The sequence below is a fragment of the Hahella sp. KA22 genome, assembly GCF_004135205.1.
Lineage (GTDB): Bacteria > Pseudomonadota > Gammaproteobacteria > Pseudomonadales > Oleiphilaceae > Hahella.
The window spans coordinates 457,141-687,826 of sequence record NZ_CP035490.1 but is presented as its reverse complement, the minus strand read 5'-3'; the positions used below and the strand labels follow the sequence as shown (position 1 = coordinate 687,826).

Annotated in this window: 187 protein-coding genes, 1 tRNA gene and 4 pseudogenes (1 of these 192 cut by a window edge); 125 read left to right on the top strand and 67 right to left on the bottom strand. The window is 53.2% G+C overall.

All coding sequences use genetic code 11. From position 1 onward, the window contains the following. The 4 genes from EUZ85_RS03035 to EUZ85_RS03020 form a co-directional block, all read right to left on the bottom strand. Positions 1-137 carry the start of a hypothetical protein gene (locus tag EUZ85_RS03035; protein WP_127967856.1) on the bottom strand. Its footprint begins 193 nt before the window's first position, so 137 of the gene's 330 nt are visible here — the first part of the coding sequence; it begins with the start codon at positions 135-137; the stop codon falls past the left edge of the window. A 155-nt stretch (positions 138-292) separates the two neighbouring features. Then, a complete protein-coding gene (locus EUZ85_RS03030; protein WP_127967855.1) occupies positions 293-1,609 on the bottom strand; it encodes a sulfite oxidase in 1,317 nt (438 codons plus the stop codon). 126 nt (positions 1,610-1,735) lie between these two features. Continuing rightward, complete coding sequence (locus tag EUZ85_RS03025) at positions 1,736-2,539, bottom strand: rhodanese-like domain-containing protein (protein ID WP_127967854.1); 804 nt, start codon at positions 2,537-2,539, stop codon at positions 1,736-1,738. A gap of 697 nt (positions 2,540-3,236) precedes the next feature. Further along, on the bottom strand, positions 3,237-4,562 hold the full coding sequence (locus EUZ85_RS03020; RefSeq protein ID WP_127967853.1) for a hypothetical protein: 1,326 nt from the start codon (positions 4,560-4,562) through the stop codon (positions 3,237-3,239). Between the two features lie 310 nt (positions 4,563-4,872). On the opposite strand from EUZ85_RS03020, the gene udk reads away from it, so the two are divergent. The 4 genes from udk to EUZ85_RS03000 all read left to right on the top strand — a co-directional run bounded on the left by udk (position 4,873) and on the right by EUZ85_RS03000 (position 7,813). Next, complete coding sequence (gene udk / locus EUZ85_RS03015; protein ID WP_011394096.1) at positions 4,873-5,499, top strand: uridine kinase; 627 nt, start codon at positions 4,873-4,875, stop codon at positions 5,497-5,499. Positions 5,500-5,723: 224 nt separating this feature from the next. Next, the gene (locus tag EUZ85_RS03010) at positions 5,724-6,086 is read left to right on the top strand and encodes a twin-arginine translocation signal domain-containing protein (protein ID WP_127967852.1); all 363 of its coding nucleotides are present in this window, start codon (positions 5,724-5,726) and stop codon (positions 6,084-6,086) included. 64 nt (positions 6,087-6,150) lie between these two features. Beyond that, positions 6,151-7,083 (top strand): DUF692 family multinuclear iron-containing protein, encoded by a 933-nt coding sequence (locus tag EUZ85_RS03005; RefSeq protein WP_127967851.1) that lies wholly within the window; start codon positions 6,151-6,153, stop codon positions 7,081-7,083. Continuing rightward, the gene (locus EUZ85_RS03000; protein WP_127967850.1) at positions 7,070-7,813 is read left to right on the top strand and encodes a hypothetical protein; all 744 of its coding nucleotides are present in this window, start codon (positions 7,070-7,072) and stop codon (positions 7,811-7,813) included. The genes EUZ85_RS03005 and EUZ85_RS03000 overlap by 14 nt, the downstream gene beginning before the upstream one ends. Before the next feature lie 52 nt (positions 7,814-7,865). On the opposite strand, the gene EUZ85_RS02995 is transcribed toward EUZ85_RS03000, so the two are convergent. The 4 genes from EUZ85_RS02995 to EUZ85_RS02980 all read right to left on the bottom strand — a co-directional run bounded on the left by EUZ85_RS02995 (position 7,866) and on the right by EUZ85_RS02980 (position 17,324). Beyond that, on the bottom strand, positions 7,866-12,209 hold the full coding sequence (locus EUZ85_RS02995) for an Ig-like domain-containing protein (RefSeq protein ID WP_127967849.1): 4,344 nt from the start codon (positions 12,207-12,209) through the stop codon (positions 7,866-7,868). A 13-nt stretch (positions 12,210-12,222) separates the two neighbouring features. Then, the gene (locus tag EUZ85_RS02990; protein ID WP_127967848.1) at positions 12,223-13,830 is read right to left on the bottom strand and encodes an autotransporter domain-containing protein; all 1,608 of its coding nucleotides are present in this window, start codon (positions 13,828-13,830) and stop codon (positions 12,223-12,225) included. Positions 13,831-14,511: 681 nt separating this feature from the next. After that, positions 14,512-15,135 carry a class GN sortase gene (locus EUZ85_RS02985; RefSeq protein ID WP_127967847.1) on the bottom strand — a complete coding sequence of 208 codons (624 nt, stop codon included), beginning with the start codon at positions 15,133-15,135 and terminating at the stop codon, positions 14,512-14,514. Beyond that, positions 15,132-17,324 carry a marine proteobacterial sortase target protein gene (locus EUZ85_RS02980; RefSeq protein WP_127967846.1) on the bottom strand — a complete coding sequence of 731 codons (2,193 nt, stop codon included), beginning with the start codon at positions 17,322-17,324 and terminating at the stop codon, positions 15,132-15,134. The genes EUZ85_RS02985 and EUZ85_RS02980 overlap by 4 nt, the downstream gene beginning before the upstream one ends. A gap of 710 nt (positions 17,325-18,034) precedes the next feature. Between EUZ85_RS02980 and EUZ85_RS02975 the strand changes: the two genes are divergently transcribed. The 3 genes from EUZ85_RS02975 (at position 18,035) to EUZ85_RS02965 (ending at position 24,519) form a co-directional block, all read left to right on the top strand. Beyond that, positions 18,035-19,633, top strand: coding sequence for a cellulase family glycosylhydrolase (locus EUZ85_RS02975; protein ID WP_127967845.1), 1,599 nt, complete (start codon positions 18,035-18,037; stop codon positions 19,631-19,633). Positions 19,634-19,794: 161 nt separating this feature from the next. After that, positions 19,795-22,029 (top strand): glycoside hydrolase family 6 protein, encoded by a 2,235-nt coding sequence (locus EUZ85_RS02970; protein WP_127967844.1) that lies wholly within the window; start codon positions 19,795-19,797, stop codon positions 22,027-22,029. A 111-nt stretch (positions 22,030-22,140) separates the two neighbouring features. Continuing rightward, positions 22,141-24,519, top strand: a complete 2,379-nt coding sequence (locus tag EUZ85_RS02965; RefSeq protein ID WP_127967843.1) for a glycoside hydrolase family 9 protein — start codon at positions 22,141-22,143, stop codon at positions 24,517-24,519. A gap of 73 nt (positions 24,520-24,592) precedes the next feature. Here the strand turns inward: EUZ85_RS02965 and EUZ85_RS02960 are convergent, their stop codons facing one another. Further along, positions 24,593-26,218, bottom strand: coding sequence for a methyl-accepting chemotaxis protein (locus EUZ85_RS02960; RefSeq protein WP_127967842.1), 1,626 nt, complete (start codon positions 26,216-26,218; stop codon positions 24,593-24,595). 267 nt (positions 26,219-26,485) lie between these two features. Here EUZ85_RS02960 and EUZ85_RS02955 point away from each other — a divergent pair, with 267 nt between their 5' ends. The 12 genes from EUZ85_RS02955 to hypE all read left to right on the top strand — a co-directional run bounded on the left by EUZ85_RS02955 (position 26,486) and on the right by hypE (position 38,160). After that, positions 26,486-27,664 (top strand): glycosyltransferase, encoded by a 1,179-nt coding sequence (locus tag EUZ85_RS02955; protein ID WP_241566939.1) that lies wholly within the window; start codon positions 26,486-26,488, stop codon positions 27,662-27,664. Continuing rightward, complete coding sequence (locus EUZ85_RS02950; protein ID WP_127967841.1) at positions 27,665-28,513, top strand: hypothetical protein; 849 nt, start codon at positions 27,665-27,667, stop codon at positions 28,511-28,513. It begins immediately after the preceding gene. Positions 28,514-28,517: 4 nt separating this feature from the next. Beyond that, positions 28,518-28,907 carry a hypothetical protein gene (locus EUZ85_RS02945; protein ID WP_127967840.1) on the top strand — a complete coding sequence of 130 codons (390 nt, stop codon included), beginning with the start codon at positions 28,518-28,520 and terminating at the stop codon, positions 28,905-28,907. A gap of 10 nt (positions 28,908-28,917) precedes the next feature. Continuing rightward, positions 28,918-30,081, top strand: coding sequence for a glycosyltransferase family 4 protein (locus EUZ85_RS02940; RefSeq protein ID WP_164887164.1), 1,164 nt, complete (start codon positions 28,918-28,920; stop codon positions 30,079-30,081). Between the two features lie 11 nt (positions 30,082-30,092). Continuing rightward, positions 30,093-30,707, top strand: coding sequence for a hypothetical protein (locus EUZ85_RS02935; RefSeq protein ID WP_127967838.1), 615 nt, complete (start codon positions 30,093-30,095; stop codon positions 30,705-30,707). A 2-nt stretch (positions 30,708-30,709) separates the two neighbouring features. Further along, positions 30,710-31,579, top strand: coding sequence for a hypothetical protein (locus EUZ85_RS31065; RefSeq protein WP_164887163.1), 870 nt, complete (start codon positions 30,710-30,712; stop codon positions 31,577-31,579). Between the two features lie 211 nt (positions 31,580-31,790). After that, complete coding sequence (locus tag EUZ85_RS02925; protein ID WP_127967836.1) at positions 31,791-32,564, top strand: EAL domain-containing protein; 774 nt, start codon at positions 31,791-31,793, stop codon at positions 32,562-32,564. Positions 32,565-32,692: 128 nt separating this feature from the next. Next, positions 32,693-33,442 carry a hydrogenase nickel incorporation protein HypB gene (hypB, locus tag EUZ85_RS02920; protein ID WP_127967835.1) on the top strand — a complete coding sequence of 250 codons (750 nt, stop codon included), beginning with the start codon at positions 32,693-32,695 and terminating at the stop codon, positions 33,440-33,442. Next, on the top strand, positions 33,409-35,766 hold the full coding sequence (gene hypF, locus EUZ85_RS02915; protein WP_127967834.1) for a carbamoyltransferase HypF: 2,358 nt from the start codon (positions 33,409-33,411) through the stop codon (positions 35,764-35,766). The genes hypB and hypF overlap by 34 nt, the downstream gene beginning before the upstream one ends. Further along, complete coding sequence (locus tag EUZ85_RS02910; RefSeq protein ID WP_127967833.1) at positions 35,757-36,023, top strand: HypC/HybG/HupF family hydrogenase formation chaperone; 267 nt, start codon at positions 35,757-35,759, stop codon at positions 36,021-36,023. The genes hypF and EUZ85_RS02910 overlap by 10 nt, the downstream gene beginning before the upstream one ends. Next, a complete protein-coding gene (gene hypD, locus EUZ85_RS02905; protein ID WP_127967832.1) occupies positions 36,020-37,132 on the top strand; it encodes a hydrogenase formation protein HypD in 1,113 nt (370 codons plus the stop codon). Before EUZ85_RS02910 ends, hypD begins: the two co-directional genes overlap by 4 nt. After that, positions 37,132-38,160: a hydrogenase expression/formation protein HypE gene (gene hypE, locus EUZ85_RS02900; RefSeq protein WP_127967831.1), complete on the top strand. Its 1,029-nt coding sequence runs from the start codon at positions 37,132-37,134 to the stop codon at positions 38,158-38,160. The genes hypD and hypE overlap by 1 nt, the downstream gene beginning before the upstream one ends. A gap of 27 nt (positions 38,161-38,187) precedes the next feature. Here hypE and EUZ85_RS02895 read toward each other — a convergent pair whose 3' ends face one another. From EUZ85_RS02895 to EUZ85_RS02885, 3 genes are all read right to left on the bottom strand, one after another. Beyond that, positions 38,188-39,381, bottom strand: a complete 1,194-nt coding sequence (locus EUZ85_RS02895; protein ID WP_164887162.1) for an ABC transporter substrate-binding protein — start codon at positions 39,379-39,381, stop codon at positions 38,188-38,190. A gap of 167 nt (positions 39,382-39,548) precedes the next feature. Then, positions 39,549-40,517, bottom strand: coding sequence for a glutathione S-transferase family protein (locus EUZ85_RS02890; protein WP_127967829.1), 969 nt, complete (start codon positions 40,515-40,517; stop codon positions 39,549-39,551). 124 nt (positions 40,518-40,641) lie between these two features. Further along, a complete protein-coding gene (locus EUZ85_RS02885) occupies positions 40,642-41,628 on the bottom strand; it encodes a GlxA family transcriptional regulator (protein ID WP_127974384.1) in 987 nt (328 codons plus the stop codon). Positions 41,629-41,754: 126 nt separating this feature from the next. On the opposite strand from EUZ85_RS02885, the gene EUZ85_RS02880 reads away from it, so the two are divergent. Continuing rightward, positions 41,755-42,366, top strand: a complete 612-nt coding sequence (locus EUZ85_RS02880; protein ID WP_127967828.1) for a LysE family translocator — start codon at positions 41,755-41,757, stop codon at positions 42,364-42,366. Positions 42,367-42,434: 68 nt separating this feature from the next. Here EUZ85_RS02880 and EUZ85_RS02875 read toward each other — a convergent pair whose 3' ends face one another. Then, positions 42,435-43,775, bottom strand: a complete 1,341-nt coding sequence (locus EUZ85_RS02875; protein ID WP_127967827.1) for an SPFH domain-containing protein — start codon at positions 43,773-43,775, stop codon at positions 42,435-42,437. A 237-nt stretch (positions 43,776-44,012) separates the two neighbouring features. Between EUZ85_RS02875 and EUZ85_RS02870 the strand changes: the two genes are divergently transcribed. The 3 genes from EUZ85_RS02870 (at position 44,013) to EUZ85_RS02860 (ending at position 46,597) form a co-directional block, all read left to right on the top strand. Continuing rightward, positions 44,013-45,395: an ATP-binding protein gene (locus tag EUZ85_RS02870; protein WP_127967826.1), complete on the top strand. Its 1,383-nt coding sequence runs from the start codon at positions 44,013-44,015 to the stop codon at positions 45,393-45,395. A 40-nt stretch (positions 45,396-45,435) separates the two neighbouring features. After that, positions 45,436-46,107 (top strand): response regulator, encoded by a 672-nt coding sequence (locus tag EUZ85_RS02865; RefSeq protein WP_127967825.1) that lies wholly within the window; start codon positions 45,436-45,438, stop codon positions 46,105-46,107. 103 nt (positions 46,108-46,210) lie between these two features. After that, the gene (locus EUZ85_RS02860; protein ID WP_127967824.1) at positions 46,211-46,597 is read left to right on the top strand and encodes a Spy/CpxP family protein refolding chaperone; all 387 of its coding nucleotides are present in this window, start codon (positions 46,211-46,213) and stop codon (positions 46,595-46,597) included. 76 nt (positions 46,598-46,673) lie between these two features. On the opposite strand, the gene EUZ85_RS02855 is transcribed toward EUZ85_RS02860, so the two are convergent. Beyond that, positions 46,674-48,149, bottom strand: coding sequence for a cryptochrome/deoxyribodipyrimidine photo-lyase family protein (locus EUZ85_RS02855; RefSeq protein ID WP_164887161.1), 1,476 nt, complete (start codon positions 48,147-48,149; stop codon positions 46,674-46,676). A gap of 180 nt (positions 48,150-48,329) precedes the next feature. Further along, on the bottom strand, positions 48,330-49,466 hold the full coding sequence (locus EUZ85_RS02850) for a succinylglutamate desuccinylase/aspartoacylase family protein (protein WP_127967822.1): 1,137 nt from the start codon (positions 49,464-49,466) through the stop codon (positions 48,330-48,332). A 79-nt stretch (positions 49,467-49,545) separates the two neighbouring features. Between EUZ85_RS02850 and EUZ85_RS02845 the strand changes: the two genes are divergently transcribed. The 3 genes from EUZ85_RS02845 to EUZ85_RS02835 all read left to right on the top strand — a co-directional run bounded on the left by EUZ85_RS02845 (position 49,546) and on the right by EUZ85_RS02835 (position 53,627). Further along, positions 49,546-50,265, top strand: coding sequence for a hypothetical protein (locus tag EUZ85_RS02845; protein WP_241566938.1), 720 nt, complete (start codon positions 49,546-49,548; stop codon positions 50,263-50,265). 462 nt (positions 50,266-50,727) lie between these two features. After that, positions 50,728-52,497 (top strand): hypothetical protein, encoded by a 1,770-nt coding sequence (locus EUZ85_RS02840; RefSeq protein WP_127967821.1) that lies wholly within the window; start codon positions 50,728-50,730, stop codon positions 52,495-52,497. A gap of 41 nt (positions 52,498-52,538) precedes the next feature. After that, positions 52,539-53,627 carry an SMP-30/gluconolactonase/LRE family protein gene (locus EUZ85_RS02835; protein WP_127967820.1) on the top strand — a complete coding sequence of 363 codons (1,089 nt, stop codon included), beginning with the start codon at positions 52,539-52,541 and terminating at the stop codon, positions 53,625-53,627. A gap of 17 nt (positions 53,628-53,644) precedes the next feature. On the opposite strand, the gene EUZ85_RS02830 is transcribed toward EUZ85_RS02835, so the two are convergent. Then, positions 53,645-53,884 carry a hypothetical protein gene (locus tag EUZ85_RS02830; RefSeq protein ID WP_127967819.1) on the bottom strand — a complete coding sequence of 80 codons (240 nt, stop codon included), beginning with the start codon at positions 53,882-53,884 and terminating at the stop codon, positions 53,645-53,647. A 302-nt stretch (positions 53,885-54,186) separates the two neighbouring features. Here EUZ85_RS02830 and EUZ85_RS02825 point away from each other — a divergent pair, with 302 nt between their 5' ends. After that, complete coding sequence (locus tag EUZ85_RS02825; protein WP_127967818.1) at positions 54,187-54,543, top strand: hypothetical protein; 357 nt, start codon at positions 54,187-54,189, stop codon at positions 54,541-54,543. A gap of 30 nt (positions 54,544-54,573) precedes the next feature. Here EUZ85_RS02825 and EUZ85_RS02820 read toward each other — a convergent pair whose 3' ends face one another. From EUZ85_RS02820 to EUZ85_RS02800, 5 genes are all read right to left on the bottom strand, one after another. Beyond that, the gene (locus tag EUZ85_RS02820; protein ID WP_127967817.1) at positions 54,574-55,839 is read right to left on the bottom strand and encodes a serine hydrolase; all 1,266 of its coding nucleotides are present in this window, start codon (positions 55,837-55,839) and stop codon (positions 54,574-54,576) included. Positions 55,840-55,957: 118 nt separating this feature from the next. Next, entirely contained in the window at positions 55,958-56,857 is a 900-nt protein-coding gene (gene cyoE, locus EUZ85_RS02815; protein WP_127967816.1) for a heme o synthase, read from the bottom strand. Further along, the gene (locus EUZ85_RS02810) at positions 56,854-57,942 is read right to left on the bottom strand and encodes a heme A synthase (RefSeq protein ID WP_127967815.1); all 1,089 of its coding nucleotides are present in this window, start codon (positions 57,940-57,942) and stop codon (positions 56,854-56,856) included. The genes cyoE and EUZ85_RS02810 overlap by 4 nt, the downstream gene beginning before the upstream one ends. 96 nt (positions 57,943-58,038) lie before the next feature. Further along, complete coding sequence (locus EUZ85_RS02805) at positions 58,039-58,662, bottom strand: hypothetical protein (protein WP_241566937.1); 624 nt, start codon at positions 58,660-58,662, stop codon at positions 58,039-58,041. Next, positions 58,640-59,374 carry an SURF1 family protein gene (locus EUZ85_RS02800; protein WP_127967814.1) on the bottom strand — a complete coding sequence of 245 codons (735 nt, stop codon included), beginning with the start codon at positions 59,372-59,374 and terminating at the stop codon, positions 58,640-58,642. The genes EUZ85_RS02805 and EUZ85_RS02800 overlap by 23 nt, the downstream gene beginning before the upstream one ends. 132 nt (positions 59,375-59,506) lie before the next feature. Here EUZ85_RS02800 and EUZ85_RS02795 point away from each other — a divergent pair, with 132 nt between their 5' ends. Then, positions 59,507-59,710, top strand: coding sequence for a twin transmembrane helix small protein (locus tag EUZ85_RS02795; protein ID WP_164887160.1), 204 nt, complete (start codon positions 59,507-59,509; stop codon positions 59,708-59,710). A 75-nt stretch (positions 59,711-59,785) separates the two neighbouring features. On the opposite strand, the gene EUZ85_RS02790 is transcribed toward EUZ85_RS02795, so the two are convergent. The 3 genes and pseudogenes from EUZ85_RS02790 to coxB form a co-directional block, all read right to left on the bottom strand. Next, positions 59,786-60,670, bottom strand: a complete 885-nt coding sequence (locus tag EUZ85_RS02790) for a cytochrome c oxidase subunit 3 (RefSeq protein WP_127967812.1) — start codon at positions 60,668-60,670, stop codon at positions 59,786-59,788. A 55-nt stretch (positions 60,671-60,725) separates the two neighbouring features. Further along, complete coding sequence (ctaD, locus tag EUZ85_RS02785; RefSeq protein ID WP_127967811.1) at positions 60,726-62,306, bottom strand: cytochrome c oxidase subunit I; 1,581 nt, start codon at positions 62,304-62,306, stop codon at positions 60,726-60,728. Between the two features lie 39 nt (positions 62,307-62,345). Further along, positions 62,346-63,466: pseudogene (gene coxB, locus EUZ85_RS02780) on the bottom strand (cytochrome c oxidase subunit II). Between the two features lie 247 nt (positions 63,467-63,713). Between coxB and EUZ85_RS02775 the strand changes: the two are divergent. Together EUZ85_RS02775 and EUZ85_RS02770 are read left to right on the top strand one after the other, a co-directional pair. Next, complete coding sequence (locus tag EUZ85_RS02775; RefSeq protein ID WP_127967809.1) at positions 63,714-65,048, top strand: MATE family efflux transporter; 1,335 nt, start codon at positions 63,714-63,716, stop codon at positions 65,046-65,048. Positions 65,049-65,141: 93 nt separating this feature from the next. Beyond that, positions 65,142-65,789 (top strand): hypothetical protein, encoded by a 648-nt coding sequence (locus EUZ85_RS02770; RefSeq protein WP_127967808.1) that lies wholly within the window; start codon positions 65,142-65,144, stop codon positions 65,787-65,789. Positions 65,790-65,827: 38 nt separating this feature from the next. On the opposite strand, the gene EUZ85_RS02765 is transcribed toward EUZ85_RS02770, so the two are convergent. Together EUZ85_RS02765 and prlC are read right to left on the bottom strand one after the other, a co-directional pair. Further along, complete coding sequence (locus EUZ85_RS02765; RefSeq protein WP_127967807.1) at positions 65,828-66,067, bottom strand: YheV family putative zinc ribbon protein; 240 nt, start codon at positions 66,065-66,067, stop codon at positions 65,828-65,830. A 68-nt stretch (positions 66,068-66,135) separates the two neighbouring features. Beyond that, positions 66,136-68,169 (bottom strand): oligopeptidase A, encoded by a 2,034-nt coding sequence (prlC, locus tag EUZ85_RS02760; protein ID WP_127967806.1) that lies wholly within the window; start codon positions 68,167-68,169, stop codon positions 66,136-66,138. 209 nt (positions 68,170-68,378) lie between these two features. Here prlC and EUZ85_RS02755 point away from each other — a divergent pair, with 209 nt between their 5' ends. Both EUZ85_RS02755 and EUZ85_RS02750 read left to right on the top strand, forming a co-directional pair. After that, the gene (locus EUZ85_RS02755) at positions 68,379-68,921 is read left to right on the top strand and encodes a gamma carbonic anhydrase family protein (RefSeq protein WP_127967805.1); all 543 of its coding nucleotides are present in this window, start codon (positions 68,379-68,381) and stop codon (positions 68,919-68,921) included. A gap of 229 nt (positions 68,922-69,150) precedes the next feature. Further along, positions 69,151-69,600 (top strand): Hsp20/alpha crystallin family protein, encoded by a 450-nt coding sequence (locus tag EUZ85_RS02750; protein ID WP_127967804.1) that lies wholly within the window; start codon positions 69,151-69,153, stop codon positions 69,598-69,600. A gap of 73 nt (positions 69,601-69,673) precedes the next feature. On the opposite strand, the gene EUZ85_RS02745 is transcribed toward EUZ85_RS02750, so the two are convergent. From EUZ85_RS02745 to EUZ85_RS02710, 8 genes are all read right to left on the bottom strand, one after another. Next, the gene (locus EUZ85_RS02745; RefSeq protein WP_127967803.1) at positions 69,674-69,982 is read right to left on the bottom strand and encodes a PA4642 family protein; all 309 of its coding nucleotides are present in this window, start codon (positions 69,980-69,982) and stop codon (positions 69,674-69,676) included. A gap of 84 nt (positions 69,983-70,066) precedes the next feature. After that, a complete protein-coding gene (locus tag EUZ85_RS02740) occupies positions 70,067-70,894 on the bottom strand; it encodes a flagellar motor protein MotB (protein WP_127967802.1) in 828 nt (275 codons plus the stop codon). Beyond that, positions 70,891-71,679: a motility protein A gene (locus EUZ85_RS02735; RefSeq protein WP_127967801.1), complete on the bottom strand. Its 789-nt coding sequence runs from the start codon at positions 71,677-71,679 to the stop codon at positions 70,891-70,893. Before EUZ85_RS02735 ends, EUZ85_RS02740 begins: the two co-directional genes overlap by 4 nt. A gap of 109 nt (positions 71,680-71,788) precedes the next feature. Further along, positions 71,789-72,601, bottom strand: a complete 813-nt coding sequence (gene aroE / locus EUZ85_RS02730) for a shikimate dehydrogenase (protein WP_127967800.1) — start codon at positions 72,599-72,601, stop codon at positions 71,789-71,791. A gap of 47 nt (positions 72,602-72,648) precedes the next feature. Further along, positions 72,649-73,554 (bottom strand): oxygen-dependent coproporphyrinogen oxidase, encoded by a 906-nt coding sequence (gene hemF, locus EUZ85_RS02725; RefSeq protein WP_129498707.1) that lies wholly within the window; start codon positions 73,552-73,554, stop codon positions 72,649-72,651. 10 nt (positions 73,555-73,564) lie between these two features. Then, positions 73,565-74,119, bottom strand: a complete 555-nt coding sequence (locus EUZ85_RS02720; protein WP_127967799.1) for an L-threonylcarbamoyladenylate synthase — start codon at positions 74,117-74,119, stop codon at positions 73,565-73,567. 88 nt (positions 74,120-74,207) lie between these two features. Then, a complete protein-coding gene (gene dprA / locus EUZ85_RS02715) occupies positions 74,208-75,377 on the bottom strand; it encodes a DNA-processing protein DprA (protein WP_127967798.1) in 1,170 nt (389 codons plus the stop codon). 59 nt (positions 75,378-75,436) lie between these two features. Next, the gene (locus EUZ85_RS02710; protein ID WP_127967797.1) at positions 75,437-76,465 is read right to left on the bottom strand and encodes a LysM peptidoglycan-binding domain-containing protein; all 1,029 of its coding nucleotides are present in this window, start codon (positions 76,463-76,465) and stop codon (positions 75,437-75,439) included. Between the two features lie 163 nt (positions 76,466-76,628). Here EUZ85_RS02710 and def point away from each other — a divergent pair, with 163 nt between their 5' ends. From def to EUZ85_RS02685, 5 genes are all read left to right on the top strand, one after another. Next, the gene (def, locus tag EUZ85_RS02705; protein ID WP_127967796.1) at positions 76,629-77,135 is read left to right on the top strand and encodes a peptide deformylase; all 507 of its coding nucleotides are present in this window, start codon (positions 76,629-76,631) and stop codon (positions 77,133-77,135) included. Between the two features lie 68 nt (positions 77,136-77,203). Beyond that, the gene (gene fmt / locus EUZ85_RS02700) at positions 77,204-78,160 is read left to right on the top strand and encodes a methionyl-tRNA formyltransferase (protein ID WP_127967795.1); all 957 of its coding nucleotides are present in this window, start codon (positions 77,204-77,206) and stop codon (positions 78,158-78,160) included. Between the two features lies 1 nt (position 78,161). Further along, a complete protein-coding gene (rsmB, locus tag EUZ85_RS02695) occupies positions 78,162-79,505 on the top strand; it encodes a 16S rRNA (cytosine(967)-C(5))-methyltransferase RsmB (RefSeq protein WP_127967794.1) in 1,344 nt (447 codons plus the stop codon). 1 nt (position 79,506) lies between these two features. Continuing rightward, entirely contained in the window at positions 79,507-80,880 is a 1,374-nt protein-coding gene (gene trkA / locus EUZ85_RS02690) for a Trk system potassium transporter TrkA (protein WP_127967793.1), read from the top strand. A 33-nt stretch (positions 80,881-80,913) separates the two neighbouring features. After that, positions 80,914-82,362, top strand: coding sequence for a TrkH family potassium uptake protein (locus tag EUZ85_RS02685; RefSeq protein ID WP_127967792.1), 1,449 nt, complete (start codon positions 80,914-80,916; stop codon positions 82,360-82,362). On the opposite strand, the gene EUZ85_RS02680 is transcribed toward EUZ85_RS02685, so the two are convergent. Beyond that, a complete protein-coding gene (locus EUZ85_RS02680; RefSeq protein ID WP_127967791.1) occupies positions 82,337-83,293 on the bottom strand; it encodes an alpha/beta fold hydrolase in 957 nt (318 codons plus the stop codon). The two genes, EUZ85_RS02685 and EUZ85_RS02680, sit on opposite strands and share 26 nt — an antisense overlap. A gap of 268 nt (positions 83,294-83,561) precedes the next feature. Between EUZ85_RS02680 and EUZ85_RS02675 the strand changes: the two genes are divergently transcribed. Beyond that, on the top strand, positions 83,562-85,226 hold the full coding sequence (locus tag EUZ85_RS02675; protein WP_127967790.1) for a hypothetical protein: 1,665 nt from the start codon (positions 83,562-83,564) through the stop codon (positions 85,224-85,226). A gap of 23 nt (positions 85,227-85,249) precedes the next feature. On the opposite strand, the gene EUZ85_RS02670 is transcribed toward EUZ85_RS02675, so the two are convergent. Then, positions 85,250-86,182: a lysophospholipid acyltransferase family protein gene (locus tag EUZ85_RS02670; protein ID WP_256372724.1), complete on the bottom strand. Its 933-nt coding sequence runs from the start codon at positions 86,180-86,182 to the stop codon at positions 85,250-85,252. Positions 86,183-86,376: 194 nt separating this feature from the next. Between EUZ85_RS02670 and glyQ the strand changes: the two genes are divergently transcribed. The 8 genes from glyQ (at position 86,377) to EUZ85_RS02630 (ending at position 96,341) form a co-directional block, all read left to right on the top strand. Continuing rightward, positions 86,377-87,324, top strand: coding sequence for a glycine--tRNA ligase subunit alpha (gene glyQ / locus EUZ85_RS02665; RefSeq protein WP_127967788.1), 948 nt, complete (start codon positions 86,377-86,379; stop codon positions 87,322-87,324). Between the two features lie 4 nt (positions 87,325-87,328). Beyond that, a complete protein-coding gene (gene glyS, locus EUZ85_RS02660) occupies positions 87,329-89,407 on the top strand; it encodes a glycine--tRNA ligase subunit beta (RefSeq protein WP_127967787.1) in 2,079 nt (692 codons plus the stop codon). 19 nt (positions 89,408-89,426) lie between these two features. Next, positions 89,427-90,002, top strand: coding sequence for a D-glycero-beta-D-manno-heptose 1,7-bisphosphate 7-phosphatase (gene gmhB / locus EUZ85_RS02655; RefSeq protein ID WP_127967786.1), 576 nt, complete (start codon positions 89,427-89,429; stop codon positions 90,000-90,002). A gap of 51 nt (positions 90,003-90,053) precedes the next feature. Beyond that, positions 90,054-90,130, top strand: a tRNA-Pro gene (locus EUZ85_RS02650). A 607-nt stretch (positions 90,131-90,737) separates the two neighbouring features. Then, positions 90,738-92,873: an SO2930 family diheme c-type cytochrome gene (locus EUZ85_RS02645; protein ID WP_127967785.1), complete on the top strand. Its 2,136-nt coding sequence runs from the start codon at positions 90,738-90,740 to the stop codon at positions 92,871-92,873. Between the two features lie 59 nt (positions 92,874-92,932). Continuing rightward, positions 92,933-94,489 (top strand): Na/Pi cotransporter family protein, encoded by a 1,557-nt coding sequence (locus tag EUZ85_RS02640; RefSeq protein ID WP_127967784.1) that lies wholly within the window; start codon positions 92,933-92,935, stop codon positions 94,487-94,489. Between the two features lie 81 nt (positions 94,490-94,570). Continuing rightward, positions 94,571-94,945, top strand: coding sequence for a hypothetical protein (locus tag EUZ85_RS02635; RefSeq protein WP_127967783.1), 375 nt, complete (start codon positions 94,571-94,573; stop codon positions 94,943-94,945). 46 nt (positions 94,946-94,991) lie between these two features. After that, positions 94,992-96,341 (top strand): lyase family protein, encoded by a 1,350-nt coding sequence (locus EUZ85_RS02630; protein ID WP_241567111.1) that lies wholly within the window; start codon positions 94,992-94,994, stop codon positions 96,339-96,341. Between the two features lie 90 nt (positions 96,342-96,431). Here EUZ85_RS02630 and EUZ85_RS02625 read toward each other — a convergent pair whose 3' ends face one another. Next, positions 96,432-96,758 carry a metalloregulator ArsR/SmtB family transcription factor gene (locus EUZ85_RS02625; RefSeq protein WP_127967781.1) on the bottom strand — a complete coding sequence of 109 codons (327 nt, stop codon included), beginning with the start codon at positions 96,756-96,758 and terminating at the stop codon, positions 96,432-96,434. A gap of 274 nt (positions 96,759-97,032) precedes the next feature. On the opposite strand from EUZ85_RS02625, the gene EUZ85_RS02620 reads away from it, so the two are divergent. Then, the gene (locus EUZ85_RS02620; RefSeq protein ID WP_127967780.1) at positions 97,033-98,319 is read left to right on the top strand and encodes a hypothetical protein; all 1,287 of its coding nucleotides are present in this window, start codon (positions 97,033-97,035) and stop codon (positions 98,317-98,319) included. Between the two features lie 81 nt (positions 98,320-98,400). Here the strand turns inward: EUZ85_RS02620 and EUZ85_RS02615 are convergent, their stop codons facing one another. Further along, positions 98,401-99,321: a LysR family transcriptional regulator gene (locus EUZ85_RS02615; protein ID WP_127967779.1), complete on the bottom strand. Its 921-nt coding sequence runs from the start codon at positions 99,319-99,321 to the stop codon at positions 98,401-98,403. 109 nt (positions 99,322-99,430) lie between these two features. Here EUZ85_RS02615 and EUZ85_RS02610 point away from each other — a divergent pair, with 109 nt between their 5' ends. The 7 genes from EUZ85_RS02610 (at position 99,431) to EUZ85_RS02580 (ending at position 107,548) form a co-directional block, all read left to right on the top strand. Then, positions 99,431-99,868, top strand: coding sequence for a DoxX family protein (locus EUZ85_RS02610; RefSeq protein ID WP_127967778.1), 438 nt, complete (start codon positions 99,431-99,433; stop codon positions 99,866-99,868). Positions 99,869-100,154: 286 nt separating this feature from the next. Beyond that, complete coding sequence (locus EUZ85_RS02605) at positions 100,155-101,723, top strand: ABC transporter substrate-binding protein (protein WP_127967777.1); 1,569 nt, start codon at positions 100,155-100,157, stop codon at positions 101,721-101,723. Positions 101,724-102,277: 554 nt separating this feature from the next. Beyond that, a complete protein-coding gene (locus tag EUZ85_RS02600) occupies positions 102,278-103,225 on the top strand; it encodes an ABC transporter permease (protein WP_127967776.1) in 948 nt (315 codons plus the stop codon). Then, positions 103,222-105,123: a dipeptide/oligopeptide/nickel ABC transporter permease/ATP-binding protein gene (locus EUZ85_RS02595; protein ID WP_127967775.1), complete on the top strand. Its 1,902-nt coding sequence runs from the start codon at positions 103,222-103,224 to the stop codon at positions 105,121-105,123. Before EUZ85_RS02600 ends, EUZ85_RS02595 begins: the two co-directional genes overlap by 4 nt. Further along, the gene (locus EUZ85_RS02590; protein WP_127967774.1) at positions 105,120-106,094 is read left to right on the top strand and encodes an ABC transporter ATP-binding protein; all 975 of its coding nucleotides are present in this window, start codon (positions 105,120-105,122) and stop codon (positions 106,092-106,094) included. The genes EUZ85_RS02595 and EUZ85_RS02590 overlap by 4 nt, the downstream gene beginning before the upstream one ends. Then, positions 106,070-106,819: a hypothetical protein gene (locus tag EUZ85_RS02585; RefSeq protein WP_127967773.1), complete on the top strand. Its 750-nt coding sequence runs from the start codon at positions 106,070-106,072 to the stop codon at positions 106,817-106,819. Before EUZ85_RS02590 ends, EUZ85_RS02585 begins: the two co-directional genes overlap by 25 nt. Before the next feature lie 201 nt (positions 106,820-107,020). Then, positions 107,021-107,548 (top strand): shikimate kinase, encoded by a 528-nt coding sequence (locus tag EUZ85_RS02580; RefSeq protein WP_127974381.1) that lies wholly within the window; start codon positions 107,021-107,023, stop codon positions 107,546-107,548. A 63-nt stretch (positions 107,549-107,611) separates the two neighbouring features. Here the strand turns inward: EUZ85_RS02580 and gyrB are convergent, their stop codons facing one another. The 6 genes from gyrB to dnaA form a co-directional block, all read right to left on the bottom strand. Continuing rightward, on the bottom strand, positions 107,612-110,029 hold the full coding sequence (gene gyrB / locus EUZ85_RS02575) for a DNA topoisomerase (ATP-hydrolyzing) subunit B (RefSeq protein WP_127967772.1): 2,418 nt from the start codon (positions 110,027-110,029) through the stop codon (positions 107,612-107,614). A gap of 23 nt (positions 110,030-110,052) precedes the next feature. After that, complete coding sequence (recF, locus tag EUZ85_RS02570; protein ID WP_127967771.1) at positions 110,053-111,180, bottom strand: DNA replication/repair protein RecF; 1,128 nt, start codon at positions 111,178-111,180, stop codon at positions 110,053-110,055. 15 nt (positions 111,181-111,195) lie between these two features. Beyond that, the gene (locus tag EUZ85_RS02565; protein ID WP_127967770.1) at positions 111,196-111,798 is read right to left on the bottom strand and encodes a MarC family protein; all 603 of its coding nucleotides are present in this window, start codon (positions 111,796-111,798) and stop codon (positions 111,196-111,198) included. A gap of 72 nt (positions 111,799-111,870) precedes the next feature. Then, on the bottom strand, positions 111,871-113,148 hold the full coding sequence (locus tag EUZ85_RS02560) for an AarF/ABC1/UbiB kinase family protein (RefSeq protein WP_127967769.1): 1,278 nt from the start codon (positions 113,146-113,148) through the stop codon (positions 111,871-111,873). 141 nt (positions 113,149-113,289) lie between these two features. Then, positions 113,290-114,393, bottom strand: coding sequence for a DNA polymerase III subunit beta (gene dnaN / locus EUZ85_RS02555; protein WP_127967768.1), 1,104 nt, complete (start codon positions 114,391-114,393; stop codon positions 113,290-113,292). Positions 114,394-114,495: 102 nt separating this feature from the next. Continuing rightward, positions 114,496-115,899 carry a chromosomal replication initiator protein DnaA gene (dnaA, locus tag EUZ85_RS02550; RefSeq protein WP_127974380.1) on the bottom strand — a complete coding sequence of 468 codons (1,404 nt, stop codon included), beginning with the start codon at positions 115,897-115,899 and terminating at the stop codon, positions 114,496-114,498. An 890-nt stretch (positions 115,900-116,789) separates the two neighbouring features. Here dnaA and rpmH point away from each other — a divergent pair. From rpmH to EUZ85_RS02410, 28 genes are all read left to right on the top strand, one after another. Next, positions 116,790-116,924: a 50S ribosomal protein L34 gene (rpmH, locus tag EUZ85_RS02545; RefSeq protein WP_083769858.1), complete on the top strand. Its 135-nt coding sequence runs from the start codon at positions 116,790-116,792 to the stop codon at positions 116,922-116,924. A gap of 31 nt (positions 116,925-116,955) precedes the next feature. Next, the gene (gene rnpA / locus EUZ85_RS02540) at positions 116,956-117,348 is read left to right on the top strand and encodes a ribonuclease P protein component (protein ID WP_127974379.1); all 393 of its coding nucleotides are present in this window, start codon (positions 116,956-116,958) and stop codon (positions 117,346-117,348) included. Beyond that, positions 117,305-117,595 (top strand): membrane protein insertion efficiency factor YidD, encoded by a 291-nt coding sequence (gene yidD / locus EUZ85_RS02535; RefSeq protein WP_206617985.1) that lies wholly within the window; start codon positions 117,305-117,307, stop codon positions 117,593-117,595. Before rnpA ends, yidD begins: the two co-directional genes overlap by 44 nt. A gap of 15 nt (positions 117,596-117,610) precedes the next feature. Next, positions 117,611-119,314 carry a membrane protein insertase YidC gene (gene yidC, locus EUZ85_RS02530; RefSeq protein WP_127974377.1) on the top strand — a complete coding sequence of 568 codons (1,704 nt, stop codon included), beginning with the start codon at positions 117,611-117,613 and terminating at the stop codon, positions 119,312-119,314. A 98-nt stretch (positions 119,315-119,412) separates the two neighbouring features. Then, positions 119,413-120,777: a tRNA uridine-5-carboxymethylaminomethyl(34) synthesis GTPase MnmE gene (gene mnmE, locus EUZ85_RS02525; protein WP_127974376.1), complete on the top strand. Its 1,365-nt coding sequence runs from the start codon at positions 119,413-119,415 to the stop codon at positions 120,775-120,777. A gap of 717 nt (positions 120,778-121,494) precedes the next feature. Continuing rightward, entirely contained in the window at positions 121,495-121,839 is a 345-nt protein-coding gene (locus tag EUZ85_RS02520) for a multidrug efflux SMR transporter (protein WP_127974375.1), read from the top strand. Positions 121,840-121,952: 113 nt separating this feature from the next. Beyond that, on the top strand, positions 121,953-122,729 hold the full coding sequence (locus EUZ85_RS02515) for an ABC transporter substrate-binding protein (protein ID WP_241566935.1): 777 nt from the start codon (positions 121,953-121,955) through the stop codon (positions 122,727-122,729). A 493-nt stretch (positions 122,730-123,222) separates the two neighbouring features. Next, positions 123,223-125,112 carry a tRNA uridine-5-carboxymethylaminomethyl(34) synthesis enzyme MnmG gene (gene mnmG, locus EUZ85_RS02510; protein WP_127974374.1) on the top strand — a complete coding sequence of 630 codons (1,890 nt, stop codon included), beginning with the start codon at positions 123,223-123,225 and terminating at the stop codon, positions 125,110-125,112. A gap of 2 nt (positions 125,113-125,114) precedes the next feature. Then, entirely contained in the window at positions 125,115-125,768 is a 654-nt protein-coding gene (gene rsmG, locus EUZ85_RS02505) for a 16S rRNA (guanine(527)-N(7))-methyltransferase RsmG (RefSeq protein WP_127974373.1), read from the top strand. Further along, entirely contained in the window at positions 125,769-126,560 is a 792-nt protein-coding gene (locus tag EUZ85_RS02500) for a ParA family protein (protein WP_127974372.1), read from the top strand. It begins immediately after the preceding gene. Positions 126,561-126,589: 29 nt separating this feature from the next. Continuing rightward, positions 126,590-127,465: a ParB/RepB/Spo0J family partition protein gene (locus tag EUZ85_RS02495; RefSeq protein WP_127974371.1), complete on the top strand. Its 876-nt coding sequence runs from the start codon at positions 126,590-126,592 to the stop codon at positions 127,463-127,465. 246 nt (positions 127,466-127,711) lie between these two features. Beyond that, positions 127,712-128,215: a F0F1 ATP synthase subunit I gene (locus EUZ85_RS02490; RefSeq protein WP_241566934.1), complete on the top strand. Its 504-nt coding sequence runs from the start codon at positions 127,712-127,714 to the stop codon at positions 128,213-128,215. A 29-nt stretch (positions 128,216-128,244) separates the two neighbouring features. Then, complete coding sequence (gene atpB, locus EUZ85_RS02485; RefSeq protein ID WP_127974369.1) at positions 128,245-129,075, top strand: F0F1 ATP synthase subunit A; 831 nt, start codon at positions 128,245-128,247, stop codon at positions 129,073-129,075. A 69-nt stretch (positions 129,076-129,144) separates the two neighbouring features. Then, on the top strand, positions 129,145-129,399 hold the full coding sequence (atpE, locus tag EUZ85_RS02480) for a F0F1 ATP synthase subunit C (protein WP_011400738.1): 255 nt from the start codon (positions 129,145-129,147) through the stop codon (positions 129,397-129,399). A gap of 57 nt (positions 129,400-129,456) precedes the next feature. Next, positions 129,457-129,927, top strand: coding sequence for a F0F1 ATP synthase subunit B (locus tag EUZ85_RS02475; RefSeq protein ID WP_011400737.1), 471 nt, complete (start codon positions 129,457-129,459; stop codon positions 129,925-129,927). 12 nt (positions 129,928-129,939) lie between these two features. Continuing rightward, positions 129,940-130,476, top strand: coding sequence for a F0F1 ATP synthase subunit delta (locus EUZ85_RS02470; protein WP_127974368.1), 537 nt, complete (start codon positions 129,940-129,942; stop codon positions 130,474-130,476). A 61-nt stretch (positions 130,477-130,537) separates the two neighbouring features. After that, positions 130,538-132,082, top strand: coding sequence for a F0F1 ATP synthase subunit alpha (atpA, locus tag EUZ85_RS02465; protein ID WP_011400735.1), 1,545 nt, complete (start codon positions 130,538-130,540; stop codon positions 132,080-132,082). A gap of 75 nt (positions 132,083-132,157) precedes the next feature. Further along, positions 132,158-133,021: a F0F1 ATP synthase subunit gamma gene (gene atpG, locus EUZ85_RS02460; RefSeq protein ID WP_127974367.1), complete on the top strand. Its 864-nt coding sequence runs from the start codon at positions 132,158-132,160 to the stop codon at positions 133,019-133,021. Between the two features lie 80 nt (positions 133,022-133,101). Further along, a complete protein-coding gene (gene atpD / locus EUZ85_RS02455) occupies positions 133,102-134,481 on the top strand; it encodes a F0F1 ATP synthase subunit beta (protein WP_127974366.1) in 1,380 nt (459 codons plus the stop codon). Positions 134,482-134,509: 28 nt separating this feature from the next. Then, a complete protein-coding gene (locus EUZ85_RS02450; protein ID WP_011400732.1) occupies positions 134,510-134,935 on the top strand; it encodes a F0F1 ATP synthase subunit epsilon in 426 nt (141 codons plus the stop codon). Between the two features lie 225 nt (positions 134,936-135,160). Next, a complete protein-coding gene (glmU, locus tag EUZ85_RS02445; RefSeq protein WP_127974365.1) occupies positions 135,161-136,519 on the top strand; it encodes a bifunctional UDP-N-acetylglucosamine diphosphorylase/glucosamine-1-phosphate N-acetyltransferase GlmU in 1,359 nt (452 codons plus the stop codon). 111 nt (positions 136,520-136,630) lie between these two features. Continuing rightward, entirely contained in the window at positions 136,631-138,466 is a 1,836-nt protein-coding gene (gene glmS, locus EUZ85_RS02440) for a glutamine--fructose-6-phosphate transaminase (isomerizing) (protein WP_127974364.1), read from the top strand. Between the two features lie 141 nt (positions 138,467-138,607). Beyond that, positions 138,608-139,435 carry a TnsA endonuclease C-terminal domain-containing protein gene (locus tag EUZ85_RS02435; protein ID WP_127974363.1) on the top strand — a complete coding sequence of 276 codons (828 nt, stop codon included), beginning with the start codon at positions 138,608-138,610 and terminating at the stop codon, positions 139,433-139,435. Beyond that, complete coding sequence (locus EUZ85_RS02430; RefSeq protein ID WP_127974362.1) at positions 139,419-141,497, top strand: Mu transposase C-terminal domain-containing protein; 2,079 nt, start codon at positions 139,419-139,421, stop codon at positions 141,495-141,497. The genes EUZ85_RS02435 and EUZ85_RS02430 overlap by 17 nt, the downstream gene beginning before the upstream one ends. Continuing rightward, positions 141,497-143,155: an AAA family ATPase gene (locus EUZ85_RS02425; RefSeq protein ID WP_127974361.1), complete on the top strand. Its 1,659-nt coding sequence runs from the start codon at positions 141,497-141,499 to the stop codon at positions 143,153-143,155. The genes EUZ85_RS02430 and EUZ85_RS02425 overlap by 1 nt, the downstream gene beginning before the upstream one ends. Continuing rightward, positions 143,155-144,654, top strand: coding sequence for a TnsD family Tn7-like transposition protein (locus tag EUZ85_RS02420; RefSeq protein ID WP_164887424.1), 1,500 nt, complete (start codon positions 143,155-143,157; stop codon positions 144,652-144,654). Before EUZ85_RS02425 ends, EUZ85_RS02420 begins: the two co-directional genes overlap by 1 nt. Further along, positions 144,651-146,240 carry a Tn7-like element transposition protein TnsE gene (locus EUZ85_RS02415; protein ID WP_127974359.1) on the top strand — a complete coding sequence of 530 codons (1,590 nt, stop codon included), beginning with the start codon at positions 144,651-144,653 and terminating at the stop codon, positions 146,238-146,240. Before EUZ85_RS02420 ends, EUZ85_RS02415 begins: the two co-directional genes overlap by 4 nt. A 455-nt stretch (positions 146,241-146,695) precedes the next feature. Further along, positions 146,696-147,187: a hypothetical protein gene (locus tag EUZ85_RS02410; protein ID WP_127974358.1), complete on the top strand. Its 492-nt coding sequence runs from the start codon at positions 146,696-146,698 to the stop codon at positions 147,185-147,187. Here the strand turns inward: EUZ85_RS02410 and EUZ85_RS02405 are convergent. Next, positions 147,148-148,307, bottom strand: a protein-coding gene (locus EUZ85_RS02405) for an IS3 family transposase (RefSeq protein ID WP_127970478.1) whose coding sequence is annotated in 2 segments (ribosomal slippage) — positions 147,148-148,043 and positions 148,043-148,307 — 1,161 coding nt in all. Because the reading frame shifts where the segments join, the coding sequence is not laid out codon by codon here. The genes EUZ85_RS02410 and EUZ85_RS02405 overlap by 40 nt on opposite strands. 85 nt (positions 148,308-148,392) lie before the next feature. Here EUZ85_RS02405 and EUZ85_RS02400 point away from each other — a divergent pair. The 5 genes and pseudogenes from EUZ85_RS02400 to EUZ85_RS02385 form a co-directional block, all read left to right on the top strand. Continuing rightward, a complete protein-coding gene (locus EUZ85_RS02400) occupies positions 148,393-149,106 on the top strand; it encodes a hypothetical protein (protein ID WP_129498706.1) in 714 nt (237 codons plus the stop codon). Next, entirely contained in the window at positions 149,103-152,555 is a 3,453-nt protein-coding gene (locus EUZ85_RS02395; RefSeq protein WP_127974356.1) for a hypothetical protein, read from the top strand. Before EUZ85_RS02400 ends, EUZ85_RS02395 begins: the two co-directional genes overlap by 4 nt. A 211-nt stretch (positions 152,556-152,766) precedes the next feature. Beyond that, entirely contained in the window at positions 152,767-155,415 is a 2,649-nt protein-coding gene (locus EUZ85_RS02390) for an RNaseH domain-containing protein (protein WP_127974355.1), read from the top strand. Between the two features lie 104 nt (positions 155,416-155,519). Next, entirely contained in the window at positions 155,520-155,693 is a 174-nt protein-coding gene (locus EUZ85_RS31060) for a hypothetical protein (protein ID WP_164887159.1), read from the top strand. Then, a pseudogene (locus EUZ85_RS02385) lies at positions 155,620-155,808 on the top strand (hypothetical protein); the annotation flags it as partial. The gene EUZ85_RS31060 and the pseudogene EUZ85_RS02385, both read left to right, overlap by 74 nt. Before the next feature lie 5 nt (positions 155,809-155,813). On the opposite strand, the gene EUZ85_RS02380 reads toward EUZ85_RS02385, so the two are convergent. Continuing rightward, positions 155,814-156,020 carry a hypothetical protein gene (locus EUZ85_RS02380; RefSeq protein ID WP_127974354.1) on the bottom strand — a complete coding sequence of 69 codons (207 nt, stop codon included), beginning with the start codon at positions 156,018-156,020 and terminating at the stop codon, positions 155,814-155,816. 260 nt (positions 156,021-156,280) lie between these two features. On the opposite strand from EUZ85_RS02380, the gene EUZ85_RS02375 reads away from it, so the two are divergent. Genes EUZ85_RS02375 through brxL form a run of 7 tightly spaced genes read left to right on the top strand, consistent with a single transcriptional unit; the run spans position 156,281 to position 169,728 of the window. After that, positions 156,281-156,892 (top strand): DUF1819 family protein, encoded by a 612-nt coding sequence (locus tag EUZ85_RS02375; RefSeq protein WP_127974353.1) that lies wholly within the window; start codon positions 156,281-156,283, stop codon positions 156,890-156,892. Between the two features lie 20 nt (positions 156,893-156,912). After that, a complete protein-coding gene (locus tag EUZ85_RS02370; RefSeq protein WP_127974641.1) occupies positions 156,913-157,503 on the top strand; it encodes a DUF1788 domain-containing protein in 591 nt (196 codons plus the stop codon). Positions 157,504-157,517: 14 nt separating this feature from the next. After that, the gene (brxC, locus tag EUZ85_RS02365; protein WP_164887423.1) at positions 157,518-161,066 is read left to right on the top strand and encodes a BREX system P-loop protein BrxC; all 3,549 of its coding nucleotides are present in this window, start codon (positions 157,518-157,520) and stop codon (positions 161,064-161,066) included. Beyond that, positions 161,063-161,569, top strand: a complete 507-nt coding sequence (locus EUZ85_RS02360; RefSeq protein WP_206617984.1) for a hypothetical protein — start codon at positions 161,063-161,065, stop codon at positions 161,567-161,569. The genes brxC and EUZ85_RS02360 overlap by 4 nt, the downstream gene beginning before the upstream one ends. Positions 161,570-161,599: 30 nt before the next feature. Then, complete coding sequence (gene pglX, locus EUZ85_RS02355; protein ID WP_127974351.1) at positions 161,600-165,124, top strand: BREX-1 system adenine-specific DNA-methyltransferase PglX; 3,525 nt, start codon at positions 161,600-161,602, stop codon at positions 165,122-165,124. A 12-nt stretch (positions 165,125-165,136) separates the two neighbouring features. Then, the gene (gene pglZ, locus EUZ85_RS02350; RefSeq protein WP_127974350.1) at positions 165,137-167,635 is read left to right on the top strand and encodes a BREX-1 system phosphatase PglZ type A; all 2,499 of its coding nucleotides are present in this window, start codon (positions 165,137-165,139) and stop codon (positions 167,633-167,635) included. Between the two features lie 14 nt (positions 167,636-167,649). Continuing rightward, positions 167,650-169,728 carry a BREX system Lon protease-like protein BrxL gene (gene brxL, locus EUZ85_RS02345; RefSeq protein WP_127974349.1) on the top strand — a complete coding sequence of 693 codons (2,079 nt, stop codon included), beginning with the start codon at positions 167,650-167,652 and terminating at the stop codon, positions 169,726-169,728. A 495-nt stretch (positions 169,729-170,223) separates the two neighbouring features. Here the strand turns inward: brxL and EUZ85_RS02340 are convergent, their stop codons facing one another. Then, positions 170,224-170,754: a hypothetical protein gene (locus EUZ85_RS02340; RefSeq protein ID WP_127974348.1), complete on the bottom strand. Its 531-nt coding sequence runs from the start codon at positions 170,752-170,754 to the stop codon at positions 170,224-170,226. Between the two features lie 289 nt (positions 170,755-171,043). Between EUZ85_RS02340 and EUZ85_RS02335 the strand changes: the two genes are divergently transcribed. The 11 genes from EUZ85_RS02335 to EUZ85_RS02285 all read left to right on the top strand — a co-directional run bounded on the left by EUZ85_RS02335 (position 171,044) and on the right by EUZ85_RS02285 (position 179,805). Beyond that, positions 171,044-171,226, top strand: coding sequence for a hypothetical protein (locus EUZ85_RS02335; RefSeq protein ID WP_127974347.1), 183 nt, complete (start codon positions 171,044-171,046; stop codon positions 171,224-171,226). A 144-nt stretch (positions 171,227-171,370) separates the two neighbouring features. Then, positions 171,371-171,838, top strand: coding sequence for a DUF6484 domain-containing protein (locus EUZ85_RS02330; RefSeq protein ID WP_127974346.1), 468 nt, complete (start codon positions 171,371-171,373; stop codon positions 171,836-171,838). 21 nt (positions 171,839-171,859) lie between these two features. Next, a complete protein-coding gene (locus tag EUZ85_RS02325; protein WP_011400721.1) occupies positions 171,860-172,321 on the top strand; it encodes a DUF4150 domain-containing protein in 462 nt (153 codons plus the stop codon). Between the two features lie 36 nt (positions 172,322-172,357). After that, positions 172,358-173,422 (top strand): DUF2169 domain-containing protein, encoded by a 1,065-nt coding sequence (locus EUZ85_RS02320; protein WP_127974345.1) that lies wholly within the window; start codon positions 172,358-172,360, stop codon positions 173,420-173,422. Positions 173,423-173,427: 5 nt separating this feature from the next. Next, positions 173,428-174,786: a hypothetical protein gene (locus EUZ85_RS02315; RefSeq protein WP_127974344.1), complete on the top strand. Its 1,359-nt coding sequence runs from the start codon at positions 173,428-173,430 to the stop codon at positions 174,784-174,786. Positions 174,787-174,811: 25 nt separating this feature from the next. After that, on the top strand, positions 174,812-175,606 hold the full coding sequence (locus EUZ85_RS02310) for an immunity 49 family protein (RefSeq protein ID WP_127974343.1): 795 nt from the start codon (positions 174,812-174,814) through the stop codon (positions 175,604-175,606). A gap of 24 nt (positions 175,607-175,630) precedes the next feature. Then, positions 175,631-176,812, top strand: coding sequence for a hypothetical protein (locus EUZ85_RS02305; protein WP_127974342.1), 1,182 nt, complete (start codon positions 175,631-175,633; stop codon positions 176,810-176,812). A 30-nt stretch (positions 176,813-176,842) separates the two neighbouring features. Next, positions 176,843-177,796, top strand: a complete 954-nt coding sequence (locus EUZ85_RS02300) for an AHH domain-containing protein (protein ID WP_127974341.1) — start codon at positions 176,843-176,845, stop codon at positions 177,794-177,796. A 149-nt stretch (positions 177,797-177,945) separates the two neighbouring features. Then, positions 177,946-178,431, top strand: coding sequence for an imm11 family protein (locus tag EUZ85_RS02295; RefSeq protein WP_127974340.1), 486 nt, complete (start codon positions 177,946-177,948; stop codon positions 178,429-178,431). Positions 178,432-178,905: 474 nt separating this feature from the next. After that, positions 178,906-179,277, top strand: a complete 372-nt coding sequence (locus EUZ85_RS02290; RefSeq protein ID WP_127974339.1) for a DUF1016 N-terminal domain-containing protein — start codon at positions 178,906-178,908, stop codon at positions 179,275-179,277. 72 nt (positions 179,278-179,349) lie between these two features. Then, a complete protein-coding gene (locus EUZ85_RS02285; protein ID WP_127974338.1) occupies positions 179,350-179,805 on the top strand; it encodes a hypothetical protein in 456 nt (151 codons plus the stop codon). Positions 179,806-180,470: 665 nt separating this feature from the next. Here the strand turns inward: EUZ85_RS02285 and EUZ85_RS02280 are convergent. After that, the gene (locus EUZ85_RS02280) at positions 180,471-180,716 is read right to left on the bottom strand and encodes a hypothetical protein (protein ID WP_127974337.1); all 246 of its coding nucleotides are present in this window, start codon (positions 180,714-180,716) and stop codon (positions 180,471-180,473) included. A gap of 540 nt (positions 180,717-181,256) precedes the next feature. After that, a complete protein-coding gene (locus tag EUZ85_RS02275; RefSeq protein ID WP_127974336.1) occupies positions 181,257-182,330 on the bottom strand; it encodes a hypothetical protein in 1,074 nt (357 codons plus the stop codon). 97 nt (positions 182,331-182,427) lie between these two features. Here EUZ85_RS02275 and EUZ85_RS31800 point away from each other — a divergent pair, with 97 nt between their 5' ends. Together EUZ85_RS31800 and EUZ85_RS02270 are read left to right on the top strand one after the other, a co-directional pair. Beyond that, entirely contained in the window at positions 182,428-182,562 is a 135-nt protein-coding gene (locus EUZ85_RS31800; protein ID WP_255509307.1) for a hypothetical protein, read from the top strand. 326 nt (positions 182,563-182,888) lie between these two features. After that, positions 182,889-184,856, top strand: a complete 1,968-nt coding sequence (locus EUZ85_RS02270) for a diguanylate cyclase domain-containing protein (protein WP_127974335.1) — start codon at positions 182,889-182,891, stop codon at positions 184,854-184,856. A 132-nt stretch (positions 184,857-184,988) separates the two neighbouring features. Here EUZ85_RS02270 and EUZ85_RS31965 read toward each other — a convergent pair whose 3' ends face one another. Next, positions 184,989-185,153, bottom strand: a complete 165-nt coding sequence (locus EUZ85_RS31965; RefSeq protein ID WP_370454899.1) for a YfiR/HmsC family protein — start codon at positions 185,151-185,153, stop codon at positions 184,989-184,991. 178 nt (positions 185,154-185,331) lie between these two features. On the opposite strand from EUZ85_RS31965, the gene EUZ85_RS02265 reads away from it, so the two are divergent. From EUZ85_RS02265 to EUZ85_RS02245, 5 genes are all read left to right on the top strand, one after another. Then, positions 185,332-185,619 (top strand): type II toxin-antitoxin system Phd/YefM family antitoxin, encoded by a 288-nt coding sequence (locus EUZ85_RS02265; RefSeq protein WP_127974334.1) that lies wholly within the window; start codon positions 185,332-185,334, stop codon positions 185,617-185,619. Positions 185,620-185,722: 103 nt separating this feature from the next. Then, the gene (locus tag EUZ85_RS02260) at positions 185,723-186,340 is read left to right on the top strand and encodes an imm11 family protein (protein ID WP_127974333.1); all 618 of its coding nucleotides are present in this window, start codon (positions 185,723-185,725) and stop codon (positions 186,338-186,340) included. Positions 186,341-186,881: 541 nt separating this feature from the next. Then, the gene (locus EUZ85_RS02255; RefSeq protein WP_164887421.1) at positions 186,882-188,798 is read left to right on the top strand and encodes a BPL-N domain-containing protein; all 1,917 of its coding nucleotides are present in this window, start codon (positions 186,882-186,884) and stop codon (positions 188,796-188,798) included. 384 nt (positions 188,799-189,182) lie between these two features. Beyond that, entirely contained in the window at positions 189,183-189,659 is a 477-nt protein-coding gene (locus EUZ85_RS02250; protein ID WP_127974331.1) for a hypothetical protein, read from the top strand. A 160-nt stretch (positions 189,660-189,819) separates the two neighbouring features. Beyond that, positions 189,820-190,461, top strand: coding sequence for a YopT-type cysteine protease domain-containing protein (locus tag EUZ85_RS02245; RefSeq protein WP_127974330.1), 642 nt, complete (start codon positions 189,820-189,822; stop codon positions 190,459-190,461). 23 nt (positions 190,462-190,484) lie between these two features. Here EUZ85_RS02245 and EUZ85_RS02240 read toward each other — a convergent pair whose 3' ends face one another. Together EUZ85_RS02240 and EUZ85_RS31960 are read right to left on the bottom strand one after the other, a co-directional pair. After that, positions 190,485-192,668 carry a transglycosylase domain-containing protein gene (locus EUZ85_RS02240; protein ID WP_127974329.1) on the bottom strand — a complete coding sequence of 728 codons (2,184 nt, stop codon included), beginning with the start codon at positions 192,666-192,668 and terminating at the stop codon, positions 190,485-190,487. Between the two features lie 9 nt (positions 192,669-192,677). Next, a pseudogene (locus tag EUZ85_RS31960) lies at positions 192,678-193,160 on the bottom strand (hypothetical protein); the annotation flags it as partial. A 535-nt stretch (positions 193,161-193,695) separates the two neighbouring features. On the opposite strand from EUZ85_RS31960, the gene EUZ85_RS31955 reads away from it, so the two are divergent. Next, positions 193,696-193,800 (top strand): WhiB family transcriptional regulator, encoded by a 105-nt coding sequence (locus EUZ85_RS31955; RefSeq protein WP_370454970.1) that lies wholly within the window; start codon positions 193,696-193,698, stop codon positions 193,798-193,800. 800 nt (positions 193,801-194,600) lie between these two features. On the opposite strand, the pseudogene EUZ85_RS02235 reads toward EUZ85_RS31955, so the two are convergent. The 3 genes and pseudogenes from EUZ85_RS02235 to EUZ85_RS02225 form a co-directional block, all read right to left on the bottom strand. Further along, positions 194,601-198,800, bottom strand: a pseudogene (locus EUZ85_RS02235) (MG2 domain-containing protein); the annotation flags it as partial. A 414-nt stretch (positions 198,801-199,214) separates the two neighbouring features. After that, entirely contained in the window at positions 199,215-199,628 is a 414-nt protein-coding gene (locus tag EUZ85_RS02230) for a hypothetical protein (RefSeq protein WP_127974327.1), read from the bottom strand. Between the two features lie 10 nt (positions 199,629-199,638). Then, positions 199,639-200,523: a CPBP family intramembrane glutamic endopeptidase gene (locus tag EUZ85_RS02225; RefSeq protein ID WP_127974326.1), complete on the bottom strand. Its 885-nt coding sequence runs from the start codon at positions 200,521-200,523 to the stop codon at positions 199,639-199,641. 121 nt (positions 200,524-200,644) lie between these two features. On the opposite strand from EUZ85_RS02225, the gene EUZ85_RS02220 reads away from it, so the two are divergent. Further along, positions 200,645-201,760 (top strand): cyclic nucleotide-binding domain-containing protein, encoded by a 1,116-nt coding sequence (locus EUZ85_RS02220; protein ID WP_127974325.1) that lies wholly within the window; start codon positions 200,645-200,647, stop codon positions 201,758-201,760. 71 nt (positions 201,761-201,831) lie between these two features. Further along, the gene (locus tag EUZ85_RS02215) at positions 201,832-204,147 is read left to right on the top strand and encodes a type II CAAX prenyl endopeptidase Rce1 family protein (protein WP_127974324.1); all 2,316 of its coding nucleotides are present in this window, start codon (positions 201,832-201,834) and stop codon (positions 204,145-204,147) included. On the opposite strand, the gene EUZ85_RS02210 is transcribed toward EUZ85_RS02215, so the two are convergent. Beyond that, positions 204,144-205,028, bottom strand: coding sequence for a LysR family transcriptional regulator (locus EUZ85_RS02210; RefSeq protein WP_127974323.1), 885 nt, complete (start codon positions 205,026-205,028; stop codon positions 204,144-204,146). The genes EUZ85_RS02215 and EUZ85_RS02210 overlap by 4 nt on opposite strands. Before the next feature lie 139 nt (positions 205,029-205,167). Between EUZ85_RS02210 and EUZ85_RS02205 the strand changes: the two genes are divergently transcribed. The 3 genes from EUZ85_RS02205 (at position 205,168) to mddA (ending at position 207,262) form a co-directional block, all read left to right on the top strand. Next, complete coding sequence (locus EUZ85_RS02205) at positions 205,168-205,683, top strand: hypothetical protein (protein WP_127974322.1); 516 nt, start codon at positions 205,168-205,170, stop codon at positions 205,681-205,683. 30 nt (positions 205,684-205,713) lie between these two features. Next, positions 205,714-206,244, top strand: coding sequence for an HD domain-containing protein (locus tag EUZ85_RS02200; RefSeq protein WP_127974321.1), 531 nt, complete (start codon positions 205,714-205,716; stop codon positions 206,242-206,244). Positions 206,245-206,500: 256 nt separating this feature from the next. Further along, positions 206,501-207,262, top strand: a complete 762-nt coding sequence (mddA, locus tag EUZ85_RS02195) for a methanethiol S-methyltransferase (protein ID WP_127974320.1) — start codon at positions 206,501-206,503, stop codon at positions 207,260-207,262. Between the two features lie 28 nt (positions 207,263-207,290). Here mddA and pepQ read toward each other — a convergent pair whose 3' ends face one another. Then, positions 207,291-208,607 (bottom strand): Xaa-Pro dipeptidase, encoded by a 1,317-nt coding sequence (gene pepQ / locus EUZ85_RS02190; protein WP_127974319.1) that lies wholly within the window; start codon positions 208,605-208,607, stop codon positions 207,291-207,293. A 269-nt stretch (positions 208,608-208,876) separates the two neighbouring features. Between pepQ and EUZ85_RS02185 the strand changes: the two genes are divergently transcribed. Further along, entirely contained in the window at positions 208,877-210,037 is a 1,161-nt protein-coding gene (locus EUZ85_RS02185) for an RNA ligase (ATP) (protein ID WP_127974318.1), read from the top strand. Between the two features lie 75 nt (positions 210,038-210,112). Here EUZ85_RS02185 and EUZ85_RS02180 read toward each other — a convergent pair whose 3' ends face one another. Both EUZ85_RS02180 and EUZ85_RS02175 read right to left on the bottom strand, forming a co-directional pair. Continuing rightward, on the bottom strand, positions 210,113-211,336 hold the full coding sequence (locus EUZ85_RS02180; protein ID WP_241566930.1) for a DUF3883 domain-containing protein: 1,224 nt from the start codon (positions 211,334-211,336) through the stop codon (positions 210,113-210,115). A gap of 80 nt (positions 211,337-211,416) precedes the next feature. Next, the gene (locus EUZ85_RS02175; RefSeq protein WP_255509326.1) at positions 211,417-212,013 is read right to left on the bottom strand and encodes a bifunctional 2-polyprenyl-6-hydroxyphenol methylase/3-demethylubiquinol 3-O-methyltransferase UbiG; all 597 of its coding nucleotides are present in this window, start codon (positions 212,011-212,013) and stop codon (positions 211,417-211,419) included. Between the two features lie 252 nt (positions 212,014-212,265). Between EUZ85_RS02175 and EUZ85_RS02170 the strand changes: the two genes are divergently transcribed. After that, positions 212,266-214,113, top strand: coding sequence for an ABC transporter ATP-binding protein (locus EUZ85_RS02170; protein ID WP_127974315.1), 1,848 nt, complete (start codon positions 212,266-212,268; stop codon positions 214,111-214,113). A 68-nt stretch (positions 214,114-214,181) separates the two neighbouring features. Here EUZ85_RS02170 and EUZ85_RS02165 read toward each other — a convergent pair whose 3' ends face one another. The 8 genes from EUZ85_RS02165 to EUZ85_RS02130 all read right to left on the bottom strand — a co-directional run bounded on the left by EUZ85_RS02165 (position 214,182) and on the right by EUZ85_RS02130 (position 223,168). Continuing rightward, entirely contained in the window at positions 214,182-215,324 is a 1,143-nt protein-coding gene (locus tag EUZ85_RS02165; protein ID WP_127974314.1) for an AAA family ATPase, read from the bottom strand. Continuing rightward, positions 215,321-216,190, bottom strand: a complete 870-nt coding sequence (locus EUZ85_RS02160) for an RNA ligase family protein (RefSeq protein WP_127974313.1) — start codon at positions 216,188-216,190, stop codon at positions 215,321-215,323. Before EUZ85_RS02160 ends, EUZ85_RS02165 begins: the two co-directional genes overlap by 4 nt. A 269-nt stretch (positions 216,191-216,459) precedes the next feature. After that, a complete protein-coding gene (locus tag EUZ85_RS02155) occupies positions 216,460-217,224 on the bottom strand; it encodes a thioesterase II family protein (RefSeq protein ID WP_164887420.1) in 765 nt (254 codons plus the stop codon). A gap of 28 nt (positions 217,225-217,252) precedes the next feature. Then, complete coding sequence (locus EUZ85_RS02150) at positions 217,253-218,188, bottom strand: ADP-ribosylglycohydrolase family protein (RefSeq protein WP_127974311.1); 936 nt, start codon at positions 218,186-218,188, stop codon at positions 217,253-217,255. A gap of 11 nt (positions 218,189-218,199) precedes the next feature. Then, positions 218,200-221,520: a DEAD/DEAH box helicase gene (locus EUZ85_RS02145; RefSeq protein ID WP_127974310.1), complete on the bottom strand. Its 3,321-nt coding sequence runs from the start codon at positions 221,518-221,520 to the stop codon at positions 218,200-218,202. A gap of 87 nt (positions 221,521-221,607) precedes the next feature. After that, a complete protein-coding gene (locus EUZ85_RS02140; protein ID WP_127974309.1) occupies positions 221,608-221,955 on the bottom strand; it encodes a hypothetical protein in 348 nt (115 codons plus the stop codon). Next, positions 221,933-222,412: an NADAR family protein gene (locus EUZ85_RS02135; protein ID WP_127974308.1), complete on the bottom strand. Its 480-nt coding sequence runs from the start codon at positions 222,410-222,412 to the stop codon at positions 221,933-221,935. Before EUZ85_RS02135 ends, EUZ85_RS02140 begins: the two co-directional genes overlap by 23 nt. Before the next feature lie 15 nt (positions 222,413-222,427). Next, positions 222,428-223,168: an NUDIX domain-containing protein gene (locus EUZ85_RS02130; RefSeq protein ID WP_127974307.1), complete on the bottom strand. Its 741-nt coding sequence runs from the start codon at positions 223,166-223,168 to the stop codon at positions 222,428-222,430. Positions 223,169-223,292: 124 nt separating this feature from the next. On the opposite strand from EUZ85_RS02130, the gene pnuC reads away from it, so the two are divergent. From pnuC to fusA, 5 genes are all read left to right on the top strand, one after another. Continuing rightward, complete coding sequence (pnuC, locus tag EUZ85_RS02125; RefSeq protein ID WP_127974306.1) at positions 223,293-223,922, top strand: nicotinamide riboside transporter PnuC; 630 nt, start codon at positions 223,293-223,295, stop codon at positions 223,920-223,922. Then, positions 223,909-224,910 carry an AAA family ATPase gene (locus EUZ85_RS02120; RefSeq protein WP_127974305.1) on the top strand — a complete coding sequence of 334 codons (1,002 nt, stop codon included), beginning with the start codon at positions 223,909-223,911 and terminating at the stop codon, positions 224,908-224,910. The genes pnuC and EUZ85_RS02120 overlap by 14 nt, the downstream gene beginning before the upstream one ends. Positions 224,911-225,054: 144 nt before the next feature. After that, positions 225,055-226,128 carry a bifunctional nicotinamide-nucleotide adenylyltransferase/Nudix hydroxylase gene (locus EUZ85_RS02115; RefSeq protein ID WP_127974304.1) on the top strand — a complete coding sequence of 358 codons (1,074 nt, stop codon included), beginning with the start codon at positions 225,055-225,057 and terminating at the stop codon, positions 226,126-226,128. Between the two features lie 81 nt (positions 226,129-226,209). After that, positions 226,210-227,589 (top strand): nicotinate phosphoribosyltransferase, encoded by a 1,380-nt coding sequence (locus tag EUZ85_RS02110; protein ID WP_127974303.1) that lies wholly within the window; start codon positions 226,210-226,212, stop codon positions 227,587-227,589. 636 nt (positions 227,590-228,225) lie between these two features. Next, positions 228,226-230,271: an elongation factor G gene (fusA, locus tag EUZ85_RS02105; protein ID WP_127974302.1), complete on the top strand. Its 2,046-nt coding sequence runs from the start codon at positions 228,226-228,228 to the stop codon at positions 230,269-230,271. The last annotated feature ends 415 nt before the right edge of the window (positions 230,272-230,686 follow it).

The window sequence follows — 230,686 nt, the reverse complement described above, 5'->3', positions numbered from 1 at the left end:
CCGCACAAAGCGCCGGCTTCCTGTGATCCGGGGCCTTCCGGCCAGTCGGCGCCGAATGGATACTCTGCGCCGCTGGCGGAACTCGTCAGGCTCAATGCGCTGGCGAACAGGAGAGGAGTCAGAATTTTTATTGTCATGGTTTTTCCTCTTTTTAAAGGAGGATTAAAGACGTAAATATCTGGGTTAGCCAGGGTTGCATAAGCACGCCGCTGGCTCTTCTTTCCAAGGAGAGAAAAGCCAGGGCGCTTCCGTCAGCATCCAAACATCATTGGGCGCTAACCACTATCCCGGATCAAGCGTCCACGATCACCGCAATACGGTGCATGCTGTTGTTCAGGTACCCTTTTGGATTCCAGTTCACAGCGAAAGGCTGCATGTTGCCTTTGTCATCCGTCGCTCTGGCCCAGATTTCATAGTATCCGCGAGTGGGGAAAGTCACTTCCGCATACCACTCCTGCCAGGAGTAAGGATTGGGTGGCGCTTTCAGATCCGCCTGCACCCAGGTGACGCCGAAGTCATAGGAGATATCCATGCGCTTGACCACATTATCCCCCGCCCAGGCATGGCCGTGCACTTTCAGAGTGCGCGTTTTGATGGTCTGGTTAGTCTGTGGCGTGGTGATCAGGGACTTGACCGGCATGGACTCAATGATTTGGTAGTCCTCATCCGCGACATGCGTTCCTGGGGCCACCGGGAATTTTGGCACGCGATAAGAAGAACCGGTCATCTTGGGACCATCATGCACCACATCCCGTAACTGAATCCGGCTCAGCCACTTTTGCGAGGTGGAGCCCGGCCACCCCGGACAGATGGTGCGCACTGGAAAGCCATGCAGCGCCGGCAGAGGCTCGCCGTTCATCGCATAGGCGATGATGGAGTGAGGGTCCATCGCCTTGGAAATGGGCACGCCTCTGGAGATTGGAGTTTTGCTGGGATCGCCGGACAAATGTCCGTCCAGGCTATGATGCGCAGTGTAAATCGCCGACGGCTTAACACCCGCCGCCTTCAACAGATCCGCATAGCGGACCCCAGTCCACTCCGCGTTGCCGATAGCGCCCACCGTCCACTGATTGCCTTTCGCCGGAGGATTGAACGCCGCGCGTCCATTACCGCCGCACTCCAACTGCAGCTTCAGAGTGACTGGTTTGAACTTGGACTTGAGTTCATCCAACGACAGCTCCAGCACTTTCTCAACTTCACCGTCGATGGTCAGCTTCCAGTCCGACGCATCCATACGATGCGCGATCTCCGGCACAACGCCGTTATTACGGACGAAATGTCGGCTGGTGGGAGTAACAGCGTCATCAAGCAGGTGAGCGGGAGTTTCAGCGTTGATAGGACGGTCGTTCAGCAACGTCAGTCCGTCCTTACCGCCGAATAAACCGATTTCCGTGTCTTCCGCCATCGCGGCCGGTATCAGACCAGAGGGAAAATTACGATGAAAAGGAATCGCCATTCCCAACATCGCCCCCATGGCGCCCAGGCCGGCGCCTTTCAGAAAGCCGCGTCGATCAGAGTGGGCGCGGCGTCCAAACACCAGATAGTCCGCGCGTTCCGGATCGTCCGCGTACAACTCATACAGCCCCCGTTCTTTCTTATCATCCGTCATGGTGGTTCCTCACTTTTTTATGTCCCTTGCCCAGGGTGGTTTTATAAATTGGAAACGACGCTCATTTACGCTCAGGCGGCGCGGAAAGAGCCCGACAGGATTTTCCGCACGGCCGGTCTGGTCCGCCTAAAGCGTTTTATAGTATTCGTCGATTCCTCCGGCCATGAAGTAGTAGGAAGACACGTTCTGCTTCTCCAGATAGTACTGCAGCCATCGGATCTGCTTGCCTGCTTGATCGTAGATCAACAACGGCACGTTGCGTTTCTTCGCCTGATTGATGTAGCGGTCGATCAAATCCGGACGATCCAAAGGCGCGCGCTTTTCACGCATAAAGAAGATAGCGATGCCTTCTCTTTGCTGCTTGTCGCGCACATCCAAGACAATGCCATCGGTTTTGACAATTTTATCTTCAAACTCCGCCACAGTGATGGTGTGCGCCTTGAGTTTGTCCTTGCCGATGAGGCGAGCGGGATCGCCCAGGATTTCGCCAAACAGGTTGGTGTCTTGTGGATACGCTTTGGCGTAATCAAATACCCCGGCGTCGTAGACGATGACGTTCTCAATGCCGTATTTGCGGCATTTGCTGGCGGCTTTATAGGATTTGAGGCAGGTTTTACCGTTGCAATACAACGCCAGCTTCTTGCCGGGATGCTGCTTCTGCAGCGCCTGCATCTCCTCCGCAAAGTTGTGGGATGTGTATGAGACGTTGAAAGCGCCCTTTATATGCAGCGTGTTGTACTCATAGTCCGTCCGTACGTCGACGGCGACGATTTCGCCAGCAGCCAGTTGCTGATAGAACTCCTGGAGTTCAATGAAGTCTACGGCCGGATATTGGCGACGACCGGGAAACTCGTCTTCTTCCGCATAGGCCGAGAGGGTGAAAAGAAGAAATACAATATATGCCAGATTGCGTGGCGAACATGTAAACATCTTATGACGTCCTTTGTTATAAAGCTGTTTATACCGAACTTATGTTTGCAAACATCAAGCGCGAACAGGCGAATCGTCAGGCTTGCTTTCCTCAAAGCGTTGGTGCGGCGCACATGCGTAGCAATACCCGCGCAGACTCTGCGTCTGCACAGCAAAAACGCCGAAAATTATCCGAACCGCAGTGAGTCCAAGACAGCCTTACGGACTAAATGGTCAATCTGGAGAAGCTTGAGTGAGCGAAACAGGTCAGGGGCAAGGTCGAGAGTATTCTGTCCATGGGCAAATCCATCTATATCCTCGTTTTCCATTAATAAAAAGCGCGCCGCTCACAGAGCTGCACGCGTCCGTTATGATTGCAGAGAAGCGAAGCCGCGTCATCTAACGTGATACTTCGTGGCGAACATTAATAAAACAATTGATGCGTACAGATCAACTGAAATAACAGAATTTATTGAGATTAACGCTGTTAAGTAACATTTAAATCAATTCTGAAACATTTCTTTACATTACTGCCTGTTTTTCATCAATTTCCCACTTTATTCCCAACAATAAAAAAGCGCCTCTGACGCAGGCTAATCACCAACATCAGAGGCGCTTTTGTTTATGTATGGCTAACGTCAAACTTGACGGTCATCAAAACACAAGTCAGCCCGCCATACTTTTTCAGGTTAAACAACTCAAGCTGTATAGTGCGCGTTTAGTTGTTCGTTGTTTCTTTTTCGTAAAACCTAATATTACTGAATAAGCTATAGCCTGTTGGTGACGCTACATCGTGATCTCGGATAAAGGTTAGATACCGGTATTCACCACTAAGGTATTCGCCGACAGGTATTTCATAGTGCTTTACTTTTTTATCATTAGGGTAGTTATCGAAGTCACGAATGCCAGCTCCAGTGTTTTGAGTGCCGGAGAGTTTAAATGTTGCATTTTGATTATAGTAGTTTGTATTAGCAAAGCCGATCGCTTCAATCTCCGCTTCCACATCACCGACATAGTCAAACTCCAAGACTGTGTTAGGTGTTATAGTGTATGGCGCTTCAATTTTCTTCCAAGCATTTCCTGTTAGTTTAATGCCTAAATCATCATATCTATCTTCAGCCAGTCCCTTATCCTGAGCTAGATCATAGCTCGTATACTTCTCTTGAGGGAGTTTAAATAGAGTTGTATTTTTGTATATATAATCGTAAATATCTATTTTCAAATTATCCAAATAGAATACTGTTTCTTCTGAAAAACCACTGTTTGACCACCCGAGAAGATAGCCTTTATCTATATAATTTCCGAATCCAGAATAATTATTCAAGCCTGATACAGCATAGTAAACACTACCATTTTTCCACCAAGTTATTTCTCCATTACTTTTCCCTTCTTCCGAAAACTTAACATGAACCTTATAGTTAACCCATTGCCCTGCATCAGATAGATCTATGATCTGGTCTGTAGTTGGCCACTTATGATTATCATCATACTTTCCTGGCCCAAGGTGGTAATCCAGTTTAGAAGCGCCTTCCTGCAGTAGTGATGGGTGATACTCAAAAGCTGCAGAGTTATTTGACTCATAAGAGCTGTATATACCAGACCACAATACTAAAAATTTATTGTTATCTTGCCTTTTCTTCGCATCAGCCACGTGATCTTGTGTTCGATGATAGAAATTTTCTGGGATAAATAGATCATACTGAATCGTCAATTCAGAGGTGCCAGCAGGTATTTCAAAGCGCTGCTCTGAGCTTGAATCTACAGCATCAGGAGTACTCTTATACTCAAACTTCATTGAATAATTCCCGTCCTTCGGCCTTTCATTGCTCACTGAAGGATTATCGGGATTTCCCCACCAGCGAAAAACAGTCACCCCATCAATAACAACAGGATCAAAGGTCCTCATACCTGATTCAAAATCCTGCTCAATAACGAAATGATGAGGCGTGGGCGCAGGGGCCGCCATAACAGGCGCAGCAGCAAAAGTGGAAAGTGCGGCTACAGCCAGGTAAGCGAACGGTTTCTTGGGATTCGTCGATATCATATAAACTCCATATTTCCTTGATAATTGCTTAGCGAATTAAAGCCTTCGCCATAGGTCCGCAGAGATGAACGTGTTGTGACGGACTGCTGGAACGCAGTCTCTAAAGGACACCAGATCTGGCATATCACATTGTTTTTTATATAACTTATCTCTGCAACGCTTAATTTACACGTTAAAACGACAGGCTATAACCTGGGGCGAACCCTATGCCGCTTACAAGGAATCTGGCAGGAATATTGACCCTGTTCATGACAGTTCAGGAGCAAGGCATTAAACTAGGCGGGTCTGACCACATTTGGATATTTCCTGCATGTCTCCCATTTTTATTGGCATCACCGGAGCCTCTGCATCCGGCAAGAGCCTTTTATCCGTCACTATCTATGACGAACTGAAAGAAGAAGTCGGCGCCCACCACATCGGCATTATCAAAGAAGACTCTTACTACAAGGATCAAACTCACCTTTCCATGGAGGAAAGGCTGAAGACCAATTACGATCATCCATCCGCCTTTGACCACGGTCTGTTGGTCCGCCACATGGACCAACTCAAGGAAAAGCGCGCCATTGACGTGCCGGTCTATGACTACAAAGAGCACAACCGGGCTAAAGATTCGATATCCATGGAGCCGCGTCGGGTCATCATCATTGAAGGCATTCTGCTGCTGTCGGATAAAAATATCCGCAGTCGCCTGGACACCAGTATTTTTGTCGACACGCCCCTGGATATCTGCCTGCTGAGGCGTCTGCAGCGTGATATAGAAGAGCGCGGCAGAACCATGGAGTCGGTCATCAAACAGTACAAATCCACTGTCCGCCCTATGTTTCTTGAGTTTGTAGAACCCACCAAACAATACGCTGACATCATCGTCCCCAAAGGCGGCAAAAACCGCGTCGCCATCGAGATGCTGAAAGCCCGCATCAAGCAACTACTCGCTTGATTTTCAAAGACCCGTTGTCGTGTTGACGACGTCAACGGGTCCTAACGCCAAACTTGTCTTCCTCTCGCCCGCCTCAAACGTGAGTATTTCACAATTCCTTTGCGCCACATTGCGCTGATCAGTCATCTCTCTGGATTTAAGCTCTGTCTTCAGGGGTTGTTAAACGGGATGCTCCGTTTTTCATCCGTCCTCGCCAGACAACACAACCGCAAAGGAGAGACACGATGTCCGACATAACTAACGACGTACCTGCAAGCACTCGTTCACAAGCCAGCGAAAGCGATCGCCGCACCTTCCTTCGCAATGCCGCGTTGGTGACTGGCGCAGCCTCTATCACCAGTTTTTCCAGCGTCGCTTCCGCCGCGGACGACAGTGGCGCATCCCGTGACCGTAAAACTGTCAGCGCTTCATTCGATCCACAGTACGAAGTCAGCATCTGGGATTTGCAGAATATTCTGGAACAGATTCTGAACCAGTCAGGCTGCCCTACCTGCGGGCTGGTCGGTCTCGATCTGCGTCTGGGATTGGACCCTGTTGTAAAAATCCAGTCCAAGATTCCCGTCAACGTCACTCTGTACGGCGGTTAAGCGCCAATTACTTCGACCGGTCCGGGGCTGCCGGACCGGCGGGACAACAGCCGGAGCCTTTGCCATGAACGCGTTATCTTCCTTGCCCAAGTTGGGCGTCGGCATTAATTATCAGCCGGAGTTTATTCCTCTTCTACGCGGCTGTGAGGACGTGATCGACTTTATTGAAGTCAGTCCGGACATTTTGTGCCAGGAGTACTGGGACGGCGCGCAACGGCGCACTGGCCTCAGCCCTGATCGGCTCAGCGCAGCCATCGAGTGGTGTCGACTGTATCCCGTAGTCGTGCATGGCCTCGGCCTGTCGATAGGCTCCGCCAGCGGTTGGAATCAGGACTATATCCGTATTCTGGATGACTTTGCGGACGTGCAGCCATTTCACTGGCACAGCGAACACCTGGGATTTTTGCAAATACGCACCGCTGACGGCGCCGACCTGCATGCTGGCGTGCAATTACCCGTGCCGTTCACGGAGGAAGCATTGAACATCATCTGCCCGCGAATAGAGGCGATCCAGCAGCGTTATCAGGTCCCGTTTCTATTGGAGAACACAACCTATTACCTGCCAAATATGCCCCATGACGCAGGCATGGATGAGATTGAATTCCTTAACCGCATCACCGAGCGAACTTCCTGCGGCCTCTTGCTGGACCTCTACAACCTTTACTGCAACGCGATCAACTTTGGGTTTGATGTCTATGAGGCATTAAGTCGTCTGGACATGAGCCGGGTGGTCGAGATTCACGTAGCGGGCGGCGCTATCCATGAAGGCCTGCAACTGGACGTACACAGTGACAAGACGCCGCAGCCAGTGTGGGAGTTGCTGGACTGGACGCTGCAGCGCGCGCCTAACGCCCACGCGATTACCTATGAGTTGCTGGAACAGGCGCTGGATATCGTCAGCGAGCGAGGCGTTCAGCAACAACTGCAAACAGCCCGGGAAATCTGGTTGCGTCATCGCCAGCCAGTAAAAGAGGAGCGCCGCTATGCCGTTACATGATCTGCAAATTGCGATGGTGGAGATGATTCACTCCCACACTTCCGCTTGCTCGGGCGAGGTCGATCTAAGTCATCTGAACTTAAATGAGGCGGAGCGCGCCTGGCTGCAAGAGCTCAGTCTGTCTAAAGGGTTTCAGGTAACCTGCGACGTGCAGAAATGGTGGCGTAAAGCCAGGCTGCAAATCGCAGCGCCACTGACCTTACGTCTGCTGGAACGTTTACAGTTACAAGCGCTGGTGGAGGAATATATGCGGGCGACGCCCTGCCGTTCACTCTATTTTGTACCGGAGGCGATGTCGTTCAAAACTTTCATCTGCGAGCATACGGCGGATCCCCTGCTGCAGGCCCTGGCCACGTTCGAGAACGCACTGAAGGCGATTCACGAATATCGACTTTCCCCCGTCAGCACGATGGAGCCGAACAGTAATCGCTGTCGTAATTTTTCCATAGTCATCGCGCCAATGTCGCAATTAATCGAGTTTCCCGCAGCGCCGGAAAAATTACTCTGCGCCCTGATATTGAACCAACCTCTGCCTGCCGCCGAAGGAAGCCATCCAGTACTGACGGCCCCCGGCGTCAGAAAGTACTGGCGAGCCGCTACCGCAACGGAAAGAGACGTTCTACAACAATGCGCAGCGCCACAGCCTCTTGATCGCCTGTTAGAGAATGGCGCACATAAAATTCGTGTGGTGGAAAGGTTGGTCTCCGAGCGGGCCTTAAGGTTGGTTTAAACGAAAACGCCGGCGCAGGGCCGGCGTTTTAAGAGAATGATAATCCTTTGGATTACATAGGCGTAGTTTCTGTTAGAAATGAGAATTTAGCTCTCACTAATCTGCGCCAGTTATTTCCATCTGCTGAGCGCCACGTGTCGCCAAGCGGAGCCAGTTCCGTTGGACTTGGTCTGCCGCCAAATAACCATAACTGCCCACCGAACACTACCGCCTGATGGGAAAGTCTTGCAGCAAAGGCGGGAGCATCCATAGACGTCCACGTTTTACCATCTACGGATGTCCAAATGTCATTGAATACGGCGAGCTCATAACCATTACCGGCGATAATCCAGAGCTTGCCATCGTGTTCAAATAAAGTGTGGTTTTTCCTGCCGCTGAAAGGCGCCTCGCCCTCCGCCAGGATTGGCTTCCAAGTAACGCCGTCGGTAGTGGCCCACACATCATTTTGCAGCGTTGGGCTACCTTCAGCATCTGGCACTAGCCATAATTGATCATTATGCACAGCCATCTGATAGTCGCTGCGCTGGCCCACACCTGCAATGTCACCTTGTTTTATCCATTCAAGCCCATCGATGCTTCTCCACATAACGGGGAAGTCATCCCCGGAAGTATAGCCGATAGACCAGAGTGCGCCCTGAAACACTGCAAATCCTTGCGCCTCCCTAAGGCCAAAAGCAGGGGCAATGGAGTGTTTATTCCAAGCCACCCCATCGGTGGAATACCAAATCACACCTTCGTTATAAACAAACAGCTTACCATCGAAAACAACGGTTTTGTGCTTGTTCATCCCATCTGATTCGATAATCGCTCTCCGGGTCCAAAACACGCCATCGGTGGAGTTCCAAACCTGAGGGTTGGGTATGCTGACTTCACCATCAAACGCCATTCCACCGATCATCCACAGAGACCCATTGAACTCAACAATCTGATGATCATAGCGACGCGGAAGAGCGGCGCGAACTGTCGTTACTTCACTCGCTGAATCGCCGATTCCTTGCTTAATGGTGGCGGGCGAACTACTGCTTTCGCCATGCAACAACCAGTAATAGGCGGTTCTGTCGAGCAAAGCCGCACTTTCAGTCACGGTATCGCTATTAATCAGCGTCATAGCGCCATTTTCACACAGACTGTAATTGGCGATATCGCACTCCGGATCAGTCGAACTGATAAGCGACAGACTGCTGACTGAGCTGTCGGCGCCGTATGTCAGCTGAACCTGCGTATCTGTGGCGCCAACAAAAGCAGCGGCGCCTACGCCTGTCTCTATGGCGGAAATTCTGTATTCAAGCGACACAGGATTATGATTCGCATCTCCCGCCTTGGTCGCGGTTACTACAGCGTCGCCAATCCCAACGATGTTGAATACGCCATCACCTGCGGCGGCTATGGCCACATCAGCGTTGTCGACGCTGTAGGTAATTACGCCCACTCCCCCTTCGACCGTGCCAGCGGGGTTATTTATCGCATCACCAACAATCGTGTAGATTGGCCCTGGGTTTTCAAACGTAATAACTTGGTCCTTCTTAGCCACGGTAATCGTATAGCTGGCGGTGGCGGCTTCATAGGTCGCGTCCGCTTCCTTCGTGGCGGTGATCGTCGCCGTACCAACACCTACCAATTGCACCACAGCCGTTTCACTATTTACCGTCGCGACGCTGGTGTTGTTGGATGCGTAGAGAAGAGCGCCGGTTCCTGGCGCGCCGTCTTTAATGACGTTGGTCAAAGTGCCCCCATAAACGCCGTCCAGAGGACCTGGCTGCGTGAAGGCGATGGTTTGCGTTTTCTTGCTGACATTCAGCGAGTATTTGGCGCTGGCGGCGTTGTGATTCGCATCCCCCGCCTGTGTCGCCATAATAGAAGTGCTTCCAACGCCCAGCGCCATCGCCAGCCCGCTTTCCGCATCAACTGACGCAATGGCGGAATCGCCGACGCTATAAGTCACCGCCCCGGTAGACGTACTGGTAGCGACATTGGTCAGGGTCTCCCCAATAGTCAGGCTCAATGGACCTGCGCTGCCAAAAGTAAGGGCAGGCGTCTTCTTCGCCACATTGATGGTGTAGCTGGCTTCTGCGCTTTCATAGTTGGCGTCCGCCGTCTTGGTGGCGGTAATCACTACACTGCCGACGCCGACCATAGTCACTTCGCCTGTAGCGTTATTTATCGTCGCAATGCTTTCGTTGCTGGAAGCATAAGTCACCGCACCAGATCCCGGGGCCTCGCCGGTAACGACGTTAGTGTAGGTGTCGCCAAAGATGGACGCCACAGGACCTGGCGTCGTAAAGGCGATGTTCTGCACGCCTTTGCCAACGACAACCTTATAGCTAACGGAAGCCGCGTTATAGTTGGCGTCGCCAGCTTTGGTGATGGTGATCCGGGCTTCACCTACGCTGACGGCGTGAACTTCCCCGGTTTCCCTATCCAGCTCAATCGCCGTCTCTGCATCAGCGCTGTACGACAATGCGCCGGAGCCGCCCTCAACCACAGTAACGCCATTGGTCACTATGCTGCCAACAGTGGTTTCAATAGGCCCGGGGTTTCTTAACGAGAGCGTCTGCGCCTTCTTGTTGACGGTCAGGGTGTACTTGGCGATTGCGCTGCTGTAGACGGAATCGCCCGCCTTTTCCGCCGTGATCACAGCGGAGCCAGCGCCAACGAGTTGTACGACGCCGCTTTCAACATTAACGGACGCCACAGAGGTATTGCTGGAGGAGTAAGTTACGGAGCCGCTGCCGGGAGCGCCTTCCGCGATGGGGTTACTAACCGTTTCCCCATAAACGCCTTCCATTGGCCCGGGATTTACAAAGGCAATGCTCTGGATTTTTCTACCTACCGAAACAGAGTAAGTAGCCGTGGACGCTTTGTAGAGGTCGTCATCCGCTCTGATTACCGAAATATGCGTATTGCCCTCGCCAACGAAGGATACAAGGCCCGTCTCAGCGTTCACGGTCGCGACCTCGGTATTGTTGCTGAGATAGCTCAGCGCTCCAGAGCCTTTATTACCCAACAAGGTGTTGGTATAGGTTCCGCCAATGACGCCCTCTACAGGGCCAACATCCTTGAAAGACAGGTTCAGGTTTTTTCTGTCCGCTTCGATTGCGTAGGTGGCGGTCGCCTCCAGATAGACGTCATCCGCCAGCTGCGTGGAGGTAATGACGGCGCTTCCTACTCCCACAATCGTCACAACGCCGCCAGAGGTGACGCTGGCGACGGACGTATTGCTGGAAGCGTAGCGTACTTCGCCAGACCCAATGCCTGTAGCGATATTGGTGAAGGTATCCTCATAGGCGACGGCGTAAGGCCCAGGAGTCGCGAAAGTGATCTCTCCAGGGCGCTTTTCAACGACAACGGTATAAGTCGCCTGCGCGGCTTTGTATTCGGAGTCCGCCGCCTTAACAGCGGTAATCACGGTGGAGCCTGCGGACTTAAGTTGCACCACGCCGGAGGAAATATCCACGGTCGCGATACTTTCGTCAGCGGTCGCATAAGAAACGGAGCCCGTGCCTGGCGCCGACTCCTCATCGATCAGATTAGTGAGGCTGCCGCCAACCAACCCGGTCAATGGGCCAGCGGAGACAAAGGCGATATTCTGCTCTTTTAATTCCGGCGCGGTATCCATTCCATTACGAATGACCACTGTGCCCACAGCTGAGGCGACCACGCCGTTTTCCGTTGCGGTAATACGAACGGTAAAGGGCTCGTCCGCTTCTTCATCTTCGTCATCAATGATTTCAATGGCGATCGTCTTCTCAGTTTCGCCAGGCTCAAAGGTGACCGAGCCGGAGGCGGCGACATAATCCACGCCACTGGTGGCGGCGCCATCCTGGGTCATGTATTGCACCGTCACCGGCGCATTAGAGGCTCGGTTCAGGATCAGTTTCAAAGTCGCCTGTCCCGCCGCCTCATCAACGCTGGAGCCAGTCACTCGCACGAAGCTGGCGAGCGGCTCAACTACAATACTGGCGATATCTGAACTTTCTTTGCCCTTGGTGTCTTTCGCCGTCAGTTTAAAACTCAAAGTCTGGGTTTTCGTGACGTCAGGGGCCAGAATCATATTGCTCAGGCTGTTAGGCGTGGACAAGTAAACCGTCGGTCCGGACACCTGGGTCCAGGTAGTGCTTACGATTTCAGCGCCTTCCAGCGCTTCCGCCGTTCCTGCGAGAGACAGCACGACATTGGGGTCGGCATACTGATTGCCGCCGGCGCTGACTTTAGGCGCGACGCCAGAGTCGCCGCCCGGTGTGGGCGAGCCTGGGTCCGTGGGGTCTGTCGGTTCCGTCGGCGTCGCGCCGCCATCCGTCGCCGGCGCGTCGTCCGTCGAGCTGGAAGAGCCGCCACAGGCGGACAGCGACAGCAGCAATATCAATAATGAGAAAAAGGATAGGCATTTCTTAAGCATGACTGACTCCCTGTTATAGCTCGTATCTCACGCCAGTCTGCACCTGATAGGCGGTGAGATGCTCGTATCCGAATATCTGCTGATATTCCAAAAACACTGACAGGCCATGAGGCAACACAGCAGTGGTTCCTACGCCAGCCTGATAAAACAACGATTCCTCAGAGTCCGCTTGCAGATCAAAGCGATTGTTCGGATCCGGGTCGTAGGAAAAGCGTCCCGTCACCGCATCGCGATCAGAATGAATTTCACTCAGAGCGCTAAGCTGGAAGGATGGAATCAATACGCCCCAGTCACGGCTGATGGCGTAGGTTCCCTGCACGCCCGCCGCCAGCGTCAACTGATCAATGCGTTGCTCGCTGAGGGTCATATTGAGACCACCTGCGCCATTCTCACCGTAACCGTCGATATTGCTGTTCAGGTAAACTAAACGCACATAAGGGCTCAGGGTCAGCGCATTGCGCGACCACTGCCATTCCGCTCGCGTATTGAAAAGAAACTGATCGCCGCTGGTGTCGCCAACAGCGGTGACGTCTACATCGCCGGTGGGATCGGTGTAGGCGATGCGACGCTTGGAGTCAAAACGGGTTGCGCCATACCCCATCTGCACGTCAAAACTGAAATCGCCGACAAAATAGCTGGCGTAACCTAGGAAGGTATATATATCTGTATCCAGTTCACCGCCCTGGTTGGCGTAATCCACGCCAGTATGAGTCCAACCAAAAGCGCCGCCGACAAACAAATCGCGACGCAGCGCGTAATCCGCGCCCAGGGTCAACACCACGCCGGAATAGTCGTAGCCGCTTTCCAGACCAGTTTTATCGTATTCACCGCCTTCTCTTTGAATGTTGGCGAACACGCCCACTCGCGACCAGGGGCTGGACTCTTCACCTGCTGCGCCGCCGCTGGCGGCGCCATTCCAGGCAACGCCATTTAATGAAAAGCCCGTAGCGCCATTCTGCAGCAGTTTTTGGCGCTGGCTGACGGCGCTGTTTTGCGAACGGCTGGAGGATGCGGAGTTCCGCATTTGCGAAGAGGTCTCTTCCGGCGCGATCTTATTCAGCGCTTCCGCCACCAGTTCAGGATTATTAATGCCTAACTGGGAAAGACCTTCACAGCGGGCCAACAGCAAGCTGCCACCGGCGGAAATTTCATCATCCGTCTGCGAGTTCAAGCTTCCACAAGCGCTCTCAAAGGCTTGCGCGACCTTGCGATCATTATCTCCATCAGCCAAAGGCGTCACAGAGCTGTCGACGACGGTGACGGTGACGGTGGCGGTAGAACGGGTGGCAGGCTCCGCGTCGTCTTCTATGACATAAGTGAAAGTATCTGAACCGATAAAGCCTGAATTGGGGATATAGCGCACGCTGCCATCCGCATTGGCGGTGGTGGAGCCGTTATCCGGCGAACCAACGCTGACCAGTCGGATAGCGTCGCCATCGGAATCAAAGTCATTCGCCAATACATTGATGGTAAGCCTGCTGTCAGAGGCCATAGTGCGCGAGTCATCCACCGCGCTGGGAGGAGTCGCCCACAATGACTGCGACACAATGCATGAGCCCACGAGAATGGCGCTTCTGGAGGTCAAACCGGCATGCAAAATACGAGATACGAATCTGATCATCTGACACCCTGATCTAAAACTATTTGTGGTGGCGGCGCGCGCCCGCAGAAAAACCCGCCATGATTGGCGCAGCCTCGTCGTGCAGGGTGGAAAATGAGTGTGAACTGAAATTGTGATTATTGTGAGGGCGATAAAGTGATTAACCCTTCAACTTCCGTATTGTCACCACACTCCGTAACCGATTGATTATACCGGCTATAGCAACCGCCACTTTTGAATTAGTGGCTTTATCAATCACCTATAGCGAGGGATTGTATGCAAAGGCGTCAAAAAAGTTAACGAAAATTTACATTAACTCTACAGAAGGGGGATTAAAAATGACAGGAATGGGAAGCCGTTCTCTCAAGGCCGATGAATACGAGTCTGGCGAAGGGTTAAAACGTGATAGAAAACGGCGCCCGAGCCGGGCTGTAATAAAAAGCGCGGCTTCCATGCCGCGCTTCCGCATCAGATGCTTCCCTTGCCGTTCCTTATGGCTCGTTATTCATCCTTGTTGCTTCCCTGCATCGTGTCCTTACGTCTGATGTGTGTCCCTACGCTTTCTATATTAGTCAGCAGCCCCGGGTCACAACAGGCTACATATCCGCTACCTGCTGTGAGACATTCACTCATCGCCTTGAGACATGTCTCACCATCACCGGCGCCATGTCTCACACTGCGATCGTAAGCTCCTGTTTTTCACTATAACGCAACAGTCTGAGGGGCGGGCTCCAGATAGAACAGCTTCCTCAACGGCCCTCCTACCGGGCCGTCAAAGGGATAACAGGTCGTCAGCACCAGACGCGGGGGCATAGTGGACGATGCGGAGTCCGCGCCGGGCAGCGCCAGCATGACTTCATCCGCATTCACGACCTGGGCCCCGGTAACGCTGAACTCCAACCATTGGCCCGCAGGCGTCTGCCAACGCACCACATCGCCTTCACGGAGATCGCGCAGGGCCAGAAAGTGAGTGTCGCGATGACCGCTGACTACAGCCATACCTGGCTCCCCCACCACGGCGCTGGCTTCCATATGAGCCGGACCAAACGCCAGATTACGTCCGCTCGCGCCTTCCAGCACCACCCAGCGCGCCGCCAGCCGCGGCGCCTCCATGAGCCCCACCGGATAGGTGTCCGCCCAGGGCCAGGGTTTGTAAGCCACGGCTTCCTCCCCCGAGAAAGTACGGGCTGCAAGGGTGTCCCGCCACGCCTGTTCCAGAAGTATTTGAGCGAGCCAGGCTTTGGCCTGGATATATCCGCCGCCACCCAGGCTCACCGCTCCGACGAGAAGAAATATCAATGCGGCGGCGCGCTTTGGCAAAGTCATACGCGCCTCCCGAAGCGATACTTACGATTTCTCAGTTCCCGTATATCCCTCCAGCCCAGCAGACCCGCCACTGTCATGCAGAATACGCCCACGTGAATCATCAGAGGCGAAGCGGTCGCGGTTCTGGGCATACGCGCCATATTCGGGGACATTCCCTGCGGCAGCAAATTGGGAACCGCATCGCTCTCCAACTCACTGTCTCTGGGACGCGCCGGCGTCTCCTCCACCGCCACAAAGCTGGTATAGGGGCTCATCAAGGCGAAATCCAGGGCCAACGGCAGTACGGTGTCTCGCACACTTTCTTCAGTTTCACCCATGCTTTTGCGATCCAGCCAGTGGTCGATCTTATGACGCGCCCAAGCCCGCGCCACACCTTGACTTGGCGCAGCCTGTTGCAGGTCCAGGCTGCGTGACCACAAAGGCTGTTCGTCCTGCAGCAGTCCCACGCCGAATCCTTGGATCGAGGCGGGCAACTCCGACATCCCTGCGCCGTCTTCCACCTTGAACAACAGTTGCACCGGCTCGCCGCGATACAGGTCAGGAATCGCCAAGGGATAGACTTCAGCATTCGGCGTCACGGGGGTATCCAGGCGCACATCCCGTAACGCTGGTTGCCGCAAGGCGTCGCTCAGCTCCGCGATCTTGTCGCTGACTTCCGACGTATCGCTGATGTGGCGATAGGTTCCACGGCCGAATTGCGCCGCCTTGCGCATAAAAAAGCGATTGGGCGATGGCCCGATGCCCACGGTAAACAGGCGCGAATCGCCAAGCTGCTGATCAATCTGCTTGAACAGCGCCATTTCATTGCCAACACTGCCGTCGGTCAGAAACACAACCTGGCGCACATAGCCTTCCGGCGCCGCATCGCTCAGAGCGCGGTCCAGCGCCTCAGCGATTTCAGTGCCGCCGTCAGCCTTGAGACCGCGTACAAAGCGGCGCGCCTGATGCAGTGCGCGTTCCTGAGCGGGCGTCGCTTGTGGAAACAGTTTGCGGGCGCTGGAGTTGAACTCAATCACATTGAAACGATCTCGCGGCGTCAGCGTATCCAGCGCTTGCAGCAGCGCCTCGCGCGCCTGCTGGATAGACACTCCTTCCATGGAGCCTGATGTATCAATCACCCAGATCAACTCTCGCGGCAGACTCAAGCCTTCATCGGAAAACTGCGGCGGCATCAACAACAACTGCGCGTAGACATCATCGCCCACCACTTCTTTGAATAACGCCGCCTCCGGCTCCGCTCCCTGTCTCACGCGCCAGGTCAACGTGAAATCCCGATCCATGAGGATGTCTTTATTCGACTCCAAAGACACCTCGTAGCCATTGGTTTGTTGCACCCATTGAATGCGGTGCGTGGCGCTTTCAATCGACTCCAGAGGCAAGCCGGGGTTCAGATGTACGCGGATGCGCGCTTGGTGGGAAGGCGTCGCCAAATCCTCCGCCGCAATTGTCGGCGGCGTGATTTCCGGTGCGTCAGCCACCTGATCCGTCGCCGGCGCCCAGCCGCTGTCGTTAATCAGCGTGCTCTCATGAGAGCGCAACTCATTGCGCAGACGGTTTTTATCTTCTTCAGACCAGGCAGGCGCCGCTGATGATCCGGGGATGTATCGCGGCGTCACCGTTAAGGGCAAAGCCAGAGAGAATGCGCCAGCACGGTAGCGGATATTCTGCTGATACCGCAGGGTGAGTGTGATCATCTCCCCAGGACCGATATTCGCCACTTTATGGGTGAACAGGTTCGGGCGCTGCTGATGCACAACCGCCGCTCTTTTGCCTTCAGCTTTCGCCTGCTGATACACCTTTTCGGCTTTCTGCTTTTCTTCGATCTTACCGACAATCAGACGATCCCCCACCTGCATATCCATACTGAATACCGCGGCGTCCTCCGGTAATGGGAATACATACACCGCCTCCCGCCATTGCTGAGAGTCATTACGGAATGTTTGCGTCATCTCCGTCGTGGCGATCAGGCCCGCCACATTGGCGTCGTAGCTGGTGGACAAAGTAACGGCGGGAAGATAGTTCGGTGAAGAGGCGTCGTTTGCCAGGAAGAATAATTCCCCAGAGCCGACATCCGACCAGTCGTCATTCACCGCGCGGGCGAGACTGGTCCAACAAAGCGTCGATAAGAACAAGGCGAAAACCATCCATCCCCTGTATAGGGAAGCATGGGCATAAGTTGCGTTTAGCATGCTGGCGTTCCTTTTTTCTTTTAGAGCGAAGCGTGCCTGCAGTATGTGGCTCGCAAAAGGCGGCCACCGGGCCAATTAAGGCAGGTGAAAGGATGAATTATGACGAAATGTGGCGAAGAGAATGCTGGCTGGGGTAAAACTTCAAATGGATGTTTTTAAACGCAAAAAGAAAAGGCGCAGCTCCTTGCCGCGCCTTTTGATTTTGATGCCTTCCTGATCCATTCCTTTTGACTAAGATCTTCCTTGTCGCCTCCTTGCTGCGTTTCCTTACTTTGGCATCCGTGTCCCTACGCTTTCTATACTAGTCATCTCGCCGGTTGGGAGATAGCCGACTTGTCTGCAAAGCGTGTGAGATATCTCTCAAGCGCCACCCATAAAACCTAACCCAAAGTGGCTATTGCGGGATTCGAGACCTGGGTCTAGGATTTTTACTGTTAAAGCCCTTCGATTTGGGCATTTTTTTGAAATTAATTTGAAAACGTTTTCATATGGACAAGTGTCTAACTAAAGCGCCTCGCATTGCTTAGGCAAATAGTCAGATACCACTGCAATACCAATCAATCTCATGACTCAGGATAGCCTTCCGACAAGACGGGGAAATCGCATAAAGCGCAGAGAATTCATGAGATTTTTTTGAAAACATTTTCATATACGCCACTCCGATCGATATCTCCATTGAGCAGTGGCGACCAGGAGATGAGGAATCTTGTATGAAAGGAAAGCTATTAAAAAGACTAACCCGCTGCAAACCACGCCGATTACTGCTGGGCTGTCTGGCGGCGACGCTCGCTTCGCCGGGCGCTTACGCCGGTTTCCACGTGCACGAAGGACAGTTGTTGGATGGCTTCAACAAGCCTTTCATCATGCGCGGGATCAACCATCCTCATGTCTGGTACACCTACCGTACGGAGCAGGCTTTAAACGATATCTCCGCCGTAGGCGCCAATACTGTGCGTATTGTTCTGGGGTCCGGCCATCAATGGCCCAGCACGCCCGCAGAAGAAGTGGCGCGCATCATCGCAAAATGCAGAGCCCTCAAGATGATCGCCGTGCTGGAAGTGCATGACGTCACCGGCTATGGCGAAAAACCGGAAGCGGCGCCGTTGTCCGCCGCCGTAGATTACTGGCTGAGCATTCAAGACACGCTCATGGGCCAGGAAGATTACGTCATCATCAATATCGGTAATGAGCCCCTGGGCAATAATGTTCCCACCACCGCCTGGGCGCAGATTCACCAGGAAGCGATCCAACGTTTGCGCGATGCCGGTTTCACCCACACGCTAATGGTGGACGCTCCCACCTGGGGTCAGGACTGGCGGGAGACCATGCTACAGCAGGCGCCGGAGGTCTTCGCCACAGATCCGCAGCAAAACCTGGTGTTCAGCGTGCACATGTATCAGGTGTACGCCGAGCGCAGCAAAATCGACAACTACCTGTCCACCTTCGTCAAGGTTCACAAGTTGCCATTGGTGGTGGGAGAGTTTGGCGCCGATCATCAAGGGGAAGAGGTGGATGAAGGCGCCATCATGGAGCTGGCGGATTTCTATCGCATCGGTTACCTGGGCTGGTCCTGGTCGGGCAACAGCGGCGGGACGGAATCACTGGACATTACCCATGATTTTGACTCCAGCCGCCTGACGCCCTGGGGAGATTTCCTCATCAACAGCGCCTACGGCATCCGCGCCACCGCCAAACCTGCCAGCGTTTTCACCGCTGGAGAAACCGAGCCACAGCCTCCCAAAACGCTTCCTCAGTCCCTGCAAGTCACACAGGGACACCCTCTCGATATAACGCTTTTCGGCAGCGATACGGACGGAACTGTCGCCGCCTTTCAAATTGACGCCCAACCCCGCCACGGAGTGCTCGTCGGCGCTGACCGCTCCTGGACTTACACTCCCACGCCCGGTTTTGTCGGCGAGGATAGTTTCACCTACGTCGCCTTTGACGATGACGGCCTGAGTTCAACTCCTGCGCGCGTGGACATCCGCGTGGAAGCATCAACCGACGCTACAGCCAGCTGCGACTACAGACTCGTTAATGAATGGGAGACCGGTTTTATTGCATCCATGCGCATCACCAATACAAGCACAACACCCTTACATGGATGGGAAGTGGACTGGGCCTACGCGGATGCAACCCGCATCGTCAACGTGTGGAACGGCGAGTTATCCGGCGAGAACCCTTATCACGTCGCCAGTATGAGTTGGAACGCGGAGGTTCCTCCTGGGGCCAGCGTGGAGTTCGGCATGCAAGGCGCCAAAGGCGACGCCGCCAGCGCACCTCGCGTCATCCAGTGCGGAGCGAACTGAAACGTGCGCATTTTTGCTGGCTTCCATTTACGGCGGCAGGTTCAGCGGTATCGCCGCCGCCCATAGCGCCTTATGGCGCTTATCCGGCGCACCGCGCCCCTAACGACAAAGCGAAAAGCTTGAATATCGGACTGACTTAATTCTCCAAAAAGGGAACGCCAATGAAACTTTCAATGAAATCGGGATACGGCCTTGCCGCCGCTCTTTCCCTGGGATTCGCCGCCGTGCAGAGTCCCCTCGCACAGGCCGCCAAGTGCGAGTATGTGGTGCAGAATGAATGGAACAGCGGCTTCGTGGCGCTGATCAAGATCACCAACACCGGCGCCAGCGAAATCAACGGCTGGGACGTCACTTGGCGTTATGACGACGGCTCGCTGCTAAGCAACTCCTGGAGCGCCCAGTTATCCGGCGCCAATCCCTATCGGGCCGCCAATATGAGCTGGAACGGGCGTATCGCCCCCGGCCAGACCATTGAGTTCGGCATGCAGGGCGCTAAAGGCGCTGCAACCGCCCCGGTTCCCGTCGTCACAGGAGACGTTTGCGATGATGGCGGCGCGCCGGATAACCATCCCCCTGTCGCAGCCTTCACCGCTTCCGTCAGCGTTGGCGACGCGCCGCTGCCAGTGGTTTTCGATGCTTCCACCTCCAGCGATCCGGACAACGATGCGCTCAGTTATCAATGGGACTTTGGCGACGGCTCCAGCGCGACGGGCGTCGAGGTTTTCCACAGCTACGCAGATCCCGGCGAATACAACGTCACTCTGACTGTCAGCGACGGCGCAGCGTCCGTCACGGCTTCCCGCAGCATTCGCGTGAAACAGCCGGATACGGCGGACCCGGTCACCGCCAGCTTCACCAGCAGCGTGGTGGATAAAACCGTCAGCGTTAACGCCGCCGCGTCGACGGGCGACAATCTCACCTATATCTGGGATTTTGGCGACGGAACCACCGCCTCTGGCGTCAACGCCAGCCACACCTATGCGGAAGCGGGAACCTACAGCATCCAGCTCACTGTCAGCGACGGCGAACAAAACGATAGCGCCAGCAAAAGCGTCACCGTGGAGGAAGACGATACAGATCCCGGCGATGATCATGCGCATGTCAGCAATCCTTTCGCCGGCGCCAAGGCCTATATCAACCCGGATTATGCGAAGCAGGTGAACGCTTCCATGGCCAAGGTCGACGCCTCTCTGGCGGCGAAAATGGCGACATTGAAAGACACGCCCACCGCAGTCTGGCTGGATCGCATCGACGCCATTTACGGCGGCGACGTCAACGGCGGTCGTCTGAGTCTTGAGCAGCACCTGGAAGCGGCGCTGGCGCAAAAAGACGGCGATGAGCCCATTACCGCCACCTTTGTGGTGTACAACCTGCCGGATCGGGACTGCGCCGCACTGGCCTCCAACGGCACGCTGCATTCAGATCAAAATGGCCTGGCGATCTACAAGTCCGACTACATTGACGTGATTTATAACGTCATGTCCGACCCTCGTTTCCGCGACATCCGCATCGTCACGGTGATCGAGCCGGACTCGTTGCCGAATCTGGTCACCAACCGCGATATTCCCGAGTGCGCCAAAGTGGCTCAAAACGGCGTTTACGTCGACGGCGTGCAATACGCCATCAGTCGTCTGTCGCAACTGCCTAATGTCTATCTCTATCTGGATATCGCCCATTCCGGCTGGCTGGGCTGGGAGAGCAACTTCGGCCCCGCCGTGCAGCTCTTTACGCAAGTGGTCAAAGGCGCTTCCGGCGGCGACCTGAGCGTGATTGACGGATTCGTTTCCAACGTCGCCAATTACACGCCCACAGAGGAAGTCTATCTGCCCAATCCAAGCCTGCGCATCAACGGGCAGGAAGTTCGCTCTTCCAAGTTTTATGAGTGGAATCCTCAATTCGATGAAAAAGGCTTTGCCGACAACCTGCACCAAGCCTTCGTCAACGCCGGCTTCCCCAGCGATCTCGGCCTGCTGATCGACACCAGCCGCAACGGTTGGGGTGGAGACGAGCGCCCCACCGGACCGGACGCCTCCGCCGGCACAGTAGACCACTATGTCACCGCCGCCCGCCTGGATCGTCGCTTCCATCGCGGCAACTGGTGCAACGCTGACGGCGCCGGGGTGGGCGAGCGTCCCCGCGCTGCGCCATTCGGCGCCGACACGCCCGTGGACGCCTTCGTCTGGATCAAGCCCCCCGGCGAATCCGACGGCGCCAGCGATCCATCACAAACCACGCCGGATGACGAAGGCAAGAGTTTCGACCCCATGTGCAGCCCCGATTACGTCGGCAAATCCGGATATCCCACCGGCGCCAAAGCGGGTGCGCCCGCGGCGGGACACTGGTTCCACGAGCAGTTCCGCATGCTGGTGGAGAACGCTTATCCGCCGATTGAATAAATCCCGTAAAACGCCGGGCCGGTGATCCGGTCCGCTTGCACAAACTTGAAACCAGGCGATCAGGGAGGATCGCCTGAGGACCAACAAAAAACCTGAAAAGGAGACGCTGATATGCGCACGCCAATGTTTTTATTAAGTTCCATGAGTCTGGCGCTAGCCGCCGCCATGACCCCGATCCAGGCTTATTCCGCCGACGGCAATCCTCGCGTCAACCAGCGCGGTTATCTGCCGGAAGCGCCCAAAGTCGCCGTGTACGCCACCGCAAATGACGCCGCGCAAACCTGGGAATTATGGCGCAATGGCGCCCTGGTGGCTTCCGGCATGACCACCCCCAAAGGCGCTGACGCCGCTTCCGGCGAACGCCTGCATCAGATCGATTTTTCCAGTGTGGATATTGAAGGAGAAGGCTATGAACTGAAGGTCGGCGGCGACCGCAGTTATCCCTTCGCCATTGACGAGCAGGTCTTTTCCGGCCCTTTGTACGACGCCATCCGCTACTACTATCACAACCGCAGCGGTATCGAGATCGAAACTCAATTTACCGGCGGCGGACGCAGCAGCTATGCGCCAGACGCCAGGCTGGCGCGCCCGGCGGGACACATCGGCGTGGCGCCCAACCTGGGCGATTACAACGTCCCCTGCTGGCCGGGAACCTGCAATTACTCGCTGGATGTTTCCAAGGGCTGGTATGACGCCGGCGATCACGGCAAATACGTGGTTAACGGCGGCATTTCCGTGTGGAAGCTGTTGAACGCCTATGAACGCAATCACTATTTCGGTAAGCATAAAGAGGCTTTCGCAGACGGAACCCTGAATATTCCCGAAAGCGGCAACGGCGTCCCCGACCTGCTGGACGAAGCCCGCTGGCAGATGGAGTTCCTGCTGGCGATGCAGGTTCCGGAAGGCGAAGCCCTGGCCGGCATGGTTCATCACAAAATGCATGATGAAAACTGGACCGGTCTGCCGCTGGCGCCCCATGAAGACCCGCGTCAGCGCTATCTGGTTCCTCCCTCCACCGCCGCCACCCTGAATCTGGCCGCAACGGCGGCGCAAAGTGCGCGAATATGGAAAGACATCGATCCTGATTTCGCAGCTCGCTGTCTGACGGCGGCGCAACGGGCCTGGCAAGCCGCCAAGCAGCACCCTGACGTCATCTACAAAGACGATTTCAACAATGGCGGCGGCGGATACGGCGATCAGGACGTCAGCGATGAATTCGTGTGGGCGGCGGCGGAGCTGTTCGTCACCACCGGCGACGCCAGCTATAAGAATGATATTCAATGGGATGAGGATCTGACGCCTGACTGGGCCTGGCCGCAAACCCGCATTCCCGCCCTGATGTCCCTGGCCATGGTTCCCGCCGATCACAGCGCGACCTTGCGCGAGCAGGCCCGGGGAACGCTGGTGTCGTTGGCGGACAAACTGGTCACAGTCATTGACTCGCAAGGCTATCTGCCGCCATTGGGGAATGAGGAGTATTACTGGGGCTCTAATAACGTCCTGGCCAACAAACTGGCCATCACCGCACTGGCTTATGATTTCACCGGCGAAGACAAATACGCAGACGCCACGCTGAAATCCGTGGATTACCTGTTCGGTCGCAACGCCTTGTCCCTGTCTTATGTCACCGGACATGGCGTCCATGCCGTCAAACAGCCTCATCATCGTTTTTGGGCCGGCGTTCTCAATAGCAGCTATCCCTGGGCGCCCCCCGGCGCGCTGGCGGGCGGACCTAACCCCGGATTAGAGGATGATGTGGCGAAAGCCGCGTTATCCGGCTGCGAAAGCAAACCGCAGACCTGTTTCATCGACGACATCGGCTCCTGGTCCACCAATGAGATCACCATCAACTGGAATGGCGCCCTGGTGTGGACCCTGGCCTTCGTCAATGATCTGGCGGAAGGAGGCGATGGTCCTGACCCAGATCCCAATCATGATCCCGTAGCGGCGTTTTCAATCAACGCCTCCAATCTGACGCTGAACCTCGACGCCAGCGCCTCCAGCGATCCGGATGGCGACGCGCTTAACTATCAATGGGACTTTGGCGACGGCGCCGTGGGTTCAGGTAAAACCGCCAGTCATGAGTATGCTGCGCCCGGCGTGTATAGCGTCATGCTCAAAGTGAGCGATGGCCGTGGCGGCGAAGCCAGTCTGACGCAACAGGCGACGCTCGACGACGGGAACTCGCAAGGGGCTTGCGAATACATTGTACAGAACGAATGGAACAGCGGTTTCGTCGCGCTGATCCGCATTCATAATCAGGGATCATCGCCGGTTGAAGGATGGGAAGTCAGTTGGCAATACAGCGACGGAACCCAGATCAACAATCAGTGGAACGCCAATTTCTCTGGACTAAATCCCTATAAGGCGAGCCCTCTGGATTGGAATAAAACCATCCAGCCCGGCGCTTATGTGGAGTTTGGCATGGTAGGTCAAAAAGGCTCCGCCACAGCGCAAACGCCAACGGTGTCAGGAGACGTCTGTCATTAATAACATGGTATTGGCACATTGATAATCAGGCGCATGGATGCGCCTGTGTGGCGGCTATGGCAAACGACGATGACTACAGCTTAAAGCCGGCGACGATGCCGTTGAGATCATGCGCAAGATCCGCCAGCTCATGACTCGCCGCTGACGTTTTCTGCGCGCCCTCCGCGGTGTGATCCGCCACATCGCGGATATTCACCAGATTACGATCCACTTCCCGGGCCACATGGGCCTGTTCTTCCGACGCGCTGGCGATGCTCAGGTTCATCTCATTAATGCGTCCCACCATGCGCATGATTTCCTCCAGTGCGCCATCCGCCGCTTCCGCCAACGACAAGGTTTTATGCGTGTGCTCGTTACTGGCGGTCATGGAGTTCACCGCATTGCGGGTGACGCTTTGAATATTGTCGATCATCTGGGTGATTTCCCGGGTGGATTCCTGCGTGCGATGGGCCAGTGCGCGCACTTCGTCCGCCACCACAGAGAACCCCCGTCCCTGCTCTCCCGCCCGCGCCGCTTCAATGGCGGCGTTAAGCGCCAGCAGGTTGGTCTGGTCGGCGATGGAGCCAATCACGTCAAGCACGCGGCTGATTTCTCCCACCTGGGTGGCCAGCGCCTGAATCTCTTCTCCCGTGCTGGTGACGGAGTTAGTCAATTCTTCCAGAGACTGCTTGGTTTCGCCCACCTGCTTGCGGCCGCTGGTGGAGGCCGATTCCGCCGCTTGCGAGGCTTCCGACGCATCGTTGGCGTGCTTGGCCACATCGTCCACCGCCGTGGACATTTCCGTGACGGCGGTGGCGGCCATCTGAATCTCGCTGTTTTGCATATTCAAGGCGTTGGTGGCGTCTTCCGTCAGCGCGTTCAAATTCTCTGACGCCGAGGCCACCTGAGAGGCGGCGGAAGTGACTTTCTGCAATGTTTTACGTAAACGATCCTGCATTTCCGCCAACGCTATCTGCAGATCAGAAATCTCATCCTGCCCCTCCACCTCAATCGTCTGGGTAAGGTCGTTGCGGGCGATGCGGCGCGCGGCGGACAGTACAGATTTCAGCGGCTTATTGATACTGCGGGTCAGCACCAGCGCGAAGGTGAAAGTAACCACCGCCGCCAGCGCGATGGCGATAATCATCAGTTCCTCAGTTGCGGAATATAGCTCGCTGGCGCGCCCTTTGGCGGAGTCGGCGCCAGACGCCACAAAATCAGACAGGTCCACATAGACCTTGCGTAGCTGCTCCAGTCTTTCATTGCTGGGCCCGGTCATCATCTCGCGGGCCTCTTCCTTGAATTTCACCCGGGATAAACCAATCATTTCGTCGTGGGTTTCCAGATAGCTTTTCCAGGAGGCGGTGAGGGTTTCAAACAGGTTTTTCTCCTGTTCGGACTCCAACATTTTTTTGTAGTCCGCCATCAACCCTTCCAGCTTATCCTGCGCCGCTTTCATGCGTTCATCGGCGTCGATAATTTCCTGATTGAACTCCGCCATCACATGCAGTAATTCCTGAGTGCGGAAAAAGTTGAGGGAGGACTGAATCTCGCCCAAAACGCGTTGGCGCGGCAACCAGTCCTCTGCAATTTCAGCGGAAGATTGCGCGATCGCCGACATCTGCTTCAATGAAAACAGGCCAAGTCCTAGAATAAAGGCGAGAGCGACCACAAACCCGGCGGCGGTGCGATGACCGATTTTGAAACGTCTGAAGTGCATGTTCACAACCCCGGAAAAAGATATGAGCGTTTTCTCTAAGTCTAGACAGGGATTTGGTTTCTTAAAGCCGAATTTACTGGAAAAACAAATATCTCTTGTGAAAAAACGTATCAGGGGCAGAGGTTATTGCTCTATATGCCCGGAGTGGAGACGCGACGCAGGTTTCTGCTAGTATCCGCTAACGCTCTCATGCGCGGGCGTGAAAAAACGTCAGCAAACCTCAAAAATATTCGCTCAGCAACCGCCTCATGGAATAAGCGCAATAACGTGAATCTACCTCTGCAATCTCATCCCGCACTGTACTCCGCTTTCGATGTTTATCCTTCCGCCAAAGGCGCCGCCACGCATATTCAACAGGCAGCGCAAACCTTGTTTGACGCCGCAGGCGGGGGACTTCTCTATGTGCTGGGAAATGAGCGCCTACCTCGCTTTCAACGGGAAGGCGCGGTGGAAATCCTGCGCTTTGGGCGTTTGTTGGACAACTATCTGCATCGCGCGCTGGCTTACAGCGCCGAGTTGCAAGCAGTGCTGGAAGGCGGTCTGCAGGAGAGTCTGCAAATCGCGCAGTTCCGCGACCCCTGGGGCGGCCTGCCACTGGTGCGCCGCGCCGCCGGACGCTACCGCACCATTTACGAGGTCAATGGCCTGCCCTCGGTGGAATTGCCCATGGCCTATCCTCATGTCGGAACCGCCACTCTGGCGAAAATCCGCGCCCTGGAGGACGAGTGCCTGGCCCGTGCGGATCGCATCGTAGTCCCTTCCGGCGTTATCCGCGACAACTTGGCGCGACGGGGCGTAGAGCCCAAACGCGTCAGCGTGATTCCGAACGGAACGGAACTTAACTATGGCCATGCGCGCCCCGAAGGCGCGCCAAAGCGCTATATTTTATATTTTGGGGCCGTGCAGGCGTGGCAGGGATTGGATGTTCTGTTACGGGCGTTGCAACGCCTACAGGATATTCCAGACCTGCATCTGGTGATCTGTTGTTCAGTAAAGTCCCGGCGCGCCAAAGGTTATCAAAAACTGGCGGAGAAGCTGGACGTGGCGGAGCGCATCACCTGGCTGCACCGCCTGAACAAAGAAGAACTGGCGCCCTGGGTCAGCAACGCCTACGTCAGCGTGGCGCCGCTCACGGAGTGCGCCCGCAACATCGACCAGGGGTGTTGTCCGCTGAAAATTCTGGAGTCCATGGGGGCGGGAGTGCCGGTGATCGCCTCCGACCTGCCCGTAGTGCGGGAGCTGGTGACTCACCGCGAAAATGGCTACCTGGTGGCGCCGGAACGCCCGGCGGAGCTGGCCCGCGGCTTGCGGGTGCTGCTGGACTATCCAGACGCCGTGGCGCAGATGGGCGCAGCGGCGCAGCGCAGCATTGCGGAGGGCCTGTTGTGGTCCCACGCCAATGCAGCGCTGAAACATATTCATGTAGAACTGATATCGGGGAAGTAGATGGCTAAAACTAAGCAACAAAGGGCGCTGACGTCCACCCCAGAGCTGGAGAAGTACTTTCGTGAAGTCAGACGCACGAAAAAGCTTACCGGGGAACGAAGCATCGATGAGTGGCTTGAGTGTCTCCGTTTTATCGCCGCGCGCGATAAAGGCGGCGATAAGTTAAGGAAACGAGTTGCAATCGCAATGGCGCTCTGGATTGTGGGATTTATACTCTCCCTGGTCGTGGAATTCCCACCTGCCGCCGCAGGGTTCGCGGTAATATTCATCATAAACCTGATCATATTCTTCGCTCTTCAAAGTAAAGACGTTCCCAACCGGCTGCGCGACTCGGTGCTTCCTCTGTTGACGATATTACGTCAGGACACAGAAGCGAATGCCCGTCTTACCCTGAACGTTGACCTGGTTGGCCCCGAGCTGGTCTCCAAACGCACGGATCACCGCACTCTGGGCGGAGGCCCCCGCATAGAACAGTCCATCTTTCGCGATCCATGGTTCCGGGGAAGTCTAGGCCTCGCCGATAACAGCATATTGACATGGGAAGTGCTGGACGTGGTCCGACGCCGTAAAATTCGCAAGCGCAACCGCCGCGGCAAGACCAAAACAAAAACCAAGTACAAGATTAAAACGCGTATGGACATCAGCCTGAGCTACAAAAACGACCGCTATCAGGCGCAGGTCAGCTCCGGCGCCACAGCGCCGCAGGTCAAGAAAGAAGGAGAACGCAGAAGCGTGCTCAGATGTCGCCGCCAAGCGCCGGGAGGCTCCAGCCCTGGCCAGAAAATGGCTCTCAAAGAGCTACTGATCGGCGTGTCCATGATTTATAAAAGCTTAAGACCGGTAGGGTGATGCAATGGCAAAATGTGAAGTAAAAGCTGGATTTTTCGTACTGCGCCCCTGTGAAGCGCTCGCAGCTCTGCAATGTTCGATTTGCGAGCGCCCGATGTGCGCCCTGCACACCATGCCCGTTGAAGGCGAGATGCTGTGCACCGAATGCGGCGCCGTGCAGGGCGAAAGCGATACGGGCGATGATGAGATGTACATGGGTGACGGCGGTAATTCCACACGCTGGTTTTACTACTACCGCCAGCACTACTACACCGAAACCGGCGACGCCGACATGCTGACGGAAGACCACGGATTCGGCGCGGACGAAGCCGCCGCCTTCGTCGGAGCCGATATGCTGGACATGCAGGACGACCTGGGCGGCGACGATGATTCCGCCGACCTGTTCGACAGCTAAAGGCGCGCCTATGACTGGAACCTTACTCTGGCTGACCCAGAACCACTTCCCGCAACAGGGCGGCATGGCGCAAAGCTGCGACCGCATCGTGTCGGAATTGCGCCGCCGCGGCTGGCGCATCGATCTGGTTCATTTCAGCGGCAAATGGCGCGACCTGGATGCGCAGCGTAAGCTGGGCGGGGTCAACATCCGCTGCCCGTTGGAAGCGGACGTCAGCCATACCCTGAACCGGCTTTGGTGCGCCCTGCCTCATCTGGGTGCGGACCGTTACGACGGCGTGGTCGCCTTCGGCGGCTATGTGCCGATGCTGGCTGGGCCGGTCTACGCCGCCTGGCTACAGAAACCGCTGTCGGTGCTGATTCGCGGCAACGACTTTGACGCCGCCGTGTTCGACCCCAAACGCTCCGCCGTGCTGGACAAAGCCATTCGCGCCTGCGTCCGGGTGGCCGCGGTCAGCCGCGATAAAGTCGCCAAGATTCAGCATCTATGGCCGGGCGCCGCGGTGGAATGGGTCGCCAACGGGATTGATCTCGGCTCCTGGAGCCCGATTCAATCCGACTACGAACAAGCTCAGGCGTTGCGTCAGGAGCGTATCGGCGCAGAGCCGCGTTTGACCTTGGGCATGTTCGGTCACATCAAACGTAAAAAAGGCGGCGACTACTTCATTGATGCGCTGTTGCGTTCAGGTCTGGCGAACAAGGCGCATCTGTTGGTGGTAGGCGATATGGAGCCGATGCTGCAAGAGCAACTCGAAAACGCGCCAGAGCTGGATTACAGCCACGTTCCCTTCGCAGACCGCTACACATTGCTGCCTTACTATCTCGCCTGCGATTACGTATGCATCCCGTCCTATTACGACGGTATGCCCAACGTCATGCTGGAGGCGGCCGCCCTTGGGGTTCCCCTGCTGGCGTCCCGCGCCGGCGGCATGGCGGATGTGCTGGAGGACAACCAGCATGGCTTCCTGTTTGAACCCGGCCAGACCGACGCCTGCGTCGCTGCGATTAAACGCGCCTTCGCCGCTGCGCCGGCGCAGCGGAAGGAGATGGCCGACGCCTGCCGCGAGCTGGCCGCGCAACGTCTGAATCTGGATGCGGAAATCGGCCGTTATGAAACCCTGTTCCGCGAGGTCATCGCCCTGGAGCAGAAAGTCAGTCATCTGCACAGTCTTTGAGGAATATCCAAATGTCTCATTCGCTTTTCCAACCCTGGCGCATGCTATGGCTGGTGTTGCTGACCGCACTCTGGACTCATCAAGCAGCCGCTCAGGCGCTCACGGTGGAAGACGACCGCGGCGATCTGGTGGTGGAGTTCACACTGTCCTATGACGACCTCTCCATCCGCTATCGGGATCACGGCGTCATGACTCGCCTCAGTTCCCGACTGAAGGACGACAAACGTAAATATTACGGCCCGAACGGCGCGCTGGTGGCGGAAGTCAAAAGCAAAGGCGACGACTTCAAGCTGCGGGCGGACGGCCTAAATGGCGAGATCAAAGTCAAAGGGGATATCGAAAAACTGAAAATCGTCGTCAACGGCGACGAAAAGCGCCCGGTAAAGATCAAGGCGAAGGGAGACAAGCTCAAGGTGTATCGCGTGTCAGGGGAGACGGAGATTTTTATCGGCCAGGCGCAACTGAGTCCGGACAAGAAAGAGATCAAAGTCAAAGATGCGGACAAGGACGAGCGTTACCGCATCAATGACTTCCGCCTGTCATCCGCCTACGGCCTGCTGCTGGACGAACGCATCCTGCCGGAGTATCGCTACATACTGATGGCGGAGATCCTGATGCGGCAGTAGCCATGATCTTCCTCTACGCGCTGGGGGGCGGTCTGGGTCATATCACCCGCGCCCAGGCGCTGATTCATACTCTTGGCTTCGATGAGCCCGTCACGCTCGCGATGAGCTCCTCCTGGAACCAGACGGAGCCGCCTTTATCCTCACAATTCCACCCGCTGCGGGCGCCTCGGGAAATCAGCAGAGATCCCACAGAGGTTCGCCGTTGGCTGTCCGCTGCGCTGGCGCAAAAAACCTACCGCCGAATCATCATTGACGCCTTTCCTGGGGGCCTGCTTGGAGAGTTGTGCGACTTCCCGTTTCCTCCTGACGCGGAGCTGATCCATTGCGCCCGACTGCTGCATTGGGATCGCTACAGCGCGCTGCTGCATGGAGCCTTGCCCGGTTATCGGCAGGGCTTCCGTCTGGAGCCGCTCCGCGACGATCATATGGCGGCGTTAAGCGCCTGCTGCGACAGCATCGATTCTCTGCGCCTGAACGATCCGCCTCTCGATCCTGCGCCGCATTCAGTACAAACCGCCTCATCGGAGCCGCCTCTGTGGCTGATTGTGCACGCCGGCTCGACGGAGGAAATTCTGGAGCTGATAGCACTGGCTCAGGACAGCGCCGCCCTGGAAAAAGTGTCTCCAAAGCTGATATTGCTGTCGCCGCAGCGTCCGGATGCCCTGCCCGCCGAGGTCGAGCATCGCTGCGTGTATCCCGCCACCCCTTGGTTCGCCAAAGCGCAACGCATCTTCAGCGCATGCGGCTTCAACATCGTGCGTCAATTGCAGCCCTATCGGCATAAACATCGTTTCCTGCCCTTTCCCCGTCGCTTCGACGATCAGTTCGCCCGCGCCGCCGCCCTGCGCGCGGGAAACTGGAATCAAGCCTGAAAAACCCCTCGTCTATACTATTAATCAGGCAGACAAATAGCTTCCTTCTATTTGTCTGCAACGACAGGGCCTGCACATGTCAGGCCCTGTCTCCCGCGGCTTGTCGCCGCGCAGGCGCGTCCATGCGCCTGGTGATTAACATGCCAATATCATTGCCATGTTAATAAACTGACAACAGGTCGCGACCAACACCAAGGGAGGCGTTCGGGAGATGAAGGCGCAGCAGAATTTCAAACCATTGAGCTGTTCGGAGTGCGTGCATGGGGCAGGTTTAAGCTTCGATTTCTCCATGGCGTTCCAGCCCATCGTCAATCTGCATGAGCGTAACGTGTACGCCCACGAAGCCCTGGTGCGAGGCGTCAATAATGAAAGCGCCGGCGCGATACTGGGACGGATCGACTACCACAACCGCTACCGCTTCGATCAGGCCTGCCGGGTGAAAGCCATCGAGTTGAGCGCCAGGCTGAATCTGAATACACGGGTCAGCATCAATTTCATGCCCAACGCGGTGTATCGCGCCGAGCTCTGCATCCGCACCACCCTGGAGTGCGCCCGCCTCCACAACATCCCTACGTCGCACATCATTTTCGAATTCACCGAAGGCGAACAGATCAAGGATTTGCCCCATGTCAGCGACATTGTCGACGAATACAAAAAACAGGGATTTCTGGTCGCCATCGACGATTTCGGCGCCGGCTATTCCGGCTTGAATCTGCTGGCGGAATTAGAAACCGACATCATCAAACTGGATATGCAACTGGTGCGCGAGTTGCATCATCACAAGACGCGCCAGGCCATTATCAAAGCCATCACGGAAGTGTGCCGGGAGCTGGACATCACCGTCATTGCCGAAGGCGTGGAGACGCTGGATGAAGCCAAAGCGCTGCTGGATCTGGGCATTTATCTGCAGCAGGGGTATTACTTCTCCAAACCGCTCTTTCAGTCCCTGTTCCATCCGCAAGCGGATATTTTCTCCGGCCTCTGAACCCGGCCGTCATGGCGAGGCGTTTGACCTGTGGCAAGATGCGGCCAGATGCGCGCCCCAAACGCCTCGACAGAGGGTACAATATGACGCCAACCGCCCAGTAAAGGGCTATCGAGAGGGAGACCAACATGTGCGGCGTTTGCGGATGCGGCGATGAACACACCAGCCTCAACGGACGTCCTCTGGCGCCGGCCCACAGCCATGCGCCCGGAGTAAGTCAGACACGCATGGTGCTGATCGAGCAGGACGTCATGAACAAAAACAACCAGTTCGCCATGGCCAATCGCGACAGCCTGGGCGCCCACCAGATCCTGGCGCTCAATCTGGTGTCCAGCCCCGGCGCCGGCAAAACGACTCTGCTGACCCGCACCATCGCCGAGCTTGAAGACCGGCTTCATATCGCCGTCATCGAAGGCGATCAACAGACGGAGTTCGACGCCGAACGCATCCGCGCCACCGGCGTTGAAGCCGTACAGATCAATACCGGCAAAGGCTGTCACCTGGACGCGCATATGGTGGGCCACGCCCTGGAGCGACTGCCGTTGCAGGATCTGGAGCTGCTGTTTATCGAGAACGTCGGCAACCTGGTCTGTCCCGCCGGTTTCGATTTGGGAGAGGCCGCCAAGGTGGCGATTTTGTCCGTCACCGAGGGAGAAGACAAACCGCTCAAATACCCGGATATTTTCCACGCCTCCCAGCTCATGCTGATCAACAAAATCGATCTGGCGCCCTATGTCGACTTCGATGTGGAAAAGGCGCAGGAGTATGCGCGACGAGTCAATCCCGAGATCGAGATCATTCTTCTGTCCGCTAAAACCGGCGCCGGAATGGAGCAGTGGCGACAATGGCTGCAACAGCGTCTGCCCGGGAAATCCTGACCCTCAGCGGCGTGGTGCAGGGCGTTGGATTTCGCCCTCACGCGCATCGTCTCGCCACCACGCTTGGCGTCGTCGGTAAAGTGTGGAATCAGGGCGGCGATCTGCTGATCGATATTCAGGGATCGCCCAGCCAGATACAGGCCTATAAAACGCAACTGTTGGCGCACCAACCCACACAGGCGCAGGTGCGCACCCTCCATGCCCAGCCAGCGCCAATCATTCCCCATCAGCATGGCTTCGCCATCGTCGCCTCCCTTCCCGGCGGTATGCATGGCGCGCCTCCCACTGACCTGCGTTTGTGCGCCCAATGCCTTGCTGAATTATTTGATACCAAGAACCGTCGCTACCGTTATGCGTTCATGACCTGCGCGGAATGCGGGCCTCGTTATAGCCTGATGCGCCAACCGCCGTTTGATCGCGACCGCACCAGCATGCGCGCTTTCCAGCAATGCCCGGATTGCCTGCAGGAGTATGGCGATCCAACGCACCGCCGCTATCATGCGCAAACCAGCAGCTGCGCCGCCTGCGGCCCGACGTTGCAGTGGCATGACGCCAACGGGGCGCTTCGCCAAAATGTCGACCCCATCGCCGAAGCCTGGCGCTGCCTGCGTCAGGGACAGATCATCGCTGTCAAAGGCGTAGGCGGAATCCATCTGGTGTGCGACGCAAGTTGCGTCCAGGCGATGGCGACCTTACGCCAACGCAAGCAGCGGCCTCATAAGCCGTTTGCGGTAATGGTCCTGAATCGCGCTTCGTTAGCGGGCCTGGCTGACATGAATGACCATACGGAACACCTTTTACAGGGCCCCGACGCGCCTATCGCGCTGACGCCCAAAGGCCCTGATTGCGACAGCCGTTTACTTGGTCTCGCGCCGCAGTGCGCGGAGGTGGGGATCATGTACCCTTATGCGCCAGCGCACTATCTGCTGTTTCATGAGGCCCTTAACCGCCCTGCGGACGCATGCTGGCTGGAGCAGGCGCACCCTCTGGCTTTGGTGGTCACCAGCGCCAATCTCAGCGGCGAGCCGCTGATCATCGACAACGCGCAATGCCTGCGGGACTTGCAGGGGGTCGCTGACGGTTTTCTACTGCACAACAGAGAGATCCTTGCGCGCAGCGACGATTCCGTCCTGCAGAACTCCCAGCCCGTTGTCTATGTCAGACGCGGTCGCGGACTGGCGCCCCATGTCATTGAGCTGGCCCAGGAAGGGCCTTCAGTACTGGCCTTCGGCGGATTTCTGAAGAATACCCTTTGCGTCAGCCAGGGGGATCGCGCTTACGTTTCACCTTATATTGGCGACCTGGATCGCGCCGCCGCCTGCCGTGATCTCGACATCACCGTGGAGCGCCTACTGGAGACCCTGGCCATTCAACCCGACGCAATCGCCTGCGATCTGCATCCCGATTTCTATAGCACTCAGGCCGCCCGTCGGTTAAGCGAACAAATGGGCGCTCCGCTGTTGCAGGTGCAGCATCACCACGCCCATTGCCTCGCGACGATGGCGGAGGCGGGGCTGCGGGGGCCCGTGCTGGGACTGGCCCTGGACGGATTGGGCCTGGGCGACGATGGCGGACTCTGGGGCGGTGAATTATTGCTGGTGGAAGGCGCGGATTATCGGCGACTTGGCGGCCTGCGCCCGCTGCCGCTTCCCGGCGGCGACAGCGCCGTGCACGAGCCCTGGCGTCTTGGCGCCGCCGTCTTACTGTCACGGGGACGTGAGCAGGACGCAGAGCGCCTGTTCGGCGCGCACCCTGGTTACGCGATCCTGCGTCAGATGCTGGCGAAGAAACTCAACTGTCCCCTCACCAGCAGCGCCGGACGGTACTTCGACGCCGCAGCGGCGATCCTCGGCGTGCGTCGCCACATCGACTACGAAGCCCATGCGGCGATCGCACTGGAAGCCTTATGCCGACAGACAGCGCCAACGCCAGAGGCGCCGCCCTTGTTTGAGATTACTTCTCAAGGCGCTTTGGATCTTTATCCTCTGCTGGAGGCTTTGATTGACTGCGCCCCGCACGCCGGCGCGCGTCTGTTCCACGACGTCCTGGTGCGCGGACTGCTGGCCTGGGTGGACAACGCTCGCGCCAAGACGGGCGTAAATACCATTGTGCTGGGCGGCGGCTGTTTCCTTAATCGCATCCTGCGTGAATCGCTCATGGCCGAATTACGCACACGAGGCATGCAGGTTCACATCCCCCGCCAACTACCGCCCAACGACAGCGGGATCAGTCTGGGGCAGGTCTGGTATGCTTACCTCAACGCACATGCGCCCAAAACCCACTCCATTGTTCAGACAGAAACGGACCCCACCCCATGTGTCTAGCTATACCGGTGCAGGTAGAAAGCCTGCTGGACGACGACGAAGCCCTGGTGGACATCGGCGGCCTGAAAAAACGCATCTCCCTGGCGCTGGTGGACGACGTACGTGTCGGCGATTACGTCATCCTTCACGTGGGTTACGCGCTCAGTAAAATCGACGAGGACGAAGCATTACGCACCCTGGCGCTTTTTGACGAGATGCAGGCGCTGCAAGAGGAGCTGGGCGCAAGTCTGGAGTCCAGCGAGGACGGCGACCGATGAAATATATCGACGAATTCCGTAACGGCGATTACGCCGCCGAAGTGGCGCGCCGCATTCACGCTGAAGCCGATCCGGGAAGACGCTATCGCTTCATGGAATTCTGCGGCGGCCACACCCACACGCTGTTCCGCTATGGCATACCGGACCTGCTGCCCGCCAATGTGAACATGATTCACGGACCCGGCTGTCCGGTTTGCGTGCTTCCTATGGCGCGCATCGACGCCGCCATCGAGCTGGCGGTGCGACATCAGGTCATTCTGTGCAGTTACGGAGACATGCTGCGGGTTCCCGGCGCCCATCGCACCAGCCTGTTGAAAGCGAAAGCCCAAGGCGCCGACGTGCGTATGTTGTACTCCCCGGCGGACGCCTTGCGCATCGCCCAGGAAAATCCGCAACGCCAGGTGGTGTTTTTCGCTATCGGTTTTGAAACCACGACGCCGCCCACCGCCGCAGTGCTGCTGAAAGCGCGCCAACTGGCGCTGAAGAATTTTTCCGTTTTCTGCAACCATGTGCTGACGCCTCCGGCGATCACCGGCATCCTGGAGCCCGCGCAACAGGCTGGCGAGCGTATCATTGAAGGGCTGGTCGGCCCCGGCCACGTCAGCGTGATCACCGGCGGTGGCGCTTATGAATCCCTGGCCCAACGCTATCACACGCCGATTGTCATCGCCGGCTTCGAGCCGCTCGACGTCCTTCATGCGATCCTTCTGCTGGTGCGCCAGTGCAACGAAAATCGCTATGAAGTAGAAAACCAGTATTCAAGAGCAGTCACCGCTTGCGGCAACGCCAAGGCCCAATCCATGGTGGCGCAAACCATGACCCTGCGCGACCGTTTCGAATGGCGCGGCCTGGGCTGGATGCCGCACAGCGCCCTGGAGATCAGGCCGGAATTCGCGGATTTCGACGCTGAAGCGCGATTCGAGCTGAGCCCCAGCGACGCCAGGGAAAACAGAGCCTGCGAGTGTCCTGCGGTGCTGCGCGGCGCCAAATCGCCGACGGACTGCAAACTGTTCGCCACCCTGTGCACCCCCGACAATCCCATCGGCGCCTGCATGGTGTCTTCCGAAGGCGCTTGCGCCGCCCATTTCAGCTACGGACATACCCGCTGATGAGTCTGGACAACGATTTCTCCCACGGCTGCGTGGAAATGATCCACGGCGGCGGCGGACGCGCGATGCGCCGTCTGATTGAGGATCTGTTCCTGCAGGCCTTCGATAATCCGTTGCTGCGCGCCGGCGATGATCAGGCCTGTTTCCAGGCCGCTCCGGGACGCATGGTCATGACCACCGACAGCCACGTAATCTCCCCTTTGTTCTTCCCCGGCGGCGATATCGGCGCCCTGGCGGTGCACGGTACGGTGAACGACGTTTGCATGTCCGGCGCGACGCCACTGTATCTGTCCGCCGCCTTCATTCTGGAAGAAGGTTTTCCTCTGCGCGATCTGCGCCGCATCGTTTTATCTATGGCCGCCGCCGCACAGGAAGCAGGCGTAGCCATTGTGACTGGCGACACCAAAGTGGTGGAGCGGGGCAAAGGCGACGGCGTCTTCATCACCACCACCGGCGTCGGCCGCCTGCCGGATGAGGTTCATTGCAGCGCGGCGCGGGTGGCGGCGGGGGACAAAATTCTGGTTAACGGTTTCCTTGGCGATCATGGCGTCACGATCCTGTCGCAACGGGAAAATCTGACCTTTGAAGCCAATCTGCGCTCCGACAGCCAAAGCCTGCAAGATCTGGTGGCGGCGATGGTCGCCGTTGCGCCGGATATACATTGCATGCGCGATCCCACCCGCGGCGGCCTGGCGGCGACCCTCAACGAAATATCGCAGCAGGCGAATGTGGGCATGCGTTTACATGAGAAAGCCATTCCCGTTCGACAGGAAGTGCGCGCCGCCTGTGAGTTCCTGGGGCTTGATCCTTTATACGTGGCCAACGAAGGCAAATTAGTCGCTTTCTGTGCGCCGGAACGGGCGGACGCCCTGCTCCAGGTAATGCAGTCACACCCGAAAGGCTGCGACGCCGCCATCATCGGCGAAGTCATTGAGGACGAGCGCCGCCTGGTGCGCTTGCGTACGGGGTTCGGTGGAGAAAGAGTGGTGGACTGGCGCAGCGGCGACCCGCTGCCGCGCATTTGCTAGCGCCCGACGGCATGTCGGCGACAGACGCTAGTAGTGTTTCCGCCGCGCTCGCTCCAACGCCGCCTGAGTGCGCTCAATATCCCGCACCACCATAAATTCGGTGAAAATTCTTACCGCTTCATCCGCCATCGCTTTAGGAGAGTCGCGATCAAAAAACTGCGAGATGCCCGCAGCGGATTGCAGTAATTCCGCCCCCACGCGGATAAAGTAATCGTCGCCATGAGCAGCGCGCAGATTAGTGGAGATTTTACCGACCTTATTATTCAGGGCCGCCTGCACGTCCGCCCTGCCGATAAAGGCCAGAAACTTCTTCGCTGGTTCTTTATTGACGGAATTAACAGGCAATAGAAAAACATCCGTCGGCGCCTCTTCGTAACGTGGAAGGTCGGGATTAATCATCGGGAAAGGCGCAAAGCGAAAGTCCGCCGCCAGATCTTCCGGCAACGTGCTGCTGAAAAAATTACCCATCAACAACATGCCCGCGTGTCCGCGATAAAGCAAAGGCAGCGACTGTTTCCAATCCCACTCCCGATGCAGCTTGTGGTCGATAAAACAGTCTTTGTCCAACAGGGTTTTCCAATGTTCGAAGACATCGCGCACGCGCGGGTCCATGTAGGAGGCGAGACCGCTGGTCAGCTCCCGGTGAAAGGCCAGGCCGTTGATGCGCAAGTTGAGATAGTCGAACCAGGCGGCGGCGGTCCAGTGATAATGGGTGCCGATGGTGAAGGGAGCGACGCCGGCTTTGCGCATGTCGCCGCACATTTTCAGCAAGCCGTCCCAGTCTTGCGGCGGTTGCAAACCCAGACGGCGAAACAGGGACTGGCGGTAATAAAGTCCCCATTGATAGTAAGAATAGGGAACCGCATACACACGCCCGCGCCAGGACACGGTGTCTTTGATCGCGTCGGTGTAATCCGCGTCAAAGTTCTGCGCCCGCCACAGATCGTCGATGGGCTCCACAAACCCTTGACGCACATACTGCAGCAACCGTTCTCCCGCCTGCCAATACAGCACATCTGCGGGCTCGTTCTTGCTCAGCCAGCGCTCAATGCCGCCTTTATAAGCGTCCTCGTCGTAAGCCAGCCAGCGTACATTGATGTCGGGATTTTCCTTTTCGAACTGACGGGACAATTCATTGAACGCCGCCCGCTGATCGCCGCTGAACACCATCAGCGCGACTTTGAGTTCCTGCGCCTGCGCTGGGTTGATCTGCATCGACATTGCAAACGCCAGCCACAGGAACGCGAATAACCACCTTCTCTCCTTGCCGCCTAACATAGCGCCATTTCGCCCTCCAGGCGACGCCGTGGACTCATGCGCCGCTCCGTAATATTTCAGGTAACCGCTAATAGCCTAGACCCTGTCGGCGTATCCAGCCACCTGAGGACTCACGCCATTACCCGCACTTCTCCGCGATTATGAGGCCCGCCCAGCACGCACTCCGGCCCCAGAGGCACGATGCGAGTAGGATTGATAGTGGCGTGACTGAAATAGTAATGGCGCTTGATATGCTCCAGATTGACGGTCTCCGCCACTTGCTCATGCTGGTACAGTTGACGCATGTACTGGCTGAGGTTGGGAAAGTCGGCGATCCGCCGCAGATTGCATTTGAAATGGCCGTAGTAAACTGTGTCGAAACGGATCAGGGTGGTGAATAAACGCCAGTCCGCCTCTGTCAGAAACTCTCCCGCCAGGAAAGGCTGGCGCGCCAGAATCTCCTCCACTCTATCGAGCGCGGCGAAGAGCCCTCTGAATGCTTCGTCGTAGGCTTCCTGAGTGGTGGCGAAGCCACAGCGATACACGCCATTGTTGATCTGGGCGTACACCCATTCGTTCACGGCGTCGATACGTTCACGCAGCGGTTCAGGGTAAAAGTCGGCGTGATTGTCGGTCAGATCGTTAAAGGCGTCATTGAACATGCGGATAATCTCCGCAGACTCGTTGTTGACGATCGTCTGCGTCTGCTTATCCCATAACACCGGCACGGTGACGCGGCCGCTGTATTGCGCATGCGCCTTCAGATAAAGCTGGTACATGAAATCAGCGCCATACAGATGGTCCGGCAGCCCTTTGGCGGCGTCAAACTCCCACCCGTTGTCCATCATGTCCGGCGATACGACGGAAACGCTGATATGCGGCTCCAGTCCTTTCAACTTGCGGAAAATCAGCGTGCGATGGGCCCAGGGGCAGGCCAGACTGACATACAGATGATAGCGACCCGATTGCGCCGGAAATCCATCCTCTCCCGCGACGCTGACGCGACGACGAAAGCGGGACGCCTCACGCTCGAACCTGCCCCCGCTCTTGGCCGTGTCGTACCATTGATCACGCCAGACTCCGTCGACCAGCAATCCCATAATCCCCTTCCTCCCAATGAACCTGTCAAAAACTCACCTTAGAAGCTATGCCATTGAATAAAAAGCTTAAAAATTGCGTTAAAAGGTTCGAATAAAGGGAAAGGAGCTACGCGTGGACGACGCCTCAACCGCCGCTTTTGCGATAGGCGTCCGGACTGACGCCGAAACGCTGACGGAACATTTTGCAGAGATGGCTGACATCCTGCGCGCCGATTTCATCCGCCAGCACAGCCAGGCTGTGATGAGAATTCAGCAGACGCCAACGCACATGTTGCAGGCGCATTTCCCGCCAATAAGCCCGCGCCGTGCAGTCGAACTCGGTCATAAAAAGGCGATCCAGTTGGCGACGACTGACCCCGATGGCGGCGGCGATATCGTCCACATTAAAAGCGTCTCCCAGCCATTGCCGCATCAGGCTGGTCGCGCGCCCAACACTGCGGCCGAGTCCGCTTTCGCGGGACAGCGATTTCAACGGATGGGTTTCGCTGCGCGCCTCGTCCACCAGCATATCCGCCAAACCTTTCAGAGCCCGGGTTCTCCCGCAATGGCGCGCTAACAATTCCACCGCCAGGTCCACCGCGGCGACGCCTCCCGCACAACTGATGCGCTTGCCGTCGAAGCAATACAACTGCCCGGTGCGGACTTCAATGCGGGGAAAAGCGACCTGAAATTCCTGCACATGGCGCCAGTGCATCGCCACTTTGGCGCCCTGCAACAAGCCAGCGGCGGCCAGCAGAAAGCAGGCGTTGTCGATACTGACCAGCGACAATCCCTGTGCGGCGGCCTTGCGCAGCAGAGGCCCGTATTCGCTGGCCAGCTCCATGCTGCGACGGGCGGTGCGGCCGCCGAACACCACCAGATAATCAAAATCGGCGAGGCGCGTCTGCGCCGCGATTTCCTGCACTTCAATGGCGACGCCGCTGCTGGAGACGATAGCGCCCGGCTCCAGACCCAGCACGCGCCAGGCGCAATAACGCTGCGCGCTGTAATCCTCGTCGTCGGCGCTGAAGCGCAGCTTATCCAGAAATCCACCGAAAGGCAGCATGGTGAACTCCGGCAGCGGCAGCAATAGAAAACGTACGTCCGGGACAGAGGGCGCCGATAGAGTCATTTTCAAGCGTGAATTTTCCTTGAGTCCTAATGGCCAAAATCTACCTTAATACGTCCAATAATTACCATTTAAATTCGCTCCTGCGCCGTAGACTGCTCACATCACCGATTCACCAAGGCGTTAGCAATGACTCTGCAAACCTGGCTTCTGTTTCTGGCCGCCACCGCCGGCCTGTCCTGCTCACCCGGCCCTAACGGTCTGCTCGCGCTAACCCATGGAGCCCTTTATGGACGCGTCCGCGCCGTTTTTACCATTGTCGGCGGTGTGTTGGGATTTCTTCTGCTGATGCTGTTGTCCATGTTCGGCGTCGGCGCCTTATTGCAGTCCTCGGAGACGGCTCTGACCGTGCTGCAATGGCTGGGTGGGGCTTATTTGATCGGATTGGGGATACAGCAATGGCGCGCGCCGGGGCTGCATTTGCAGTTACAGGACGAAGCCGCCCGCAAGAACAATGCGCGCCTGTTTCGTCAGGGCGCGCTGGCTGCGCTGTCCAACCCCAAGGTGCTGATTTTCTTCGCCGCCTTTCTGCCGCAGTTTGTTGATCCGCAGCAGGGGTTGGCTGGCCAGTTCGCCATCATGGCGCTGACCTTCGCCATGATCGAATTCACGGTTGAGGTGCTGCTGGCGCAGGCTGCGCACCGTATCGGACCGAAGCTGGAGCAACATGGCAAACGTTTCAATCAGATTTGCGGCGGCCTTTTTATTCTCATCGGTCTCGCCTTACCGCTCTCTCGCTGAAGCGGCAATAAAAAAGGGCGCTTCGCTCAGCGGGCGCCCCCTTTGATGACAGGTATTGGCGAATAAGATCACTCGCCTTTACCGATCTCCCGGTCATAAGCCAAACGCTTGGCGGCGTCCAGGGTCAACATCTGCATGAAGGCGGTGACTTCCGTATCAGAACCCTGTGGGGCGCCAGCGCCGGCTCCGCCACCAAAGACGTTAGTCGGCACGGAACGGCGAGCGAACGCGTCCGCCCACAGTTTGTGAATTTCGATTTCCGCATCCAGTTTTTGCGCCAACGCGTTATCCGCTTTCAGGATCACTTCTTTCTGGTAGGCTTCCGCTTCCGCCAGAGTGCGCTTGGTTTCCGCCTCAATGCGGGCTTTTTCCAGATTGATCTCGGCGGTTTCCTTCTCGATGCGGGCCTGCTCTTTCATCTTGGTCGCGGAGGTCACCGCTAACTGCTTATCGGTTTCCGCTTCAGTGGTTTTCTGAATCTGATCCACTTTGGCTTTGGCCTGACGCTCCGCGACTTCGCGTTCCCCGCGGGCGATCGCCAACAGGCGCTGCTCTTCTTCCTGAATCCGCTGCTCACGGGCAATAGCGCGGTCGGCGCTGGCTTTCTGTTTCAATTGCATACGCTCAACAAAGCGGTTGTTAGGCGTCATGTCGGTGATGCGCGCATCCACCACGCTGATGCCGAACTGGGTGAACTTCTGGTCCTTGCGCCGAGGCGTTCCGTTGGCGTCAGTGACTTTGCGCACAACGAACACCGCTTTGGCTTCGTCGCCATATTCTTCCTGAGAGGCTCCCATCGAAGCGTTGGCGGAACCGGAAATTTTACGCTGCGAGCTGATCAGCATTTCTTCGCGTTTAACGATGTAAATGCCGTTGGACATCTGGTTTTCGAATTCCGTGTTGAACTCGGTGCGTCCGCCGCTGTAGTAATCCTCCGCACTCATCAGCGACGCCGTGGCCTGCAGGGTTTCCTTGAACGCCGGAATTATCGCCGTACGCAGCAGATTGGCGGGAGTACGGTATTCATGGGCCAGGCGGGTGAAGCCTTCCTGGTCGGTGGGAATGCTGAAGCGCACGGTGGCTTCCGCCGCAGCGTCCACCTGATCCAAAAACATGATTTTCAGCGGCGGCAGCGCGGCGCTGGTTTCGGAGTTTTCCACTTCGACGTAGGAAACGGTGCTGTCGCCGCCTTTCACCGCTTGCACGGTCAGGGCGCGCTTCCAGGCGTTCCAGCGTCCCCACAGGTAAAACTGATAGCCCACGTCAGACACCACGTGTTCATCGCCTAAGATGGTTCTTACGTGATACACATAGCCGGGCTCGGCGTAAAAAATACTGTTCCAGGTAACGACAACAGTCAGGACAATGCCAGTCAGAATGGATATCAATCCAATTGATAAATTGCGCATGGGGATTCCACAGGGTAGGTAAAAAAACCGGCGTATCTTAGAGAAAAATTAATTTTTGGTAAATAACGCCGAGCGTTGGGTTTATGACCGTCTTCACACTCCCGCCGCAAGCCGACGAATATGGAAAAACTTAGGAAATCACGCCCTCAGAGCGCCATTGATCTTAACGGCGCCGGGAAAAGCCGCTAGATTATCTGGTGAAGCGACCTATCCCGACCAAGCCAACCGGAAACCGACGTGCGCATTCAATCCAAACTTATTCTGGCGCTGTTGATCGCCACCACGGCCATGTTCGCCGCCATGTATTCGCTAATGCAGTGGAGCTTCGACCGCGGCTTTCTGGATTATGTGAATCGTCGCGATCTGCAGCGACAGGAGACGCTGATCAACAATCTCCAGCGTTTCTATCGACATACCGGCAGTTGGGAGCCCCTGCGCCGCGACCATAATCTGTGGCGGCGGCTGTTGGAGGCGGAAGAAGACGACCAGCAACCCTGGCGACCGCCTCGTCGCAACGAGGATGATCGTCCCGACCGACCGCACCCACCCCGTCCGCCGACCTTGCTGGACTCAGACAAGCAGGTGGTGACCGGCCGCTACCGCAATGACTTCATCATGGCGCCGATCAAGCTGGGCGATCAGACCATCGGTTGGCTGGCGCTGCCGCCACGCGTGCGGGTGACGGAGCAAAATGATCTGGCGTTCAGTCAGAGTCAGGATAAGGCGTTCCTGGTTATCAGTACGCTGATGGTGGCTATCGCCCTGCTTATCGCCTTGCCCCTGGCGCGTCAGTTCGTTACCCCCATTAAACGTCTCGCCGTCGCCACCCAACGACTGGCGCAAGGGGCTTACGACGTGGAGCTGAAAATTTCGGGTAAGGACGAGCTGGGACAATTGGCGCGGGATTTTCATCAACTGGCGCAAACGCTCCAGTCCAATGAAACCGCGCGGCGGCGCTGGATTGCGGATATTTCCCACGAGCTGCGCACGCCGCTGGCCATCGCCAAGGGCGAGCTGGAAGCGCTGGTGGACGGCGTTCGCCCCACCAACCGCGACAACCTGCTGTCCATCCAACAGGAAATCGAACACCTGCAAAAACTGATTAACGATCTATACGAGTTGACCAACGCCGAAGTGGGCGCGCTGCGCTATCAAAAAGACGAAGAGGATCTGCGTCTGATTCTGCAGCACGCCCTGGACAGGCATCACGCCAATTTCACCGCCGCCGGCTTTCAGCTGATTCACGATTTAGCCCCCAGCCCCGCCACGGTGTGGGCGGACGCCACGCGATTAAGCCAATTGCTAGATAATCTGTTCAGCAACACCTGTAAATACGCCGTCCCCGGCGCCCAGGTGCGCGTCTCTCTCAATGTCGATCACGATCAAGTGCGACTGCGCATCGAGGACTCCGGTCCCGGCGCGCCAGACGACGCCCTGCCCAAGCTGTTCGATCACCTTTACCGGGTGGAGAATTCGCGCAATCGCAACACTGGCGGCTCCGGTCTGGGACTGGCGATTTGCCGCAAAATCGTCGAAGCTCATGAAGGCGATATCAGCGCCTCGCGATCGCCACTGGGCGGACTGGCCATCGACGTGACTTTGCCGGCTTATCACGAATGACGCCGGCCGTCCTTATCTGAATACAGCGGAGACAACGCACATGCCTCAGAACAGCATACTCATCGTGGAAGATGAGCCGAAGCTCGCCAGTTTGCTGAAGGACTATCTGCAACAGGAAGGCTACCAATGCGACATCATTGGCGACGGTCAGCAGGCGTTGGAAAAGATCCGCGCCGGCGCGCCTGACCTGATTCTGCTTGATCTCATGCTGCCGGGCCTGGACGGCTTATCCGTGTGTCGGGAGACGCGTCGCTTCACCGATACGCCCATCATCATGGTGACCGCCCGGGTGGAGGAAATCGATCGTCTGCTCGGACTGGAGCTGGGCGCGGACGACTACGTCTGCAAGCCCTTCAGCCCGCGTGAAGTAGTGGCTCGGGTCAAGGCTATCCTGCGGCGCGTGCGCGGCGCGCCAGCGGGGGAAGAACAGGCCCTGGCGTTGGACCCGTCCCGTTACCGGGCGGTCCTGCGGGGAAAACCGCTGGATTTGACCGCCATAGAGTTTCAATTGCTAAAAATGCTGGCGGATGAGCCCGGCCGCATCTTCTCTCGCAGCCAGCTCATGGACGGCATCTATCAGGATCACCGCATCGTCAGCGATCGCACTGTGGACAGCCACATCAAAAAGCTGCGTAAGAAAATCGCCGAGCTTTCTCCCGACCATGACTACATCCATTCCGTTTACGGTCTGGGCTATAAATACGAAGGATGACAGCGCTGTAATCTCTGTTCCTTAATGCCTCCACAATTCCTGCACATTTCGGGCTTAGATTGATAATCACACAAAGCCAAACAGGAAATTGAGGAAAAAGGTTATGAAAAAATTCGCTGCATTCACCCTGACATGTTTAATCGCCGCCAGCGGATTCGCACTGGCCAAGGGCGGCCCCCATCAAGGCCCGAACATCGACCGTCTGGCGGAAAAGCTGGCGCTGACGGATGACCAGAAAACGCAGTTCGAAACCATTATGGAAGAGAGCCGCGAGCAACGTCACACCCTGATGGAGCAATACAAACCGCAACGTGAAGAAATGCACACGGCGATGGAAAATCTGCGCACGCAAACCGACGCCAAACTGGGCGCCGTGCTGAACGCGGAGCAGATGGAAAAACTGAAAGAAATGCATGAGGCGCGCGGCCAGCACAAAGAACGTCGCCCTCATCCTGAAAACTGCGATAAAGGAGACGATGAAGAGGTATAACGCCGCTTCCGTTGCAGGCTCCCTTTCTTCGCCGGCCGCCTCAGGGCGCGCCGGCTTTTTTACGTCTGCGAGATGCTTAGTCCAGTTTGATGGAGCGCAGGTGCGCAGCGCGGACGCGAGCGGTCTCCATGGGATCAAGGCGCTCCTCCAGATGCGCTTTCAAGCGCTGTCCGGCGATAAGTGTGGCGTCTTCGTTATTGATGATAGGCATGGGGTAATCCTGCCCGATCACGCAACCGGACATGATCTGTTCCGCATGGGGCATTTTCCAGGGCGCATGCAGATACGCGTCGCTCACTTCCCGCAACGCCGGACATTCCGCCCGGATAAATTTGCCGGCGGGATCGAGTCGATGGGATTCGGTGACCGGGTTGTAAATCTTCTGCTCGAGCATCCCCGTGGTGCCTGCGAATTGCTGCGTCAGCGGAAAATGCACCGCCGGGTCATAGTCAGTGGACAGCCGCGCCAGATACAACGCCGGTTCACGCCAATGCAGCCATAGTTGGTTGGCGGCGAAAGACATCAGCAGCCCGCGCAACTGATAGTTGATCCAGCCGTACTGAATCAGCGCCTTCATGGCGGCGTCGATAAGGGGAAAACCGGTCTCGCCGTTCTTCCAGGCGTCGAATTTGGCTTCTTCGAACTGATGCTCGCGCAACCCGTTAAAGCTTTTATGCAGATTGAGCGACTCCATGCCCGGCTCGTCCTCCATCTGCTGCATGTAATGGCTGCGCAGATACAAACGGGACAGAAACTCGTTCATGGACTTCACCCAGTCCGCGGAGCGGCGGGCGTGGTAGGTCTGCAGCGCGCGTCGGGACTGCTGCACCGCCTCGCGCAAACTGATGACGCCGTGGGCCAGATAAGGACTGAGGCGCGAGCCGCCGTCAAACGCAGTGGCGGGATAGTGGGTGTCACGGAAGTAGTTTTGCCCGCGCGCCTGCAGGAAACTCTTCAGTTCCTGGGCGGCGGCGGCGCGTCCGCCCGCCTGACGTAACACGCAGGGGGTGGGATCGGCGCCGATAGTCTCAGGCCAGACTTCCGGCTTGAGCGGCGATGTGCCCACCATCGGCAGGGTTTTGGGGCTGGGGTAACGAGGCTGCGCCATGAAGTCCTTCCAGGCGGTTTGCCAGCGTTCTGCGCCGGTGGCGCGTCGCAACACGCCGCAGACAGGCCATTCCCGCCACAGCACGCCGTTGCGGCGACACCATTCCCGCACAATCTGATTGCGCCGGTTACACCATTGCACGCCGGTCTCCTGATGGGAGTACAGCTCAAAGACGCCAAAACGGCTTTTCAGGTATTCCAGCACGTTGATCATGCTGTCATGCATGAACCACAGGGGTTGCCCCAGCTTACTCAACGTCTGGTCAAGCTCCAGCAGCGTTTCCCGCACAAATCCCCAACGCCGTTCGCCAGCGTCAGGCTGCGCCCAATACTCCGGCTCCGCCACATACAGCGGCGCCACCGGACCTTGTCGGGCGGCGTGATAAAGCGGCCCATGATCGGTGACCCTGAGGTCACGTTTATACCAGACAACCCTTACCGTCACTGACTCCACACCTGATCAGACTCACACCATCAAAACGCTTAGACTCCCCGTTATAATGTCCCGACCGCTATCCATTTCATGCGCGAGTCGGGGTGTTCCTTCGCCTTACGCAGTCTTTCTATCGCGTTTAAGCGTTCACAGCCAAATAAATAGTTGTAATTTAAGTGTCGACAATGACGCCTAAAGTTGCAACAAATTGCCGATTTTGCGATGCGGCAGCGGTTTTTCGCCGCACACTTTGGCGATTTGATCTCCCGGACGCACCAGCCGTCGATGAGTGCGCGCCATCAGATAACCCGCTGTGCGCGCACGCACCGGCGTCCGTTGATTCGGCTCGCCGCCATCCAGACTAACGATCTCAGCGAACACGTCGCCCTGCTCCAACCACGCGTCCAACGGCTTCTGGAACACCAGCAAACCGGCGGCTTCCGCTTTCATGGAATCCACGGACTCCAGCGGACTGACATGAATGTCATCCAGTTGCGGCGCCTGCGCGTCGCCCCGAATCAGGTCTTCGCTGACGAGGAAATTGAACAGATTGGCGGCGTCGACAGCAGCCAGTTCATCGGACACGTCGTATTGACCGCGATACTCCACCGTTACCGCTAACTTGGGCATTTCCATGGGATTATCGGGAAAATCTTTCTGCAGCCAGTGCCAGGGTTGCAGATGGGAGCCGTCAAAGGCGACGACCCCGTCCAGGTCCTCCGTCAACAGATAACGGGCGCCGATATGGCGACACAGGTTCTGTGCTTTCTCAGCCTGACGTTTGACGGAATATACATGAGCGCTGGAGTGATCGTCGCAATGCAGGTCGAAAACATAATCCGCGTCGATGGACAACGCCAACAGCGTTTTTTTCAAAGCAGTGGTTTCATCTTCCGCCAGCTCCGCCGCCACGGCGGCGCGCAAGGCTTCGCGCACCAGTTCGTTGTTGGTTTCCAGATCAGAGCCGAGTCGGCCTTCCACACTGTCGCGAGCGTCCAGGTATAAATCCGCAAAGTTGCGATTGAAATTGCCGGTGCCGGTCAGGTCGAAACGGCCCGCCACATAGCCGAACACATTCTGAGACAGTCCAACGGGATTAGCGTAGGGGACCACGATTATCTCACCCTGAATCGCGTTCTGACGCTCCGCCTCCTGCAACAAGGTCAGCAGATGCTGCAGCACCAGCAGACCCGGCCACTCATCCGCATGCAGGCCAGCTTGAAAATACACTTTCGGGCGCGCATCCGCTTGTCCCAGCCGATGGACAAGCAATTCCCGACGGGTGCCGGGGGACGGGCTCATCAATTGAATACGCTCGGTTCGCATCATTCACCTCTGAATAAAATCCATGCCTTAATAGCGCAGTCGTCAATTGCGCACTATAGCATTAAAGTATTAGGGAAACGCGATGCCAAAGTGGGCCGCCATGCAACCGCAGCGAATCGCCTGGTGCAACTTTTTACTTCCCATGCTGGTGGCCCATGCCGCCTGGCTGTGGAGCAGTCTGATCGGCGCCATTGATGGGTGTCTGCCGTACTGGGACGGTTGCGTGTCCATCAGCAAGGCGGCGCGTTCCAGCGACGCTTTGTACCTGTTTCGCGCCGGCATGATCATTCACTCCGTGTTGTTGCTCATCTTCTGGTTCCAGGCGGGGACGTTTCTCAAACTTCATCAGGCTTCGACGAGCGCGTTACGCACTATGCAGTGTCTGGGCGCCATCGGCGCGCTGTTTCTGGTGTTATACGCAGACTTCCTCGGCGTGGACGGACGCATTTACCGATTGTTGCGGCAGTATGGCGTCACCATTTATTTCTCTTTCACCGTGCTGGCGCAGATGCTGTTATTGCGCAGTCTCCTGACTCTTTCTCGTTCACCTGCATCGCCTGCCGCGGCTGGCGTCCAGAAATGGCTGCGGGCGAAATCCTGGCTATGCTGGTGGATGCTGGCGCTGGGTCTGGCCAGCGTCGCCAACAGCCTGTTGCTGGAAAATCCCGCCAAGGATCGCTGGGAAAATGTCATCGAATGGTTCTTCGCCTCCAGCATGACCACCTACTTCGCTTTCACCGCCATGGTCTGGCGTGGCCTGGGCTATCGTCAGCGCCCACATCTTGACGCCCCCTTCCGCTAAAACCTGTCCAGGCGGACAAAATGCACCGTAATAGAGCGGCCAGGGTTAGATTTAGGGCATGAAGTCTTTCCTTCGATCTCCGTATTTTTTACCTGCGAAAATATAAAATACATAAATATCAATGCGTTAAATAAAAAGTCGGAGTTGGCACAGTCTGTGCGATAAACAGGGTGAAGAGATTTCGCTAAGTTGTTACAGGCTTAACGTTTCTTCATCAATAGTCAGGGTACTTCTTTTGTACAACGACTGTTACCTCTACGCTCGTGCCTTAAGCCTCGCGATGGGACCAGGATGGACTTTTTGATAGGGACACCCCGGAAGCGAGGCATTTTTTTGTCCGCGAGACAGACACGACCACTCTCCTCTAGCCCTTTGTAAACATTTGTTAAACCTATCAACGAATTTCCCTTTGGTCCCCGCTAGATTGACTCGCTCACAAAAACAAAAAGGACAGGGAACACCATGCGAATCCACTGTGGCGCACTGCTTATCGTCAGCCTGCTGACGCCGCTTCTGAGCGCCTGCGGCGGCGAGAAATCCGATGTATCCACTCTGCGCGACCCTCGCGAGCCGGAGCAACCGCCACCGCCCAGCGCCAACTTCCATGGAGTGGTGCTGGACGGTTATCTGCGTCAGGCCAAAGTCTGGCTGGATTTAAATGGGGATTACCTTGCCGGCGATAACGAGCCTGCAGTGATGAGCGGAGCCGGCGGGGAGTATGAGTTTACCGCGGAACAACTGGCTGACGTTGACGATCCCAAGCTATACCCGCTCATGGCCTATGCGCTTCCCTGCGTGACTCAAGACGAAGATTTAATTAACGCCGCCGTACCGCCGGCGACGGACTGCGCGTCCACCGAACCGGGACTGGTGGATAAAGCCTATTTCCTGATGGCGCCGCCCGGAAGCCCGGTCATTTCCCCGCTGACCACGCTGGTGCGCATGCAGTACGACCTGATGCGGGAGGAAGACCCGGAAGCCACCGTCGAGCAGGCGCACCAGCGCGCCCGTGAACGAGTGGGCTTCAATAACAATTATCTGTTCGATTACGTCAAAAGCGGACAGTATCGCCACCATGTCTACGCCAAGGCTTTCGCCATGGCGTTACAGAACATGATGACGGAGGAGGCGCAAAGTATTGACGCCGCCCAGCGGCTCGACAGTCTGGACGCCACCAAAGTGAAAGTCATGGGCGCCAGCCTGCTGCACAACGCGCCGAAAATCGCCTATGCGGCGGCGGGCGTCATGAAGGATATCCGCTCTACGGAAGACTTCGCGTCCTTTGACTTCTCTCCCTGGAAAACCTCGTTGCAGTATGAAAACGCCCTTAACGATCCCCTCTCGATCAAGCAAATCAACTGGTACGTGCATCCAGACACGGAAAGCGCTGCGCTGGAGGGACGCAATGACAACGATGTGAAGCTGTTCGCCCTCGCCGGCGTGCAGGACCCGCAACGCAAGCACGTCGGTCGCGCCGGACTGACCTACGATTCCAAAGGCGCGGTGGCGGCGGTGCGTCTGGATGGCGGTGTGGATATGAGCCGTCGCGCCTTATCCTTGGACGCCTATATCTCTTCTCTGACCCTGGACCCGTTGTATACGGAAATTTCACCCGCGGACGGCCAGTGGGACGTCGTCAACGCCCTGGCGCTGGATCGCGGTCGTTGGGTGGAAACCTTCAGCAAGATCGGCGACGCCGTGCTGAGTCAGCGCACCCGTGAAACGGTGACTGGCCAGATGAGGCCGCAAAAAGACGCAGGCGCGGGGCTCGTGCGCATCAACTCCTACTCCACCGACAGCGCGACCCACAATCAGGTGCTGGTCAAACGCTCTTTCTTCTTTGACGGCGACGGACGTTTGTCCAATGACACATACGATAACAATCTGGGAAAACTGACTACACAATACGCCTACGCCAGCGACGGCAAACTGAACGGCGTGCGCACCTTTACGGACAAGCCGGAGAGTTCCTGCGTTACTGAGCCGGGGTGCGAAGTAGCGACGTCCAACTTTACCTACGACGCCGACGGCCGCAGACTGACCCGACGTTACACCGACATTCACGATCCCCAATTCGAGTGGTGCGAACACTATGTGTATCGGGAGAATGGACTGTTGGATTACGTCTATCTGGAACGTTATTCCGTGGACGCTGAACCCCAGGGCGAAGATGGCGACGTCATTGTGCTGGTCACTTACGAGTATGACGCATTACATCGCCTGATGGAGTAACCTATCCGCATCCATAAACGGACAGGAACCGACGCAGAATAATGAAAGCTTCTCTCAGACTACTGGCGGTGGTGGGGATCATCTTACTGACCTACTTTTTGTTCTCGCCTGCGGTCATTGATCCGGAAGCCTACGACGCCCCCTCGGCGCCGGATCTGGAAGGGCCCTACGCCCCGAATCAAAAGCTGTTAGAGGCGGATTTGATCGGCCAGGGGCGACTGGACGGCCCTGAGGACGTGGATCAGGATGCTGAGGGCGCCATTTACGCCGGACTCGCCAACGGCGACATTATCCGCATCAACAAAGATGGTGAGTTTGAAGTTCTCGCCAATACCGGCGGACGTCCGCTGGGCATTGAGTTCAATCCGGCCGGCGATCTGATTGTGGCTGACGCGGCCAAAGGATTATTACAGCTCGACAAAGCCGGCAAGCTCACCGTGCTGACCAGCAAGGCGGACAACCTGCCTTTCGGCGTCGCGGACGATGTGGATGTCGCCAAAGACGGCGTGATTTACTTCAGCGACGCCAGTTGGCGCTGGGGGGTGCATGAGCATCGCTTCGATCTTATCGAGAGCCGTCCTCACGGACGCTTGCTCCGCTACGACCCCGCCACCGGCGTCACCACTGTTCTGTTGGACGATCTATACTTCGCCAACGGCGTGGCGCTGTCGCAAAACGAGGATTTTGTGGCGGTGTGTGAAACCGGGCGCTACCGGGTGCGGCGTTATTGGCTACAAGGCCCCAAACAAGGGACCAGCGATATGTTGATCGAAAATCTGCCCGGATTCCCCGATGGCGTCTCCAGCAACAGAGCGGGCGAGTTCTGGATCGCGCTGATAGCCCCACGCAACGGGGTACTGGATTTCATCCACTCGTTTCCCTGGCTGAAAAGCCGCATGTCCAAGCTGCCGGAAGCACTGCAACCGCAGGCGGAGCGTTATGGATTCGTGCTGGGAATTAATGAGCAGGGAGAGGTTTTACACAATCTGCAGGACCCGGAGGGCGAGCGCCTGCACACCATCACGTCCGTTGAGCAAGTCGGCGACATCCTGTTATTCGGCACCTTGACCGGAGACCGGATCGGCCGTTTATCTTTAACCCGCAGTGAAAGCGAAAGTCCGGGGCTTTAACCGGACCCGCAAACAGATTAAGCGACGCCGTCCGCCAGTTTGGCGATACTGTTCGCTCTGTCAGTGATCCAATGGGAAGACTGACTGAGGTGAGTGTCAATCATGCGAATCAGCTCGCGGTTGCGCACCAGCAGATCGCTGTAGAAATTCACCATCGTTTTGTTCGGGTTCGGGGTGCGTAATAACTCTTCGAGTTCTTTTTCCGCCAACGCTAACTCTTCCTGCAAGCGACAACGCTGAGCCTCAAGGGTGTTCATGGCTTACGACTTCCTGTTGTTGTTTGGCCTCCCGTAGCGCCCGCCGCCGGGATAGGTAAAAACCAGTATATCCACAATCCTTCCACAATTGGAGAAATAGTTCAAAATTTAACCTTAATACACACTTTGAACCGTAACACACACAGTCCTGTTACATAACGCCAACCCTCGCTAAAACTAACGTTACGGGCCTTCCCGAGGGCAGAACATGGCGAGAGTGTCCAGTTTTCAGGCGCCTGCGCCAGTTTTTGCTATGCTGAATGTAAGAACGTTCCAAGCTTATCCGTAAATTTGAGGCGCACATGACACCCGCAAAAATATCCGATGCCTGCACCGAGTTTCTCAGCTTGATCGAAGTGCTGGACGATGCCTATTGGGAAGCATCCACCATCCCTAACAAGGATACGATTTATGATGTGTTGAGCGTATTCCAGCAGGAAGCGGCGGAGCTGAATAAGCTCAGTATCCAGGACCACCATTATCCCTATGAGATGATCACCGAAGGCATTCGACAAGTCAGTCCCAAGCTGCACCGTTTGCAGGCGTCCGTCTCTCAGGTGGTGGAACGCACCCAGACCCAGGTCAGACTGCGTCAGTTATTGAAAAACGTCATGTTGATTATCGAACAACAGGCTAACCGCTGGTCCAGTCACGAGTAACTCCACGACCCAGAATTCGCGTCGCTGCGACTACAGTGCGAGCGGCGCGCATTGCAGATTGATTTGCCGGATCAACGCCGCCAGTCGTGGCAGATGATGCGCCAGCAAAGCCAGCCCCGACGTCAGCAACGCCACGGAAATCTCCCGATCCGGGTCCGCCCAACAGAACTTATTGATCAGACCGATATGACCGAAGGCGCGCTCCGTGCGCGGCCCCCACAGGCCCACCGGATCTCCTCCCAGCATAAAGCCGGCGCTGTAGCGCATCGGGATCATCATCGTACGGTCAAAGGTGCAGCCGCCAAATTCCTGCGTCGCCCGTTTTACGGTGACGGGTTGCAGAATCCGCCGCCCGCGCCACTCGCCGCCATCTAAAAGCATCTGGAAAAAACGCGTGGTTTCCTCCGCTGTCGCGTAAAGGTTGGCGGCGGGGATAATGGCGTCCATCCAGCGTCGCTCATTGGAAATCGCCGCAGCGGCGGACATATCGGCGCCCAAAGCGCGCTTGAGCGCCCAGGACACGGGAAACGGCGCCTCGGGACCGGTGGCGTAATTACGCGCGACGGCGTGTTTACCCCCTTCCTCAAGACCAAAGGTAAAGTATTTCATCTCCAGCGGCGCGCGCAGCGTCTTCTCCAGATATTCCGTGATGCCTGCGCCTGTCACCTTCTCCAGCACCCTTTGCAACACAAAGCCGCCGGTAATCGCATGGTAAGCCAGCTTGCCGCCATCCACCGCAATAGGTTTGGCGGCGCACAACAACTTCCACACTTGCTCCTGATCGTACAGTGTGTCGAGGGATTCATGGGTGGGAAGTCCGGGTATGCCGCCGCGGTGAGAGAGAATCTGGTGAATAGTGATATTGCGTTTGCCGCGCTGGCCGAACTCCGGCAAGTAGAAGCTGACCGGGTCCAGCAGATTGATCACCCCCTCTTCCGCCAGCTTGTGCATCAGCACCGCCGTCACCGCCTTGGAAGCGGAAAACAGGCATACCGGCGTAGCGGTGGTCATGGGTTGTCGCAATTCATCAGAGGCATCGCCGGGACCGCCGCCGCTGGCGTAACCTATGGCGCGATTGAGAATGACGCGGCCTTTGCGGCGCACGCACAAACTGATCGCCGGCTGAGTGCCGGTGGCGTAAAGGCGCTCCACCGCCCGCCAGATCTGCTGCACGCCTTCCGGCGCTACATCCACCCTTTCCGGGCAGACTTCCAGCCCCTCATCGATGACGCTAACCTGCGCCGGATCAGCGGCGACCTCCGCCAGGCGCAGAGGATTTCGCAGTAAACTCAACATAACAGCACTTCCACGTTGGCGGAAAAAAACGTCCCACGTAGCTGTTAAATTCTAGACGCTTTTACGCAGATGCCCAGAGCGAGACAGCGTCTTTCCCAAAGCATCTGCGCTTGGCCCGTTAGGACAGGGTCACCGGGATATAGTGATCCGCCAGCAGCGCCACGAATAACAGCATCAGATAGGTAATGGAGTAGCGGAATGTCTTGATGGCCGCATGCTTGCGCGAATCCCGCCACATCGCCCAGGCCCAGTCCAGGAAGCGCAACCCCAGCGCCAGCGCGGAGACAAAATAGATCCAGCCGCACATGCCGGTGATAAATGGCAGCATGGTGGCGGCGAATAGCATAAATGTGTACAGCAGAATGTGCAGCTTGGTGTAACGGTCGCCATGGGTCACCGGCAGCATGGGCACGCCGGCTTTGGCGTACTCGTCTTTGCGATGCACCGCCAGCGCCCAGAAATGCGGCGGCGTCCAGGCGAAAATGATCAGCACCAGCAACAGCGCGTGAGGGTCAACGGTTCCGGTCACAGAGGTCCAGCCCAACAGAGGCGGCGCAGCGCCCGCCAGTCCGCCCAGCACGATATTTTGCGGCGTGGCCCGTTTCAGGAACAGGGTATACACCACCGCGTAGCCAATCAGCGACGCCAGGGTCAGCCATGCGGTCAGGGGATTCACGCCCCAGGCCAGAATCGCCATGCCCACCACCGCCAGAGCGAAGGCGAACGTCAAAGCGTGGACGTTATCCACACGCCCCTGCACGATCGGACGTTTCTGCGTACGCGCCATCACCGCATCGATTTTCTGGTCGACGATATGGTTGATCGCCGCCGCGGAAGAAGCCAGCAAAGCGATGCCGAGGTTACCCAGAATCAGCGCATTCCAGGGCATACCCTGGTCGCTGGCGAGCAGCATGCCCACCACCGCGGTCAGCATCATCAGAGCCACCACCCGGGGCTTGCACAGTTCGTAGTAATCGCGCCAGCCGGCGGCGGCCGTAGTGGAAACGGTATTTTTCATGAGCGCACCTCTTTGGCAGTCCATAAACGGTATGTCACCCATACCAGGGAAATCAGCAGCAACGCCGCCACGCCGTTGTGGGCCACCGCCACAGGCAACGGCACGAGCGCCACCACATTGGTCACGCCCAGCGCGATCTGCACAAGCAGCAGCGCCCCGGTCAGACCCAGGCTGCGCCGCAAAGGCGATCCCCGGGAGCGTCGCCAGGCGGCGATCAGAAAGCCGCCTAACACCAGCAGCACGGCCACAGCGCCCAGGCGATGGGTCATGTGAATCGCTACTCTGGCCTCGTTATGCATCAGTCCACCGAGATAATTGGGACCGATGGTCTGAGTGAGATTAAAACCGTGCTGAAAATCCATCTCCGGCCATAGTTTTTCCTGACAGGTGGGGAAATCGGGACAGGCCACGGCGGCGTAGTTCGACGTCACCCAGGCGCCCAGAAAAATCTGCGTGGCCAATACCGCCACAGCGAGCAACGCCACAGGCCTGAGTCGACGCCAGCGCCGCAGCGTGTCCGCCGGGACAGTCAGCGGTCGATCAAGAAGCCGCATGGCCGTCAGCGCCAACAGGGTGAGTGTGCAAAAGCCGCCGAGCAGATGCGCGCTGACGACTTGCGGCCACAGCTTGAGCGTGACAGTCCACATGCCGAACAGCCCCTGCAGAATCACCAGGGCGCACAAAAACAGAGTCAGTTTGCGAGGCGGTCGACGCGCGCCGGGAACAGAGTTGGGGGAAACGTCGCGCCAGGACAGCGCGGCGATGGCGAATATCAGCAGGCCCAGACCACTGGCGAAGTAGCGGTGCACCATCTCGGGCCAGCCCTTATGCACCTCTACCGGCGCGTGGGGAAAACGGGCTTCGGCAATTTCGATCTCATGGGCCTCATTCGGCACCGTAAGAAAGCCGTAGCAGCCAGGCCAGTCCGGGCATCCCAGGCCAGCGTCCACCAGACGAGTGTATGCGCCGAGCAGTATCACGCAGAAGGCCCAGGCCGTGGTCAGGATGACCAGGCGACGCAGCCACTGCAGACGCGGGTTTACGACAGCCGACGTCACTAGCGCCGGCGGGGCGACATAGTCCATTTTCCAAACGCCTCTTGTTATTGTTGTTACTGCATTCGGAAGACGTTGATTTTACTGCCGGCTCAACGGCTCCCTGAGGAAGTCTTCAGACTCACTCTAACCAATCTTGGATACTTTGAGAAGCCGCTTAAGATCCTCCAGGATCGCCTTGCCGTCGTGCTTCTCTGAGTAATGCATCATGATGTTGCCCAGCGGGTCCATCAATAGCATATCGTACGGTTGCAATTGAATATTGTGCTTGTCCAACTTTGCGCGCAGCCCATCCATATCGGCGCTGGAAAAAGGCGCCGACAGCATATGGGGATAGTCGTTCAATGCTTGTTGCAGCGCCGCGTCGCCGGTTCCCGCCAGCAACGCCCGGCCCACGCGATCCGCTTCTTTTCCCAGCGCGACATTGATCTGACGGGACAGGTATAACGCCTGCAAACAGCGCTCACTGCAGGCGTCTCCAGCGACGGTGACCATCAGCCATTGCCGTTTGCCGTCAGCCTGGGTGATTTCATCCAGCCGCGCTTCCGGCAGACTCACGCCGATCTCTGTGGCGTCCAGAGGAGGAATGATCAAGTCGCCATAATTGGTGGTGCCGGACGGAATGCCAATACGACCGAAATACATCACCATCGCCGCAATAAGGGGGGTCGCAGCCACCAGGATAATGCCCCAGAGTTTGAGTCGCCCACGGGACGGGGGCGCGTTTTCAACCATGGCCAGTTGTTCCAATGTCTGTCTCTCCTGCTGCTTGTAATTGCTTATCTTCGCCGTCGCCGCGACGCCATTTCCAAATCGTCAGCGCTACCAGCGCCAACGCCATGGCGAACCATTGCACGGCGTAGCCATAATGTTTTTCCGGGCCCATCACCACAGGCTCCCAAACCGTCGTCAGGGCGCCGGGCTGGTCCGGGTCGAGTCGCAACACCCAGTCCGCCAACCTGCCGGGCGCACGTTCGCGCACTTCCTCCAGCTTGAGCGTCTGCACCCGATAAGGCGCGGAGCTCGACGCTTCATTCGCGCCCATGGAGTAGCTGTCCGTAAGCTGGTCCACACGTCCTTGCAACGTCAGCCGTCCCGGGGCGGGAGGAATTGTCGGCAGCACGCTCCGATCCAGATCGCCAGGTATCCAGCCCCGTTCCACCAGCACGCATGCGTCATCGCGCAGGCAGAAAGGCGTAAATACCCGATATCCGAAACGGCCTTGCCGTATCTGGTTGTCCAAAAGCCAGTCGCCTGACTCAGCGTACACGCCGGACACTAAGACGCGCGCATAACGCGGCGGCTCCTGCAGGCTGTCGTGAGACTGCGGCGCTTTGTTCTGCATGGTCTGATAGGCCTGCAGCCATTGTTCTTTTTCCTGCGCCCGCAGCAATTGCCAGCATCCCAGCCCCAGCAAAACCGGCAGCAATAACAGGCTGAACAGCAGGATTTTCCAGTTCACTCATTCCCATCCCGACACGTCGGCCAGAAGCCCGCAGACATTTTCGCCAGCGGCGTTTTTACGCGGATGCGGAGTGCGTAGTTTGTCTGCAATGTCTTTGTTATAGTGGGCGGAAAAAATAAGAGGGAACCCATGAAAATCCTTGTTTTGCTACTACTTACAGGCGCAGTCGTCAGTCTTTTTAGCGGTTTGTTTTTTCTGGTCAAGGATGACAGCACCAGTAAACGCACCGCTAAAGCGCTTACCTATCGCGTGGGCTTTTCCGTCGCCCTCATCGTCGTGCTTCTCGTCCTGATGTTTAGCGGGCATTTGCAGTTGAATCCGACGCCCCATTAATCGTTGGGACGCCGCCGGAGTCACGGCTCCGGCGAGGTCAAAAGACCCGACGCAAGCATCGGGTCGGTCATTCGACTACATGATGTAAACCAGCACAAACAGGCACACCCAAACCACATCCACGAAGTGCCAATACCAGGCGGCGGCCTCAAAACCGAAGTGCTGCTCCGCCGAGAAATGGCCTTTCATATAGCGCAGCAAAATAACGGTCAGGATAATCGCCCCGAGCGTCACGTGCATGCCGTGAAAGCCGGTCAGCATAAAGAACGTGGTGCCGTAAATGCCGGAATCCAGCGTCAGATTCAGCTCATGATAGGCTTCGATGTACTCGTAGACCTGAAAGCCCAGGAAGATCGCTCCCAGCAGAATGGTCAACGCCATCCATAACTTCACTTTGTCGCGATCATTCTTTTTGATGGCGTGATGAGCAAAGGTGATGGTGACGCTGGAAGTCAACAGTAACACTGTGTTGAGCAGCGGAATGCTCCAGGGATTGATGACCGCTTCCGGCCCAGGGAACACCTTCGGATCAGGATTATGAAGCAAGGGCCAGGAGCCCTCGAAATTTGACCACAGCAAGGTGTTCATAGAGCCTTCGCCTTCGCCGGCCAACCAGGGCACGGCCAGGAAGCGCACATAGAACAACGCGCCGAAGAAAGCGGAGAAAAACATCACTTCGCTGAAGATAAACCAGGACATGCCCCAGCGGAACGAACGATCCATCTGTGCGTTGTACAATCCAGCCATGCTTTCCTTGGCTACATTGCCGAACCAGCCGAACAGCATGTACACCATTACTGCAAAGCCGATGCTGAACATCCACCAACCGGTGCTGGTGTCGCCGCCGCTTTTGTTCACCATCACCGTCGCCAGACCGGACAGGGTCAGAAACAATCCCACCGTCGCGATAATGGGCCACTTACTCTGTTCCGGTACGTAATAACTTTGTTGCGTCGCCATAGGTCCTCCTGTGGCAGTTATTTTGTTCTTGTTATCTCAATACCCGCGTGCGCGCCTACTTCACAGTAGGCGGCTCAGTGAAGCTGTGGTAGGGGGCCGGAGACGGCAACGTCCATTCCAGTCCGTCCGCGCCTTCCCAGACCTGAGCGGTGGCTTTCTTACCGCCCCGGATGCATTTGATAACAATAAACAGGAACAGCAGTTGTGTGGTTCCGAAAACGAACGCGCCAACGCTGGATATCTGGTTAAAGTCGGCGAACTGCAGAGCATAGTCAGGAATCCGCCGCGGCATGCCGGCGAGCCCCACGAAGTGCATCGGGAAGAAGGTCACATTCAAGCCGATGAACGACATCCAGAAGTGCACTTTGCCCAGTGATTCGTCGTACATATTGCCGCACCATTTCGGCAGCCAGTAATAGGTGGCGGCGAAGATAGAGAAGATCGCGCCCGGCACCAGCACGTAGTGGAAATGCGCCACCACGAAATAGGTGTCGTGATACTGGAAGTCCGCCGGCGCGATGGCCAGCATCAAACCGGAGAAGCCGCCGATGGTGAACAGAATCACGAAGGCCACCGCGAACAACATCGGGGTTTCAAAGGTCAGCGAGCCGCGGAACATGGTGCTGACCCAGTTGAACACTTTCACCCCTGTAGGCACGGCGATCAACATGGTGGCGTACATGAAGAACAGTTCTCCGGCCAGCGGTATGCCGACGGTGAACATGTGGTGCGCCCATACCACGAATGACAGGATCGCAATCGACGCCGTGGCGTACACCATGGAGGGATAACCGAACAGCGGTTTGCGACTGAAAGTGGGAATGATCTGCGACGCCACGCCGAAGGCGGGCAGGATCATGATGTACACTTCCGGATGACCGAAGAACCAGAACACATGCTGGAACAAGACTGGATCGCCGCCGCCTTCCGCTTTAAAGAAGCTGGTGCCGAAGTTAATGTCCATCAACATCATGGTGACGGCGCCCGCCAATACCGGCATAACCGCTATCAGCAGGAAGGCGGTGATCAGCCAGGTCCACACGAACAGGGGCATTTTCATCAAGGTCATGCCCGGCGCCCGCATATTCAGAATGGTGGCGATAACGTTAATAGCCCCCATGATGGAGGAGATTCCCATCATGTGCACCGCGAAGATGAAATAGTTCACGCTCGCCGGCGCGTAGGTGGTGGAGAGGGGCGCATAGAAAGTCCAACCGAAGTTAGGACCGCCGCCTTCCATCAACAGGGTGGATAACAACATGGCGAAAGCGAATGGAAGAATCCAGAAGCTCCAGTTGTTCATTCTGGGCAGCGCCATATCCGGCGCCCCGACCATCATGGGAATCAGCCAGTTGGCGAGCCCCACGAAGGCGGGCATGACCGCCCCGAACACCATGATCAGACCATGCATGGTGGTCATCTGATTGAAAAATTCCGGATGGACGATCTGCATGCCTGGTTCGAACAATTCCGCCCGAATCACCAGGGCCATGGTGCCCCCGATGAGAAACATGGCGAAACTGAACCACAGGTACATGGTGCCAATGTCTTTATGGTTGGTGGTGAAGAGCCACCGCTTGAAGCCTTTAGCCGGACCGTGATGGTGATGCGCGTCAGCGCCTAGTACCGCACTCATGGTCAAACTCCTCTTAAATTGGTTGTGTGTCGCTGAGAACTACTTGTTCTTTAACTCTGCAACTTGTTGCGGAGTAATCATGTCGCCCATATTGTTGCCCCAAGCATTACGCTCGTAGGTAACGATAGCGGCGATATCGACTTCACTCAGCTGCGCTCCGAACGCCTGCATGGCGGTGCCTGACACCCCGTGCAATACAATTTCGGCGTGCTTCTCTACCGGGCCTTTGACTATGCCGCTGCCAGCAAGAGCAGGGAATGTCGGCGGCAGACCGGCGCCGTTGGCCTGATGGCACACTGCGCAATTGGACGCGTAGGATTTCTCTCCGCGTGCAACCAATTCTTCCATCGTCCATTGTTTGTTCTTCAACTCGTATTCCTGACGAGCCAGTTCCTGTTTGGCCAGGAGCCATTCCTGATACTCTTCCTCAGGCACGGCTTTCACCACGACGGGCATAAAGCCATGATCCTTGCCGCACAGCTCCGCGCACTGTCCGCGATAAATACCGGGCTCCTTGATAACGGTCCAGGCTTCGCGAACGTAGCCGGGAATGGCGTCGCGCTTGACCGCAAGACTGGGCACCCACCAGGAGTGGATGACGTCGGCGGAGGTGACCAGAAAACGAATCTTCTTGTTTATCGGCAACACTAAAGGCTCGTCCACTTCCAACAGGTAGTGTTCGCCTTTATCGTCGCGATTGTAGATTTGGTCCTGGGAGGTCGCCAGATTACTGAAGAAGTTGACGTCCTGATTCAGGTACTCGTATCGCCATTTCCATTGGTAACCGGTGATCTTGATATCCATATCCGCTTCACTGGCGTCATACATTTTGACCAGAGTGCCGGTCGCGGTATGGCCATGCCAATGAGAATAAGGAAGGGAATAACAGTCCAGATAATCTCGACTGTCGTACTTTCATGGAACTGGGCGGGTTTCGCCCCTTTACTTTTGCGGTGATTGAAGATCGACCAGAACATTACTCCAAACACCACTATCCCTATGATCACGCAGATCCAGAAAATAGTCATGTGGAGGCTGTATACTGACTGACTCACTTCAGTCACCCCGGGAGTCATGTTCAATTCCCAGGCGGCCGAAGCGGACGCAGATACAAACGGAACGGGCGAAGCCACCGCTATTGCGCGTCTTCGTGACATCATATTATTGTGTCTCCACAGCTTAGTTTTTATTGTTACTGCCGGACACTTCCTGCAAGACGGCCCGCCTACAGCGGTCCGTCGACTACGTTTGTAGGAAGTCAAATGCAAGGTACAGCGCCAGTATAGACAAACTTGGATCGGGCTGGCAATTGTTCAGTCATGGTTTAGGTAAAAAAGCTATCCAGCTGATTTCATGCACAAATCTGGTCACTTTCAGTGATCTGACTGTCACATCTTCAGGAGTTTCATGAGCAATCCCCCGGCAACGCTTCACTTGCGTTTGTGGGCCCTCGCCTGGCCGTTAATTCTGAGCAATATCACCACGCCGTTGCTGGGTCTGGTGGACGCCGCCGTACTGGGACACCTGGATTCTCCGGTCTATCTCGGCGCCGTGGCGCTGGCGGGCAATCTGTTCACATTTCTGTTCTGGGCGTTCGGATTTCTGCGCATGGGCGCCACCGGGCTGGCGGCGCAGTCCTGGGGCGCAGGCGATCAGGAAAGGTTGATCCGTGAGTTTTTGCGGGCGGCCGCCATCGCGCTCGGCATCGGGTTATTTATGATCCTCAATCGCGCCTGGATATTGCCTCTGGGACTGGAGTGGATGCAGGCCACCGGCGACATTTGGACGCAAGCCCACAACTATGCGGAAATTCGCATCTTCAGCGCGCCGGCTGTGCTGATTCAATACTGTGTCGTGGGCTGGCTGATAGGCTGCCAACGCACCCGCAGCGCCTTGATTCTTGCGGTCAGCGCCAACATCGTGAATATCGCGCTGGACCTGCTGTTCGTGGTCGGCTTCGGCATGCGCGCCGATGGCGTAGCCTGGGCGTCGCTCATCGCAGAGTATTACAGTCTGGTTCTGGGGCTCTATTTCGTCGTTCGCGGCGATGCAGGAAATTTTCTTGTGCAGTTGCGCAACCCTGAGCTGTGGGCGCGCAGCGCCTTCGCCAAGCTGCTCAAACTCAATGGCGACCTTTTCATTCGCACGATCCTGCTGCTGTTCACCTTCGCTTTCTTCACCGCGCAAGGGGCCCAGCTGGGAACCAACGTTCTGGCCGCCAATGCCGTATTGCTGACTTTTCTGATGATCATCTCCAACGCCCTGGACGGTTTCGCCAATGGCGTAGAAGCTCTGTGTGGAGAAGCCGTAGGCAAGCGCGATCAGGCCATGCTGCGCCGCACCGCCAGAGTAGGCGGCGTCTGGTCGCTGGTGACCGCACTGCTGCTGACCTTGGCTTTCTGGCTGGGAGGCGACTGGCTGATCAACCGCCTCACCGACCTGGAGGTCATCCGCACTGAAGCGAGCCGCTATCTGATCTGGCTGATTCTGTGTCCCCTGATCGGCGTGTGGAGTTACCTGTTCGACGGCGTTTTTGTCGGCGCTACCCAAGGCAAGGCGATGCGGGATACAATTATCGTCGCCACCCTGCTGGTGTTTCTACCCAGCTGGTGGCTCACTCAGGGTTGGGGCAATCACGGACTCTGGTTCTCACTCTGCCTGTTTCTGGCGGCGAGGGGCGCCTATCAAGGATGGCTGTACAAAACATTTTGTCAGCATGAAAAGTGGTTCATTACAAATTAGTATTACGCACTTTGCTATCCCTTGACTACACTGAAGTCATGCGTCTGGATTGAAACAATTTTTTATAGTTGTCACTTAGGGAAATCGTTATAGATGAGCCTCGCTGCAGTATACGAGATCATCAATCAGGCTAAGGCCGCAGAGCTTAAAACTCAAAATTACGCCAAGTGGCTTCGCCAGCAACTGGATTCTCTGCACCGAGTCATTGAACTGAACGGATCACAGCCGGTTGAAGACCTCATTCATTTCGTCGTCGATTACATCGAACTCGCTCCGCGCTTAGTGGAGTGTGTCGCGCATTGCGCCGCAGCGAGTCAGACGGAAAAGCTGTTCGCGCCCTTCATCGAAAAATCCATCCATTATTTCGCGCATCCATCCGTCCTGGTGCTGCGCCATACCGGTTTGGACTGCCTGTTGATCATGGCCTATCAAAGCCATCGTTTGGTGGAGGAGGTTTACGAAAACAACCGCAGTCTGCGCAATAGCCCAATCTGCGATCTACAGGCCACTCAGGCCAATCTGTTGGCCCATCATCTGATCGGCGAACCCTTCGCCAATGAGCTGGATCAAGCCACCCATCTGACGGTGCGCCAGATGGTCAGCTTACCCGACTTCTACCATTTGGATCTGTCGCCCTTTCTGGCGAAGACCAACACAAAACGCTGGCGTCCTCTGAACGAGGACTGGCTGAACCTGTTGGACAAGCATCACATTCGCATGAGCTTTCAGCCCCGTTGCTGACAGGTTTTCAACAACAAGGCGTGAGGCTCACATCGTCGTTATTGCTCTTTCTTGGGACGGGGATAGAACTTGATCGTCTGCACTTGCGCCTCCGCCTGTTTCGGGCGGGTGACGCGGGTTTGCAGCTCCGCCGGACCGTCAGCTTCGCGCAGTTTTTCAAAGAAACCACAAGCAACGCATTCACGCACTTGCCGTTGATCTTCGTCAGCGTAGCTGACGATCTTGTCCATCTCTCCGCAACGGGGACACACCGCCCCCGCGATAAAACGCTTCACCATATGCACTACCAGGTATATACGATTGCTGAATGTCAACAAGGCCCGCAGCGCTGGCCTTGTTAGTTCTCTCAGGCGGCGATGCCGCTCTGACGCAACAATGCCTCCACTTCCGGCGGACGCCCACGGAATTCAATGAATAAATCCATCGGCTCGCGGCTGCCGCCTTTTTCCAAAATCGAATGCAGGAAGCGTCGGCCCGTTTCTGGATCGAACACGCCATTTTCCTCAAACAAGGAGAACGCATCCGCCGCCAGCACTTCCGCCCATTTATAGCTGTAATAGCCAGCGGCGTATCCGCCAGCAAAAATGTGGCTGAAGCTGTGCTGGAAACGATTGAAAGCGGGCGGTTTGATCACTGCGACCTTATCCCGCACTTCGTCCAGCACCTGCTGGACCGCGAAATCCGCCGATCCGTCGTATTCATGATGCAGACGGAAATCAAACAAAGCGAACTCAAGCTGGCGCACCATCAGCATGCCGGACTGGAAGTTTTTCGCCGCCAGCATTTTTTCCAGTAATTCTTTCGGCAGCGGCTCGCCGCTTTGGTAATGACCGGAAATCAGCGCCAGGGCTTCTTCCTCCCAGCACCAGTTTTCCAGGAACTGACTGGGTAATTCCACCGCGTCCCAGGGCACGCCATTGATGCCGGATACATCATTGCAATCCACAGTGGTCAGCATGTGATGCAGAGCATGGCCGAATTCGTGGAACAGCGTGGTGACTTCATCATGCGTCAGCAGGGCGGGATGCTCTTCCGTCGCTGGCGCAAAGTTACAAGTAATGAACGCCACGGGTTTCTGCACAGAGCCGTCGTCCAAACGACGACGTACGGCGTAATCCGCCATCCAGGCGCCGCCGCGCTTGTTCTCCCGCGCGAACAAATCCATATAGATAGAGGCGATTTCTTCGCCATCGCGGCGCACTTTGAAGTAGCGCACGTCTGAGTGATAGCTATCAAATTCCGCGACTTCATCGAGGGTGACGCCGAACAGACGCTGCACCACGGCGAACATGCCATTGATCACTTTAGAAGCGGGGAAATAAGGCTTCAGCTCTTCCTGGGACACGGAATAACGGTGACGGCGCAGTTTCTCTGAATAAAAACTGACATCCCAGGATTGTAGTTCCGTCCGCCCCTGTTCTTTAGCGAACGCTTGCAGCTCTGCAAACTCCTGGCGCGCCACCGCTACGGACTTCTCCGCCAGTTCATTCAGGAAGCCCAGCACCTCATCCGGCGTACGCGCCATTTTAGTAGCCAGGGAGTATTCGGCATAGGAGTTAAAGCCCAGCAGACGTGACTTCTCCAGTCGCAGCGCCAGGATCTCCTGCATCACTTCCGAATTGTCCCAGCGACCGGCGTAGGGCCCTTGTTCAGAGGCGCGGGTATTATAGGCCTCGTACATTTCCTGACGTAATTCGCGATTTTCGCAGTAGGTCATCACCGCGTAGAAGCTGGGGAAATCCAGCGTCAGCACATAGCCTTCTTTGTCACGGGACTTGGCCGCCTGACGCGCGCCGGCCAATGCGGAGTCGGGCATGCCTTTGAGCAGATCGACCTCCGTCACATGTTTGATCCAGGCTTGAGTGGCGTCCAGCACGTTGTCACTGAACTTGCTGCCCAGCTCCGCCAGACGCTGCGAAATTTCCATGTAGCGCGCTTTCTTGTCTTCCGGCAGATCCACGCCGGCCAGATGAAAATCGCGCAGGGTATTGTCGATGGATTTACGCTGCGCTTCGCTGAGCGAACTAAATTCATCAGATTCTTTAATGCCATGATAAGCGTCGTACAGCGCCTTGTTCTGACCGATTTCCGTACCGTAGCGGGACAGCTCGGGGATACAGGCGTTGTAAGCCTCGCGCAGCGTTTCGCTGTTGAGCACGCTGTTCAAATGGCTGACTGGGGACCACACATGGTTCAGCTTGTCCGACATGTTATCCATTTGCTGCGCCAGATTGTCCCAATTGAAGCTGGGCTGAGCCGCCAGATCGGCGATGCGCTGTCTGTTTTCGGCAAGTAATTTGTCCATCGCCTCTTTGACATGTTCGGCGCGAATCTGTGAGAACGGGGGTAACGCCGTATCGGCGAGCAATGGATTGGTCATTGAAATATTCCTGAATTGACGAGTCTTCCGGGGTTGCTGATCGCAACGCCCCCGAGCAAACAAAATGTGGGCGTGCGGGGCCGCTTTCAAGTAATGCGCCGCTGAATCCTGCTTTAGAATAGTCCGATCAATGCTAAAGTAACAATCCGCCATTCGGGGCCTTGAACCCGTCTACGGCGCTTCAGATTTTTGATGCTTGGAGTCCAACCATGCCTGTGCGCACTTATCAGGGAACCACCCCGACGCAGGGAGAGCGCGTCTTTATCGACCCCACCGCCGTCGTCATCGGCGACGTGCACCTGGGAGACGACTGTTCCGTCTGGCCAACTGTCGTGATACGCGGCGACATGCACCGCATCCGCATCGGCGCGCGCACCAGCGTGCAGGATGGATCGGTGCTGCATATCACCCATGCCGGACCTTTCAACCCCGACGGCTATCCACTGACGATCGGTGAGGACGTCACCATTGGCCACAAGGCTATCTTGCATGGCTGCACGCTTGAGAACCGCATCCTTGTCGGCATGGGCGCCATCATCATGGACGGAGCCCATGTAGAGAGTGATGTGGTGATCGCCGCCGGTACGCTTGTGCCTCCCGGCAAACGCCTGGAAAGCGGTTACTTATACGTTGGCGCGCCAGCAAAACAAGCGCGTCCGCTTAGTGACAAGGAAAAAAAATTTTTCCAGTACACCGCCGCCAATTACGTCAAATTGAAAGACCAGCATTTGCAGGAAAACTGGGATGAGTAGCCGCATTTCAGGGGCGCAATGGAAATTGACGTAAATCAGAATAAGATTTTTTTGTTATCAGGGCGCCCCTTGAAAACATTTTTAACGCCATTATTTCTATTATCACGATACGCAGCGTAACCGGGGCAAGACGTCACCCCAATCAGCAGTTTCAGGTGTAAATGATTACAGAGGGCCTGTCGCATCAGGCCAACCGATTTGTACTTAAACTCTTTTTGGAGATAGAACTATGGCGATTACCCGTTGGAACCCGTTTTCTGAATTCGAAGATATTCTCGACCGTTATAACCGCTCTTTGCAGGGTCAGGCGCGCACCAGCGAAAACGGCAAAGAAGTGATCCGCAAGGCCGACTGGGCCCCTGCCGTGGACATCACGGAAACCAAAGAAGCGTTCTTGATCAAGGCTGAGTTGCCTGGCGTGGATAAAAGTCACGTCAAGGTGGCCGTCCACGAGGGCGTACTGTCCATTCAGGGCGAGCGCATGCTGGAGAAGGAAGAAGGCGACAAGAAGCATCATCGCGTAGAACGCTTTTACGGAAACTTCGCACGGTCCTTCACGCTGCCGGATAATGTGGATGAAAACAATATTCGCGCAGAGTACCGGGACGGCATCCTCACCTTGCATCTGAACAAGGTGGAGAAGGCCCAGCCGAAAGCGATCGAGATCAACGTACAGTAAGTCGAACGGCTTACTGTCACCGCAAACCATCTGGGGCGACGCATAGTTCGCCCCTTATTTTTAATCCTGTTTTTTACAGCTCAGCCGCTTTTTTACCACCGGCGTCACGCAGGATTTGCGCATATTCCGCGCCACGAGCGTGCTCATCAACGCGATCCAGCATGGTTTCGCCCTCTGGACTCAACGCATTGATATTGCGGCCAGCTTCCGCGAAATAGGCCACGAAACGCGCGTAATCGCGGGCCAGCATGTATTCATAAGCCTGGCGCAAAACATGATAATCGGGATCGGACTCATCCCGTGGTTGCAGCTCTAAAAAGCCCTGAACCCGTTCATCGCTCCATTCCTCATCCACTACCTTCGGTTGTGAAGGACCGCTCATATCGTATTCACCTGTCTATCATAGTTATTTACCGGGCCGCACATTCTACCCCGATCCAGCGCGGATAATGAAGGTTGTAAGCGCTTAGCTCATGCGGCATTCGGCGTTTTCGATATGAATTTCCACCCGTCGGTTTTGCGCCCGATGCTCATCAGTGTCATTAGGAACCAGGGGACGGGTCTCCGCCTGCCCGATGGCGCTCACACGGCTGGCGTTGAGACGTCCATCCAGCACCAGTCGATGCACCACGCTTACCGCTCTGGCCGCCGACAAATCCCAGTTGGAGCGAAATCTCGCTGACTCGATAGGACGATCATCCGTATGCCCCGTCACCAGAATGTCTCCTTTGCAATCGGCCAGCACGTCGGTGACTTTCATCAGCACCGGCAGCATGTATAACTTCAACTCCTCACTGCCGGAGGCAAAGGTGGCGCGCTCGGTAAAGCTGAGCACCACCCCCTGGTCGTCAAACTTGATGTCCACCGCCTGATCTTCTATTTCATTCTCCAGCAAGCTAATCATGCGCGAGGCAAGGCGGTCGTTCTCCATATAGGCCGCCTCGCTCACCACCTCCTGGCTTAAATCCAGGCTGGGCTCTACGTTGGATTGCGGCGCCGGTTGCTCCGCGTCGCCCTTATCGCGGATCACCGGCTCCATCGGCACGGTAGGCGTAATATCGCCTCCCAGAGGATACATATCCGGCGCGCCCTGAGACGAAGGAACCCAGGCCACGCCAAAGGCCTTACTCATGGAGTAGGCGATGGCGCGGTATTTCTCCGCATCCAGACTGGAAAAGCTCAACAGCAGAATGAAAAAGGTCAGCAGCAACGTCATCAGATCGGCGAAGGTAACAATCCACACCGGCGCGCCGACTGGCAGCAAACCACCGGATTGCTTGCGCGGCTTGATCATGTCTCTTCCTGTGCGGACGCCGACTCATGAATGTCTTCCATAGCGTCCAGTTCAGGCAGATAAGACGCCAACACGTCTTTGATAATGCGGGGATTCAGCCCTTTCACCATACTCAGAATACCGCTGATCACGATCATACGGTTACGGACTTCATCCTGGGTTTTTAGCTGCAGCTTGTCCGCCAGGGGCAGGACAATAATCTGGGCGATAAACGCGCCGTAAAACGTGGTGAGCAAAGCGATCGCCATAGCAGGTCCGATGGAAGAGGGGTCCTGCATGTTATTCAGCATCTGCACCAGTCCCACCAGGGTGCCCAGCATGCCCAACGCCGGCGCCGACTCACCCAGACCGCGAAACACCTTTTCCGCTGTCTGCAGGCGCTCGACAAACTGGTGGGTGTCCTCGAGCAGGACTTCTTCTATGAATTCCGGGGGATGACCGTCAACGGCGAGGCCGACGGCTTTGCGTAGAAACGGATGGGTTATTTCAACCCGATCCAATCCCAGCAGTCCCTGCTTGCGCACAACGTCCGCCAGTTGCCGCGCTTCGCGATACAGGTCCCATGGGTCCTGGGTTTTCTCAAGAAAAGTGGTGGAGAAGGCAAGCCTCACGCTACCGAAAAAGTTACGCCAGCGGTACTTCACCAAAGTGACGGCGAAAGAGCCGAAGACCACTATCATCAACCCGGGAACATTGACGAAATCCCAAAGCCCGGAGCCGGAAGCCACGGCTCCCAGCACCACGCCCATTCCGAACAAAAGCCCCACCCAGGTGAGTATATCCATGTTGACCGTCCATACTTCACGATGCCCAAGTAACTGGCCAGGATTCGCCCAAAGCGACCCTAAGCGCTTAAAATCATTAGCTTAAGCATAGTCAAAGTTGGCGGTGGCGCTAATCTCCCTGTCTTAGCGCAGCCAGCACCGGAACGGTATCCGGACGCACGCCGCGCCACAGATAAAAAGCCGCCGCCGCCTGCTCCACTAACATGCCGAGCCCATCGCAGCATTGTCCTGCGCCGCGCGCTTTGGCCCAGGCGACGAATGCCGTGTCGCGCAGGCTGTACATCATGTCGTAGGTAAAGGTGTGAGACGCAATGACTGCGTCTGGAAGAGGAGGAATATCCCCCGCCAGGCTCGCAGACGTCCCGTTAATGACCACATCAAACGGGCCTTGCAAATCCGCAAACGCACAAGCGCTGACCGACCCATTGCGGCCAAAGACGCGCGCCAGATCTTCCGCCTTGGAAACAGTGCGATTGGCGACCACGATAGAGGCGGGACCTTCATCCAACAACGGCGCCATAACGCCTTTCACCGCTCCGCCGGCGCCGACCAGCAAAATCTTCTTACCGCTTAACGCAACGCTCTGATTGATGCAGATATCGCGCACCAGGCCTTCGCCGTCAGTATTGTCACCGAACAGACGCCCGTCCCGTTGCAACAAGGTATTGACGGCGCCGGCAAGCTCAGCCCGGTGCGAGCGCTCACTGACGATATTCCATGCCTGCTCCTTGAATGGAACCGTAACATTCAGACCTTTACCGCCGCCGATAAAAAATGCCTCCACCGTCTCTCTAAAGCTGTCCAGGGGAGCCTGAATCGCCGTGTATTCCAAACTCTCGCCGGTCTGCTGCGCGAACATCCCGTGGATTTTGGGAGACTTGCTATGGCTGACCGGATTGCCGACCACCGCGTACATATCCATGCTATACCTGCCTTTATTTGCGCTGATTAAGTTTTGGCGTTGCGGGATTACACCCAGTCCCTGTGCTTTAAATAATACTCGGTCAGGCGGGCTTCATCCGAGCCCGGTTCCGGCGTCCAGGCATATTCCCAGCGCACCAGCGGAGGCAGAGACATCAGGATGGACTCGGTTCTGCCGCCGGACTGTAGACCAAACAACGTGCCCCGATCATAAACCAGGTTGAACTCGACATAACGACCGCGTCGATAAAGCTGGAATGAGCGCTCCCGCTCACCATAAACCGCATCTTTGCGGCGCTCTACAATGGGTAGATAGGCGGGCAGGTAGCTGTTCCCCACTGCGCGCATAAAGTCAAACGAACGCTCAAATCCCCAGGCGTTGAGGTCATCGAAAAACAGTCCGCCGACACCGCGGGCTTCATCACGATGCTTCAAATAGAAGTAGTCGTCACACCACTTTTTGTATTTGAGGTAAGTCTCCGCACCGAAGGGCTCGCATGCCTGCGCCGCCGTGCGATGCCAATGGGCGCAATCTTCATCAAAGCCGTAATAAGGCGTCAGATCGTAACCGCCGCCGAACCACCATACGGGATCTTCGCCCTCTTTTTCAGCGACAAAAAAGCGTACGTTGGCGTGAGAAGTCGGCGCATAAGGATTACGCGGATGCACCACCAGTGAGACGCCCATAGCCTGAAAACTGCGCCCCGCCAATTCCGGACGGGCGGCGCTGGCGGAGGCGGGCAGGCGCGCGCCACTGACATGAGAGAAATTGACGCCGGCTTTCTCAAACACGCCGCCTTCGCTAAGCACCCGTGTGCGTCCACCGCCGCCTTCCTCTCTTTTCCAGGCGTCCTCGACGAATCCCTCGCCACCGTCAATGGCGGCTAACCCATTGCAGATCTCGTCCTGCAATCCCAGAAGATAGTCTTTAACCTGCGTAATCTGTTGCTGCATGAAGTCGCCTTTATTGTCTGAGAATGGCGCCGGTGGCGGCGTCGCGGATTTGACTGGGTTTATTCAGTCCGCTCAGCTTGCCGGGCAGATAGTGATCGACGCCGGATTTAAAATAACAACGGCAATCGAAAAGAGTGCGGGCCGGCTCCCTCGTCGCAGGATTGGCGGAAGTGGAAACGACAGGTCCGCCAAACGCCTTGGTCAGTTCCGCCACCAGGGGATGCGCCGTCACTCGAATAGCGATGGCGTCGTGGGCGCCGCGCACCAAGGGCGCATAGATACCGGGGTCAGGGACAACCCAGGTAACCGGTCCGGGCCAGGTCGCCAGCATCTGATCTTGCTGTTGCTGCGGCAATCGGTCTAACAGCTGGGAAAAATGGTCAATCTGGCCTGACACCAGAATCAAGCCTTTGCGCCATGGCCGGCGTTTAAGCTGCAGGATGCGATTCACCGCGTCTTCACAAGAAGGATCACAACCCAGACCCCATACCGCTTCAGTGGGATAAGCGAGCACGCCGCCGCGACTGAGAACGGACACCGCTTTCTGAATAAACCATGCTGACAAGTTTTGCCCCTCCAGATACCAATCTGGCGCAAAGTAACCGAAGGCGACCGTTGGGGCAAGCTCTAAGGGTGTCTGAAGGGATGGATAGCTAACGGGCGTTGCGAATGAAGCCTCCCGCGACTTCCTGCACCCAGCCTTCCAGCTCCAGTTCGATTAATACGCTTCTGATTTCCGCGATAGACAAGCCTGTCCGCTCCACCAATGCGTCCGGGGGCGTACAATCATAACCCATCCCGTTAAGCACCACTTCCGCTTGCTCAGACAAGGGCGCCAGAGACGCCGGCTCAGGCTGACTCTGTTGCCCTGGGAATTCTTCCGCAGCGAACACAGTAGTCCATGGCTCATTTAGAGAGCGGTACAGTCCCATCAACGCAGGCAATTCGGCGAGTATGTCGTCGGTGCATTCAACCAGCTTCGCACCCTGTTTGATCAGGTGATGACAGCCACGCGCCTGTGGATTATGGATAGACCCGGGTATGGCGAAGACTTCCCGGTGTTGCTCCAGGGCATTGCGCGCCGTAATCAACGAGCCGCTGCGCAAACTGGCCTCCACCACCAGCGTCCCCAGCGATAAGCCGCTGATAATGCGATTCCGCTTAGGAAAATGCTGCGACCTGGGTTGAGTATCCGGGGGAAACTCACTGACCAGCAAACCATTTTCCATCATTTTTTGGGCAAGGTCGCGATGCTTGGCGGGATAGATGACATTCAAGCCCGATCCCAGCACCCCTATTGTCGATCCCAATGTTCCTAATGCGCCGACATGAGCGGAGCCATCTATACCCGCAGCCAGGCCACTGGTGATAGTGAAACCACTTTCTCCTAAAGAACGGGCGAACTGACGCGCCGTTTCCTGACCATGCACACTTGGGTTGCGAGAACCCACCATGGCGATCTGCGGTTGATGAATCAGCTCATTCCGGCCTCGTGCGTACAACACCGCAGGAGGATCAGGCAATAAACGCAGCAGACTGGGGTAATCGGTATCAGGTAACAAAAACAGCCGATTCCACATCTGCTCACTCCATCTCAAAATGCTCGCCACCTGAGCATTAATGGCACGGTCGCCATATGCAATCACTCTCTCTATGGCGCGCCACAGTTCAGTGGAAAATGACAGGTTGGAAGAGACGCCTAATTGAAAATCGTCAGTCTGCGACGACTCTTCAAAATGTTGGGCAAGCAGGGCAAGGCGACTATCGCCCAAAGAAGGAACTGTAGTGAGGTTTAACCAGACAATAGGAGTAAGAGTAGACATTGGATCATCCTTGATCGGCTGAGACGCCGAGAACTACGACGCCTCAGAACATTAACAAACTATGGATTACGAACTTCGTCCATTATAGCAAGCGGACGCTCGGCTTTTAAGATTAACCCATAGCTGACTTTTTCAAATGTGCGGAACACCATTAATAAGCCTGCGCGGTCAGAAGGCAGTAGGAGGACTTCTTTAGTATAGGGATCACGCACTTGTTCACCTGCTTTGTACACGGCAAGAACATTCCCTACTTTCAAACCCTCACGCTCGCCTTTGTTGATCACTACTACATCGTACTGACCAATCTGACTCACCCCATCAATAACCGAAATCATCTTGCCATGAATATCGCCCTCAGGATTGCTGGGGTAGAAGGTGGAATTAATTTCGCGGTCTTCCTCCTGCAACAGACGGTCGCCTTGACGAATCTCTTCGTTAGAGCGGCGAATCTGTACTGTCTGCACGTCGTCTTGTTGAGCAACCACTTTACCAACAGCAATTGAACGCGCCTGGATACCTAAAAACTCTTTAGTATCGGGATCAACATAAGCCTCATCGCGGCGATAAATGCCATAAGACACCTCCAATAAGGCATCCCCCCTGGCGTAAACTTGGTCGCCAGCACCTACAATTAGATTTCCTTTTTTACCCAACAGCACGTAAGGCGCATTGTTTAGTTCATCTTCAGTCACCACACGACTGTCAGTAAGAAAAGGATTAATGGCTTCAAGCGGAATAGCCGGAATGGCGCTTTCCAGCGGCGTAATGCGTTTTTTCGGGGACAGTTTCACAGTACGACCGATATCGCCACGCTGCGCAATGGTGACATGAGGTTTGCCGTCGATATACACCAAGGCCAACACGTCGCCGGGGAAAATCAAATGGGGGTTTTCTATTTGTGGATTAACATGCCAGATCTCCGGCCAATACCAGGGATTCCGCAAAAAGCGCGAAGATATATCCCACAAAGTATCACCTTTGACGACGGTGTAGCGATCTGGATGGTCGTCGCGTAGCTCAGGCGCGGCCAGCGCAAACTGGCTCAACGTTAGCATCACTACGAACACAAAGGACAGCAGTTTCCTCATGATACATTCCCTTAGGTCATAACCGGGCAGTTTGGGATGAAATCAGGCTATAATGACGATTAGCCTATTCAATTTTGTTTAGTTTGTACTCATTCTTACACTAATAGATAATACTAGCAGGCGTTATCCAATCTGTAATGGAAATTTTTTCACAAATTTAATTATGAGTAAGCTCCAAATTCTTGAATTTCCTGACCCTAGGCTGCGTACAGTAGCCAAGCCCGTACAAACCTTTGACGCGGCTTTGGGTCAGTTAATCGACGACATGTTTGAGACTATGTACGAGGCCCCCGGCATCGGACTGGCCGCCACCCAGGTGGACATCCACAAACGCATCGTAGTGATTGATGTGTCCGAGGACAAATCCGAGCCGATGGTGTTTATCAACCCCGACATCGAAGTACTGGACGGCGATCCCGAAGAAATGCAGGAGGGATGCTTATCCGTCCCGGGTTTCTACGAGTCGGTCACACGGATTCCCCACGTTAAGATCCGAGCACAGGATCGTAACGGCGAATCCTACGAGATGGAAGCCCGCGGCCTGCTCGCGGTATGCCTCCAGCATGAGGTTGATCATCTCAACGGTAAACTGTACGTCGACTACCTGAGTAATGTTAAACGGACTCGAATCCGGAAGAAACTGGAAAAGCAGCATAAAATGCGCGCATAAGTCCACATTTCCGAAAGATTTTTTAACCGCCCACCATGGCGGTTTTTGTTTTTAAGGCCTGAAACTTCATGTCATCACCCCTGAAAGTCATTTTCGCCGGCACTCCAGACTTCGCTGCTTCCGCACTGCAAGCGCTGCTGGACGCCAACTATCAGATCGTCGCCGTATACACTCAACCTGACCGACCTGCCGGTCGTGGCAACAAGCTTCTCCCCGGCCCAGTGAAACAGCTTGCGCTAAAACACGATATTCCAGTGGAGCAGCCGTTGAACTTCAAAAACGACGAAGACCGTCAACGTCTAAGCGACTATGATGCGGATGTGATGGTCGTAGCCGCCTATGGCATCATCCTGCCCCAAGCGGTGCTGGACGCTCCCAAACACGGCTGCCTCAACATCCATGCCTCGCTGTTGCCGCGCTGGCGCGGAGCCGCGCCAATTCAGCGGGCGATTATTGCGGGAGATGAAGAATCCGGTATCACGATCATGCAAATGGAAGCGGGGCTGGATACAGGGCCGATGCTGCTCAAAACCATCACGCCAATCACTGCTGACGACACAGGCCGCACATTGCACGACCGCTTGGCGCAAATGGGTGGAGCGGCCATTGTAGAAGCGCTGTCGCTATTGCAGGAAGGCAAACTTCAGGGTGAAAGGCAACAAGACGATCTGGCCACCTATGCCCATAAGCTGCAAAAAGAAGAAGCTCGTATCGATTGGTCAGAGCCTGCTGCGCTGATTCAACGCAAAATAGCCGCCTTCAATCCCTGGCCCGTGTGTTTCACTGAAAACAACGGACAAACTATCCGCATTTGGGCGGCAAGCGCTTCTGTCGAGAGCGCCAAGGCGCAGCCGGGGACGATTCTTGAACGCACGGCGGAAGCGGTCAAAGTCGCTTGCGGCGAAGGCGTGCTATCCATCACCAGCCTGCAGCTTCCTGGCGGCAAGCCCATCAGTTGCCAGGATCTGATCAACGGCGGCAAGCCCTTGATGCAATCAGGCCAGATCCTGGAGATAAACGGCTGATATGAAGCGACGCAAAACTCTTAGCGCCCGGGCAACTGCGGCCAAAACCCTGCGCGCAGTGGCGGAAGAAGGACGTTCTCTGTCCGCCGCGATGGCGCCCGCTCTGGAACAGGTCGAAGAAAATGACCGCAGCTTTCTGCAAGCGCTGTGCTATGGCGCTTGCAGACATTATCTGACCTTGGAGCATTGGCTGGGGCAGTTATTGCGTCAGCCCATCAAGGCTAAAGAGCGGGATATTCATTTCCTGCTGCTCAGCGGTCTGCATCAATTGGCGTTTATGGATAAACCCGCTCACGTCAGTATCAATGAAACCGTTAACGTCACCAAGGAACTCAACAAGCTCTGGGCCACCAAGTTGGTCAACGGCGTACTTCGCAGTTTTCAACGCAGTAAGGACGAATTGCTGGCGCACAGCGAAACGGACCCCAGTCTCCGCTACGCGACGCCGCAGTGGCTATTGGACAAATTGGCCGCCGCCTATCCTCAACAACTTGACGAGTTGCTTACCGCCACTAACGCCCAGGCCCCGCTAACGCTACGAGTCAACTTGCAGAAAACCCGGCGGGAAGACTATCTGGAGCAGTTGCGCGAGGCGGAAGTGGAAGCCCACGCCTGCGAATGGGTAGAAACCGGCGTCCAGTGCGAACAGGCAGTGGATGTAAGCCGTCTGCCGGGGTTCTTCGACGCTGGCTTGTGCTCTGTTCAGGATGAAGCGGCGCAACTCAGCGCAGCGCTGATGGACCCTCAACCCAACGAGCGGGTGCTTGACGCCTGCTGCGCGCCGGGAGGCAAAACTGCTGCGCTACTGGAGCGCTGTTCTGACATTTTCTTGACCGCCGTAGACGTGGACCCGGAGCGCCAACTTCGCACTCGCGACACGCTACAGCGTCTGCAATTGAACGCAGAGGTGCGCACAGCGGATGTCGGCGAACTGCAACAGTGGTGGGATGGGACGCCATTCGATCGTATTCTGCTCGACGCCCCATGCAGCGCCACGGGCGTAATACGTCGTCATCCCGACATCAAACTGCTGCGCCGCAGTGAAGATATTCCCCAGCTCGCGGAGCTGCAACTGAAGCTGCTGCGAACTTTATGGACTACCCTGAAGCCTGGGGGCCTATTAGTCTATGCGACCTGTTCTATTCTTAAAGAAGAGAATGAGCATATAATTGAACGCTTTATCGCCGACGCGACGGACGCGGAGGTCTTACCGATTGAAGGGAAATATGGAATTCAGTCGTCTTTCGGAGTGCAGCTTTTGCCGGTGACCGGCGGCCATGACGGCTTTTTCTACGCCAGATTGCGGAAACAACCAACTCTGAAAGTCTCAGCTGTGGACGCTTAGCATGAAAATCATAATTCTTGGCGCCGGCCAAGTTGGGGGAACCCTCGCGGAAAACCTGGCCAGCGAGGCGAATGACATCACCGTGGTGGACTCCAATCCCCAGCGCCTGCGCTCATTGCAGGACCGGCTGGATATCCGCACCGTGCAGGGACAGGCATCCTATCCCAACATTCTGAAACAGGCGGGGGCGGACGACGCGGATATGCTGATCGCCGTCACCAACAGCGATGAAGTCAATATGGTTGCCTGTCAGGTCGCCTTCACGTTGTTCAAGACGCCGACCAAAATCAGCCGGGTGCGCACCTCCGCTTACCTCACCAAGAAAGGCCTGTTTAACACTGAAGCCTTTCCCATTGACGTCATTATCAGCCCTGAACAGGTGGTTACCGAACACATCACCCGCCTGATTGAAAATCCCGGCGCCTTGCAGGTGCTGGATTTCTCCAAAGGACTGGTGCGGTTGGTGGGCATTAAAGCCACCAAAGGCGGCCCCTTGATCGGCCACGAATTGGCCTACCTGCGCCAGCATTTGCCGCATATCGACACACGCGTCGCGGCCATATATCGCAAGGACAGAGCCATTATCCCTCAGGGCGACACAGTCATTGAGGAAAACGACGAGGTCTTCTTCATCGCCGCGCGGGATAACATCCGCAAGGTCATGAGCGAGCTACAGCCGTTGGAGAAGCCTTATCGCCGCATCATGATTGCTGGCGGCGGCAATATCGGGGCGCGCCTGGCGGAGACACTGGAAGGACGCTATCAGGTCAAACTGATTGAGCATAACCAGGACCGCTGCATTCAGCTTTCCGAAGAGTTGAACAAGACTATCGTGTTACACGGCAACGCCGCCTACAAGGAGCTGCTGCTGGAAGAAAACATCGAAGACACGGATGTTTTCTGCGCTGTCACCAACGACGACGAGGCCAACATTATGGCTTCCATGCTGGCCAAGCGACTTGGCGTGCGCAAGGTAATGACCTTGATCAACAACCCGGATTACGTCGATCTGATTCAAGGCGGCGAAATCGATGTGGCTATTTCTCCGCAGCAGACCACCATCGGCAGTTTACTTACGCACGTAAGAAGAGGCGACGTAGTGAGCGCACACTCACTTCGACGTGGAGCAGCTGAAACCATTGAGGCGATCGCTCACGGCGACCATCGCTCCTCTAAGGTGGTGGGCAAACGTCTGGATGAAATTTCGCTGCCCGCAGGCTCCACCATCGGCGCCATTGTAAGACGGGGCGAGGTATTGATTGCTCACGACCACCTGCGCATCCAACCGGATGACCACGTCATTCTGTTCGTGGTGGATAAACGCAGAATCGCCGAAGTTGAGCGCCTGTTCCAGGTGGGACTCGCATTCTTTTAACGCATATACCAAAAATAATCACACGACAGATCAATGCATTATTCGGCGATAGCTAAAATTCTGGGCGTCCTGCTGATGTTGTTCAGCACCACCATGATCCCTCCCATCGTGGTGTCGCTGATCTACGAAGACGGCCATATGCAGCCTTTTCTTACCGCCATGTGCGGTATTTTTCTGACCGGACTCCTGGTATGGCTGCCTGTATTTCGCCAAACCAGTGAACTACGCATACGCGACGGCTTCGTGGTCACGGTGTTGTTTTGGGTAGTGCTCAGCCTGAGCGGGGCGGTGCCTCTTTATCTCAGCGAACACCCTCATCTCAGTCTGGTCGACGCCATTTTTGAATCGGTATCGGGCCTGACCACTACCGGCGCTACAGTGATGACCGGTATCGACATACTCCCCAAATCCATCCTCTGGTATCGGCAGCAGCTACAATGGCTGGGCGGAATGGGAATTATCGTATTGGCGGTGGCGATCCTGCCAATGTTGGGCATCGGCGGCATGCAGCTATACCGGGCGGAAGCGCCGGGACCAGTGAAAGACAACAAACTCACTCCCAGAATCACCGAAACCGCAAAGGCCTTATGGTATATCTACGTCTCACTGACAGCACTGTGCGCTCTGCTGTACTGGTGGGCGGGCATGGACGCATTCGACGCCATCGGACACAGCTTCGCCACTATCGCCATCGGCGGCTTCTCCACCCATGACGCCTCCATCGGCTACTTCAACAGTCCGCTGATAGAAATCATCTGCATCGTTTTCATGTTCCTGGCCGGGATCAATTTCGCCATGCACTTTTTCGCCTGGCGTCGCCGTTCAGTGCTCGTCTACCTGAAAGATCCAGAGGTCGTGTTTTATTCGCTGATCCTGCTGAGTGTCTCCATCGTCACCGTCGGCGTATTGATTGGCACTTCCACCTACGATCCCTTCACCGCCATTATTCGCGGCGTGTTTGAAGTGGTCAGCGTGGCGACCACCACCGGTTTCGCCACCGCGGACTTCGCCCATTGGCCGCACCTGTTGCCGTTCCTGCTGTTCGTCGTCGCCTTTATCGGCGGTTGCGCCGGCTCGACAGGCGGCGGTATGAAAGTCATCCGGGTGCTGCTGATTTATAAGCAAGGTATGCGGGAAGTGAAGCGCATCGTACACCCCAATGCCGTGCTGCAAGTAAAACTGGGGCGCAAGCCGGTGCCGGACCGGGTGCTGGAGGCGGTGTGGGGCTTCTTCTCGGTTTACATGTTTATGTTTGTGTTCATGTTGATGGGCCTGCTCGCCACCGGGCTGGACCAAGTCACCGCCTGGTCCGCCGTCGGCGCTTGCATCAATAATCTCGGGCCTGGCTTAGGCGGCGTGGCGTTGCATTACGGCGAGCTGAATGAGCCCGCTAAATGGATACTGTGCTTCGCCATGCTTCTGGGCCGTCTTGAAGTGTTCACGCTGCTGATTCTGTTTACGCCTGCTTTCTGGCGTCGCTAGCCTCAGACATCAACAAATGACGCCGGATGGCGGACATCAGTTCACGCTGAAAGTCCGCCTCTAACGGAAACATATGGCCGGCGTCGGTGATCATACGCAAATCCGCCAGCGGAAGGTTATCCGCCAGATGTTGAGCGAAGCGCCAGGGAACGAAACGGTCTTTCACGCCCTGATAAATATGGGTCGGCAAACGGATTTCCGATAAAGCAAACCCCCAGTGTCGATACTGCGCCAGTAAATCCAACATCACACCTTGTACGCCCTGGTTAAAAGCTTCATGTTGGTTATCCATGAAACGCTCCAGGATGTCTGCATCACGCAACAAGGCCAAATCCTGCTCCGTACTCGAGCTTTCAATAAACTTCAGATATAGCTTGGGACTCCAGCGTTCAGTGAGTCTCAGCAAAGATAACAGTGTGCGAAACAATCCGGTGCTGACTTCAGCAATCTTCGGACCGCGCTGTTCATTGCGCCATAGCAGATCCTTCGCCGCGCTCATTTCGCCGAAATTGGTATAGCTGGCCATGACTGCGACAAAAGCAATGCGTTTGGGAATTTCGAAGGCGCAAGTCAACGCATAGGCGCCGCCGCTGGACCAACCCGCCACCGCGAACTGATCAATCCCCAGGGCGTCGGCGACGGCGCTGACGTCTCTGGGATAATCCAGCAATGTGTAATTGTCCGCCAAGGATGACGCGCCCATGCCAGGGCGATCAATCACAATCCAGCGTAAACCGGCGGCGCACGCCGCGTCATGAAAAAACGCGCCTTCCAAACGTGAGCCTGGCGCGCCGTGGGCGTAAAAAACCGGCGCTCCAGCGGGGTCGCCCCATTCGCCATAGGCGAGGGTTCGCTGACCGGGGAGTTGCAACAGGTTGAGCGCGCCTGTCGCGGGAAGGGGGGATACATTCCTTCGCCAAGGCATGTTCATGGATGCCTTACCTCTCTACTTCTTCCAACTACTTAAGCAACAGCGCCCGGGATCGCCGGTCGCTTCCAAATCCTGAATGCGGATCGCATCACAAAATATAGCAAAGGGACTCATATTGTCTAACCAGCAGGCTGTCAGGGCTATGGGCAACTCGCCAGAACCAAGGCTGGTTCAAATTTTCACGGCGAAAATTACTGTAAATTTATGTGTTTGTTAGTCATTTCACGTTATCAAACCAATAAAAATAGTGGCGTCATGCGAGGCAGGTATGGAAAAACTCCAGCGCAACATTCTGTTGTCTTTGTGCTTAAGTTCCCTCGCGCTGGGGGGCTGTGGGGATGGTGAAAAAAAGGATGACTCCAGTCCGCCAGTGGTAGTGGAACCACCGGACGTTATCGTGGAGGAGCCTCAGGAACCTTTTCCCGTCACCAAAAACCTGTTCTTTTCGGGCCTGCAAAACCCAGGCGAAGACACCGAGAAGAACTTCGCGTTTCGCTACGACATCACCGCCGGCAGCGTATACCGGCAAAGTCCCAGCCAACCGACTTCGACGCTCGCGCCGGTGATTCCTCTGGGAAAAAGCCGCGCCAGCGCAGGCTATATGTTGATGATCGAATCCGGGAAGCTATTTCTGGGACGACCTGATCAGTCCTCCCTGACCCAGGTCAGCACGCTGGCTTCGACCGTTTGCGCCGCCGCCGTTCTTCCTGAAGGCTTGGGCTACGGCAAGTCTAAAATCACCGTGCGTACGCCCGGCGCAGACGCCACATGCGCCAATGAGGACGACGCCTACTTCAAAATTCCACTTAACGCAGCGGTTACTGACGCGCCGGGAAATGGCGCCGCCAACGATCTCAGCCTGACGCCGTTCTGGAAAACCAACTGGGCGTTGGCGGGTTACCTGCGGCCCACGGCCGACTCCCTGGAGATACTTGACGCTCAAGGCGCTCTGGCGCGTAGCATCGACGGACTGACAAGCGCTGACTTCGACTACGCCTTCACCACAGGCGAGCTGGACATGTTACTGACCACAGACAGCCAGGTCTTCGCCAATAGCGGCGCAGAACTATTGGATACCGGCATGGCGTTGACGGCGCTGACCACCATCGACGCCAATGTCATGGACCCTGCAAAAACGGTCGTAGACGGCGACACTGTATACCTGATTGATGGAGCCCTAGTGCGCAAAATCGCTCTGGAAGGCGGCGCCAATAACATCTTGCATGACTTCACCAGTGAGGGCTCTATTACTGGTCGTCTGGCGCAGACGACAGATTATCTGGTTATCGCTCTGGACAACATACGTTTGTATTTAGTGGATAAAGTGACCGGGGAGTCACGGGAAATCATCAATCCGATCAGCGGCGACTACCTGACCGGCGCCTCTCGCATCTACGCTCATTATGAAAACGCCACTGACGCCCGCGCCTATCTGGTGAACCTGGAACTGGCTGCAACCGCCTGTCCAGGCGCTCACTGCGCCGTCACGGAAAACGCCCATTGGCTGTATTTTCAGACATTCAAAGAAGTGGGCGTCAACTACGCGCCCGTATTAATGACAGGAGAAGAAACGCCAGACCCGAATCCAGACGATTCCGTCGACAGTTACGTGCCCGCCTTCGAAAACGGTTACTACAACCGCCCGGTTTTTAATTCGTACAACCTGAATGAAGGTTTGCCCGTGCTCAATCTTGGCCGCTTAAACGGACAGAACAAACTAATCCAGACAGGCGTTGTGGAACAGACTCACGGTCTGTTCACCATGGAGAACAATCCAGACAACGGCGATGAACTCGCTGACGTGATTTACTTCAATCTGTCTCTGGCCAGCTCTCTGAAAAATATCAGCCGTTCTGGCTCAATCGATGAAAAAGTGCTGCGGGAAAGCGACCTGTCCCAGCGCTCGCCACTGCGGACCGGCAACCGCTTTTAAGGGGTTCCGGTTCGTTGGGGCATTCAGTCGTAGAAATGGCGTTCACCGTCTGGACGCCGTTTGAACCGCTTATACTCCCATTGATACTGCTCCGGCGTATCCCGCACGCAGGCCTCCACCGTGGCGTTCAACGCAGCGGCGGAGGTTTCAAGATCTTCGGAGTAGATATCCGCAGCCACTGACCGCACCGTCATCACAAAACCTTCTCCTTCCGGTAAACGCTTGGCGTAAACGCAAAGCACTTTGGCGTCGGTGCGTTCAATCAGTTTGGAGACCAGCTTGATAGTATTGGCGGGAATGCCGAAGAAAGGGGCGAATACGCCACCGCTGAGCTCTGGTTCCTGGTCGGGAAGAATGCCGATTACGCCTTGCTCTCGCAAAATATGGAACAAACGCATGACGCCGCGCTTATTGGCGGGAACAAGCTCTGAGCCATTGCGCTCGCGCACGGCGCGCATATAGTCGTCCAGTTCCTCGATTTTAGGCGGCTGATAAAGCGCCGCCATGGAGTAACGCGCTGCGAAAAACAACCCCGCCACTTCCCAGTTGCCCAGGTGCGGCGCCAGCAGAATCAACCCTTTGCCGGCGTCTTCCGCTTCTTTGATGAGGTGCTCGCCATCAATGGATTTGATCAAAGACAGCGTCTTCTCAGCGGGCCATTCCCACACCGCGCCAGTTTCAAACGCCACCTTACCGGTTTCGCGCATACTGGCGGCGCCCAGCGCGTTGATTTCGGCGTCGCTTTTTTCAGGGAAACAGCGTTGCAGATTGGTGCGCGTCACCCGTGCCGGGCCGGCGTTGCAACGCCACGTCAAGGCGCCCAGCCAACCACCCAATCGCTGCGCCCAGCGTAGGGATAATTTGGAGACCAGGCGAATCAGAAAGATGATCAGCGTGGCGATGAGTTTGGATTTGTTCAAGAGATACCTGTGAAATCGGGGCGTGCGCCACCTCAAACTGGCGTCAGATAGCGTCTTTTTTTCGCAGAAACAGCAATTTTCGCGTAATTTCGCGGCTATATCCTATGGCTATCTGCAATCGGCGCGCACACGTAGTATAATTTGCCGCTTTATTCTACAGGCCGGCGACGTCCTGACAAGTAAGCGCCTGCGGCTAAAGAACCAAACATGCACAGCAAGTGGTGTAAACCGTGACTGATACAAACAAGCCAGATGTAAAAACCTTTCAGGGATTAATCCGAACTCTCCAAGACTATTGGGCTCGTCAGGGCTGCGTCATTTTGCAGCCGCTGGACATGGAGGTAGGAGCAGGCACCTTTCACCCGGCCACGTTTTTACGCGCTATCGGTCCGGAAACCTGGAACGCCGCCTATGTTCAGCCCAGCCGCCGTCCCACTGACGGCCGCTACGGCGAAAACCCCAACCGTCTGCAGCACTACTACCAATATCAGGTGGTGCTGAAGCCTTCTCCCGATAATATTCAAGAACTGTACTTAGGCTCTCTGCGCGAAATGGGCATTGATCCCCTGGTGCACGACATCCGCTTCGTAGAGGATAACTGGGAATCCCCGACACTGGGCGCCTGGGGACTGGGCTGGGAAATCTGGCTGAACGGCATGGAAGTAACCCAGTTCACTTACTTCCAGCAGGTGGGCGGCCTGGAATGTTATCCCGTGACCGGCGAAATCACCTACGGTCTGGAGCGGATCGCCATGTATCTGCAGGGCGTGGACAGCGTATACGACCTGATCTGGACCCATGGCCCGCATGGCCCGGTCACTTACGGCGATGTGTTTCACCAAAACGAAGTGGAGATGTCCACTTACAACTTTGAAGAAGCGGACACCACCGAACTGTTCCGTCACTTCGACACTTACGAACGCGAGAGCAAACGCCTGATCGAGAAAGGCCTGCCGCTGCCCGCTTATGAAATGGTGTTGAAGGCGTCGCATACATTTAACCTGCTGGACGCACGGCACGCGATCTCAGTCACCGAGAGACAGCGTTTTATCCTGCGCGTGCGCGGCCTCGCCAAAGATGTGGCGCAAGCCTACTTTGACCGCCGCAAACAATTGGGCTTCCCATTGGCCGAAGCCTCTATCCGTGATGAAGTGCTAGCCAGCGAAGGGGAGAAGTAAGTCAATGAACCACCAGGATTTTTTAGTAGAAATCGGCGCCGAAGAACTACCGCCGAAAGCCTTGCGTCAATTGGCGGAAGCCTTCGCACAAGGTATCCGTCAACGCCTGGAGAAAGCGCAACTGTCCTTCTCTGATCTGACATGGTACGCCGCCCCCAGACGTCTGGCGGTGCATATTTCCGGGCTGGCGGAAAAGCAGCCGGATCTGGAAGTGGAAAAACGCGGACCGGCTCTGCAGGCGGCTTTCGACGCCGCCGGCGCGCCCACCAAAGCCTGCGAAGGTTTCGCCCGTTCCTGCGGAACCACGCCGGACAAACTGGAGAAGCTGGAAACCGACAAAGGCGTATGGCTGGTGTTTCGCAGCCAGCAGTCTGGCGCGCCAACCACTGGCCTGTTGCCGGCCATCGTTGAAGAATCTCTGGCGGCGCTGCCGATTCCAAAGCGCATGCGCTGGGGCGCGCGTCGCACGGAATTCGTGCGTCCCGTGCATTGGATCATCATGCTGTTCGGCGAAAAAGTCATCGACTGCGAAATTCTGGGTCTGAAAGCAGGCAATACCACGTTGGGTCACCGTTTCCACCACCCTGCGCCTATCGAGATCGCCACGCCCGCCAATTACAAAGACGCGTTGAAAAACACCGGCTATGTCATGGCGGACTTTGAAGAGCGTAAAGCGCTGATCAGACAACAAGTGGAAGCCATCGCCAAACAAACTTCCGGCATGGCCGTCATCGACGAAGAGCTGTTGGAAGAAGTCGCCAGCTTGAACGAATGGCCGACCGCATTAATGGGACGCTTTGAGGACCGCTTCCTGGAAGTCCCGGCGGAGGCCTTGATCTCCACCATGAAAGGCAACCAGAAATACTTCCACGTGGTGGATGCGGAAGGCCGTATGCTGCCTTACTTCATCACCGTGGCCAACATTGAAAGCAAAGACCCGCAACAGGTTATCGACGGTAACGAGCGAGTCATCCGTCCCCGTCTCAGCGATGCGGCGTTTTTCTTCTCCACTGATAAGAAGCGCACCCTGGCGAGTCGACTGGAAGACCTGAAGCCTATCGTTTTCCAACAGCAGTTGGGAACCGTCTACGACAAAGCCATTCGCGTCGGTAAACTGGCGGCGAAAATCGCGGCGAAGATCGACAGCAGCCCAGAGTGGGCGCAACGTGCGGGTGAACTCAGCAAGACCGACCTGGCGACGGAAATGGTCATGGAATTCCCCGAACTGCAAGGAACCATGGGCCGTTATTACGCCGCTATCGACGGTGAGCCGGAAGAAGTGTCCCTGGCGCAGGAAGAACAGTACCTGCCGCGTTTCGCCGGTGATCTGCTGCCAACAACTTTGACCGGCTGCGCGGTTTCCCTGGCGGATAAACTGGACACCATCGTCGGTATCTTCGGCATCAATCAACCGCCGACCGGCGCCAAAGACCCATTCGGCCTGCGTCGCGCCGCCTTGGGCGTACTGCGGATTCTGGTGGAGAAAAAGCTGGATCTGGATCTGGCCGAGTGCGTGCAATGGGCGCAGGAACTGCACGGCGATCTGCCGGCGGAAAATCTGGAAACAGCTGTCGTCGACTACATGCTGGATCGCTTCCGCGCCTGGTATGAAGAAGCGGGCGTGCCTACCGAAGTATTCCTGAGCGTGCTGGCTCGTCGTCCCACCAAACCAGTGGAGTTCGATCAGCGCGTGCTGGCGGTGGCGGAATTCCTGAAGCTCGACGCGGCGCAAGCGCTGGCGGCGGCGAATAAGCGGGTCTCCAATATCCTCAGCAAAGAGCAGGTGGAAATCTCCGCAGAGTCGGCGAATCCCGAGCTATTCACTGAGGAAGCGGAGAAGAATCTTTTCCGCGCCTTGCAGGAGAAATCCGAGTCCACGCGTCCGTTTATCGAGCAGCGCAATTTCACGCAGGCGCTGCAACAATTGGCGGAATTGAAGGACGTCATCGACCTGTTCTTCGATAAAGTCATGGTGATGGTGGATGATCCGGCTATCCGCAGCAACCGTATGACGCTGCTGGCCAGCTTGCGTCACGTGTTCCTGCAGGTGGCGGATATCTCCTTACTGCAAAACAAAGCGTAAACCACACAGGGTAGAGCGGGTGAGCATCAATACACTGCTGATATTGGACCGGGACGGCGTCATCAACGAAGATTCCGACGACTACATCAAGTCGGAACAGGAATGGCGGCCGATTCCGGGCAGTATTGAAGCCATTGCGGCCTTATCCGCCGCCGGCTTCACCGTCGCTGTCGCCACCAACCAAAGCGGTCTGGGACGCGGCTATTTCGATGAAGCCGAGCTGGGCAGGATGCACGCCAAATTGCTCGATCTGGTGGCGCAGCATGGCGGCGCTATCGCCGCCATCGCCTTCTGTCCCCATGTGCCGGACGATGAATGCGACTGTCGCAAACCTAAACCCGGCTTGGTGCGCAGCATTGAAGAACAAACCGGTCTGTCCGCCGCGGGCGCCTGGTTCGTCGGCGACAACGTCGGCGATATCGGCGCCGCCCGCGCAGCCGGTTGCCAGCCCGTGCTGGTGAAAACCGGCAAAGGCGAGCGCACCCTGGCGAAATTAGCTCCCGCGGAGTTGGACGGCGTCCCCGTTTTCACGGACTTGGCGGCCTTCGCCGACCATGCCATCGCAAGACTCAAAGAGAGCCATTCAGAGAGCTAAACGAGGCTTGATTTTAACCGCCGCATTATCTATGTTATGCGGCACGGTTTACGGCGTGTAGCGCAGCCTGGTAGCGCACTTCGTTCGGGACGAAGGGGTCGGAGGTTCGAATCCTCTCACGCCGACCATGTCCACATCCCAACCCATCATTTGCATCCTCTGTTATCCAAGAAAACACTAGCGGGGTCGGACCCGGAAGCCCGGCGCGTTCAATCCTCTCACGCCGAACATGTCCATATCCCAACCCATCATTTACATCCTCTGATACCCAAGAAAACACCAGCGGGGTCGGAACCGGAAGCCCGGCGCGTTGAATCCCCTCACGCCAACCATGTCCACATCCCAACCCATCATTTGCATCCTCTGTTATCCAAGAAAACACTAGCGGGGTCGGAACCGGAAGCCCGGCGCGTTGAATCCCCTCACGCCAACCATGTCCATATCCCAACCCATCGTTTAAATCCTCTGATATCCAAGAAAACACTAGCGGGGTCGGAACCGGAAGCCCGGCGCGTTGAATCCCCTCGCGCCGACTGTATTCATATACCCCAATCATTGTTTAGCACCCATTTCTCGCATAATCCCCGTTCGCCCTGAGCCTGTCGAAGGGCCTTCCAGAGCATTCACAGAATCCAGATCACCACCCCCAAATTCCCCCTCATAATCGGCCAAATTCCATACTGATTCCCTCTTTGCGATGAGTTACGCTTAGTCATAGCGCCGGAGGAGGAATGCATGATGCTGCGTGTTCTGTTTGTCTCTGCTTTAGTTCTGGTTACGTCGGGATGTGGATCTGGAGGTGAATCGGATCAAGGCGCAAATACGCCCGTCGGCATATCAGAGCGACCGGATAACGCCACCTGTCTGGCTTTCGACAGCAGTGGGTCCAGCGCCATCAAGCTCACCCCTATCGCGCAGGATATGGACTTCTCCAGCGCTATCCTGATGCTGCCCCATCCCAGCCTGAATAATATTTTTTACGTCGTGCAGCAACGGGGTCGGGTTTACCGGGTCAATCTCAACGACAACACCCGCACCACGCTTATTGATCTCTCCGAGCACTACAGTCTCAGCACCTGCGGTGAGTGCGGCTTGCTGGGGATGGCGTTTCACCCGAACTTCGCCGAAAACGGCTATATCTATTTTTCCTTCACCGAAAACGCGTCCGGCATGATTTCTTATGTTGCCCGATTCGAAAGCGCGGACGACGGCCAGACCCTGCGCTCCGATAGCGGCGGCGATTTGCTGCGGGACAATCTAATTGAAGTCAGCCAACCCTATTCCAACCACAATGGCGGACACATCGCTTTCGGCCCGGATAACCTGCTGTATTACGGTTTGGGCGATGGCGGCTCCGGCGATGACCCCGACAACAACGGACAAACCGTCTCCACATTGCTGGGCTCCATGTTGCGCCTGAATGACGATGGTTCTCCCGCTTCCGGCAATAACGTCCCCGGCGCGCTACCGGAAATCTACGCCTATGGTCTGCGCAATCCCTGGCGTTGGAGTTTTGATCGGGACACTGGCGACTTATGGTTGGGCGATGTCGGCCAGGGTCAGTATGAAGAAGTGGATATCATCACCGCTGGCGGTAACTACGGCTGGCGCTGCTATGAAGGCATGCACCGCACCGGTAACAGCTGCACAAGCACTGGTCCCTATATCGCGCCAGTGGCGGAATACGACCATTCGGAGGGCATATCCATCACAGGCGGTTATGTCTATCGCGGCGACGCCATTCCTGGTCTCAAGGGAGTGTATGTGTTTTCTGATTTCGGCTCTGGAACCCTTTGGGGATTGAGATCCAATGGCAGCGGCGGCTATGACCGGGAGACTCTGCTGGAAAGCGGCCGCAACGTCGCGTCTTTCGCAGAAGGAGCGGATGGGGAACTCTACGTGGTCACTTTTTCCGGCCTCTACCGCATTGATCCGGACGCCTCGGGCGGAGACTCTGATAACGTCCCAGAGTTATTATCGCAAACCGGCTGCGTCAATCCCGACAACCCCACGCAGCCAGCCTCTGGACTGATTCCCTACACCGTCATTGAGCCTTTCTGGTCCGATGGCGCTGATAAACAACGTTTTTTCGCGCTGCCCAATAATACCTATATTGACGTCAATACGGCAGGAGACTTTCTGTTTCCCGATGGTTCCGTGCTGGTCAAACACTTCTACCTCAACGACGCCATTATCGAAACCCGCCTATTCATGAAACAGGCGGAAGGTGATTGGCGCGGCTACAGTTATCAGTGGAACGAGACGAAAACAGACGCAGCGCTGGTCGCGGAAGGGAAAGACGTGGATTACAGCGGACAAACCTGGCGCTTTCCCGGTTCAGGTGAATGCGCGCAATGCCACACAAGCGCTGCGGGATTCAGCCTGGGTCTGGAGACAATGCAGTTGAATCGGGAGCTGATATATCCGCAAAGCCGCATCCGCGCCAACCAATTGCAAACGCTGGCGCATATCGATGTCTTCTCAGCACCGCTGAGCGACGCGCATCTGGACAACGCGCTTCCCGCCAGCGGCAATAACAGCGCAACCCTGGAACGTCGCGCCCGCGCTTATCTGCATAGTAACTGCGCCAACTGTCATCAACCCGGCGGCACATCGCAAAGCACGATGGACCTGCGCTTTTCGACAGCGTTGTCCGCGACCCAAGCCTGTGGCCAGGAACCATTGAACGGCGACACCGGCGTCGACAATGCTAAGCTGATATCTCCGGGAGACGCATCCATATCATTGATTTATCTACGTATGACCCACCCTGGCGAATACCGGATGCCACCGCTGGCGAGTCACCAAGTCGACACGGAAGGCGGCGTATTGATGCAGGACTGGATCAACAGCCTGACTTCATGCGACTGAGCTTTATGGCCATATACTTCAATTAATAAACAAAACATGTAGTAGGGGAGAAAGAAGGAATGCTCGCGCATTTTTTAGGAGGCGTCGGCCTGTTTTTGCTGGGAATGACCTTGTTGACGGACGGCCTCAAACTCGCCGCCGGTCCCGCGTTGGAGGTCATGCTCAGCCGATGGACATCAACGCGTTCACGGGCCCTGGCCAGCGGCGTAGCCATCACGGCGCTGGTGCAGTCTTCCAGCGCCGTCACGGTCGCGACCCTGGGTTTCGTCAACGCAGGACTCTTGATGTTTGAACACGCCACCTGGGTCATTTTCGGCAGTAATGTCGGCACCACATTGACGGCTTGGCTGGTGGCGCTGCTGGGCTTCAGTATTAAAATCGACGCTTACGCTTTACCGTTAATCGGCATCGGCGCCTTCATTCACCTCGGCAGTCGCAGCCCGCGCCTGAAAGCGGCGGGAACCGCCATCGCCGGCTTCGGCCTGCTTTTCCTGGGCATCGACGCCATGAAGTCCGCCTTTGAAGGTTTGGGAGCCAATTTTACGGATAACCTCAACTTTGGAGACAACCTCTCTCTGCTATGGATGGTCGTCGTCGGCATTATATTGACCGTGCTGATGCAATCCTCCAGCGCCGCTATCGCCATTATCCTTACCGCCATCGCCGGCAAGATGCTGCCCCTGGAAGCGGGAGCGGCGGCGGTAATTGGGGCCAATATCGGCACAACTTCCACTGCGATTCTGGCCTCTTTCGGCGCCACCGCCAACGCAAAACGCCTGTCGCTGGCGCATGTGTTATTCAACCTCATCACCGGGGCTGCGGCGCTGGCGATGTTGCCGTTGTTTCTGTGGGCGCTGGGAGCGCTCAGCGGTATGCGTCAGGACCTGAATAACCCTGCGGTTTTGCTGGCGGCCTTCCATACCGTTTTCAACCTGCTGGGCGTCGCTCTGATGTGGCCATTGGGGACGCCAATGACCGCGTGGCTGAAAACCCGCTTTCAGAAAGGCGGCAAAGTGCTCTCTCTGCAACACCTCGATAAGAGCGCCATTGTGGTGCCGGATGTCGCCATTCGCGCCGTCGTCATGGAGCTGGAACGCTTCCAGGGGCTATTGTCCGCCCATATCCAGAATTCGTTGCTCAACCCCGGCGACCACCGCACGCTGGAAACCCGTCGCGAGCTAAGAGAGCTGTTGGATGAACTGAACCAGCACATCACCCATATTCTGCATCAGCCGCTGCGACTGCCGCTGACGCAGCAGTTGCCTCAGTGTCTGCAAGTGATTCAATACGCCTATAATCTCCTGGAGACGCTGGACGAAGTGGAGCAGGAGCCGTCGCTGGATCGCTCTCTGACAGCGCCTATGAATGATTGGCTGAATCTGTACTGCCATCCCTCCATTGTGACGGAAACGGTGCAGGAAGGCGCTGACAGCGCGGATCAGGCGGAACGCTCATATCGTGAGGCCAAGCAGAGATTGCTGGACGACGCGCTGGAGAAAACGCTCAAGTTAACTACGATGAATCAGGCTCTACAACGATTGAGCCTGTATAAGCGGATGCAGGAGCAGATGTTAAAAGCCGCCCGCTTGGTAGCGGGCTTGAAACCCGGGACTTAATGGACGTACCGGCTTGACAGTCCGCTTCGGCTCAGAGTTAGATGATAATCATTATCAATTAATAAACTTAACATCCGATCCATGACAGGGACACTTCACGGCTTCGATACACAAGAGCCGGCGATCCGCGAACTACGCCGCAAGATCCGCTACGCCACAGAAGCGGACAACCCGCAGTTACTGTCCTTGTGGCTGTCGATGGAAGAAACCCTGACGCCCGCCTGCGCCGCCAGTCGCTGGCGGTTGTACGCCGCGGAGTTCCGACTCTTGTTGGACACACTCGCGGACGACCTGATTCCCGACCACTGGCGAACGCTGTGCATGGATCAGATTTATCGCCCCCTGGCGGCGCTGAGCCGCATCGCCGATGGCGAATCCCGCCGCCGACAGCTAAATGAGTTCCTCTACGAACTCAGAACCACCAGCCATTTCTTTCAAGCCAGCCAGACCGGCTGAAACCCTCAGGAGAGACAGTGTGAAAACCCGTATCGAAAAAGACAGCATGGGCGAACTGCAGGTCCCGGAAGACGCCCTGTACGCCGCGCAAACCCAGCGCGCCGTCAACAACTTTCCCGTCAGCGGCGAACGCCTTCCCAAGGCTTTTATTCGCGCCCTGTTGCTGGCGAAATCCGCGGCGGCGCGCGCCAACGTCAAGTTGGAGCTGATTCCCGCCAAAATGGGCGACGCCATTTGCGAAGCGGCGCAGCAGCTGCTGTCCGCCGACGACATGATGACTCACTTCCCGGTGGATGTATTTCAGACCGGCTCCGGCACCAGCACCAACATGAACGCCAACGAAGTATTGGCGAGCCTCGCCAGCCGTATTCTGGACGACAAAGTCAGCCCTAACGACCACATCAATTACGGGCAAAGCAGTAACGACATCATCCCCAGCAGCATCCACATCAGCGCGGCGCTGGAGCTGGACAAACAGTTGCTGCCGGCGTTGCGCCACCTGTTAAAAACCATTCAGGACAAAGCCGCGCAAACCGACGGCTACATCAAGACCGGCCGCACCCACCTGATGGACGCCATGCCGGTGCGTCTGAGCCAGAGTTTGCTGGGCTGGGGCGCACAGATTGAGCAGAGCATCGCCGCACTGGAAGCGACACAACCGGCGCTGCACACCCTGGCTCAAGGCGGCACGGCGGTGGGCACCGGCATCAACGCGCATCCGGATTTCGCCGCGGAATTCAATCGCCAGCTCAGTGAGATGACAGGCCTGAGCTTCAAACCCGCAGCTAATTTCTTTTCTCACATCGGCTCGCAGGACATCGCCGTCTCTCTGTCCGGTCAATTGAAGACCGTCGCCGTCGCCATCATGAAAATCGCCAATGACTTGCGCTGGATGAATTCCGGTCCGCTGGCGGGCCTGGGCGAAATTGAACTGGAGGCGCTGCAACCCGGCTCGTCCATTATGCCCGGCAAGGTCAACCCGGTCATACCGGAGGCGGCGGCCATGGCGGCGGCGCAGGTTATCGGCAACGACACCGCGATTACTATCGGCGGCCAGTCCGGTAATTTTGAGTTGAACGTTATGCTGCCGCTGATCGCCCGCAACTTGCTGCAGAGTATTGAACTGCTGTCCAACGTCAGCCAATTACTGGCGGACAAGGCCATCGCCACCTTCAAAGTCAATGAAGCCAAATTGCAGGAAGCGCTGTCCCGCAACCCCATACTGGTCACGGCGCTGAATCCGATTATCGGCTACCTGAAAGCGGCGGAAATCGCCAAGCAAGCATACAAAGAAGGACGCCCGGTCATTGATGTGGCGGAGGAACAAACCGATCTGTCCCGACAGGAACTGGAGAAGTTACTGGACCCCGCCAAACTGACTCACGGCGGCCTGTAAGCGTCGTCCATCGCTCAAGAAAAGTCTCGTGGCGCCTAAGCGTCACGACTTTTCCACAATTACCGAGGAGGCGTCCTGTTTGCCTTTGGACTATTCCTGCGCCGGTTCGCTCAAAGCGTCGCTATCTGCGCTCCCCTCTTGGGTAAAACGATTAAGTGAGCAAACTTCGGAAAGAAAGCTCATCAGTGCGTTAGCGACATTTTCCTCTACCAAAGAGTAAGTGACATAAAGTCCTTTTTTCTCTTCCTGCACCAGTCCTGACGCCAATAATATGGAAAGATGTTTGGAGATGGCCGGCTTGGAGATATCAAACCGGTCGGCGATTTCTCCTGCGGTCAGCGGCGACTTGGAGAGGTACGCCAGAATTCTTCTACGGGGGGTGGAGGACAGAGCCTTAAACACATTATCCGTACTCATAATAGTCCCTACTACGCTTATCAGTTCTAATTGTTTTTAACGACAAGGTTCATATAGAACCATCCCGGGGGGTAAATCAATGGTTAACGCATGCCCCCGCACTTCCTTCTTACAGACCGCCGTTAGGCCTTCAAGTTCCGCAGGCGCGAAAAACCTGGGGTTTGTCCCAGATGACCTGCGCCGAGAATATGCTGTAATCATCGCCCTGTTTAATTATTAAGACGCCGTTGCCCTCCTCATCGGCGTCGCCCTGCCGCAAGGAGAAGAACTGAACATGTCATCCACCGCTTATCGCAATATCGCAATCGCCGCCCTGGTTTTACTGGTTTACTTTTCCTGGGGAGACAGCGATGAAGAAAACGCGCTTCCCTTTCAAGAATCCGGCGCCCAGGCAGGACCGGTTAACAATGCAGAGCTTCCCATGTATGAACTCCCTGACGCTTACGAAGCTCTGATATGTGAGTCGACGTCAGGCATGGTCGCTTCCAATTATCGGGTGGATTATAAGATTCTCCTGCTGATGGAGGACGGCTCCGCGTATGAGTCCCTGGAAGAGCCGCCGGAAGATTTCGATGTGGAAGCGTCGCGAGAAGAACAGCCTGCGCGCTGGGGAATCTGGGAAAGCGATGACAACGGCTACCGCGTCAAGATTCCTGATGACGAAAATAAGTGGCGCACCTTCTCAAAGTCCGACCGTCTGGTTCCCGCCCGCGAAGGCGAGCGCCTGCACCGACGCCTCTACCACATGGTCGCTTACGGCATGGCGGGGATCAGTATGAGCAGCACGGTCAACACCCGTCGCTGGACTTTCCGAGGCGACGGACGCTTCACCAAAGGCCGCTCCAGCCTCGCCGGTAGCGGCGGCGCTTATTCCGCGATGACAGGAACCTCCGTTTATGCGCAATCGAGCAGCGACGCATCAGGAGATCAGTCATTGGCGGCGGGATCAGGCTCAGGCGTTTTCACCAGTTCCCAGAAAAAAGGCGGAGACGGGTCCAAAAACCGGGGCGAATATCAACTTTCCGGGTACACCCTGACGCTGGACTTCGATAATGGCGAGCAGGAGCAAAAATTATTTGGTTTCTGCTATAACGATCGCACCAGTCCCTATTTGGATGGCGACGTGTTTTGGATGGATGAGTCAGATCTGGAAGAAGACCTTCCCCGAGACTTTGAAATGGTGATGAACATCAACGAGGACCGCTTCTATGAACCGAAGAATCTGGAAGAGGATGAATTGCTTCGTTTGGCGTTCAGCGACAGCCTGAGACGCAACAATCATTCTTTTACACAGCAATTTGAGGACTATGTACGCGCCGATCTGACTTCTCTGGGAGAAGAGCTGGACGATGAAGAATGGAAACTGGACAAGCGAGTCGCCATTTTCACCGCCTTGGTTGAGGACGCAGACCCCATGCCCTTATATGTGTCCTATCTGGCCGTTCCAGAGGGTGAGAAGTATTGGAAATATCTGCGCATTCTGACGTCAGACGATGATGTTCTTTCCCGTTACAACAATAAGCTCACTCCGGTAATGAAGCGCTTTTTTACCGGAAAATAAAGGGCGTCCCAGATTGTGAGCACACACTAACTAACTCAAGGTATTTGACGCCCAGACTGTATATCACCGAAGGAAGTCCGCTTAAGTCGCGCCGTCGTCACCCGCAACGACCTGCTGAGCCAGCCTGTCGATAAGCCAGGCGGCGGCAGGTCCTGGCGGGTTTTCCGTCAAGAAGATAGCATCAAACGGATAAGTGACGGAGGCGGCGTCTGGCATATCCAAGCGCACCAGTCTTCCACTCGCCAGGTCTTCCCTCACCATCGGTTCCGGCATATTTCCCCAGCCGATTCCTTCTTTCAGCAACATATGTTTAGAGCCCAGATCCGCCAGCCTCCAGGTGTGGGCGCTGATCACCGCAAATTCCTGATTACGGGTCAGGGGAGAGCGGTCACACAGCACTAACTGGGTATGCTCTCTGCCTGCGCCGGGGACATTGCGCCCAACCATCGCCAGAGGGTGGGAAGGGGCAGCGACAGGAATCAAAGCGACAGATCCCACGCTGATTCTCTCCACAGTGTCCAACACCGGATTGAGAGGTCCGCTGACGCCAATGGAGGCTTCGCCATCCAGCACCTGCTGTGTAACGCCACCCAGAGCTTCAACCCGCAAATTCAGAGATACGGTGGGAAACTGTTCGCGGAACGCTTTCAACGCATCCACCACTCTGCTGGAGGGCAACATCACGTCCACCGCCAGTCGCACCTCCGCCTCCAGACCTTGCAGTAACCCTTTCACTTTGGCGCGCAAGCTGTTGACGCCGTTATGCACCAGCCGCGCTTCTGACAGAACCAAACGTCCAGCATCAGTCAGCTGGGGTTTTCGAGTGGTATGACGATCAAATAACTGCACGCCCAACTGGGATTCCAGGTTGGCGATGGAATAGCTTACAACTGAGGTCGCGCGATGCAGTTTGCGTGCAGCGCCAGCGAAGCTGCCTGCTTCCACTACAGCCAAAAACACTTTCAGTTGATCCAGGGTCGGTGCGCCAGGGTTTGATAACATGCCTAAATTCTCGAATAAAATGGCTTAAATTATCCCGGTTTTGCGAAAAGAGTAATCGCAATATAGTTGTTCCATCAAGCAACGACACCCATTACTGGAGCAAGCCAACATGACTCAACTAACCCACAACGCGAATTCAGCTCATTCCATTAGCGGCGCTTTCGATATCGCCTCCGTCTCGGCCCTCACTGGCAGAGTGCTTATCAGCATCATTTTCGTTCTTTCAGGCATCGCCAAGATCAGCGCGCCAGCGGGAACTATTGCTTATATCGAGTCCGCCGGTTTGCCGTTCGCCACCCTGGGTTTCGCCGCCGCAGTGTTGGTGGAGCTGGCTGGAGGGATAGCCTTGATCGCCGGTTACCGCACCCGCGCTACTGCGCTCATACTGGCGGGTTTCACTGCCGCCGCCGCTCTGGCGTTCCATAATCAGCTTGGCGATCAGAACCAGTTCGTTCATTTCTTCAAGAACATCGCCATGGCCGGAGGATTGTTGCAAATCGCGGCGTTTGGGGCCGGGCGCTTCAGTCTGGATGGAAGAAACCGCTAATCGCCTTTCCCTGGCAACTGGCCGTCGCTGCAACAGGACGGCCGCAGCGGCTTTAAATATCCACCCTCAAGCCCCCAAGTTATAGACTTCCAGACAGCGACTTGCCTCATCCGGCGTTAAGGCATTGAGGTTGTGGGAAATGTTCTTTAAGGTGTAATAAGGCTGCGTCAGGGACAGTACCGGGTCTCTCTACGCCATGCCGAACGTCGCCAGTGACGTTCAGGCGGAAGGTGGGAAGGAGAGGCGCGGAGACGCGAAAGTAACGCTTCCGCACAAGGAGGGAATCATGGACCGGCTGTCGGGCGTACTGCGCGTCCTCGTTTGCTGCCTCTCATTCATCGCATTATCTTCGCCCAGCGCGGCGCAGACTCCCGCCAATGTTTTAGTCGTCGGCCAGATTGCCGAGCCCAAGTCCCTAGACCCCCACGCCGTGACGGCTCTTAATGACTTTCGCATACTGATCAATCTCTATGACGGGCTGGTGCGCTTCAAAGACGGAACCTTGGAAGTGAAGCCCGCGCTGGCGGAGTCCTGGACAATCAGCGACGACGGCAAGACTTACACCTTCACTCTGCGCAAAGGCGTGCAATTTCATGACGGCTCGCCTCTCACCGCAGAGGCGGTAAAGTTCAATTTCGAGCGCATGCTTGACGAAAAACATCCTTATCATGACACCGGCCCTTTTCCATTGGCGTTTTTCTTCAGTCCGATAGAGAAGGTGGAAGCGATCGACAACCTCCACGTTCGATTTGAATTAAAAGAACCTTACGCCCCGTTTCTTTCCAACCTGGCCTACCCAACCGGTCTGATCGTCTCGCCCGACTCAGTAAAAAGGTACGGCAAGGATTATGGTCGGCATCCGGCGGGAACCGGCCCTTTCCACTTTGCCGAGTGGGTCAGCAACGCCAAGGTCGTCATTGTCCGCAACGACAAATACTGGGACGGCGCACCGCCTCTGGAAGCAGTGGTGTTCCGCCCCATCACCGACGCCAACACGCGTATGGCGGAAATGCTCTCAGGCGGCGTAGACCTCATGGTGGAAACCCCGCCGGATAATCTGGCGGTGTTTGAGAAAGATCCCGGATTCCGCGTTTATCAGCAAGCCGGGCCGCATTTATGGTTTTTGATTCTCAACAACAAGAAAGGCCCTTTGGCGGATCGCCGCATGCGTCAGGCGATCAACTACGCGATTGATAAGAAAGCGTTAGTGGAAGACGTGTTGCAAGGCGCCGCGGAAGTCGCCAAAGGACCCATCCCGCCCGCTTTCGCCTGGGCGTATAACCCAAACCTGGACGCTTACGCTTATAACCCCGACAAAGCGCGCGAGCTAATCAAAGCGGCGGGACATGACGGCGCGCAGCTTACTTTTTATGTGACGGAAGGGGGTTCAGGCATGCTGGAGCCCGTCGCCATGGGCGCGGCGATTCAGGCGGATCTCGCCAAAGTGGGTCTTCAGGTAAAGATAGAGACCTATGAGTGGAATACCTTTCTCAGCAAAGTGAATCCTGGGCTGCCGGAGGACGTGGACATGGCGGAAATGGCCTGGATGACCAACGACCCCGATACTTTGCCTTATCTCGCGTTACGCAGCGACGCCTGGCCGGATAAAGGCGGCTTCAACTCCGGTTACTACGCCAATCCCAAGGTGGACGACCTGCTTGAACGAGCGCGTCGCGCTACAGACCAAAGCCAGAGAGCCGTTCTCTACAAAGAAATGCAGGTCATCGTACAAGAAGACGCGCCCTGGGCCTTTATAGCCAACTGGAAGCAAAACGCCGTCAGTCAGTCACAGGTTAAAAACTTCAAGTTGCAGCCTTCATTTTTTCTGGATTTAAGAGAGGTGGAGAAGCCATGAAATTTATCCGGATTTTCTAACCGGCATATTTTTAGAATTCGTATAAATCTCTGCGGTATTGCGAAACAAGCTTTTTATTTCATGATGCTTTCTGTCGTTACTTTTTAGAGTTATTAATTTAATTAAAACAATTAGTTATAAAAATATTTTTAAATGTCAATTTTTTGGCCAGTTATATTTTAAGTTATTTTTATCGACTAAATATTTAACGCATATATTAATCGGCTAAAATTTTATTTAGAGAGAAATACCGGAAAATCACCCTATAAAACATGGTCAAAAAACAAACACCGGAGCGCTTTTTAACGCTATAAAAATGAATAAATAGCGACGCTAAAACCAAGTTATCACTCCTCAAATCAGGACTTCAAAAGGACCGTTTCAATGAGCAATGGAAAAGAAGCCTCTCCAAATCCCGTTTTTGAGCAAAATTCCCTTCCAAACTCTCCGAGCACTCACAAGCTTTCTTGCAAGGAAAATGTCCGGGACAAACTAGATTTTCTATCACATATTCTTTTCCGTTTTCCCATCGTCAATGAGCAACTCTGACCCCTATGTGGAGCTATATCGCCAGGCGTCTCCTTTTCGTCATTCCTGTTCTGTTCGGAATGACCGCAATCGTCTTCTTGATTATGGCGATGATTCCCGGAGATCCAGCCACCGCCATTCTCGGCGCCTATGCAACGCCTGAAAATATCGCACGAATTAACCGTCAATTAGGGTTAAATCATAGCCTATTTGAACAATATTTAATCTGGTTGGGACACATTCTGCAAGGAGATTTAGGCCGGTCTTACAGCTTGAATCGTCCTGTTCTGGATGAGGTTTTGGAGCGCTTCAGCGCCACATTGACACTCGCCGGAGCCTCCTTCTTGCTGTGCTCCCTGTTCGGACTATTGGCGGGAATCGTCTCTGCAACGCGGCAGTTCAGCTGGGCGGACAGAGTGATCACATTGCTGGTTTTAATTGGCATTTCAACGCCGTCATTCTGGCTGGGGCTGCTGCTGATATTGGTTTTCGCCGTCGAGTTGCAATGGCTGCCGGCCAGCGGTATGTACGCGATTTACGGCGGTGGCGATATGCTGGACCTGCTCTCCCATCTCGCGCTACCGGCCATTACGCTGGCGGTCATCGCGACCGGCGTCATCGCGCGCTTGACCCGAGGCGCCATGCTGGAAGTACTGCGACAGGATTATATTCGTACGGCTCGCGCCAAAGGACTGAGTGAGCGTCGCGTCATCTATCGCCACGCGTTTAAGGCCGCCTTGGTCGCCATTATCCCGGTATTAGGCATTCAGGCTGGCTTCGTACTTGGCGGCGCAGTCTATATCGAAACCGTGTTCCAATGGCCCGGGATAGGGCGCATGTTGGTGCAGGCCATCGCCACCCGGGACATTCTGCTCGCGCAAGGGGGAGTATTAGTGGTCGCCTCCTCATATGTCCTTTTTAATCTGGCTGCGGATGTCATGCAGCATCGACTTGATCCAAGACTGGTCTCATGACTCGCTTATCCCGCCCCAGCGCCTGGAAGCTATTCCGGCACAACCACATCGCATTTTTTGGGTTTTGCCTGTTCTTGCTGGTGGCAGCTATCGCGCTAGCGGCTCCCATACTTCCGTTATCTGCGCCGAACGACACTGCGCCAGCTCAGCGCTTACTACGTCCATTAAGCGAAGGCCATTTATTGGGAACGGATCATCTGGGAAGAGATCTCCTGTCCCGTTTGATATGGGGAGCGCGCGTTAGCATCTCTGTGGGCTTATCCGCCACGCTGATCGCCTCCGTTATTGGTTCTGCATTGGGTTTGATCGCGGGTTTCGCAGGCGGACGAACGGATAATGTGTTGATGCGCGGCGTCGATATGCTGATGGCTTTCCCCTATATTTTACTTGCGCTGGCGATTGTCGCGGCATTAGGGCCGGGATTATCAAACGCTCTCTATGCTATCGCTCTGGTGAATATTCCATTCTTCGCCCGTAATATCCGAGGCGTCACCTTGAGTCTGACAAGACGGGATTTTGTCGACGCAGCCAAGCTTTCCGGCAAAGGTCCTGCGCGCATTCTGCTAACGGAAATACTACCCAATGTAGCTCCCATCATCGTCATCACCATGTCGACAACCTTGGGCTGGATGATATTGGAAACCGCAGGACTCAGTTTTCTCGGTTTGGGCGCGCAACCGCCGCAAGCGGATCTGGGCGCCATGCTGGGGGAGGGACGCAAATTGCTGTTTACAGCGCCGCATGTGTCCGTGATTCCCGGGCTGATGATCTTCGCGCTGGTCATGAGCGTCAATTTGATTGGCGATGGCGTCAGAGACGTGCTTGATCCCAAGTTAAAGTCCGGCTCTTTGACTCGTCCCGCCGCCATGACAGCAGTGCAGAACGCCAATGTTCAGAACTCTCCTGACATGAGTGCGACACAGGACGCTTTGGCAGTGCGTGATTTACAGACCGAGTTTCTGGTTGGGACGAACACTTTCAAGGCGGTGGACGACGTCAGTTTCGAATTGGGTAAAGGAGAATGCCTGGGTTTGGTAGGCGAGTCCGGCTCCGGTAAATCCGTTACGGCGATGTCCTTGCTCAGGTTAGCGCCTACACCGCCTGGACGCATCGTAGGAGGCCAGGTATGGCGGGGCGATGAAAATCTACTATCTTGCCCACAGCATCGCATACAGACGCTCAGAGGCGGCGAAATCGCCTATATATTTCAAGACCCTCTCTCCAGTCTGCACCCGCTATTCAGCGTTGGCGCTCAGATCGCAGAAGCCATTCGGGCGCACCAGTCCAGTTCGTACGCGGAAGCATGGCGAACCGCTGTGGCGTTGCTGGAACAGGTGCGCCTTCCTAACCCCGCGTCCCAGGCACACAGCTATCCCCACGAGCTTTCCGGAGGTATGCGACAGCGGGTTTGTATCGCCATGGCTCTCGCCAACCGTCCACGGATCATCGTGGCGGACGAGCCCACTACCGCTCTGGACGTCACGGTACAGGCTCAGGTCTTGAAGTTGATGAACCAGCAACGCAGACAAAATGAGATGGCGCTTTTGTTCATCACCCACGACTTTGGCGTTGTTTCCGAAATCTGTGACCGTGTGGCGGTCATGTACGCCGGGCGCATCGTGGAAGTGGGCTCGGCGGGGGAGGTATTGAACAAGCCCGCTCATCCCTATACTCGCCTATTAATTGAATGCGTCCCGATTCCTGGTCGAAACCAAGATCGCCTTCCCGCCATTCCCGGCTCTCCTCCCGCGCTTAATAACCTGCCTGCGGGATGCGCATTCGCAGATAGGTGCCCTTTTGCGGAAGGCGACTGTAGGAACGGAGATATCAGCTTACGTCCACTGGGCGAAAATCGTTTCGCCCGCTGTATCAAACCTCTATGGAAAACTGCCCCATGAGCGCGACTCTTCTGACCGCCAGCAATCTCACTCGTCACTATGGCGGCGGGCGCGGTTGGCTCGGTCGACGCAAGCCGCTGATACAGGCCGTGCAAGGTGTAGATCTGAGTATTCAACCCGGCGCCACCCTGGGCATTGTAGGCGAGTCAGGTTGCGGCAAATCCACCCTGGCGCGCATGTTGGCGGGCCTTGATCAACCCAGCGCAGGCCATTTGCTGCTACATGGGAACTCATGGCCTGATCAGAGCCGCAGCGAACGAAAGCGGCTACACAGCCAGATACAGTATGTCTTCCAGGATTCTCTTAGCGCTCTCAACCCCCGTAAGACGATCAGAGCGATTTTAGAGGCGCCGATGGAGCATCTCCTGGGGATGAAGAGGAACGACCGCTACACGCGTCTACAGGCGCTTATGGAAGCCGTTGGGTTACGGCCGGAGCTACTGGAACGCTATCCTCACGAATTATCTGGCGGCCAGGCTCAACGCATCGGCATTGCACGGGCGTTGGCGGCGCAACCACAACTCCTGGTTCTGGATGAACCCGTTTCCGCGCTGGATGTCTCCATACAGGCCCAAGTGCTGAATCTGTTGCAGGATCTCCAGCAACGCTTTCGCCTCGCTTACGTATTTATCAGCCATGACCTGGCTGTCGTGGAAGCAATCAGCGAGGTGGTCGCAGTGATGTATTTCGGACGCATCGTGGAACAGGCGCCCGCCGATAAATTGTTCAAGTCTCCGAAACACCCTTACACCCGTTTACTACTCGACTCTATCCCGCTTCCTGGTAAAAAAGGTTTGCAAGGGGAGTGCGAAACCATAGAACTTCCCGATCCAGCCGCTCCGCCCCAAGGCTGTCCATTTGCTCCCCGCTGCGCCAACGCGCGAGACAAATGTCGCCATGAGCAACCCAGACTTCGTCCTATGGAAGGAGAGGAGCGCATAGCCGCGTGTCATTTTCCTGTGGTATTTTGATTACGAAAACGCTGTCGTCTATGTGCATATTTGATAATAGAGGTCCGAGCGATGTCAGTAACGAGCAAACGATCTATCAGTGGAATATAGTTTTCGACAACCTCTCCGCATGCCTTTTTCACGAGATCAGTTTCGACGCGAAAATGCTAAACAATCTTGTGGGACGCAACGGCGCCGCTTATGGCGGTCAGTTATTCTTATCAAATTCTCAGAATGTGGAAGTGAGAGGCGACATTATTGAAGAACATCCAGATAAAGAAGGCGGAAGCGTCGCTTTGAGTTGGGCTGACCGAGGAATAGGTAAACGATTCGATACGCGTCTTGTTGATGAAAGAGGAGTGCTACTGCCTCGTGTCGAAGCCCCATGGGAAACACGCCAGAACCAAATCACTGGTAACCGTTTTTATAATTATGGCGAAAATTACCATGATCTGTTTATCCATATGGACGCCAAGAAAAACGAAGAGAGGGAGTCCATCATGGAGGGAGAAACGCAGATCGACCAAAACCAATATTTCTCCAGTAATCCCTCACCTTATGTATGGAAAATAAACCGGCATTCAAGCATTGCCGGCTCACTCCCACGCTTATCATTCAACGGACTGCAGGGACTGGATTTCGAGACTATGGAACAGTTTCAACTGTCTCAACAGGAAGCAATTTCCTGGAGCTGTCAGATGATGACCTCTCTTACCAATGGTGAAGATCCTCACGACAATTGGTAACTGAACTCGGCTACTTCTTTATGCAAAGCGGCGCTCGATGAGCCGCTTTTTTATTGTGCTGGACTGTGTTAACTGCGAATAATTTCGGCATCAGTACGACAAACTCGCCACTGCATCTATACGTGTGGTTGGAGAACTCTATAATGTCGCTCCCGCGTTGCTTCACCCCTGTTTAACCTTTTCTGAAAATATGGAGTGGAGATGAGAATTAACGTGATAGGAACCAGTGGCAGCGGAAAGTCCACTTTCAGTAAAAGGCTGTCAGAAAAGCTCGACATTCCTTATATAGAAATGGACGCCCTATATTGGGGGCCTGACTGGCGAAACCATCCAGAAGAAATCTTCAGCTCTCGAGTTGCGCAGGCGCTGCAGCAGGAAAGCTGGATATTGGACGGTAATTACAACAGCAGAACGCAGCTAAAGTGGAAGAGGGCTCAGATAGTCGTTTGGATAGACTACTCTTTCCCGCGCACACTTTTTCAGGCAATCAAAAGAGCGATAACCCGCATCATCACAAAAAAGGAACTTTGGGCGGGCACAGGCAATAAAGAATCACTACGCAAGCTGTTCAGCAGGGACTCCATCGTCCTCTGGACCATTACCACCTATAAGAAAAATCGCAAGAAATACCTGTCGATAATGAAAGATCCACATTACGCTCACATCCACTTTATTCGGATTCGTTCTCCGAAAGAGATGAAGAGCTGCCTGCTTTCATGGGGCGTCTAACAAACGATGGCGAAAAAAAGGGCTGCAATTGCAGCCCTTTTTATTATAGAGAGGGGGAGGCAGTTACACGTCCAGGTTCATAACAGACAACGCGTTGGTCTGGATGAAATCACGACGTGGTTCAACATCATCGCCCATCAAAGTATTAAAGATCTGATCCGCAGCGATCGCGTCTTCGATGGTAACTTTCATCATGCGACGCACGGCAGGGTCCATGGTGGTTTCCCACAGCTGCTCAGGGTTCATCTCACCCAGTCCTTTATAGCGCTGGATGTTCAAACCACGCTGGGCTTCCTTCATCAACCAGACCAATGAGTCGTCAAAGGTCTCGATAGCCTGCGTCTTTTCACCCCGCTTCACATAGGCGCCAGCCTCGATCAGACCATCCAGTTTTTCGGCCATATCGGCAATATTGGCGTAAGAGCTGGAGCCAAAGAAGTCCTGGTTGAAGGTGTATTTATAGTCCACACCATGCTGAACCAACTCCACCTGAGGCAAGAAAAGGCTTCTTTCCGCATCTTCCACAACGCTGATAACGTAGTTGTTGCCAGTGCTGTTGTCGTAGCCAAGCTTTTCGTTAAGCAAGGTGACCCAGGCTTCAACAGCAGCTTTATCTTTGAGCTGCTCCTGCGTCAAACGAGGTACGTAAAGAAGCTGATTCAGCACGCCTTTGGGATAGGCTCTGGACATACGATCAATGACGCCTGTCGCCGTACGGTAATCTGTCACCAGTGTCTCCAGCGCAGTCCCGATAATGGGCGGAGCCTCAGGATTTACAAACAACTGCGTGTTCTCAAGCGCGCTCTGGGTCAGGTACTGCTGAAGCGCTTTCTCATCTTTTACGTACTGCTCCTGCTTACCTCTTTTCACTTTGTACAAAGGGGGCATCGCAATATACACGTGACCGTTCTCAATGATTTCGCGCATCTGTCTGAAGAAGAAGGTCAGCAGCAAGGTACGAATATGCGAGCCGTCCACGTCCGCATCCGTCATGATGATGATGCTGTGATAGCGTAGCTTATTCACATCAAACTCTTCACGACCGATACCACAGCCCAAGGCTGTAATCAGGGTGCCTACTTCTGCGGAAGACAGCATCTTGTCGAAACGCGCTTTTTCCACGTTCAGGATCTTACCTTTCAGGGGCAGAATAGCCTGAGTTTTACGGTCGCGCCCTTGCTTGGCGGAACCACCCGCCGAGTCACCCTCCACTATGTACAGTTCGGAAAGCGCAGGATCTTTTTCCTGACAGTCGGCCAGCTTGCCAGGCAAACCAGCGATATCGAGCGCACCTTTACGACGGGTCATTTCACGGGCTTTTCTAGCCGCTTCTCGGGCGCGGGCCGCGTCGATCATTTTGTTGACTACGTTCTTCGCGTCCTGGGGGTTTTCCGCCAGGAAGTCTGCGAAGTAAGCATTCATTTCCTGCTCGACTGCAGTCTTAACTTCAGAGGACACCAGCTTATCTTTGGTCTGAGAGGAGAACTTGGGATCAGGCACCTTAACAGAAATAATCGCAGTCAAACCTTCACGCGCGTCGTCGCCGGAGGTAGCCACTTTGGTCTTTTTCAGCATGCTCTCTTTTTCAATGTAGCTATTAAGAGAGCGGGTGAGGGCTGCTCTAAAACCAGCTAAGTGAGTACCGCCGTCACGCTGAGGAATGTTGTTGGTAAAGCAGAAAATGTTTTCCTGGAAGGAGTCATTCCACTGCAGGGATACTTCTACAGTGATGCCGTCTTCTCTTTCTTTGATAAAGTGGAAAACTTTGTTAATCGGGTTTTTAGTCTGGTTGAGATACTCAACGAAGGCTTTCAATCCGCCTTCATATTCGAAGGTTTCTGTTTTTGCGGAACGTTCATCGTGCAACGTGATCTTAACGCCAGAGTTCAAGAAGGCGAGCTCACGCAGACGCTTAGCCAGAATATCGTAGTGGAATTCGATATTGTTAAACGTTTCGGCGGAAGGGAAGAAGTGAACTTCCGTTCCTGAGCGGTCAGTTTCACCCACCACAGATAAAGGCGCTTGTGGTACGCCGTGCTTATAAACCTGCTCATGCACTTTGTTGTCGCGGCGAATAGTCAGGCGCAGTTCTTTTGAAAGCGCGTTAACTACTGACACACCCACACCGTGCAGACCGCCGGATACTTTATAACTGTTGTCGTCGAATTTACCGCCGGCGTGCAGCATAGTCATGATAACTTCTGCGGCGGAAACGCCCATTTCTTCGTGGATATCGACAGGGATGCCACGGCCATCATCGCTAACCGTGATTGATTCATCGGCGTGAATCGTGATCTTCACTTCTTTACAGTGTCCGGCCAAGGCTTCGTCGATAGAGTTATCAACCACTTCGAACACCATGTGGTGAAGGCCGGTGCCATCGTCAGTGTCGCCAATGTACATACCTGGACGCTTTCTTACCGCATCCAGGCCTTTTAACACTTTGATGCTTGAGGAATCATAATTTCCCGATGAGGACATATATCTCTCCTAACCGTCACACGCTAATTGTGGACTTTGGTGACAGCACCCTGTTCCACGTGAAACATTTGCGTGTCGTATTCTTGATTAAAATGGCCGAACAAATATTCTGACTGCTGTTTATCCAGGACCGTCACAAACACCTGGGCCCCTTTCTCCAACATTCTCGTTAACAGTGTTACCTGATTTCCGGTATCCAGCTCCGCCCCAACATCATCAATCAGCACGATGGGCCTTTGATTTGTCCGCCGCCGTAATATTTCCAGTTGTGATAAGTACAGGTGAGTTATCAAGGTCTTCTGTTGACCTCTTGATAACACTTCCTTCGCGTGAACCCCACCGACCTTTACCTTAATGTCCGCCCGGTGTGGGCCTAAAGTCGTGAATCCCTTTTTTACGTCGCTTTCGACTGACGAAACCAGTTGCTCCATGTGACTGACATCATTCTGATACCAGCCATTGCTAAGCGTAATTGTCAGCTTGTCGCCAATATCCTTGGTTTGCTCACTGGACTCTTTCAGAGATTCGATGAGTATTTCCTTCAATTCAGCGAAGTAGGCGTCTCTATAGCGGCTTATCTCGTCTGAATACGCTACGTATTGATTGTCCCATGCACTTAACTCAGAACGGCTAATATTACCACTTTTCAGCAATTTATTCCTTTGCAATAGCAATTTGCGCCAGTTCTGCCAGACCACTTTGAATTGGTGTTCCACGTGAAACACTCCCCAGTCGACAAAGCGCCTTCTCTCTCCTGGACCTCCATTAATAAAACCAAAGGTATCAGGAGTAACAATCAAGATAGGGAGGGCCGCCGCCAGCTCAGACAAGGTCCTGGCGCTCTCGCCGTTGATTCTGACTCGGGTAAGCTTGCCTGTCTTTTGGCGGCTGACGCCAATGCGGAATGATTTGCCTGCATCTTCATTGACGGCTTCGCCAAAACAGACCATTTCATCAGATAGATGTGAAACAGCGTAATCAAGTTCTTTAGTGCGAAATGACGCACCCCGTCCCAACAGGTAAACGCCTTCCAAAAGACTACTTTTTCCACTTCCGTTATTCCCGTGAAATAACAGTAATCTCGCGGAGGTATCCAACTTCAGGCTGGAGATGTTACGTAAGTTGGTGAATGCAATACGACTTAGACCCATTCCAACAATCCAGCGTCAGGAAACGTGGGTCAATTTGGTCAATAGAGGCTGTAAGCCGGTCAGGAACATCTCTACCGATACCGCAATCAACAGCATCCCCATAAGACGTTCTATGGCGATGATGCCTCTCTTGCGGAGTAACTTATATAAAAAGGTGGAGCTCATCAGCGTGACGGCGGTGACAGACCAAGCCAGCAATACCACGATAGACCAATCCATCATTCTTTCTGGCTCCCGTGTGGAAATCAGAATCAAGGTCGCCAACGCTGAAGGGCCAGCCACGAAAGGAATAGCCAACGGCACGATAAAAGGCTCCCCATCAGGGAGATCTTCAAGCCACTCCCGCTTGGCGGGGAAGATCATACGTAATGCAATAATAAATAATACGATAGCGCCGGCGATGCCTACTGACTCTTTGCTCAGGCTGAATATCTTGAGCAGGTACTGTCCACAGAACAAGAACACCAGCAGAATCGCCAAAGCGATCAACAGTTCTCTGAACAATACTTTCTTTCTTCTCTTAACGTCCACCCGCTCAAGAATACTCAAGAACAAAGGAATATTTCCCAATGGGTCCATGACCACGATCAACAAGGTCAACGCGGATACGATATCCATCAACTTCCCCTTAAACAAAAAAACCTAACACAACAATGTGCTAGGTTCTTTAACTACGCAAGTGAACCGCCGTTATTGGATCAGACTGAGCCTTTCATCCATAAACATATCCAGCTCTGGGGCCAGCACATGTACATAACGGTCGAAATACAGAAACTGTTTTAGCAGCAACGCAAACTCCCTGGGAAAGTGCAAACCATGCTGCTCACCGATCTTCACCAGATCCATCAAAATATTGTTAACTTCATCATCGCCAGCCTGCTGATCGTAATATATCGGCGGCATATCTGGCGTCATCGCATCCATTTTTTTATAGACGTCTGCGATATCCGCCGCCAGATCATCCACGCTTAATTGAGTCTTGGTGATGCCTATTCGCGACATAGCATCAGCCATACCGTGGAAATTACCCATCATTATCGCCGTGATAAAATCAGACACTGCCTGCCAGGTTCCAGCGCCAATACGACCCACGATGCCAAAGTCGATAAAACCGATGCGGCCATCTTCTAACACCATCAGGTTTCCTGCATGAACATCCGCATGAAAGAAGTCGCACTGCGTCAAACTGGCGAACCAGGTATTCATCGCTGTGATCAGCGTCTTTTCTGGATCAGGGCAATATTTGCGAATCGTTTCCAGATCTGTCAGAGGCACGCCATAGAAACGTTCCATCGTTAACACCCGCATGGTGCTGGCCTGCTCATATACAGTGGGCACAACCGCTTGGTCATTGCCGCTATTCACCAGAAACTCTCTAAACTCTTTGAGATTGGTAGCCTCCTGATAGAAATCACACTCTTCCATCATGGTTCGCTGTATCTCTTCCACAATGCCAGAAAGAGACGTCCAGGACAGCTTTGGCGCCAAATACTCGACTACACGCGCCGCAACATATAAGAAGTTCAAATCCGTTAGCAGTACGTTGCGGACGCCTGGCTTCTGAACCTTAATAACCACATCCTCGCCTGTCACCAAGCGAGCCGCGTGGACCTGTGCGATGGATGCGGAAGCCAACGGCTTGGTGTCGATATGCGAATATATCGACTGTAATGGCCGCTTGAATTCTTCCTTCAGGATTTTCTCGATTTGCGAGTAGGGCAGAGGTTTGGTTTTATCCAAACACAACTGAAACTCTTCAACATAATCTGCAGGGAAAAACGTGGGCGAACTGGCGATAAACTGCCCCAGCTTAATATAAGTGGCGCCCAGTTCTTCAAAAGTCTGTCGCAAAAGCCTCGGCGCAGGCGCACGATTTCCCTTCAACCAGCCAAGGCTGACCTTGGATATGACTGCCGCCGTTTGACCAATCCTGGCGGCTCCCTTTACTGCGTTAACAATTTTTCCCATAAGCTTTTCCACTCTCGCTGAGATTCAAACTCTGTCTGCATTCAGGGGCGATTACATCCTTGCCGAGCGTCATACCCGAGTGGCCGACGCGCCGTAACCTTTCGAACTCGAATAGATTCACGGCGCTATCAGTTTAACTGACTACAGCCTCATAGGCATGACGACATACACCGCATCTCTGGTATCGACGCCTTCCACCAAAGCGCTGCTATTCGCATTGGAAAGCGTCACTTTGACTTGTTCATCATCCAAGGCGTTAAGCACATCAATCAGGTAGCCCACGTTGAAGCCAATTTGCAGGGCTTCATGCGGATATTCTACTTCCAGGCTATCCTCCGCCTCTTCCTGATCTGGATTATTCGCAAATACTTTCAACAGGCCGTCTTCAAACTGCAGGCGTACTCCGCGAATACTTTCATGTGACAAGATACTCGCGCGCGACAAAACACCTTTCAACAGAACTCTGTCCGCGACCATCACCTTATCTCCCGATCTCGGGATAACCCTTTGATAATCAGGGAATTTTCCGTCAATTAACTTAGACGTAAAAGTAAAATGTCCCACGCTGGCCCGCACATGATTATCGCCAAACACCAAGGTGCAGGACTCATCAGTATCGCTGAGAAGACGACCTAACTCCAAAATCCCCTTACGCGGTACGATAGGCTGACGCTTTTCACTAACGCCGGTTTGCAGGGACACGTTGGCGAGGGCGAGACGATGACCATCTGTTGCGACAGCGCGCAGACCCTGCTCATCCAACTCCATCAACATGCCATTCAAATAATAACGAACATCCTGCTGGGCCATCGCAAAGGCTGTTGCATCAATCAATCGCTTGAGCTCTCTTTGCGGCAACATAACTTTAACGCTTTCAGGTTCTTCCTCCACATTGGGGAAGTGTTCCGCAGGCAATGTAGACAATATGAAATGACTGCTGCCATAACGAACGTTCAAACGTCCATCTTTCAGTTCAATACCGATAGCTGCGCCTTCGGGAAGGGCGCGACAGATATCTGTAAATTTCTTGGCGGGAACAGTGATTCTGGATTCATGCTCAATGTTTACGTCGCTAATTTCCGCAACCAGCTCCACTTCCATATTGGTGCCGGTGATAACCAGCTTTCCGTCTCTGGCGTCAAGCAATACGTTGGCGAGTACAGGCATGGTCTGGCGTTTTTCAACCACCCCAGAAATCATTTGCAATGACGTGACAAGCGCCTCTCTGGTTATAGTGAGCTTCATGTAATATCCCGTTTCTATAAACTCTTAAATCACTGAAAATGTTGCTATTTTAAACTAAATCTTGTTGGTCGCCATCAAGCTGACGGCGCATATTTCCGCTAACTAGCTGGTTAACATGCGCATAAAATTTTGATAATCGTCACGCAGGGTGGGATCGTTTTGCTGAAGTTCTATCATGACCTTACAGGCGTGCAAAACCGTGGTGTGATCCCGCCCTCCAAACGCTTCGCCGATTTCCGGCAAACTGTGGTTAGTCAGCTCCTTAGCCAACGCCATAGCCATCTGCCTTGGACGGGTAATTGAACGAGTGCGACGCTTTGACAAAATATCCGCAACACGGATTTTGTAATACTCCGCCACCGTTCTCTGGATATTATCGATACTGACCTGCTTCTCATGCAGCGCCAGCAGATCCTTTAAACACTCGCGGATAAACGCCGGCGTAATCTCCTGACCAGTAAAATGGGCATTCGCAATCACCAGCTTCAATGCGCCTTCCAACTCTCGAACGTTAGAGCGAATTTTTTGCGCAATAAAGAAAGCGGACTCACTGCTTAAATGGACATTGGCCTGTTCCGCCTTCTTCATCAGAATCGCTACGCGGGTTTCCAATTCAGGCGGCTCAACCATCACCGTCAATCCCCACCCGAAGCGGGACTTCAGGCGCTCTTCCATATGGTCAATCTCTTTTGGATAACGGTCACAGGTCAGAATCATCTGCTGACCGCCTTCCAACAAGGCATTGAAAGTATGGAAAAACTCTTCCTGGGATCTCTCTTTGCGTGCGAAGAACTGAATATCGTCAATCAGCAACGCATCAACGGATCGATACAGACGCTTGAACTCATTGAAAGCATTCAGCTGCAACGCTTTCACCATATCTGCAACGAATCTTTCGGAGTGCAGATAAAGAATTTTCGCATTAGGATTTTTCTTGAAAATGGCGTTACCTACCGCCTGCATCAAGTGCGTTTTCCCTAAACCTACGCCACCATATAAAAACAGAGGGTTATAGGCGCTACCCGGATTATCCGCCACTTGCATGGCGGCAGCCCGCGCCAATTGGTTCGATTTACCTTCAACAAAAGTTTCAAAGGTGAACGTAGGGTTCAGGTAACTCTCATGCTTGATAGCCCCTTCCACCGTGACGTTTCTTTCTCCGGACGGAGCGACGTCAGCGATAACAGGCTTGGAGGGCGCCGTAACCCTTGCAGCGCCTGCTCCCGTGTCTTTACTTGCCTGCATCCCCTTGTGATTACCAGCGACGCTGCCGATCTTCAAAGAAATACGCGGAGCCTTTTGAGAGGTCAGTTCACTGAGAATCTCATTGATCCTGCCAATGTACTTCTCATTAACCCAATCCAGTACAAACCGGTTTGGCGCAAACAAAAACAGTTCTTCCTCAGAACCTTTCGCCTGCAAAGGGCGTAACCAAGTATTGAACTGTTGTGCTGGCAACTCGTCCTCTAAATAGCCCAGACATTGATGCCACAGCTCAGACGTCACTTCCAAACCTCCAGAATTCGTACATGCTCGCTCTTTTTTTTCGCAAATTAAAGACGGCGGCTTTCTATATATGGAAAACCGAAATATTGATGTTTTTCAGAGAAAACAAAACCCTGTGGCCAAAACCCACATCAGGCGGCTAATAAAGACGCTTTTTTCTTCGTCGCTCCCCACAATAAGCAACGAAATCAGACTGAACCTAAACAGGTAGGGGAAAATTCTAGCTGGAATGACTTTCCTTTACCACCTCGAAAATAAATCTTATTAGAACCCCTGTGGATTATTTTTATTTTTAATTTCATTAAGTTACTGAGTTACTAACAAGCTTGTTAACATTTTTGGCTGCAAAAAAATTTTTAGAACCTTTGCTCATATCCAAAACCCTTGTGATTCCCTGTGGATAACTTGTTATGGATCTGGAGACAAATTTGGCCTGTGGAAAACTCTTCGTTTCCTCCCCATGTTTTCACCAGTCTTTCAAAGGCTAATCCCTAGCTTGCCAAGCACTTTTACATCCTATAAATAAATGATACATAAAACTTTTCCACACTTATCCACAGAAAAATGGTTAACTAATCATAAGTCTTCATAACCATCCTTTCTTAAAAACCTAAGATTTAATAACAGGCGAACAAGCCCTCTTTTGATTTCATAAAACATTCGCCATGGTTAAATTTCAACCGAAAAGCTTTTCCACACGAATTAACAGGCCTAACTCCAAGTGAAAAAGTTACTCACACTGATCCACAGGCTTCGTTTCAACTCATGTTAGACGGACCCTGTTGAAAATTTCTGCAACTCCCATTTGCTATTTACCTCTAAATTCCCTACAATTCCGCTCCCTGTTTTCTAGAACGAATTTCAACCAGTTATTTGCTAAAGAGTCGGATATGAAACGCACATTCCAACCTAGCGTCCTTAAGCGTAAACGCACTCACGGTTTCCGTGCCCGCATGGCTACCGCAAACGGCCGTAAAGTTCTGGCCAGCCGTCGCGCTAAAGGTCGTAAGCGTATTTCAGCTTAATTGTCGTCTGTTGTTTAAAAGCAAACTATAGATGGCTGGTTACGAATTCCCCCGATCACTTCGACTTTTGAAGCCGGGGGATTTCCGTAACGTATTTAACGATGCTCGCTTTAAAGCAGGCCATCCTGGTTTGCTCCTCCTTGCTATCCCTAACCAACTACCTCATCCTCGAGTAGGACTTGTCATCGCCAAGAAAAATATTAAGTTGGCGACGGGAAGAAACAGAGTCAGAAGGCTCATTCGGGAAGCATTTCGTCTTCAGCAAGCAAATTTACCAAGCGTCGACATTGTCGTTCTGGCACGCAAAGCTGTTGCAGACATGAATAATGAAGAAATTTTTCAATGTCTAACCAAGTTGTACTCACGAATTGGTCAGCAGCATGCCAATGCCGTCGCTAAAGCAGACTCTTCCTCAGCTACCTAAATACTTACTTTTAGGTTTGATAAAAGCGTACAAATACGCGATCAGTCCAATGTTAGGACAGCACTGTCGCTTTTACCCAAGTTGCTCAAGTTATGGATATGAGGCAATTTCCAAGTATGGATTCCTGCGAGGGAGTTATCTTACCGTCCGTCGTCTGCTAAGATGCCACCCTTGGTCAACAGGGGGTATTGATCCAGTGCCAGAAAGCCTGTCTCACAAACGCTGCCCTCATTCATCATCCGAATAAAAGTTTGAATAGTTTATGGACTTTTTAAGAACCTCTCTCATAGTCGGTTTATTGGTTGTTTCCTACCTATTGGTATTGGAATGGAATGAGGAGATGATCCCCCAGCAGCAACCTGTCTCACAAACCGCTTCTGTTTCAATAGATAGCGGCAACCCAGATTCAAGCGTTGCAAGCAATACAAGTTCAGGCGAACTGGATACGCCAGAATCGGCTTCAACGCCTGCTGCAACTACCATCGACACTGGGGCGGCTTCTGTTTCCTCAATGGGTAAGATAATAACCGTCACCACTGACGTTCTTCGTGTCAAAATTGACCTGAACGGCGGGAATATCGTTGAAACATCACTGCTTGAATACCCTATTTCATTAAAAAATCCGACGCCGTTGGATCTAATGCAGAAAAACAATGGGGTGTACTATGTTGCTGAAAGCAGCCTGGTTGGTCCGAATGGGTTTGATGATTCAAGAAATGGCGGTAACCCAATTTACACATCGGAAAAAGACACTTATTTACTAGCGGATGGACAAAACAAACTAGGTATCAACCTTAAAACAGAGCGTAATGGCGTCACTGTGGTCAAACATTACGAGTTTGAAAAGTCCAGCTACTCGATTAATGTTGCTTTCCAGATTAATAATCAGTCGGATTCACCTTGGAAAGCCAACTTCTCAGCCAAACTACGACGTGACAAGTCGCCCGACCCATCTTCTTCTGGCGGATTCGGAGCCTCTTCATACTTAGGCGCTGTTATATCAACAGCAGAAAAGCCTTATGAAAAGGTTAACTTCAAGGATATGGATGAGAACGGCGCCGATGGCGCCAAAGTAGACTCTCCCAATGGATGGATTGCGTTTATCCAGCATTACTTTGTTAGCGCATGGGTGCCTCTAACCAGCGATACCCACACCTATCAGACTCGAGTGAATAACGGCTTATACCTGATGGGGTTCGTTGATCCTGCATTTACAGTCGAACCCGGTCAAACACACACCGTCGCCGCCAAGCTTTATGCTGGACCTAAGATCATGGAAACACTTAAAGAAGTGGCTCCAAATCTGGATTTGACTGTCGATTTTGGCTGGTTATGGTTAATCGCCAAGCCTCTGTATCTGGTGCTGGAGTTTATTCACGATTTCGTCGGTAACTGGGGTATTTCCATTATCCTGTTGACCGTACTGATTAAAGCTTTGTTCTTCCATTTGTCCGCCACCAGCTATCGTTCCATGGCGAACATGCGCAGAGTGACTCCCGAAATGCAGAGAATTCGGGAACAGCATGGCGATGATCGCCAGCGTATGTCTCAGGCTATGATGGAACTGTACAAGAAGGAAAAAATAAATCCTTTGGGCGGATGCTTGCCCATGATTGTACAGATGCCCGTATTTATATCGCTGTATTGGGTATTATTGGAAAGCGTTCAGTTACGTCAGGCGCCGTTCTTCTTCTGGATTCAGGATCTGTCGATTAAAGACCCTTATTTCGTATTGCCTCTACTGATGGGCGCTGCGATGTTCCTGCAGACCTCTTTGAACCCAACGCCTCCAGATCCTATTCAGGCGCGTGTGATGAAGATGATGCCGATTATCTTTACGGTCTTTTTCCTCTGGTTCCCTGCAGGTCTGGTACTGTACTGGCTGGTCAATAATATTCTCTCCATCGCCCAGCAGTGGTATATCACCAAGAAGATCGAAAACGAGGCGCTGGCTGCGAAAAAATAGCCTTCTGGATAGGTTTGTCAGTCAGTGGTAGCCTGAGCTACTTTTAAACAAAAGCCCGTTTTAACAACGGGCTTTTTTATGGTGAAGCGAGAATTTTCATGTACGCTGAGAATGACACGATAGTCGCAATCGCCACTCCTCCCGGGAAAGGCGGCGTTGGCGTTGTCAGAGTTTCTGGCCCTAAAGCAAAAGCGCTGGCAAGTCTGGTTCTTGGTTATGACCCCAAGCCCAGACATGCGCATTACAGTCCTTTTTTTACTGAAGAAGGCGACATTCTCGACAGCGGCATTGCCCTACTTTTTACAGCTCCCAATAGTTTTACTGGAGAGGATGTCATTGAATTTCAAGGCCACGGCGGCCCTGTCGTTCTTGATCTTCTGGTAAAGCGTTTGGTGGCAGCTGGCGCCAGACTGGCGCGTCCTGGAGAATTCTCTGAAAGAGCATTCATGAACGATAAGCTTGATCTGGTGCAGGCGGAAGCTATTGCTGATTTGATTGAGGCAACGTCAGAACAAGCTGCGCATAGCGCAATGAGGTCTCTGCAAGGACAATTTTCCAAAGAAATTGATAAGCTTATCGAGAGTCTTATTCAACTACGTATTTATGTTGAAGCCGCGATTGATTTTCCCGAGGAAGAAATAGATTTTCTCTCTGACGGCAAGGTGTTAAACGACTTGGACACTCTCCTCAGTCAGACGCAATTGGTCTTCGCCAGCGCCAAGCAAGGCGCTTTGATGCGTGAAGGAATGACAGTAGTGATTGCTGGTCGTCCCAATGCTGGTAAGTCCAGTTTGCTGAATGCGCTGGCGGGAAGAGAAAGCGCCATCGTGACAGAAATCGAAGGCACTACTCGGGACGTACTTAGAGAACATATCCACATTGATGGCATGCCTCTGCACATCGTAGATACGGCAGGATTGCGGGAGAGCGACGATGTTGTAGAGAAAATCGGCATCGAACGCGCTTGGAAAGAAATTGATCAGGCTGATCGTATTCTGTTTCTGGTGGATGCAATGCAGACTAAGGAAGTGTCTCCCGAGCGGATTTGGCCAGAATTCTATGCGCGTATAGAACACCACGACCATATCACTGTAGTTCGCAATAAAATCGATTTGAGCGAAGAGCAACAAGGCATCGATCTATCGCTGCCACACCCTGTCATCCGCTTGTCGGCAAAAGCAGGACAGGGTATTGACCAGCTGCGCGAACACTTGAAAGCCTGCGTAGGTTTTGAAAGTCATGCAGAAGGGGGATATATGGCGAGAAGACGTCATTTGGAAGCTCTTACCAATGCAGAAAAACATATTCAACTCGCCAGAAGCCAGCTTCTGAGTGCAAACGCTGGGGAACTAGTAGCGGAGGATTTGCGGGTTGCGCAGAATGCGCTATCGGAAATTACGGGAGCCTTTACTTCCGATGATTTACTGGGGCGTATCTTCTCGTCGTTTTGTATTGGCAAGTAAGCCTATTCTAAAAAGGCTCAGCCATCCTTTTCTTGAGCTATTTCACAGGGAGACCCTAGCTGGGCTATATCTATTGGTTCGCTCAATAACTGTTCATGAGCAGTTTAATAGCTGGTCGGTCAAATAGCTTAACTTCCTCTTGCGATAGAAATAATGAATGATTCTAGTCTGTGGGTGGTTGAGTCGACGCACACTAGCCCCAACGATTTTTACGTAAAGGTAGATGGGTCTGACATCTACACTGCTTACTGGGTAGTTTGTTCGTCCTCGGAAGGTAGAGCAAAGCAATTGGCTTTACAGATTTCAGAGGAATTGCTGTTGGGAAATACAGAAATTATTGCAATACACCCATACAGGCCTGGCTACCTGGTTAAAGACCATAGTGTGACGGCAAGAATTGAGATGATATCAAAAAAGTTTAGCGAGCAAGAAGACATCCAATTAACTGCCTGGATTACTTCGGAAGGAGGGCTATGGTAGACGGATGTTGATAGCGCAAAATAGACCTCCCCATGCTCGCTCATGTTTTAAATATTAATATGGCAATGATATTGGCATGTTAATAACTAGGCGCATAGATGCGCCTGCGCGGCGGCTAGCCTCGGGAGACAGGGCCTGACCTGTGCAGGCCCTGTCGTTGCAGACAAATAGAAGGAAGCTATTTGACTGCCTGATTAATACTATGTACTTGGCTCTTTGTTACGGGAAGTAGATTCTATGAAGCCAATTTGGACGACCTACGCAGCCTTGGCCGCCGCTATTTTTTTGGAGGTGATTGGCACCACTTTTCTGCAAAAGTCAGAACAGTTTAGTAAATTAACGCCAACAATACTTATGGCGCTGTGCTATTTGGGCGCCTTTTACTTTCTGTCTTATAGTCTCAAAACAATCCCTGTCGGCCTGGCGTATGCAATTTGGAGCGGTCTTGGCATTGTACTGATTTCGATCATTGGCTATTTCCTGTTTCGACAGACTCTGGATCTTCCAGCGATGATCGGTTTAGGCTTTATCATAACTGGCGTCATTATCGTCAACGTATTTTCTAATTCTATTAGCCACTGACCTGCTACAACGCTCCACGTTTCCATCTACTAAACTGACTATTCAAGTTCACGCGTTTCTTTCCCCTTCACTGAACGAAGCGAGTGAATTAATGCAGATAGGAAGGTGTCTGAGTGCTTAAAGATGGGCTGATACGCTGTGTTATTGTTGTTTTTTTGCTCTGCCGGGCAGTTGACGCTGCGGCGCAGGAAGAAATAACGGTCGCTATCGGCGAGTGGGCCCCTTTCATGAGCGAGTCTTATCCTGACTACGGTGTTGTTCCGCATATTATTTCGGAGATCTATCAAAAAGCGGGAGTGAAGGTGGTTTATGGTTTTTTCCCTTGGAAGCGTTCCTACACGTTGGTGCAAAGAGGGGAATGGCATGCCTCGGCAATTTGGGGAAAGACGCTCGAACGAGAGACGGATTGTTATTTTTCCGATGCAGTCTATACGGGAGAAATTGTTCTCTTTTATCGCAAAAATAACCCCGTTGTCTGGACCGGATTAAAAGAGGATATTCAAGGTCTCACTATTGGCCTCCCTCTTGGTAGCGCCAAGGCCAAACCACTGGAGGAAGCAGAAAAGGAAGGAATGGTCAGTTACGATGTGGGAGTTGATCATATCCTCGTATTCAGAAAACTGCTCGCAGGGCGTTTTGACGCTTTAGATGAGAATAAAGCGGTAGGGTTGTTCAATCTGCAGTCACAATTCACTGCTCAAGAAAGAGAGAAAATAGGCCATACAGACCCGGTGGAGAGCTGGCCGTACCATATGATTTTTTCCCGTAAATCCAACGCCAGTTCCCGCTTTATGGAAATTTTCAATGCTGGCCTGAGTGAGCTGAAGCAGAGCGGACGGCTTGATGAAATCTGGGAAGCCTTTTATCGCGGGGAATTTACTGCTCCATAAATCAACGTGCCTGCGTAAATCACATTGTGATCAGACATACTCTTTTCTTAAAACCACAGAAAATTGCATTAATACTTCACCCTCAGAATGGCCTCCAGCGTATTATTTTTTCCCTTAATTTGAGCAGAGTTATCCACTGTCAATAACTTCGACGCACTGTGGATAACTTTATGGGCTATATGTCAACCCATTCGAAGCTGATTTTTTTTGTCTTTATAAAACAATGGGTTGTTAGTTGATAATTTTAGTCGGGCAATGGTTTTGCTTGTGGATAACTTTATTAATAACTTGTCTAAAATATTTTTGCTAACTCTCTGAAAAGGCTAGGCTATTTTTTAATCTGTGTGACAAAGCCAAGTCATAAGGCGCCCAAGTCAGCACGTTTTGAGCGTTTTTTAAACATTTTTCATATGGCGCTCTTATTTTTGCCCTGCCCACATAGTAAAATACGCGGTTCGTTTCAGGTCCGTTACCGATGAGGGTGTAAAAGTCTATGGACTTTCCAAAAAGTTTTGACGTCATAGTGATAGGCGGTGGGCATGCCGGAACCGAGGCTGCATTAGCGGCGGCGCGTATGGGGCGCCAGACTCTGCTGTTGACTCATAACATAGAAACCCTTGGACAGATGTCCTGTAACCCCGCAATTGGAGGCATCGGTAAAAGTCACTTGGTGAAAGAAGTGGATGCGCTTGGTGGCGCCATGGCCTTGGCGACGGATCAGGCGGGGATTCAGTTCCGGGTGCTTAACTCCAGAAAAGGCCCGGCGGTGCGCGCAACCCGCGCTCAGGCGGACAGGGCGCTGTATAAAGCAGCGATCCGTGAAATTTTAGAAAATCAGCCTAACCTCACTATATTTCAGCAGGCTGCTGACGATCTGATCATGCAGGGCGACTGCGTCGCCGGCGTCGTTACCCAAATGGGTCTGCGTTTTCATAGTAAAACAGTCGTACTAACGACCGGAACTTTCCTTGGCGGCGTTATTCATATTGGATTGGAAAACCATTCCGGCGGTCGTGCGGGGGATCCCCCTTCCATCGCGTTAGCGAAACGGCTGCGGGAAATGCCTTTTCGTGTTGGACGCTTGAAAACAGGAACGCCGCCTCGAATTGATGCGCGTTCTGTGGATTTTTCGGTGATGGAGGCGCAGCCTGGAGATACGCCAATTCCAGTCATGTCATTTATGGGCTCGGCGGATCTGCATCCACGTCAGGTGAACTGTTTTATCACTCGCACTAATGAATTCACTCACGAGATCATTCGTGGAGGGATGGATCGATCGCCTATGTACACGGGAGTGATCGAAGGGGTTGGACCTCGTTATTGTCCTTCAATTGAAGACAAGGTGAATCGTTTTTCTGACAAGGATTCACATCAGATATTTATTGAACCTGAGGGGCTGAGTACTCACGAGCTGTACCCCAATGGTATTTCCACCAGCCTGCCTTTTGATGTGCAGCTGGAATTGGTGCATTCGATCCAGGGCATGGAAAATGCGCATATCACCAGACCTGGCTACGCCATTGAGTACGATTTCTTTAACCCCCAGGATTTGAAGCACTCCCTGGAGACTAAGTTTGTCGGCAACCTGTTTTTCGCTGGCCAAATAAACGGCACAACCGGCTATGAAGAAGCGGCGGCGCAAGGTCTGTTGGCGGGTATGAACGCCGCCCTGCGCTCGCAAGATAAAGAAGCGTGGAGTCCACGCCGGGACGAAGCTTATATCGGTGTATTAGTGGACGACCTGATCACAATGGGCACGCGAGAGCCATACCGTATGTTCACCAGTCGTGCTGAGTACAGGCTGCTTCTGCGAGAAGACAATGCGGATTTGCGATTGACCGAAAAAGGTCGCGAGCTTGGCATGATAGATGACGAACGCTGGCGTGTTTTCTGTGAGAAACGGGAAGCTATCGCTTGCGAGCAGCAACGTTTGAAGTCTATCTGGATTCAGCCGGCGACGGAAAAAGCCCGGAAAGCGGCGGAGCTGTTGGAGACGGAACTGACGCGAGAGTACTCATTGCATGATCTGCTGAAGCGTCCTGAAATGACCTGGGAAAAGCTGTCTCTGCTGGATGCTGAAGTAGCGACGACGCCGTCTGAAGTGGCGGAACAGTTGGAGATACAGGTTAAATACGCTGGATATATTGATCGTCAGCAGGAAGAAATTGAGCGCTTGCGGCGCAATGAAAATATGGCGTTACCTGCGGATCTCGACTACAGCGGAATTCAGGGCTTGTCCAATGAGATCAAGCAAAAGCTGACAGAATTGAAACCAGAAACTTTGGCTCAGGCTTCCCGGATTCCAGGCGTCACTCCGGCGGCGGTTTCTTTGTTGCTGGTTCATCTGAAGAAGCGCGGCTCCATTCAGCGGAAGAGTGCTTGAGTATGGCGTTGGTTTTGAATCAAACGGAGCAGCTGACGTCTGGCTTAAAGGCGATGGGAGTGAGTTTGGCGGAGGCGCAGCAAATTCAAATTCTGCGTTATCTGGAACTGCTGCATAAATGGAACAAGGCGTATAACCTCACTGCCGTGCGCGATCCTGCATTGCATGTGAGCCGTCATATACTTGATTCGCTAGCCGCGCTTCCTTATTTAAAAGGCGCTCAGTTTCTGGATGTTGGCGCTGGCGCAGGTTTACCGGGAATCCCCCTTTCCATTGCGCAGCCGGACTCCCACTGGACATTGTTGGATAGCAACGGCAAAAAAACCCGATTCATGGATCAGTGCCGGATGGATATGGGGCTGACGAATCTTCGGGTTGAACACACCCGTATCGAAGCGTTTACGCCCGACGCCAAGTTTGACGGAATAATATCCAGAGCTTTCGCGACGATTGGCGATATGATTGCCGGATGTCGCGATCTAATTCTTCCCGAAACGCGCATTTATGCGTTGAAAGGCCTTTATCCCCATGACGAGATTGAAGCCATGCCGGCGGACTTTGAAGTTGTGGAATGGCATAAGCTGGAGGTTCCCGGTTGTGATGGGGAACGTCATTTGCTTATTATTGCGCGTAGTGGAAATACCGGAGGCTCATAAATGGCGCGAATATTGGCTGTAACCAACCAAAAAGGCGGTGTCGGCAAAACCACGACCTGCGTCAATCTGGCAGCCTCTCTAGCCGCTACCCGGCGCAAAGTATTGCTGGTGGATATTGATCCACAGGGCAATGCGACGATGGGAAGCGGTATCGATAAAAATACGATTGAACACACCGTTTACGATGTGCTCACTAAAAAGGCGGACGCCGCCCAGGTAGTGAAGACGTCTGAAGCGGCGGGGTACGATGTAATGCCCGCCAATGGAGATGTCACGGCGGCGGAAGTCGAGCTGATGAACGAGATCGGTCGGGAGTACCGTCTGCGCAACGCTATTAAGGAAGTGGCGGCGAACTATGATTATGTGCTGCTTGACTGTCCTCCGGCATTGAACTTATTAACGGTGAATGCATTGGTGGCGGCCAATGGCGTCTTGATTCCCATGCAGTGTGAGTATTACGCGCTTGAGGGACTGGCGGCGTTGATGAACACTATCGAACAAATCCGCGAAACGGTTAATCCGAGTCTGGAAATAGAAGGTCTGTTGCGCACCATGTACGATCCCCGCAACAGCCTGACATTGGACGTATCGCGGCAAATTACGGATTACTTTGGCGATAAAGTGTATCGCTCAATTATTCCGCGCAACGTAAGGTTGGCGGAAGCGCCTTCCTATGGCGTGCCGGCGCTGAAATACGATAAAAGCTCAAGAGGCGCCATTGCTTATCTGGCATTGGCGGGAGAAATTATTCGCAAAGACAGGAAGGCGGCGAAAGAAGCCGTCCCAGCCTGAATGGGCGATTTTGGGGAACTACCTGAATAATGAAAAAACGAGGTCTAGGCGATCGCGGACTGAACGCATTGTTGGCCGGGTCGCGCACACGCACCAATGAGGAAGAAGAAAACGTCAAACAGGATGGCGTTTTAAAAGAGCTTCCAGTCGAACTGATCCAGCGTGGGCAATATCAACCTCGTCGGGACATGGACCCCGAGTCGCTCGAGGAACTGGCGCAGTCTATTCGTCAACAAGGCGTCATGCAGCCTATCGTGGTGCGGGAGATTGCTCCAAACCGCTATGAAATTATCGCTGGTGAGCGCCGTTGGCGTGCGACTCAGATTGCTGGTAAAGATAAAATTCCCGTTATCATTCGCGATGTTCCCGATGAAGCCGCCATAGCAATGGCGTTGATTGAGAATATTCAAAGGGAAAACCTTAACCCTATAGAAGAGGCCATGGCGCTACAGCGCTTGCAGGACGAATTTGGTTTGAACCAGTCCCAGGTGGCGGAAGCGGTTGGAAAATCTCGCCCGGCTATAGCCAACTTACTACGCCTCCTTGCTCTCCATGCTGACGTGAAAACTATGTTGGAGCGTGGCGATATGGAAATGGGGCATGCCAGAGCTTTGTTGCCTTTGGATGAGCCAACACAGTTGGCTGCGGCGAACGCCATTGTCGAGAAGGGCTTGTCGGTCAGACAAACAGAAGCTTTGGTGAGAAAGCTGTTGCAGGAAAAAGAAAATCCGACGGAAAAAATCAAGAAAGCCCTGGATGCGGATGTCCGCAAGTTGCAGGAAAGTCTGGCGGAAAGGCTGGGGTCGCCAGTCACTATCGATTACAACAGTAAAGGCAAGGGTAAGCTAGTTATCAAATACAGTTCTCTGGACGAGTTGGACGGTATTCTCGCTCATATTAAATAAGGTCTCTTTCTGTCTTTTCGCCAATTTGTTCGCATGAAGAACAGATTGGCGTTCTTGCTCCCGGTTTTACTTCTTTTTTAGGCCTGGATCACTAAAACTGCATGCCATCCATGCAGTGTACAAAGTTAGCTCAAACACAACATTTGGTGTCTGGATTTTCAATACAGCATATTTAGTACCAAATATTGATTTGCTTAAAATTTGTTAACGCTCCCATGTGTATGGAAATTATACAGTTTTGTTTTCATGGCGGTTGAATGCGTTACATCGACACAATATAATCACCTGCGCCTAAAGCTACGGGTCTCTGTAGTGCAAGGGGCGGGGGTAACAAGAACTAGGCAGAAACGTGATTTGAATAGTGCAGCTCGCTCGCTTATTAAGCGGCCGCCAGTCTTTAGGATTGTGGGATTACAATTAATAGCCACGGTCCTCATATCTTTAATCGCGTGGAGATGGAGCAGCGTGCATGCGTACTCGGCTTTGGTCGGGGGACTGATTTGCGCTGTTCCAAACATGTATTTCGCCCACCGCGCCTTTCTCTATCAAGGGGCTCAAGCAGCCAGGCAAATCGTACAATCTATTTATAAGGCAGAGGCGGTTAAGCTAGGATTAACGGCCATTTTTTTTGGCCTGGCTTTTAAGTTTATCCAGCCTTTGGAGCCGGCAAGTTTATTTCTGGCTTTTCTAGGTGTGCAGTCAGTGCATTGGTTCGCGCCGCTGATTGTCGGAAGGCGGCAGCGTAAATAACAATTGCAACAATCGATTAAGAGTGAAACATGGCAGGCGAAAATCCTACAGCGTCGGAGTACATTCAGCACCATCTTCAAAACCTGACCTTTGGTAACCACCCAGAGCATGGCTGGAGTTTTGCGCACACTGCGCAGGAAGCCAAAGAAATGGGATTCTGGGCCGTCCATGTTGACAGTCTGGGTTGGTCAATCGCCTTGGGCGCCTTGTTTGTCTGGTTATTCCGCAAAGCAGCGGTGAAAGCGACCAGTGGCGTACCAAGCGGACTGCAGAACTTTGTTGAAATTATGGTCGACTTCGTCGACAAGAGCGTCAAGGAAACCTTCCACGGCAAAAATGCTGTCATCGCTCCTTTAGCGCTGACTATTTTCTGCTGGATCTTCCTGATGAACCTGATGGACTTGGTTCCCGTGGACTTCCTGCCAAGACTGTTCCAAGTCGTAACCGGCAATGAACATGCTTACTTTAAAGTCGTTCCCACCACTGACGTCAATGTGACTCTGGGAATGTCGTTGTCCGTTTTCTTCCTGATCATTTATTACAGTATTAAAGTCAAAGGCGTGGGCGGTTTCCTAGGCGAACTGACCCTGCAGCCATTCGGTAAGTGGATGCTGCCATTCAACCTGCTCCTGGAAGGCGTAGGCTTGATCGCCAAACCTATTTCTCTTGCTCTGCGTCTATTCGGTAACCTTTACGCAGGCGAGCTGCTCTTCATCCTGATAGCGTTGATGCCGTTGTGGGTGCAATGGGTGCTATCAGTGCCCTGGGCGATTTTCCACATTTTGGTTATTGTGCTGCAGGCGTTCATATTCATGATGTTGACCATCGTGTATCTGAGCATGGCGCATGAAGATCATTAAGAAGTAGAAATTTCCATCAAAACTAAAAACTTTCTATCCACTAACTAACTGATAAATTTAGGAGAGACAATGGAAACTGTAGTTGGTATGACCGCGATTGCTGTAGCTCTTTTGATCGGCATGGGCGCGTTAGGTACTGCAATTGGTTTCGGCTTGCTGGGCGGCAAATTCTTGGAAGGCGCTGCGCGTCAACCTGAAATGGTGCCCATGCTGCAGGTTAAAATGTTCATCGTGGCCGGTCTGCTTGACGCCGTAACCATGATCGGCGTTGGTATCGCTCTGTTCTTCACTTTCGCTAACCCGTTCATTGCTTTGGTTCAGTAATTACACCTTTTAGGCAAACGAGTCATTTTATTCGACTGATAAGCGAGGGGTGTCAACGTGAACATCAACCTGACAATGATAGGGCAAGCGATTGCTTTCTTTATCTTTGTCGTATTCTGCATGAAGTATGTATGGCCGCCGGTCATACAGGCTCTGCGGGAACGCGAGAAAAAGATTGCCGATGGTTTGCAGGCTGCTGAGCACGCGCAAAAGGATCTTGAGCTAGCCCAAGAAAAAGTTGCCAAGCAGTTGCGTGAAGCCAAACAGCAAGCGGCTGAAATTATCGAACAAGCCAACAAGCGCGCCAATCAGATGCTGGAAGAAGCAAAAGATCAGGCTCGTACTGAAGGCGAACGTTTGATCACTGCAGCCAAAGCTGAAATCGACCAGGAAAAGAACCGTGCTAAGGAATCGCTGCGTGCTGAAGTCGCTGCGCTGGCGTTGGCGGGTGCTGAGAAGATCCTGGAAACCTCTGTGGACGCAGGTGCGCACAGCAACATGCTAGATAAACTAGCTGCGGAACTATAAGAGGTTTGCATTATGGCGGAAAGCACTACACTCGCCCGGCCATATGCGAAAGCGGCCTTTGAATTAGCTCGGGACGCGGGTCAATTGTCGGAATGGTCAGCGTTATTAGCGCTGACCGCCGCTGTTGCTGAAGACGGCAATATGCACAAGGTGTTAAATCACCCAGCATTGACCAGCGCTCAGAAAGGCCAGACGTTCCTTGAGGTTTGCGAAGGCAAACTCAATGAAGCGGGAGCTAACTTTGTTAGAGTCCTCGCTGAAAACAACCGTCTGGTCCTGCTGCCGGAAATCGCGGCACTGTTCGAGCAGTTAAAGGCGCAGCAAGAAGCCACAATCGAAGTCACTATTGAGAGCGCATTCGAAATGAATGGCGAGCAGGAAAACAAGCTTGCTCAAGCTCTGCAAAAGAAACTATCTCGTAACGTCAATTTGCGCTCCCAGCTTAACAAAGAGCTGATTGGGGGCATTGTCGTGCGTGCCGGTGACTTGGTGATTGATGCGTCCGTACGCGGTCGCTTGGCTAAGCTGGCTGAGGCAGTGAATTCCTGAACTGGCGCCTGCGGCTGAATTTCCGCAGAAAGGTAACTGAAGGGTTTTTGAGGATAAAGGCATGCAGCAACTGAATCCATCTGAGATCAGTGAAATCATCAAGAAGCGCATTGAGAAGCTGGATATTTCTTCTGAAGCAAAAACAGAAGGCACTATCGTAAGCGTTTCTGATGGTATCGTACTGATCCATGGTCTTGCCGACGTAATGTACGGTGAGATGATTGAATTTGAAGGCGGCGTATACGGTCTGGCTCTTAACTTAGAGCGCGATTCCGTGGGCGCCGTTGTACTGGGCGACTACAAAGATTTAGCGGAAGGCCAAAAGGTAAGAGTAACCGGCCGTATCTTGGAAGTACCCGTAGGCGAACAATTGCTTGGTCGCGTCGTTGACGGACTGGGTAATCCGATTGACGGTAAAGGCGCTCTTGAAACGACTCTGACTGAGCCTGTTGAAAAAGTGGCGCCGGGCGTTATCGCTCGTAAATCCGTTGGTCAGCCGATGCAGACCGGTTATAAATCCGTTGATACCATGGTGCCTATCGGTCGCGGTCAGCGTGAGTTGGTTATCGGCGACCGCCAGACTGGTAAGACTGCTCTGGCGATCGATGCGATCATTAACCAGAAAGGCACAGGCATTAAGTGTATCTATGTAGCGATTGGCCAGAAGCAATCTTCTATCGCTAACGTAGTGCGCAAGCTGGAAGAACACGGCGCAATGGATCACACCATCGTTGTCGCCGCTGGCGCTGCGGACCCTGCTTCCATGCAGTTCCTGGCTCCGTATTCCGGTTGCACCATGGGCGAATACTTCCGTGATCGCGGCGAAGACGCACTGATCATTTATGACGACTTGACCAAGCAAGCTTGGGCGTATCGTCAGATCTCCCTGTTGCTGCGTCGTCCGCCCGGACGTGAAGCTTACCCCGGTGACGTATTCTACCTGCACTCCCGTTTGTTGGAGCGTGCGTCCCGCGTTAACGAGGAATACGTAGAGAAGTACACCAACGGTGAAGTGAAAGGCAAAACCGGTTCTTTGACCGCTCTGCCTATCATCGAAACTCAAGCCGGTGACGTATCTGCGTTCGTTCCTACTAACGTAATTTCTATTACTGACGGCCAGATCTTCCTTGAGACAAGCCTGTTCAATGCGGGCATCCGTCCTGCAATGAACGCCGGTATCTCTGTATCCCGGGTAGGTGGCGCCGCACAGACCAAGATCATGAAAAAGCTGGGTGGCGGTATCCGTCTGGCCCTGGCTCAGTATCGTGAACTGGCTGCGTTCGCTCAGTTCGCTTCCGACCTTGACGAAGCGACTCGTAAGCAGCTGGAGCACGGTCAGCGTGTTACCGAACTGATGAAGCAAAAGCAGTTCGCACCGATGACCGTTGCTGAAATGGGCTTGGTTCTGTTCGCTGCAAACGAAGGTTTCCTGGACGATGTCGACGCCAAGAAAGTAGTTCCCTTCGAAGCGGCTCTGCTTTCTTACGCCAAGAGCGAATTCGGCGATCTTCTGGCGAAGATCAACGAAGCAGGCGATTACAACGACGAAATCGCCGCCGGCCTGAAATCTTGTATCGAGAAGTTCAAATCCACTCAAACCTGGTAATGAACTTCTAACCGTCGCCGCTTCTGCGGCGACTGGTTGTTCAACAGGTTCAGGATTAACGAAAGGCAGGTAAATATGGCCGTCGGAAAAGAGATTAAAACCCAAATCGCAAGTATTAAGAGCACGCAGAAAATTACTAGCGCGATGCAACTCGTCGCCGCCAGTAAAATGCGTAAAGCTCAACAGCGAATGGCGGCGGGTCGGCCTTATGCTGATCGCATACGCAGCGTCATAAGCCATATCGCTACTGCGAATCCAGAATATCGACATCTGTATCTGCAAGAACGCGAAGCTAAAAGAGTTGGCTATATCGTGGTCTCTACTGACCGCGGACTCTGTGGCGGTTTGAACGTTAACGCTTTCCGCGAAATGATGCGCTCCATGAAAGAATGGCGCGATAAAGGCGCGGAAGTCGATTTGTGCGCTGTAGGGCAAAAAGCGATCAGCTTTTTCCGTAACTATGGCGGTAACGTCGTCGCTGCATTGAGCCACTTGGGGGATGAACCATCCCTTACCAAGATCGTGGGCTCCGTAAAGGTCATGCTGGACGCTTATGCGGAAGGCAAGATCGACCGTTTGTACCTGGTCCATAACCGCTTCGTAAACACCATGACGCAGAAGCCTACCGTGGCGCAGCTGTTGCCTCTTCCCCCTGCGGAAGATGATGAAATGATACGTCGCCATTGGGACTACATTTACGAGCCTGACGCTAAAGGCTTGTTGGATGGGTTGCTGACCCGCTTTATTGAGTCCCAGGTATATCAAGCTGTCGTGGAAAATAACGCCTGTGAACAGGCCGCGCGGATGATCGCTATGAAGAGCGCGACCGACAACGCCGGCGGAATCATCAACGAGCTGGAGTTGGCGTACAACAAAGCTCGTCAGGCGGCGATCACTCAAGAGATCTCCGAGATCGTGAGTGGCGCAGCGGCGGTATAGGTTTCTTGGTATTTGGACGCGCCGTCTGAAAGGCGGCGGAGTCAGGCAGAACAGATTTAAGATTCAGTGAGGAACTGACAATGAGTAGCGGACAAATAGTGCAGATTATCGGGGCGGTTATCGACGTCGAATTTCCGCGCGATACAGTGCCCAAAGTCTATGATGCTTTAAAAGTTGAAGGCGGAGCCACAACACTGGAAGTTCAGCAGCAGCTGGGCGACGGTATCGTGCGCACAATCGCCATGGGAAGCACCGAAGGTCTACGCCGCGGTCTTCAAGTAGAAAACACCAACGCTCCTATCTCAGTACCAGTCGGAACCCAGACTCTGGGCCGCATCATGGACGTACTGGGTAACCCGATTGACGAAAAAGGTCCTATCGGCGAAGAAGAGCGTATGCCTATTCACCGTAACGCTCCTGGTTACGCAGATCAGTCTTCTTCTCGCGACCTGCTGGAAACCGGCATCAAGGTTATCGACTTGGTATGTCCTTTCGCGAAAGGCGGTAAAGTCGGCCTGTTCGGTGGCGCGGGTGTAGGTAAGACCGTAAACATGATGGAGCTGATCAACAACATCGCGAAAGAGCACTCCGGTCTTTCTGTATTCGCGGGTGTTGGTGAGCGGACTCGTGAAGGTAACGACTTCTACTACGAGATGGAAGAGTCCAACGTACTGGACAAAGTAGCGATGGTTTACGGGCAGATGAATGAGCCCCCAGGAAACCGTCTGCGTGTTGCTTTGACTGGTCTGACCATGGCGGAGAAATTCCGTGACGAAGGTCGTGACGTTCTGTTGTTCGTTGACAACATTTACCGTTACACCCTGGCGGGAACTGAAGTATCAGCTCTGCTGGGTCGTATGCCTTCCGCAGTAGGTTATCAGCCGACTCTGGCTGAGGAAATGGGCGTTCTGCAGGAGCGTATCACTTCCACTAAAGTTGGCTCCATTACTTCCGTTCAGGCCGTATACGTACCTGCGGATGACTTGACTGACCCCTCTCCAGCAACCACGTTCTCTCACTTGGATGCGACAGTTGTATTGAGCCGGGATATCGCCGCAAAAGGTATCTACCCTGCGATCGACCCGCTGGATTCCACCAGTCGTCAGCTGGACCCGCTGGTTATCGGTCAGGAGCACTACGACGTGGCGCGTGGCGTACAGACCGTACTGCAGCGTTACAAAGAGCTGAAAGACATTATTGCGATCCTGGGTATGGACGAGCTGTCTGAAGAAGATAAGCAGATCGTATCCCGTGCGCGTAAAATTGAGCGTTTCTTGTCTCAGCCTTTCCACGTTGCGGAAGTATTTACCGGTTCTCCGGGCAAATACGTGTCTCTGAAAGACACTATCCGCGGCTTTAAAGGTATTCTTGATGGCGAATTCGACCACCTTCCAGAACAGGCGTTCTACATGGTTGGCGGTATCGAAGAGGCGGTTGAGAAAGCCAAGAAGACTAAATAATATCCGAATAGGATAGAGGCCTAACCAAATGGGTATAAGTGTGCATTGCGATATCGTTAGTGCGGAACAGGAGATCTTCTCTGGCCTGGTGGAGATGGTTATCGCCGCCGGCAGTGAAGGCGACCTGGGCATCACGCCGGGTCACACCCCCCTGCTAACTGCGCTAAACCCCGGTCCGGTTAGGATCATCAAGCAAGGCGGTGAAGAGGAAGTATTTTTCGTTACTGGCGGATTCCTCGAAGTACAGCCGAACATGGTGACCATCCTATCGGATAGCGCGCAACGTGCGGGCGATATGGACGAAGCCGCTGCTCTGGAAGCGAAGAAAGAAGCCGAGAAGGCCCTGGCCAATCGCGGCGGAGACTTCGAGTACTCCAGAGCTGCATCGCAGTTGGCCGAGGCCGCTGCAAGGCTCCGCACCATCCAGCAAATGCGTAATAAGTTGAAGCGCTAACAGCAAAGATTGCAAGATCGAACAAGGGGAAGCACAGTCTTCCCCTTTTTTGTATTTGAATGCCCACGTAAGGGTCAAAACTTGGCGCCCGTGCGCAGCTTTACTAGTCTATCTGGACGGCAGGAAATTTTTTTCCTAATCCCTTAAAGTGTCGATTAATACAACTTCAATTAACAGCCAAGCTGTTACCGGTTTAACTACTTTATCCATTCTTCGGAGACCGATATGAGTCTGCACATCATCATTCTCGCAGCCGGCCAAGGTACGCGAATGAAATCCGAGTTGCCGAAAGTGATGCATTGCGTCGCTGGCAAACCCCTGGTTCAGCACGTCATCGACACTGCACGTCGTTTGGAGCCGGAAAACATTACTGTCGTATATGGCCATAAAGGCGATGTGGTTCAGGCGGGGGTAACTGGCCCTGGCCTATTATGGGCGCATCAGGCCGAGCAGCTTGGCACAGGGCATGCAGTAGCTCAGGGGCTGCAGAATTTATCTGATGATGGCCAGGCATTGATTTTATATGGCGATGTGCCGCTCACTTCCGCCGCTACACTGAAAAACTTTCTCGCCGTCAGCCACGGTAAACTGGGCGTTTTGACTGTGACCTTGGACGACCCCGCTGGCTATGGCCGTATCGTCCGCAATGATGCTGGATCGGTGATTTCTATCGTTGAACAAAAAGACGCGACGGAAGAGCAGAAAGCCATTAATGAAATTAACACCGGCATCATGGCTGTGCCGGTCAGCCGGCTGAAAGAGTGGCTACCCAAGCTCTCCAACAGTAATGCCCAAGGTGAATATTATCTGACGGACATCGTCGCCCTTGCGGTTGAAAGCGGGGTAGACATTGTTACTGCGCAACCAAGCTTCCTCCATGAAGTTGAAGGCGTTAATAACAGGATTCAGTTGGCCGCGCTGGAGAGAGCGTATCAACAACAGGTCGCCGAAGAGCTGATGCTGTCCGGCGCGACTCTGCGCGACCCCGCCCGCGTTGACGTTCGGGGCGTGCTTAATGTCGGCTGTGACGTGGAAATTGACGTGAATGCCGTCTTCGAAGGCGATGTCACCCTGGGAGACAGAGTTAAAATCGGTCCGAATTGTGTGATACGAAATGCGGTCATCGCTAATGACGTAACAATCGAAGCCAGCAGTATCATAGAAGACGCTCGTATTGACGCTTTCGCCACGGTTGGACCCTTTGCGCGACTGCGCCCAGGCGCTCATTTATTTGAGAAAGCCAAAGTCGGAAACTTTGTAGAGATCAAGAAAGCCGATATCGGTCCTGGCAGCAAGGTGAATCACCTCAGCTATGTCGGCGATGCCACGGTAGGCTCTAACGTCAATATTGGCGCAGGGACCATCACCTGTAACTATGACGGCGCCAATAAGTTTAAGACGCTTATAGAGGACGATGTTTTCGTTGGCTCCAATACGGCTCTGGTGGCTCCGGTGACTTTGGGTAAAGGGGCGACGATTGGAGCTGGTTCCACTGTGACCAAGGATGTATCTGACAAGCAGCTCGCCGTCGCGCGCGCGCAGCAGCGCAACATAGATGGTTGGACGCGGCCGGTGAAGAAGTAGCCCGAGCACAAATAACGTTAAGCGAGGCCTTGCTGCCTCGTTTTCTAAAAAAGCATAAAACGTACTAAGATTCGTTTATTGAGTTAATCCAATCCGAAACAAGGAAAACATATGTGTGGCATAGTTGGGGCGATAGCCCAGCGGGATGTCTCCGCGATTCTGCTAGAAGGCCTGAAACGTCTTGAATACCGCGGATATGATTCCGCAGGCATGGCCGTTGTTGAAGCGGCGAATAAAATCCAGCGTCAGCGTGAAGTGGGCAAAGTCGCCGCGCTGGAAGAAGCTATCACTAAATATCCTCTGCCTGGACGCACGGGTATTGCTCATACCCGTTGGGCGACTCACGGTAAGCCTAGCGTCACCAACGCTCACCCACACATGTCAGGCGAAAATCTCGCTATCGTGCATAACGGCATTATTGAGAACTATGAAGCCCTGCGCCAGGATCTGCGTAACAAAGGCTACGAGTTCACCTCCGAGACGGATACTGAAGTCGTCGCGCATCTGATCGACAGCATGTATCAGGAAACCGGCGATATGATGCAGGCGTTCAGGAAGACCATTGCACAGCTGCACGGCGCTTATGCGTTGGCGGTAGTGCACTCTTCAGAGCCTAATCGTATCCTGGCTGCTCGCGAAGGCAGTCCTTTGGTGGTTGGCGTGGGTATCGGCGAGAATTTCCTGGCTTCCGACGCCTTAGCTCTGTTGCAGGTGACAGACCGCTTTATCTATCTCGAAGAAGGCGATATCACCGAAGTTACTCTGGAAAAGATCACTGTTTGGGATGGTTCCGGCGCGAAAGTGGAACGTCCGGTCGTGCGTTTTGAGCATGGCGGACTGGATAGCGTCGAAAAGGGCGAATATCGCCACTACATGATGAAGGAAATCTACGAGCAGCCTAAAGTGATCAAGGCGACTCTGGAAGGCCGCATCAGCGGCGACCACATTCTTGAGCAGGTTCTGGGCGCGGACGCGGCCAATGTGTTTGACGGCGTTGGCTCAGTGCAGATCGTAGCGTGCGGCACCAGCTACCACTCGGGTCTTGTCGCCAGATACTGGATTGAAGAACTGGTCGGTATCCCCTGCCAGGTCGAAGTAGCCAGCGAATACCGCTATCGCAAGCACGTCGTGCAGTCAGACATGCTGTTTGTCACCATCTCCCAGTCAGGTGAAACCGCCGATACGCTGGCCGCTTTGCGTCAGGCTAAAAAGGCTGGCTTCAAATCCGCATTGGCGATTTGTAACGTTCCTGGCAGCTCCCTGGTGCGTGAATCCGATCTGACCGTAATGACCCAGGCTGGTCCTGAAATTGGCGTTGCGTCCACCAAGGCTTTCACCACGCAGCTGGTTGCTCTGTTAATCCTGACCATCGCGCTGGGAAGACGTCATGGCTTGACCAAAGAGAAAGAAGCAGAATTGGTGGAAGGCCTCAAAGCCCTGCCAGACCTGATTCAGAAAGTGCTGGATCTGGATGACGTCATCAACAAAACCTCCGAAGCTTTCGCAGAGAAGCACCATTCTCTGTTCCTGGGACGCGGCTCCATGTATCCCGTTGCTATGGAAGGCGCTCTGAAGCTGAAGGAGATCTCATACATTCATGCGGAAGCCTACCCAGCAGGTGAGTTGAAACATGGTCCTCTGGCGCTTGTGGACAAGGATATGCCGGTTATCACCGTCGCACCCAACAACGAGCTGCTGGAGAAATTGAAATCCAACCTGCAGGAAGTCCGCGCGCGCGGCGGTGAGCTTTACGTATTCGCGGATGCGGACGTGGCGCTGGAAGAAGAGCCTGGCGTACATGTCATCCCTATCCCAGCTGTACACGACATCCTGGCGCCTATCGTTTACACCGTCCCGTTGCAGTTGCTGTCCTACCACGTCGCCGTACTCAAGGGCACCGACGTAGACCAGCCGCGCAACCTGGCGAAGAGCGTGACGGTGGAGTAACCCTGTAAGGAAGCTCTCTTGAGAGTGTCGGAGAGTAATAAAGTTGTTAACTAAGTAATAAAGTAGTTAACTGAGTAATAAAGTTGTTAACTATGGCCACCTAGGCTAACCTGAAATCTGGTTGGCTCAGGTGGCTTTTCAATGGGTAAAAAACGGTATTGGAACTCCGAAGCGAAGAATGCTCGTTGGATCAAGGAGGGTCGTGGAAAGGGGACAGGCAAGGACTATAAACCTTGGCTTACCGTTAGAGATGTTCCTTCTGAGGGCCGCTCACACCGCTTATTTGGCCATTTAACCCACCGCACACACCACCTCCTTTCTGATTTAGAACTCGCCACTTTTCTGTTGGTTCAGTGGCGTGATCTGACCACTGATATTCGTGAACAATTCCCGTTAGATTTGGCGATAACCCAAAGGCTCTGCAATGAGGCTGGCGTAAGGCACCCCATTCAAAATGGCGTGCCTCAATTTATGAGTAGTGACTTTCTGGTGTCGACGAGTGATAAGAGCAATCCTCAGTTTGTGCTGCAGGTGAAAGCTAGCTCAGCACTGGAAGATCCAAGAACTATTGAGAAGTTAGAGATTGAGCGCCGCTATTGGTGGGAGAAAGAAGTTCCATGGTATCTAGTCACTGAGAAGGATATCCCGAGGGTCGTCTTCACCAATATTGATTGGTTCTACAGCCTCCAGGCTCCGGACTTCAGTTTGGAGGATGAGTCTCGCTTTTTTGAGTTCTACTCAGTCCACCTTAAGCAAAATCCTCGACTCACAATCATTGATCTGTGTAAGCAGTTAGATGCCGCCTATTCTCTTGAGTTAGGTGAAAGTTTGTATCAACTAAGATCCCTTCTGGCCAGGAGGTACTTTCACTTTGACATTACGATTCCATTCAACAAGCTACGGTGTAATGACATGATTTATGAGTCGCTTGATGTCGTTGTGGAGCTTCAGAATGTATCAGGTAAATGAAGTACTAAGTCTCGATGGCGCGCTATACCGAGTTCTCAAAATTGTAGGGAATCATCTGGTGTGGATCTCAGTTGAGGAAAAAGCAGCATTTCCAACAGTCGAAGAGCTGTCTTCAATTGAAAAGCTAGTGCTGGATGAAAAGCTTGTTCGGGCTGAAGATCCTTATGCCTATCTATTGAATGAAATGCCTGAGCCAGGCTCGAAAGCTGCTGAGAAAAGAGACAATCACTTCCAAATAATCAGCCCATTAGTTGGTGCGCCTGATTTTTATGTTCCAGAAGTTAGAGCCAGAGTAATAAAGGAAATTCTGGAGACTAAAGCCGTCTCTAAACCGTACCTTTATCGCATCGTTAGACAGTATTGGCAGCGTGGCCAAATCCCAAACGCCCTCTTACCCGACTATCGTAATTCTGGCGGTAAAGGAAAGCGGCGAATCGCCAAGGAAAAGAAACTAGGCCGGCCAAGGGTGCACGCAGAAGGCACTGGCGCGCTCATTGACGAGTCGATAGAAAAATTGTTCAGGGTCGTCATCGACAAATACATACTAAACGACGAAAAGTTCACGCTGCCGTTCGCACACCGTCGACTCAAGAAGTTATACGACCAATTCTTTCCTGGTACTCCTGAGTCAGAGAAACCGACAAAGTGGCAGTTGAAGCATTTCTACGACCGTGAGTATGGCTTTAGTGAGAGGGCTATTAAAAGGATACCGAGCATTGTCTTTAAAAAGGATGTCAGGCCACTTGTCAGTACGGCAACGATGCAAGCTCTGGGACCAGGCTCTCGCTATGAAATAGACGCTACTATAGCCGACATTATTTTGGTTTCGGACACTGACCGAAATCAGCCTGTAGGCAGGCCAATTCTTTACGTTGTTGTCGATGTATTCACTCGCTTTGTGGTTGGCTGGTATATCGGTTTTGAAAACCCTTCGTATGTAGCAGCAATCCAATCACTTCATCTAGCGATGACAGATAAAAATGAGCTTATCAAGTCATTAGGGATTGAGTGTCAGGATCTGGACTGGCCAACACCTGGTTTACCTGAGGCTATTTTGGCAGATCGGGGGGAACTGCTGGGTCATCAAATTGAAGGGCTAGAAGCAAGCTTCATGGTGAGGATTGAAAATACCCCGCCCTATCGAGGAGATGCGAAGGGGATTGTAGAGAGAAATTTCCGATCACTCCAAGCCGAGTTCAAGCCTTTTGCTCCAGGAGTTGTGACTGGTAACACAGTTAAAAAGCGTGGAGGAAAGAACTACTGGCTGGATGGCGTTCTCACAATTTCAGAGTTTACTGAAATCATGATCTCATCAATTATCATGCATAACTTTGTTGATCCCATGGAGAGATATGATCGCAGCGAAGATATGCCCCCGGAATTGCCAAGTATTCCTGTTCACTTGTGGAATTGGGGCCTCCAAAACCGAACGGGGCGCTTAAGGAAAGCTGATAGTGAAAGCCTCCGGATTGCTCTGCTGCCACGACACCAAGCGACCACATCCGAAAATGGGATTTGCCTATTCGGGCTCTACTATTCTTCCGCTGAAGTGCTCGCTTCAGGATGGATGCATAGATCTGCATTCTCCAACCGGCCAGATAAAGTTACCGTAGCCTACGATCCAGATAGCGCTGATGAAATTTACCTTTTTTTCAAACCCAACAGTCGCGAGTATTGGACATGTAAGCTGACGGATCTTTCCAGGGAATATAGGGGGAGTTCATTGTGGGAAGTATGGCGAAAGCAGGACGCGAAGAAGAAGCATTTATACAAACAGAAATTAGCCGCTGACAAGGCGCGTGCTGAGCATGAGGAACGTGTTGAAAGCATTATTAAGTCGGCAATAAAGGAAACACCGACTCCTACCACAACCAACTCACAACGATTAGCGAGTGTTGGAGCGACGAGAAAGCAGCAGTTGGAGAAGGAACGCAAAAACAGAAAGCCAGCTCAACCCGCAGAAGCAAAATCTGCAGAGATCATTTCCTTGCCAAATGTCAGCGATGATGACGGAGAGTACCCACTCTACGTAGATGAGCTATTTAATGATGGTGATGACTGATGCAATTGCCAAAGCATTACGTCCTGGCAGTTTATAAGGACACCGGTGTTCGCCAGTACCGCGGTAACCCTTTCATTGAGGCGCTACCGCCCATTCTAACAGTCGAGCAGGTCGGCTTGAGTTTGAAAGGAAATGTGCAAATCGAAGCTTCTGACCGTTTGGCTGGCCAGAAGGCCAGAATGCATATGGTAGTTTCGCTCTTGGACGACTACTTCCAACCTCTTTCCCAGCATATTCAGCTAGAGGAACGGATAGCGATGATGATCCGTCGCGGGTACGTCGGGCGGAACCTAAGTGATGGATCACTCAATCGTCGGCTTCAAGAAGGATATGAGTTAATAAAGGCGGGAGGCATTAAGTCGGCGACGTTTTCGAGTGAGAAAACCACGGCGCGAAGCATGTCGCTGATTGGCATTTCAGGTAGTGGTAAAAGCAGCTCCCTGAAGCGTGTACTGGAAACTTACCCCCAAGTGATTTATCACGAGTCTGCAAACTTCATTCAGCTAACCTACTTAAAAGTAGAGTGTCCAAGTGATGGCGACTTGGAAAGTCTTTGTCTGAATTTTTTTAGTGCGGTCGACGCCATCCTGGGTACTGACTATGAGAGAAGATACGCTAAGCAAAGACTCTCGGTTCCGAAAATGCTGGCTTTAATGCGCCAAACCGCAACAAATCGAGCGATTGGTGTTTTGGTTATAGATGAGATCCAACGTCTCAGCCAAGTACGCTCTGGTGGTAAAGAGCAAATGTTGGAGTTTTTCGTAGAGTTGGTAAATCAGGTGGGTGTGCCTGTGGTGCTTGTGGGTACGCCAAAAGCGAGGCCCATATTTGAGTTGGAGCTTCAATCGGGACGACGAAGTGCAGGTATTGGATCAATATATTGGGAGACAATACCGCAAAAAATGAAGACAAAAGAGGGAGTCCAGGACCATCCCAACTGGAAAAATTTCTCAAATAATCTTTGGAAATACCAATGGTTACTCTACGGCAATGAGCCATTGACTGATGAGGTTCGCGATTGCTGGTATGACTTATCTCAGGGGGTCTTGGATATAGTTGTTAAGCTGTTTGTGCTGGCGCAGCTCAGAGCTATCGCCACGAAAAGAGAGCGTATTACGGCCGCGATTCTTAAGTCTGTTTATGAGCAGGAGCTTAAACCCGTCCACCCTATGTTAGCCGCGATCAGGTCCGGGAATCCTGACCTAATTATTAAGTACTCTGACCTTCGAGTAATTGATATTGAAAGACGATTGTTAGAGCTGGGTGAGCTCATTCTTTCCTCGTCTCAGAAGAAAGAGCAGGATGCTTTTGGCGGCAACCAAGAAGCGGCTAGACTTTACAATTTAATGCTGCAGCTGGATGAGCAGTATGATCCTGAGTTACTAATTCCTCTGATCAAACGGTTATTCAAAGAACAACCAGAGCTGAAGACGGTGCATATGCTACCGGTCCTTTCTGAATGGTACAGCGAACAGAAGGCATCACATCCTAAGAAAGAGAAAGCTATTGCCAATAAAATTTCACGGAATGAATGGCGCACATTGGGAGGTGAAGATTTGCGTTATATATTCTCAGAGTCAGAAGGCTCGGGTATGTACGCTGCGATACAGCGACGAGGACTGATCTTTAACTTGGAAGATTGGGCTGTTGGTACATAGTGTTAGGCTTTCCCGTCCCGTATCCCAATGAGTTGCTCTACAGCACTATTGCACGGGCTGGGATTCACGACGGAGAAACTTCCCCTAAACAGCTTCTGAATACCATATTTGGGGGCAGAAACATCATTGCTTCGGTTGGCCTGCCCTCTCACCTTGTCGATATTGCTCTGCAATATCCGGAAGCTTTAGGCTTGAATCCGCACAGACTGATTTCAGACCATACGCTCTGGCCAATCTATGCTCCATTTATACCGAGTCCAAGAAGAGAGATTATTGAGCAATGGATGACGAATGACTCGCATGGCGCCGTTTATTCAGCCTCGGGTGTAGCTGCCTCTCGAGTAAAGCAAAACTTAAATTTGCTCATTTGTCCCGGATGCGTAAGAGAACAAATTGAAGAGTATGGCGAACCGTATTGGGACAGGAGATGGTGCTCGCCACTAACGAAAGTCTGTGTAAAACATGGAGCGCTTTGGTCGACCGATATTCAGTTTAAGGGCGAGCACAGACACGCTTTTATCGGTGTAGCTGACGCTAAAGTTGGTGCAGCCCTAGTTGTTTCGAAAATGGATCAGCGTTTTGGATTGCTCGTAAACAGCTTGTTCCAGCAAAGTCCTCAAACATCACCTTCTTACTATCAATGGTCCCAGTTCTATCGGTGGCTGGCTGTGGATCATGGATTCGGAACCTATAGCCATATTGACCATGAGAAGATCTTTACTAGATATACGTCAGTATGGCGGGCTGAGTGGTTAAGAAATGCGAACTTGTATCCTGGAGAAGGGAAAGGCGACTCGTGGCTCAAAGCAATATTTCGTAAACACCGGAAAACATTCAGTTTTGCAGCGCACGCGACAGTGCTTGATGCAGTAACTGATGGCCAAGTATCGATAGTCGATGCTATTAAAACAGCCCTTTCACTTCCTATTGGCAAGCCAGAATACAGTTCGCATGCTTCGATTTCAGACACCCCTCTGACTAATGATCAGCGCCAATGGCTAGCATTGCTTGATCAGAAAGGGCCAGGAAAGGCGAGACGGTCTGCTTCAGCATTGTATGCTCGTCTTTACCGAAACCAGCACGACTGGTTAATACATGTGAATGTAGAAAGGCATATCCTTCCTACCCTAGCGAAGCACAGAGTGAACTGGCGAGAGCGCGATAGACAGGCAGCAAAGGATCTAAATAGACTGATTTCCAGTCTGGAAGACGACCTGCTGCTTCCTCGCTTAAGTAAATCCTATTTATTGCACCAGTTACCGAATTCAGCCTTGGTTGAGAAAAAGATCCATCTGCTTCCACGGTGTCGGGTTTTATTAAACAGCTACTCGGAAGATGTTACAGAATATCAGGCTAGACGGTTAACGGCTGTAATACTTCGACACCAAAAATGCAATGAATCACTGAAGCGCTGGTTACTGCTTCGAGAAGCAGGCTTAAGTGATGTAAGAATTACAGACATAGTAAATGAGTTCTTGAAGGGAATGACAGAAGAATGAAGTCTGACGCTAAATATAAACACCTGGATGATGATTCGAAAATATATGGAATAGGCTCTTTGTTTCGAGGGAAAGAGCGAAAAAGGTGGTCATTGAATCTGTTCTTTAGCGGAAATAGTCAGAACAGCATTCACTTCGGCGCAGCGCCAATCTTAGCTAGGTATCGAACGCTGAACCCAACGCAGTCATATCCTCGCGCGGGGAAGCAACTTTCCTTTACGGTTATAGATACAGAGACTTGGAGAATGGGGAGAGTAAGTGAATGCCCTGCCTTGGCAAATCGGGCTAAAAGTAGAGATATGGACCAGTTTTGCTTCATTGCCAATGTAGACGGAAAACAAGTCTATATTCCGCAGTTTGAGCTAGCCCGAGTGCTTTTTTACCACGACCCATACATGGCAAGATTAAGCCTGCAGCACAATGCACTAAATGAAGATTTCTACATAGAGGAGTCAGGGGGAAATACAACTATCCATGTACTGTCTGAAGCCGAATACCCTCTTCACCACTACAACCAAGACGATAATCGACGATTTTTAAGCTGGGTTCTGCTGGATAAACAAGCCCGTCGTTCATTTGAAAGTATTTGCTCAAACCTGATACGAGGCTGTTATACGTCCGGCAACTATGAAATGTGGAATTTCACCTTCAACCCACCCCCATTAACAGGGACCCATTTCAAAGTATCTGGGTGGCAGGACTTTGCTTCCAACAGCTTTTTTGTGTGGGAAATTTGGGGGCTGGAAAATTTACCTTCGTCAATATCGGGAGAGGTTGACTTTGTTAATCCAAAGTATGAAAGGAAAGTAGGAGGAAAGCCTACGCGTGGGGAAGGATCGACAGGAGAAGCTGCGGAGCACTTCGAGTTGGACGACGATGAGCTTTCTGATACTGATAAGGCAACATTGCTCCTGATGTCTGACACAGTCACCGTAAGTTTTGATAATGCATTTATTACGAATCGAATTAGTGGAAAGACCAGGGTAGTTAACCATGTCAAAGGGGATGGCGATCAAGAAGTCTGTTCCAAAGATTTAAGCGCAAATGAAAAGGAGGTCACGGGCAGATTACCTAGTGGGAGTTGGAATAATTTAGAAGATCAAACCGATGATGCGCACCTGTATCTGAACAAATTCAATACCTTCTTGGACATGGTTAATATTTTGGAGTCCGTACATGGCTGCAAAATCCTAAGTAATACAACAGTGAAGCTGCCAAGGGTTGGAGATAGCAAAAAGCATTGGCTAACTGACTGTCAAAACCCTCGCTGTTTGTCCATCGTTGAACTGATTTACTCTGACCAAAGAATAACGCTCTTGGAAATAGACACTTCTGATGGTATTACGAGCTTATCAACGATGATGTTAAAGACCCCTAACGCTGCTTGGCTGGCCGAGAATATAGAGCGACTCAAGGTGGGCATTATTAAAAAATCACTGGGATGGCCAACAAAAGTATTCAAAGAATCCCTTACTGAGGCAGGCTACGCAGGTATTCCCCACCCTAAGTCAAAGCATTCAGGAAAGCTCGACCCCAACGAGATAAACCCTTGGGCCCAGCGCTTTGTGAACTGGATGAGTCGTTAAAGGCTAGCCTCTGCCAGTGGCTGCCTGCGAAAGAGCCTAAGTATGCATCTTCGTTGTTGATACGGAATGGCCAAAGGAGGCGGAAGATGGCTTGTTCATCTTTGGAAGAAGGATAGAGGTCGAGCTATTTGTAAAGAACTTAAATTGTTGGTTATCGCTCTAATGCCACGGAATCTTACTTTAACAACCTATAAATATATTTAAATAACAAATAGATAGGTTGTTTTCCCTGCACCCTTGAATTTGGCGATCGCTTTTTAATCATTAATGGTTTACATTTTACATATTAAGCAAAAATTATAGTTTCCTTTACAATTGTAAAAGCTATGTTTGCAAAAAAGCTTCAAGAGATACTGGGAAGTTCAGGAAGGGGCTGGAAGGTCCGGGCTGCCAAGCTGCTAAATATCACAAGGCCTACCCTTGATCGATATTTGCAGTTCGATGCGGAAGGGCGAATGGATCGAATCCCCTCCCGTCATTTGGCGACTGTTGGTATTGAGCTCCAGGACTTGTCAGATACAAGCCCGAGATTCGAAATCAAGAAAACGCCCTATGATATGGTCAATCTCTTTGCTGCGGGTTTATGTAAGCTCCAAGAGCACATTGATCGGTATGGGCATATCCTTTCTCCGTATCCTACCTCCCTTATACAGGGGCTTAACCTGGCCGCTGCACTTAATATTGAAAGAGAAACTTCCTACCCTACACATCTATCAGACCTGATTACGTGCGCCTCTCAGAATATCTTTCAGTGGTGCCCAGAATATGGAGAGGGAGAGCAAGCTGAGAGTTTCTTTGCGGCGCAATTACTGAATGATGGAGAGGTAACTGTTGACTGCATTGCAATGGCAGGGTTGGCAACGCGAGACGCAGAAGAGGAGTTCTATCAAGTGCTCCTTTGTTCTGGTCAAATCCCACCGGACACTTTCTTTAGAGAATTTTCATAATTAACCGGCGACATATCATTGTTCGCCGTATGCAGTCTTTCGAGGTTGTAATATCTCATGTAGGCTGCGACATCCTGCTTCATGTGTTCCCGGGTGGGCTGGGGGATTTTGAATATCCAGTCATGCTTAAGACTCCCAAAAAAGCGTTCAACCACCGCATTGTCCCAACAGGCTCCCACATCGCCCATACTTGCCCTGATTTCATACTTTTCCAGTAGTTTTCGATAATGTCCGCTGGTGTACTGAGAGCCTCGGTCACTATGGAATACCAAGCCCTTGGGCGGCTTCCGCAAATTATAAGCCTTGATCAGCGCCTGGCTGACCAGGCTCGTTGTCATGCGCTTGTCGATGCGCCACCCGACGATCCTTCGGGAATATAAATCCATGACAATGGCCAGATACATCCAGCCTTCCCCTGTTTTCAGATAGGTCACGTCGCCAGCCCAAACCTGATTGGGCGTTGTAGGATTAAAATTCTGATTCAACAAGTTATCCGCCACCGCATGATGGTGTTTGCGCCTTGTAGTGGGTTTGTAAGCAACGCGTTGCGTGACCTGAAGACCAAGCCGCCTCATGAGCTTGCGAACCCGGTAGCGTCCCACCTGAAAGCCTTCTTCGCGTAGCTTCTTCATCATCTCTCGACTGCCCAGACTGCATCGAGAAGCTTTAAACAGTCGCTTCATTCGCCGATGCAGGTGAAGCTCATCAAAATGGATCACCGGCGCGGAGCGCCGACGCCAGGCATAGAATGCTGATCGACTTGCACGCAGAGCCCGGCAAAGCACTTTCACAGGGAAGCGATTCGACTCTGCTTGAATGAAGGCGAACTTTATTTCATTTCTTTCGCGAAGAAGGCCGAAGCCTTTTTTAGAATTTCCTTTTCCATGCGCAGCTCTTTGTTTTCTTTGCGAAGCCGTTTTAACTCGGCGCGCTCGTCTTCAGCCAGAACCTGGTTTTCAAGCTGGGCTTCAATTTTTTCCTTCCACTTGTAGAGCATATTGGCGCTAATGCCGAGGGATTTAGCCGCTTCTGGGACGGAATAACCTTGGTCGCGCACCAAGGAAACGGCCTCTTCTTTAAACTCTTTTGTATACTGTTTATACGACCTTTTCTGACTCATGCTGACACCTTAATCGTTGACGGGTATTGTCTCTTATTAATGTGTCCGGGACTATTAGACCACTACACTTGAAATTTGCCAGGAATTGGATGATAGGGAGGGCCAGAAACTATATACCGAGTGGCGTCGTGCTGTAATTGAAAATCCTGTCGCCAGTTCTCACACCGTTTTCTTGATGAATTATCCCACTCTGCAAACACACCCGGTGGCAACGAAGCAGTTAATCGATTTTTTCTACGAGAACATATCCCCCCTACATGCGGAAAAAGGCAAACTGGCTTTGTGTCCTGTCACCGGTATTCGACTACGCAAACACGGAGCTCACTGGCACAGTGAATTCCGCGACCCTATCGCCGAGAGGACCTTACGCCAGCAAGGCCCAAAGTGGGTCGACCACACACCGAGCACCCTGGAGCTGAAACGCCCTGTTAGAACCTTCTGGGCTTTGCCTGGTTGGCATGAAATCGATTTGTACAAAAGAATAAAAAATCAAGGTTATGCCGTCACACTCTGGCCTAACTATGATGCGGTTGATTTGGTGGTTAAGGATTCTAGCTCCCAAGTACTATTTGCCATTGACGTCAAAGATTATTTATCTCCCACCAGACTCGCCAATATGCTAAAGCGGTTCAAAAACTATCGACAGCATAAAACATTGGTTGTTATTCCTGATTACCTCGAGCAGCGGTTACCTAGCTACCGAACTATCTTCGAAAAAGCGCGTAGAGCGGATCTGAAAACCGTGCCTATGTTGACCACGATAAGCGGATTCTTGAATATGCTGGAAGGCGAATCATGAGAAACGGCAAAGACTTTTATGACCAATATCGTGATCTATCCCTGCTAAGAACAGATAACATCAGCCGTTACGCGCTACGAGACATCGCCATTACAGATCTCTGCTTGCATTTTTTGGCGCAATACGTCCCGACTGAATCACCGCAAACTATTCCTTTTATGTTGCAAGGGCATCTGGAACACTTTATTGGCTCCAGTGCACGGGCTCCGCTCTTTAACCTTCGGCAACTGGCTGGAAACTTTTGTAGTAGATTGGCTTGGCGGAAGGCGTTGGGACTATTTGAGTCAGCAAAGAATAGTGCCGCGTACAAATTGGCGAACGGACAGGTTATTGCTAACGAAAGCGCGCCACAAGCATTGGTTCAACTGTTGCAGATGACTCTCACTTCTGCTGCCGCCTATAGGCTCAGGAACGTTGCCTTTGCCAAACCTGGCCCCGCAAAATTCGAACCACGTACAAGAAAGAATGCTCTCTTTCTAACTGTACCGCAAAAAAGCCTGCCATCAGAAAGTCCAATTACACTGCAAAAACGCGCTATCAATCCACCTATAAAAATTCACTTGGATTCTTTGCGGGAAATCGCTGGCCAGGTTGATGCACGAGAAAGGCAAAGTAGTTTTCCGCAATGGCTGCCTAAGTTGAATCTCCGTGACCGATTTGAGCGCATCGACTTTGAGGGTCTCGACGACAATTTTTATAGCAATAACTCCATCACGTTGGATGGAACTCAGCACGTTGTTGGCATGCTCTCAAGTGGGAAGAGCACATTTCTACAAGCTCTGCTGTTCTTACTGCTAAGTCCAGGCTATGACAAACGCGTAGTAGTACTAACCGCCGACACTGCAGCTGCATCTAACTTGGTGGCGCGGATGCAGGCACACGGATTTACCAAAAGCACAGTCGTGAGTTCCTTCTACAATCGGGATGAGCACTTGAGCATGGCTCATTGGAATGCGCAAGGCTATCCTTCTAATCAGGCCTTGTCGGCAACGGCGGCACTAACACAAAGTTTGGGGATTGCCTGTCCTTTGGAAGGCTTCCAGAGCATAGTGGGCGCTTCAGATGAAGAGACGTTACCACTAAAAATGACGGATAAGCCATGCCATCAGCTACTTCAGTCAAGCTCGTCGACTGAAAAAACTTGTCCATTGATCGGTGGTTGTCCGTCGCATATACAGCAACGCCAACTTTCTCGCGCCGAGGTTATTGCAATGACACCGCAAGCGCTGGTGCATATGACGCCAGACAAAACGTCGCTGCAGGAAGATATGTCCTTTCCCGAACTGTTCCAATACATCGCAGATGTTGTCCTAATCGATGAAGCAGACAGCGTTCAGAAGATTTTTGACTCTGAATGCACACAGGAGAAAGATCTGCTGTCTACCAATGAAAGCGCCTTCACCTTGGCCAATGTGCGCGCTGTCACGAAATCTATCAGCGACAATACGGGCTTTCAATATTCCTCACCAGTCAACGTCCGATGGCATCGTGAGCTGAATCGACTACAGGACAGCATATCGGCGATCTACCACCTGCTGTTACAAAGGAGGGAGGAGCTCCAGTGGCTGACAGAGAAACAAACCTTTACCTCAGCCAGCATTCTGGTGGACCTTTTTAGGAGCCGATCGTCTAACGCTGATGATCCTAAACAAACTGAAGTGGCGCTCGAGCAGATCGCGATATTGTCAGGCATGCTGTATTCCAGCCTAATGCCTGAAGATGACAATGAATCGCAGACAGAGGGCAGCAGTGTACTAGCCTCTGAGTTTTCCAAAGCGTTTGAATTTCTCCACTCGGCACAAAGAACCATTATTGACGATATCACTCTTTTTGAACCAGAAATCGTCATAAGAAGGCTTGAAAACGCCATTGCGACAGGCGATCTCAGCTTATTCTCCGTTCCCCCGTCTTTAGACTCAGAACCGAACCACAAAAAGCTAAGATTTGAACTGCTCGCGCCTGTTCATAGCAGAGATCGAGCCTTTGCAGTTGCTTTGGCGCTTCTTACGAATGTTTGCTTGTCAAGCTTCGCCTTTTTGGTGAGGAATCATGCTGCGGTGGAAGATGACTTTGAACTTGTGGGCCATGATGCTTTCCGAGAGGCGCGCCGTATTCTTCGGCATTATGGCACCTTGATCCCACGGCCACTCTATGGAACAGTTTTTGGCTTGATGTTCGAACCTGCGTCGCAGTCTCGACAAGGTGGAACATTGAAGCTTATCAATCACCTGGGAGTAGGTCGATATCTCTTAACTCATTTCGACAAACTATTAAAGCATGAAGGACAAGCAGGTCCTCACACACTACTGTTATCCGGTACCAGCTGGGCGGGAGGGATTAGTGAGAATGCCTCGCCAACTTACGATGTGCAATGGCCTGTAAGTGCAATATTAAAGCAGCCGCATACAGAAGTAATTGCGCTTCAGCACAGTCGATACGAGTTTATTTCTCTTGGGTCAGAGCCCATTCCAGTGTCAGGGCAAAGACCAGATCAGCGTCGAGCCAATTTGCGGAAAATAGCTCAGTTGCTCGGGCAGTCCACACACACTGGTAATAGAATTTCTCATAAGTGGCACCAATTGGAGGAACTCTGGCAAGACGAAGCTGATCGCACTCCTCAACGGCATCGTGCACTGCTTGTCACTAACAATTATGAAGACGCGAAGTTGGTCGCCAATGAGCTAGCCCGCGTCTGTAGTCCCGCACACCCCATCTACTGTCTCGTCAGTGACAGGTTGGCCAGAATGGGAGGGATAGAAAGGGATGCATCATACTCTGGAAACGGTTTTCATCCCAAAGTTATCTTACTTCCTCGGTCACGCGTGGAGGACTTTGGTAGCTCTTTAGCGGGGTCAGTTTTAGTTGCACCTTTAGGACCGATATCAAGAGGGCATAACATAGTTACCCCTGATGGTTTTGCTGCTATCAGCACTATTTATTTCCTGCATCGCCCTCATCCACGTCCAGACGACTATTCTAGTGTGACGGGAATGCTGAATCGGCTATCAATGAATGTTATCCATGGAGATACTGCACCCCAGAAAGAGTTCGAGAGTTTGGAGAGTGCTAGCAAATGGTTTCGTCGACAAGCGCGCCAGTCTCTTGATGATGGGTTCGCCCTTCGCTCAGCCTACCGGCTAATGTCGAACAAAGCGCGAGAGCAATATTCATGGGAGCTGTTGACGTCTCTCTGGCAAACCATTGGTCGAGGGATACGAGGAGGCGTGCCTGTTTATGTGGGGTTTGTTGATGAACGATTTGCCCCGGGGGTCTATAAAAGCCCATCAGAAGTAGATACTGAGTATTCAAGCTGCCTGAAGCAGTGTGAGACAACGCTCATGAAAGCTTTAACAGAAGGGACGGAGCAAGGTATAGCCGACACGTTATATCGACCCTTTTTTGACGCGCTCCAAGGTCTTTTCTCTCGGGTAAGGACTCAAAATCTGTGAACATAGCAGGGATTTACTCAAATTGTGATGATCGTACTCATCCGAAAGTAAGGCCCAACGGTGTATCCTCGTTTGCCCAACCTCCCTCTACCCCGGTTTGTCATGGATATAAAAACTGATTACGCGAATGGAATTGCCGATGATATGGCTGGTGGCAGTTGAACATAGCGTAGAAATCTTCTGGGTTGTAATTACTTGATAGGATAGGAACATGAGTAAAGCAATTCTGCATCCCTACTTTTATGAGTTTGATCTTCAATCATGTCCTGACACTCGGCTTGTACGATATGCAATGCCCGCGCGAATCTATAATGCAATTAGGCAGGCCCAAGGTCACTCAGACAAATACAACGCTGATCTTGGCGGGCTGGCGGCGGTCTTGGGTTGGGTTGCCCCGGTTGTTGATTTGTGTACCGTTGATTGGCCAGTATATGGTCAGCCTAAAACACTTTGCCTTACGTGTATCGCCCCAGGGAAAGAGCTTTCGGAGATAAGAAAAGAGGTAGAAGCAGCTTTGAGGCTATGGATAAGTTTTATCCTTCCGAGTCAAGCTCCCCAGATCAACAACCTCTTCATGGATGGTAGAGTATCATCTCAAGATGCCTGGACAGAGAGGCCCATTGATGACTTCCTCTATTCAAATTACTTTTGTGCCTACCCAAAAGACCTGCGAGCGTATGATCTACTGACGCTCATCGCAGCTCGTGCCTTGGAAGGCAAAGCAATTAACACTGGAAATCCAGATGAAGGAACACTTGTGTCGTCAGGTCCGCGTGATACCTTGTATTCCGGTAAATCGCTTTTGAGATACGAAGTCACTCCGGTCGACAGTCGGCGCTCATCTGGTTGGTGGACTGAGCTTTTTACCGTGTCCGCAGCCACGACCCCTGAAAGCAAGAATATTAGAGTATCCGTTAATATCAGCACCCGAAATTATGGAAGTCTTACAAAGTACGATTTAAAGAAAGTACGATCTCGCTATCTTGATATCTTTTTGCCTGCAGACGCTAATCTGACATCCAACTCAACAAGGATGCGTTGTATTGAGCTGGAAGTCAGTAGGCGAGATTGGTGGTACGACCAAAAAGACAACGTTGAAGAACTCAGTCAAAGCCGGCGTGTTCTAAAATCTATACTTGAGTTTTCAGGCCTTCAATGTACTGCTGACCGCCTAGGCTTGGAAGCCATTTTCGGGAGCAATTTAGCCATCTTACCCAGACTGGGGTCAGTTCATGGTGATGATCAGTTACCAGCGGGGACGGGTGTGAGCCATCCTGAGCGAGGGAATCATCTGGTTTTCCTTGATGAGCACTTGGCGTCTGCCGGATTTCGTCGAATTGACATGCAAAGGACGGTTCGAGCCAAGCCTAAGACCAAGCTGTCAGTTCTCAATCGAGATGCAAGCGAATTGCGACAGGCAATTATGTTGACCCTGGGGAAGGAAGATCGTGGCGTATCAACACTGGCAATTAGGCATTTTCAATCCAGGCCGGAAGGGCAAAATCTCCTTCATTCGACACTGGAGTCCTTGTTGGGGCATCCAGATGAAATTGTTGATGGCGTTTGGACATACACAGATGGCCTGAATATAGATATCAGGAGTCTAACATCTGGTCCCCTAGCCCAAAGAACTGACAACATCGATAAGACAAAACTTCCCGAGAAGGTTGCCTACCCACTATTGATGAAAGCGAAAGAAAGTCTACTACAAACAAAATGGGACGAAGCCACCATTAAGATGGTTAAGCATGCCGGCAGCGCCAAACCTACCTCTCATTCTCCTTGGGCTGCTTTTGTCGAAATGAACTCGGCTCTATTGGATGAGCCCGAGCGAGACCCCTATCTACTAGCATATGCTGCTTTGGCTCGAGAAGGCGCTGTGGCGCAAACCCGCCTGTTTGACCCAGCCGTTGATAGCAAGATTGATTTCACTGACCCTGATGATAAGCAAAATATTGCGGAACGCTGTGCTTATGAAAACTCTGTATTAGATCTTCTGCGCGCACTTGGCGTTTCTCCCGTCAAGGATGACGCAATTCGGCTCGCTGCTTGGTATGTCATCAATCGCAATGCTGGCGTGAGCGCCAACCAAGCTGGTAGAAAGAGTGGAATACTAACGCCTCTATACATTCAGTCTCAGAGTGGGAAGCTGTCTGTTGCCCTGATGAACGAGCAGGAACAGATAAGTTGGTGCACATACCCGGAAGCCCTGATGAGGATCACGCAGGGAAAAGTCGCCAATCTGCAATTCAATAAAGGTAACGAGCGAACTATCAAGATTGAGCGGTTTTATGCAGAAGCCACTCCTAGAGATCAATTTCCGACCATACTGTTTGCTGAAGCCACCAACATACGGAGATTTGTTAAGAGCTTTGGGAATAACGAAAAACTCAGAACCGATCGCCTAGAACTGGGCAGTATTGGTGATGCTGAACCGCAACGCGTCTTGACGCCAAACGACAACATATCTGTTGTGCGTATTACTGACGAGCCGGTGAAATCACCCTGTTATTGGGTGGAGCATAACAAACAAGGTATTACATCTGGCGTCTTTCACGAGCAAAGAACTGAAAGGACTTTCTGGTTGACCCGTGGCTTGCCCAAACCGTTACAAATGAGCAGTGCAGTGAGGAGTAGTAATCAGAAATCTCGCCATGAAACTGGAGCACACCAATTTAAGCATAGACGGTTTCCCTCACTGAACGAAATTGTCGTGATGATGAAGTCTGAACAATTTGATGCTTTAGATTTGGTTTCGCTTGCGCGTCAAGCTATGCGTGCCCATATAGCGACAGACGATATGACAATACTGCCTTTTCCTTTACATGAGGCTTACTTGCTCTCAAAAGCGGCTGAATAGGAAAGCTCTAAGCTGAACATTAGGTCCGCACCCTGACAGCCGATGAGCGATGACGGCTTTGGCAAGCCTGTTCGAATCCTATCGCAGAGACACTGCATGAGTGGATGCGGGCACAGCGGCTGAAAGTCCCAGATGGAACGGCCATCGCCAACGACTTCGACTACAGTCTCAAACGCTTGGCCGCCCATACGCACTACCTGAACGACGGCGCGACCCCGAAGGTGGAAAGCAATGCTGGAGGCGATCGTGGTGAAGCGGACGTTTGGATGGTTGTCTAAATGCCGTGCGCTACTGATTCGTTATGACAAAAAGGACAGAGATTATCTGGGATTGCTGCAATTGACATGTGGCCTGTGGTGGTTTCGGAGGATCTGGCGGCCTCAGGGGCTATGAGACAGTTAATTACGCGCAGAGCCTAGCGCAAAACTTTCACTGGGAAGTGGTTCAACTCCGCTTGAATTTACAGAAGTCTTTTTTAGAGTTTCCTTTCCCATGCGCAGCTCTTTGTTTTCTTTGCGAAGCCGTTTTAACTCGGCGCGCTCGTCTTCAGCCAGAACCTGGTTTTCAAGCTGAGCTTCAATCTTTTCCTTCCACTTGTAGAGCATATTGGGCCTAATCCGAAGGATTTAGCGTGTTCTAGAGCAGAATAAACTGGATCGAGCATCAACGAAACCGCCTATTTTTTGAACTCTTTTGTATACTGTTTATATGACCTTTTCTGATTCCTGCTGGCGCCTTAATTGTTGAAGGATATTTCCTTATTAATGTCCGGAACGATTAGATCACTACAGGATACAGGGAATGAACGGGGGGAGAGCCGCCGGTGGGCGCAGCCGAACATTATAAGATGGGATCCTGACCAAGAATGAACAACGATAAGTACAGCATGTCATTTACAACAGGCAGTCTATTTCACTGCGAATCGGTGAAGCTGGCCGCGCTGCATCTCGATCTTGACGATTGGAGCTCTGTTCGAGACAAGGTCATCGCAGAGAATCTACTGCAAACCAGAACACTCAATACGCTCAAACGAGTCTGCTGCGAAGTTATTTCTCGACTTAGGATGCTGAGTCCAGGTGAGCTTGAATTCCTTGTTGAGAGCAGTCACCAAGAGCAAGCCTATCTCCTGTGGCTCGCCGTTTGCCGTCGGTACCGATTAATCGCTGATTTTGCCGTCGAAGTGCTTCGAGAGCGCTACATAACACTGAAAAGTGATCTGACCCACGAGGATTTTGATTCCTTCTTCAACCGAAAATCCGAGTGGCATTGGGAACTGGATGAGATCACTCCGACGACAAGAGGCAAATTGCGGCAGGTCCTGTTCAAGATGCTTCGCGAGGCCGATCTTTTAACAGCCTGCAACATGATCCACGCGGCTATGCTCAGCTCTAGACTTCTGGAACTGTTCAATCAAGGCAGCCGCAGGGATGTTTTGTACTTCCCTGTATTTGAATCAGAGCTGAAGTGGGTGGCGTAGTGGCAGCAGATATAGCCAGGATGACAATGCAGGACAGATTTCAGCATCTCTTCGCTGTGATCTCAGGCCAGCGTTTCCTCTACAAGCAAGGTCTAGGTAACGAGGTCCCATTTTTCATATGTCCCTTCAAGTCGGAAGAGGCTATTGATATGGAGCGGCTCCAGCGTCAGCTGGTCAATCGCCTTGAGCAGGCTGGTGTTCGGATTCTGGAGATCAATCTATATGATCTGTCGATAGAAATCCTCAAAGAGCGTGACATCTGGAACCAGATTGTCGAGATGGAGGATTCTGTCTCCAAAGAGCAGCTCAAAGAGTTGTTGCAAGGCGTGTTGGACCCGGAAACACACCTTGTTCCGGCCATTGCAGCCAAGATGGCAAGCACGGATTTCGAAGTACTTTTTCTGTCTGGCGTTGGCGAAGTGTTCCCCTACATCCGGTCGCACAACGTTTTGAACAATTTGCAGAGCACAGCGAAAGAAAAGCCGACTGTCCTGTTTTTTCCTGGAGCCTACACCCACTCCCTGGAGTCTGGAGCATCGCTCGATCTCTTCGGAAGGCTACATGACGACAAGTACTATCGGGCATTCAACATCTTCCACTGCGAAGCATAAACGAGGGAAGCGTGATGACTCTTAAGGCCATTTTTAACAAGCCAGTTGACCGCCCAATTGAAGGGGTCATCAAAGCTGACGATGAAGCTAGCCTTCGCCTCGAGATTGAAGAATACGTTCTGACCAACGAAGTCGAGAAGCGGCTTGAGTCCTTTCTAGACGCTTACAACAATTATGAAGGCGCTAATGGAGTTTGGATTTCCGGCTTCTTTGGGTCCGGTAAATCCCACCTGTTGAAGATGCTGGCGCTCTTGCTCGAGAACCGGCAGATCGACGGAGTTTCCACACTTGACCTATTCCTGCCCAAGTGTGGCGAGAATGAAATCTTACGCGGCGATCTCAAGAGAGCTGTTTCGATCCCATCGAAAAGCATTCTGTTCAACATCGACCAGAAATCGGATGTCATCAGCAAGACCCAGATGGACGCGCTCCTAGCCGTTTTCGTCAAGGTTTTCGACGAGATGTGTGGCTACTACGGCAAGCAGGGCCACATCGCCCAGTTCGAACGCGACCTTGACAGCCGTGACCTCTATGAGAGATTCAAATCAACCTATGAATCCACAGCGGGAAGAACTTGGCAAAAGGGTCGTGAGCAGGCTCTGCTCGAAGCGAAAAACATTGCCAAAGCCTATGCCTTGGTAACCGGGAGTGATGAAACGCTGGCCATGGGAATACTTGATAAATACCGCAGCCAATATCGTGTCTCCATCGAGGATTTTGCCGAGCAGGTACATGCGTATATCGATCGGCAATCACCTGATTTCCGCCTGAACTTCTTTGTCGATGAGGTCGGTCAGTACATCGCTGAAAGCGTCAAGCTGATGACCAATCTCCAAACTATCGCCGAGAGTATGGCCACCAAATGCCGAGGCCGCGCATGGGTCATCGTGACCGCCCAGGAGGACATGGGGACGGTTGTTGGCGAGATGGGCAAACAGCAAGGTAACGACTTCTCGAAAATCCAGTCGCGGTTCGCCAATCGCATGAAGCTGACCAGCGCCGACGTGGCGGAGGTTATTCAGAAGCGTCTGCTCATGAAAACCGAAGATGGCGTGCGCATTCTGTCGGACATCTATCACGCACAATCCAACAATTTTAAGACCTTGTTCGACTTTGCAGACGGCTCGCAAACCTACCGGAATTATCAGGATCGTGATCACTTCATTCACAGCTATCCGTTCATTCCGTATCAGTTCGCGCTATTCCAGTCAGCCATTCAGAACCTGTCGCATCATAACGCCTTTGAGGGCAAGCACAGCTCGGTAGGTGAACGCTCCATGCTCGGAGTATTCCAGCAGGTAGCAATCCGGATTGCGGATCATGAAGTCGGTCAGCTGGCGACCTTTGACCTGATGTTTGAGGGCATTCGCACTGTGTTGAAATCCAGTATCCAGCGAGCCATTATCCAGGCAGAAAACCATCTTGACGGTCCCTTCGCGATCCAGCTATTGAAAACGCTTTTCCTGGTCAAGTATGTCAAGGAGTTCAAGCCCACCGTTCGCAACCTGTGTGTCCTCATGCTGGACGGCTTCAAGCAAGGACTACCCGCGCTTAAAAAAAGAGTCGAAGAAGCCCTTAGTCTCCTGGAACAACAGACCTACGTGCAGCGCAATGGCGAGCTCTACGAATACCTGACCGACGAGGAAAAAGACGTCGAGCAGGATATCAAGAACACAGAGGTGGAATCATCGGATGTTGCCGCCGAGCTTGAGAAGATCATTTTTGACCACGTTATCAAGCATCGGAAGATCCGCTACGACGAGATTGGCCAGGATTACCCGTTCTCCAGAAAGCTCGATGATCGGCTATACGGGCGGGAATACGAGCTGGCCATTCATGTTATCAGTCCGTTCCATGAAAACGCCGAAAACGAGTCCATTCTGCGGATGCAGAACATGGGCCGGGACGAACTGCTGGTCTTGGTGCCGGCGGATGAACGGCTCGTTCGCGATATTCTCATGTACAAGTGGACGGAGAAATACATCCGTCAGAACATCTCGATCACTCTGCAAGAGGCGGTGAAACGCATTCTGACCGACAAAGGCTTCCAGAACCGGGAACGTTATGCCAACCTGCAGCAGCGCGTTCAAGACCTGATGGGCAAGGCTAAGTTGTTCGTGGCAGGTTCTGACATTGGGACCGATTCAGAGGATGCGCAGACTCGGGTAGTGGGTGGGTTCCACGAACTCATCTCCCGCGCCTATCCGAACCTCCGCATGCTGCGCGGCATCACCTACACCGAGAACGACATCGCCAAATGCCTCAAGCACTCGCAGCAAGGGTTGTTCAGCAACGACACCATTTCTCTGGCGGAGTCTGAGCAGGAGCTTCTGGCGCTCATCCAGAGCAACAACCGATGTGGCGTGCGTACCACGCTAAAAAATCTGCTGGAGAAATTCGAACGCAAGCCCTACGGCTGGTACTATGCAGCCGTGCTCTGCACACTGGCCAACCTATGTGCTCGCGGCAAGGTCGAGGTTCGCGCCGACGGCAACCTGCTCGAAGAGGACGAGCTGGAACGGGTGTTGCGCAACACCCACATACACGGCAATGTAGTGCTGGAGCCTCAGGTCGAATTCACTGCATCGCAGGTCCGCGCCCTCAAGGTTTTCTTTGAGGACTTCTTCGATGCCCCGCCCCACGCTAGTGAGGCAAAAGCGCTCGGCAAGGAAACAGGCGCCGCGCTCCAGGAACTCATGCATCAGCTCAAACCGCTGGCGACCCAGGCATCCCAGTACACGTTCCTGAATGCGCTGAAACCGGTGCTTGAGAAACTCGAGGAGCTGACCGGCAAGCCCTATACTTGGTATCTGGCCGAACTCATCCGCCAGGAAGACGCGCTGCTCGATATGAAGGAATGCGTCATCGATCCTGTCCGCAAATTCATGAGCGGCCCGCAGAAAGGCATCTTCGATAACGCCCACAAGTTCGTTCAAACCCAGGAGCCCAACTTCGCCTACATCGAAGGCGAAGAAGCCGCCCAGATGGTTGCCAGCTTGATCGATCCAGAATGTTTCAAGGGCAACCGCATGCAGCAGGTGAAGACGCAAGTTGAAACCCTGCAGGAGAAGGTCACCGCCCAGACTGAGGCCGAGATTGCCTGGGCGAAGGAAACCGTCGCCACTCTAAAAGGCCGCCTCTGTGGCATGCCGGAATTCAGCACACTGAACGGCGATCAGCAAGAGCAGATCACCCGTCAGTTCAACAAACTCAACACAACCATTGAGCGCCAGAAGCTGATTGCCGTTATTCGCGACACCCTGCGCCGATTTGAGGAAAGCGACTATCAGCGCCTACTTTCGCAGATGACATCTTGGGCGCAACCGGCGTCAACACCCGAGCTTGCGCCGGAACCTGGCGAAACCGCCACGCAGGGTGAAGGTGCGAAACCCGCGCTACCCGCCAAACCGGAACCGCGCATCGAGTATGTGCCCAGCCGTTCGGTGAAGGTCTCTTTCTATAAGGCTTGGCTGGCCGACGAGACCGATGTGGAATGCTATCTGAAATCCATGCGCGAGGCGCTGCTAGGTGAAATCCGCAAAGGAAAAAGGATTCAAATATGATCGCGCGTCTTGAATTGAGAATCCTCTCGGTCTTCACCGGCCTGACACTGGCGTTCTTGCCCAGAAACTTGGGTGAAGACGACCACGTGCGCTTCCATAGTCTGCACCGTGATACGGACACTTCCGAGATCAAAGTAGTCTCCATTGAGGATTGCCTGAAAACCACGCCGAGCTCGATTTACGACGTTCTTGGCGCGGCGACCGAAGACGAGACAATTTCGCGGCAAGTCAGCTTCAAGTGGTTGAGGAAATACCTGCAATACAAGTTCCGGGCTTCCTACTTCTACCGGCATGCTGAGCAGAAGGTAGATAAGCTGGTTCACTACGTCTGCCTGACCACCTTTAACACCAGCTTGAACTGTCAGACGCAGAAATTCCTGAAACAGAAGCCTTGGTGGGTAGATCACCACGCTTTTGGATTTAGATCTTGGCCACAAGCTTTCATGTCGCCAACTTCGAAAAATGGGATAAAAACTTTCCGAAGTGGCTGGTCACCCGTCTGACCACTGCTGCAGCGGGAGGAGTCTAAGTAGATGGAAACGGCAAAACTGAAAAAATTTGCCCAGTTCGCCAGGTGCAATCTACTGAAGCAGGTCTCAGCCAAGTTGAAACTGGTGCTCGCTGAAAACAGCGCAGCCCGCCGGGAAAGCACTGAGGCTATCAATAAGCTTGAAGAGGCGATCAGGGGCCACGGCAAGGAACAGGTCATCGAGCGGGTGGCCTACATCTGGTTCAACCGCTTCTGCGCCCTGCGCTTCATGGACGTGAACCGCTACACCCGTATTGGCGTGGTGTCGCCCTCCGAGGGACAGTTTCAGCCCGAGATTCTGGCTGAAGCCAAGTTGGGCCACATCGACGAGGAGTTGGCGCACGACAAGATTCGACAGCAGATCTTCGCCCTGCTCGACGGTAAAGCGCCCAGCCGCGACCCCCAGGGCGAGGCTTACCGATTGCTGGTGGTGGTCGCCTGCAATTTCTGGAACAAGGCTATGCCGTTTCTGTTCCAGCGTATCGACGACTATACCGAACTGTTGATGCCTGACGACCTACTCTCGGGTAATTCCATCCTCGCCTATACCCGTGAGGCGATGACGCCGGATGACTGCGAGGATGTCGAGGTGATCGGCTGGCTCTACCAGTTCTACATCTCCGAGAAGAAGGACGAGGTGTTCAATGGCCTGAAGAAGAATAAGAAGATCACGCCTGAGAACATCCCCGCCGCCACCCAGCTATTCACCCCGCACTGGATTGTTCGCTACCTGGTGGAAAACTCCCTCGGTCGCCTGTGGCTGCTCAATCGTCCCGGCTCGAAGCTGGTCGAACAGATGGACTACTACATCAAGCCAGCGCCTGCGACGGATGGTAAAGAGCAGGTCGAAACGGACTTTCTGCGCATCGCCAAGCCGGAAGAGATCAAGATTTGTGACTCGGCCTGCGGTTCGGGCCATATGCTCACTTATGCCTTCGACTTGCTCTACGCCATCTACGAAGAAGAAGGCTACGATCCCGCAGAGATTCCCGAAAAAATTCTAACAAAAAATATATATGGCATAGAGATTGACGAACGCGCCGGGGAACTGGCGGCCTTTGCGCTGACCATGAAAGCCCGCGCAAAGCAGCGCCGGTTCTTCAATAAGGGTGTTAAGCCGAACATCTGCGTGCTGGAAAAGATCGACTTTGGCGAGGATGAGCTGAATAACTACATGGATTTTGTCGGGCGAGATCTGTTCTCTGCGCCATTGCAAACCACACTGCGCCAGTTTGCAGAGGCCAACAACTTCGGCTCTTTGATCCGTCCAGATGTCACCGATGTGGACGGTATGCTCAAGATACTTGAGTCAATGAATGCTTCCGAGCAGCTGTTTATCAGTATTACCCATCAGAAGGTTCTGCAAGTCCTGCGGCAGGCTGATTACCTGAGTCCAAAATACCATGTCGTGATCGCAAATCCGCCGTATATGGGAAAGAAGAACATGAATGACAGGTTACAGGCTTTGATGAGAGAGCATTACCCCCACAGTTGCGCTGACTTCTTTGCAACTTTTATCGAAAGATCATTTCTCCTACAAGCATCCAAAGGCTTTACTGCTATGGTTACTATGGATAGTTGGATGTTCGGAGATGATTACACTGAATTCAGAGCACAAGAATTGTCTCTTCATGACATTAGTACCCTGGCTCATTTAGGCCCGCATGCCTTTGAAGAAATTAAGGGTGAAGTTGTGCAAGTTGCCGCGTTTGTCTTTGGAGATCATAAGCAACGTCAGTCACTTGGTTCGTATTTTGATTTAACTCTATTGCAAACACCTAAAAGCAAAAGAGAGGCACTCAAAGCAGGTACGAACAAGTATGTTGTTTCGATGAGCCTGTTCGCTGAGCTTCCGCGTAATGTTTTTGCGTACTTCATTTCTCCCCACACACGAGAAGCTTTTGAGAAAGGCATTCCTTTAAAGGAAGTAGCAGAAGCATTTACTGGGCTTCAAACAGGTGATAACGAACGATTTATCCGAAGGTGGTCAGAAGTTTCTCAGCGAGACGTCTGTTTCGAGAAAAATGAACTTAGTGGAGATAAATATCAAAACAACAAGTGGTTTCCATATGTAAAAGGCAGTGAATATCGTAAGTGGTATGGAAATCATGAGTTCATTTTGAATTGGGAGTTTGATGGTGCTGAAATTAAATCATTAAAGGGTGCGCGTCCGCAGAATCAACAATACTATTTTCGTAGCGGGCTGGCTTACAACAATATATCAAACAGGCTTTCTACGCGGCTTGTCAGTGCTGGTCATATATTCGATCAAAAAAATTCGATGTTTTTCTCAGAACATGAACAAGGTATTAAATTTGCGATGTGCTTCCTGCATTCTAAGGTTGTAGCACCATTGCTGAGGGTTGTTGCCCCGAAGGATTTTGGTCCAGGCAGCATGAAGCTACTACCAATAACTCCAAACTATAAAGAGTTGTATTCGGTCAATGCGGTTGCTGATTCGGCCGTCAAGTTGGCAAAACAGGACTGGAACTCAAACGAGTCATCTTGGGATTTCAATAGCCTGCCGCTGCTGAGTCCTGACTACCACCAGCAAAGCCTGAGGGTCACTTACCAGAGGCTCCGCGCTCACTGGCAAGATATGACACTGGAGATGCAGCGGCTGGAGGAAGAGAACAACCGTATCTTCATAGATGCATATGGCCTGAAGGATGAACTAACACCCGATGTGCCGCTCAACGAGATAACTCTGACCTGCAACCCATACTACCGCTACGGAAACGACAAGAGTGAGGACGAGCTGGAGGCGTTGTTGCTGGCCGACACCATGCGCGAACTGGTCTCCTACGCAGTGGGCTGCATGTTCGGCCGTTACGCGCTAGACAAGCCGGGGCTGATCCTGGCCAATCAGGGTGAGACTATCGAGGACTATCTGAAGTGGGTTCCGGAGCCGAGCTTCCCGGCAGATGACGACAACGTCATCCCCATGCTTGACGGCGACTGGTTCACCGATGACATCGTCGAGCGATTCCGCAAGTTCCTGAGCGTTGCCTTTGGCAAGGAACATTACGAAGCCAACCTCCAGTTCGTCGAGCAGGCGCTGAACATCAAGGGCAAGCGCAATTACAGCATTCGCGACTACTTCCTTGGCGAATTCTACTCTGATCATGTGAAGCGCTACAAGAAGCGCCCCATCTACTGGCTGTTCACAAGCCCTCAAGGCAGCTTCAATGCACTGATCTATATGCACCGCTACCGCCCCGATATGGTAAGCGTGGTGCTCAATGACTACTTGCGCGAGTTCCGCACAAAACTCAACTCGTACAAAAACCAATTGGAGGCGATCAGCATCAGTGCCAGCAGCAGCCAGAGCGAAAAGACCAACGCCCTGAAGGAGATCGAGAAGATTACCAAGATGATCACCGAGATGGAGGAGTACGAGCACGAGGTGCTATACCCACTGGCCACCGAGCAGGTGGAGATTGATCTCGACGATGGCGTCAAAGTCAACTACCCCAAACTCGGCGCGGCCTTGAAGAAGATCGTCGGCTTGGAAGCGAAAGAGGATTAAGGAGCACGATTGATGGAAAACCGCATTGTCCAGGCCCTGACCAAACTCTTCGACCGGCACCGGATCGTCTTCTGGTACGACACCAAGCAGGAGTTGCGCGACGACTTCGCAGCGCTTCAGCTTCCCGACATAGAGAAGCTGGAGCTGATCAACAACGAGTACGGAGTCAAATACAAGATCCTACGCGAGCAACCGGAACAGAAATACTTGCTCTACCACGAAGGCCCTCAGCCCGCCGATCTGGATAACTGGCTGCTGGATGTACAACTAGCCCACGGTGAGTTCCGTACCGATCAGGTGGCCATCTGGTTGTCTGAGCTGGAACTCGGCCTTGAGTTCACGGATGTGGTGCAGGCCCATGCGGAGTTTTTTCAGGCGATCAAACGCAAGGACTCCCTAAAGAAACTACTGAAGGTGGACGACACCGCTGGACAGATTCGTCGGAAGATGTTGGCGGTGTGCACCGGCAGCGAACCGCGCATGGATGCGGTGGTGGAAGACCTGCTGCAGGAGCTGGCCGACGGACGGGACGAAAAGATCAAGCTGGTTGGTCGGTGCAGCCTGGACAATTTCCTCTGGGAACAGATGGCCCGCTGCTATGGCTACAAGTCCGACAAGCCGGGTATCCGCGACTTTGCTATCGAGCTGTTCAAGTCCTGCTACGCCATGGGCACCGACGGGCAGGTGAAACTGACCGGCGATGCCCTGGTGTTTCTAAAGCAATGGAAGGACAGCCGCCAGTTCGAAGGCGGTTTCGAGACCCTCTCAGGAGAGTGCGCGGAGGTGCTCGGTATTGAACAGGATCTAGTCAAGCGGGACTTCCGCGAGTTGATCGAGTTGGATTATTTCCGCTTGATCGACCAGAAGATCATCAGTGATCTGGTGCGGGCGGTGTCCGCACGCACGGCCTCTAGCGGTGACGTGTCGACCTGGGTTCGACAGCGGCGACAGGGCCACTGGTATCGCGAATACCGGCATCTGTACGAAGCGGTCGATTACGCCGCCCAGTTCGTTTACGCCCTAGGCGAGGCCAAGCTCACCATGGATAGTCTGGCTGAAGCTGTACAGCGCTACAGTCGCTTTTGGTATCAGTTCGATCAGCTCTATCGCAAGTTCACCTACCATGTTCGCATGTCGGGACAGGCATCGCTGATGGGAGGTCTGACCGAGCAGATCGAAAACCTCTACTCTAACAACTACCTGTTGAAACTTGGCGACCGCTTCCAGGCCTTTGTGGACTCGGCATCGAAGTGGGAAGCCTTCCCTGTGCGCAAGCAGAAGGAGTTCTTCGAGCGCTGGGTCCGGCCGTTCCTGTATAAGGACAACAAGGTCTGCGTAATCATCTCCGATGCGATGCGTTATGAAATCGGCGATGAGCTGCTGAGCCTCATTCGCCAGGAAGACCGATACAGCGCCGAACTGGAGCCGGCTCTATCTATGCTGCCCAGCTACACACAGCTCGGCATGGCGGCGCTCCTGCCCAACAAGGAGCTGGCAATAGCCGACAACGAAACCGGCGCTGTGCTGGTGGATGACCAAAGTTCCCAAGGTACGGCCAACCGCATCAAAATCCTCGGTCAGGCAATCAGTCAACGGGCTACGGCCTGCAAAGCAGATGAACTGATGGCCATGAAGGGCGACGACTGCCGGGCGCTGGTGCGCAATCACGACGTGATCTACGTCTACCACAATCGGATTGATGCCACCGGTGACAAGCGGGAATCCGAGGAGCGTATTTTCGAGGCGGTGGAAGAAACCCTGCAGGAGCTGATTCGCCTGATCAAGAAGTTGACCGGGGCTAACGCTAACAACTTGCTGGTGACCTCGGATCATGGCTTCATCTATCAAAACCGCGCTCTCGACGAGAGCGACTTTTCCGGGGTTGATGCTGAGGGCGACCAGATTCTGTTCCGGGACCGTCGCTTCGTGCTAGGCAAAGGGCTTGCCGAAGCATCCAGCCTGCACAAGTTTACCCCCGAACAGCTTGGCCTTGCCGGTGAGGTGGAAGTACTGATCCCCAAATCGATCAATCGCTTGCGCCTGAAGGGGGCCGGTAGCCGCTTTGTGCATGGCGGCGCATCGTTGCAGGAGGTGGTTATCCCGGTGCTCAAGATCAACAAGAAACGCCAGAGTGATGTCTCCGCCGTCGAGGTGGACATCTTGCGTGGAGCCAGTTCGGTGATCACCTCAGGGCAACTGGCGGTGACCCTGTACCAAGCCCGGTCGGTGACGGACAAGATCCAGCCACGCGTGCTGCGTGCTGGTATCTACACCGAGGCGGGCGACTTGATCTCCGACAGCCACGACCTGACCTTTGATCTGGGCTCTGACAATCCCCGGGACAGGGAGCTGCAGGTGCGCTTTGTGTTAACCCGTAAGGCTAATGAGGTCAATGGCCAGGAGGTCATTCTGCGGTTGGAGGAAAGACATGCCGGGACTTCACATTACAAGGAATACAAGTCTCTCCGGTACTTGATGCGGCGCTCATTCACCAGCGACTTCGACTTTTAAAGGACGGGTGACTGATGAACGAATTTGACCAGAAAATTAACACACACTTCCCAGGACTCGTTGTCCGCAAAGATCTCGTCAAGATGGTCAAGGGCAACGCCATCGTTCCATCCTACGTGCTGGAATACTTGCTGGGTCAGTATTGCGCCACCAGCGATGAGCCGACCATCCAGACCGGAATCGAGACGGTCAAGGAGATCCTTGCCAAGCATTACGTGCACCGGAATGAGGCCGGGTTAATCCGTTCGAACATCAAAGAAAAGGGGCGCTATAAGGTTATCGACAAAATCAGCGTTGACCTGAACGACAAGAAGGATGTCTACGAAGCGCAGTTCTCCAACCTGGGCATCAAAGAGGTTCTTGTTGATTCTGGAACGGTGAAAAAGCACCCCAAGCTTTTGGTCGGCGGTGTGTGGTGCATTGCTGATCTGGAATATGAGTTTACCGAAGACAAAAGCGCCAGCCCATGGATATTGTCGACCCTCAAGCCGATCCAGCTCTCTCATTTCGATTTCGACAGCTACGTTGAGGCCCGCAAACAATTCACCACCGAAGAGTGGATCGACTTACTAGTGCAAAGCATCGGCTTTAACCCGGAGATGTTCGGCAAACGCAGCAAACTGACCCAATTGATTCGTCTGATTCCGTTTTGCGAGCGCAACTACAATTTGATCGAGCTCGGCCCTAAGGGAACGGGTAAATCGCACATTTATTCGGAGTTCTCTCCACACGGCATCCTTATTTCTGGTGGGGAGGTTTCGGTTCCCAAGCTATTTGTGAACAACTCTTCTGGAAAGATTGGCCTGGTCGGCTATTGGGATTGCGTCGCCTTCGACGAATTTGCCGGAAAGCAAAAACGCGTGGATAAAGCCCTGGTCGACATCATGAAAAACTACATGGCCAACAAGTCTTTCTCACGAGGTGTCGAGACGCTGGGCGCGGAGGCCTCCATGGTATTCGTGGGAAACACCCAACACACAGTGCCCTACATGCTCAAACACTCTGACCTGTTTTGTGAGCTACCCAACAAATTCTATGACTCCGCGTTTTTGGACCGCATCCATTTTTACATCCCTGGCTGGGAGGTCGACATCATCCGAGGCGAGATGTTCTCCAGTGGATACGGTTTCGTGGTGGACTACCTGGCTGAGATCCTTCGCTCGCTACGTAATCACGACTACTCGGACCGCTACAAGGAGCACTTCTCCCTCTCCTCCGATATCTCGACGCGGGATCGCGATGGCATCAACAAGACTTTCTCCGGTTTGATGAAGATACTTTTTCCACATGGTGGGGCGACCAATACAGAGGTTGAGGAACTGCTACGGTTCGCAATTGAAGGTCGCAAGCGTGTCAAAGACCAACTGATGCGTATCGACTCCACCTACGGAAACGTCCGCTTTAGCTATCAAGACACGAATGGACGGGCCAGGTCTGTCGCCACGCTCGAAGAGGAGGAATACTCTGGCTACTACCACAAGAGCATTACTGATGGTGGATATAGGGAAATCTTTGAAGCTGCGCCATTGGACTCGCCCCAAGGTCCATCCGCACTGTCGGCTCTGACTGAGCCTGTTCTCAAAGAAAAACACCTCATATTCCAAGAGAACCAGAAGGGCATTTCCTTCGATACGCTACTCGGTCCTTTTCTCAAGGGCGCGACTGCGATCACCGTCACTGATCCGTACATCCGCCAGTTTTACCAGATGCGCAACTTCATGGAGTTTCTTGAGACCGTGGTCAAGCAAAAGGCTCCTGATGAGGAAGTATTCATTCATCTGGTGACGACGGAAGACGATTTCAAAGGCGAACAGCAGAAGGAAAACTTCGAGAAGATGAAGGCGTCTGCCAGCAGTGTGGGTGTGAACTTTACCTGGGAATTCGACGGTACCGGCACGATCCACGCCCGCCACATCGTGACCGACCACGGCTGGAAGATCTCCCTGGACTGTGGTCTCGACATCTTCCAGCACTACGAGATGAGCGATGCCTTTACCTTCGCCAATCGACTACAGCAATACCGCCCGTGCAAGGCTTTCGAGGTGACGTTTATTAAACATAAGCCGAATGGTACTGAGGGGGGAATAACTTGATGTACTTTCAGCTCATGTTTACCCGTTGCTAGCATGGCTTGAGAAGTAAGGGCGCCGCGCTAAGTGGCACCCTTCAGGCTACGCTCTAATTCGTTTTATAGCACGTGCTAATGAAAGTGCTAGAATTGACGCAGGAAATAGCCCCAAGAAAACTATCCTTACATCATTTTCAATCCAGTATAGTGCTGAAGAAAATATTAATAGGACTGTTATTATTACCATTACTACTGACGATAACGAGAGTAAACTCTCCTGCCTCATTGGGAGCTCAGTCTGATGCGTATTTTGGTATGTTTTATTCGATTTAATTTCATCCATAAAGATATAATTATCTCCGCCAGAGCGGGACGCAAACCCTGACTGTTGTATTATAGAAAGGAATCCACTAATATCTACGGTGCGTGTATAGATGTGGGCTATCCCATTCCTTGTAATTGTCTTGGACTGGGAACCATTTCTACTACAAAGTAGAGGGCTGGCTTCAGTCCTCTACGCTTACCTTCTTTTGGCCAAGCCTTTTATTACATCCGATAATCTCTCGGCAGCCTCTTCAGTAAGTGTTAATGGTATCCCCGTCAGCTTTATACACTGGTTCTCATCAACTGGAAACTCAAGGCTCATGGTTTTTACGGGGAGGTATTCCTCTGCAGTGAAGCTTTCCTTCTGCGCCACTAGTAATTCCTTTTCATCGGATTGGGTAGAGATAGGGCAATTGTCTAATGAGATAGAAGCGGGTTTGCTCTCCATATATGCCAGAAAGGCTTTTATCGAACTTCTAAAACGGCTTAAATAGACGCTTTTAGCTTTGTCGTTAACATTCTCACACTGGAGTTCTATAAACCTTTTGCAGACATCTTCTATATCTAACTGTCTTAAATCATTTAAAACATCAGCAGGTTGACTGCTTAAAATTCGCTTTACTGCGTGTTGTTTTCCTCGAGCGGTATGCGGACTGATTAGGCCGTTAGATACAGCATAATCTAAGTAGTGAATAAACGCTTCGTAAGAATATCCGTATGCTAGCATTATTGAAGTCCGTTTTTCTCAAAATAGAACTATTACCAGAGGCGATATAATTCAACCTTCTTTGCTGAGTATAGTCAAGCATCAATAGAATATTTTAGCAGCGTTAAACGTTCAAATTCTCAAGGCGAAGAATAATTGAGCTCAAGTTAGAATGTTATCGTTCTACTATTCTGAGAAATACCTGAAAAACTTGTCTATAACCATATTTATAACTGGTATTGTGACTTGATAAAATTATCCGTTACTTGGCGGCGTTGTTATGGAAAAGCTGCGCAGGAATTTGTTAGAGGTGATCGGAATCCTTCGCGTATCTGAGCACATTACACCCTTCGGCGCCGACTGGCTGGTGGATGTGGTCTCTGAAGTCGAAGGAGAGTCTCTGCCAATGGTTGTTCAAGAAACGTCTGACATCTATGAGTTTGAGAGTATTGAGCTAGCGCCTGCGTTGTCGAAGAAGCCTGTCTTGGCGTAACTGCACCTTGCTGCAGGCAAAGACCTGATCATCCAAACGGACTATTCTGGCAAGGCATATTGCTGATTGCGCCAATCTAATAACTGCTTAAAATGCAAGCTATCCGAGTTTTGTGGATTGTCCCTGATTTAAGGAATAACGCTAGTGGAATCCCCTTTAAAGAATCCCTTCTTCAGTGGCGATGCTGCGCCTGTGGTGGGCCATTTGGTTCAGCTGGCTGATGGCCGCGCGGTCGTTGATTACCCCGGTAATACGTCAGGTCCGGTCGCTGCAAAAACGATAATTACTTTACCTCCGACGATAGCGGTGGCTGGTCAGAAGTTGCTAATTCTTTTTGAGGAAAATGATTACTCCCGGCCAATCGTCGTTGGCGTTGTGAACGAAAGACTCGTCTCCGATGAAGAGTATTCCTTTTCTTCCGACCGTCCCGGTCATGCCGTAGTGGATGGGAAGAAAGTCCGTTTTGACGCCCAGGAAGAGATCTATCTTGTGTGCGGGCAGAGCAGCATCTTATTGCGTGCGGACGGAAAAGTGGTGATTAAAGGAAAAAATATCCTGAGTCGCGCTTCCGGCGCTAACAAGATCAAAGGCTCAAGCATTCTTTGTAACTAATCCTCATCTAGGGAACTCATCATGGGCGTTACTGTTGGCGTTAATAATCGGTCTGTTGTGCATAAGGGCAGTGGTGGAATGACGCCGTGCTTTCCCGATGTGTGCAAAACGCCGACCGGCGCAGGACCGATTCCTATTCCATATCCAAATGTGGCGAAGTCAACGGATAGCGCCAAGTGCGCCAAGACCGTTAAGTGCGACGGCAATCCAGTGTGTGTGAAAGACTCGAATTTTTCCCAAAGCGTGGGCGACAATCCTGGCACCGCCGGCGGCGGGATTATTTCAGGAACACTGACGTCCAAAGCCGAATTTGTCAGTTACAGCCCCAACGTGAAGGTGGAAGGTAAGAATGTGCCTCGCGCTTTTGACTTGATGCTGCATAACAGCAAGAACACACCGCCTTTTCCGGTCATTCAAAAGATGATCATCGCACTGCCGATCAAAACGGATATCGATTGCATTATTTGCGGTAAACCACTGTAAGGCCTGGGTTGGCGCATCATCAGGAAGCAGACGTAAATGGCGCAGCCAAACATCGTAAATCACACCCCATTTGTCGTAGAGCCCTTGTTTTTCTACGATGAGCGGAATGTCCCCATTGTCACTGTCGCAGTCAAAGCGAGCTGTGAGATTGTCGGAACGAATCACTTACGCTTCAGCGAGCAACAGGCTCCTCTGTGTTTAGCGGGTGAGTACTGGGGCGACCCCGAAACGGCGAGCTATAAGTATGAGCCCGAAGCCGTCCCCTTGAAGCTGACCACGGATGTGGTGTTGGTCGGTCATGCCGTCCCTGAGAAAGAAGGCGACTCTGCGGTAAAAGTCGGCGTTAAAGTCGGCCCTGTCAGTAAGATCGTGCAGGTTTACGGTAATCGTCATTGGGATAAGGTGGGGGACACATTTCAACCCACGCCGCCTCAGCCAATTGAACGCATTCCCTTAAACTATGAGCACGCCTTCGGTGGGCGCGATCCACGTGTTCCCGAGGGGGAGCCGCAGTATATGAGCACCTCTAACCCGGTCGGAAAAGGCTATATGGCGCCCGGCCAAGACTGTCTGGTGGGAATGCCACTGCCTAATCTGGAAGACCCCAGACACCTGATTCAATCCTGGCGCGATCAGCCTTCGCCAGCGGGGTTTGGTTTCATTAGCCCGCATTGGCTTCCGCGTACGCCATTGGCGGGAACCTACGACGAAGAATGGCAGAGAACCAGGGCGCCGCTTTATCCATTGGACTTTGATCGCCGCTTCTTCAACGCGGGCTCACCGGGGCTAGTGACAGCGGAATACTTGAGTGGCGGCGAAGACGTCGTCGTGATCAACGCATCGGAGCGGGGCGCTTTACGGTTTGCGTTGCCGGGACTGGCGGCTCCTCGCTGCAAGTTGTCCTTCCATGACGCCAATCATGTGGAAATGGAATGCCGGCTCGACACCCTGATTATTAATACGGACGAGCACCAGGTGTATTTGATCTGGCGCGCTTACGCTGTTGTCCCCGAGGGGCATCAGCATGTCGCTGGAGTGAGCCTATGGTTGCCGAGGGTTGACGTCCTGGCCGGTCAACGGCTCTCAAAAGGGGAAGTCTGATAACTATGAGTCTGACGAAAGCTGATTTTCATCGAGAGTTGTTCCTGGAGCATCTGGAAGAGGCGTCCTTTCTGTACTCGTCTCGTCTGGCCTGGAGAGATGACCGGGAGTTGTCTTGGGTTGACACCTTTGACTTGGAAAGCCGGCTGGATGCGCATATAGAAGCGCTAATCGATGGCGAAGAGGAAGCGAAGACGCTCTGTCTGAGTCGCATTAAAGAAGCCGATGTAGGCGAGCTATATGCGTTAACCAGCTACCTATGCAAACTCCAGGATGGAGCGGCATTGACGGGATTATGGCGCACCTTGATCGATATCCTGGATTATCCTCCGGAAGAGGAGGAAGACGAAGCGGACCAGGATGCTATCGACAAGATTGTATCCGTTTCGGAAGCGCTGAGAGTTTATTACCCGTTGGCATGGCGTCAACGCGCCGCCGCCTTGCTGGAGTCTGAGCACCAAAAGTTATTCCCCATCGTGGCGCCCGCCATCGCACAAGCGGGTGGCATCTCGCGTCAGGGAGCGGAGAACTTGCTGTCGACGTCCGGTCCGGAGCTATTGCCTCGCGCAATCCGAATTGTCGCCGATAACGGCGATGCGGGACATGCAGCGCTGTTACAACCCTATCTACAGCACGAGAACAACGAGGTTGCAGAGGCGGCGGGAATTGCGTTACTGCGATTAGGGCAGCGGCAGGTAGTGACTTCCGTTAATGGCAGAACCGCTGAGTTAGCTATCCCTATTGCATTGGCTGGAGTGAGGAAACAGGCGGCGCAGTTACAGCAACTCGTTCGTGACGGCCAGGTCTCATCCACTACCTTGGTCGCATTAGGACTGGCGGGTGATTTAACCTCCGTAAACCTCTTGTTACGGGAGCTGGGCGATAAACCCTTTGCGCCAGATGCGGCGCTGGCATTGGAGTTGATGCTGGGGGCGGCCCTTTATCAGGAAACGTTTGTGCCTGAACAGTTCGCGAAAGAAGACTTATTTGAACACGAGCTTGAGGCTTTTCAAGAAGGTAAGTCGCCACAACACCCAGAGGGACGGGAGTTCGGCGTCACTGTCGATCAGCTATGTCAGGAACCGGCTCAGTGGCGCGAATGGCTGGTACAGAATGAAAGCCGGTTTGATCCGTCTTTGCGATATCGAGGGGGACAGCCATATAGTGCGCAAGCCGTTTGGAGCGGGCTCTGCCATCGCCGAACGCCCCCTCAGGTGCGACAGTGGTTGATGGATGAACTTGGCATTCAGTTTGGCTTGCGTCATAAGCTCAATATCAATGACCCCGTGTTACGGCAATCGAAACAGCTACGCGATCTATCCGGGTGGGTGAGAGAGCAATCAGTCGCCGCCTCTTGGGCGTGAATATATAACTAACAGGAAACCTGCAATGTCATCGAATTACCTTCCCATCGCGATAAAAAATACGGGAATGTCGCTGGAAGATATCGTTCCACATCTCCCCAAGGAAGAGCCCAAGCTGCAGTACTATACATACACCTGTACGCTATTTCGTCGCTTGGCGGCGGGAGAGCTGCTGATTACCGATAACCCCAAGCCCTTTTACAAGCAACTCTGCCATAGCGCAAACGCCTTTATCTACTTCCTGGAGAGGGCTCCGGAAGAGGAGCAAGCGGTTTCCTTAGCCTTGCCCTTTTTCGATGCGATCGCTTGTGGATATGAAGAAGGCGCCCGACGCATTGCGGAATTGAGTACGAACAAGCTCAATCCACGGAAGGAGTACGAGGAAGAGTTTCTCTACACTCGCATATTGATGGAGCACTTCTACCTGCAAACTGATCCGAAAAAGATTGAAGAGAGGCTGGAGGAGTTTTCTGGTTATAGCGACGATAACTACGACCCTCATTATGCGCTATGTCAGGCGTTGCTGGATAAAGATCAGGACGCTTTCGACGAGGCATTGAAGGAGTGCATTCAAAAGCGGCTGGACGATATAGAGAAGATTGACGCCGACAGCATGGACCCCCATGTGTCCGCCGAGGCTGCGACAACGGCCCATGTCTCCACCGAAGTGCTGGCGTGGCTCATCCTGGCTGAGCGGCAGGGACTGACGACTTCGGAAGAAGTGAGCCTGGCGCCATCCACAGCCAGACTCCTTCGCTTGGCGGAGTTGCCTCAAAAAGAGGAATGGAAAGTGGTCGCCCGTTACCGGTCGCTGACCTGATAAAGCGGTACTGAGAAGGTGTCAATGAGTCAGAATCACGATCAGCTTGCTCCACTCTGGGTCACGGGCTTGGGGATGATGTCCTGCGTGGGGTACGGCGTAAAGAACAGTTGCGCCTCCGTGCGCTGCGGAATCTCCAGGTTTGGTTCCGTACCAGGTTTTTCAACCTACGATTCCGATGAGATGAGCGCGCCTATTCCGGGGGCGCCGGCGCATACCCTAACGCAGGGATATGTCCAAAACGCGGCATGGTTGAGGTTGGCGCGCATCGCGATGAAAGACTTGATCGCCTATGCAAAGCTGCCAACCCGGGACCATGCATTTTGGCGGCAAACGGCGCTTATCTGGATTCTGCCCGAAATAACTTACGAGCGATTTAATTGGCCCGAGGATCAGGTAGACAACCTCTTGCGGGAATACTGCCTGAAGCCGCTCTGCGAAAGCCTGGACTTGCCTCTGTCTACGCCCGCGCAAGGGTTTGTTCGTATTGGCCATGCCGGGGCGGCGCATGCAATGAGGATTATTCAGCGTTCTCTGGAAACCAGCCCTTATGAACGCGCCATTCTGTTGGGCGTTGACTCTTACCTGGACTATCTGTGTGTGACGCAGCTGGATGAAGAGGCGCGTTTGCTGACGGCAGAAAATGCGGCCGGCATGATCCCAGGAGAAGCGGCAGCCTGTGTGTTGGTCGAAACCAGTCGAAGCGTTCAAACGCGCGCAAGTTCGCCTGAATCAAAAATCATTGGCGCGTCATTTAAACCGTTCCCGAATAAGTTTGAGCCTGAAGGCGAGAATGGGGAGGGAACGGAAGGAGAAGTGACGACGCCAGCCGTCTGGCGTATGACCAAAGCCGGCGAAATGGGAATGTTGTTGGCGGAGGCGGTCACGGAAGCCATCGCTTCCGCTGGCGTCTCATCCTTCCATGGCGATGTCGTTATCGACGTTAACGGGGAAAACTGGCGCTCTATGGCTTGGGGAACGGCAAAGTCGCGGCTGGCGGGTCCTTCCGGCATAAATTGGGAGGCCAGTAATGAGATTGTCCCTATGAGCAGTTGGGGGGATATTGGCGCAGCAGCTGGAGTGGCGGGGCTTTGCATCGCTTCAAGAAGCTTTGCGCGTCAGTATGCGTGTGGTCCTTATACGTTGATATGCTCGATCTCTGAAAACGGGGATGTGGGCGCCATGGTGGTGAGTAAGAGCCGTTGACTGTAACAATCTGGTCGAGGAGAAAGAATTATGGCGAAAAAGAAGAAAAAAGATGAACCAGAAGGGCATTTTGGAGATGCCTTGCTTGATGATCTTCACGAACGTTTGCAAGGCACTACAGAAAACGGAGCTTGTCTGGTTTTCCATGGATCGGCCACTTTCATTGAATTCAGGAATAAATTTACCTGTAATTATCGTTATCAGGGATATGAGCAAGCGAAAAGCCATACCGCCATCAAGAACACCTTGCATGGTTACATGACTGGGATTGAACATGAGCGCAGCAAAGCCATAAAAGACCGGGGACATATTGTCACCTCCGCGTATGAGACAGATAGCGGAGGAATGAAGCCAGGCGCTTATTGCATAGACTTGAACTTCCCCAATAAAGGGGATTGGGATGTTGGCGGCCCTGACAGAGATATCACTCGCCTGAAGTATAATGGTCGATCGACCACAACGATCAAGAAAGGCCATAACTTCACCAGGGAAACTTGGCCCTACTGGAACAACGCTCACCATCTGATATCCAAAGGCACCTTCAAGAACATGATTCTTAATGAAGGGCCCAAGATAAGTAATATCATCCAGAAGGCGCTACTGACGGCGAAATACAATATTCACCACAAGAAAAATGTGCTGTTGATGCCGCAGGACAAGGAGGTGGCTCAGATACTAGGGTTGCCCCGGCATTTGGTTCTCAAAGAGGAAGACCAGCAAGAAGTTAGTAAACAGTGTACTTCGCATCCCATCTATGACCGCTTGGTGAGAGAAACCATGAAAGGTTTAAGAGATATTTTGAGTGAGTACCGGGAATTATGCGATCCAGTAAAAGATTACCCAGATGGGCATCCCATACCCGATGTGAATCTGGACAAATCTAAGCTGGAGGAATTATCTGAGGAACTTCTCAATCTTATCCTGGGCATGTCACCTGGCGCCCCGTTGGACCAGCAAGCCCATAGAAGGATGTCGGGCTCCTAATCATTACTATATTACTATTTTTGAGGAAGGTTATTTTGGATTACTACTTTATTGATGAATATGAGCGCCTCGACAAGGATTACTGCTTCATTGATTTTCCGCCTAAGGAAATACACCTCCAGTCCTGGAGACTGGTAAAGGGGGAGCCTATGGCGGAGATCTACCCTGAAGATATTGGCGTCACGATGAGCAATGAGTTTCCAGGCCGCGTTTTGACCGACTTTATCGCCAATGTCGAGCTGTGCCTGATAGTTAGTAAAGCCGTGAAAGAAACAATGGTAAAGGTCAACCAGGGACCGATCGAGTATCTGCCGCTCTGGATCTACAACCATAAGTCCCGTCTGGAGTCGAAAGACTATTTTTACGTCAATCCACTGGGAACATACGATGTCCTGAGCCTGGAAAAGTCGCATATCAAGTTCTTTGAAGACACCGACAAAGTGGTGAGAGTTTATTCCTACGTGCTAAGCCGTGAAAAACTAAACCAGCCAAATTTGCCGGATATTTTCCGGATAAAGGAATGGCCCAAAGCCTACGTCATCAGCCAGAGAATGCTAGAGGCGCTACAGGCCATGAATCCTGCCCCCGTGAATCTGGTGGTAGAGAAAATAGAGATACATGAGGATGTTGAGTGACGGCAAGAGCTGGCCAGAAACGGAATAGCAGCCATACAAGATAGCAGAAGGATTGAAGACTGTTTTTCAGCAGCTCCTTGAGGGTGGTCTAAATGTGGATGTTGCATTTATAAATCGGAAATCCCGCACTCATCCGATTTTTCGTGCTCACATTAAGTAACTCTATAAAATTCCTCACTTTATTTGATTTTATCCGGGGCTTCGATTGCCGCTTGTTGGCTAATAGAGTTGGCGGTTATCGCAGCTACCCGGTCACGCCCCCTAAACTTTACAAATTTGGGGTTCCTCGACAGTTGTTTTACGGATTGATCAGGTCATCATTGGTATTGAAGACAGACACATCAAGCGACTTTGATGCTTCTTCTTTAAAACAGCGCGGTAGGTCAAGTCGTTGCTGGCAAACTCCACCTCGTCGCTTCATCACCTTTCTCAATGATAAGCAGCTTTTCCTTGCGATCATTTTAAGCGAGGCAAATCGCATTACACAGTCATCAAAGCGATACATTTCTGCAACAGCTTGTTGCAGAACTCCCTTGGGGGCAGAATGTCGCTATCATGGCAAAGGTAAAAGACCGCGACGCCCGGCAGAACTATTTAAAGGTAACCATCAAGATGGGCTGGAGCCGCAACGTACTGGTTCATCAAATCGAGTCGCAGACCTACGAGAGACACTCTTGGCAGACAGGCAACAGCTTGAAGAGCTTTCTGAGAAGCTTAGATAAGTCGCTAGGTGCGTGGCTGGATCAGCAAGCGCATAGAAAGTTTCGTATGCGGCTAAAAGCTATTTTGCCATCACGCCTTGTCCAGCAGATTTGGTCTGGTTTATGGGAAAACTCCAGTAATTGACGCTAGAATACTATGAAGACCTCTCTGCCATTCTCGAAGATCAGGCAATAAAGCGCTACTCAGGCTATAACCATGACAAAGTTATTTTTATCTTTTTGGCATGTTCAGTTGGAAAACTTCCCTGAAGGGGCCGTCTCTCGGCGGTCACTAAAGAGTGCAGAAGCGCGAGAGTTGATATTGCAAGCTCAAAGCGAAGGCGTGTTTCAGGGCGCTTGCGCTGATGACCTATTCGCGCCCTATAAGGAAACAGAAAAAAGAAAACATGACGAGTTGCGTCAAGTGTTGCAGGATGATTACGACATTCCCCTCTCCGTCAGCGACTTTTCTACTAAGGGAGAGGACTATGTGACCGTGTATCCCCTTAATTTCGTCACAGTATCGAATGGTAGTAGCCTGATGGTCGTCACTTGTGGTTATACGTTTAGTGATTTCGACGAAATCGAAACGTTAGACGATACAAACATGTTCAGTATCGCTGCAGATAGTGTAAATTTCTGCTTATTTGAGGCTATCCCAGTTCAGCACTAGTTCGCAAGCGGATCACGGATGAGGCGTGAGTATCGGTATTCGACGACCTTGCATGCCTCAGTCACCACAATTGATATCCATTTTCAAATAACCGTGTAGTTGTCAGTGCGGGAGTGCTATGCCCTCCTATTTATCTCAGCTCGGCGGGCAGCTCTCGAAGACTCAAAACACACTAGAATCTGATTTACTTCTACAGGTAGAAATGGGGCTCCAGGAGAGGAGCCCTATGTAGAGTTATAGTCGTGTCTTTCTGATTCTGTACGCTAACGCTAATGTAAGCGCAGAGGCCGGCGCCAAGCCTAGATAAACAACTCGGATTTCATGAGATGCAAAATAGATAATTAATATAAACATTAAAAATGCTATGTTTATTATTAAAACAACCATTGGCAGGCTATTTAAGCTCAATCTTTTCAAAAGTTTCTTCCTTATATAAACTTTATTGACAAATTTAATCGGTTGAAATTCCGTTTAATAGAAGATTTTTCAACAGTTTCTTGAAGGCGAGCGAAAGCAAAAAGCAAGCACAGGCCCTTGTGCAATAAAAAGGAATCCACTACTATTGGCTTGTGACGCTATAGGAGTGAATTATCCTTTTCTTATATAAAGTAGGACTGGATATGCATTTCTCTACTTGTAGAGGGCTGGTCTCCAGTCCTCTACGCTTACTCCATAATATCTACCTCCACAATCATATCTATTTCGCTTTCTCCTCCCATTATGTCTGCTTGGACTTTTATTCGACCAATGCGAGTGCTTCTAGCTGGTATACTTAATTTGTAAGTGATCTCTGTCCTCTTCGGGTTTTGCATGTTCAGAATCTCAGGGGATAGCTGTTTGGAGGCAGCAGGCTCCCTTAGCTTTTCATTTATAAGCATCCCTTCCTTTTCCCTCTCCTCTTCTTTTGACATGTAAGAAAAAAAATCCTTCAGGGCACGGCGAAAGCGGCTCAAATATACCTGAATGGATCCTTTCTTTATTAGATTTATATTCTTTTGGGTGAAACTTAAGCAAGTGGCTTCTATATTTATACAACGAAGATCAGTTAGCTCGTGCTCTGGGAAGTCTTGTAAAATCTTACGTACGGCATGTCTTTGGCCGGACGCTGTGTTTTTATCTAACAATCCGTCTCGGACTATCTTAGTAAGGTAGTGATCTAAGTTTTGATAGGAGTAATGCATGGAGGTCAAAAATCCATTTTATATTCGTGAACCGTACATATTTTTAATATATTGAATTTCGCGTGTCAACAAAGCGATTTCAAATATATCAAAATTATAAATGAATTGTCTAATTAGGAGTAAACTTGTGAGAAACGTATGACATAAACGCCATTTTGAGGTAGGGCCAGGTATAATTATACTTGGCGTGATCGTGAAAGTTTATGCCGGTTTAATTTTTTGATATCATTAGTTCTTATAATAATAGTACTATTGTGAGTCTAATTTTGTTTATTGATTTGTGCGCATTGAATGCTTTTCGAGAAATTCTTTCTTAAAATTATAGTACTCATGAAATATAGTGTGAACTAGCTCAATATTGAGATTTAGCACTAAAACCTTTGATAATAAGTAATCTATTATATTTGCCGCAATTAATTCATCTTTATATGTATGCTCATATATTTTTTTCCAAGCTGGTGCTGGACTCTCCAACGGGATTTTTCCTCCAATTTTACTCCAACGCTTCAAACACTGGTGAATACTCTCACGACTAACCCATGGACGTTCCAAACTTTCTTCAAAAGAGTTCCGACTTGAATATCCAGTGTGTTCGACAACAAGATTGATTAATCGTTTCTTGGAACCAATTAAAGCCCCTTTTTCGTCCAGTTGTGGTAATGCCTGTTCAATCCATGGGACTGGTTCAGAGTTCATAAAGAGATTCATAAACTGCTCAATTAGTACAGCAATCGGAAACCACTTTCGGATGTACAGCTCTGCTTCTATCTCTGGATGCCGACGACCAAAATTCTTTAGCACCTCCACTAGATTGTTATTTAAGTCGATAGACGCGAGCCTCTCCGCTGCTTGTGCTGATAGCATTAGCTCAGACTGCCAAGCTTGAGATAATCGGTCCATGCATGGTTTGGCGCGCATCTCACCTAAGAGCTCCTTTTCTTTATTAAATAGCTGAGCAAGTATGTTCGCCCACTGAGTTGATCTTTCCTGGAGGGAGGCTGCTGTGTTTTGATCCGAACCTATCTGCAGTGCACGCCACCTAAGGATCTCAAACTGCGTCCAATATCCTTCAGGCTTATAACCTCCTTCTAGCCTGTATTTCTCAAAAGAAAAATTAGAAGCATTTCTTTTCATTAATCTTTTCAACTTTGGTTCAATATCTTTGGTGACGCCAAAGCGATCTAAATGTCTTAGGATTCTGGCATTAGAGTGAGTCGGGTCAATCCGGAGCTCTTTGGGACTTAGTTTGTTCAGCAAGTCCGCAGTAGATTTAATCACTCCTATCGATAGAAGTGTGCCTATGAAATTTGGAAACAATATTCCGGGTAAAATTGGACGGGGCAAGCTCAACTCCTTCTGTGTTGTTCAGTGAGATGTACCTAGCTCAAGTTCTAGGCGACGTTACACTACGTCTGGCTATATAAACAAAGGAGAAGATGCTATGCCAGATACTTCAGAAATGAGCGATGAAGAACTCGATCTTTGGTCCGATATTAATAACCCTAATAACGACGCAGACATGGATGATTGGGCTGACGCCCATAATCCGAACAACGATGACTACTTAGGAGACTGATCCCTCGACTGGGCCTTCATTGGCCCAGTCCACAATCATAGTTGGTTGTGCGCGTGGGACCACCTATCGGTTCTCTATTATTGGTGGGTAGGATCATTACTCTCCGATAAAAAACGGCCAGTATGGCTCTAGCAATACGGTACTTTCCCTGAATCACATCGTGCCAAATCTGAAGAACACGCCTAGCTACAGCATCATGTCCCCATTGCCTAACCTCAATCAATAGAAACCCTTTTATGCCGGTATACGCCGGCGTGTAGTCGTGGATGAGGGGCGCGCTGTAAGAAGGGCTTTGCAAGCATGAGCAGTCCTACTACAGTAATAAAATGCGACAAGGTAATCTTTGGAAGCTATCTCTTCCTCACCTATTTGCAGAAGCAAATGGTAAAGGCGATTGGATAAAGTGTAATGCGCTGTGGTGCAACTACACCGGCTTGTCTGTTGAGGAGTCTACTGGGAAGAGCTGGTTGAAAGGCGTTTACCAGGACGATATCGCCACGACCTATAGAGAATGGCTCCGAGGCATTGAAGGCCTATTGCCCTTTGAGCTGGTAATGCGGGTCCGTCATCTTTCAGACCTGTCCTACCGTTGGCATATTTGCCGCGTAGCGCCGCAACCTGATGCAGAGAGAAGCGCTCTACATTGGATCGCATCATTCACGGATATACACGACATTGTTTCTCGGGAGGAACAGAACCACTCTTCACTTGCGCAAATGCAAAATGAAAAAGAGGTCCTGGCGACGTCTAACGACTACCTCATTGAAGTATTGGGAGAGTATCGCGAGACCGAAATCAAACTAGAAAAAGCAACGGCGAAACTAAACCAGATCATTCAGACGCAATCCGACCTTTCTCAGGCAGAGCTGGACATGCAAGCTTTCATGAACCTAGTTACAGAGAGGATGCTTACCATTACGCCGGCGACAGGCGCAGTCGTCGAATTAATGGAAGGGGATGAGATGGTGTACCAAGCCACCAGTGGTTCAGCGGCTCCTTTTAAAAGCTTGCGTTTGAGCCTGTCTGATAGTCTGTCTGGCCTCAGTGTTATTAACAGAGCCGTACTAATCTCAGAAGATACGTCCAGCGACCAGAGAGTCAATTATGAGGCCTGCAAGAAGGTCAGGGCTAACTCCATGGTTGTAGCCCCTTTATTCGATGATGAAAACGCAGTTGGCGTATTAAAGGTTTTGTCAGATCAGGCGAGGGCTTTTGATGTTGATGATGTCAAAACCCTTGAAATGATGGCGGGCCTGATTGGGGCGGCAATAGGCCGCAAGATCAGAATGCAGGAGAGGGAGAATATGCTTGCGGCCAAGTCATTGGCCCTTTCTCAATTGGAGCGAGAGATTGCGCAGCGAGAGCAGGTGGAACAGCAGTTAAAGGATAGCGAAGCGCGCTTCAGAGGCATATTGGAAAGCTCCCACGAAGCGTTCATCTCCATGGACGCCAACGGGAAAATAACGGATTGGAATCGCCAGGCGGAAGAAACATTGGGTTGGAAAACCCAAGAAGCGATCGGAAGGCGTTTATCAGATTTAATCATTCCGGAATCGCTGCGAGAAAAGCACGAACAAGGTATGCAGAAATTTATGGACACTGGGCATGGGCCGGTTATAGGGCGTCGTCTTGAGCTGACGGCGCTGAACCGGAAAGGAGTGGAAATTCCCATCGAGATGACCATTTCCGCTATCAATACAGTCAACGAGTGGCAGTTTAGCGCTTTTCTTCACGACATCACTGAACGCAAAAGTGCTGAGCAAAAGCTTCGTCACTTGGCGCAGTATGACAGCCTGACGAAGTTACCTAACCGCGCGCTATTTTACGATCGCTTGGAGCACGCCATCACGCGAAGCCATCGCAGTAAAGGCCATCTCGCCCTTATGTACTTGGATGTGGACCGCTTCAAGTCAATAAATGACAACTACGGGCATGGGGTTGGCGACGAGCTGTTGGTGGCATTTAGCAGCCGTATTCAATCCGTTATTCGAGAATCCGACACAATAGCTAGATTAGGGGGGGACGAATTCGTCATTATCGCAGAGCACCTCGGGCGCCCTGGCGATGCGGAGCATATTGCCCAAAAGATTCTATGGGCTATGACCAAGGATTTTCAGCTTGGTAATGTGAAAATTAAAGTAGGAACCAGCATTGGCGTCGCCTTTTTCCCCAGTAAACCTGTAACGGCGGATGAATTGGTTAAGATGGCGGACGAAGCGCTCTATGCAGCCAAGCAGGCGGGACGCAACACCTATGCGGTCCACAATGCCGTTAAGCGATTATCCGGGAATTAAAATATTTCCAATGCAGCGTTTAATACAGACTACACTTACAAGGTAAGACAGAGTCCCCAACTCTTTGTCTTGTACCCATATCATTCTCCCGGGGAGGCTCACGATCATGCCTCCCTTTTTTTGGTTTGTAACTTACTCCACACCCAATCTCACCAACTGCGCCGCCATTTTGAATTTGGTTACCGTAACTAACTCCTCGTTAATTCTGAAACGGATATTTTCGTCTTTTTTATATAGCTCGATTAATCCGCCATAGATGATATTGGACCGTGGATTCAAGCAATAAGTGCAGACCACTCGTTGTTAATGCGCCGGAATATTCTCCTCAAAATACTACCTCTGGAGTGCGAAAGCCCAATTGAGTTCCATAACAGCTAGTTAATAACTTTATTACTCTCCGATATCTCTGGATGAGACAAGAATGTATTGGCCATATTCTTGCCTGGAGACTGAATAAGGGCTATTTTTTGGTTCTATACAAGTCCGAGGGACAAACTCATCACAAGTTAAACCCATCAGCTATCTGGAGGCCAACGCCGCCGAAGTGTTGAGAAACTTGGCCGAGCAACGCGAACCCTTAGTTATTACTCAGAACGGTGAAGCCAAAGCCGTTCTACAAGATATCGCGTCTTTCGAAGAAACACAGGAGGCTTTGACGCTGCTCAAAGTTCTGGCGCTTGGCAAGCTTGACGTAGAAGCCGGACGAGTCAAGTCCGTTGCGGATGTGGTGGCGCGTCTGCGCTCAAAGCGGAAAACAGACTGATGGCGGGCAATGTTCGACGACTAAACCGCCAATAGATGGGTAGCAGGAATGCCATATAATCAGTGTCGTGGCCTAGTAGCCCCGGACACCCAGTGAGGTAGTGATGGATTGGTATGAGTTGAATTTGGCTGCACGTTCGAATCCCGATCTTGCGTTTTTCCACAGGCCTTTTCCTGAAGAAGTAAAGCCTTGGCGGTACAAGTTAGTATTTGGGAAGGGGCGAATTAGTGGGCATCTAACCGAAGAGCCTATTGTCTACATGGAGCCTGGAGAGCCTGGTAAGGTTTTGGCTGATGTAGTTGGCAATACTCACTCTGTATTGATGGTGAGTAAGCGTTATCAAGAGGTGATGGCGGGGCTCAAAATGGGGGAAATTGAATTTCAGCAGGTGTGTATTTACAACCACAAACGGCGTTTGGTAAGTAAAGACTACTATCTGGTTAATCCGCTTGAAAGTTGGGATGTGCTTGACCATGAATCTTCCGAGATTCGTTACTACAACGACAAAGTATTGGCAATTGATCGCTTGATTTTTGATGCGCGGAAGGCGGTAGCTGCACCTGATTTATTCCGTCTCAAAGAGGCGCCCAATCGGTATTTTGCCAGTTCGACTTTGATGTACTACTTGTCTCAGCTACAACCCCCGATGACAAATACATTTATATTTGATGTGAAATCGATCCATAAGGATGAAGCACAAAAAATAATAAGAAAAACCTGATCAGAGACGCCTAGGAGGATTCTTTCATCTCTGATTCTGCATCGGTCACGCTATATTAATTAAAAGTGCAGTGGCTTACGCTGAGACGTTGGCTACTCCCAGGACTTCCATATTAGCCTCTGTGGCAAAGTACTAGCTTAACTGAGAGTTATCGTTAGAGCCCCCCGTTGCCAGAAGAAAAATACCCTTACCCAGAACTGAATAAAATTAATGGTTTAAGCATTAATTTAAACCACCATCTGTCTTAACTGTAATCACTCACCTATTACGGTAGTATTGAAAGCGATTTTTGGACAGGTGGTGCTGGCTTTTTACAAGCTAAGCGAAGTCCTAAGCCATAGAGTATGAGGTGTCAGGTAATGATCACCCCTGGCTTGTTGAAGGCTACACGTTAGCGTGTAGAAGATAACGTGACGGCTAGATGTGATTTGTGGTGTTCCTGATACGACGCAGAAGAACTCCGTTTGAGCAGGCTTTTAGTAAGTGTTTATAAAAATCGCCGGCCCTCGTCTCTATGGTTTTACTCATGAAGGGAATAATTATGAAAGTACGCTCTTATAAAACCCAGGTAGGACTCCCCCTGCAACTGTTGTTTTCCTCCTTGCTATTCGCAGGTCATTCCGCAGCGGATAAACTCACTAATGAACCCATCCCACCAGGAGAAGGGTTTTATAAAGATGTTCTGATAAATGCTGGCCCTGGTGTAAGCGCACCTCCAGTCAGCCACTTTGATTCTCTGGGCTTGTCCTATGAGAAATTGAGCTATAAAGCCTACCATGAAGAGGATAAGGAAGAGTTTAAACAAAAGTTTATTGGATCAGATATTGATCTTAATGGTCGCTTATTGTACCCAGATGGCGCTCCTCGTTATCGGATGCTGAGTATTGGTAAAGCATCTTTTTTGGCTGGCAGCTCAGGCAATGGAGGTGGTGGATATCATTCACAAGTTCTACATGATGGTATCAGCCCACTTCGTCGCACAGGCGTACAACATATCCAGGACTTCGTAAAAAATGGTGGAGGATATGTCGGGTTTTGTGCCGGTGCCATTATTGCGGGTAGCAGTCCTTTCCAATTGAGCTTGTATCCAGGTAAAACATACCCTTTGCCAGACACTAGCGCTACTGTAAACCTAAAAGACCTATTTACGGGTTATCTTGGTTTTGGTGAAGTCCCGAATGTTTGGAGCAAAGGAGGTGGCTACATCATGCAGTCACCTTCAAGTCGCTACCCATATAACTATCAATACCCTGAGGGGGTAGAGATTCAGGGAGTAGCCGCTGGCCATCCAGCGATTTGGTCCTGGAAAGATCCGGGTAATCCCTATGGAGGAACTTTGGTGCTCAGTGGAAGACACCCTGAGCTCAGTCACGATCCAAGAGCTAAACCACTAACAGAGGCAATGTATACACTCGCGATCCGGCAAGGCTTTGATGAGAATTATGAGCCTAAAGCCCGTATCAAGGGCGAATTGGATAATGGTCAAATCCGTTATATGCATGAAGATACGGGCTATCATGATCCCAATTACATAAAAATCGGCGATAAACAGTACCATCACTTCAAGTTCAGGGTTGATGACTATCGTAAAAAGTACCTGAGTATCGAACTGAACCGTGAGCATGGCTATCACTTCAATCTGTATCTGAAGAAAGGTAAGCCAGCCTTTGCCAGTAACGCAGACAAGAGCTTTATTGATGTCGGTCTCGAAGAGCTGACTTTTGATAATTTGAGTGAAGGCGAATGGTATTTGAGCGTTGAGAATGCGACTACTGTCGATACCAATGGTGCAAATAACACAGAGTACTCTGGCAAACTAGAGGTATTGAACGGGGTTGCCTATGACATTACTGCCACATGGGGCGCTGAAGAGCCCTGTGACAGTGGCATTGGTAATGTTAGTTTCGAGGGTCCCGTTGTGCCCGGGCAGAATTTACCGATTTCCTGGAACGCTGAATGCTTCGAGCCTGGCCGTCGTGCGACGGTCGCATTGGTCAGGGCCGATGATGAAATGCAGGTGGCCACTATATCTCGCGATGGCGGTTTGAACGATGGTCTCAATCGTTTGAATTGGAATGTCACTTATAATCAGCCTGGGCTATTCAAAGTCAGTGTCAGCGATAACCAGAACCCGAATATAATGAGCCTAAGCGAGCCGTTCGCATTTAAACAGCCGGAGATGGTTATAGCGCCCCCGGTTTCCAGTGGCGGCGAAAGACTAAGTATTATTTGGTTTTGGCGCGGGATAGACAGCCGTGTCAGTTTAGACCTGTATGTTGGCGATACTCTCATCGCTAACCTGCATTCGGGACTTGCCCAAGAGAGCGGGGCTAACTCCATTTTAGTCATGGCCAATTGGAGTTGGAATCCACAGGCGAACTATAGAGTCCGTATTAAGACTTTGGATCTGGATGAGAACAAGGTTTTTTACAGCCCTATTTTTAAACCATCTCTTTAGCTTCTAAGTCTAACGTTAGCAAGGGGGAGGGAGGTCTAGGTTGAGACCGATGATGTTGTCCCCTCCCCAATGAAAGGCGGCCGAATTATTGAGTGTGCAGTATCCGAACACCTCACTGGCATAGGGCATGCCCGGCCGCCAGTTTGATAAAGTGGACCTTGGAATCAACCAATAAGTGCAGACCACTTGTTTTTATTGCGCCATATAAAGGAGCTTTCCAAGGCTAGTTAACAACTTTATTACTCAAAAAAAGTGACGAACTAGACTGAGAAGCTGACTTGGTTAACAACTTTATTTTACTACTGGGTTTTGTTGGACTAATAAAAATCAATCACTTAGGTGGCAATGAGTTAACAACTTTATTACTCTCCAACAGAGAGCTTATTGAACAAAGGCCGCAGCATTTGCTGGCGGCCTTTTTCTTTGGAAGCGGCTGGTGTAATGGTTATTTTGCTGAAGTATAAACTTAGGTCCGAAGATCAATGGCGAAGTAAGCGTTTCTCTCCTTATGAGTACTTTGATTTGGAGGAGGGAGAGGTTCCTGAAATAGACTCTGTTCCTGACAAAATGCATGCAGCGGAATATTTGGACCTTCCTGGCGAGGAGGTTGAACATACGCTCTTGCAGTTGGTGGACGAAGACAAATCAGAACTTCTGGAGGTAAAGGAAACATTCTGGAATGCCGGTGAAAACCGGATCATCGAAGTGCTCAGAAAATCAGGGAATGATGTCCTACACAATGAACTGATCATTCAAACCATAAGGTCCAATCTTGCTATGGGTGAGGAAATCGAGACAGTTCGCTTCAACAGGGAAAAACTCTGTAATACTTTGAATTTCCACTCAATTGACTGCATTTAGCCGCAGTTTCTCCGCTATTTTACAAAACTTTACACATAAAGCTGACGGCGCTTTGCTCAGGTCGGCGCTTACCTGATTCGTCGGGTAGTTCGCCCGTTAGTTTTCACTTTCATCGGAAATGGACGTTCCGGCTTTTTGTTTATCTGATGAGAGAGTCCCAATGTCCTTTACTTCCTGGAAGACCATTTCCGCACTTAAAGAGTTTCGTGTTGCTAAATTTAAACAGCGTCGTCAGATTATGACGCGCCCGCTTTTGCAGCAGATGAAGAATATTCAAATTGGCGGTTGCACTGGCTTATCGTTCGCTTGGATACAGCGCCATCAACGGCAGCGCGGTGAAACGCCCGCTAATCGTATTGCGTATCTGAACACGGATATCGCCTGGAAAAATACGGATTACTTCGCTAGTTACTTCAATAACACCAAGCATCACTCCTACGCTGACCGTATTGCTTCTGTGGCGCCGACATCCTTGGGAATGCGTCATGGCGGGGTTGTTATCGAAAAGAACTACGATACCTACGGCTCGGCGCTTCAGCATCTGAGCAATAACCCTGGCCATCACATTGTCATGATGGTTTTGAGCGGCAAGGGTATTTCCACCAACCACGTTTGCGGGCTCTACGTGGACGCTGACGGCATGAAGTTCTTCGATCCCAACTCAGGCGAGTACCGTTGCACGACAGGCAAGCGTCTCGACTTCTTCAAGCAATTGACGGCTCAGTATCACACCTATGTGTCCGCCTCAGGCGCGGCTATCGATATCACATTCAAAGAAGTACAGTTTCACCACGTAGGTTGAAACAAGCGGCGTGATTTCGCCGCTTAATTTACCCGATATTGAATTTCTTCTGTGATGACTGGTTGGGCTCCGTCCGTAAAGGCGATTTCCGCTCTGGTGGAAAAATCGCCTTTGGAGAGCTTCCAGTTGTAGGTGGGTTTATTGGTGGTGGCGACCAGTGCGCCATTGATGAACCACTTCACGCTTTCGATGTTATCCGCCTCGGTCAGGGCGAATTCGAAATATTCGGATTCATCCGGAATCCTCGGGTCCATCGCCATCAGCAGGCCCTTGCTGGGTTTGCGAATCCTTACTTCGCCTGTCTCCTTATTGGCGCCCCCCGGTGAGGTTCCTGGCAGAAACCATTCGTCCCGGGATTCACAACCATTACCGGCCAGCTCTCCGGTATTGATACAGACAGGGAGCTTCTGCAGGTTGCTGCTGAGATAAAGCGGCTTCACTTCCCGGTTTTTATTCAACTCATTGAATACGGAACGCAGCACGTACGCTGGCCCCATGGAGCCGGTGACTTTGTTCATCTCCGCGTAATCCAGGTTGCCCATCCATACGCCTACGGTGTACTTGTCATTGAATCCCACCGACCAGGCGTCCCGGTAATCGCTGGAGGTGCCGGTTTTGACGGCGGTCTGATGAGGGAAGTTCAACACGGAATCCCAGCCAAACTCTTTCTCTCTCGCCGCCGGGTCGGACATGATATCGGCCACCAGGCTGGAGATATCCTCGGACAGCACGCGATGACCTCGGTAACCTTGTCCACCCTCTGTGAAGGACAAAGGTCTAAAGTCACCCATGCGGGCCAGAACGGAATACGCCTGCACCAACTCAAAAAGCGTCATCTCGCCGTTGCCCAGCGCCAAGCCATCGCCATAGACGTTGGGGTGGCCGGAGAGGCTGTCTACACCGAGATCGTGCAAGAAGTTCAGAAACTCACCCGGTCCTACGTACTGGATAGCCAGGACGGCGGGAATATTGAGGGAGTTGCCCAGGGCTTCCCGCAATGAAATCGGTCCGTAGTAGCCTCGGCTGTAGTTGTGATAGGTATGCATCCCCAGGCCGACGCTTTCCTGCAACGGCGAATCATTCAGCATGGTGGCGGCGGTCCAGCCTTTACGGATGGCGTTGGCGTACAGCAGCGGCTTCAGCGTTGAACCCGGCTGGCGGGGCGTAGTAATGGCGTCGATACGGTTGAAGGGCTTATCGTCGCGACCGGCGTAGCCCACCACCCATGACAATATCTCGTTGCTCTCGTGATCAATCACCAGGACGGCGCCGTTTTGCACCCGGTAAGAAGCGAGATTATTCAGACGATTGTCCAGGGTTTGCTGGATCTTGGTCTGCAGCTCCGTATCGATGGTGGTGTAGACGGCGCCGTTTTCCAGATTCTGCGCATTCAGCCGGTTTTCTGCGAACCGGATAAAGTGAGACAAATCATAGTGGATGTCCGTTTTCTGCAACTCCAATGTCTGCGCTGCGATGGCGGCGCGCTCGTCGTCATCAAGGTCCAGCCGATCCAGCAGGTTGTCGATGGCGCGATTCAGGTTGCGGAGTTGACGTTGCGGGTCCAGCCAGCGCGGTGATCTGACCAATACCGCCAGCGCCAGCATTTCTTTGTAATTCAGAGTGGAGAGATCACGGCCGAAATAGTATTGCGCCGCCTGTATCACTCCTCGGCGGCGAGCGGAGTAGGGAACCTGATTCAGATAAAACTCAAGGATTTCGACCTTGGAAAATTGCGCTTCCAGATTGGCGGCTTCAAACCCTTCGATCCAGCGTGACCAGGGCGTGCGCGGACGCGGATGCAGCATTCGCACGACTTGCTCGCTGATGGTGCTGGCGCCGCGCACCACGCCGCCAGACATGACGTTCTGGCGCGCAGCGTTGAGCCGCGCCAGCCAGTCCACGCCGCCATGGGAGTAAAAGCGCTTGTCCTCCGACAGGACGAACGCCCGCCGCAGGAACTCGGGAATATTGTGGAAATCGTTGACGTCGTAGATATTCCACTCGTTCTCGTAAGTGATGTTCAAACGCTTGCCGCGCCGGTCCAGATAGGTGTTCTTGCTGGCGCTTGAAATAACGGCGGAAAGATCTTCCGGCAGAGGTTTGATGGCGAAATAGGTGGCCCCGGCCAGGGCGGCGCAGGACAGGGTGACTGTCACTGCGACGCCGGCCGCGAGCTTTTTCCTGGCGCGCATCAGTTTTCTCAACATAAGCGCGAACTACTCCCCTACATTCAACGTAGCTGGCAGCCCCTTGCCGTAGACGTCGGGGTCGTACATCTCTTCTGCATGTACTGGCATCACGCTGAATTCGCCTTCCGCGATTGCCTGGGCCGTGTAAGAGAGGAAGTAGTTGCCCGCCGGCAGATAATCCGCGTAGAAGCGGGCCGAGTCATGGCGCAGCTCTTTGTGATAGAAGCTCCAGAAATAGCGCCCGTAGTAGGACCAGTCTGAGAAGGTGTAGAACCAGGAGCCTTCCGCAGCTTTGAACTCGCCTTTATCCGCATCCACCTGCGATGCGGTGGCCAGATCGGCGTTCACTGGCTCCAGACCTCCGGGAATCGGGTCATTCACCACTACAAAGTGACGTGCGGTGGGAATGGAAACGAACAGGTCCACTTTCACCAACTCGCCCCGGCGGATCTGCATGGGACTCTTCAACAGCTCAAACTTGCCGTTGCGCTCGACGGAGTACTCCCGGCGGATTTCGATGCCGGAGTTGATGCGCGCGGCGTTGTCTTCTTTCAGGTCGTAAGCGATGCGAGCGGAGTAGTACAGCCGGCCTTCGCCTTCTTTCTGAATAGTCAGAGCGGCGGCTTTGCCCGGATCGGCCGCGGTCAGAGGACGACTGACGGTCGTCATCGGGTCTGACTTCTTATTGAAGGACGCTGATCCCAGATTCTTACCGTCAAAGCTGACGGAGATTTTCATGGCTGGGTCTTCCTTCTCATAAATCGACGCGTAGTTGACCAGCGCGTTCAGACAGAACACGTTTTCCTGAGTGTTTTCCCAGTGATCTCTGGAGCCGCGGCTCTGCGTGATGCTTCTGACCAGCTTGAACGGTATGTCGCCGATGGTTGATCCCATACCCGCTTCCGTTTGCGCTCCCAGCAGGCTGCTCAGGACTGCGCAATTGGAGCGCAGCGGCGTCGCCAGAATATAGCTGTAGCTGTCGTCCCATGCCTCATTGAACTGGAACTTGCCGCCACTCTGGCTGGCGTGACTGAGAATATCGTCCATGGACTTGCTGATCACCGTTTGCGGAACATGTTCGGTGCGCACCGCCGCCTGCAGGAAGTGGGCTTTGCCGAACAGGTCCATTTCCGGCGTGTGGCGTTCGTAGCGGCTGACGTCGCTCTGGTCGATTTTGCCAGCTTCCGCCAACGCCGCCAGGGCAACTGCCCGCACGGAAGAAGACATGCCTTTGCTGTAGAACGTGGGGAAACTGTCCTGACGCAACAAGGTCAACAGATACTCATGCAGTCGCTGTTCCACGCCGGCGGGCGCCTCGTGACCACTGGCGCGCATCCAGTTGAACGCCATGGCGGTGTAAGCGGACAAGTAAGGGCTGACGTACGCGTTGGACGCCACCCAGTAAGCCATGCCGCCATTCGGCGCCTGGAAGTTGGCGGCGGCGTTCATGGCGCTGTCGATATCTTTCTGCGCCTCAGGCCATTGTGTGTCTTCCGCCAGATACTCTTTCAGCTCCAGATAGGAACGCGCCATCGCGGCTTTGGTCAGACGCTGTTCCCAACACATATAGGGGTAGTCTCTGATATAGGCGAAGGCTCCATCGAGATTGCCGATAACGGAAGGCGACAAGACGGCGCCGATGTAGCCCACGTCTTCAAAAATACCTTCTGGAACCTGCACGTTTTCGCTGACGCTGGCCGCCGTGGTGGTCCCATAGGTCGCCGCTGTTTCCAGTGAGCGACGTTTGTTGACGATGGTCTTGTGCTCCAGCGCATCCGTATCCAGCTGATCGCCGCCTTTGGCGATGAAAACCAGCTCGCCGCCGCCTTTGGTGTCGATGGGCAGCCAGATATTTTCCCGCTTGTACGGGCCGATTTTCAGCTCGCGGGTGAAAGCGTGTTCCGCGCCTTCCGCCAGAGGGCCTTTGACGCGAACATCCATTTTGATGGTGCGTTCTTTGTCGGTCCGGTTCATTACGTTGAAGCCAGCTTTGAAGCGGTCGCCTTCGATGACCTGATTAGGCATGACCGGACGGATCTCTGTCGGACGATTCACTTTAAAGGTGACGTCGCCCAGTCCCATGCGATCCTCCTTCGTCACCGCAAAGGCGAAGATGCGCCAGCCAGTGAGGTTATCGGGTACTTTGAACTCGATTTCCGCTTCGCCGTTGTCATCGGGTTCGATGGCCGGATTCCAGTAACTCACGAATTTGAATTCGTTACGCAGTTGCGCGGAAGCCGCGCCGCCGCCGCCCGGATTGGCGCCTTTTTTCTCGAATTTCTGACGGCCCACCAGGCGGCTGATCAGGTTGTAGTTGTACACATCAGGCTGATCAAGACGGTTAAAACCGGCGTAGGGATCGTAATAGTTGTCGCCGCTGCGGTTGAGCGCGAGAACGGATTCGTCGATAACCGCCACCGCAATTTCGTAGCCTTCAGCTGGGTCGGTTTTCTTGCGGTTGATGCGGATCTTCGCCTTCACCTGCTCGCGAGGCTTATACACCTCTTTGTCGGTGGCGACGCTGATATCCAGCTCTTTCAACGGGTCCACTACTTTGGCGGCGACATAGCCCATGCGATAACTGGGTTTACCCAGGTCCACATGGCCAGGTCCCAGCGGCTTCTCCACCCGTGGCGACACCACGACGACGGACAGGTAGAAACCGGGCAGATAGTCCGCTTTCACCGGCACTTCGATGACCGGCGTGCTGGAATCCAGGGTTTGCACCCAACTATCGAGAATCCCGTAACGCTCAATTGATATCAGCGCTTTGGCGCCAGGGAAGGGGTTCTTGATCAGATAACGGGCGGTATCGCCGATTTTGAACTTGGTCTGCTCGGGAACGATCTGCAACGTGGCGTCGTTGCTCTGATCCCACACCACGGAGCCACTGCCGGTCACCCAGCCGTATAAGGTAGTGCTGTGGTCCCGATTCTCCGTGTCTTTAACGGTGGCTACGAACTGATAATACCCCGGCTTCTGCGGTTTGAATTCGCAGGTGGCGGCGGTTGTATCGCTCTTCAGCTCGCATTGGGTTTCTTCCACCCATTCCATGATGTTTTGCGTCAGGTAGGCGTTGCCGGGGCCTTTCACCCGTGAAGCCTTGTACTCGCGATGATTAATAGCGATGCGCACAGGCGCGCCGGCGACAGGGGCGCCGCTTTGATCCACCACTAAGGTTTCCAGACGGGCGGGCTCGCCTTTTTTATACAGCCACTGAGTATTGCGCAGGCCCACGTAGCGGGTTCTGCCGGCGTAATCCGCCGTCGTGGAGGAGGCCACGAACTTGCCACGCTCATCCTTCACCGCTGCTTCCACCATCAGGCGACCGTAGAACACGCCGCTGTCCGGCAGGGTGAAGGCTTCTACATACTGGCCGGCGTCATCCAGCTGGCGACGAATATCGAGCAAGTTGCTCTCGCCGCCGGCGTTATCGTCGCCGCCGAATGTAAAGCCTTTGGCGACCGGGTTGCTGCTGGAAAACTCTGTTGGGGTCAGTTTTGCGGTCAGACGCACTTCCGCTTCCGTGTAGGGGCCGCCGGAGTGCAGGGTGGCCAGAGAGGTGACTTGCACCGAATCATTGGCGCGGAACAGGGCGCCGTTCAGTTCGGTCTTCACTTTGAATGGCGAAGGCGTAAAGTCGCTGACCAACACAGACACAGGCGTCCAGGATGTTTCCTGCACTTCACTGCCGGAAGGCGCGTTCAGGGTGAGCTGGAACTGGTGCCAGCCGACGGCGCCCTGTTCCGGCAAGGTGAACTCGCCATCAAAGGCGCCAAACTTGTTCAGGCCGATGTTGTTGCGTTCGTAGACGACTTTGTTCTGCGGGTCGAATACTTTCAGAGAGTAGTTCGACTCGTAGGGCTCAACCCAGTGCTTGTTGCTTTGCTCGCGCACGTAGATTTTGAACTGTACTTTGTCGCCCAGTTTGTAAACGCCCTGGGCAGTGGTTCCCCAGGCATGGGCGTGGCCGCCTTTGCGCTGCAGGCTGGGATACAGATCCCGATCCCATACGGAAAAGTTGCTGTTCAGCGGCACGATGGCGATATCGCCGGCCTGCTCCACTTTCACGAAGAAGCCTTCGCGGTCTGCGCTTCTGCCGCCGTAGATGCTTTCCAGTTGCGGGTCAATCTTCTCCAAACCAGGCATTGACGCCATGCCGTTGGCGTCGGTTTTGGCGGTGATGTTCAGGTTGCGCAGGCCGGACAGGTTTTCGTATGAGCCGAACCACAGAGAGACGTTGGCGTTAGCCACTGGCTCGCCGCTGCTGAACGAGGTCACCCAGGCCATGGAGTTGAAGTGGCCGAGTTTGAAGTGCACCTGATAAGGGGTGACTTCCGCAAAGATTTTGGGATCGTAATACCAGTCCGGTGGCGTCGGGCTGGGTGTGAGCGAGCCGAACAGCACGCCGCTGGCGTCGCCCAGAAGATCTCTCACGCCCATGGGAGTGGCGTAGGAAATGTCCTCCGCAGGGGCGACGGGAATCACTTTTCTCTGATTGCGTCCGGATTGGTTAGCGCCCAGGGAATTGTAGGCGATATCGATTTTGTTCAGGTTGGTGACGTACAAAGGCACGTCGCTTTCCACGCCTTTTTCCAATACCGCCACGTCATGGGCGACTTCCAGTCTGGGTTCCCGGTGACCGGTGAAAAAGTTGAACTTGACGTTGTTTTTCAGCTTGCGTCCGAATTCGTCGGTCAGGTCGTTGATATTCAGATTAACGGCGTACTTTTGATCCGCTTTCAGTAGTTCCGGCAACCAGACCTGATAAAAACGTCCGTTGCGATGGGGAGACGTCAGGTGAGTCCAATCCTGAGTATTTTCCCAAGGATCATAATCCTTACGACCCCCATTTAAAGGCGGCTCGAAAGTCACCTGGTCCCGCACCATGGAATTCGTCACTGGCGAGGTGAACAGCAGCGCCACTGAGCGCAGCGGGGCGCACTGGATAAACTCCTCATAGCCTTCTCGCATGGTGAGCAAAAGGTCCAGGTCTATGTCCATCGCTTCGTTGGCGCCCTTGGGGGTGCAGCGAATGCCGACAAAACGAAAGTCCGGGTAGGTGTCGAAGCGCTCCAATATCCGGTTTTCCGCGCCAGGCTCAGAACCTTCGCTGGAAACCAGGCCAGGCTTGATCTGCAAGGTGATGTCCTGATCCAGCGGCAATTCTTTTTTCGGCTCAATGACCCAGACGGAGCGGGCTTCGTCGCCATCTAACTGGGTGAGTTGGTCGTTGACCTTGGGCTGCTCTTCGTCGTTGGCGATCGCCATCCACCAGGGTTGTTGGCGCGGAAGGTTATCCGGATAGGCGATGACGTTAACGGGAGGCAGGCCGGTGCTTTCTGCGCTCATGGTCAAGGTTTTTTCCACGGACGACTTGGTGACCGGCTGGTTAAACGTGACCTGAATCATCGGCGCGCCAGGCGACAGCCAGTTGACGAACCGCTCGTAGGTGACTTTGGGACGAGCGGTAGTGAAGCTGTGCTCCACAGGCTGTTTCAGCTGCGCGCCAGTAACAGTCTTGATGCCGGGGCGCATGGTGATTTCGTAATAGGTCGCCTGCTGCATTTTATCTTCATTGCGCAGTTGGCAGGCCAGCGCGCTGGTATTGAGCCAGCGCCATTCGCATTTGAGCGCGGGAGTGATGGTGACGGGAATATCTTTGCTGTCCCGCTCCATACGGCCAATCGGGACCACGGGGCGGTCGAACTGAAACACCAGTTGCTGCGCGGCGGGGACATCCGCGCCGCTGGGCGTGATGCGCATGATGCGAAGTTCGCCGTCAGCAGGCTGGTTGGAGGAATCAAAAGCGAGCATCGCCGACAGTTCCGCGTTGCGCTGCCGATAACGGCCAAGCAGGCAGGATTCGCCAGCGTCGCCATTCAAGTCGCAATCCCGGTTGCGGTTTCTTAACCATTCCCTTTGTTCGGACTTCAGTTTGTCCTTGGCGCTTTCGTCCAGGCCTTTCATGACATTGCCATACAGCTTGGCGAGCTTGGCGTCTTGGGCGGCCAGGGGCTCCGAGTCGCAGATAATATGTTCCACCTGCTGCGACGCCTTGGCGCAATCGAAGCTGGGTTGACCGGCCCAGGACAGGCCGCTGCCGCTAATAGCGAGTAGAAATAGGAAACCGGATCTTGCGCTTGTCATGTCCTTGTAAAACCCCCGGAAGACGCGTGAGCGACAATGTTAGGTGTGTGCCGAGCCTCCAAACCCTTCAGTCGTAGTGAGGCGCAGATGATGTGAAAACATACTACGGATGAAGCGCCGGAATGTTAGCTGCAGGCGTTAAATGCCCCTATAAATCATTAATCAGGCAGACAAATCGCTTCCTTTTATTTGTCCGCCACGACAGGGCCTGCACATGTCAGGTCCTGTCTCCCGCGGCAAGCCGCCGCGCAGACGCATCCATGCGCCTGATTATTAACGGGCCATTATCATTGCCATGTTAATAATGAGTATAACCTGCATTTCAAAATGAAAGGGGGCGCATTATGGCAGAAAAGTGGCGAATTATGGCGCGGAAATTTGTTGTTTTTTTGCTTCAAATCCAAATGCTTATCTCTACTCCAACGTCTCTGGATCATACCAGCCGCAATGCTCGAAACCCGCGTCGCAGCAGGCTTGGCCGCAGGCGAGTATGCGCCCGTCCGCAAAATAGAAAATGCCGCTGTAGTCGAAGCTGAAGGGAGTGGAAACGCCATTGAGTTTCAGGGCGCCCGTTATGGAGCAGCCGGAGATAGAATATTCATCGTGTATTTGGCGATGAGTGACGAATTCGCCGGTTTGCAGTATGTGTTGTAACTCTTCGGGATTAACGGGGCCGCACTGCAAGCCATTCAGGTCGGTGATCTTCGGCTGTAGGCGCAGGTCGGAAAAAGTCGTGTTCTCCTGGGGGCGGATAAGCGCAGTATCGGCGGTGCAGGCTGAGAGCCACAGCAACATGGGCGATAATACAGAGAGCAGGCGTGGAGACATGAGTTCACTCCTAAAAATCCGCAGGGTATACGAACAGACTGATATGAATGATATTCACCAGGAAATGCAGCAACACCGATAGCCAGAAATTTTGCGTTTTGTAGTAAACCCAGGCGTAGCAGTAGCCGGCCAGGGTAATCAGCGCCATACGTAGCGCTGCGCCCGGACCTGTATGGAAGTGGGCCAGCCCAAACAGCGTTCCCGCCACCCACACGCCCCACAGTCCCGCTTTGTTCAGATTGTGAAAGCAGGATACAAAACTGCGTTGCACTAACAGCCTGAAAAAAGTCTCTTCGGCGATGCAGGTCACCAAAAGATTAAAGAATGCGAAGACCAGGATATAACTTCCGGTCTTGGGGTCCAGATCGACGCCCAGTAGCGCGCCGATCCCGAATATAACTCCCAGGGAAGCGACAAGCAGAGGCCAATGGCGACGCAGGTCGGCGCCGGTTTGTCGTAATGTGGGGAGATAGGGAAGAAAAAGTGCGACCAGCAGCAGTCCGGCCAGCGCTTTGTCCAGTTTGGCGCTCAGTGCGAACGGCAAAGTGGCGGCGCCGAGATGAAGAGTGGGAATCAGCGTCTGATGCGCGAACCCCGGAGCCAGATGCAGCGCTAACGCCAAAGACAGCACTGCCGTCGCCAGCCAGGCGAGGGCTTTTTTCCAGCCGGACAGCTTCAGCATAGCCACTCCAGCAGCCCATAACGCCGCCAAAGGCAATAGTGCGATCCAGGTTGCAAGACCGAAATAAAATGCGACTCCCAGCGACGCTGCGGCGGGAAGCGTCCAGGCATAAGCGGGAAGCCGGCTGGAGCGCGTCGCCATCAAGCTGGCCAGTGACAGGGCGTAGAGGCTGAAGACCCAGATAACCGCCGGCGTCAGGGTGAACGAAACCATGTCAGAGTTGATCTCCGTAATAGAGCGGGGCGCGAGAAACGCAGGTTAACGGTTGCCTGAGTTTGATGCTATTTTTAATTCTGTAGACAACATTGATTCACCTATAAGTTGAGTAGTCCCCATGTCGCTACACGCCAGTATGAACATCACCGATCAGTTGATGTCCAGGTACTCCCCGTTAAGTCAGCTATCCAAGAAATACCTGAATCAAGTGATCAAGCGCAGCAAAGTCATGACCTTTGGCGGTGGAGAGGTCGTTTTCGATAAATCCGCCAAGCGCACCGATACTTACTATCTGCTCAAGGGCGCGTTGAAAATTAAGAAGAATATTCTTTCCTCCACTACCATCGACAGCGCTGATCCGGATTGCCTGTTTCCCTTGAATGGCAAGATGCCTGAGGGCGTGACGGTAACCGCGCAGGAGCCGGGCCACATGCTGGCGGTGGACGGCGTATTCCTGGATCGCGCCCTGGCGTGGACGGAAGCGGAAGCCAGGCAGGACCAGGAGGAAAAGGCGGCGAAGGCGGAGAAAGTCCAGCAACAGAAGCTGCAAGTGGAACAAGAGGAAGACGTAGCGGAAGTTGTTGAAGAGGACGGCGCGGATTTTGACGAAGCCTACTTCGACTGGATGGCCAGCCTGTTGGAGTTTCCGTTGTTCTTCAACCTGCCGCCCGCCAATGTGGAGAAAGTATTCGCCCGCTTTGAAAGAATTGAAGTCAAGAAAGGCCAGGTCATTATCAAAGAAGGGGATGAGGGCGATTATTTCTACTTGCTCATCGACGGCGGCGCGCGCGTGCTCATTGGCGGCGATGAAAGTAAGCCCATTCGCGTCAGCAAGGGCTCGTATTTCGGTGAGGAAGCGCTGGTGTCCGATACCGTGCGTTCCGCCACGATTATCATGAGCGAAGACGGCGTGCTGGCGCGCCTGGATAAGAAGTCTTTCCAAAGCCTGCTGCATGACCCGCTGGTGAATTATGTGTCTCTGACTGAATATCGCAAACGGGCGGCGGAAGATTCCAAGTCCACTCTGCTGGACATACGCTCCACCGCAGAGTTTGAACACTCACCTCTGCCCAAGTGTCTGCATGTGCCTCTGGCGGATTTGCGCGACAAGATTTCCGGGCTGGATAAGTCCGCTATCTACTACCTGTCGCAGGAAGGCGGCCGTCGCAACGACGTCGCCGCGCACATTCTCTATCAAAATGGGATTCAGGCTTTCGTCATCAGGGACGAGTAACACAAACGAGCTGGTTTCCCGTTCTTTGCTGGAGTAGATTGCCGGTTCCCTGAACCAACGCAGTCTATCCCATGAAAGTTTTACTCTCCCTGCTGCTGGGCGTGTTCCTCTACGCCGGCTCCACCTTTGGCGCGACTCCCGACTTTGCAGATTTTGAAAAGGAAGTAACGCGTCTTTATCAGAAAGAGGTGGCGTCTTTATCCAGCCTCGATACATCTACGTTTAAGCGCGCAGAGGACTTGATTGCGCTTTGCCAGTTCATAGAAAACGCGACCTACCTTGAAGACCTCTACATTGAGCCCGCGGAGGAAGATTACTCCAAGTGCCTGGATGAACTATCGTCCCGATACTCTTCGGAGCCCGTCACTCAGTTGTATCTATTGGAAAGCGAGTATGGCGAATCTCTATTGGATAAGGCTGTGGAGCTAAACAGAATTGCGCTTGAAGATTGGGATGCTACGGATATCTCCAAGCTGTATGAGCAACTGGCGTACTCCCTTCGTTATGACAAGGAATATAAGGCTCAATCAGTTGTTTATGCCGTGTCCACCTTTCAAAAAAAGCCCAGTGTGCGGCTGGCGGAGGCGATTGTTGATTATTACGCAAAGAACAATGAAGTAGAGCATGCAAAGCTTTTTGCGGAAAAAATCATACCGATGAGCTTTTCTGAAGAAGAAAGAACATTGGCGATTAAAATTTTCGTTAAAGCCGACTTGCTCGAAGAAGCCGCGAAAATATTCTCTAATACTGATGAAGAAAAGCGAGGAAATCTACACGCTTTATCGCACGCCAGGTTGTTGGCGCACCTCAAGGAAAGTGGCGCGTTACGTGAGTTGATGCAAGAGAAACTCGATAGCGCCTACCACAGTAAGAGTCCCGAACTTAGCGCTTTTTGGCTCGAATACGAGCTTGAATCCGGCGATGAAGAGAATGCTGTCAAAGCCTATCGCGCCTTTGCGGTCGGTCATTACTCGAGAGACCCCTTTTTGCTGTATTGGTTCGACCTGGCGATAAAGTATCCTGGAGCGGCCGCACAAATATTCGTCGAAAATCCTCAAGTACTTTTATATAGCCTTTGTCGTTATTTGGCTCTGGCTCTAGCGCCGTTGTGCATTTTCTTACCAGTTCACTACATAGGGCTATGGCGGATGCGCAGGAACAAGTTCCTAAACTCACCGAATGAGCCAATATTTAGTGGGTGGGGCTTGGGTCTGGCGTGGTTTTTACTGGGACTGGTGTTGGTGGTTTCCAGCGTTTTATATGAGTACTTCTATCCCGGAGCGACCAGCCAAAAGAATGTGATGCAGGCGCCCAGCGGCAATGGTCCGAATTATATGGTGATCTTTGTTCTGGTTATGTTTGTCAGCGTCATTTGTGTGACGGGGAGAACTTTACGCAGAGGAATATTCCACAGCTATCGCCACGTTTTACTTGGAATTGTGACGCCCTTAGCGTTAGCGGCAGGGCTGTTGTTTATGACGCCGATACTGTGTCTTCCTGATCTGAAATTAATCGTGATCGCAGATGTCAACGACTATATCAAGTCCACTTATGAGGCCTATGGATTAGCCGTCAGCCTGCTGCTGTTCGGCGTCATGGTTCCAATATATGAAGAAATTCTATGTCGGGGAGTGATCCTCAACGCTACCCAGCGTTATGTCGGCTTTTGGTTCGCTAACATAATCCAGGCCGCGATTTTTATGTCGATGCATAGTAACCAAAGCCTCTATCCGTATTACTTTGTTTTAGGGTTTATCGCTGCGATCTTGTATCGCTATATTGGAGGCCTCTATGCGCCAATCCTGATGCATATGGCTGTTAATTTTATTGCTGTGACAACATTGGTTGTCGGCGTAGTTGCTGATAACGGCGTCAAATCTCAGGCGCTGCTGGAATGTGAACAAGGCGTGCAGAATGCGCAGCCTGAAAAGGCATTTTTAAGCTGTTTCCCTGCCGCGCTGCAAGGTGACGCTGAAGCGCAAGGCTTCGTTGCGGACTTATATCTCACGGAAAAATTTGTTGTTAGAAACCTTAAGGAGTCCTATTCGTGGTATGAACGCGCTCTAGAAGGAGGGGATGAGCGTATTCGAAATAATTTTGCGTGGCTGTTGGCGACGTCGAGTAATTCATCCATTCGCGATGGAAAGCGGGCGATCGCCATAGTGGAAGGTATTCCAAGTGAAATGCGAAATAGTGCAGTGCTTGATACGTTAGCTGCAGCCTATGCCAGCGACGGACGTTATGACACGGCGGTGTCCATGCAAAAGTCGGCCATAGAAAAGCTCAGGGAAGACAACTTGGATGCTAAAGAGGCCCTCGAAAATATGGAAAAGCAGTTACAGCTTTATCGTGAAGGAAAACCAATCGTTCATGAGGTAACGCTCTAGCCCCCACGCCGCTCCCGCCAGTCTCCCTTGTGCTTCAACAGGCAGCTTTTTAACTCCTGCGCGCCGGTGGTTTTCCACCGGCCTTTGCGTTCGATGATGTAGTAAGAGATTTTCGGTAGGTCCTGGATGGGTATGGCGGTCAGGGCGGAGGGGATGTTGCAGCAGCCGTTGACGATGCTGACGCCCACGCCCAGCTTTACGAAGTGCAGCATCAGCTCCCATCCGCGCGCTTCCACAGAGGGCGTCCAGGCGACGTCGTTATTCATCAACGCCTGCTCTATCGCCATGCGTTGCGGCATGCCTGGTGGCGGCAGAATCAGCTTCTCTCCGTTCAGATCCTTGAGGCTGAGGTGACGTCGTTTCGCCAGCCGGTGAGACGTGGGGACAGCCAGTGTCTGCTCCACTTCCGTCAGCAAGGTTAGTTCCAGCCCCTCTGGTTTTGCACTCAGGGCGGCGACGCCGAGATGCGCCGAACCATCCTCCACGGCGCTGATGGTCGCCGCTTTGTCTGAGGTGATTAGACGTAGTGGGTGCTCACTTATGTTTTTGAAATCCTGAATTGCCATGCCCAGCAAATACAGGAAAGCGCCTTCCCCGGCGGCGAGTACAACGGGCTGCGCTGAACCGCCATGGCGAAGCTCTTCAAAGAAGGTGCTGGAGCGATCGCGTATTTCTCTGGCGAAGGTCTGCACTTTTTTGCCTTCCTCCGTCAGCACCAGTTCCTTGCCGGACTTGCGATAGAGCGGCGTCTGCAACTGCTCGGATAACTTCTTTATTTTCACGTGCAATGCGGGCTGAGAGATGTGTAGGCGTTCGGCTGCGTGAGTGAAGTTCATGCACTCACTAAACACTAAAAAAGACTCAATCCAGTCGCTTTTCATAGTTCCATTTTATTCAGGGCGCTGCTCATTAATGTGGCTGGCGTTAGGGTTCGGAATAAATGGCCAACTATAACTTATTTATATAGTCGTTACATAAACAATAGTTCTTGTCTAGAGTCTGCGCCGATATGATTTCCACATGAATACGAGAATAGAACATATACACAAATTAGGGGTCGATATCGGCCGAGTAATTATCTCTCCAGTGAAAGATGGGAAGTCGGACACGGCGTTTTTATCGGGAGGCATTGAACAGGCGCTGCAGACGCCGCCGGCGGAAGGGGCGATTGAAAGCCTGACTCGCTTGGTCGAGGTGTTCGAAGGGCGAGTCTGGCTGGTGTCCAAAGCAGGTAAGAACACCCAGCACAAAACACGGTTGTGGTTGGCGCATCACCGGTTTTTTGAACGAACCGGCATACCAGGCCATCATTTGCGGTTTTGCTTTAAGCGGCATGAAAAAGCAGGGCATTGCGCGGACTTGGGTCTGACTCATTTTGTCGATGATCGACTGGATGTCCTGCGACATCTGCATGGGCTGGCGCCGCATCTGTACCTGTTCGGCGAGCAGCTTAAATCACAGCCTGCGCCTGACTGGGTTGAACCTGCGTTGAACTGGCGAGAAGCGCTTTCTGCGATTTCTAAATCACTGGATTAACTGGTTTAAAAGAACAAGAGGAGACATCAAATGTTTGCGGCGTTGAATACCCACGCGTTCCAGCGGGATTACGCACAACTGGCCAATGTGACGCTTAATCCTGAAAGGCATACGGCGGATAACGCATTGGTCCACTGTGAAATGGTGGCGTCCCGGGCGTTGCAGCTGGCGGATCTGAACGGCTGCACGGAGACGGAGAAGAATATCCTGGAGGCCCTGGCCAGAGTGCACGATATTGGCAAGATCAACGGCTCCGCCAATCCAGAGGAGTCGCTGAAAAACTTGGCTTTATACGGCGAGTTTGAAGAGCGTTTCGTTAATCTGGTGAAGTACCACGACATCAATTTGCCCTGGTATATATCCAAAACCAAGGGACAACCGCCCAGCGACAAAGCCTGGCGGAAGATGGCGTCGAAGGTGGACATGCAATTGCTGTGTCTGTTCATGATTGCGGATCGCGTGGACTGTCCCGGCGGCTGGACCGCCAATAAAGCGCTGACGTGGTTTCTGCAGGAAGCGGCGGAGCGAGGGTATTACTCGCCGGCTCTGATGCATTATTAACATGGCAATGATATTGGCATGTTAATCATCAGGCGCATGGACGCGCCTGCGCGGCGTTAAGCCGCGGGAGACAGGGCCTGACATGTGCAGGCCCTGTCGTTGCAGACAAATAGAAGGAAGCTATTTGTCTGCCTGATTAATAGTAGGAGGCAGTCAGCTTACCGGTAATTCTCGCCCTGTTTCCTGAGTCGCGCGCCGGTCACAATAGTCGGCGCATACTTTTCTAAACCAAACGCGCCAGGGAGCCAGGTCCGTTATGAAAAACGCTCGCATCATCGTCATGGCGGAGCTGGCGTACGCCTCCGTTTGCTATCTTGCCGGGGTGGGGGCGATGCTCTATTTCATCGGCTTCATCAATGGGCTGCCGGTCCCTAAAGCGATCAATGACGGTCCCTTGCTGGATACCCCGACCGCTCTGTTTATTGATATAGGTCTGATGGCGCTGTTTGGAATTCAACACAGTCTGATGGCGCGGCGGTCATTCAAAGGCTGGCTGACGCGTCGTATTTCTCCTGCAATTGAACGTGCGACATATTGTTTGGCCACCACGCTGGTTTTAGCCGCGGTTTTCTATTTTTGGGCGCCGCTGCCCTCAGTAGTCTGGTCGATAGAGGGAGAGTCGGCCAGAGTGTTTTTTCTGACTCTGGCCTTCGCCGGATGGGGCGTGATGTTTCTCGCCACCTTCATGCTCGATCATTTTGAACTGTTTGGCCTGCGCCAGCCGTGGCGCAAATTCCGGGGGCAATCGACGCCGGCGTCGGAGTTTCGCGTCACTCAATTCTATCGTGTGGTGCGTCACCCTATTCAAAGCGGCATCCTGGTGGGCATGTGGTCCACCTCGGTCGCTACTCTGGGGCACTGTGTTTTCGCCAGCGGCATGACGCTCTATATCTTGATTGGACTGTACTTTGAGGAGCGGGATCTGGTCCGCGAATTCGGGCGGACCTATCTGGATTACAGGCGGCGCGTCGGTATGTTATTCCCCTTGCCGAAGCGGGAGAAAACCGACGCGCGCTGAGCGCTGACGAATCCGTTAGCAGCGGGGGTTAAGCCAGAAGCTCGGAGAACGCCTCGCGAGTCAGGTTGCGGCTGCGTCCTTCCTGCACCACCACATTGTCTTCGATACGAATGCCGCCATAGGGCTTCAGTGTTTCTATCAGTTCCAGGTCGCAGCTGTGGCCGGAGATATTTTTCACCATGTTGTCGAGCAGCATGGGAATGAAATACAGGCCCGGCTCGATGGTGATCACCATATCTTTTTCGAGGGTGCGGGTCAGGCGCAGGAATGGCGCGGACTCGTCCGGTTTGCGCAAAGTCCCTGTCTGATCCTGCTGATGACCGCCAACGTCATGCACCTGCAATCCCAGCAGGTGTCCCAGGCCATGAGGGAAAAACACCTGTGGGATGCGCTTGTCCAACTGCGCTTCAACGCTTAAAGAACAAATGCGAGTCTCATGCAGGATATTGGCGACGCCCGCCAGCGTGGCCTGATGCAATTCGCTGAAGGCTTTGCCATGCACGGCCTGAGCGGCGATGGACAGTTGCAGCGTGTTGACGCGCTCGATCAGCTCGGCGAACAAGCCGCTAGCCGCGGTGTAAGTACGGGTGATGTCGCTGGCGTAGCCGCCGTATGCGGCGCCGGCGTCGATCAATAGCGTACGCATGGCGTCAGGCTTTAGAGGGTTTTTCTTCTCGTAATGCAGCACTGCCGCGTTTTCATTCAGCGCCACGATGCCGGGATAGGGCTCCTGATTGGATAACTGACCGCTGGCGGCGAGAAAGTCGCGATAGACGTCGCACTCGCTTTTCCCCGCCAGGAACGCGGCCTGCGCCGCTTTGTGTCCCGCTGCGCCGGCCTGGTTGGCGCGCCACAAACAGTCTATTTCAAACTCGGTTTTATAGGCGCGCTGATAATTCAGTCTATGCAGCAGTGCTTCCGGGTTGACGCTCAGATTCGGATTAAGTCCCGGCGCCTCGTTATATTCCGGGCCGATCCAGGCGGTTTTGCCGCTGATCTGCGGCAGCCATTCCTGTAGGGAACTCACAGGCTCTATGCGCCATTGATCGCTCCAACCGCCCTCTGGAACAGCGTGCACCACATGCCAGAAATCCTGTTTCGCCGGCCATAACAGGCGCGGCGTTTCACCACGCTGAAGGTGGATAAACACATCCGGCATCAAGTCGAAAGGCGCCCACTGTTGCGCCATGGCGTAAGGATGAAAAGGGTGGGAGTGGTCATCGCCAAAATAATAGGTCAAGCGACCTGACGCCAGGATGACGCCGTCGAAGTCCGTCTCAAGCAGAGCCTGATCAAAGCGCTTACGCAGGATGGATAAATGGTTTTGATATGCCGAATCACTCATTGAAAAAGCCTCTGCCTGATCCCCAAAAGGAACAAGTCTACTCCTGTTGGCGGCGTGCATGAAAGTGGGGCGTCCGACTTGCTCGGGTCGTATTTTCCTGTCGGAATCGAATAGCCTATCACAGTATTAGTTAGAAGATTTCCGGCGTAACGCATACAATGCTGGGCGCAATTCACGCATTGCGATTAAAAAAACACAAAAAACTTATCGATTATTAGTATCCCGCCGCCCGTGTCACCCGGCGGGAATGAAGCAGGCACGCTTACTTTATGTCTAAATTTTCCGTACCTATAAAACGCATTCGCAACATTGAACCGCACCCGAATGCGGACGCTATTGAGTTCGCCGTGATTGACGGCTATCGCTCCATCGTTAAAAAAGGCGAGTTCCAATCCGGGGACTTGATCGCCTACATCCCAGAGGCCTCGCTGCTGCCGCAGTGGCTATTGAAAAAGCTGAATTTCTGGAACGCCGAGAAAGGCGTTGGACGCCTGAACGGCAAAGACGGCAATCGCATCACCGCCATCAAACTGCGCGGTGAACTGAGCCAGGGCGTCTGCTATCCCGTGCGTATGGAAGGCGACACCGCCGTGATTGAACACAGCGACGGGGACTCCGAACTGACGCGCTTGAGTCCGGTGGAAGAAGGCCAGTGCGTCGCAGAGCTATTGGGCGTACAAAAATATGAACCGCCGATTCCTACCTCCATGGCGGGCGATATCTTTAACGCCGGGCAGCGTTTAACCGTCCATTTTGATGTGGAAAACTGGAAGTCCTATCCGGATGTTTTGCAGGACGGCGAAGAAGTCGTGTTCACCGAAAAGCTGCACGGCACATTCACCGGCGTCGCTATCTTGCCAGAAAAAGACGCTCACCAAGAGGCGTTCGGCGTTAAACGCAACGTGTTGATTTTTTCCAAAGGTCTCGGCGCCAAAGGCCTGGTGCTTGCGAATACCGACGGCAACAGCGCGAATGTATACGTACGCGCCACTACCGGCATGGTGGCGGTGATTGACGCCTTGCTGGCGAGCGGCGAATTGCAGGTGGAAGATGAGCCCTTGTTTATCCTGGGTGAAACATTCGGTCCAGGCGTTCAGGATCTGGCGTATGGCAAAGAACTCGGCTTCCGCCTGTTCGCCCTCGCCAGCGGCTACCGCGGCGCCCAACGCTACCACGACTTCGACGCACTGCAGGCGATGGCGGAGCAACTCGGAGTACAAACCGTTCCCGTTCTCTACCGCGGTCCCTTCTCACAGGACGTCATGCAAGCATTCACCGACGGCGCCACCGAACTCGACGCCGATCACATCCGTGAAGGTATCGTCATCACACCGACCAAAGAAAGACGCGACCCGGAACTCGGCCGCGTTTGTCTGAAATCCGTGAGCGCCGCGTACTTGTGCCGGAAGGGTGGGACGGAGTTTAGTTGATGGGCAAAAGGGGGAGACTGAGTTCTACCCCTTTTTCTACTTATCTGAGAGATATCCTGGAAGCGGCTTGTGGGGCTAACTAAACCTGGCCTCGTAACTTCGGGCCCGCAAACTGACGTAATCATCCACCGCCCCGGACAAAATGAAGAGCCGGGGCTTCATACGCCACTCATAAACGCGATAGAGCTTATAAGACGCCGCCATCTCTTGGGAAAACGTAAGTTCACGGTCGCTAATATAAAACGGCTGATACTTGCCTGAGCTGGTCGTTTTCACTTCAACATATAATTCTTTGTTCTCCACAGGATCGAAGCTGAGAATATCAAAGCCCAAACCGTCGCCTTGTTCTCTGCTGGTCCATTCTACTTTTTTAGCGAGATCCGGCCGTCCCAGCTTCGTAAGACGATATTGTTCAAATTGCAGCGCGAATTCCTCCCCTTGTTCTCCCAGCCTGCGATTATTTGCTTCTTTGGCGGCGTAGTTAGGTTTGCAGGCTAGATACGGGCGTGCCTGCTCTGCGGCTGCGCGCACTTTCTCTGGAATATCGTGATCCAGCACCGAACCCCAGTCGATGATGTTGGTATTGGAGTTGGGCTCAGCTTCTGCGGACTGGTTGAGGATATCTATTTCCGTTTGGTTGCCTGCAAGATGGGCCAGAATGGTGGTTTTCAGAGACTTTTGATAATTAAACGCCGGTTTGTAGCCGAGGATATAGGGCAAGCCAAGTTCCACTAGAACCGCGCTTATATTTTGATGTTTAAATTCAATGGCGCCCTCTGAGCGGTTATCGAGCTTGCTTTGCAGTAATCTACGGTGGGCTGCTTTGGTATAGGGTTCAGACCTCAGCTCCTTGTTGAGCATAGCAAAGTAATCCTGAACGACGGCCTCTCGTTCCAGCCAGTCCCAACCATCGCCCTCACGTAGAATGCTTTTCCTGCTGCTGGCGTCAATCGTGAAATTCTTCTCAAGAGCTGCTTTTAGTAGCTCCCGGACGAAACTACTTTGCAGTAATTCGAACAGTTCGTCATCCAAAGTAACAAAGGCGATATGTTTATGGATCGCTCCTGGTCCGGAGAGGGCCATCTTGGCGCAGTTCTCTCTTTGCCCGGGCTTTGGATGATGATGCCAAATTCCACTGCTACGCAGGTGAAGATAAGGCCAATGAGGGTTATTGCGGTCTGTGCTGGTCTTTAGTTTGTCAAACTGACGGGTAAACGCTTCAGTCAGCGTAGCGTCAAAATAGATGCGGTTTTCTTGTAGCTCGCCTTTCTCGATCAGCGCCATTACCGCCAGCAACATAGCGATTTTATGTGGGCTGGTCGCGCCTTTTCTACGGTTAGGATTCAGCTCGCCGAACTTTGCTTCGTAATAGGCCAGACTCATGGGGTATTCCTGAGCACGGCGGTTGTCCACTCAACGTTGGCGCGTAGCCCGATATCGGTCGTTGAATAAATTTGGGCGTTTTTAAAGTTTTTCATTTCGATCGGATAAAAACGCCGCTCTTGCTCATCGGCGAGATTTCGCCATGTGATGACTATCACGCCATCTGGCGCTTGCAGCCGCCTTAGTCTTTGCAAGCTTTGAGTCTGCTGCGCAGGTGTGAGGTGCATCCAGACTGCGCTGACCAGAATAAGATGGTAGCTGTTACTTTCTTGTAGCCTCTCCAAATCAGGAAGAGTATCCGACAACCATTGGATCTGGCTCTCACTGTGTCGTGCTATGGCCTTAGCGAGAAGTTTGTCCGAAGGTTCAATGGCGGTGACGGACCATCCGTTATTCGCCAACCATCCTGCATCGCGGCCGGAACCCGCGCCGACGTCCAAGGCGCGCCCGGGAGTTGCTGGCAGGTAATCCAGCCAGGCTGCATGCACTTGTTCGAAGGACAGACTTTGATATTGATGAAACAATTGCTCGCTATTGAGGTTGTAGAAATCAGTAGAGGAGAGTTGTTTCATCATTACTTTTTGTCGCGGAATAACGAGGACAGCGAGGCTATGACATGGTTAATATCATAAGATAGCGTCAGTCCTGACCAAAGGCGTACTTTTTGTTTATAACGGTAAGCAATAACCCGCCTTACATTTCCCTCCATCCTTGGTTAATCTGATTTGTCTCTGGCTTTTCGCCGCACTTTTCGGGCGCTATGCATGCTCCGATCGCTCTTTGTTCTTCGCTGCTTTGCACACTGATAACCCTGTTGTTTGATCCGATGGATGTGGATTGTTTCTATGCTGAGTTTGTTTGAAAAGTTTATTAAGCCCTTTCCCCCTGAGGAACCGGAGCAGCCGCCTGCCGGGTTGTTCGCGTTTTGCCGTTATTACACGCGGGGAATGGAGATTCCGTTAGTCCTGATGTCGCTGACCTCCGCGTTTCTGGCGTTTTTGGAGGTCTCTCTGTTTGGGTTCATGGGGCAGTTGGTGGATTGGCTGGTGGACAAGAATCCTGAGACGTTGTTTCAGGAGGAGGGCGGCCGCTTGCTGATCATGACGGTGGTGGTGCTGGTGGGCCTGCCTATTGGGGTTTTATTCCGGGCGCTGTTGATTCATCAGACATTGCTGGCGAATTATCCCATGCAGATTCGCTGGAAGGCGCATCGTTATTTGCTAAAGCAGAGCGTATCTTTCTATCAGAATGACTTCGCCGGCCGCATCGCCACCAAGGTGCTGCAAACCTCCCTGGCGGTGCGGGAAACCGTGATGAAGCTGCTGGACATCATGGTGTATGTGCTGGTGTATTTCAGCACCATGCTGGTGATGATTGGCAATGCGGATTCGCGCTTGTTGATTCCCATGATGGTTTGGCTGGGCGCTTATGTCTGTCTGCAGCTTTACTTTGTTCCCAAGCTCAAGCGTAACTCGATGAAAAACGCGGATGCTCGCGCAGCAATGACGGGCCGCATCGTCGATAGCTACACCAATATCACTACCGTAAAACTCTTCTCCCATACCCAGCGGGAAGCGGATTATGCGCAAGAGAGCATGGAGGGGTTTCTAAAGACAGTCAGGCGACAGATGCGATTAGTGACGGGCGTTAACGTCAGCGTGCATACCCTGAATTATCTGCTGACGTTTGTGATTACGGCGTTGGCGATCTGGCTGTGGACCCAGGGCGCGATCACGGTGGGCGCTATCGCCATCGCAGTGAGTCTTACTTTACGGCTGAACGGCATGGCGCAGTGGATCATGTGGGAAGTCAGCGCATTGTTTGAAAATATCGGCACCGTGGCGGACGGCATCAATACCTTGTCCAAGCCGCAGGAAGTGACGGACCGGCCCGATGCGCGACAACTGCAGGCGTCCAAGGGGCATATCAGATTCGACAAAATCGGCTTTCACTACGGCAAAGGCGAGGGCGTCATCGAACAACTAACCCTGGATATCAAGCCCGGCGAAAAAGTCGGTCTGGTGGGGCGTTCCGGCGCGGGTAAATCCACTCTGGTGAATCTGCTGCTGCGTTTTTACGACCTGGAGCAGGGACGGATTCTTATTGACGGCCAGAATATCAGCGAAGTCAGCCAGGAAAGCCTGCGCGAGCATATCGGGATGGTGACGCAGGACACGTCACTGCTGCATCGTTCCGTGCGAGATAACATCCTTTACGGTCGTCCTGACGCCACGGAAGAAGAGATGATCGCCGCCGCGAAAAAGGCGGAGGCGCATGATTTTATTCAGACTTTGTCTGATCCCCAGGGCCGAAGAGGCTACGACGCCCAGGTCGGCGAGCGCGGAGTGAAACTCTCAGGCGGACAGCGTCAACGTATCGCCATCGCCCGCGTCCTGTTGAAAGATGCGCCGATCCTGATTCTGGATGAAGCCACTTCTGCGCTCGACTCCGAAGCGGAAGCGGCGATACAGCGCAGCCTGTATGAACTGATGGAAGGTAAAACCGTTATCGCCATTGCGCATCGTCTTTCCACCATTGCCGCCATGGATCGCCTGATTGTGCTCGACGAAGGCGCCATCATCGAACAGGGCCCACACCAGGATTTGATCAATAGCGGCGGTATCTACGCCCAGCTATGGGCGCATCAGACCGGCGGTTTTTTGGGGATTGAAGAGGGGGAGCTCGTTACCTAACCTCATGGGTCTGACTCAATGCATCCGGCGATAAACGGGATGCATTGATTGGACTTATTTGGCCGCTATCAATCCTCTACCACGTACTCCACCCAATGCGCTTCGCTCGGCAACGGGATTTCCCAGCGGTACAGCAGTCGGTCGATCACTTTATCGGTGACCGTGCTATCCCGTTTGCGATTGCGGGCGCGCAAGGTTTTCTCTCCAGCTTCCAGATAGACGATGCGGATTTTCGCATGGTAGGCGTACAACAGGTCCAAAGCATTACTGCGCATTTCCTGTGACAGATGCGTGGCGTTCCACACAAAGGGCTGCTTGCGCCGCAAGTGCTCTTTAGCCATATCGGTGGCGTGATGCGCGACTCTGCCTTCGTTCTGGCCGTACTTGAGGCCCATCTCCTCACGGGCGTCGTCGTAGGAGACGGTAGGCCAGTCAGGTCGATGTCGGCTCGCCCAGGTGTTTTTGCCGGAGGCGGGCAGTCCGCATAACAAGACCACCTCGGAGCCTTCCGGTTGCTGGTATCCATAATCCGCCGCTGTGGCGCCGTCGGAGCGGAAATACTGCTGGCGAATCACTGCGTCAGGAAACGCGCGCGGTTGTCGCCAACAGGCTTCCTGCACCGCTAACTCCCTGAATAGCGCGATGTCCGCGATGCTGTCGTCTTTCTTCTCGTAGGTTCTGCCGCTCATGTCCGCCAGCGCCACCGCATACAGTTCCTGCAGACTAACTTCCCAGGACATACGATGCGCCAGAAATTCCGGACGTCGTTGCGCACGATCGTCGAAGATGAAAAACGGAACCTGATGCTGAGCGATAATGCGACAAATGCGTTCCCGCAAGGCAAAAGGAACGCCGGCTCGCCACAGCAGTATCCGGGCGTCCACTGCGCCGCGTCGGGAGTGTCGGGGACTGCCGACGCCGCCGTCCGGGCGCACGATAGTGGTGGCCGGTTTGGCGATGTCATGCAACAGGGCGGCGTAGAACAGCACAAAGCGCTGTTCCGCATCCGCCTGCTGATAGGTTTCCCCCGCCAACAGCTCATTCACTACCATTTTGGTGTGCGTCCACACGTCCCCTTCCGCATGGTAATACGGGTCCTGGGGCGTGCTCGCCAAAGGCTGCAGATCAGGCAGGCCTTCCCACAGTGCGCGCCAGTCCGGCTCGGCGCCATCGGCGGGCATCCAGTTTTGGAGTTGCTGGTAGCTGATCATGAGCATGCCTCCTCTGTGGCGCCCGGCTCCTGAGAATCCGGCTCATCGTGGCCGAGGTCCTCCCACTTCAAGGTAAGCTGTGAGGCGTACATATCCACGCCCCGCGCCAGCTGATTGGGAAAGATAGGACGGTTCAGGTGATGGCTGCCGCTATCCAGAATGGCCTGAATAAAGTCATGTCTCACCCATTTCAAACGGCCGACGGTACGTCCGTTTTCTTCGATTTTTATATACAGTCCTTCGGACAAATCCGAGTTGTCGGTCTGTCGTTTAACCAGATCAAAATCCAGCGCTTCCTGATGTGCGACCTGCTCCAGGCTGTTGCGCCATTGTGTGGTTTTCGCCAGCGATGGGCGCACCAGTTTTTGCAGTTCCGCCAAGCGCTTGGGCGCCAGTCCGGCATATAAGACCGGAACGGAAAGCACCGGTGAATCCTTTAGCATGCGTCGACGCGCCGACGTGGAGAGAAATTCGCCCGTCTCGGTGTCGAGAATATCGAATTCAGCAAATAGATGCGGCAAGCGGTCATAAAACACCGTGTGCTTCGACGCCATCCATTCCCCGTACAGGGTGTAACGGGTTCCCAGAATTTCGAACAAACGCTCCTGATGCACTGTGGCCCAGGACTTAAACTGCGCGAACTGCGACTCGCGACCGCCGCCGGTCAGCACATGCCCGCGACTTTGCAGACGCAATGCGCCGGATGCGTCGAAACTGACGCCGGCATTGGCGCCGTCGAGTTTTTCTTCGATGACCAGATAACGTCCGGCCAGTTGCGAATAGGGAACCTGATCCGATGCGCTGTCCCCCGGCTGTAGCCGCGACCCTTGCAGGTGGGGCGTGCGGGGATATTTGCGGATAAACATACCGCCTCCTCAAAAACAAAATCCGTATTGATTCCTCCACAGGAAAACGTCTTGCGGAGATTCAAAAGAGTCAGCTTGCTATGCGCTGAAGAAGAGACGAAGCAATACTGTCGTCAGTTAAGACGCCGTAGCAAAAGCTGATATTGAGGGTGCGATCGCCATTACATGACCGTATCCGAGGTGAACTGGGTAAACCTGATGTGGAAAACGCAAAAGTTTAGCGGCGTTGAGACAAAGGTTCCAGTAGGGATTGACGCATGCGTCCAGCCTTAAGCCGGAAGCAATGCGTTTTCCAAGAGTACCTGGCTGATAAAGGCTGTGACTTCCTGTTCGCTGCTGCGGATGAAAAAGTGGTCCCCGGGGAACGTGCGCAATTGAAACCGACTGCTGGTGTAATCTTCCCACTCATGCATGCGCGCGGGCGCGTCGATAGGGTCGTCCTGCCCGCTTAGAGCGGTGATGGGAACCCGTAATGTCTGTGATTTGTCGCCGCTCCAACACTCGGAAAGCTTGAAGTCCGCACGCAACATGGGCTCTAACAGCGCCATCAATTGCTGGTCCTGTAGCGCCGCCTCCGGGGCTCCGTTCATTTGGCGGATTCTTTCTATCAGCCCTTCCATTGGCAGCTGGTGTATGAACGGCTGGCTACTGCTCAGATGAGGACAGCGACAGCCGGAAATAAACATATGTTCAGGCAAGGGCGCGCCATAGGATTGCAGGCGTCGGGTCAATTCGAAGATAACGCGGCCGCCGAGGCTGTGGCCAAAGAAAGCGAAAGGCTGGTTCAGATAGGGTACAATCGCTTGCAGCACGGCTTCCACTAATGGCGGCCATTCGCTGAAAGGCGCCTCGCTGATGCGATTTTCTCGACCGGGCAGACGCACCACCACGACATCAATGTCGCCTGGAAAACGCTTCACCCAGCTTCGAAAAGCATTGGGACTGCCGCCGGCGTAGGGAAAGCAGAATAGTCTGATCGCTTTGCCCGCCTGGGGGGCGGGCATGAACCAGCGATCCTGCATGGGATGTGGCATTCTAAACTCCTTGTATAGATGTCGGACGTTATGCCTGCGGTTCTTTCGCCGGCTGCGCTGCGTGCAACTGCTCCGCCATGGCGGCGATGTCGTCGCGCATATGCAGTTTATCCAGCCAGTCCTGGCGAATACCGTTGACGCCATAGTATGCGCCGGCGATCTGGCCGACGATGGCGGCGGTAGTGTCGGCGTCGTCGCCAAGGTTTGACGCCTTCAGCACCGCGTCCTGGAAGTTATCCGTATGGGCGAAGCACCACAGGGCGGCTTCGAGCGCGTCAATCACGTAGCCAGTCCCGCGCACTTCGCTTTCGCTTTTATTCAGGTAATCCCCCATGGAAATCTGGGCGACTTTGTCCGTGTAGGGCACGTACATGGGGTCTTCCAGCACGTCCTCTTTGGCGTCGCCGACGAGTAATTGATGCAGGATAACGCCCATCAAGCGGCAGGCGTCCACGCATTCGTCAGCGCCGTGAGTGGTGCGCGAACTTTCACCACAATACTTGACTACTTGCTCAATGCGGGGGCTGTAGTACATAGCGACCGGCGCCAGGCGCATGATGGAGCCGTTGCCGGCGCTATGGGCGTCCAGTGAGCCGGAGTAAGGCTCGCCGCTGTCCAGAAAGCGCTGGAGAGCGCCGCGCACCGTATTGCCGATATCAAAGCAGTTTCCGGTGCTACTGAAATAGCCCCACTGCCACCAGTTGCTATAGCGGGTCATCTGATCCGCCGCGTCAAAACCCTGTTTGGTTAGCAGGGACTCCGCCAGACATAACGCCATGGAAGTATCATCGGTCCACTGTCCCGGCTTCAGTCCGAATGGACCGCCGCCGACCATGTCGTCGATCGGCTCGAAGGAGCCACGCGGACGGAACTCCAACGTCGTGCCCACGGCGTCGCCCACCGCCAGGCCCAGCAGGCAGCCCTGGTATTTATCGAGATTGTTTCTATCTGGTTGTCCAGTCATGTACTTTTATCCTATTCAACCGGGGCGAATAGCTTACGCAGCTCTTCTTCATCGAAGGTGAACTTTTCAGCCTTGTCTGCAAGTAGATTATCCGCCAGCGCTTGTTTCTGCTTTTGTAATTCGACGATTTTTTCTTCCACGGTTCCTTCGGTGATCAACTTGTAAACGAACACAGGCTTATCCTGGCCGATACGGTAGGCGCGGTCGGTCGCCTGGTTTTCAACGGCGGGATTCCACCAGGGGTCATAATGGATGACGGTATCCGCTGCGGTTAGATTTAAACCCACGCCGCCTGCTTTAAGGCTAATCAGAAACAAAGAGACCTCTCCGCTTTGAAAGCGACTGACAGGCGTATCTCTGTCTTTTGTCGCGCCTGTCAGTTTTACGTACTCTATACCGGCTTTGTCCAGTTGCGCTTCGATCAATCCAAGCATAGAAGTGAACTGGGAAAACAACAGTATTTTGCGGCCTTCCTCAAGCAGGCTGGGCAACATGGACATCAGCGTTTCCAGCTTGGCGCTGTTTTTCACTTTACGCGCACTGTCCAGTTTCAGCAGCGATGGGTCGCAACAGACTTGGCGCAGCTTCAGTAATGCGTCCAGAATCTCTATATGAGAACGTTTAACGCCCTTCTTGGCGATAGCGTCACGAATCTTCTTATCCATGGCGACGCGAATACTTTCATAAAGGTCCCGCTGTTTTCCTTCCAACAAAACAGTACGTTGTATTTCTGTTTTCTCCGGCAGCTCCGTCGCGACCTCTTGTTTAGTGCGGCGCAACATAAACGGCTTGATGCGTCTAGATAACAAGCGTTGCCGTTCAAGATCGCCCTGTTTTTCGATAGGAGTGCGGAACAGGGTTTTGAACTTTCTATCGTCGCCAAGCAGCCCCGGCGTGAGGAAGTTAAACAACGACCACAGCTCGCCCAGATGATTTTCCATCGGCGTCCCAGTCAGACACAGCCGATGTCGAGCCTGTAGCCTGTGTACCAGTTGGGTAGCCTGCGCCTTTGGATTCTTGATGGTTTGCGCTTCATCCAAAATAAGATAATGGTAATCCTGCTTTAGCAGATATTCGCTGTCGCGCGGCAGTAGCGGATAGGTCGTCAAAACCAGGTCGTTGTCGGCTATATGTTCGAAACGCTCGGTGCGATGGGGGCCGTGCAGAACGAGTACTTTCAGTTCTGGTGCGAACTTTTCCGCTTCCTTACGCCAGTTGCTCATTAAGCTGGTGGGCGCGACGATCAGGCAGGGCCGATCCATCCGCCCCTGGGCTTTTTCCACCGAGAGCAGGGCGAGAGTCTGTATGGTTTTGCCCAATCCCATGTCATCCGCCAGGATGCCGCCCATTTCGATTTCTCTAAGGAAGCCAAGCCAGTTCAGTCCCTCTTGTTGGTAGTCTCTGAGGGTGGCGTTGAACCAGTCGGGGGGGAAGACATGGCTCATTTGCTCCTGCTGTTTCAGTCGATCAATCAAGCGCGTCAGTTTATCAGCGCCCAGCCAGCGCAGGCCGACTGAAGCCATGGCCTCGTTGAGCGGCAGAAGCTGGCCAACCTGTCCTCGTTCCAGGCGGAATTTATCGTTCACCAGAGGATCATGGTCGTACAGCTCGATGAGACTGCCTAACAGGTTTCTGACTCTCTCGACATCCAGCTTGATCCACCGGCCAGGGGCGACCTGGAGCAGAACATCGCTATCTCCGGGATAATCGGCCAGTGTCTGAAGCTCCCACTCCTCCGGCGCGTCTTTAATCAGGTTGTAGAGGACAGGTAACAAGTTAATGCGCTCGCCGTTGACTTCCACGCCGAGGTCGAAATCAAACCAGTCGCTGTCGCTCTCATCGAGATTGGAATACCAGGAGAGCTCTTCGGCCTCTGTATTGAGGTACTGAAAGGGGAAGTCCTCCTCAATGGTAATACTCCATCCCTGTTTCTCTAACAGGGGGATGCCGTATTGGGCGAACCCATGCCACTCTCCGACGCTTGCAAAGCTCAGGTCCATTTGATGCGCCTCATCGACGAGCGGATAGGTTTCGATGGTATTGAGCGGGCGCATATCCAGAGTTCTTAGTTTGCGCAGGGCTGTTTCTTCAACAAGAAAATCCCGGGGAATGATGAGATGGGTATTGTCTTTGACCGTTGTCACTTGCTGAATATCGGAGTCATAAGATACGCGGATATCGTGATAGGAAAACTCCAGCCTGGCGTAGGGAACATCGGCTTGACTCGTTCTATATGGAAAATAGCCAGTTTGAGAAGGGCTTGCCGCCCCAAGGCTAAGATGAACCTGCGGCTTGACTTTGCTGTCCTTCTCGACGGCGATCTCTTTGGGTTTGGGAAGTCGTGCGCCGGGGAGTCGTTGCTCCAGAAGCGAGCGTACTTTTCCCGCCTGCACTGGGGATAACCTGGGCGCGCGATTAAGCGTCATCAGCATGGACGGCGGCAGTTCACTATGCAGCTGGCCACATTCTCCGGTGTGGGTATTGATACAGTAGATCGGATCAGTGGCGACCATTATCAGATGTGATGGGACCATTTTCAGGGTTTGTTCGCCCTCCATATCCACTCGCCACTCAAACTCCGCCTGCGCTGGCGCGCCTTTGAATAACTTTGGTCCTTGTGGGGTTTCCCAGTACGCGCGTCCCGTCGCCAGTATGCGCTGAAGGGCGTCAGCTCCGCTTTCTTCCGTTAACGGTAGGTCAGAGCCCCATTGCGACCATAACAGGCGTTTGAAGATCGCCAGGTCAGCTTTGGTCAGGAAGGCGGCTGGCTTACTCTGGTTAAAGGCCGCGCTAATATTGTAACGCTGGGTTTTTGTGGAGTATTCGCCGGACTTTAGAGTGCGCGCCTGGATAACGTTGACGCAGACATTGCCGTTCATTTGGTTGTGCTTCAGCAAATAGAGCACACTAACCTGATTAGCGCTATCGGGAGTTGCTTCCTCTGTTGCTGTGTCGACCAACTGGTCAAGCCAGCGCCTGACGTCAAGGTCCAGCGTTACATCTGGGTGGTGAGACGAGTTATGGTCAGACCAAGTATCTTTTTGCGCTGGAATCTGGCTTTTTTCATTCACGGCGAGCAGTGTGGCTGCAACGTGTTTACAGTTATAGCCAATAGGGCATGAGCATTCCCCTTCTATTCTCAGGCCATAGGCGTCATTTTCAAGTGTTACCAAGACCTGGTAAACACTGTTACCAGAACCCCGCACTGTTGCTGTGGAGTGATCTTCGCCATATTCCACCAGAGTGACGCGTCGTTGCTTAAAATATTTTACGCCCCGCTCAAAATAGGTGCTCCCAAGCTCTTTGACTATCAGGCTTTCCTTTACCAACATGCGAACTCACTACCTTTAACAAACATTTATATAAAATGACGAGCCTGCAAGAACGCCCGTAGTGGATTCGCATGGTAGGTTTTTTGTCTATTCGTCTCTATACGTGGCGATGACTTCAATATCGCCGATGATATGATCGTTGAATTCTTCCAGTTGCTCCGCTGGAATCCAGTATTCGGCATGTTCCTTACCGCCGACGACTTTGACGTCGAATTGGCTGAGGTATTCCGCATCCACGTCGAAACGGGTGACGTAACCCACGCCGGAGTCTTTGACGTTCCAGTCCCGGGCGATTTGACGGGCGTAGTCCTCGTTGCAAACCGGGTAGAAAATGGGTTGTTCCGGTAAACGCGGCGGCCAGCGCTTAAAACCGCTGGCTTCCACCAGCGCCAGCTCATTCGGGCCTGTGGGTCTAAATAAAGTGACCGTTTTCATATTTGCTCTTACCTTGTCGAATGGCTTCGCGCACTTCCATCAGAATTTTACCCAGCATATTCAGGCCGCTACCGTCGCCGCCATCCGCCCAGTAACGGTCATTGGCGGTATGCTCGACCAACTCGGCGTCGCCGGTTTCCAACAGTATAGAAGTCAGCTTTTCATGCTGAACGAATTTGGCCATGACCGCTTCGCGCATGATGTCGTCTTTGACTGCTTCCCAATCCGGCCGCAAAGGGCGCGTGCGTTCACGTCCCATATTGGCGGCCTCCATGGGTTTTGACGCCATGCGCACGGCTTCTTCGTGTTCAGTGCCTGCGAATTTCTGCGCCTGAAAATAATGTTCGCACGTAGGCCAGCGCTTGTCTTTCAAGTAAACCGGATCGCGGGAGAAATTGGAAAAGCATCCGTATTCGCCGTTGGCCAGGTAAAAGTTAATGGTTTTCTTCTCAGTCATTACATCTCTCCGACGTTAACTGCGCGGTCCTTCGATGGTTCTGGGGAAAAAATGATTCTCCACGCCGCGCTTGAGTCGATACAGTTTTGCAGGTCGGTTGCTGCCGGTGCGCATGGCGCCGCTTTCCTCCAGAATATCCGCATCCAGGATGCGGCGACGGAAGGATTTTTTCTCTACCTCGTTGCCCAGAATCACTTCGAATACTTTCTGCAGCTCCGTCAGTGTAAACTCCTCAGGCAGCAAGTGAATCGGCAGCGCTGTGTATTGCACCTTGCTGGTCAGCCGTTCGCGGCACAGGCGCAGAATCTCGTTGTGATCAAACGCCAGTCTATAGTCGCGCAGGGCTTCGGTTACTGGAACCCAGTGTGTTTCCTCTTTGGCGCCTTTGGGGTCGACATCGATCTCCTCATGGGCGACCAGGGCGAAGTACACCACTGTCACTGACCAGCCGCGAGGGTCCCTTTGCTTACCGCCGAAGGTGGCGACCTGCTCCAGATAGGGGCTTTTTACCCCGGTTTTTTCCACTAACTTCCGATGAGCGGTGTCTTCAAGGACATTGTCTTTTTGCAGATCAATAAAGCCTCCCGGCAGCGCCCACGTATCTTTGGCGGGGTGTTGCGAGCGCTTCACCAGCAACACTTCGAGTTGCTGCTCCCTGAGCTTGAATATCGCCATGTCCACGGAAGTGAGAGGCACTTCGTAGTCATGAATGTTGTAAGCGGCGAGAAAGTCTTTTTCTGAGGCGTGATCTTGCATAACCTGAAAAACATACTAATATTAGTGGCATTAGGCCACTAATATTAGCGACCTAGAACAGAGGTGTCAAAACTGACGCCCTTAATCTATTCATAAAAGCATATCCAAACTCCAGAGTAATACCATGGAAATACAATCCTTTTTGGTCGGCTTTTTCGGCGGCTCCGCTATCGAAATCATCGCCTCCCTGGCGGGCTTTATCTGCGTTTTCCTGATCATCCGGCGCAATATCTGGTGCTGGCCTGTCGGGCTGGTGCAGGTGGCGCTGTACATGATCGTGTTTTATGACGCCAAGCTGTATTCCGACTTCATACTCCATGGCATTTATGTGGTGATGCAGTTTTATGGCTGGTGGTATTGGCTGCAGGGTAGGGGGCGCGACGATGATTTAGTGGTGTTGCCCACCCCGCCAACGATGACGCTGCTGTGGGTGGCGGTCGCCGTTATCGGCAGTTTTGCTCTGGGTTATGTCATGTCCACCTATACCGACGCCTCACTCCCTTATCCGGATGCATTCACCACGGTCGCCAGTCTGGTGGCGCAATGGCTGCTATCCAGACGCCAGCTGATCAACTGGGGCTTCTGGATTGCCGTGGACATCGTCGCCATTGGCGTGTATTGGCAGAAAGGTCTGTATCCCACCACCGTTTTGTATGCGACTTTCCTGGTCATGGCGAGTGCGGGTCTGCTTGTATGGCTGCGTCGTTATCAAACCCAGACGCTGGAGATAAAGGCGGACTATGCGAAAGCCTGAGTATGATGCGCCGCGCAAGGTTGGTCTGACGTTAGGGAAGTTCGCGCCGCTGCATAAAGGTCATCAGTATATGATCGAACAAGCACTGGAGCAGGTGGATCACCTGCTGGTGATGATCTATGACTGCCCGGATGTCATAGAGGTTCCACTGGAACGGCGGGCGTCCTGGATTAAAGCGCTTTACCCGGACGCAGAGGTAATTCTGGCCCCGGATGGACCCCAGGAAGTGGGAGATACGCCGGAGATATGTCGGCTGCAGGAGGACTACATTGGGCAATGTCTGGCTGGCAGGCGGGTGACCCATTTCTTCTCCAGTGAATTTTATGGCGATCATGTCAGTCGTTATCTCAACGCGCAGGACTGTCGAGTGGATGAAGCCAGAAAGATTGTACCCATCTCCGCTACTCAGGTGCGCAAAAATCCCTTCGCCGCCAGAGACTGGGTGCATCCGCTGGTGTACCGGGACCTGGTAAAGAAAGTGGTGTTTTTGGGAGCCCCGTCTACCGGTAAAACCACGTTAGCGCAGGCGATGGCGGCGCGCTTTAATACGCAATGGATGCCGGAGTACGGACGGGAATACTGGGAGGAAAATCAGATTGAGCGACGTCTGGCTCCCGAGCAGCTGGTGGAAATCGCACAAGGCCATCTGGAGCGCGAAGAAAAACTTTTGCTGGATAGTGATCGCTACTTGTTCGTGGACACCAATGCGCTGACGACGCGGCATTTCGCTCATTACTATCATGGCTTCGCATTGCCGGAACTGGAGTGTCTGGCGGATGCCGCGACGCAGCGCTATGACCATGTGTTTCTGTGCGACGACGACATCCCCTATGAGGATACCTGGGATCGCTCAGGGGAGGTGAATCGCACGGATTTCCAGCAGGAGATCATCGCGGAGCTGGAGCGCAGAAACATAGAGTACGCGCTGCTGAAGGGCGATGTTGAAGCGCGCATCAGGCAGGTTACAAATGCTTTAGAGGGTGTCTGAAAATAGCGCTTGACCACTTAGTGTCATTATGCCACTATATATCCATCGACAGGGTTCATGGGACTCATGAATCCACGGAGAAAAAGTTTTAAGCGGACCTGGAAAGACCGGGTTCCCGTCAACCACAGCAAGGAGATTGCTGATATGCAAAATTTCGAATACGACTTTTTAGTATTTATCGGACGTTTCCAACCCTTTCATCGCGGTCACCTTGCGGTGATTGAACAGGGACTGCGCAAAGCGCGTCAAATGATTGTCTTGTGCGGATCGGCGCATCAGCCCCGCTCCACACGCAACCCCTGGAGCGTCAACGAACGCGAAGACATGGTGCGCAGCGCCCTCAGCAAAGAAGATAACCAACGCGTACATATCGCGCCGCTGATGGACATTGTCTACAACGATGAGATCTGGGTCAGAAACGTACAGTCCACGGTTCAGGGGCTGGTAACCGCGCATCACGGTATGCCGCACAAATCCGCCAAGGTGGGTTTGATTGGCCACAGCAAGGACCACAGCTCTTTCTACCTGAAGCTGTTCCCTCAATGGGGAAGCGTTGAAGTTGAGAATGTGGACGGTATCAGCGCCACGCCGGTAAGAGAAGCGATTTTCGGCGTTAACCAGACGGATCGTCGCGGCGGTATGAATTACCTGGAAAGCAGTGACGCAGATCTGGCGCTGCCAGCGGCGGTGCGGGAGAAACTGGCGAAATTCTGTCTCAGCGAAGACTATGAGGAAATCAAATACGAACATGATTTCATCGCCAAGTACAAACGCGCCTGGAGCGCAGCGCCCTACGCGCCCACTTTCGTAACGGTCGATGCAGTTATCGTGCAAAGCGGACATGTGCTGCTGGTGGAGCGCAAATCGCGTCCCGGTAAAGGGTTGTTAGCGTTACCGGGAGGCTTCGTAGATCAGAATGAAAAATTACTGGATGCATGCCTGAGAGAGTTGCGGGAGGAAACCCGACTGAAAGTGCCAGCGCCGGTGTTGAGGGGCTCAATCAAGGCGCAGCAAGTGTTCGATGATCCTCATCGTTCAGCCAGAGGACGCACTATCACTCATGCATTTCACATTGAGCTGGAGCCAAGCAGCGAGCTGCCGAAAGTGAAAGGCGGCGATGACGCCAGACAGGCCATGTGGGTGCCGCTGGCGGAACTGGACCCAGGCAAATTATATGAAGATCACTACTTCATCATTCAGGAAATGACCGGCATCTAACCGGAAAATTATTAAGACAAACGAGGGACGCGGATAGACCGCAACACCCTTTACCCAAACATTGACCGGAGGATTTCCGTCATGAAAAACAGCATTATCTTAAACGTAGATTCTTATAAAACCTCTCACTACCTGCAGTACCCAGCTGGCGCCACGCAGGTTTCCAGCTACATCGAATCACGCGGCGGCGCGTTTGAAAAAGCAGTGTTCTTCGGTCTGCAGATGTTCATCAAAGAGTACCTGACCAAGCCGATTACCGCGGACGATATCGAAGAAGCCAAGCTGGTGTATCAAGCCCACGGCGTTCCCTTCAATGAAGAAGGCTGGCGCTATATTCTGGATAAACACGAGGGTTATCTGCCGATAGAAATCCAGGCTGCGCCGGAAGGGACTGTCATGGATGTGAAAAACGTGATGGTGCAGGTGATCAACACTGACCGCAACTGCGCCTGGTTGACCAGCTATGTGGAAACGGCTTTGTTGAGAGCGGTTTGGTATCCGACCACGGTCGCCACCGTATCCTGGAGCTGCCGCAACATCATCAAGCGTTACCTGGAAGAAACGGCGGACACTATCGAAGGATTGCCATTTAAACTGCACGACTTTGGCGCTCGCGGCGCGAGTTCTGAAGAAACCGCAGCGATTGGCGGGGCCGCTCACTTGGTGAACTTCATGGGCACTGACACTGTTAGCGGCATTATGGCGGCGAGACGTTACTACGGCGCTGATATGGCGGGCTTTTCAATCCCTGCGGCGGAGCACAGCACCATTACCAGCTGGGGCAAAGAAGCGGAAGTGGACGCCTACGCCAACATGCTGGAGCAGTTCGCCGAGCCCGGCAAACTGGTGGCGGTAGTCAGCGACTCTTATGACTTGTGGAACGCTATCGACAACCTCTGGGGCGAAGCGTTGAAAACCAAGATTGAGCGCAGCGGCGGCACCTTGGTGGTGCGTCCTGACAGTGGCGATCCTGTAGCGATTGTGACCGAAACTATCGAACGACTGATGCGGAAATTCGGCTTCACCGTCAACAGCAAAGGATATCGGGTATTGCCGGCGTGCATCCGGGTGATTCAAGGCGACGGCATCTCTTTACACACGATCGAAGCTATTCTGGCGGCGATGAAAGCGCGCAAGCAAAGCGCTGAAAATATTGCTTTCGGCATGGGTGGAGAGCTGCTGCAGAAGGTGAACCGGGATACGTTGAAGTTCGCCATGAAAGCGTCTGCGATATGCGTGAAAGGCATCTGGAGAGATGTTTACAAAGACCCCATCACCGATCAGGGCAAGCGTTCTAAGAAAGGACTTCTGGCGCTGGTTAAAGATCTGGATGGCGGCTTTCAGACAGTGCGCCGGCAGGATCTGGGCAATCGGGAAGATCAACTGGTTACCGTCTTCCGCAATGGCGACCTGATGAAGGAATGGACTTTCGACGAAGTTAGGGCCAACGCAGCGCAATAATCCTGTCCTGCGGCGGAGTCGGTCTTCCGGCTCCGTTTTTTGCGTTTCTGGGCGCTGCAATATTCTCGATAAAAGCTGATTGAATACTAAACAAAGGCTTGTTAATATCCGCGCCCACTAAACGAATTTATCTGAAGAGCAAGGTTATGACATTCACCACTACCAACATCAGCGGCCGTGTCGGAGCGATCACTATCGCTCGCGACAGCGCGTGCATTTTGGTATTGAAGTCATAGCCTTCGCTAAAGCTGGCGGGGGCGTATAGGCCTCCGGTTGCAGTATGAAAAGACCCCGGTAGGCCTCCGCCTCCCGGGGTTTTTTCGTTTTCGGTTCCGAAAAAGTTCGGACGCATACTCAACATCGCCAAGAAATGGTTTCGTTATGAGAACTTACGACAAGTACATCGCAGCAATAGTCCCAGCCCAAGGGCCGGAGTTCTCGCGCCTATCCCTTGGTGCTTCCACTTTTTCCACGCTTGTTTATCCTGCCTCTCTTCAGGGTATGCGTGGAACGCCAAAAGACCGGGAAACAACTTAACGCTCCCATGACGCCTCTTGCGCCCTGGGAGTAAACACTTCCGGGCGTACTCAGAAAAGCCTGTCCGGAAGAAGGATTTCAGGTTTTCAGAGGTTTGTTATGAAACTTCAAAAGTTAAGAAATATCGGCATCATCGCTCACGTTGACGCAGGCAAAACCACCCTGACCGAAAGGTTGCTGCACTTCACTGGCGCCCTGCACAGCATGGGCGAAGTGCATCATGGCGGGACCGTCACCGATCACATGGTTCAGGAACGCCAACGAGGCATCACTATCGCCAGCGCGGCGGTTACAGTGGGCTGGCGGGATCATCGCATCAATATTATTGATACGCCTGGTCACATCGATTTCAACATCGAAGTGAATCGCTCGTTGCGCGTACTGGACGGCGCGGTGGTGGTTTTCGACTCCGTCGCCGGCGTTGAGCCGCAATCGGAAACCAACTGGCGATTGGCGGATCAGTATGGCGTGCCGCGCATATGTCTGGTCAATAAAATGGACCGCATCGGCGCTGATTATTTGCGCGTGGCGAATATGATTCGCGAACGGCTTGGCGCCAGACCGCTGGTGGTTCACTTGCCGGTGTTCATCGAAGAAATCTATGTCGGTTTGATCGATTTGACGACTATGACCCTGCATCGCTGGAACACGGATGACGGCTGGAAATATTCGTCCGAAGACATTACGCCTGAGTATCAGGAACAGGCTGCGCAATATCGGGCGCAACTGGAAGAAACACTGGTTGAGCTGGATGATGAACTCCTGGAAGGCTGGTTCAATGGCGCCGCCTTACAGACGGATGATCTGCGACGACTGATTCGTCAGGGCGTTGTCAGTGGCGCATTCGTTCCTGTGTTGTGCGCGTCTGCATTTAAGAACAAAGGCGTGCAGATGGTGCTGGACGCGGTGGTCGACTATCTGCCTTCGCCGCAGGATGTGAAAGGCGTGGAAACCGTCGATGGCGCTCAGGTTGTGGAAGCGGACATCGAAGGCGCATTTGCTGCATTGGCCTTTAAAGTGGTGAACGATAAACATGGCGCTTTGACGTATGCACGGGTTTATCGGGGGTCGCTTGCAGCAGGCTCAAGGGTGTTGAACGCCAATGTCGGTCAATATGAACGTATTGGCCGCATATACGAAATGCACGCCGACCGTAAAGTGGCGCGTGATCGTATCGGCGCCGGCGATATCGTGGCGCTGGTTGGCATGAAGCACACGCAGACCGGTGATACGTTGTGCGCCCCGGAAGCGCCTCTGGTGTTGGAGCGCATCAGTGCGCCGGAACCGGTTATGGATATCGTGATCGAGCCTAAATCCAGACAGGACCAGGATCGTCTGGGTGAAGCTTTGCGCGCCATTGTCGGCGAAGATCCCAGCCTGCGTTTGAGTACAGGCGCAGCGGGAGAAACGCTGGTGTCAGGCATGGGCGAGCTGCATCTGGAAATTGTGGTGGATCGGCTACAAACGGACTTTGACATTGCTGTGACTGTTGGACGTCCGCAAGTGGCGTATCGGGAGACGATCACACAATCGGCGAACGTAGACTATGTCTACAAGAAGCAAAAAGGCGGACCCGGTCAGTTCGCGGAAGTGCGCATGCGCTTCGAACCCATCGACGGCGACGGCATTGAGTTTGAAAGCCAGATCGTCGGCGCCGCCATCCCACGGGAATATATTCCCGCTGTGGAAGATGGCGTCAGACAGGCTGCGCGCTCTGGCGTATTGGGCGGTTATCCCAGTGGCGGCTTCAAGGCGGTGTTGCTGGACGGCTCCTACCACGCGCAGGATTCGTCGCAGCTGGCGTTCAGCGTTGCCGGACGGGAAGCCTTCAAGGAAGCCATGGCGCAGGCGGCGCCCAGACTGTTGGAGCCCGTGATGGCGGTTGAGATTGTGACGCCTCGCGACCACGTCGGCGACTGTATTGGCGACCTCATGCGACGTCGCGGTTCGATCCTCGACCAGGCGGACCGAGGCGACGCCTGCGTCATCAACGCGGCAGCGCCGCTGGCGGAAATGTTCGGCTATATCGGCGACCTGCGCACTATGACAGCAGGACGAGCCAGCTTCTCCATGACGTTCTCGCACTACGCGGAAACGCCACAGGGAGTCGCCGACTCGGTACTTATTAATCAGGCAGTCAAATAGCTTCCTTCTATTTGACTGCAACGACAGGGCCTGCACAGGTCAGGCCCTGTCTCCCGAGGCTAGCCGCCGCGCAGGCGCATCCATGCGCCTAGTTATTAACATGCCAATATCATTGCCATATTAATAACGTCGATTGATCTTAATCACCCAGTGCGAACTGTGTGTCACTCTCAAAAGGAGCCCGGAGTTATTCCGGACTCCTTTTTTCTTTCATTTTTCAATCGATAAATTGAGATAGCGATTCAAGCTGCCTGTCATCTTTCCATCGCGTTTTCAAGCGCGCAACTTTGCCCTGCAAGATGTTTCTTACTGGTTATTAGTCCGCATGTGCTTCCAATCATGTGCGTTGTAGATGGACCTACCGTGGGAGAAGAACACAAGAAAGTCGCAATGACAGCCGCTAAGACTGTCACCT

Excerpts from the sequence above, each read along its gene's own strand:
- brxL (WP_127974349.1), top strand. The coding sequence starts at position 167,650 with ATGAACGAATTTGACCAGAAAATTAACACACACTTCCCAGGACTCGTT.
- EUZ85_RS31060 (WP_164887159.1), top strand. The coding sequence starts at position 155,520 with ATGCGGGCACAGCGGCTGAAAGTCCCAGATGGAACGGCCATCGCCAAC.
- EUZ85_RS02995 (WP_127967849.1), bottom strand. The coding sequence starts at position 12,209 with ATGCTTAAGAAATGCCTATCCTTTTTCTCATTATTGATATTGCTGCTG.
- rnpA (WP_127974379.1), top strand. The coding sequence starts at position 116,956 with ATGGCTGGTTACGAATTCCCCCGATCACTTCGACTTTTGAAGCCGGGG.
- EUZ85_RS02230 (WP_127974327.1), bottom strand. The coding sequence starts at position 199,628 with ATGTCTCCACGCCTGCTCTCTGTATTATCGCCCATGTTGCTGTGGCTC.
- EUZ85_RS02745 (WP_127967803.1), bottom strand. The coding sequence starts at position 69,982 with ATGAGCGGTCCTTCACAACCGAAGGTAGTGGATGAGGAATGGAGCGAT.
- EUZ85_RS02645 (WP_127967785.1), top strand. The coding sequence starts at position 90,738 with ATGATGCTGCGTGTTCTGTTTGTCTCTGCTTTAGTTCTGGTTACGTCG.
- EUZ85_RS02415 (WP_127974359.1), top strand. The coding sequence starts at position 144,651 with ATGAAGTCTGACGCTAAATATAAACACCTGGATGATGATTCGAAAATA.
- hypE (WP_127967831.1), top strand. The coding sequence starts at position 37,132 with ATGAGTCTGGACAACGATTTCTCCCACGGCTGCGTGGAAATGATCCAC.
- EUZ85_RS02590 (WP_127967774.1), top strand. The coding sequence starts at position 105,120 with ATGAGCGCGACTCTTCTGACCGCCAGCAATCTCACTCGTCACTATGGC.
- yidD (WP_206617985.1), top strand. The coding sequence starts at position 117,305 with ATGCCAATGCCGTCGCTAAAGCAGACTCTTCCTCAGCTACCTAAATAC.
- EUZ85_RS02635 (WP_127967783.1), top strand. The coding sequence starts at position 94,571 with ATGACAGGGACACTTCACGGCTTCGATACACAAGAGCCGGCGATCCGC.
- EUZ85_RS02750 (WP_127967804.1), top strand. The coding sequence starts at position 69,151 with ATGGCGATTACCCGTTGGAACCCGTTTTCTGAATTCGAAGATATTCTC.
- EUZ85_RS02625 (WP_127967781.1), bottom strand. The coding sequence starts at position 96,758 with ATGAGTACGGATAATGTGTTTAAGGCTCTGTCCTCCACCCCCCGTAGA.
- fmt (WP_127967795.1), top strand. The coding sequence starts at position 77,204 with ATGTCATCACCCCTGAAAGTCATTTTCGCCGGCACTCCAGACTTCGCT.
- EUZ85_RS02170 (WP_127974315.1), top strand. The coding sequence starts at position 212,266 with ATGCTGAGTTTGTTTGAAAAGTTTATTAAGCCCTTTCCCCCTGAGGAA.
- EUZ85_RS02840 (WP_127967821.1), top strand. The coding sequence starts at position 50,728 with ATGCGAATCCACTGTGGCGCACTGCTTATCGTCAGCCTGCTGACGCCG.
- EUZ85_RS02605 (WP_127967777.1), top strand. The coding sequence starts at position 100,155 with ATGGACCGGCTGTCGGGCGTACTGCGCGTCCTCGTTTGCTGCCTCTCA.
- EUZ85_RS02885 (WP_127974384.1), bottom strand. The coding sequence starts at position 41,628 with ATGACTCTATCGGCGCCCTCTGTCCCGGACGTACGTTTTCTATTGCTG.
- EUZ85_RS03005 (WP_127967851.1), top strand. The coding sequence starts at position 6,151 with ATGAACGCGTTATCTTCCTTGCCCAAGTTGGGCGTCGGCATTAATTAT.
- EUZ85_RS02215 (WP_127974324.1), top strand. The coding sequence starts at position 201,832 with ATGAAAGTTTTACTCTCCCTGCTGCTGGGCGTGTTCCTCTACGCCGGC.
- EUZ85_RS02130 (WP_127974307.1), bottom strand. The coding sequence starts at position 223,168 with ATGCAAGATCACGCCTCAGAAAAAGACTTTCTCGCCGCTTACAACATT.
- glmU (WP_127974365.1), top strand. The coding sequence starts at position 135,161 with ATGAGTCTGCACATCATCATTCTCGCAGCCGGCCAAGGTACGCGAATG.
- atpG (WP_127974367.1), top strand. The coding sequence starts at position 132,158 with ATGGCCGTCGGAAAAGAGATTAAAACCCAAATCGCAAGTATTAAGAGC.
- EUZ85_RS02960 (WP_127967842.1), bottom strand. The coding sequence starts at position 26,218 with ATGCACTTCAGACGTTTCAAAATCGGTCATCGCACCGCCGCCGGGTTT.
- EUZ85_RS02940 (WP_164887164.1), top strand. The coding sequence starts at position 28,918 with ATGACTGGAACCTTACTCTGGCTGACCCAGAACCACTTCCCGCAACAG.
- EUZ85_RS02395 (WP_127974356.1), top strand. The coding sequence starts at position 149,103 with ATGAGAAACGGCAAAGACTTTTATGACCAATATCGTGATCTATCCCTG.
- EUZ85_RS02880 (WP_127967828.1), top strand. The coding sequence starts at position 41,755 with ATGACTCTGCAAACCTGGCTTCTGTTTCTGGCCGCCACCGCCGGCCTG.
- EUZ85_RS02560 (WP_127967769.1), bottom strand. The coding sequence starts at position 113,148 with ATGGGAAAAATTGTTAACGCAGTAAAGGGAGCCGCCAGGATTGGTCAA.
- EUZ85_RS02680 (WP_127967791.1), bottom strand. The coding sequence starts at position 83,293 with ATGAACATGCCTTGGCGAAGGAATGTATCCCCCCTTCCCGCGACAGGC.
- EUZ85_RS02580 (WP_127974381.1), top strand. The coding sequence starts at position 107,021 with ATGAGAATTAACGTGATAGGAACCAGTGGCAGCGGAAAGTCCACTTTC.
- EUZ85_RS02615 (WP_127967779.1), bottom strand. The coding sequence starts at position 99,321 with ATGTTATCAAACCCTGGCGCACCGACCCTGGATCAACTGAAAGTGTTT.
- gyrB (WP_127967772.1), bottom strand. The coding sequence starts at position 110,029 with ATGTCCTCATCGGGAAATTATGATTCCTCAAGCATCAAAGTGTTAAAA.
- EUZ85_RS02245 (WP_127974330.1), top strand. The coding sequence starts at position 189,820 with ATGTCCTTTACTTCCTGGAAGACCATTTCCGCACTTAAAGAGTTTCGT.
- EUZ85_RS02740 (WP_127967802.1), bottom strand. The coding sequence starts at position 70,894 with ATGATCAAGCCGCGCAAGCAATCCGGTGGTTTGCTGCCAGTCGGCGCG.
- EUZ85_RS02790 (WP_127967812.1), bottom strand. The coding sequence starts at position 60,670 with ATGGCGACGCAACAAAGTTATTACGTACCGGAACAGAGTAAGTGGCCC.
- EUZ85_RS02775 (WP_127967809.1), top strand. The coding sequence starts at position 63,714 with ATGAGCAATCCCCCGGCAACGCTTCACTTGCGTTTGTGGGCCCTCGCC.
- EUZ85_RS03020 (WP_127967853.1), bottom strand. The coding sequence starts at position 4,562 with ATGATATCGACGAATCCCAAGAAACCGTTCGCTTACCTGGCTGTAGCC.
- mnmG (WP_127974374.1), top strand. The coding sequence starts at position 123,223 with ATGGACTTTCCAAAAAGTTTTGACGTCATAGTGATAGGCGGTGGGCAT.
- recF (WP_127967771.1), bottom strand. The coding sequence starts at position 111,180 with ATGGGTCTAAGTCGTATTGCATTCACCAACTTACGTAACATCTCCAGC.
- EUZ85_RS31065 (WP_164887163.1), top strand. The coding sequence starts at position 30,710 with ATGATCTTCCTCTACGCGCTGGGGGGCGGTCTGGGTCATATCACCCGC.
- EUZ85_RS02685 (WP_127967792.1), top strand. The coding sequence starts at position 80,914 with ATGCATTATTCGGCGATAGCTAAAATTCTGGGCGTCCTGCTGATGTTG.
- EUZ85_RS02860 (WP_127967824.1), top strand. The coding sequence starts at position 46,211 with ATGAAAAAATTCGCTGCATTCACCCTGACATGTTTAATCGCCGCCAGC.
- EUZ85_RS02950 (WP_127967841.1), top strand. The coding sequence starts at position 27,665 with ATGGCTAAAACTAAGCAACAAAGGGCGCTGACGTCCACCCCAGAGCTG.
- EUZ85_RS02375 (WP_127974353.1), top strand. The coding sequence starts at position 156,281 with ATGAACAACGATAAGTACAGCATGTCATTTACAACAGGCAGTCTATTT.
- EUZ85_RS31800 (WP_255509307.1), top strand. The coding sequence starts at position 182,428 with ATGCCAGATACTTCAGAAATGAGCGATGAAGAACTCGATCTTTGGTCC.
- EUZ85_RS02200 (WP_127974321.1), top strand. The coding sequence starts at position 205,714 with ATGTTTGCGGCGTTGAATACCCACGCGTTCCAGCGGGATTACGCACAA.
- EUZ85_RS02985 (WP_127967847.1), bottom strand. The coding sequence starts at position 15,135 with ATGACTTTGCCAAAGCGCGCCGCCGCATTGATATTTCTTCTCGTCGGA.
- atpE (WP_011400738.1), top strand. The coding sequence starts at position 129,145 with ATGGAAACTGTAGTTGGTATGACCGCGATTGCTGTAGCTCTTTTGATC.
- EUZ85_RS02865 (WP_127967825.1), top strand. The coding sequence starts at position 45,436 with ATGCCTCAGAACAGCATACTCATCGTGGAAGATGAGCCGAAGCTCGCC.
- EUZ85_RS02675 (WP_127967790.1), top strand. The coding sequence starts at position 83,562 with ATGGAAAAACTCCAGCGCAACATTCTGTTGTCTTTGTGCTTAAGTTCC.
- EUZ85_RS02180 (WP_241566930.1), bottom strand. The coding sequence starts at position 211,336 with ATGTTGCTGGCGGTAATGGCGCTGATCGAGAAAGGCGAGCTACAAGAA.
- rpmH (WP_083769858.1), top strand. The coding sequence starts at position 116,790 with ATGAAACGCACATTCCAACCTAGCGTCCTTAAGCGTAAACGCACTCAC.
- EUZ85_RS02280 (WP_127974337.1), bottom strand. The coding sequence starts at position 180,716 with ATGTCAAAAGAAGAGGAGAGGGAAAAGGAAGGGATGCTTATAAATGAA.
- EUZ85_RS02735 (WP_127967801.1), bottom strand. The coding sequence starts at position 71,679 with ATGGATATACTCACCTGGGTGGGGCTTTTGTTCGGAATGGGCGTGGTG.
- atpA (WP_011400735.1), top strand. The coding sequence starts at position 130,538 with ATGCAGCAACTGAATCCATCTGAGATCAGTGAAATCATCAAGAAGCGC.
- brxC (WP_164887423.1), top strand. The coding sequence starts at position 157,518 with ATGACTCTTAAGGCCATTTTTAACAAGCCAGTTGACCGCCCAATTGAA.
- EUZ85_RS03010 (WP_127967852.1), top strand. The coding sequence starts at position 5,724 with ATGTCCGACATAACTAACGACGTACCTGCAAGCACTCGTTCACAAGCC.
- cyoE (WP_127967816.1), bottom strand. The coding sequence starts at position 56,857 with ATGAAAAATACCGTTTCCACTACGGCCGCCGCCGGCTGGCGCGATTAC.
- EUZ85_RS02325 (WP_011400721.1), top strand. The coding sequence starts at position 171,860 with ATGGGCGTTACTGTTGGCGTTAATAATCGGTCTGTTGTGCATAAGGGC.
- EUZ85_RS02965 (WP_127967843.1), top strand. The coding sequence starts at position 22,141 with ATGCGCACGCCAATGTTTTTATTAAGTTCCATGAGTCTGGCGCTAGCC.
- fusA (WP_127974302.1), top strand. The coding sequence starts at position 228,226 with ATGAAACTTCAAAAGTTAAGAAATATCGGCATCATCGCTCACGTTGAC.
- EUZ85_RS02360 (WP_206617984.1), top strand. The coding sequence starts at position 161,063 with ATGATCGCGCGTCTTGAATTGAGAATCCTCTCGGTCTTCACCGGCCTG.
- glyS (WP_127967787.1), top strand. The coding sequence starts at position 87,329 with ATGAACCACCAGGATTTTTTAGTAGAAATCGGCGCCGAAGAACTACCG.
- mddA (WP_127974320.1), top strand. The coding sequence starts at position 206,501 with ATGAAAAACGCTCGCATCATCGTCATGGCGGAGCTGGCGTACGCCTCC.
- EUZ85_RS02470 (WP_127974368.1), top strand. The coding sequence starts at position 129,940 with ATGGCGGAAAGCACTACACTCGCCCGGCCATATGCGAAAGCGGCCTTT.
- def (WP_127967796.1), top strand. The coding sequence starts at position 76,629 with ATGAGTAAGCTCCAAATTCTTGAATTTCCTGACCCTAGGCTGCGTACA.
- EUZ85_RS02630 (WP_241567111.1), top strand. The coding sequence starts at position 94,992 with ATGGGCGAACTGCAGGTCCCGGAAGACGCCCTGTACGCCGCGCAAACC.
- mnmE (WP_127974376.1), top strand. The coding sequence starts at position 119,413 with ATGTACGCTGAGAATGACACGATAGTCGCAATCGCCACTCCTCCCGGG.
- EUZ85_RS02595 (WP_127967775.1), top strand. The coding sequence starts at position 103,222 with ATGACTCGCTTATCCCGCCCCAGCGCCTGGAAGCTATTCCGGCACAAC.
- aroE (WP_127967800.1), bottom strand. The coding sequence starts at position 72,601 with ATGGATATGTACGCGGTGGTCGGCAATCCGGTCAGCCATAGCAAGTCT.
- EUZ85_RS02795 (WP_164887160.1), top strand. The coding sequence starts at position 59,507 with ATGAAAATCCTTGTTTTGCTACTACTTACAGGCGCAGTCGTCAGTCTT.
- EUZ85_RS02150 (WP_127974311.1), bottom strand. The coding sequence starts at position 218,188 with ATGACTGGACAACCAGATAGAAACAATCTCGATAAATACCAGGGCTGC.
- prlC (WP_127967806.1), bottom strand. The coding sequence starts at position 68,169 with ATGACCAATCCATTGCTCGCCGATACGGCGTTACCCCCGTTCTCACAG.
- EUZ85_RS02640 (WP_127967784.1), top strand. The coding sequence starts at position 92,933 with ATGCTCGCGCATTTTTTAGGAGGCGTCGGCCTGTTTTTGCTGGGAATG.
- glmS (WP_127974364.1), top strand. The coding sequence starts at position 136,631 with ATGTGTGGCATAGTTGGGGCGATAGCCCAGCGGGATGTCTCCGCGATT.
- EUZ85_RS02755 (WP_127967805.1), top strand. The coding sequence starts at position 68,379 with ATGCCTGTGCGCACTTATCAGGGAACCACCCCGACGCAGGGAGAGCGC.
- rsmG (WP_127974373.1), top strand. The coding sequence starts at position 125,115 with ATGGCGTTGGTTTTGAATCAAACGGAGCAGCTGACGTCTGGCTTAAAG.
- EUZ85_RS02380 (WP_127974354.1), bottom strand. The coding sequence starts at position 156,020 with ATGCTCTACAAGTGGAAGGAAAAGATTGAAGCTCAGCTTGAAAACCAG.
- EUZ85_RS02120 (WP_127974305.1), top strand. The coding sequence starts at position 223,909 with ATGCGAAAGCCTGAGTATGATGCGCCGCGCAAGGTTGGTCTGACGTTA.
- EUZ85_RS02875 (WP_127967827.1), bottom strand. The coding sequence starts at position 43,775 with ATGCGCAATTTATCAATTGGATTGATATCCATTCTGACTGGCATTGTC.
- udk (WP_011394096.1), top strand. The coding sequence starts at position 4,873 with ATGTCTCCCATTTTTATTGGCATCACCGGAGCCTCTGCATCCGGCAAG.
- EUZ85_RS02820 (WP_127967817.1), bottom strand. The coding sequence starts at position 55,839 with ATGTTGAGTTTACTGCGAAATCCTCTGCGCCTGGCGGAGGTCGCCGCT.
- EUZ85_RS02895 (WP_164887162.1), bottom strand. The coding sequence starts at position 39,381 with ATGTCGATGCAGATCAACCCAGCGCAGGCGCAGGAACTCAAAGTCGCG.
- yidC (WP_127974377.1), top strand. The coding sequence starts at position 117,611 with ATGGACTTTTTAAGAACCTCTCTCATAGTCGGTTTATTGGTTGTTTCC.
- pglX (WP_127974351.1), top strand. The coding sequence starts at position 161,600 with ATGGAAACGGCAAAACTGAAAAAATTTGCCCAGTTCGCCAGGTGCAAT.
- atpD (WP_127974366.1), top strand. The coding sequence starts at position 133,102 with ATGAGTAGCGGACAAATAGTGCAGATTATCGGGGCGGTTATCGACGTC.
- EUZ85_RS02450 (WP_011400732.1), top strand. The coding sequence starts at position 134,510 with ATGGGTATAAGTGTGCATTGCGATATCGTTAGTGCGGAACAGGAGATC.
- EUZ85_RS02185 (WP_127974318.1), top strand. The coding sequence starts at position 208,877 with ATGTCTAAATTTTCCGTACCTATAAAACGCATTCGCAACATTGAACCG.
- hypD (WP_127967832.1), top strand. The coding sequence starts at position 36,020 with ATGAAATATATCGACGAATTCCGTAACGGCGATTACGCCGCCGAAGTG.
- EUZ85_RS02890 (WP_127967829.1), bottom strand. The coding sequence starts at position 40,517 with ATGGGATTGCTGGTCGACGGAGTCTGGCGTGATCAATGGTACGACACG.
- trkA (WP_127967793.1), top strand. The coding sequence starts at position 79,507 with ATGAAAATCATAATTCTTGGCGCCGGCCAAGTTGGGGGAACCCTCGCG.
- EUZ85_RS02300 (WP_127974341.1), top strand. The coding sequence starts at position 176,843 with ATGGCGAAAAAGAAGAAAAAAGATGAACCAGAAGGGCATTTTGGAGAT.
- EUZ85_RS02295 (WP_127974340.1), top strand. The coding sequence starts at position 177,946 with ATGGCGGAGATCTACCCTGAAGATATTGGCGTCACGATGAGCAATGAG.
- ctaD (WP_127967811.1), bottom strand. The coding sequence starts at position 62,306 with ATGAGTGCGGTACTAGGCGCTGACGCGCATCACCATCACGGTCCGGCT.
- EUZ85_RS02425 (WP_127974361.1), top strand. The coding sequence starts at position 141,497 with ATGCAATTGCCAAAGCATTACGTCCTGGCAGTTTATAAGGACACCGGT.
- EUZ85_RS02310 (WP_127974343.1), top strand. The coding sequence starts at position 174,812 with ATGTCATCGAATTACCTTCCCATCGCGATAAAAAATACGGGAATGTCG.
- EUZ85_RS02845 (WP_241566938.1), top strand. The coding sequence starts at position 49,546 with ATGCCAAAGTGGGCCGCCATGCAACCGCAGCGAATCGCCTGGTGCAAC.
- EUZ85_RS02315 (WP_127974344.1), top strand. The coding sequence starts at position 173,428 with ATGAGTCTGACGAAAGCTGATTTTCATCGAGAGTTGTTCCTGGAGCAT.
- EUZ85_RS02935 (WP_127967838.1), top strand. The coding sequence starts at position 30,093 with ATGTCTCATTCGCTTTTCCAACCCTGGCGCATGCTATGGCTGGTGTTG.
- EUZ85_RS02500 (WP_127974372.1), top strand. The coding sequence starts at position 125,769 with ATGGCGCGAATATTGGCTGTAACCAACCAAAAAGGCGGTGTCGGCAAA.
- EUZ85_RS02145 (WP_127974310.1), bottom strand. The coding sequence starts at position 221,520 with ATGTTGGTAAAGGAAAGCCTGATAGTCAAAGAGCTTGGGAGCACCTAT.
- EUZ85_RS02135 (WP_127974308.1), bottom strand. The coding sequence starts at position 222,412 with ATGACTGAGAAGAAAACCATTAACTTTTACCTGGCCAACGGCGAATAC.
- EUZ85_RS31955 (WP_370454970.1), top strand. The coding sequence starts at position 193,696 with ATGGACTTGCTGATCACCGTTTGCGGAACATGTTCGGTGCGCACCGCC.
- EUZ85_RS02390 (WP_127974355.1), top strand. The coding sequence starts at position 152,767 with ATGAGTAAAGCAATTCTGCATCCCTACTTTTATGAGTTTGATCTTCAA.
- EUZ85_RS02320 (WP_127974345.1), top strand. The coding sequence starts at position 172,358 with ATGGCGCAGCCAAACATCGTAAATCACACCCCATTTGTCGTAGAGCCC.
- EUZ85_RS02490 (WP_241566934.1), top strand. The coding sequence starts at position 127,712 with ATGGCGGTTGAATGCGTTACATCGACACAATATAATCACCTGCGCCTA.
- EUZ85_RS02410 (WP_127974358.1), top strand. The coding sequence starts at position 146,696 with ATGGATCGAATCCCCTCCCGTCATTTGGCGACTGTTGGTATTGAGCTC.
- EUZ85_RS02765 (WP_127967807.1), bottom strand. The coding sequence starts at position 66,067 with ATGGTGAAGCGTTTTATCGCGGGGGCGGTGTGTCCCCGTTGCGGAGAG.
- EUZ85_RS02710 (WP_127967797.1), bottom strand. The coding sequence starts at position 76,465 with ATGAGGAAACTGCTGTCCTTTGTGTTCGTAGTGATGCTAACGTTGAGC.
- EUZ85_RS02285 (WP_127974338.1), top strand. The coding sequence starts at position 179,350 with ATGACAAAGTTATTTTTATCTTTTTGGCATGTTCAGTTGGAAAACTTC.
- EUZ85_RS02990 (WP_127967848.1), bottom strand. The coding sequence starts at position 13,830 with ATGATCAGATTCGTATCTCGTATTTTGCATGCCGGTTTGACCTCCAGA.
- EUZ85_RS02910 (WP_127967833.1), top strand. The coding sequence starts at position 35,757 with ATGTGTCTAGCTATACCGGTGCAGGTAGAAAGCCTGCTGGACGACGAC.
- EUZ85_RS02770 (WP_127967808.1), top strand. The coding sequence starts at position 65,142 with ATGAGCCTCGCTGCAGTATACGAGATCATCAATCAGGCTAAGGCCGCA.
- EUZ85_RS02430 (WP_127974362.1), top strand. The coding sequence starts at position 139,419 with ATGTATCAGGTAAATGAAGTACTAAGTCTCGATGGCGCGCTATACCGA.
- EUZ85_RS02270 (WP_127974335.1), top strand. The coding sequence starts at position 182,889 with ATGCGACAAGGTAATCTTTGGAAGCTATCTCTTCCTCACCTATTTGCA.
- EUZ85_RS02970 (WP_127967844.1), top strand. The coding sequence starts at position 19,795 with ATGAAACTTTCAATGAAATCGGGATACGGCCTTGCCGCCGCTCTTTCC.
- EUZ85_RS02210 (WP_127974323.1), bottom strand. The coding sequence starts at position 205,028 with ATGAAAAGCGACTGGATTGAGTCTTTTTTAGTGTTTAGTGAGTGCATG.
- hypF (WP_127967834.1), top strand. The coding sequence starts at position 33,409 with ATGGCTGCAACAGCGTCTGCCCGGGAAATCCTGACCCTCAGCGGCGTG.
- EUZ85_RS02140 (WP_127974309.1), bottom strand. The coding sequence starts at position 221,955 with ATGAAAACGGTCACTTTATTTAGACCCACAGGCCCGAATGAGCTGGCG.
- EUZ85_RS02610 (WP_127967778.1), top strand. The coding sequence starts at position 99,431 with ATGACTCAACTAACCCACAACGCGAATTCAGCTCATTCCATTAGCGGC.
- EUZ85_RS02165 (WP_127974314.1), bottom strand. The coding sequence starts at position 215,324 with ATGATCAGCTACCAGCAACTCCAAAACTGGATGCCCGCCGATGGCGCC.
- EUZ85_RS02980 (WP_127967846.1), bottom strand. The coding sequence starts at position 17,324 with ATGCTAAACGCAACTTATGCCCATGCTTCCCTATACAGGGGATGGATG.
- EUZ85_RS02495 (WP_127974371.1), top strand. The coding sequence starts at position 126,590 with ATGAAAAAACGAGGTCTAGGCGATCGCGGACTGAACGCATTGTTGGCC.
- hemF (WP_129498707.1), bottom strand. The coding sequence starts at position 73,554 with ATGCAGCAACAGATTACGCAGGTTAAAGACTATCTTCTGGGATTGCAG.
- EUZ85_RS02435 (WP_127974363.1), top strand. The coding sequence starts at position 138,608 with ATGGGTAAAAAACGGTATTGGAACTCCGAAGCGAAGAATGCTCGTTGG.
- EUZ85_RS02220 (WP_127974325.1), top strand. The coding sequence starts at position 200,645 with ATGTCGCTACACGCCAGTATGAACATCACCGATCAGTTGATGTCCAGG.
- EUZ85_RS02110 (WP_127974303.1), top strand. The coding sequence starts at position 226,210 with ATGAAAAACAGCATTATCTTAAACGTAGATTCTTATAAAACCTCTCAC.
- hypB (WP_127967835.1), top strand. The coding sequence starts at position 32,693 with ATGTGCGGCGTTTGCGGATGCGGCGATGAACACACCAGCCTCAACGGA.
- EUZ85_RS02925 (WP_127967836.1), top strand. The coding sequence starts at position 31,791 with ATGAAGGCGCAGCAGAATTTCAAACCATTGAGCTGTTCGGAGTGCGTG.
- dprA (WP_127967798.1), bottom strand. The coding sequence starts at position 75,377 with ATGTCTACTCTTACTCCTATTGTCTGGTTAAACCTCACTACAGTTCCT.
- EUZ85_RS02340 (WP_127974348.1), bottom strand. The coding sequence starts at position 170,754 with ATGCTAGCATACGGATATTCTTACGAAGCGTTTATTCACTACTTAGAT.
- EUZ85_RS02830 (WP_127967819.1), bottom strand. The coding sequence starts at position 53,884 with ATGAACACCCTTGAGGCTCAGCGTTGTCGCTTGCAGGAAGAGTTAGCG.
- EUZ85_RS02835 (WP_127967820.1), top strand. The coding sequence starts at position 52,539 with ATGAAAGCTTCTCTCAGACTACTGGCGGTGGTGGGGATCATCTTACTG.
- EUZ85_RS03030 (WP_127967855.1), bottom strand. The coding sequence starts at position 1,609 with ATGACGGATGATAAGAAAGAACGGGGGCTGTATGAGTTGTACGCGGAC.
- dnaN (WP_127967768.1), bottom strand. The coding sequence starts at position 114,393 with ATGAAGCTCACTATAACCAGAGAGGCGCTTGTCACGTCATTGCAAATG.
- EUZ85_RS02520 (WP_127974375.1), top strand. The coding sequence starts at position 121,495 with ATGAAGCCAATTTGGACGACCTACGCAGCCTTGGCCGCCGCTATTTTT.
- EUZ85_RS02810 (WP_127967815.1), bottom strand. The coding sequence starts at position 57,942 with ATGGACTATGTCGCCCCGCCGGCGCTAGTGACGTCGGCTGTCGTAAAC.
- EUZ85_RS02155 (WP_164887420.1), bottom strand. The coding sequence starts at position 217,224 with ATGCCACATCCCATGCAGGATCGCTGGTTCATGCCCGCCCCCCAGGCG.
- EUZ85_RS02370 (WP_127974641.1), top strand. The coding sequence starts at position 156,913 with ATGACAATGCAGGACAGATTTCAGCATCTCTTCGCTGTGATCTCAGGC.
- EUZ85_RS02620 (WP_127967780.1), top strand. The coding sequence starts at position 97,033 with ATGTCATCCACCGCTTATCGCAATATCGCAATCGCCGCCCTGGTTTTA.
- EUZ85_RS02850 (WP_127967822.1), bottom strand. The coding sequence starts at position 49,466 with ATGATGCGAACCGAGCGTATTCAATTGATGAGCCCGTCCCCCGGCACC.
- pepQ (WP_127974319.1), bottom strand. The coding sequence starts at position 208,607 with ATGAGTGATTCGGCATATCAAAACCATTTATCCATCCTGCGTAAGCGC.
- EUZ85_RS02255 (WP_164887421.1), top strand. The coding sequence starts at position 186,882 with ATGAAAGTACGCTCTTATAAAACCCAGGTAGGACTCCCCCTGCAACTG.
- EUZ85_RS02240 (WP_127974329.1), bottom strand. The coding sequence starts at position 192,668 with ATGTTGAGAAAACTGATGCGCGCCAGGAAAAAGCTCGCGGCCGGCGTC.
- EUZ85_RS02305 (WP_127974342.1), top strand. The coding sequence starts at position 175,631 with ATGAGTCAGAATCACGATCAGCTTGCTCCACTCTGGGTCACGGGCTTG.
- EUZ85_RS03025 (WP_127967854.1), bottom strand. The coding sequence starts at position 2,539 with ATGTTTACATGTTCGCCACGCAATCTGGCATATATTGTATTTCTTCTT.
- EUZ85_RS02975 (WP_127967845.1), top strand. The coding sequence starts at position 18,035 with ATGAAAGGAAAGCTATTAAAAAGACTAACCCGCTGCAAACCACGCCGA.
- EUZ85_RS02260 (WP_127974333.1), top strand. The coding sequence starts at position 185,723 with ATGGATTGGTATGAGTTGAATTTGGCTGCACGTTCGAATCCCGATCTT.
- EUZ85_RS02205 (WP_127974322.1), top strand. The coding sequence starts at position 205,168 with ATGAATACGAGAATAGAACATATACACAAATTAGGGGTCGATATCGGC.
- rsmB (WP_127967794.1), top strand. The coding sequence starts at position 78,162 with ATGAAGCGACGCAAAACTCTTAGCGCCCGGGCAACTGCGGCCAAAACC.
- atpB (WP_127974369.1), top strand. The coding sequence starts at position 128,245 with ATGGCAGGCGAAAATCCTACAGCGTCGGAGTACATTCAGCACCATCTT.
- EUZ85_RS02225 (WP_127974326.1), bottom strand. The coding sequence starts at position 200,523 with ATGGTTTCGTTCACCCTGACGCCGGCGGTTATCTGGGTCTTCAGCCTC.
- EUZ85_RS02565 (WP_127967770.1), bottom strand. The coding sequence starts at position 111,798 with ATGGATATCGTATCCGCGTTGACCTTGTTGATCGTGGTCATGGACCCA.
- EUZ85_RS02160 (WP_127974313.1), bottom strand. The coding sequence starts at position 216,190 with ATGTTTATCCGCAAATATCCCCGCACGCCCCACCTGCAAGGGTCGCGG.
- EUZ85_RS02945 (WP_127967840.1), top strand. The coding sequence starts at position 28,518 with ATGGCAAAATGTGAAGTAAAAGCTGGATTTTTCGTACTGCGCCCCTGT.
- EUZ85_RS02825 (WP_127967818.1), top strand. The coding sequence starts at position 54,187 with ATGACACCCGCAAAAATATCCGATGCCTGCACCGAGTTTCTCAGCTTG.
- pglZ (WP_127974350.1), top strand. The coding sequence starts at position 165,137 with ATGGAAAACCGCATTGTCCAGGCCCTGACCAAACTCTTCGACCGGCAC.
- EUZ85_RS03000 (WP_127967850.1), top strand. The coding sequence starts at position 7,070 with ATGCCGTTACATGATCTGCAAATTGCGATGGTGGAGATGATTCACTCC.
- pnuC (WP_127974306.1), top strand. The coding sequence starts at position 223,293 with ATGGAAATACAATCCTTTTTGGTCGGCTTTTTCGGCGGCTCCGCTATC.
- EUZ85_RS02600 (WP_127967776.1), top strand. The coding sequence starts at position 102,278 with ATGTGGAGCTATATCGCCAGGCGTCTCCTTTTCGTCATTCCTGTTCTG.
- EUZ85_RS02115 (WP_127974304.1), top strand. The coding sequence starts at position 225,055 with ATGCAAAATTTCGAATACGACTTTTTAGTATTTATCGGACGTTTCCAA.